Annotated in this window: 208 protein-coding genes, 2 tRNA genes, 1 rRNA gene, 1 other RNA gene, 6 pseudogenes and 1 riboswitch; of the genes and pseudogenes, 168 read left to right on the forward strand and 50 right to left on the reverse strand. The window is 40.9% G+C overall.

What is annotated here, in order from left to right:
- The first annotated feature begins 141 nt into the window (after positions 1–141).
- The 14 genes from rrf (at position 142) to ACWPUA_RS04065 (ending at position 9,186) form a co-directional block, all read left to right on the forward strand.
- Positions 142–257: ribosomal RNA gene (gene rrf, locus ACWPUA_RS04000) — 5S ribosomal RNA — on the forward strand.
- Positions 258–262: 5 nt separating this feature from the next.
- A tRNA-Asn gene (locus tag ACWPUA_RS04005) sits at positions 263–336 on the forward strand.
- A 199-nt stretch (positions 337–535) separates the two neighbouring features.
- Entirely contained in the window at positions 536–769 is a 234-nt protein-coding gene (gene comW / locus ACWPUA_RS04010) for a sigma(X)-activator ComW (protein WP_025170381.1), read from the forward strand.
- A 244-nt stretch (positions 770–1,013) separates the two neighbouring features.
- A complete protein-coding gene (locus tag ACWPUA_RS04015; RefSeq protein ID WP_454379321.1) occupies positions 1,014–2,300 on the forward strand; it encodes an adenylosuccinate synthase in 1,287 nt (428 codons plus the stop codon).
- A 199-nt stretch (positions 2,301–2,499) separates the two neighbouring features.
- Positions 2,500–2,967: a tRNA adenosine(34) deaminase TadA gene (tadA, locus tag ACWPUA_RS04020; protein WP_454379323.1), complete on the forward strand. Its 468-nt coding sequence runs from the start codon at positions 2,500–2,502 to the stop codon at positions 2,965–2,967.
- Between the two features lie 32 nt (positions 2,968–2,999).
- An RNA gene (gene ffs, locus ACWPUA_RS04025) (signal recognition particle sRNA small type) lies at positions 3,000–3,098 on the forward strand.
- 53 nt (positions 3,099–3,151) lie between these two features.
- Positions 3,152–3,595: a dUTP diphosphatase gene (locus ACWPUA_RS04030; protein WP_000701988.1), complete on the forward strand. Its 444-nt coding sequence runs from the start codon at positions 3,152–3,154 to the stop codon at positions 3,593–3,595.
- On the forward strand, positions 3,546–4,112 hold the full coding sequence (locus tag ACWPUA_RS04035) for a histidine phosphatase family protein (RefSeq protein ID WP_033686024.1): 567 nt from the start codon (positions 3,546–3,548) through the stop codon (positions 4,110–4,112). The genes ACWPUA_RS04030 and ACWPUA_RS04035 overlap by 50 nt, the downstream gene beginning before the upstream one ends.
- Before the next feature lie 15 nt (positions 4,113–4,127).
- Positions 4,128–4,619 carry a hypothetical protein gene (locus tag ACWPUA_RS04040; RefSeq protein ID WP_006153147.1) on the forward strand — a complete coding sequence of 164 codons (492 nt, stop codon included), beginning with the start codon at positions 4,128–4,130 and terminating at the stop codon, positions 4,617–4,619.
- Between the two features lie 39 nt (positions 4,620–4,658).
- Entirely contained in the window at positions 4,659–6,023 is a 1,365-nt protein-coding gene (gene radA, locus ACWPUA_RS04045) for a DNA repair protein RadA (protein ID WP_080555149.1), read from the forward strand.
- Positions 6,024–6,094: 71 nt separating this feature from the next.
- The gene (locus ACWPUA_RS04050; protein WP_006155546.1) at positions 6,095–6,790 is read left to right on the forward strand and encodes a TIGR00266 family protein; all 696 of its coding nucleotides are present in this window, start codon (positions 6,095–6,097) and stop codon (positions 6,788–6,790) included.
- 162 nt (positions 6,791–6,952) lie between these two features.
- Positions 6,953–7,447, forward strand: a complete 495-nt coding sequence (locus tag ACWPUA_RS04055; RefSeq protein ID WP_004250355.1) for a beta-class carbonic anhydrase — start codon at positions 6,953–6,955, stop codon at positions 7,445–7,447.
- Positions 7,448–7,662: 215 nt separating this feature from the next.
- Positions 7,663–8,631: a ribose-phosphate diphosphokinase gene (locus ACWPUA_RS04060; RefSeq protein WP_006152847.1), complete on the forward strand. Its 969-nt coding sequence runs from the start codon at positions 7,663–7,665 to the stop codon at positions 8,629–8,631.
- 117 nt (positions 8,632–8,748) lie between these two features.
- The gene (locus tag ACWPUA_RS04065) at positions 8,749–9,186 is read left to right on the forward strand and encodes a CoA-binding protein (protein WP_454379328.1); all 438 of its coding nucleotides are present in this window, start codon (positions 8,749–8,751) and stop codon (positions 9,184–9,186) included.
- A 172-nt stretch (positions 9,187–9,358) separates the two neighbouring features.
- On the opposite strand, the gene ACWPUA_RS04070 is transcribed toward ACWPUA_RS04065, so the two are convergent.
- A complete protein-coding gene (locus tag ACWPUA_RS04070; protein WP_454379330.1) occupies positions 9,359–10,369 on the reverse strand; it encodes a YeiH family protein in 1,011 nt (336 codons plus the stop codon).
- Between the two features lie 154 nt (positions 10,370–10,523).
- On the opposite strand from ACWPUA_RS04070, the gene ACWPUA_RS04075 reads away from it, so the two are divergent.
- The 18 genes from ACWPUA_RS04075 (at position 10,524) to purB (ending at position 31,981) form a co-directional block, all read left to right on the forward strand.
- Positions 10,524–11,693 carry a pyridoxal phosphate-dependent aminotransferase gene (locus tag ACWPUA_RS04075; RefSeq protein ID WP_454379332.1) on the forward strand — a complete coding sequence of 390 codons (1,170 nt, stop codon included), beginning with the start codon at positions 10,524–10,526 and terminating at the stop codon, positions 11,691–11,693.
- Positions 11,690–12,460, forward strand: a complete 771-nt coding sequence (gene recO, locus ACWPUA_RS04080; protein WP_006150509.1) for a DNA repair protein RecO — start codon at positions 11,690–11,692, stop codon at positions 12,458–12,460. Before ACWPUA_RS04075 ends, recO begins: the two co-directional genes overlap by 4 nt.
- A complete protein-coding gene (gene plsX / locus ACWPUA_RS04085) occupies positions 12,457–13,449 on the forward strand; it encodes a phosphate acyltransferase PlsX (protein WP_454379334.1) in 993 nt (330 codons plus the stop codon). The genes recO and plsX overlap by 4 nt, the downstream gene beginning before the upstream one ends.
- Positions 13,450–13,459: 10 nt before the next feature.
- Entirely contained in the window at positions 13,460–13,696 is a 237-nt protein-coding gene (locus ACWPUA_RS04090) for an acyl carrier protein (RefSeq protein WP_036756571.1), read from the forward strand.
- Between the two features lie 212 nt (positions 13,697–13,908).
- Positions 13,909–16,062 carry a peptide cleavage/export ABC transporter ComA gene (gene comA / locus ACWPUA_RS04095; protein WP_454379337.1) on the forward strand — a complete coding sequence of 718 codons (2,154 nt, stop codon included), beginning with the start codon at positions 13,909–13,911 and terminating at the stop codon, positions 16,060–16,062.
- 12 nt (positions 16,063–16,074) lie between these two features.
- Complete coding sequence (locus ACWPUA_RS04100; protein WP_454379339.1) at positions 16,075–16,992, forward strand: HlyD family efflux transporter periplasmic adaptor subunit; 918 nt, start codon at positions 16,075–16,077, stop codon at positions 16,990–16,992.
- Positions 16,993–17,153: 161 nt separating this feature from the next.
- Complete coding sequence (purC, locus tag ACWPUA_RS04105; RefSeq protein ID WP_454379341.1) at positions 17,154–17,861, forward strand: phosphoribosylaminoimidazolesuccinocarboxamide synthase; 708 nt, start codon at positions 17,154–17,156, stop codon at positions 17,859–17,861.
- Between the two features lie 54 nt (positions 17,862–17,915).
- Positions 17,916–21,641 carry a phosphoribosylformylglycinamidine synthase gene (locus tag ACWPUA_RS04110; protein WP_454379343.1) on the forward strand — a complete coding sequence of 1,242 codons (3,726 nt, stop codon included), beginning with the start codon at positions 17,916–17,918 and terminating at the stop codon, positions 21,639–21,641.
- Positions 21,642–21,809: 168 nt separating this feature from the next.
- On the forward strand, positions 21,810–23,252 hold the full coding sequence (gene purF, locus ACWPUA_RS04115) for an amidophosphoribosyltransferase (RefSeq protein WP_004250374.1): 1,443 nt from the start codon (positions 21,810–21,812) through the stop codon (positions 23,250–23,252).
- A 40-nt stretch (positions 23,253–23,292) separates the two neighbouring features.
- The gene (gene purM / locus ACWPUA_RS04120) at positions 23,293–24,315 is read left to right on the forward strand and encodes a phosphoribosylformylglycinamidine cyclo-ligase (protein WP_454379345.1); all 1,023 of its coding nucleotides are present in this window, start codon (positions 23,293–23,295) and stop codon (positions 24,313–24,315) included.
- Positions 24,315–24,869 carry a phosphoribosylglycinamide formyltransferase gene (purN, locus tag ACWPUA_RS04125; RefSeq protein WP_368910631.1) on the forward strand — a complete coding sequence of 185 codons (555 nt, stop codon included), beginning with the start codon at positions 24,315–24,317 and terminating at the stop codon, positions 24,867–24,869. The genes purM and purN overlap by 1 nt, the downstream gene beginning before the upstream one ends.
- 73 nt (positions 24,870–24,942) lie before the next feature.
- Complete coding sequence (gene purH / locus ACWPUA_RS04130; RefSeq protein ID WP_368910632.1) at positions 24,943–26,490, forward strand: bifunctional phosphoribosylaminoimidazolecarboxamide formyltransferase/IMP cyclohydrolase; 1,548 nt, start codon at positions 24,943–24,945, stop codon at positions 26,488–26,490.
- A 121-nt stretch (positions 26,491–26,611) separates the two neighbouring features.
- Positions 26,612–27,874: a phosphoribosylamine--glycine ligase gene (gene purD, locus ACWPUA_RS04135; RefSeq protein ID WP_454379348.1), complete on the forward strand. Its 1,263-nt coding sequence runs from the start codon at positions 26,612–26,614 to the stop codon at positions 27,872–27,874.
- 185 nt (positions 27,875–28,059) lie between these two features.
- A complete protein-coding gene (gene purE, locus ACWPUA_RS04140) occupies positions 28,060–28,551 on the forward strand; it encodes a 5-(carboxyamino)imidazole ribonucleotide mutase (RefSeq protein ID WP_006152795.1) in 492 nt (163 codons plus the stop codon).
- Positions 28,538–29,617 carry a 5-(carboxyamino)imidazole ribonucleotide synthase gene (gene purK / locus ACWPUA_RS04145; protein ID WP_454379350.1) on the forward strand — a complete coding sequence of 360 codons (1,080 nt, stop codon included), beginning with the start codon at positions 28,538–28,540 and terminating at the stop codon, positions 29,615–29,617. Before purE ends, purK begins: the two co-directional genes overlap by 14 nt.
- 129 nt (positions 29,618–29,746) lie before the next feature.
- Positions 29,747–29,971, forward strand: a complete 225-nt coding sequence (locus tag ACWPUA_RS04150; RefSeq protein ID WP_020902266.1) for a hypothetical protein — start codon at positions 29,747–29,749, stop codon at positions 29,969–29,971.
- 13 nt (positions 29,972–29,984) lie between these two features.
- A complete protein-coding gene (locus tag ACWPUA_RS04155; RefSeq protein ID WP_020902267.1) occupies positions 29,985–30,680 on the forward strand; it encodes a hypothetical protein in 696 nt (231 codons plus the stop codon).
- Positions 30,681–30,682: 2 nt separating this feature from the next.
- Positions 30,683–31,981, forward strand: coding sequence for an adenylosuccinate lyase (purB, locus tag ACWPUA_RS04160; protein WP_454379353.1), 1,299 nt, complete (start codon positions 30,683–30,685; stop codon positions 31,979–31,981).
- A gap of 45 nt (positions 31,982–32,026) precedes the next feature.
- On the opposite strand, the gene ACWPUA_RS04165 is transcribed toward purB, so the two are convergent.
- On the reverse strand, positions 32,027–36,178 hold the full coding sequence (locus ACWPUA_RS04165; protein WP_454379355.1) for a family 20 glycosylhydrolase: 4,152 nt from the start codon (positions 36,176–36,178) through the stop codon (positions 32,027–32,029).
- A gap of 270 nt (positions 36,179–36,448) precedes the next feature.
- Positions 36,449–37,165: a GntR family transcriptional regulator gene (locus tag ACWPUA_RS04170; RefSeq protein ID WP_006153065.1), complete on the reverse strand. Its 717-nt coding sequence runs from the start codon at positions 37,163–37,165 to the stop codon at positions 36,449–36,451.
- A 322-nt stretch (positions 37,166–37,487) separates the two neighbouring features.
- Between ACWPUA_RS04170 and ACWPUA_RS04175 the strand changes: the two genes are divergently transcribed.
- From ACWPUA_RS04175 to ACWPUA_RS04205, 7 genes are all read left to right on the forward strand, one after another.
- A complete protein-coding gene (locus ACWPUA_RS04175) occupies positions 37,488–39,275 on the forward strand; it encodes a glycoside hydrolase family 35 protein (RefSeq protein ID WP_454379357.1) in 1,788 nt (595 codons plus the stop codon).
- Positions 39,272–39,748, forward strand: coding sequence for a PTS sugar transporter subunit IIB (locus ACWPUA_RS04180; protein WP_006152970.1), 477 nt, complete (start codon positions 39,272–39,274; stop codon positions 39,746–39,748). The genes ACWPUA_RS04175 and ACWPUA_RS04180 overlap by 4 nt, the downstream gene beginning before the upstream one ends.
- Positions 39,749–39,774: 26 nt before the next feature.
- Entirely contained in the window at positions 39,775–40,680 is a 906-nt protein-coding gene (locus ACWPUA_RS04185) for a PTS mannose/fructose/sorbose/N-acetylgalactosamine transporter subunit IIC (RefSeq protein ID WP_036755372.1), read from the forward strand.
- Positions 40,667–41,488 (forward strand): PTS system mannose/fructose/sorbose family transporter subunit IID, encoded by an 822-nt coding sequence (locus tag ACWPUA_RS04190; protein ID WP_006152801.1) that lies wholly within the window; start codon positions 40,667–40,669, stop codon positions 41,486–41,488. Before ACWPUA_RS04185 ends, ACWPUA_RS04190 begins: the two co-directional genes overlap by 14 nt.
- Positions 41,489–41,491: 3 nt before the next feature.
- Positions 41,492–41,896, forward strand: coding sequence for a PTS sugar transporter subunit IIA (locus ACWPUA_RS04195; RefSeq protein WP_000167445.1), 405 nt, complete (start codon positions 41,492–41,494; stop codon positions 41,894–41,896).
- A 266-nt stretch (positions 41,897–42,162) separates the two neighbouring features.
- Positions 42,163–43,326 (forward strand): SIS domain-containing protein, encoded by a 1,164-nt coding sequence (locus ACWPUA_RS04200; RefSeq protein WP_454379361.1) that lies wholly within the window; start codon positions 42,163–42,165, stop codon positions 43,324–43,326.
- A 13-nt stretch (positions 43,327–43,339) separates the two neighbouring features.
- The gene (locus ACWPUA_RS04205; RefSeq protein ID WP_454379363.1) at positions 43,340–44,377 is read left to right on the forward strand and encodes an aldose epimerase family protein; all 1,038 of its coding nucleotides are present in this window, start codon (positions 43,340–43,342) and stop codon (positions 44,375–44,377) included.
- A gap of 41 nt (positions 44,378–44,418) precedes the next feature.
- Here the strand turns inward: ACWPUA_RS04205 and rnjA are convergent, their stop codons facing one another.
- Positions 44,419–46,098 (reverse strand): ribonuclease J1, encoded by a 1,680-nt coding sequence (gene rnjA / locus ACWPUA_RS04210; RefSeq protein ID WP_254724644.1) that lies wholly within the window; start codon positions 46,096–46,098, stop codon positions 44,419–44,421.
- A 1-nt stretch (position 46,099) separates the two neighbouring features.
- Positions 46,100–46,333 carry a DNA-dependent RNA polymerase subunit epsilon gene (locus ACWPUA_RS04215; protein WP_006149161.1) on the reverse strand — a complete coding sequence of 78 codons (234 nt, stop codon included), beginning with the start codon at positions 46,331–46,333 and terminating at the stop codon, positions 46,100–46,102.
- 272 nt (positions 46,334–46,605) lie between these two features.
- Here ACWPUA_RS04215 and ACWPUA_RS04220 point away from each other — a divergent pair, with 272 nt between their 5' ends.
- From ACWPUA_RS04220 to ACWPUA_RS04280, 13 genes are all read left to right on the forward strand, one after another.
- Positions 46,606–46,812 carry a hypothetical protein gene (locus tag ACWPUA_RS04220; protein WP_314944393.1) on the forward strand — a complete coding sequence of 69 codons (207 nt, stop codon included), beginning with the start codon at positions 46,606–46,608 and terminating at the stop codon, positions 46,810–46,812.
- A gap of 110 nt (positions 46,813–46,922) precedes the next feature.
- Positions 46,923–47,606 carry a tRNA (adenosine(37)-N6)-threonylcarbamoyltransferase complex dimerization subunit type 1 TsaB gene (gene tsaB, locus ACWPUA_RS04225; RefSeq protein ID WP_454379367.1) on the forward strand — a complete coding sequence of 228 codons (684 nt, stop codon included), beginning with the start codon at positions 46,923–46,925 and terminating at the stop codon, positions 47,604–47,606.
- Positions 47,603–48,040, forward strand: a complete 438-nt coding sequence (rimI, locus tag ACWPUA_RS04230; RefSeq protein WP_454379369.1) for a ribosomal protein S18-alanine N-acetyltransferase — start codon at positions 47,603–47,605, stop codon at positions 48,038–48,040. Before tsaB ends, rimI begins: the two co-directional genes overlap by 4 nt.
- Positions 48,030–49,040, forward strand: coding sequence for a tRNA (adenosine(37)-N6)-threonylcarbamoyltransferase complex transferase subunit TsaD (gene tsaD / locus ACWPUA_RS04235; protein ID WP_454379371.1), 1,011 nt, complete (start codon positions 48,030–48,032; stop codon positions 49,038–49,040). The genes rimI and tsaD overlap by 11 nt, the downstream gene beginning before the upstream one ends.
- 66 nt (positions 49,041–49,106) lie before the next feature.
- Positions 49,107–49,715 carry a hypothetical protein gene (locus ACWPUA_RS04240; protein ID WP_454379373.1) on the forward strand — a complete coding sequence of 203 codons (609 nt, stop codon included), beginning with the start codon at positions 49,107–49,109 and terminating at the stop codon, positions 49,713–49,715.
- Between the two features lie 80 nt (positions 49,716–49,795).
- The gene (locus ACWPUA_RS04245) at positions 49,796–50,491 is read left to right on the forward strand and encodes an AzlC family ABC transporter permease (protein WP_454379375.1); all 696 of its coding nucleotides are present in this window, start codon (positions 49,796–49,798) and stop codon (positions 50,489–50,491) included.
- Complete coding sequence (locus ACWPUA_RS04250) at positions 50,481–50,804, forward strand: AzlD domain-containing protein (protein ID WP_454379377.1); 324 nt, start codon at positions 50,481–50,483, stop codon at positions 50,802–50,804. The genes ACWPUA_RS04245 and ACWPUA_RS04250 overlap by 11 nt, the downstream gene beginning before the upstream one ends.
- Before the next feature lie 102 nt (positions 50,805–50,906).
- Positions 50,907–51,749, forward strand: a complete 843-nt coding sequence (locus ACWPUA_RS04255) for an amino acid ABC transporter substrate-binding protein (protein ID WP_454379379.1) — start codon at positions 50,907–50,909, stop codon at positions 51,747–51,749.
- Between the two features lie 139 nt (positions 51,750–51,888).
- Complete coding sequence (locus tag ACWPUA_RS04260; protein WP_454379381.1) at positions 51,889–54,231, forward strand: hypothetical protein; 2,343 nt, start codon at positions 51,889–51,891, stop codon at positions 54,229–54,231.
- Between the two features lie 185 nt (positions 54,232–54,416).
- The gene (locus ACWPUA_RS04265; protein ID WP_036755327.1) at positions 54,417–55,271 is read left to right on the forward strand and encodes a MetQ/NlpA family ABC transporter substrate-binding protein; all 855 of its coding nucleotides are present in this window, start codon (positions 54,417–54,419) and stop codon (positions 55,269–55,271) included.
- A gap of 120 nt (positions 55,272–55,391) precedes the next feature.
- Complete coding sequence (locus ACWPUA_RS04270) at positions 55,392–56,765, forward strand: M20 family metallopeptidase (protein WP_036755324.1); 1,374 nt, start codon at positions 55,392–55,394, stop codon at positions 56,763–56,765.
- On the forward strand, positions 56,758–57,819 hold the full coding sequence (locus ACWPUA_RS04275; RefSeq protein ID WP_036755321.1) for a methionine ABC transporter ATP-binding protein: 1,062 nt from the start codon (positions 56,758–56,760) through the stop codon (positions 57,817–57,819). Before ACWPUA_RS04270 ends, ACWPUA_RS04275 begins: the two co-directional genes overlap by 8 nt.
- A gap of 1 nt (position 57,820) precedes the next feature.
- Positions 57,821–58,513, forward strand: coding sequence for a methionine ABC transporter permease (locus tag ACWPUA_RS04280; protein WP_036755318.1), 693 nt, complete (start codon positions 57,821–57,823; stop codon positions 58,511–58,513).
- A gap of 22 nt (positions 58,514–58,535) precedes the next feature.
- Here ACWPUA_RS04280 and ACWPUA_RS04285 read toward each other — a convergent pair whose 3' ends face one another.
- Positions 58,536–59,108, reverse strand: coding sequence for an MptD family putative ECF transporter S component (locus ACWPUA_RS04285; protein ID WP_036755315.1), 573 nt, complete (start codon positions 59,106–59,108; stop codon positions 58,536–58,538).
- A 196-nt stretch (positions 59,109–59,304) separates the two neighbouring features.
- On the opposite strand from ACWPUA_RS04285, the gene hisS reads away from it, so the two are divergent.
- The 13 genes from hisS to ACWPUA_RS04350 all read left to right on the forward strand — a co-directional run bounded on the left by hisS (position 59,305) and on the right by ACWPUA_RS04350 (position 73,961).
- Positions 59,305–60,585: a histidine--tRNA ligase gene (hisS, locus tag ACWPUA_RS04290; protein ID WP_036755312.1), complete on the forward strand. Its 1,281-nt coding sequence runs from the start codon at positions 59,305–59,307 to the stop codon at positions 60,583–60,585.
- A 201-nt stretch (positions 60,586–60,786) separates the two neighbouring features.
- Positions 60,787–62,274: an Ig-like domain-containing protein gene (locus ACWPUA_RS04295; RefSeq protein WP_454379385.1), complete on the forward strand. Its 1,488-nt coding sequence runs from the start codon at positions 60,787–60,789 to the stop codon at positions 62,272–62,274.
- A gap of 272 nt (positions 62,275–62,546) precedes the next feature.
- Complete coding sequence (locus ACWPUA_RS04300; protein WP_414271923.1) at positions 62,547–64,604, forward strand: Ig-like domain-containing protein; 2,058 nt, start codon at positions 62,547–62,549, stop codon at positions 64,602–64,604.
- Between the two features lie 75 nt (positions 64,605–64,679).
- A complete protein-coding gene (pgfS, locus tag ACWPUA_RS04305) occupies positions 64,680–65,639 on the forward strand; it encodes a glycosyltransferase PgfS (RefSeq protein WP_006153165.1) in 960 nt (319 codons plus the stop codon).
- Positions 65,640–65,661: 22 nt separating this feature from the next.
- A complete protein-coding gene (pgfM1, locus tag ACWPUA_RS04310; RefSeq protein ID WP_454379388.1) occupies positions 65,662–68,625 on the forward strand; it encodes a glycosyltransferase PgfM1 in 2,964 nt (987 codons plus the stop codon).
- A 161-nt stretch (positions 68,626–68,786) separates the two neighbouring features.
- A complete protein-coding gene (locus tag ACWPUA_RS04315; RefSeq protein WP_000916944.1) occupies positions 68,787–68,990 on the forward strand; it encodes a helix-turn-helix transcriptional regulator in 204 nt (67 codons plus the stop codon).
- Positions 68,990–69,193, forward strand: coding sequence for a hypothetical protein (locus ACWPUA_RS04320; protein WP_024054457.1), 204 nt, complete (start codon positions 68,990–68,992; stop codon positions 69,191–69,193). Before ACWPUA_RS04315 ends, ACWPUA_RS04320 begins: the two co-directional genes overlap by 1 nt.
- Positions 69,190–69,540 (forward strand): PspC domain-containing protein, encoded by a 351-nt coding sequence (locus tag ACWPUA_RS04325; RefSeq protein ID WP_024054458.1) that lies wholly within the window; start codon positions 69,190–69,192, stop codon positions 69,538–69,540. Before ACWPUA_RS04320 ends, ACWPUA_RS04325 begins: the two co-directional genes overlap by 4 nt.
- A gap of 14 nt (positions 69,541–69,554) precedes the next feature.
- Complete coding sequence (locus tag ACWPUA_RS04330; protein WP_454379391.1) at positions 69,555–70,256, forward strand: DUF3169 family protein; 702 nt, start codon at positions 69,555–69,557, stop codon at positions 70,254–70,256.
- Positions 70,257–70,265: 9 nt separating this feature from the next.
- Complete coding sequence (locus ACWPUA_RS04335; RefSeq protein WP_320693690.1) at positions 70,266–70,907, forward strand: CPBP family intramembrane glutamic endopeptidase; 642 nt, start codon at positions 70,266–70,268, stop codon at positions 70,905–70,907.
- An 18-nt stretch (positions 70,908–70,925) separates the two neighbouring features.
- Positions 70,926–71,141 carry a hypothetical protein gene (locus tag ACWPUA_RS04340; protein WP_004250454.1) on the forward strand — a complete coding sequence of 72 codons (216 nt, stop codon included), beginning with the start codon at positions 70,926–70,928 and terminating at the stop codon, positions 71,139–71,141.
- 137 nt (positions 71,142–71,278) lie between these two features.
- Positions 71,279–73,042, forward strand: a complete 1,764-nt coding sequence (gene aspS / locus ACWPUA_RS04345) for an aspartate--tRNA ligase (RefSeq protein ID WP_004250455.1) — start codon at positions 71,279–71,281, stop codon at positions 73,040–73,042.
- Positions 73,020–73,961, forward strand: coding sequence for a YitT family protein (locus ACWPUA_RS04350; protein ID WP_454379394.1), 942 nt, complete (start codon positions 73,020–73,022; stop codon positions 73,959–73,961). The genes aspS and ACWPUA_RS04350 overlap by 23 nt, the downstream gene beginning before the upstream one ends.
- 53 nt (positions 73,962–74,014) lie before the next feature.
- On the opposite strand, the gene ACWPUA_RS04355 is transcribed toward ACWPUA_RS04350, so the two are convergent.
- The 5 genes from ACWPUA_RS04355 to ACWPUA_RS04375 all read right to left on the reverse strand — a co-directional run bounded on the left by ACWPUA_RS04355 (position 74,015) and on the right by ACWPUA_RS04375 (position 79,542).
- Positions 74,015–75,001, reverse strand: a complete 987-nt coding sequence (locus ACWPUA_RS04355; RefSeq protein ID WP_454379396.1) for a LacI family DNA-binding transcriptional regulator — start codon at positions 74,999–75,001, stop codon at positions 74,015–74,017.
- Positions 75,002–75,010: 9 nt separating this feature from the next.
- Positions 75,011–75,811, reverse strand: a complete 801-nt coding sequence (locus ACWPUA_RS04360; protein WP_454379398.1) for a DUF1189 domain-containing protein — start codon at positions 75,809–75,811, stop codon at positions 75,011–75,013.
- Between the two features lie 205 nt (positions 75,812–76,016).
- Positions 76,017–76,859 (reverse strand): sugar ABC transporter permease, encoded by an 843-nt coding sequence (locus ACWPUA_RS04365; protein WP_004250462.1) that lies wholly within the window; start codon positions 76,857–76,859, stop codon positions 76,017–76,019.
- Between the two features lies 1 nt (position 76,860).
- The gene (locus ACWPUA_RS04370; RefSeq protein WP_454379400.1) at positions 76,861–78,150 is read right to left on the reverse strand and encodes an ABC transporter permease subunit; all 1,290 of its coding nucleotides are present in this window, start codon (positions 78,148–78,150) and stop codon (positions 76,861–76,863) included.
- Between the two features lie 123 nt (positions 78,151–78,273).
- Complete coding sequence (locus tag ACWPUA_RS04375; protein WP_454379402.1) at positions 78,274–79,542, reverse strand: extracellular solute-binding protein; 1,269 nt, start codon at positions 79,540–79,542, stop codon at positions 78,274–78,276.
- A 417-nt stretch (positions 79,543–79,959) separates the two neighbouring features.
- Between ACWPUA_RS04375 and malQ the strand changes: the two genes are divergently transcribed.
- The 3 genes from malQ (at position 79,960) to ACWPUA_RS04390 (ending at position 84,243) form a co-directional block, all read left to right on the forward strand.
- A complete protein-coding gene (gene malQ, locus ACWPUA_RS04380; protein WP_454379404.1) occupies positions 79,960–81,477 on the forward strand; it encodes a 4-alpha-glucanotransferase in 1,518 nt (505 codons plus the stop codon).
- Positions 81,478–81,500: 23 nt separating this feature from the next.
- Complete coding sequence (gene glgP, locus ACWPUA_RS04385) at positions 81,501–83,759, forward strand: glycogen/starch/alpha-glucan family phosphorylase (RefSeq protein WP_454379406.1); 2,259 nt, start codon at positions 81,501–81,503, stop codon at positions 83,757–83,759.
- A 277-nt stretch (positions 83,760–84,036) separates the two neighbouring features.
- The gene (locus ACWPUA_RS04390; protein WP_414314634.1) at positions 84,037–84,243 is read left to right on the forward strand and encodes a hypothetical protein; all 207 of its coding nucleotides are present in this window, start codon (positions 84,037–84,039) and stop codon (positions 84,241–84,243) included.
- A 108-nt stretch (positions 84,244–84,351) separates the two neighbouring features.
- Here the strand turns inward: ACWPUA_RS04390 and ACWPUA_RS04395 are convergent, their stop codons facing one another.
- Positions 84,352–85,200, reverse strand: a complete 849-nt coding sequence (locus ACWPUA_RS04395; RefSeq protein WP_454379408.1) for a putative RNA methyltransferase — start codon at positions 85,198–85,200, stop codon at positions 84,352–84,354.
- Positions 85,201–85,351: 151 nt separating this feature from the next.
- Between ACWPUA_RS04395 and ACWPUA_RS04400 the strand changes: the two genes are divergently transcribed.
- Positions 85,352–85,630, forward strand: coding sequence for a DUF6110 family protein (locus tag ACWPUA_RS04400; protein WP_000910903.1), 279 nt, complete (start codon positions 85,352–85,354; stop codon positions 85,628–85,630).
- A gap of 1 nt (position 85,631) precedes the next feature.
- Positions 85,632–87,692 carry a heavy metal translocating P-type ATPase gene (locus ACWPUA_RS04405; RefSeq protein ID WP_454379410.1) on the forward strand — a complete coding sequence of 687 codons (2,061 nt, stop codon included), beginning with the start codon at positions 85,632–85,634 and terminating at the stop codon, positions 87,690–87,692.
- Between the two features lie 78 nt (positions 87,693–87,770).
- Here ACWPUA_RS04405 and tyrS read toward each other — a convergent pair whose 3' ends face one another.
- Entirely contained in the window at positions 87,771–89,027 is a 1,257-nt protein-coding gene (tyrS, locus tag ACWPUA_RS04410; RefSeq protein ID WP_036758166.1) for a tyrosine--tRNA ligase, read from the reverse strand.
- A 183-nt stretch (positions 89,028–89,210) separates the two neighbouring features.
- On the opposite strand from tyrS, the gene mutL reads away from it, so the two are divergent.
- From mutL to ACWPUA_RS04425, 3 genes are all read left to right on the forward strand, one after another.
- On the forward strand, positions 89,211–91,160 hold the full coding sequence (mutL, locus tag ACWPUA_RS04415; protein WP_454379412.1) for a DNA mismatch repair endonuclease MutL: 1,950 nt from the start codon (positions 89,211–89,213) through the stop codon (positions 91,158–91,160).
- A 119-nt stretch (positions 91,161–91,279) separates the two neighbouring features.
- Positions 91,280–91,873, forward strand: a complete 594-nt coding sequence (gene ruvA / locus ACWPUA_RS04420) for a Holliday junction branch migration protein RuvA (RefSeq protein ID WP_454379414.1) — start codon at positions 91,280–91,282, stop codon at positions 91,871–91,873.
- A 9-nt stretch (positions 91,874–91,882) separates the two neighbouring features.
- Positions 91,883–92,449, forward strand: coding sequence for a DNA-3-methyladenine glycosylase I (locus tag ACWPUA_RS04425; RefSeq protein WP_454379416.1), 567 nt, complete (start codon positions 91,883–91,885; stop codon positions 92,447–92,449).
- Between the two features lie 51 nt (positions 92,450–92,500).
- Here the strand turns inward: ACWPUA_RS04425 and ACWPUA_RS04430 are convergent, their stop codons facing one another.
- From ACWPUA_RS04430 to ACWPUA_RS04445, 4 genes are all read right to left on the reverse strand, one after another.
- A complete protein-coding gene (locus ACWPUA_RS04430) occupies positions 92,501–93,538 on the reverse strand; it encodes a S66 family peptidase (RefSeq protein ID WP_454379418.1) in 1,038 nt (345 codons plus the stop codon).
- 148 nt (positions 93,539–93,686) lie between these two features.
- On the reverse strand, positions 93,687–93,950 hold the full coding sequence (locus ACWPUA_RS04435; RefSeq protein WP_049496815.1) for a SemiSWEET family transporter: 264 nt from the start codon (positions 93,948–93,950) through the stop codon (positions 93,687–93,689).
- A gap of 202 nt (positions 93,951–94,152) precedes the next feature.
- Complete coding sequence (locus ACWPUA_RS04440; protein ID WP_303943381.1) at positions 94,153–94,827, reverse strand: DUF1129 domain-containing protein; 675 nt, start codon at positions 94,825–94,827, stop codon at positions 94,153–94,155.
- A gap of 12 nt (positions 94,828–94,839) precedes the next feature.
- Positions 94,840–95,784: a magnesium transporter CorA family protein gene (locus ACWPUA_RS04445; RefSeq protein WP_000815631.1), complete on the reverse strand. Its 945-nt coding sequence runs from the start codon at positions 95,782–95,784 to the stop codon at positions 94,840–94,842.
- A gap of 142 nt (positions 95,785–95,926) precedes the next feature.
- Here ACWPUA_RS04445 and uvrA point away from each other — a divergent pair, with 142 nt between their 5' ends.
- From uvrA to ACWPUA_RS04495, 10 genes are all read left to right on the forward strand, one after another.
- A complete protein-coding gene (gene uvrA / locus ACWPUA_RS04450; protein ID WP_454379566.1) occupies positions 95,927–98,758 on the forward strand; it encodes an excinuclease ABC subunit UvrA in 2,832 nt (943 codons plus the stop codon).
- Positions 98,751–99,812 carry a M24 family metallopeptidase gene (locus tag ACWPUA_RS04455; protein WP_454379422.1) on the forward strand — a complete coding sequence of 354 codons (1,062 nt, stop codon included), beginning with the start codon at positions 98,751–98,753 and terminating at the stop codon, positions 99,810–99,812. Before uvrA ends, ACWPUA_RS04455 begins: the two co-directional genes overlap by 8 nt.
- A gap of 52 nt (positions 99,813–99,864) precedes the next feature.
- A riboswitch (M-box (ykoK) riboswitch) is annotated at positions 99,865–100,018 on the forward strand.
- 298 nt (positions 100,019–100,316) lie between these two features.
- On the forward strand, positions 100,317–102,977 hold the full coding sequence (mgtA, locus tag ACWPUA_RS04460) for a magnesium-translocating P-type ATPase (RefSeq protein ID WP_454379424.1): 2,661 nt from the start codon (positions 100,317–100,319) through the stop codon (positions 102,975–102,977).
- A 135-nt stretch (positions 102,978–103,112) separates the two neighbouring features.
- The gene (gene spx, locus ACWPUA_RS04465; protein ID WP_000591164.1) at positions 103,113–103,511 is read left to right on the forward strand and encodes a transcriptional regulator Spx; all 399 of its coding nucleotides are present in this window, start codon (positions 103,113–103,115) and stop codon (positions 103,509–103,511) included.
- 60 nt (positions 103,512–103,571) lie between these two features.
- Positions 103,572–104,144 (forward strand): SP0191 family lipoprotein, encoded by a 573-nt coding sequence (locus ACWPUA_RS04470; protein ID WP_223334117.1) that lies wholly within the window; start codon positions 103,572–103,574, stop codon positions 104,142–104,144.
- A gap of 97 nt (positions 104,145–104,241) precedes the next feature.
- Positions 104,242–104,508: an IreB family regulatory phosphoprotein gene (locus ACWPUA_RS04475; protein WP_004250500.1), complete on the forward strand. Its 267-nt coding sequence runs from the start codon at positions 104,242–104,244 to the stop codon at positions 104,506–104,508.
- 3 nt (positions 104,509–104,511) lie between these two features.
- Entirely contained in the window at positions 104,512–104,931 is a 420-nt protein-coding gene (gene ruvX, locus ACWPUA_RS04480; RefSeq protein WP_414265535.1) for a Holliday junction resolvase RuvX, read from the forward strand.
- A gap of 15 nt (positions 104,932–104,946) precedes the next feature.
- A complete protein-coding gene (locus ACWPUA_RS04485) occupies positions 104,947–105,252 on the forward strand; it encodes a DUF1292 domain-containing protein (RefSeq protein ID WP_454379427.1) in 306 nt (101 codons plus the stop codon).
- A 409-nt stretch (positions 105,253–105,661) separates the two neighbouring features.
- Positions 105,662–106,912 (forward strand): bifunctional folylpolyglutamate synthase/dihydrofolate synthase, encoded by a 1,251-nt coding sequence (locus tag ACWPUA_RS04490; RefSeq protein ID WP_454379429.1) that lies wholly within the window; start codon positions 105,662–105,664, stop codon positions 106,910–106,912.
- Positions 106,913–106,998: 86 nt separating this feature from the next.
- Positions 106,999–107,424 carry an SP_0198 family lipoprotein gene (locus tag ACWPUA_RS04495; protein WP_454379431.1) on the forward strand — a complete coding sequence of 142 codons (426 nt, stop codon included), beginning with the start codon at positions 106,999–107,001 and terminating at the stop codon, positions 107,422–107,424.
- Positions 107,425–107,558: 134 nt separating this feature from the next.
- On the opposite strand, the gene ACWPUA_RS04500 is transcribed toward ACWPUA_RS04495, so the two are convergent.
- Positions 107,559–108,371 carry a Cof-type HAD-IIB family hydrolase gene (locus tag ACWPUA_RS04500; RefSeq protein WP_454379433.1) on the reverse strand — a complete coding sequence of 271 codons (813 nt, stop codon included), beginning with the start codon at positions 108,369–108,371 and terminating at the stop codon, positions 107,559–107,561.
- A 196-nt stretch (positions 108,372–108,567) separates the two neighbouring features.
- Here ACWPUA_RS04500 and ACWPUA_RS04505 point away from each other — a divergent pair, with 196 nt between their 5' ends.
- The 6 genes from ACWPUA_RS04505 to recA all read left to right on the forward strand — a co-directional run bounded on the left by ACWPUA_RS04505 (position 108,568) and on the right by recA (position 114,632).
- Positions 108,568–109,989, forward strand: a complete 1,422-nt coding sequence (locus tag ACWPUA_RS04505; RefSeq protein ID WP_036758137.1) for an NCS2 family permease — start codon at positions 108,568–108,570, stop codon at positions 109,987–109,989.
- Between the two features lie 89 nt (positions 109,990–110,078).
- Positions 110,079–110,522: a tRNA (adenosine(37)-N6)-threonylcarbamoyltransferase complex ATPase subunit type 1 TsaE gene (gene tsaE / locus ACWPUA_RS04510; RefSeq protein WP_247913155.1), complete on the forward strand. Its 444-nt coding sequence runs from the start codon at positions 110,079–110,081 to the stop codon at positions 110,520–110,522.
- On the forward strand, positions 110,512–111,033 hold the full coding sequence (locus tag ACWPUA_RS04515) for a GNAT family N-acetyltransferase (protein ID WP_074324467.1): 522 nt from the start codon (positions 110,512–110,514) through the stop codon (positions 111,031–111,033). Before tsaE ends, ACWPUA_RS04515 begins: the two co-directional genes overlap by 11 nt.
- Positions 111,034–111,037: 4 nt before the next feature.
- Positions 111,038–112,096, forward strand: coding sequence for a glycopolymer--peptidoglycan transferase LytR (gene lytR / locus ACWPUA_RS04520; protein ID WP_254724686.1), 1,059 nt, complete (start codon positions 111,038–111,040; stop codon positions 112,094–112,096).
- Between the two features lie 76 nt (positions 112,097–112,172).
- Entirely contained in the window at positions 112,173–113,429 is a 1,257-nt protein-coding gene (locus ACWPUA_RS04525) for a competence/damage-inducible protein A (RefSeq protein WP_454379437.1), read from the forward strand.
- Positions 113,430–113,483: 54 nt separating this feature from the next.
- Positions 113,484–114,632, forward strand: a complete 1,149-nt coding sequence (recA, locus tag ACWPUA_RS04530; protein ID WP_006149228.1) for a recombinase RecA — start codon at positions 113,484–113,486, stop codon at positions 114,630–114,632.
- A 44-nt stretch (positions 114,633–114,676) separates the two neighbouring features.
- On the opposite strand, the gene ACWPUA_RS04535 is transcribed toward recA, so the two are convergent.
- Positions 114,677–115,231: a GNAT family N-acetyltransferase gene (locus ACWPUA_RS04535; RefSeq protein ID WP_006149229.1), complete on the reverse strand. Its 555-nt coding sequence runs from the start codon at positions 115,229–115,231 to the stop codon at positions 114,677–114,679.
- Between the two features lie 108 nt (positions 115,232–115,339).
- Between ACWPUA_RS04535 and ACWPUA_RS04540 the strand changes: the two genes are divergently transcribed.
- A complete protein-coding gene (locus ACWPUA_RS04540) occupies positions 115,340–116,710 on the forward strand; it encodes an MATE family efflux transporter (RefSeq protein ID WP_454379440.1) in 1,371 nt (456 codons plus the stop codon).
- A gap of 97 nt (positions 116,711–116,807) precedes the next feature.
- Positions 116,808–117,524, forward strand: a complete 717-nt coding sequence (locus ACWPUA_RS04545) for a YebC/PmpR family DNA-binding transcriptional regulator (protein ID WP_004250532.1) — start codon at positions 116,808–116,810, stop codon at positions 117,522–117,524.
- 222 nt (positions 117,525–117,746) lie between these two features.
- Here ACWPUA_RS04545 and ACWPUA_RS04550 read toward each other — a convergent pair whose 3' ends face one another.
- On the reverse strand, positions 117,747–118,418 hold the full coding sequence (locus ACWPUA_RS04550) for a hypothetical protein (protein ID WP_454379442.1): 672 nt from the start codon (positions 118,416–118,418) through the stop codon (positions 117,747–117,749).
- A gap of 179 nt (positions 118,419–118,597) precedes the next feature.
- Between ACWPUA_RS04550 and ACWPUA_RS04555 the strand changes: the two are divergent.
- From ACWPUA_RS04555 to ACWPUA_RS04620, 14 genes and pseudogenes are all read left to right on the forward strand, one after another.
- A pseudogene (locus tag ACWPUA_RS04555) lies at positions 118,598–118,786 on the forward strand (ABC transporter ATP-binding protein); the annotation flags it as partial.
- Positions 118,779–118,928, forward strand: a pseudogene (locus ACWPUA_RS04560) (ABC transporter ATP-binding protein); the annotation flags it as partial. The pseudogenes ACWPUA_RS04555 and ACWPUA_RS04560, both read left to right, overlap by 8 nt.
- A 113-nt stretch (positions 118,929–119,041) precedes the next feature.
- Positions 119,042–119,545 carry a phosphatase PAP2 family protein gene (locus ACWPUA_RS04565; RefSeq protein WP_373075489.1) on the forward strand — a complete coding sequence of 168 codons (504 nt, stop codon included), beginning with the start codon at positions 119,042–119,044 and terminating at the stop codon, positions 119,543–119,545.
- Positions 119,546–119,663: 118 nt separating this feature from the next.
- Positions 119,664–120,110, forward strand: a complete 447-nt coding sequence (locus ACWPUA_RS04570; RefSeq protein WP_004250544.1) for a LytTR family DNA-binding domain-containing protein — start codon at positions 119,664–119,666, stop codon at positions 120,108–120,110.
- Positions 120,111–120,114: 4 nt separating this feature from the next.
- Positions 120,115–120,789, forward strand: a complete 675-nt coding sequence (locus ACWPUA_RS04575) for a LiaF transmembrane domain-containing protein (RefSeq protein WP_454379445.1) — start codon at positions 120,115–120,117, stop codon at positions 120,787–120,789.
- A 106-nt stretch (positions 120,790–120,895) separates the two neighbouring features.
- Positions 120,896–121,084, forward strand: coding sequence for a 50S ribosomal protein L28 (gene rpmB, locus ACWPUA_RS04580; protein ID WP_001140948.1), 189 nt, complete (start codon positions 120,896–120,898; stop codon positions 121,082–121,084).
- A 152-nt stretch (positions 121,085–121,236) separates the two neighbouring features.
- Positions 121,237–121,602 carry an Asp23/Gls24 family envelope stress response protein gene (locus tag ACWPUA_RS04585; protein ID WP_000216443.1) on the forward strand — a complete coding sequence of 122 codons (366 nt, stop codon included), beginning with the start codon at positions 121,237–121,239 and terminating at the stop codon, positions 121,600–121,602.
- 2 nt (positions 121,603–121,604) lie between these two features.
- The gene (locus tag ACWPUA_RS04590; protein WP_454379447.1) at positions 121,605–123,269 is read left to right on the forward strand and encodes a DAK2 domain-containing protein; all 1,665 of its coding nucleotides are present in this window, start codon (positions 121,605–121,607) and stop codon (positions 123,267–123,269) included.
- A gap of 141 nt (positions 123,270–123,410) precedes the next feature.
- Positions 123,411–123,602 (forward strand): hypothetical protein, encoded by a 192-nt coding sequence (locus tag ACWPUA_RS04595; RefSeq protein ID WP_454379449.1) that lies wholly within the window; start codon positions 123,411–123,413, stop codon positions 123,600–123,602.
- Entirely contained in the window at positions 123,599–123,793 is a 195-nt protein-coding gene (locus tag ACWPUA_RS04600) for a hypothetical protein (protein ID WP_125451549.1), read from the forward strand. The genes ACWPUA_RS04595 and ACWPUA_RS04600 overlap by 4 nt, the downstream gene beginning before the upstream one ends.
- Positions 123,780–124,664, forward strand: a complete 885-nt coding sequence (locus tag ACWPUA_RS04605) for an ABC transporter ATP-binding protein (RefSeq protein WP_454379452.1) — start codon at positions 123,780–123,782, stop codon at positions 124,662–124,664. The genes ACWPUA_RS04600 and ACWPUA_RS04605 overlap by 14 nt, the downstream gene beginning before the upstream one ends.
- Before the next feature lies 1 nt (position 124,665).
- The gene (locus ACWPUA_RS04610) at positions 124,666–125,403 is read left to right on the forward strand and encodes an ABC transporter permease (protein ID WP_454379454.1); all 738 of its coding nucleotides are present in this window, start codon (positions 124,666–124,668) and stop codon (positions 125,401–125,403) included.
- Entirely contained in the window at positions 125,403–126,500 is a 1,098-nt protein-coding gene (locus ACWPUA_RS04615) for a sensor histidine kinase (protein WP_454379456.1), read from the forward strand. Before ACWPUA_RS04610 ends, ACWPUA_RS04615 begins: the two co-directional genes overlap by 1 nt.
- The gene (locus tag ACWPUA_RS04620; RefSeq protein ID WP_006154868.1) at positions 126,501–127,100 is read left to right on the forward strand and encodes a response regulator transcription factor; all 600 of its coding nucleotides are present in this window, start codon (positions 126,501–126,503) and stop codon (positions 127,098–127,100) included.
- Between the two features lie 54 nt (positions 127,101–127,154).
- On the opposite strand, the gene ACWPUA_RS04625 is transcribed toward ACWPUA_RS04620, so the two are convergent.
- From ACWPUA_RS04625 to ACWPUA_RS04640, 4 genes are all read right to left on the reverse strand, one after another.
- Positions 127,155–129,806, reverse strand: coding sequence for a valine--tRNA ligase (locus tag ACWPUA_RS04625; RefSeq protein ID WP_454379459.1), 2,652 nt, complete (start codon positions 129,804–129,806; stop codon positions 127,155–127,157).
- Positions 129,807–129,835: 29 nt separating this feature from the next.
- A complete protein-coding gene (locus tag ACWPUA_RS04630) occupies positions 129,836–130,405 on the reverse strand; it encodes a GNAT family N-acetyltransferase (protein ID WP_454379461.1) in 570 nt (189 codons plus the stop codon).
- Positions 130,392–130,970, reverse strand: a complete 579-nt coding sequence (locus tag ACWPUA_RS04635; RefSeq protein WP_454379463.1) for a flavin reductase family protein — start codon at positions 130,968–130,970, stop codon at positions 130,392–130,394. Before ACWPUA_RS04635 ends, ACWPUA_RS04630 begins: the two co-directional genes overlap by 14 nt.
- A 370-nt stretch (positions 130,971–131,340) precedes the next feature.
- Positions 131,341–131,736, reverse strand: coding sequence for a helix-hairpin-helix domain-containing protein (locus ACWPUA_RS04640; RefSeq protein WP_424847829.1), 396 nt, complete (start codon positions 131,734–131,736; stop codon positions 131,341–131,343).
- A 213-nt stretch (positions 131,737–131,949) separates the two neighbouring features.
- On the opposite strand from ACWPUA_RS04640, the gene ACWPUA_RS04645 reads away from it, so the two are divergent.
- From ACWPUA_RS04645 to ACWPUA_RS04665, 5 genes are all read left to right on the forward strand, one after another.
- Entirely contained in the window at positions 131,950–132,702 is a 753-nt protein-coding gene (locus ACWPUA_RS04645) for an isoprenyl transferase (RefSeq protein ID WP_223334059.1), read from the forward strand.
- A gap of 8 nt (positions 132,703–132,710) precedes the next feature.
- Positions 132,711–133,514, forward strand: a complete 804-nt coding sequence (locus tag ACWPUA_RS04650) for a phosphatidate cytidylyltransferase (protein WP_454379466.1) — start codon at positions 132,711–132,713, stop codon at positions 133,512–133,514.
- 21 nt (positions 133,515–133,535) lie between these two features.
- Positions 133,536–134,792: an RIP metalloprotease RseP gene (gene rseP / locus ACWPUA_RS04655; RefSeq protein WP_454379468.1), complete on the forward strand. Its 1,257-nt coding sequence runs from the start codon at positions 133,536–133,538 to the stop codon at positions 134,790–134,792.
- Between the two features lie 16 nt (positions 134,793–134,808).
- Positions 134,809–136,662: a proline--tRNA ligase gene (locus ACWPUA_RS04660; protein ID WP_454379470.1), complete on the forward strand. Its 1,854-nt coding sequence runs from the start codon at positions 134,809–134,811 to the stop codon at positions 136,660–136,662.
- A gap of 108 nt (positions 136,663–136,770) precedes the next feature.
- Positions 136,771–138,150 (forward strand): glycoside hydrolase family 1 protein, encoded by a 1,380-nt coding sequence (locus ACWPUA_RS04665; protein WP_454379472.1) that lies wholly within the window; start codon positions 136,771–136,773, stop codon positions 138,148–138,150.
- A 77-nt stretch (positions 138,151–138,227) separates the two neighbouring features.
- On the opposite strand, the gene ACWPUA_RS04670 is transcribed toward ACWPUA_RS04665, so the two are convergent.
- The 8 genes from ACWPUA_RS04670 to ACWPUA_RS04705 form a co-directional block, all read right to left on the reverse strand.
- Positions 138,228–138,902 (reverse strand): rhomboid family intramembrane serine protease, encoded by a 675-nt coding sequence (locus tag ACWPUA_RS04670; protein ID WP_036758088.1) that lies wholly within the window; start codon positions 138,900–138,902, stop codon positions 138,228–138,230.
- Positions 138,886–139,425, reverse strand: coding sequence for a 5-formyltetrahydrofolate cyclo-ligase (locus ACWPUA_RS04675; RefSeq protein ID WP_454379474.1), 540 nt, complete (start codon positions 139,423–139,425; stop codon positions 138,886–138,888). The genes ACWPUA_RS04670 and ACWPUA_RS04675 overlap by 17 nt, the downstream gene beginning before the upstream one ends.
- 3 nt (positions 139,426–139,428) lie before the next feature.
- Entirely contained in the window at positions 139,429–140,559 is a 1,131-nt protein-coding gene (locus tag ACWPUA_RS04680) for an N-acetyldiaminopimelate deacetylase (protein ID WP_454379476.1), read from the reverse strand.
- 61 nt (positions 140,560–140,620) lie between these two features.
- Complete coding sequence (gene dapD / locus ACWPUA_RS04685) at positions 140,621–141,319, reverse strand: 2,3,4,5-tetrahydropyridine-2,6-dicarboxylate N-acetyltransferase (RefSeq protein WP_454379478.1); 699 nt, start codon at positions 141,317–141,319, stop codon at positions 140,621–140,623.
- Between the two features lie 63 nt (positions 141,320–141,382).
- Complete coding sequence (locus ACWPUA_RS04690) at positions 141,383–142,315, reverse strand: DMT family transporter (protein WP_454379480.1); 933 nt, start codon at positions 142,313–142,315, stop codon at positions 141,383–141,385.
- Between the two features lie 79 nt (positions 142,316–142,394).
- Positions 142,395–144,923 carry a penicillin-binding protein PBP1B gene (pbp1b, locus tag ACWPUA_RS04695; protein ID WP_454379482.1) on the reverse strand — a complete coding sequence of 843 codons (2,529 nt, stop codon included), beginning with the start codon at positions 144,921–144,923 and terminating at the stop codon, positions 142,395–142,397.
- A gap of 122 nt (positions 144,924–145,045) precedes the next feature.
- Positions 145,046–145,945: a UTP--glucose-1-phosphate uridylyltransferase GalU gene (gene galU / locus ACWPUA_RS04700; protein WP_454379484.1), complete on the reverse strand. Its 900-nt coding sequence runs from the start codon at positions 145,943–145,945 to the stop codon at positions 145,046–145,048.
- A gap of 21 nt (positions 145,946–145,966) precedes the next feature.
- Positions 145,967–146,983, reverse strand: a complete 1,017-nt coding sequence (locus tag ACWPUA_RS04705) for an NAD(P)H-dependent glycerol-3-phosphate dehydrogenase (protein ID WP_454379486.1) — start codon at positions 146,981–146,983, stop codon at positions 145,967–145,969.
- Between the two features lie 239 nt (positions 146,984–147,222).
- Between ACWPUA_RS04705 and leuS the strand changes: the two genes are divergently transcribed.
- The 9 genes and pseudogenes from leuS to pepC all read left to right on the forward strand — a co-directional run bounded on the left by leuS (position 147,223) and on the right by pepC (position 157,386).
- The gene (leuS, locus tag ACWPUA_RS04710; RefSeq protein ID WP_454379488.1) at positions 147,223–149,724 is read left to right on the forward strand and encodes a leucine--tRNA ligase; all 2,502 of its coding nucleotides are present in this window, start codon (positions 147,223–147,225) and stop codon (positions 149,722–149,724) included.
- 136 nt (positions 149,725–149,860) lie between these two features.
- Positions 149,861–150,284 (forward strand): annotated as a pseudogene (locus tag ACWPUA_RS04715) (GNAT family N-acetyltransferase).
- A 276-nt stretch (positions 150,285–150,560) separates the two neighbouring features.
- A complete protein-coding gene (locus tag ACWPUA_RS04720; RefSeq protein WP_454379490.1) occupies positions 150,561–151,424 on the forward strand; it encodes an ABC transporter ATP-binding protein in 864 nt (287 codons plus the stop codon).
- Positions 151,424–152,287, forward strand: a complete 864-nt coding sequence (locus ACWPUA_RS04725) for an ABC transporter permease (protein ID WP_454379492.1) — start codon at positions 151,424–151,426, stop codon at positions 152,285–152,287. The genes ACWPUA_RS04720 and ACWPUA_RS04725 overlap by 1 nt, the downstream gene beginning before the upstream one ends.
- A 161-nt stretch (positions 152,288–152,448) precedes the next feature.
- The gene (gene ruvB / locus ACWPUA_RS04730) at positions 152,449–153,447 is read left to right on the forward strand and encodes a Holliday junction branch migration DNA helicase RuvB (RefSeq protein ID WP_454379494.1); all 999 of its coding nucleotides are present in this window, start codon (positions 152,449–152,451) and stop codon (positions 153,445–153,447) included.
- Positions 153,428–154,000 (forward strand): nucleotidyltransferase family protein, encoded by a 573-nt coding sequence (locus ACWPUA_RS04735; protein WP_454379496.1) that lies wholly within the window; start codon positions 153,428–153,430, stop codon positions 153,998–154,000. The genes ruvB and ACWPUA_RS04735 overlap by 20 nt, the downstream gene beginning before the upstream one ends.
- A 954-nt stretch (positions 154,001–154,954) precedes the next feature.
- Positions 154,955–155,155: a hypothetical protein gene (locus ACWPUA_RS04740; RefSeq protein WP_254724727.1), complete on the forward strand. Its 201-nt coding sequence runs from the start codon at positions 154,955–154,957 to the stop codon at positions 155,153–155,155.
- Between the two features lie 66 nt (positions 155,156–155,221).
- Positions 155,222–155,944 (forward strand): pseudouridine synthase, encoded by a 723-nt coding sequence (locus ACWPUA_RS04745; protein ID WP_454379499.1) that lies wholly within the window; start codon positions 155,222–155,224, stop codon positions 155,942–155,944.
- A gap of 107 nt (positions 155,945–156,051) precedes the next feature.
- Positions 156,052–157,386, forward strand: a complete 1,335-nt coding sequence (pepC, locus tag ACWPUA_RS04750; RefSeq protein ID WP_223334026.1) for an aminopeptidase C — start codon at positions 156,052–156,054, stop codon at positions 157,384–157,386.
- Positions 157,387–157,602: 216 nt separating this feature from the next.
- On the opposite strand, the gene ACWPUA_RS04755 is transcribed toward pepC, so the two are convergent.
- The 3 genes from ACWPUA_RS04755 to ACWPUA_RS04765 are packed head-to-tail and all read right to left on the reverse strand — an operon-like array spanning position 157,603 to position 160,360.
- Positions 157,603–158,514 (reverse strand): PTS system mannose/fructose/sorbose family transporter subunit IID, encoded by a 912-nt coding sequence (locus ACWPUA_RS04755; protein WP_414286862.1) that lies wholly within the window; start codon positions 158,512–158,514, stop codon positions 157,603–157,605.
- 14 nt (positions 158,515–158,528) lie between these two features.
- Positions 158,529–159,341 (reverse strand): PTS mannose/fructose/sorbose transporter subunit IIC, encoded by an 813-nt coding sequence (locus ACWPUA_RS04760; protein ID WP_006151319.1) that lies wholly within the window; start codon positions 159,339–159,341, stop codon positions 158,529–158,531.
- Between the two features lie 29 nt (positions 159,342–159,370).
- Positions 159,371–160,360, reverse strand: a complete 990-nt coding sequence (locus ACWPUA_RS04765; RefSeq protein WP_036756858.1) for a PTS sugar transporter subunit IIB — start codon at positions 160,358–160,360, stop codon at positions 159,371–159,373.
- A 319-nt stretch (positions 160,361–160,679) separates the two neighbouring features.
- Between ACWPUA_RS04765 and ACWPUA_RS04770 the strand changes: the two genes are divergently transcribed.
- The 5 genes from ACWPUA_RS04770 (at position 160,680) to ACWPUA_RS04790 (ending at position 166,835) form a co-directional block, all read left to right on the forward strand.
- Positions 160,680–161,957: a gamma-glutamylcysteine synthetase gene (locus ACWPUA_RS04770; protein ID WP_454379502.1), complete on the forward strand. Its 1,278-nt coding sequence runs from the start codon at positions 160,680–160,682 to the stop codon at positions 161,955–161,957.
- A 74-nt stretch (positions 161,958–162,031) separates the two neighbouring features.
- Positions 162,032–163,516, forward strand: coding sequence for a threonine synthase (thrC, locus tag ACWPUA_RS04775; RefSeq protein ID WP_006152891.1), 1,485 nt, complete (start codon positions 162,032–162,034; stop codon positions 163,514–163,516).
- A gap of 60 nt (positions 163,517–163,576) precedes the next feature.
- Positions 163,577–164,857 (forward strand): MATE family efflux transporter, encoded by a 1,281-nt coding sequence (locus ACWPUA_RS04780; RefSeq protein ID WP_006152832.1) that lies wholly within the window; start codon positions 163,577–163,579, stop codon positions 164,855–164,857.
- A 3-nt stretch (positions 164,858–164,860) separates the two neighbouring features.
- A complete protein-coding gene (locus ACWPUA_RS04785) occupies positions 164,861–165,475 on the forward strand; it encodes an HAD family hydrolase (RefSeq protein WP_454379504.1) in 615 nt (204 codons plus the stop codon).
- 166 nt (positions 165,476–165,641) lie between these two features.
- Entirely contained in the window at positions 165,642–166,835 is a 1,194-nt protein-coding gene (locus ACWPUA_RS04790; protein ID WP_006152904.1) for a LysM peptidoglycan-binding domain-containing protein, read from the forward strand.
- A gap of 210 nt (positions 166,836–167,045) precedes the next feature.
- On the opposite strand, the gene ACWPUA_RS04795 is transcribed toward ACWPUA_RS04790, so the two are convergent.
- Complete coding sequence (locus ACWPUA_RS04795) at positions 167,046–167,903, reverse strand: DUF975 family protein (RefSeq protein ID WP_454379507.1); 858 nt, start codon at positions 167,901–167,903, stop codon at positions 167,046–167,048.
- 116 nt (positions 167,904–168,019) lie between these two features.
- Between ACWPUA_RS04795 and tgt the strand changes: the two genes are divergently transcribed.
- The 3 genes from tgt to ACWPUA_RS04810 all read left to right on the forward strand — a co-directional run bounded on the left by tgt (position 168,020) and on the right by ACWPUA_RS04810 (position 171,573).
- Positions 168,020–169,162 carry a tRNA guanosine(34) transglycosylase Tgt gene (gene tgt / locus ACWPUA_RS04800; protein ID WP_454379509.1) on the forward strand — a complete coding sequence of 381 codons (1,143 nt, stop codon included), beginning with the start codon at positions 168,020–168,022 and terminating at the stop codon, positions 169,160–169,162.
- 134 nt (positions 169,163–169,296) lie between these two features.
- Entirely contained in the window at positions 169,297–171,114 is a 1,818-nt protein-coding gene (locus ACWPUA_RS04805; protein WP_454379511.1) for an acyltransferase family protein, read from the forward strand.
- Between the two features lie 117 nt (positions 171,115–171,231).
- Positions 171,232–171,573, forward strand: a complete 342-nt coding sequence (locus ACWPUA_RS04810; protein WP_254724735.1) for a metal-sulfur cluster assembly factor — start codon at positions 171,232–171,234, stop codon at positions 171,571–171,573.
- Between the two features lie 56 nt (positions 171,574–171,629).
- Here the strand turns inward: ACWPUA_RS04810 and ilvD are convergent, their stop codons facing one another.
- Positions 171,630–173,333 carry a dihydroxy-acid dehydratase gene (gene ilvD / locus ACWPUA_RS04815; RefSeq protein ID WP_036756699.1) on the reverse strand — a complete coding sequence of 568 codons (1,704 nt, stop codon included), beginning with the start codon at positions 173,331–173,333 and terminating at the stop codon, positions 171,630–171,632.
- Between the two features lie 218 nt (positions 173,334–173,551).
- Here ilvD and rpmF point away from each other — a divergent pair, with 218 nt between their 5' ends.
- Both rpmF and rpmG read left to right on the forward strand, forming a co-directional pair.
- A complete protein-coding gene (gene rpmF / locus ACWPUA_RS04820; RefSeq protein WP_000290417.1) occupies positions 173,552–173,734 on the forward strand; it encodes a 50S ribosomal protein L32 in 183 nt (60 codons plus the stop codon).
- 15 nt (positions 173,735–173,749) lie between these two features.
- Complete coding sequence (gene rpmG / locus ACWPUA_RS04825; protein WP_001265622.1) at positions 173,750–173,899, forward strand: 50S ribosomal protein L33; 150 nt, start codon at positions 173,750–173,752, stop codon at positions 173,897–173,899.
- Between the two features lie 77 nt (positions 173,900–173,976).
- Here the strand turns inward: rpmG and ACWPUA_RS04830 are convergent.
- A pseudogene (locus tag ACWPUA_RS04830) lies at positions 173,977–174,150 on the reverse strand (FanG protein).
- A gap of 28 nt (positions 174,151–174,178) precedes the next feature.
- On the opposite strand from ACWPUA_RS04830, the gene ACWPUA_RS04835 reads away from it, so the two are divergent.
- From ACWPUA_RS04835 to ACWPUA_RS04895, 13 genes are all read left to right on the forward strand, one after another.
- Complete coding sequence (locus ACWPUA_RS04835; protein ID WP_006152989.1) at positions 174,179–174,793, forward strand: CadD family cadmium resistance transporter; 615 nt, start codon at positions 174,179–174,181, stop codon at positions 174,791–174,793.
- An 11-nt stretch (positions 174,794–174,804) separates the two neighbouring features.
- A complete protein-coding gene (gene cadX / locus ACWPUA_RS04840; RefSeq protein ID WP_414320570.1) occupies positions 174,805–175,143 on the forward strand; it encodes a Cd(II)/Zn(II)-sensing metalloregulatory transcriptional regulator CadX in 339 nt (112 codons plus the stop codon).
- A 417-nt stretch (positions 175,144–175,560) separates the two neighbouring features.
- Entirely contained in the window at positions 175,561–175,800 is a 240-nt protein-coding gene (locus ACWPUA_RS04845) for a GlsB/YeaQ/YmgE family stress response membrane protein (protein WP_006149342.1), read from the forward strand.
- Between the two features lie 85 nt (positions 175,801–175,885).
- Positions 175,886–176,449, forward strand: coding sequence for an alkaline shock response membrane anchor protein AmaP (gene amaP, locus ACWPUA_RS04850; protein WP_118138997.1), 564 nt, complete (start codon positions 175,886–175,888; stop codon positions 176,447–176,449).
- Between the two features lie 11 nt (positions 176,450–176,460).
- Positions 176,461–176,631: a DUF2273 domain-containing protein gene (locus tag ACWPUA_RS04855; RefSeq protein WP_004250679.1), complete on the forward strand. Its 171-nt coding sequence runs from the start codon at positions 176,461–176,463 to the stop codon at positions 176,629–176,631.
- Between the two features lie 11 nt (positions 176,632–176,642).
- Positions 176,643–177,272 carry an Asp23/Gls24 family envelope stress response protein gene (locus ACWPUA_RS04860; protein WP_414264317.1) on the forward strand — a complete coding sequence of 210 codons (630 nt, stop codon included), beginning with the start codon at positions 176,643–176,645 and terminating at the stop codon, positions 177,270–177,272.
- 36 nt (positions 177,273–177,308) lie between these two features.
- Positions 177,309–177,515, forward strand: coding sequence for a CsbD family protein (locus ACWPUA_RS04865; protein ID WP_006149345.1), 207 nt, complete (start codon positions 177,309–177,311; stop codon positions 177,513–177,515).
- Positions 177,516–178,048: 533 nt separating this feature from the next.
- Positions 178,049–178,681, forward strand: a complete 633-nt coding sequence (locus ACWPUA_RS04870) for a YesL family protein (protein ID WP_454379516.1) — start codon at positions 178,049–178,051, stop codon at positions 178,679–178,681.
- Positions 178,659–180,332: a sensor histidine kinase gene (locus ACWPUA_RS04875; RefSeq protein WP_454379568.1), complete on the forward strand. Its 1,674-nt coding sequence runs from the start codon at positions 178,659–178,661 to the stop codon at positions 180,330–180,332. The genes ACWPUA_RS04870 and ACWPUA_RS04875 overlap by 23 nt, the downstream gene beginning before the upstream one ends.
- A 2-nt stretch (positions 180,333–180,334) precedes the next feature.
- A complete protein-coding gene (locus tag ACWPUA_RS04880) occupies positions 180,335–181,621 on the forward strand; it encodes a response regulator transcription factor (protein WP_454379518.1) in 1,287 nt (428 codons plus the stop codon).
- A gap of 61 nt (positions 181,622–181,682) precedes the next feature.
- Positions 181,683–182,213, forward strand: a complete 531-nt coding sequence (locus tag ACWPUA_RS04885) for an ABC transporter permease (RefSeq protein WP_454379519.1) — start codon at positions 181,683–181,685, stop codon at positions 182,211–182,213.
- A gap of 75 nt (positions 182,214–182,288) precedes the next feature.
- Entirely contained in the window at positions 182,289–182,756 is a 468-nt protein-coding gene (nrdI, locus tag ACWPUA_RS04890; protein WP_454379521.1) for a class Ib ribonucleoside-diphosphate reductase assembly flavoprotein NrdI, read from the forward strand.
- Positions 182,757–182,789: 33 nt separating this feature from the next.
- Positions 182,790–183,035 (forward strand): hypothetical protein, encoded by a 246-nt coding sequence (locus ACWPUA_RS04895; protein WP_454379523.1) that lies wholly within the window; start codon positions 182,790–182,792, stop codon positions 183,033–183,035.
- Positions 183,036–183,069: 34 nt separating this feature from the next.
- Here ACWPUA_RS04895 and ACWPUA_RS04900 read toward each other — a convergent pair whose 3' ends face one another.
- Both ACWPUA_RS04900 and argS read right to left on the reverse strand, forming a co-directional pair.
- Positions 183,070–183,318 carry a MarR family transcriptional regulator gene (locus ACWPUA_RS04900; RefSeq protein ID WP_454379525.1) on the reverse strand — a complete coding sequence of 83 codons (249 nt, stop codon included), beginning with the start codon at positions 183,316–183,318 and terminating at the stop codon, positions 183,070–183,072.
- A 411-nt stretch (positions 183,319–183,729) separates the two neighbouring features.
- On the reverse strand, positions 183,730–185,421 hold the full coding sequence (gene argS, locus ACWPUA_RS04905; protein WP_454379527.1) for an arginine--tRNA ligase: 1,692 nt from the start codon (positions 185,419–185,421) through the stop codon (positions 183,730–183,732).
- Positions 185,422–185,574: 153 nt separating this feature from the next.
- Here argS and argR point away from each other — a divergent pair, with 153 nt between their 5' ends.
- Together argR and mutS are read left to right on the forward strand one after the other, a co-directional pair.
- Positions 185,575–186,021: an arginine repressor gene (gene argR / locus ACWPUA_RS04910; protein ID WP_004250715.1), complete on the forward strand. Its 447-nt coding sequence runs from the start codon at positions 185,575–185,577 to the stop codon at positions 186,019–186,021.
- A gap of 46 nt (positions 186,022–186,067) precedes the next feature.
- Complete coding sequence (mutS, locus tag ACWPUA_RS04915; protein WP_454379529.1) at positions 186,068–188,602, forward strand: DNA mismatch repair protein MutS; 2,535 nt, start codon at positions 186,068–186,070, stop codon at positions 188,600–188,602.
- A gap of 39 nt (positions 188,603–188,641) precedes the next feature.
- Here the strand turns inward: mutS and ACWPUA_RS04920 are convergent, their stop codons facing one another.
- Together ACWPUA_RS04920 and ACWPUA_RS04925 are read right to left on the reverse strand one after the other, a co-directional pair.
- Entirely contained in the window at positions 188,642–189,100 is a 459-nt protein-coding gene (locus tag ACWPUA_RS04920; RefSeq protein ID WP_254724854.1) for a DUF3021 domain-containing protein, read from the reverse strand.
- Positions 189,097–189,537, reverse strand: coding sequence for a LytTR family DNA-binding domain-containing protein (locus ACWPUA_RS04925; protein ID WP_254724853.1), 441 nt, complete (start codon positions 189,535–189,537; stop codon positions 189,097–189,099). Before ACWPUA_RS04925 ends, ACWPUA_RS04920 begins: the two co-directional genes overlap by 4 nt.
- A gap of 343 nt (positions 189,538–189,880) precedes the next feature.
- Here ACWPUA_RS04925 and rpsL point away from each other — a divergent pair, with 343 nt between their 5' ends.
- The 4 genes from rpsL to ACWPUA_RS04945 all read left to right on the forward strand — a co-directional run bounded on the left by rpsL (position 189,881) and on the right by ACWPUA_RS04945 (position 197,694).
- Positions 189,881–190,294, forward strand: a complete 414-nt coding sequence (gene rpsL / locus ACWPUA_RS04930) for a 30S ribosomal protein S12 (protein ID WP_001142332.1) — start codon at positions 189,881–189,883, stop codon at positions 190,292–190,294.
- 19 nt (positions 190,295–190,313) lie between these two features.
- The gene (gene rpsG, locus ACWPUA_RS04935) at positions 190,314–190,784 is read left to right on the forward strand and encodes a 30S ribosomal protein S7 (RefSeq protein WP_004250722.1); all 471 of its coding nucleotides are present in this window, start codon (positions 190,314–190,316) and stop codon (positions 190,782–190,784) included.
- Positions 190,785–191,104: 320 nt separating this feature from the next.
- Entirely contained in the window at positions 191,105–193,186 is a 2,082-nt protein-coding gene (fusA, locus tag ACWPUA_RS04940) for an elongation factor G (protein ID WP_049495285.1), read from the forward strand.
- 113 nt (positions 193,187–193,299) lie between these two features.
- A complete protein-coding gene (locus ACWPUA_RS04945; protein ID WP_454379542.1) occupies positions 193,300–197,694 on the forward strand; it encodes a PolC-type DNA polymerase III in 4,395 nt (1,464 codons plus the stop codon).
- A 113-nt stretch (positions 197,695–197,807) separates the two neighbouring features.
- Here the strand turns inward: ACWPUA_RS04945 and ACWPUA_RS04950 are convergent, their stop codons facing one another.
- The gene (locus tag ACWPUA_RS04950) at positions 197,808–199,598 is read right to left on the reverse strand and encodes an NACHT domain-containing protein (RefSeq protein WP_320693626.1); all 1,791 of its coding nucleotides are present in this window, start codon (positions 199,596–199,598) and stop codon (positions 197,808–197,810) included.
- Positions 199,599–199,851: 253 nt separating this feature from the next.
- On the opposite strand from ACWPUA_RS04950, the gene ACWPUA_RS04955 reads away from it, so the two are divergent.
- The 9 genes and pseudogenes from ACWPUA_RS04955 to ACWPUA_RS04995 all read left to right on the forward strand — a co-directional run bounded on the left by ACWPUA_RS04955 (position 199,852) and on the right by ACWPUA_RS04995 (position 206,846).
- On the forward strand, positions 199,852–201,093 hold the full coding sequence (locus tag ACWPUA_RS04955) for an aminopeptidase (RefSeq protein WP_454379544.1): 1,242 nt from the start codon (positions 199,852–199,854) through the stop codon (positions 201,091–201,093).
- Between the two features lie 9 nt (positions 201,094–201,102).
- Complete coding sequence (locus ACWPUA_RS04960; protein ID WP_006149365.1) at positions 201,103–201,333, forward strand: GlsB/YeaQ/YmgE family stress response membrane protein; 231 nt, start codon at positions 201,103–201,105, stop codon at positions 201,331–201,333.
- A 141-nt stretch (positions 201,334–201,474) separates the two neighbouring features.
- On the forward strand, positions 201,475–202,383 hold the full coding sequence (locus ACWPUA_RS04965) for a LysR family transcriptional regulator (RefSeq protein WP_178894542.1): 909 nt from the start codon (positions 201,475–201,477) through the stop codon (positions 202,381–202,383).
- Positions 202,384–202,420: 37 nt separating this feature from the next.
- A complete protein-coding gene (queA, locus tag ACWPUA_RS04970) occupies positions 202,421–203,449 on the forward strand; it encodes a tRNA preQ1(34) S-adenosylmethionine ribosyltransferase-isomerase QueA (protein ID WP_016466264.1) in 1,029 nt (342 codons plus the stop codon).
- Between the two features lie 186 nt (positions 203,450–203,635).
- Positions 203,636–204,199: an ABC transporter substrate-binding protein gene (locus tag ACWPUA_RS04975; RefSeq protein ID WP_454379547.1), complete on the forward strand. Its 564-nt coding sequence runs from the start codon at positions 203,636–203,638 to the stop codon at positions 204,197–204,199.
- Positions 204,200–204,267: 68 nt separating this feature from the next.
- Positions 204,268–204,462 carry a hypothetical protein gene (locus tag ACWPUA_RS04980; RefSeq protein ID WP_454379573.1) on the forward strand — a complete coding sequence of 65 codons (195 nt, stop codon included), beginning with the start codon at positions 204,268–204,270 and terminating at the stop codon, positions 204,460–204,462.
- A gap of 6 nt (positions 204,463–204,468) precedes the next feature.
- A complete protein-coding gene (locus ACWPUA_RS04985; protein WP_414287846.1) occupies positions 204,469–205,422 on the forward strand; it encodes a hypothetical protein in 954 nt (317 codons plus the stop codon).
- 57 nt (positions 205,423–205,479) lie between these two features.
- On the forward strand, positions 205,480–206,013 hold the full coding sequence (locus ACWPUA_RS04990) for a thiol-disulfide isomerase (RefSeq protein ID WP_373075327.1): 534 nt from the start codon (positions 205,480–205,482) through the stop codon (positions 206,011–206,013).
- Positions 206,014–206,177: 164 nt separating this feature from the next.
- Positions 206,178–206,846, forward strand: a pseudogene (locus ACWPUA_RS04995) (hypothetical protein).
- Positions 206,847–206,906: 60 nt separating this feature from the next.
- Here ACWPUA_RS04995 and ACWPUA_RS05000 read toward each other — a convergent pair.
- Positions 206,907–207,440 (reverse strand): hypothetical protein, encoded by a 534-nt coding sequence (locus ACWPUA_RS05000; RefSeq protein ID WP_074324530.1) that lies wholly within the window; start codon positions 207,438–207,440, stop codon positions 206,907–206,909.
- A gap of 300 nt (positions 207,441–207,740) precedes the next feature.
- On the opposite strand from ACWPUA_RS05000, the gene ACWPUA_RS05005 reads away from it, so the two are divergent.
- The 5 genes from ACWPUA_RS05005 (at position 207,741) to ACWPUA_RS05025 (ending at position 212,821) form a co-directional block, all read left to right on the forward strand.
- A complete protein-coding gene (locus ACWPUA_RS05005; RefSeq protein ID WP_223333901.1) occupies positions 207,741–208,346 on the forward strand; it encodes an immunity protein Imm33 domain-containing protein in 606 nt (201 codons plus the stop codon).
- Positions 208,347–208,457: 111 nt separating this feature from the next.
- Positions 208,458–208,997: a T6SS immunity protein Tdi1 domain-containing protein gene (locus ACWPUA_RS05010; protein ID WP_223333899.1), complete on the forward strand. Its 540-nt coding sequence runs from the start codon at positions 208,458–208,460 to the stop codon at positions 208,995–208,997.
- Positions 208,998–209,128: 131 nt separating this feature from the next.
- Positions 209,129–209,788, forward strand: a complete 660-nt coding sequence (locus ACWPUA_RS05015; RefSeq protein ID WP_454379551.1) for a hypothetical protein — start codon at positions 209,129–209,131, stop codon at positions 209,786–209,788.
- Positions 209,789–210,433: 645 nt separating this feature from the next.
- Positions 210,434–211,723, forward strand: coding sequence for a hypothetical protein (locus tag ACWPUA_RS05020; RefSeq protein ID WP_004250748.1), 1,290 nt, complete (start codon positions 210,434–210,436; stop codon positions 211,721–211,723).
- A gap of 9 nt (positions 211,724–211,732) precedes the next feature.
- Positions 211,733–212,821: an AI-2E family transporter gene (locus tag ACWPUA_RS05025; RefSeq protein WP_036758387.1), complete on the forward strand. Its 1,089-nt coding sequence runs from the start codon at positions 211,733–211,735 to the stop codon at positions 212,819–212,821.
- 662 nt (positions 212,822–213,483) lie between these two features.
- Here the strand turns inward: ACWPUA_RS05025 and ACWPUA_RS05030 are convergent.
- The gene (locus tag ACWPUA_RS05030) at positions 213,484–214,629 is read right to left on the reverse strand and encodes a low temperature requirement protein A (RefSeq protein WP_454379554.1); all 1,146 of its coding nucleotides are present in this window, start codon (positions 214,627–214,629) and stop codon (positions 213,484–213,486) included.
- A gap of 163 nt (positions 214,630–214,792) precedes the next feature.
- A complete protein-coding gene (locus ACWPUA_RS05035; protein ID WP_454379556.1) occupies positions 214,793–215,635 on the reverse strand; it encodes an aldo/keto reductase in 843 nt (280 codons plus the stop codon).
- Between the two features lie 102 nt (positions 215,636–215,737).
- Here ACWPUA_RS05035 and ACWPUA_RS05040 point away from each other — a divergent pair.
- Positions 215,738–216,079: pseudogene (locus ACWPUA_RS05040) on the forward strand (T6SS immunity protein Tdi1 domain-containing protein); the annotation flags it as partial.
- Between the two features lie 531 nt (positions 216,080–216,610).
- Here the strand turns inward: ACWPUA_RS05040 and ACWPUA_RS05045 are convergent.
- The 4 genes from ACWPUA_RS05045 to ACWPUA_RS05060 form a co-directional block, all read right to left on the reverse strand.
- Complete coding sequence (locus ACWPUA_RS05045) at positions 216,611–217,126, reverse strand: HdeD family acid-resistance protein (protein ID WP_006150850.1); 516 nt, start codon at positions 217,124–217,126, stop codon at positions 216,611–216,613.
- A 222-nt stretch (positions 217,127–217,348) separates the two neighbouring features.
- On the reverse strand, positions 217,349–217,762 hold the full coding sequence (locus ACWPUA_RS05050; protein WP_232672988.1) for a helix-turn-helix domain-containing protein: 414 nt from the start codon (positions 217,760–217,762) through the stop codon (positions 217,349–217,351).
- Positions 217,763–217,858: 96 nt separating this feature from the next.
- Positions 217,859–217,931: transfer RNA gene (locus tag ACWPUA_RS05055), tRNA-Lys, on the reverse strand.
- 262 nt (positions 217,932–218,193) lie between these two features.
- A complete protein-coding gene (locus ACWPUA_RS05060; protein WP_414265557.1) occupies positions 218,194–219,465 on the reverse strand; it encodes a replication-associated recombination protein A in 1,272 nt (423 codons plus the stop codon).
- Between the two features lie 115 nt (positions 219,466–219,580).
- Between ACWPUA_RS05060 and ACWPUA_RS05065 the strand changes: the two genes are divergently transcribed.
- The 5 genes from ACWPUA_RS05065 to ACWPUA_RS05085 all read left to right on the forward strand — a co-directional run.
- Positions 219,581–220,051 (forward strand): DUF3013 family protein, encoded by a 471-nt coding sequence (locus ACWPUA_RS05065; protein ID WP_281137494.1) that lies wholly within the window; start codon positions 219,581–219,583, stop codon positions 220,049–220,051.
- A 9-nt stretch (positions 220,052–220,060) separates the two neighbouring features.
- On the forward strand, positions 220,061–220,489 hold the full coding sequence (locus tag ACWPUA_RS05070) for an NUDIX hydrolase (RefSeq protein ID WP_454379559.1): 429 nt from the start codon (positions 220,061–220,063) through the stop codon (positions 220,487–220,489).
- 137 nt (positions 220,490–220,626) lie between these two features.
- A complete protein-coding gene (gene prmA / locus ACWPUA_RS05075; RefSeq protein WP_454379571.1) occupies positions 220,627–221,577 on the forward strand; it encodes a 50S ribosomal protein L11 methyltransferase in 951 nt (316 codons plus the stop codon).
- Position 221,578: 1 nt separating this feature from the next.
- Positions 221,579–222,325 (forward strand): 16S rRNA (uracil(1498)-N(3))-methyltransferase, encoded by a 747-nt coding sequence (locus ACWPUA_RS05080; RefSeq protein WP_454379561.1) that lies wholly within the window; start codon positions 221,579–221,581, stop codon positions 222,323–222,325.
- A gap of 130 nt (positions 222,326–222,455) precedes the next feature.
- Positions 222,456–224,875: DUF4011 domain-containing protein (locus ACWPUA_RS05085; protein ID WP_454379563.1), on the forward strand; the 2,420-nt coding region annotated here is incomplete at its 3' end.

Genomic DNA, 224,875 nt, shown 5'->3' on the forward strand with positions numbered 1-224,875 from the left:
TTAGAAGTGGAAGTGTGGCGACACATGTAGCGGACTAATACTAATAGCTCGAGGACTTATCCAAAGTAACTGAGAATACGAAAGCTTAAGGTTTTCTTGATATTTGATAGATATTCAATTTTGAGTAGGTATTACTCAGAGTTAAGTGACGATAGCCTAGGAGATACACCTGTACCCATGCCGAACACAGAAGTTAAGCCCTAGAACGCCGGAAGTAGTTGGGGGTTGCCCCCTGTGAGATATGGAAGTCGCTTAGCTTTTATCCGCCATAGCTCAGTTGGTAGTAGCGCATGACTGTTAATCATGATGTCGTAGGTTCGAGTCCTACTGGCGGAGTAGTTAAACGTTCTAAGGAACGTTTTTTTGTTTTCTTGGGTTTATTTTTCTGGATTTTTCAGAGCTTTTTTCCATCTATTTTTACTTCTTTTCTTTGTTTTAAGTTTGTTCAGCTTAAAATTTTTACTTTATAGAAATACTTATCTATTTATTTAGCCTTTCTGATAAACTTGTTTTATCAATAAGAAAGGTTTTTTATATGCTTCAAAAATATTATGATCGATCTTTGGTTTTTCTAAAGCAAATCGAAAATGAATATTCAATTTTATTTCAAAGTACTGATGAATGGGAATTACTTCATCTTAAATTTTTACTTTATTATTTAATTCGTTTTAAGATTAAGAATGAGAAGGATTTTCTTCTCTATCATTTTAGGGCTGCTTATCGTATCTATCTTAATCATTTACTTGGACAAACATTTAATTATTGTTAGTAGATACAGTTATTTTCATTTATTACGAACAATATTAAGTAATTTATAAAGAATTATTTAGATTATGCTAATTTTTTGTATTTTTTTAAATCAAAAGTAAAAGAATTCCCTAATCTTTTCTAGTGTTAATTCTTGATAAAATAGGCTTTTTTTCTTATAATAAATTGTAAGATATTATTGTGGGTGAGAGTCCCACCATGTATATGAGAAAGGACGAGCCTTTTGGCTCAGACGAAATTTTATTATGACTTCAGTTGTTGTTGTAGGTACCCAATGGGGTGATGAAGGTAAAGGGAAAATTACAGATTTCCTTTCAGCTAATGCGGAAGTGATTGCTCGTTACCAAGGCGGAGATAATGCAGGTCACACAATTGTTATTGATGGAAAGAAATTTAAATTGCACTTGATTCCTTCAGGTATTTTCTTCCCAGAAAAAATCTCTGTAATTGGTAATGGGATGGTTGTCAACCCTAAATCTCTTGTAAAAGAATTGTCTTATTTGCATGAAGAAGGTGTTACAACAGATAATCTTAGAATTTCTGATCGTGCGCATGTTATTTTGCCTTATCACATTGAGTTAGACCGTCTTCAAGAAGAAGCTAAGGGTGATAACAAGATTGGGACGACAATTAAAGGAATTGGTCCAGCCTATATGGACAAGGCAGCTCGTGTTGGAATTCGTATTGCGGATCTTTTGGATAAAGAAATCTTCCGTGAACGTTTAGAACGTAATCTTGCTGAGAAAAATCGTCAATTTGTAAAATTGTATGATAGTGAACCTATTTCAATTGATGATATTTTTGAAGAATACTATGAGTATGGCCAACAAATCAAGCAATATGTGACTGATACTTCTGTCATCTTGAACGACGCGCTTGATAATGGTAAACGGGTTCTCTTTGAGGGGGCACAAGGTGTTATGTTGGATATTGACCAAGGTACTTATCCATTTGTTACTTCATCAAACCCAGTGGCTGGTGGTGTGACAATTGGTTCTGGAGTAGGTCCAAGCAAGATTGACAAAGTTGTCGGTGTATGTAAGGCTTATACAAGTCGCGTTGGTGATGGTCCTTTCCCAACTGAGCTATTTGATGAAGTTGGTGATCGTATTCGTGAAGTGGGGCATGAGTATGGGACAACTACTGGGCGTCCTCGTCGTGTGGGTTGGTTCGACTCAGTTGTTATGCGTCATAGCCGTCGTGTTTCTGGTATCACAAATCTCTCTTTGAACTCTATTGATGTTTTGAGTGGCTTGGATACAGTAAAAATCTGTGTGGCTTATGATCTTGATGGTCAACGTATTGATTACTACCCAGCTAGTCTCGAACAATTGAAACGTTGTAAACCAATCTACGAAGAATTGCCTGGTTGGTCTGAAGATATCACTGGAGTACGTAATTTGGAAGACCTTCCTGAAAATGCACGCAACTATGTTCGCCGTGTTAGCGAATTGGTGGGTGTTCGTATTTCAACATTCTCAGTAGGTCCTGGTCGTGAACAGACAAATATTTTAGAAAGTATTTGGTCATAGGAGATTTTTTAAGATTTGTTTAAGACAGGTCGGATATACTATAGACAGTTACAAGAAGACCTCCTAACTTGTTGTAACAAATTTCCTAAACTTTTCTTTTTCATAATAATCTCCCTATAAAGTCACCGCATTCGGTGGCTTTTTTTGTGTTGAGAAACATGGTATAATGATAGAATTGATAGCTAGGAAGAGAGAAGAGATGAGTTACACGCTTGAAGAAAAAGAAGCTTTTATGAGAGAGGCCTTAAAAGAGGCAGAGATTGCTTTAGAGCATGATGAAATCCCGATTGGTTGTGTAATTGTCAAGGACGGAAAAGTCATTGGGAGAGGACACAATGCGCGAGAGGAGTTGCAACGGGCAGTCATGCATGCGGAAATTATGGCCATAGAGAATGCTAATTTGAGCGAAGAGAGTTGGCGTTTGCTCGATTGCACGCTTTTTGTGACCATTGAGCCTTGTGTTATGTGTAGTGGGGCAATTGGTCTCGCACGGATTCCAAACGTAGTCTACGGGGCTAAAAACCAGAAATTTGGCGCTGCTGGGAGCTTGTACGATATTTTAACAGATGAGAGGCTCAATCACCGTGTGGACGTTGAAACAGGTGTTTTAGAGAATGAGTGCGCAGAGATTATGCAAGACTTTTTCCGAAATCGACGTAAAAAATAATTTCTCTTTAAAAATAAAGGGGAATGTGGTATAATAACTAGTGGAGCAACAGTTCTGCGTGAAGCGGGTCAGGGGAGGAATCCAGCAGCCCTAAGCGAGTGTGAATTGTGTGCTCTTTTTTCGTGCTTTTTTCGAATAAATAAGATAAAATAGCCTAGAATAAAAGATTAAAAAGAGGAATAATATGAAAATTCGTGGTTTTGAATTAGTTTCTAGTTTTACAGATGAAAATCTGTTGCCTAAACGTGAGACAGCGCATGCAGCTGGCTACGACTTAAAGGTTGCGGTGCGTACGGTTATCGCTCCAGGAGAGATTGTTCTCGTCCCAACGGGTGTTAAGGCTTATATGCAGCCGACTGAAGTGCTCTATCTTTATGACCGTTCATCAAATCCTCGTAAAAAAGGTTTGGTCTTGATTAACTCTGTGGGTGTCATTGACGGAGACTATTATGGCAATCCAGGTAATGAGGGACATATCTTTGCACAGATGAAGAATATTACAGACCAAGAGGTTGTTCTTGAAGTTGGGGAACGTGTGGTTCAGGCTGTCTTTGCACCATTTTTAATCGCAGATGGAGATGAGGCAGACGGAGTTCGTACTGGTGGGTTTGGATCAACTGGGCACTAAGATGAAGATTATCTTTGTACGTCATGGAGAGCCAGATTATCGTGTGTTAGAGGAGCGTTCCTATACTGGATTCGGGATGGATTTGGCGCCCTTATCTGAGAAGGGATGGCAGCAAGCTCAGGAACTGAGCAAAAATTCTTTGCTACACTCAGCTGATCTACTAGTTTCTTCTGCAGTCACAAGAGCTTTAGAAACTGCTAGCTATGTGGCTTGTGCTACTGGACTTCCTTTGAGAGTGGAGCCATTATTGCATGAATGGCAAGTCTATGAAAGTGGCGTAGAGAATTTTGAAAAAGCTCGCACTCTGTTTCTAGAAAATAATGGATCCTTACCTCCTAATAGTCCCTTTCAATATGAGACAGCTGAGGAAATGAGATCTCGGTTTCTAAAATCTATGCGCAAGTATCGAGACTATCAGACAGTCGTTGTTGTCACTCATCGAATGCTCATGCGCCAATTTGTACCAGACGAGAAGATTGATTTTTGCCAAGTGATTGAATGTGAGATAGAGATATAGAAAGAAGCACAATGAATGAGCTATAAGGATTTTCAAGCTTTTACTGCCGAGAATTGTCTAGGGTATAAGAAGATTTATGAGATCAGTATTGGAGGATTTCTTTACCTAGCATTTCTCCCTGATGCCTATCATAAAATTCTTTGCATTTCTTCAGACTACATGTCAATCATTGACAGTGAAAATGGGCAAGTAACTCCGATAGACGGGGATTACGATGAGGTAGAGTTAGTAGCCATGTGTGAGGGATATGATTCACCTATCCCTATCTCTGGTCAATACGGTGGAAATCTCCCTCTGGATAATGGCAAAGACATCAGAGTGACAATGGATAAAGACCAATCTGAAGAGTATCCCATTTTAACTATTTATTGGGGGAAAGATGAGGAAGCTAAAAGTCAAATTTATAAAGGTTATTTACCCTATATTTTTGGATTCAGTCCTGATGGTCGGTATTATGTCCATGCGGATGATGGTGGCCTTACTGTTCTGAAACAAGATAGTTGCTGACGTGAAAAGAATAAGAGATTTTATAATGAGAGGATTAGAATTATAGCTAAGAAAAAAGCGACATTTGTGTGTCAAAATTGTGAATATAATTCACCAAAGTATTTAGGACGCTGTCCAAACTGTGGAGCTTGGTCTTCTTTTGTTGAGGAGGTTGAGGTTGCAGAGGTTAAGAATGCGCGTGTGTCCTTGACGGGTGAGAAAACTAAGCCCATGAAACTGGCTGAAGTAACATCTATTAATGTCAATCGAACCAAGACAGAGATGGAGGAGTTCAATCGTGTGCTTGGAGGCGGAGTGGTACCAGGAAGTCTTGTCCTTATCGGTGGGGATCCAGGGATTGGGAAATCAACCCTTCTCTTACAAGTATCAACCCAGCTGTCTCAAGTAGGAACAGTCCTCTATGTCAGTGGTGAGGAGTCTGCACAGCAGATTAAACTCCGTGCAGAGCGCTTGGGGGATATTGATAGCGAGTTTTATCTCTATGCTGAGACCAATATGCAGAGCGTGAGAGCTGAGGTAGAGAGAATCCAGCCTGATTTTCTCATCATCGACTCTATACAGACCATTATGTCTCCTGAGATTTCTGGAGTGCAAGGATCGGTTTCTCAAGTACGCGAGGTGACAGCTGAACTCATGCAGCTGGCCAAGACCAATAACATCGCCATCTTTATCGTCGGCCATGTGACCAAGGAAGGAACCTTGGCGGGACCTCGAATGTTGGAACATATGGTGGATACGGTGCTTTACTTTGAAGGGGAACGCCACCATACCTTCCGTATCTTGAGAGCAGTCAAAAATCGTTTTGGATCGACCAACGAGATTGGAATCTTTGAGATGCAATCAGGTGGTTTGGTTGAAGTCCTGAATCCTAGTGAAGTGTTTCTGGAAGAACGCTTGGATGGAGCGACTGGTTCGTCCATCGTTGTGACAATGGAAGGAACACGTCCAATTCTTGCGGAAGTGCAGGCCTTGGTGACGCCGACCATGTTTGGAAATGCTAAGCGTACGACGACAGGGCTTGATTTCAATCGTGCTAGCTTAATTATGGCTGTCTTGGAAAAACGGGCTGGTCTCTTGCTTCAAAATCAGGATGCCTATCTCAAATCAGCTGGGGGTGTCAAATTAGATGAGCCTGCTATTGACCTGGCTGTTGCAGTTGCTATTGCTTCTAGCTATAAGGACAAGCCAACCAATCCCCAGGAATGTTTTGTAGGAGAGTTGGGCTTGACGGGAGAGATTCGGCGCGTAAATCGTATCGAACAACGGATCAATGAAGCTGCTAAGCTTGGATTTACAAAAATCTATGTACCAAAAAACTCCCTAACAGGTATAAAGCCACCTAAGGAAATTCAGGTGATTGGGGTGACGACTATTCAGGAAGTCTTGAAAAAAGTATTCTCCTAATCGTTTTACTCAGGTTTAGATTACTAATTATTTTATTGCAAACATTTATTAAAAGTAAGGAGGAATTTCTGATGAAATTTTCTATGGATAGTCACATGCAGTTTCCTTTGGTAGAGTTGTCGCTCAATCAGGGAGAAACGGTCTTTATTCAGCGCGGTAGCATGGTCTACCATACACCTAATGTAAGTCTCAATACCCAGCTCAATGCAAGCGGTTCTGGTTTGGGACGTTTTGTCAAAGCTGTAGGGCGTTCAATGGTTTCTGGTGAAAGCACATTTATCACTCAAGCTGTTGCAGAGTCTGACAACGGCAACCTTGCTTTAGCACCAGATACTCCTGGTCAAGTGATTGCTCTTGAGCTAGGCGAAAACCAGTACCGATTGAATGATGGGGCCTTTTTAGCTCTTGATGGTACAGCTTTCTATACAATGGAGCGCCAGTCTATTGGGAAAGCTCTGTTCGGAGGGCAAGGCGGTCTCTTTGTGATGACAACCCAAGGTCAGGGAACTCTTTTGGCCAATGCTTTTGGATCTATTAAGAAAATTGAGCTACAAAACCAAGAAATAACGATTGACAATGCCCATGTGGTGGCTTGGAGTCAATCTCTGGACTATGATATCCACTTAGAAAATGGCTTCTGGCAGTCTATCGGTACAGGCGAAGGAGTGGTGAATACCTTCCGAGGTACCGGCGAGGTCTATGTACAGAGTCTCAATCTTCAGAGCTTTGCAGGCTCTCTTAACAAGTATATCCAAAAAGGCTCATAATATTAAAAAAACTAGGACAGAAACCCAAGCTAGTTGCTGGATGTCTCTGTCCCAGTTTTTTTATATGAAAGTTGACAGCTGACAAGACAAAGAAAAGATGGTAAGATAGGAGATAAATAATTTGGTGTTCAAATTATCTGGCAGACTAGAAAGTGAGTTGTCATGTCCTATTTTGAAAATTTTTTAAAAGCCAATCAAGCTTATGTAGAACTACATGGAGATTTGCATTTATCCATTAAACCCAAGACCAAGGTTGCAATCGTAACTTGTATGGATTCGCGTCTACACGTTGCGCCAGCTCTGGGGTTAGCTCTGGGAGATGCCCATATTTTACGGAATGCGGGTGGTCGAGTGACTGAGGATATGATTCGTTCACTTGTAATTTCCCAACAACAAATGGGGACAAGAGAAATTGTGGTTCTTCATCATACAGACTGCGGGGCTCAAACCTTCAATAACGAGGATTTTCAAGAGCACCTAAAATGTGAATTGGGAGTTGATGTATCTGGACAGGACTTTTTACCGTTTCAAGACATCGATGAGAGTGTTCGAGAGGATATGAAATTGCTGCGAGAATGCCCCTTAATTCCAGATGATGTTATTATTTCAGGAGCTGTTTACGATGTGGATACAGGTAGTATGAGGGAGATATACTAACTTTCTAATTAAAAGCTTCTGGAGTAGCATGAAGTAGGATGAGAAGGTTGACAAGTTTTACCTTTGATATCACTAATATAAGATAGTATAAGATAAGAGTATAAAAGTCTACTCTTGTCTTATTTTTTATTGAAAAATCGAGAAAAAAGCGCTACAATGGTAGATGGAAAAATGTTGTGAAAAACACAAGTGATACATAAATACCGGAGGAAAACATGTCTTTTTCTGATTTAAAGCTGTTTGCCCTTTCTTCAAATAGAGAATTGGCAGAGCGTGTGGCGCAAGAGATTGGGATAGAGTTGGGAAAATCGACTGTTCGTCAATTTTCAGACGGAGAAATTCAAGTTAATATCGAAGAATCTATCCGTGGAAAACACGTCTTTATTCTACAATCAACTAGCTCACCAGTAAATGATAATCTACTTGAGATTTTGATCATGGTAGACGCTTTGAAGCGTGCCAGTGCAGAATCTGTCAACGTTGTTATGCCTTATTATGGTTATGCACGTCAGGATAGAAAAGCTAGAGCGCGTGAGCCAATCACTTCAAAACTCGTTGCAAATATGCTTGAAGTAGCTGGAGTTGATCGTTTGTTGACGATTGATTTGCACGCTGCACAGATTCAAGGGTTCTTTGATATTCCGGTGGATCACTTGATGGGTGCTCCATTGATTGCGGATTACTTTGAGCGTCGTGGCATGGTTGGTTCCGACTTTGTCGTTGTCAGCCCGGACCACGGTGGGGTGACTCGTGCTCGTAAATTAGCAGAATTTTTGAAAACTCCAATTGCCATTATCGACAAGCGTCGTAGTGTAGACAAGATGAATACTAGTGAAGTTATGAATATCATTGGTAAGGTAGAAGGTAAGACTTGTATCTTGATTGATGATATGATTGATACAGCTGGAACTATTTGTCATGCGGCTGATGCTCTAGCAGAAGCAGGAGCTGTTGAAGTTTACGCAAGTTGTACGCACCCAGTTCTTTCTGGTCCAGCTATGGAGAACATCCAAAAATCAGCTATTAAAAAATTGGTTGTTTTGGACACTATCTATCTTCCAGAAGAACGTTTGATTGATAAGATTGAACAAATCTCTATTGCCCATCTTTTAGGCGATGCTATTGTACGTATCCATGAAAAACGTCCTCTTTCTCCATTATTTAGTATCGAGAAAAAAATCTAAACTTTCACTTGAATAAACGAATTTCCTAGCAGACTTTTCTCTTGCTAGGAAATTTTTTGTAGCCAACAACTGCAAGCCTTTTCAAAATGTGCTATACTGATGAAAAGGAGGGTTTCTATGACTCAAGAATTTATCAATCCAAGTGATGGTGTGGTCCGTCAGTATCTAGCAACCAGTAAAACTCTAGCTGTAGTAGGCTTATCCGATCGTGAGGAAACAACTAGCAATCGAGTGACTAAAGAAATGCAGGCTCGTGGCTATAAAATCATTCCAGTTAACCCTAAAGCTGCAGGTGGCGAGATTTTGGGAGAAAAGGCTTATGCTAGTCTAGCTGAAATTCCTTTCCCTGTAGATATCGTTAATGTCTATCGTCGCAGTGAATTTTTACCTGATGTAGCACGAGACTTTCTCAAGGCGGATGCCAAGATTTTCTGGGCACAACTAGGACTTGAAAGTTTGGGAGCAGAAGAAATCTTGCGTGCTGGGGGATGCGATGACATCGTGATGAACCGTTGTATTAAGAGAGAACATACACGCTTAATTCTTGAACAATAAAAAGGTAGCTTGCGGGCTACCTTTTGTGTTATACTCAATGAAAATCAGAGAGCAAACTAGCCGCAGGTTGCTCAAAACACTGTTTTGAGGTTGCAGATAGAACTGACGAAGTCAGTAACCATACCTACGGCAAGACGACGTTGACGTGGTTTGAAGAGATTTTCGAAGAGTATTAGAAAATACCGATGAGTGTTTGCATGCCAAGACTAGTCAGGATGATAGCAATCCAGCAAAGGGCTCCAAGAAGAATGGATTTTCCACTGGATTTGATCATAGCAATGAGGTTGGTTTTGAGACCAATAGCACTCATAGCCATGATGATGAGGAATTTGGAGAGTTGTTTGAGAGGTGAAAAGAAGCTATTGCTGACACCGAAAGATGTGAGAAGAGTAGTTAGCAGAGAAGCTAGGATAAAGTAAAGGATGAAAACGGGGAAGATTTTTTTAAGCTTCACTCCTTGGTTGTTGCCTTGTTGACGGCTTTGCCAATAGGAGAGGAAGAGAGTAATAGGGATAATAGCCAGGGTGCGTGTCAGTTTGACAATAGTGGCAGACTCAAGAGTGTTTGTATTGTATAGACTATCCCAGGCACTAGCAGTAGCTGTCACAGAGGACGTATCGTTGACCGCAGTACCCGCAAAGAGAGCAAAACCTTCGTTGGAAAGATGGAGCCAAGAACCTAGAGTCGGAAAGATAAGAGCTGCCAAGACATTGAAGAAAAAGATAACAGAAATGGCTTGGGCCACTTCTTTTTCCTTGGCGTGAATAACAGGAGCAGTCGCTGCAATGGCAGAACCGCCACAGATAGAAGATCCAACTCCAATCAAGGTAGCTAGCTTTGTATCTAGGTCAAAAAAGCGCTGGAAGAGATAGGCAACAATCAAGGCGATAGAAATGGTCGAAAGGATAACAGGGAGGGAAGATTTTCCAACTGCGAAAACTTGTGAGATATTGAGTCCAAACCCCAGCAAGATAACAGCATATTGAAGCAGTTTTTTGGAGCTATAAGTCAAGCCGGCTTCCAGTTGTGTATAGGAAGTGATAAAAGGATGGAGAATCATTCCGATAAAAATGGCGAAAACAGGTGCTCCCACAACAGGCAGAAAGCCTCCTAAAACCCAAGAGATGATTGAGATGATCAGACAGGCTAACAGTCCTGCCCAATTTTTTGATAGAAATGACATAAAAACCTCCGAAAATAAGCACTTCTTATTATAATCTTGTCTGTCAGAAAAGTAAAATAGAAAGTAGGAATAAGGTTGTAAATAAATGGAATTTTGCGGTCAGAGAGCTTTTGTAGTATAATAGATATATGTTCTTTGACCAAGGAGGATATATATGGACTTAACCAAACGCTTTAATAAACAATTAGATAAGATACAAGTTTCCTTGATTCGTCAATTTGACCAGGCTATTTCAGAGATTCCTGGTGTCCTGCGATTGACCTTGGGAGAACCAGATTTTACAACGCCAGATCATGTCAAGGAAGCTGCAAAGCGAGCCATTGATCAAGACCAATCCTACTATACAGGGATGAGTGGTTTGTTGACATTGCGTCAGGCGGCGAGTGATTTTGTAAAAGAGAAATATCAGCTAGACTACAATCCAGAGAATGAAATCTTGGTCACAATTGGTGCGACAGAGGCTCTATCAGCTACTCTGACAGCTATTTTGGAGGAAGGAGACAAGGTTCTCTTGCCAGCTCCTGCCTATCCTGGCTATGAGCCAATAGTTAATCTAGTTGGTGCAGAGATTGTAGAGATTGATACGACTGATAATGGTTTTGTCTTAACTCCTGAAATGCTAGAGAAGGCAATTTTGGAGCAGGGGGACAAGCTCAAGGCAGTTATTCTCAACTATCCAGCCAACCCTACAGGAATTACTTATAGTCGCGAGCAATTAGAAGCCTTGGCAGCTGTTTTACGTAAGTATGAGATTTTCGTAGTCTGTGATGAAGTCTACTCAGAATTGACCTATACAGGTGAAAATCATGTATCTTTGGGAACTATGTTGAGAGATCAGGCAATTATCATTAACGGTCTTTCTAAATCCCATGCCATGACAGGTTGGCGTTTAGGTTTTATCTTTGCACCAGCAAACTTCACAGCTCAACTCATCAAGAGTCATCAGTATTTGGTAACTGCTGCAAACACCATGGCGCAACATGCTGCAGTAGAAGCCTTAACAGCTGGTAAGAACGATGCAGAACCCATGAAGAAGGAATATATCCAGCGTCGGGACTACATTATCGACAAGATGACTGACCTTGGTTTTGAGATTATCAAACCAGATGGGGCTTTTTATATCTTTGCTAAGATTCCTGCAGGCTATAATCAAGATTCCTTTGCTTTTCTGAAGGATTTTGCCCAGAAGAAGGCTGTTGCTTTTATCCCTGGTGCTGCCTTTGGACAGTATGGAGAAGGCTATGTTCGCCTATCTTATGCAGCTAGCATAGGAACCATTAGAGAAGCTATGAAACGACTTGAGGAGTACATGAGAGAAGCATGATTCAATCGATTACGAGTCAGGGTTTAGTACTTTACAATCGAAATTTTCGAGAGGATGATAAGCTTGTTAAAATCTTTACAGAACAGGCAGGGAAGCGCATGTTTTTTGTCAAACACGCCGGCCAATCCAAACTAGCTCCTGTCATTCAACCTTTAGTCTTAGCCCATTTTCTCCTAAAAGTTAATGACGATGGACTTAGTTATATAGAAGATTATCATGAGGTGAAGACTTTTCCGAAAATCAATAGTGACCTCTTTGTTATGGCTTATGCGACTTACGTTGCAGCCTTGGCAGATGCGAGTTTGCAGGATAACCAAGAAGATGCTCCCTTATTTGCTTTTTTGCAAAAGACTTTAGAGCTGATGGAAGAGGGTCTGGATTATCAAGTTTTGACCAATATTTTTGAAATTCAAATATTGACACGTTTTGGAATCAGTCTCAACTTTAATGAGTGTACCTTTTGTCATCGTGTGGGGCAAGCCTTTGACTTCTCCTTCAAATACGGGGGTTGTCTTTGTCCCGATCATTACCATGAAGATGAGAAACGATGTCATTTAAATCCCAATATTCCTTATCTGCTCAATCAATTTCAAGCCATTGATTTTGAGACCTTGGAGACTATCTCACTTAAGGCCGAAATCAAGCAGGACTTGCGCAAGTTTATGGACCAAATCTACGAGGAATATGTCGGCATTCATCTGAAATCAAAGAAATTTATTGATTCCCTAGCCGACTGGGGACAACTACTGAAAGAGGAAGACAAATGAAAAAAATCGCAGTTGATGCAATGGGTGGCGATTTCGCACCACAAGCTATTGTAGAGGGAGTTAATCAAGCCCTTGCTGACTTTTCAGATATTGAAGTCCAACTTTATGGAGATGAAAGTAAAATCAAGCAATATCTAACAGCTACAGAGCGCGTCAGCATTATCCATACAGATGAAAAAATAAATTCTGATGATGAGCCTACAAAAGCTATCCGTAAGAAGAAAAATGCCAGCATGGTATTGGCAGCTAAGGCTGTCAAAGATGGAGAGGCAGATGCAGTTCTTTCTGCAGGAAATACAGGTGCCTTGTTGGCAGCGGGATTTTTCATCGTTGGTCGTATCAAAAATATCGATCGACCTGGACTGATGTCAACCTTGCCAACTATTGATGGAAAAGGTTTTGACATGCTTGACCTTGGTGCCAATGCAGAAAATACCGCCCATCACCTGCATCAATACGCTATCCTAGGTTCCTTCTATGCTAGAAATGTTCGTGGTATTGAAAAACCTCGTGTAGGTTTGCTTAATAACGGGACAGAGAGCAGCAAGGGAGATCCACTCCGCAAGGAAGCCTATGACCTATTAGTGGCTGACGAGAGTTTGAATTTCGTCGGGAACGTGGAAGCACGTGATTTGATGGATGGTGTTGCTGATGTAGTCGTAACAGATGGTTTCACGGGAAACGCTGTGCTCAAAGCTATTGAAGGGACTGCTATGGGTATCATGGGCTTGCTCAAAAATGCTATTGTAGGTGGTGGTCTTAGAGCCAAGCTAGGGGCTTTCCTTCTTAAGGATAGCCTCAGAGGTTTGAAAAAACAGCTCAACTATTCAGATGTTGGAGGCGCGGTTCTGTTTGGTGTTAAGGCACCAGTAGTTAAGACTCATGGCTCAAGTGATGCCAAGGCTGTCTATAGCACAATACGCCAGATTCGTATCATGCTTGAGACAGATGTAGTTGCTCAAACTGCGCGTGAATTTTCAGAGGAATAAGGAGAACAATATGACAGAACAACAAATTTTTGACCGTATCGTAACCATCATTCAAGAGCGTCAAGGAGAAGACTTTGTCGTAACCGAAAACTTGAGCTTAAAGGATGATTTGGATGCTGATTCAGTAGATTTGATGGAATTTGTCCTAACCGTTGAGGATGAATTTGGAATCGAAATCGGTGATGAAGAAATTGACAACCTCCAAAGTGTCGCAGACGTATTAGCAATCATCAAAAATAGAATATAAGAAAAAGCAACATGCTGATCATGTTGCTTTTTTGATTGTGTGGAATATTTATTTTAACGGATTTGTCAATCCATATGTTTGCTTAAACTTTTAAAAGTGCTATTTGGGTGTAGATTTTGTTTTTTTAGAAAGAGTTATCTATTTCTTACTTTGTTTGGCTAAAATAATCTTATAGAACTTTTAATTAGATTGTTAAGAAAAAGGATAAGAATATGAAATTTAGGAAAAAACACTACCGCTCACAGATGGATCAGAAGGACTGCGGAGTGGCTTCGTTGGCCATGGTGTTTGGCTATTTTGGAAGCTATTATTCATTAGCGCGTCTTCGTGAATTAGCCAAAACGACTATAAATGGGACGACAGCTTTGGGTCTGGTGAAGGCTGCGGAAACATTAGGTTTTGAGCCACAGGCTATTCAAGCAGACATGACTTTATTTGATTCTCCAAATTTAATCTTTCCTTTTGTGGTTCACGTGCTTAAGGACAAAGAATTATTTCATTATTACGTAGTGACAGGAAAGGATAAGCAGAATATCCATATAGCTGATCCAGATCCAGAGGTTAGACTGACCAAACTATCGCGTGAAAGATTTGAAGAAGAATGGACAGGAACAACTATTTTTGTGGCTCCTTCCCCAAATTATCAGCCACATAAGGACAAGAATCAGGGTCTGACTTCTTTTCTGCCTATTTTGATAAATCAGAAAGGTTTGATCATCAATATCATTTTAGCGACAGTTCTAGTAACCTTGATTAATATCGTTGGTTCATACTATCTACAATCTATTATTGATACCTATGTACCAAATCAGACATCTTCGACCCTAAGTGTTATTTCTATATGTCTTGTTATCGTGTATGCCCTTCAGCAGATTTTGTCTTTTGCTCAAGATTACCTATTAATTGTCCTTGGGCAACGTCTATCGATTGATGTTATTTTATCTTATATCAAACATGTTTTTCATCTACCTGTGTCCTTTTTTGCGACTCGTCGGACGGGGGAAATCGTGTCACGATTTACAGATGCTAATAGTATCATAGATGCCTTGGCTTCAACCACTATTTCAATTTTTTTGGATATATCTATGATGTTGATGATTTCTATAATTTTGTTTTTGCAAAATAGTAATCTCTTTTTCATAAGCTTATTAGGCCTCCCCATTTATGCTCTAATTATTATTGCTTTTATGAAACCTTTTGAAAAGATGAACCGGGATACTATGGAAGCAAATGCAACCTTATCATCTTCCGTTATAGAGGATATTAATGGAATTGAAACGATTAAATCCCTGGTTAGCGAAAAAACACGCTACCAAAAGATTGATAGGGAATTTGTGGACTATCTGAAAAGATCCTTTACTTATAGTAGAGCAGAAAGTCAGCAAAAAGCTCTTAAAAAACTTGCTCAACTTTTTCTAAATGTCTGTATTTTATGGATGGGGGCCAATCTTGTTATGGATGGGAAAATGAGCTTAGGACAGTTAATTACCTATAATACGCTTCTTTATTATTTCACCAATCCTTTAGAAAACATTATCAACCTTCAGAGTAAGCTCCAAACAGCTCAAGTTGCGAATAGTCGTCTCAACGAGGTGTATCGGGTCAAATCCGAGTTCGAAGAACAGAAAATGGTAGAGGATTTGAGTATGGTTCAAGGAGATATGACTTTTAAGGGAATTCACTACAAGTATGATTATGGTCAAGATATCTTATCAGATATCAATTTGACAATCAAACAGGGCTCTAAAATAGCTCTTGTAGGGATTTCAGGATCAGGGAAGTCGACCCTAGCTAAGATGATGGTTAATTTTTACAACCCAAATCAGGGAGAAATCAGACTGGGGGATATGAATTTAAATCAGATTGATAAAAAGTCTCTGCGCCAACATATCAACTATTTACCTCAGCAACCTTATGTATTTAATGGAACAATTTTAGAAAATCTTCTCCTTGGAGCCAAGGAGGGTACGACTCGGGAGGATATACTACGTGCAGTTGAGCTAGCAGAAATTCGTGAAGATATTGAGCGTATGCCCTTGAACTACCAGACAGAATTGACTTCTGATGGGACAGGAATTTCTGGTGGTCAACGCCAGAGGATTGCTTTGGCGCGCGCTCTTTTGACAGATGCCTCTATATTGATTTTGGATGAGGCGACGAGCAGTTTAGATATCTTAACAGAGAAACGGATAGTAGACAATCTCATGAATCTAGATAAGACCTTGATTTTCATCGCTCACCGTTTGACTATTGCTGAACGGGTGGAGAAGGTTATCGTTTTGGATAGGGGTAAGATTGTAGAGGAGGGGAATCATGCTGACTTGCTTGCTCGAAATAGTTTTTATACTCATTTAGTTAACTGTTAGAAAGGAGAAATAATGCACCTTGATTTTTTAGAAAGTGCGGAATTTTATAATCGACGTTATCATAATTTTTCCAGTCGAGTGATTTTTCCCATGTCACTTCTGGTAGTGTTTACGTTTGGATTTGCAATGTTTGCAGAAAAGGAAATTAGTTTATCTTCGAAAGCTACAGTTGAACCTAGTCGTATCATTGCTAATATCCAGTCAACTAGTAATAGGCGGATGGTAGTTAATTATCTGGAAGAGAACAAACAAGTGCAACGAGGAGATTTACTTATTCAGTATCAGGAGGTTGGAGATGTGATTCAGTATGAAGCCGATGTTAATCAGTTGGAGAGTTTTAGACATCACCAAAGTAAAACAAGTAACCTTAAGAACAGTACTACACGGCCAAATATAGGTCTCTTTTCTCAGAATTCTTCGACTGTACAAGAGCAGATAACTGTAGAGCAAGATGATTTAGAAAGAGAAATAGGCAAAAAAAATCAAACTAGCTTACTTGAAAAAGGAACAATAAGAGCCCAGGAAGACGGAGTTCTTTATCTCAATCCTGAAAGGAATCAATCTGCAGTCGTCACAGAAGGAACATTACTGGCTAAATTATATCCACTATTAGATAGAGAAGGGAAAACAAAATTGACGGCCTATCTTAGTTCAAAAGATATTGTGGGAATCAAGATTGGAGATTCTGTACGCTTTACCACGACTAATGGCGCTAATGGTCAAGTGAGGCTTGTTTCTACTATCACTAGTATTGATACAATTGCAACGAGAACTGACCAAGGAAATTTCTTTAAAATAGAAGCGGAAACAAAAATAACTCAAGAACAAGCTGAAAAGCTTAGGTATGGTTTAGAAGGCCACTTACAAATAATCATAGGCAAGAAAAGTTATTTACGCTATTATTTGGATGATTTTTTGAATTGGGAATAATAATCACCTTTTCTTAAATAATATTTAAAAACTGTAATCCTAAAACGATTTACAGTTTTTATAAAACTCAGATGGGAATGCGTTTACGTTCGTAAAACATTTGATTTATACTTGTTTTTGTGTTAGAATGAGGCGAAGTAATACGAAAGGCGAATAATACAATGTCCAGTAAACTTATTTATACGGGAAAAGCTAAAGATATCTATACTACTGAAGACGAACATGTGATTAAGTCGGTCTACAAGGACCAGGCCACTATGCTGAATGGAGCTCGCAAAGAGACCATAGAGGGGAAAGGTGTGCTGAATAATCAGATTTCGTCTCTTATTTTCGAAAAATTGAATGCGGCTGGTGTGGCGACACACTTTATTGAACGTATTTCTGACACAGAACAACTCAATAAGAAGGTGACCATCATTCCTTTGGAGGTTGTTCTTCGTAACGTGACTGCAGGTTCTTTCTCAAAACGTTTTGGTGTTGAAGAAGGTTTGGACTTAGAAACTCCAATCGTTGAATTTTACTACAAGAACGATGATTTGGATGATCCATTCATCAATGATGAGCATGTGAAGTTCTTGGATATTGCCAATGATGAGCAAATTGCTTATATCAAGGAAGAAACGCGTCGCATCAATGGATTGCTGAAAGATTGGTTTGAGCAAATTGGTCTTCGTTTGATTGACTTTAAATTGGAATTCGGTTTTGATAAGGATGGCAAGATCATCTTGGCAGATGAATTCTCACCAGACAACTGTCGCCTTTGGGATGCTGAAGGGCACCACATGGATAAGGATGTTTTCCGTAGAGATTTGGGCAGTCTAACGGATGTATATAAGGTTGTGCTGGAGAAGTTGCAGGGCTTGAAGTAAAGTTTTACTTGGTCGTCGCTACAATTTTTAAGTAGAAATAATAAAGGAAATAAAATGGATAAACGTATTTTCGTTGAGAAAAAAGCTGATTTTCGTGTCAAATCTGACTCTTTAGTAAAAGAATTACAGCATAATCTTCAGTTGAAAACCTTGAATGATCTTCGTATCGTTCAGGTTTACGATGTTTTTGGTTTGGCAGAGGACTTGTTTGCGCGTGCGGAAAAACATATTTTTTCTGAGCAAGTGACCGATACTGTTTTGGATGAAGCTGAGGTTAAGGCTGATCTTGAGAAGGTTGCTTTCTTTGCTATCGAAAGTTTGCCTGGTCAATTTGACCAACGTGCGGCATCTTCACAGGAAGCTTTGCTTTTGCTTGGTAGTTCAAATGATGTAACGGTGAACACAGCGCAATTGTACTTGGTTAACAAAGATATTGATGCGAATGAGTTGGAAGCGGTCAAAAACTACCTCTTGAACCCAGTGGATTCTCGTTTCAAAGACATCACTGTTGGCATTGCTAAACAGGATTTCTCTGAGTCTGACAAGACCATTCCAAGCTTGGATTTCTTTGAAAGCTATACGGCAGAAGATTTTGCACAGTATAAGGCAGAGCAAGGATTGGCCATGGAAGTGGATGACCTTCTCTTCATTCAAGATTACTTCAAGTCTATTGGACGTGTGCCAACTGAGACGGAGCTTAAGGTCTTGGATACTTACTGGTCTGACCACTGTCGTCACACAACTTTCGAGACTGAGTTGAAAAATATCGACTTCTCAGCTTCTAAATTTGAAAAACAATTGCAAGCGACTTATGACAAGTATATTGCCATGCGTGATGAGTTGGGACGTACAGAAAAACCTCAAACCTTGATGGATATGGCGACTATTTTTGGTCGTTATGAGCGTGCCAATGGCCGTTTGGATGACATGGAAGTATCTGATGAAATCAATGCCTGCTCTGTTGAAATTGAAGTGGATGTCAATGGTGTGAAAGAGCCATGGCTTCTCATGTTTAAGAACGAAACTCACAACCACCCAACGGAAATCGAACCATTTGGTGGAGCGGCTACTTGTATCGGTGGTGCCATTCGTGACCCATTGTCAGGGCGTTCCTACGTTTACCAAGCCATGCGTATTTCAGGTGCTGGCGATATTACAGCTCCAATTTCAGAAACTCGCGCTGGGAAATTGCCACAACAAGTGATTTCTAAAACAGCAGCTCACGGTTATTCTTCATACGGTAACCAAATTGGTCTTGCCACAACTTATGTTCGTGAATACTTCCACCCAGGTTTCGTTGCTAAGCGTATGGAGCTAGGTGCGGTTGTCGGTGCGGCTCCTAAGGAAAATGTTGTCCGTGAAAAACCTGAAGCTGGTGATGTGATTATCTTGCTCGGTGGTAAGACTGGACGTGACGGTGTCGGTGGTGCGACAGGTTCTTCTAAAGTTCAAACGGTTGAATCTGTTGAAACAGCTGGTGCTGAAGTTCAAAAAGGGAATGCCATCGAAGAACGTAAGATTCAACGTCTTTTCCGTAATGGGGAAGTGACCCGTTTGATCAAGAAATCAAATGACTTTGGTGCTGGTGGTGTCTGCGTGGCTATCGGTGAATTGGCAGATGGTCTTGAAATTGATCTAGACAAAGTGCCATTGAAATACCAAGGTTTGAACGGTACAGAAATTGCCATTTCTGAGTCTCAAGAACGGATGGCTGTGGTGGTTCGTCCAGAAGATGTAGACGCCTTCGTTGCAGCATGTAACAAAGAAAATATTGATGCTGTGGTTGTTGCGACAGTGACTGAAAAACCAAATCTAGTCATGCACTGGAATGGTGAAACCATCGTTGATTTGGAACGTCGTTTCCTTGATACAAACGGTGTACGTGTGGTTGTAGATGCTAAGGTGGTTGACAAGGATGTCAAGCTTCCAGAAGAACGTCAAACATCTGCTGAAACCCTTGAAGCGGATACTCTTGAGGTCTTGGCTGACTTGAACCATGCCAGTCAAAAAGGGTTACAAACCATCTTTGATAGCTCAGTTGGTCGTTCAACAGTCAATCACCCACTTGGTGGTCGCTACCAAATCACACCAACGGAAGCTTCTGTACAGAAATTACCAGTCCAACATGGCGTGACAACCACCGCTTCTGTTATGGCGCAAGGATTCAACCCTTATGTAGCAGAATGGTCTCCATATCATGGTGCTGCCTATGCGGTCATCGAAGCAACCGCTCGTTTGGTTGCTGCTGGTGCAAACTGGTCTAAGGCTCGTTTCTCTTATCAAGAATACTTCGAGCGGATGGATAAACAAGCAGAGCGTTTTGGTCAACCAGTAGCAGCTCTTCTTGGATCCATTGAAGCTCAGATTCAACTTGGTTTGCCATCTATCGGTGGGAAAGACTCTATGTCTGGTACCTTTGAAGAATTGACAGTACCACCAACCTTGGTTGCTTTTGGGGTGACAACTACAGATAGCCGTAAGGTCCTTTCTCCAGAATTTAAAGCTACTGGTGAAAATATCTATTACATCCCAGGTCAAGCTTTGGCACAAGAAATTGACTTTGATCTTATCAAGTCTAACTTTGCTCAATTTGAAGCCATCCAAGCAACTCACAAAGTCACATCTGCATCCGCTGTCAAATACGGTGGTGTCCTTGAAGCTCTTGCCCTTGCAACCTTTGGGAACCATATTGGTGCAAACGTCGAATTAGCTGACCTTGACACTAGCTTGACAGCCCAATTGGGTGGATTCATCTTCACATCGCCTGAAGAAATTGCAGGTGTTGCCAAGATTGGACAAACAGCAGATGACTTTACACTTACTGTCAATGGTGTAACGCTTGATGGACACGAACTTGACAGTGCCTTCCAAGGTAAATTGGAAGAGGTTTACCCAACGGAATTTGCACAAGCAACTGAGCTGGAAGAAGTACCTGCTGTGGCATCAGATGCTGTCATCAAAGCTAAAGAAACAGTTGAGGCACCAGTGGTTTACATCCCAGTATTCCCAGGTACTAACTCGGAATATGACTCCGCTAAGGCCTTTGAAAAAGAAGGTGCAAAAGTCAACTTGGTACCATTTGTCACACTGAATGAAGAAGCTATTGTCAAGTCTGTTGACACCATGGTTGACAACATTGAAAAAGCGAATATTATCTTCTTTGCAGGTGGCTTCTCAGCAGCAGATGAACCAGATGGATCCGCTAAATTTATCGTGAACATCTTGCTTAACGAAAAAGTGCGTGCAGCCATTGATCACTTCATCGAACGTGGTGGTTTGATCATCGGTATCTGTAATGGGTTCCAGGCCCTCGTCAAATCAGGCCTTCTTCCATATGGTAACTTTGAAGATGCGAGCAGCACGAGTCCAACCCTCTTCTACAATGATGCCAACCAACACGTGGCTAAGATGGTTGAAACACGGATTGCCAACACGAACTCACCATGGCTTGCAGGCGTGAAAGTTGGTGACATCCATGCCATCCCAGTATCACACGGTGAAGGGAAGTTTGTCGTGACAGCTGAAGAATTTGCAGAGCTTCGTGACAATGGTCAAATCTTTACCCAATATGTTGACTTCGAAGGTAAACCAAGCATGGATTCTAAATACAATCCTAACGGATCTGTTAATGCTATTGAAGGTATCACAAGTAAGAACGGTCAAATCATTGGGAAGATGGGTCACTCAGAACGTTTCGAAGACGGTCTATTCCAAAATATTCCAGGGAATAAAGACCAATATCTCTTTGCATCAGCGGTTAAATACTTTACTGGAAAATAGGCTTTGCAGATTTTCTAATAGAGAACCATCAGTAAATGTAAAATCAAGTAGATCTAACTTACGACAATTGCAAATGATTTATTGTTGCGAGTGAAACGAGCTTCTGCCGTATCATTCCGCTCTAGTATCGTTAAGAAATGATACACAAATAAAAATTAGGTATAAAAAATGACATACGAAGTAAAATCTCTTAATGAAGAATGTGGTGTTTTTGGTATCTGGGGTCACCCAGACGCTGCCAAATTGACCTATTTTGGACTCCATAGTCTTCAGCACCGTGGTCAGGAGGGTGCAGGAATCCTCTCCAATGACCAAGGGAAATTGAAGCGTCATCGTGATATGGGGCTTTTATCAGAAGTCTTCAAAAATCCTGCGAATTTGGATAAATTGACAGGAACTGGAGCTATTGGACACGTGCGTTATGCGACTGCGGGAGAAGCTTCTGTAGACAATATCCAACCTTTCCTTTTCCGCTTTCATGATATGCAGTTTGGTTTGGCTCATAATGGGAATCTGACCAATGCAGAATCGCTCAAGCAAGAATTGGAACAAAGAGGAGCGATTTTCAGCTCAACCTCTGACTCTGAAATCTTGGCTCACCTTATTCGTCGTAGCCACAATCCAAACCTGATGGGTAAAATCAAGGAAGCGCTCAGTCTTGTCAAAGGTGGTTTTGCTTATCTCTTGATGTTTGAAGATAAGTTAATTGCAGCGCTTGACCCAAATGGCTTCCGTCCTCTGTCAATCGGGAAAATGGCTAATGGAGCAGTAGTGGTTTCATCTGAAACCTGTGCCTTTGAAGTAATTGGTGCTGAGTGGATTCGCGACGTAAAACCAGGCGAAATTGTCATTATTGATGACAATGGCATCCAGTATGACAGCTATACAAACGATACTCAGTTGGCTATCTGTTCCATGGAGTATATCTACTTCGCACGTCCTGACTCCAATATCCACGGAGTCAATGTCCATACGGCTCGTAAGAGAATGGGAGCTCAACTGGCACGTGAGTTCAAGTATGAAGCTGATATCGTAGTCGGGGTGCCAAACTCCTCTCTTAGCGCAGCTATGGGATTTGCGGAAGAATCAGGTCTGCCAAATGAAATGGGGCTCATCAAGAACCAATATACGCAACGGACCTTTATCCAGCCGACTCAAGAATTGCGTGAGCAAGGGGTTCGTATGAAACTGTCTGCCGTTTCTGGTGTGGTTAAAGGAAAACGTGTGGTCATGATTGATGATTCCATTGTACGAGGCACGACATCTCGTCGTATTGTCCAACTTTTGAAAGAAGCGGGGGCATCAGAAGTACACGTTGCCATCGGGAGTCCTGCTCTTGCCTATCCATGTTTTTACGGGATTGATATCCAGACACGTCAGGAGCTGATTGCGGCTAATCATACGGTCGAAGAGACTCGCCAAATCATTGGTGCGGATAGCCTGACCTATCTTTCGATTGATGGCTTGATTGATTCTATCGGCATCGAAACAGATGCGCCGAACGGTGGTCTTTGTGTCGCTTACTTTGATGGTGACTACCCAACGCCTCTCTACGACTATGAAGAAGACTATCGTAGAAGTTTGGATGACAAGATCAGTTTTTACAAATAGACGGCTAAAGACCCTCGATTAAAGAAAAGGAATGAATAAAATGACAAATAAGAATGCATACGCTCAATCGGGTGTGGATGTTGAAGCGGGTTATGAAGTTGTTGAACGGATCAAAAAACACGTGGCACGTACAGAGCGTGCGGGTGTTATGGGATCTCTTGGTGGTTTCGGAGGTATGTTTGACCTTTCAAAAACAGGTGTCAAAGAGCCCGTTTTGATTTCAGGAACTGACGGTGTTGGAACCAAGCTCATGCTTGCTATCAAGTACGACAAACACGATACTATCGGACAAGACTGTGTGGCTATGTGTGTCAACGATATCATCGCTGCAGGTGCAGAGCCCCTTTACTTCCTAGACTATGTGGCGACTGGGAAAAATGAACCAGCTAAGCTAGAACAAGTGGTTGCTGGTGTGGCTGAAGGTTGTGTACAAGCAGGTGCGGCCCTCATCGGTGGGGAAACTGCTGAAATGCCTGGTATGTATGGCGAAGACGACTATGACTTGGCAGGTTTTGCGGTCGGTGTGGCTGAAAAATCTCAAATCATCGACGGTTCAAAAGTGGCTGAAGGTGATGTGCTTCTTGGACTTGCCTCAAGCGGAATCCACTCAAATGGTTACTCGCTCGTCCGTCGTGTCTTTGCTGACTACACAGGTGAAGAAGTCCTCCCAGAATTGGAAGGCAAAAAACTTAAGGACGTTCTTCTTGAGCCAACTCGCATCTACGTCAAAGCGGCTTTGCCACTCATCAAAGAAGAATTGGTGAATGGAATTGCCCACATCACAGGTGGTGGTTTCATCGAAAATGTGCCACGTATGTTCTCAGATGATTTGGCTGCTGAAATTGACGAAAGTAAAGTACCAGTCCTTCCAATTTTCAAAGCCCTTGAAAAATATGGCCAAATCAAACACGAAGAAATGTTTGAAATCTTCAACATGGGTATTGGTCTCATGCTTGCAGTAAAACCAGAAAATGTGGAACGTGTCAAAGAACTTCTCGACGAACCTGTTTATGAAATCGGTCGGATTGTCAAGAAGACAGATGCAAGTGTGGTGATTAAATAATGGCTAAAAAGATTGCTGTTTTTGCTTCTGGGAATGGTTCAAACTTTCAGGTCATTGCGGAACAATTTCCAGTAGAATTTGTCTTTTCAGATCACCGGGATGCCTACGTTTTAGAACGTGCCGAAAATCTTGGAGTTTTATCCTATGCCTTCGAACTCAAGGAGTTTGAGAGCAAGGCAGACTACGAAGGAGCTATTGTCGAGCTCTTGGATGAGCACGAGATTGACCTAGTCTGTTTGGCGGGTTATATGAAAATCGTCGGTCCAACTTTACTAGCAGCTTATGAAGGCCGTATCATCAATATTCACCCGGCTTACCTGCCAGAATTTCCAGGTGCTCATGGCATTGAGGATGCTTGGAATGCAGGCGTTGACCAGTCTGGTGTGACCATTCACTGGGTGGACTCTGGTGTGGATACCGGTAAGGTAATTAAACAAGTCCGTGTGCCACGCCTTGAAGGGGATACCCTTGATACTTTCGAAACTCGCATCCACGAAACAGAGTACAAGCTCTATCCAGAAGTCTTGGATAGTTTGGGGGCTGCACGAAAATAAGAAAGCCCACGAGCTGAAAAAAATTTTCTACTGTAGCAAAGAAAGAACTTTTTTAAAAAGGAAAAGAAAGAACATGACAAAACGAGCACTTATTTCAGTCTCAGATAAAGCGGGCATTGTTGAATTTGCCCAAGAACTTAAAAAACTTGGTTGGGATATCATCTCAACAGGTGGTACCAAAGTTGCCCTTGATAATGCCGGTGTTGATACCATTGCTATCGATGATGTGACTGGTTTCCCGGAAATGATGGACGGTCGTGTCAAGACCCTCCACCCCAATATCCATGGCGGTCTCCTCGCTCGTCGCGACCTGGATAGTCACTTAGAAGCAGCCAAGGATAACAAAATCGAATTGATTGACCTTGTTGTGGTCAATCTTTACCCATTCAAGGAAACCATTCTTAAACCAGACGTGACTTATGCGGATGCCGTTGAAAACATCGATATCGGTGGTCCATCAATGCTTCGTTCAGCAGCGAAGAACCACGCTAGCGTAACAGTTGTTGTAGACCCTGCTGACTATGCTGTTGTGCTTGACGAATTGGCAGCGAAAGGCGAAACCACTTACGAAACTCGTCAACGTTTGGCAGCTAAGGTTTTCCGTCACACAGCAGCTTACGATGCTTTGATTGCAGAATACTTCACAGCTCAAGTGGGTGAAGCAAAACCTGAAAAACTCACTTTGACCTATGACCTCAAGCAACCAATGCGTTACGGTGAAAACCCTCAACAAGACGCAGACTTCTACCAAAAAGCCTTGCCAACGGATTACTCCATTGCTTCAGCTAAACAACTCAACGGTAAGGAATTGTCCTTCAACAATATCCGTGACGCTGATGCAGCGATCCGTATCATTCGCGATTTCAAAGATCGTCCAACCGTTGTTGCTTTGAAACACATGAACCCGTGCGGTATCGGTCAAGCTGATGACATCGAAACAGCTTGGGATTACGCTTATGAGTCTGACCCAGTATCGATTTTCGGTGGAATCGTTGTTCTTAACCGCGAGGTAGATGCTGCGACAGCTGAGAAGATGCACGGTGTTTTCCTTGAAATCATCATCGCACCAAGCTATACGGATGAAGCACTAGCTATTTTGACCAACAAAAAGAAAAATTTGCGCATTCTTGCCTTGCCATTTGACGCACAAGATGCTAGTGAAGTGGAAGCAGAATACACAGGTGTTGTCGGTGGACTCCTCATTCAAAACCAAGACGTGATCAAAGAAAGCCCAGCTGACTGGCAAGTGGTAACCAAACGCCAACCAACTGAGACAGAAGCGACTGCCCTTGAGTTTGCTTGGAAAGCTATCAAGTATGTCAAATCAAACGGAATCATCGTGACTAATGACCACATGACATTGGGTGTCGGTCCTGGTCAAACCAACCGTGTGGCTTCAGTCCGTATCGCCATTGATCAAGCTAAAGATCACCTTGACGGTGCTGTCCTTGCTTCGGATGCCTTCTTCCCATTTGCGGATAACGTGGAAGAAATCGCTAAAGCAGGTATCAAGGCCATCATCCAGCCAGGGGGCTCTGTCCGTGACCAAGAGTCAATCGAAGCGGCTGATAAATACGGCTTGACTATGGTCTTCACAGGCGTGAGACATTTTAGACATTAAGAAAATAAAAGGGAAGAAAACAGTTTCTTTCCTTTTTTTGCTTTAAAAGCGAAACGAAACAAGATTAAAACGAACGTTTATGGTATAATATTAGTAAATAATTCGCAAAAGAGGTTGAAAGATGAAGCTGTTAGTTGTCGGCTCGGGTGGTCGTGAACATGCCATTGCTAAGAAGTTGCTTGAGTCAAAAGACGTTGAAAAAGTCTTTGTAGCTCCTGGAAATGACGGGATGACTCTGGATGGTCTGGAGTTGGTAAATGTCTCTATTTCCGAACATTCTAAATTGATTGAGTTTGCAAAAGCCAACGATATTGCTTGGTCCTTCATTGGTCCAGATGACGCTCTTGCTGCTGGAATCGTGGATGATTTCAATGCAGCTGGTCTCAAAGCCTTTGGTCCGACAAGATTGGCAGCGGAGTTGGAGTGGTCCAAGGATTTTGCTAAGGAAATCATGGTCAAATATGACGTTCCAACAGCAGCCTATGGCACATTTTCTGACTTTGAGGAAGCCAAGGCTTATATCGAAGAAAAAGGCGCTCCAATCGTCGTCAAGGCAGACGGTTTGGCCCTTGGGAAAGGTGTCGTCGTTGCTGAGACAGTCGAGCAAGCAGTAGAAGCAGCTCACGAGATGCTTTTGGACAATAAATTCGGTGACTCAGGTGCACGTGTGGTCATCGAGGAATTCCTTGACGGGGAAGAGTTCTCTCTCTTTGCCTTTGTCAATGGTGACAAGTTCTACATCATGCCAACGGCTCAGGACCACAAACGTGCCTATGATGGAGACAAGGGCCCTAACACGGGCGGTATGGGGGCCTATGCGCCAGTTCCACACTTGCCACAGAGTGTAGTTGATACAGCGGTTGACACCATTGTCAAGCCAGTCCTCGAAGGCATGATTAAAGAAGGGCGCCCTTATCTTGGTGTCCTTTACGCGGGGCTTATCTTGACAGCTGATGGACCCAAAGTCATCGAGTTCAACGCTCGTTTTGGAGATCCTGAAACGCAAATCATCTTGCCTCGTTTGACATCTGACTTTGCACAAAATATTACGGATATCCTCGATGGCAAAGAGCCAGTCATCACTTGGATGGACAAGGGTGTCACTCTGGGTGTGGTTGTCGCATCAAAGGGCTACCCATTAGACTATGAAAAAGGTGTCAAGTTACCAGCAAAGACAGATGGTGACATCATCACTTATTATGCAGGCGCGAAATTCGCTGAAAATGGGAAAGACCTTCTTTCAAACGGCGGACGTGTCTACATGCTCGTCACCACAGCAGACACCGTCAAAGACGGCCAAAACATTATCTACAACCAACTTAACAAACAAAACACAGAAGGCCTCTTTTACCGAACAGATATCGGAAGCAAGGCGATTCGATAAAGATATAAGAAAAAGCGACGAAGTCGCCAAGTACGATAATGGTCGCCGTGGTGAAAGGGCCAGAGCAGGATCTGTTCTGGTCGGGGAAACTTTGAGACCTTAGGCTCAAAGTTTAGGAATGAAACCGAAGGTTTGCTTCCGTCCCCACCACCTAAGACCATTATCAAAAAAGAAAAGGGAAAATTATGACTAAACCAATTATTTCCATCATCATGGGCTCCAAATCCGACTGGGCAACCATGCAAAAAACCGCAGAAGTCCTAGACCGCTTCGGTGTAGTCTACGAAAAGAAAGTTGTCTCTGCCCACCGCACACCTGACCTCATGTTCAAACATGCCGAGGAAGCACGGAGTCGCGGTATCAAGGTCATTATTGCAGGTGCGGGTGGCGCTGCTCACTTGCCAGGTATGGTAGCTGCCAAAACAACCCTTCCTGTCATTGGTGTACCCGTCAAATCTCGTGCCCTTAGTGGCGTGGATTCACTCTATTCAATCGTTCAAATGCCAGGTGGTGTGCCAGTCGCAACTATGGCTATAGGTGAAGCAGGGGCGACAAATGCGGCTCTATTTGCCCTCCGTCTCCTATCAGTAGAGGATCAGGCTATCGCGACAGCTTTGGCAGATTTTGCAGAAGAACAAGGAAAAATCGCAGAGGAGTCTACAAATGAGCTCATCTAAAACAATCGGAATTATCGGTGGCGGTCAGCTTGGTCAGATGATGGCCATTTCTGCTATCTACATGGGGCACAAGGTTATCGCGCTGGACCCAGCAGCGGATTGCCCAGCTTCCCGTGTGGCGGAAATCATTGTGGCGCCTTATAACGATGTGGATGCCCTTCGTCAGCTGGCAGAGCGTTGCGATGTTCTCACCTATGAGTTTGAAAATGTAGACGCTGATGGTTTGGATGCTGTTATCAAGGATGGGCAACTCCCTCAAGGAACCGATCTACTTCGCATTTCACAAAACCGCATTTTTGAAAAAGACTTTTTGTCAAACAAGGCACAAGTCACTGTGGCACCTTACAAGGTTGTGACCTCAAGCCAAGATTTGGCAAATATGGACCTATCGAAAAACTATGTCCTCAAGACTGCGACTGGTGGCTACGATGGCCATGGACAAAAGGTCATTCGCTCAGCAGAAGATTTGGCAGAAGCCTATGAACTAGCAGACTCAGCAGACTGTGTCTTGGAAGAATTTGTCAATTTTGACCTTGAAATTTCTGTTATTGTGTCAGGAAATGGCAAGGACGTGACGGTTTTTCCAGTTCAGGAAAATATTCACCGCAACAACATCCTGTCTAAGACCATCGTGCCAGCTCGCATTTCAGAAAGTCTAGCAGACAAAGCCAAAGCTATGGCAGTGCGAATCGCAGAACAGCTCAACCTATCTGGAACTCTTTGTGTGGAAATGTTTGCGACAGCTGATGATATCGTGGTCAATGAGATTGCCCCCCGCCCCCACAACTCTGGACACTATTCTATTGAAGCCTGTGACTTCTCCCAGTTTGATACCCATATTTTAGGTGTTTTGGGAGCACCGTTGCCAGCTATCAAACTACATGCTCCAGCTGTTATGCTTAATGTCCTCGGTCAACACGTCGAGGCTGCTGAAAAATATGTCACAGAAAATCCAAGCGCCCACCTCCACATGTATGGTAAAATAGAAGCGAAGCACAACCGAAAGATGGGACATGTGACTTTGTTTAGTGATGAACCGGATAAGGTTGAGGAGTTTGGGGAGTAAGACAGGACCCCAGTTATAAGGTCCGTTGTCTTACCCCTGCAAAGTTGACTAGGCTTGTCGCAGACGAAACATCGGCAAGAGGAGTCAGTCAACTACTGCTGGAAAGGGATTGATTTTTAGGAGTTGCCTATGATTAAAATCATTGTTCATGCCTATGTCCAAGCTGACAAAGAAAAAGCCGTCGTTGAAGTCGTATTTGCGTCAGCAGACGAGCAAGCTGTTTATGATAAATTGGCTGAATTGACAAAACAGTTTCCGAATGACTATCTTGCCATCTATGATTTACCACAAGATACGGACTTGAACCAGTTGGCACATTATCCCTCTGTGGCGATTGGGAAAGAGGATTTTTAGGAGGAAAATTAAAATGGCGACATTATTAACTGCTGTCGGTAATACAATTTGGGACTTCCAAATAAAAGATTTTATAACAATTGGAATTTCAGCACTTGCATTATTATTTTCTGGGATTAGTCTAGCAGTAAGTTTTCTATCATTTAGAAGAAATAGTACAAAATTGAAAGTAACGCAATTAATTTTTAGACCTACCCCTCTTTCAGAGGGTGCATTGCCTAATAAACTTTATTTGGATCGTGAGCAAGATCAAAGCCTATGGTCTCAAATACCTATGGTTTACCTATTAGTATATCTAAAAATCGATAATCTGAGTTATACCCCGATTTCATTAAACAGAGTTATTATTAATGGAAACTTTGTAGTTACTATGGCAAATAGATTTAAGTTTAGAGAGAGCGGTTTAAGTTTAGCTCATTTTGCTTCTGAGGATAGTCATTTACAAGATCTTCAGCGTTTTGGGACCGCAATCCCCATGTCGGTAACAGGATTGAAGAAAGATGACTACAATTTTATTACTATTGGAGATAGAATTGAAGCAAAATCAACACTTGAGGGAGTATTGATAGTCCAAGGAAGTATTGATTTATATAATGCTATTAATGATGGAAACAATCAATTAGAAATTTGTACCCCAGATAAAAACTTTAAAGTTGATGTAGAAATTGCCAAAACAAAGATTTACAATTTTGATGAAGGAGAAAAATAAACATGATCAACCGTTACTCTCGCCCTGAGATGGCGAACATTTGGAGTGAAGAAAATAAATACCGTGCTTGGCTTGAGGTGGAAATCTTGGCTGACGAGGCATGGGCTGAGTTGGGTGAAATCCCTAAGGAAGATGTGGCTTTGATTCGCGAGAAGGCGGACTTTGACATCGACCGTATTTTAGAGATTGAGCAGGAGACTCGCCACGATGTGGTGGCTTTCACGCGTGCGGTTTCTGAGACTCTTGGTGAAGAGCGCAAGTGGGTCCACTATGGCTTGACTTCTACCGACGTGGTGGATACTGCCTATGGTTACCTCTACAAGCAGGCCAACGACATCATCCGTCGTGACCTTGAAAACTTCACCAACATTATAGCTGACAAGGCTAAGGAGCACAAGTTCACCATCATGATGGGTCGTACCCACGGGGTGCACGCTGAGCCTACAACTTTTGGTCTTAAATTGGCAACTTGGTACAGCGAAATGAAACGTAATATTGAGCGTTTCGAACATGCGGCTGCTGGCGTGGAAGCTGGTAAGATTTCTGGCGCAGTTGGTAACTTTGCCAACATCCCACCATTCGTTGAAAAATACGTCTGCGACAAGCTTGGTATCCGTGCTCAAGAAATCTCTACACAGGTGCTTCCTCGTGACCTTCACGCTGAGTACTTTGCGGTTCTTGCTAGTATCGCAACTTCCATCGAGCGTATGGCGACTGAAATCCGTGGTCTTCAAAAATCAGAACAACGTGAAGTGGAAGAGTTCTTTGCCAAAGGTCAAAAGGGTTCATCTGCCATGCCTCACAAACGTAATCCTATCGGTTCTGAAAACATGACAGGTCTTGCGCGTGTTATCCGTGGTCATATGGTGACAGCCTATGAGAACGTCGCTCTTTGGCACGAACGTGATATTTCTCACTCATCAGCTGAGCGTATCATCACACCAGATACGACTATTTTGATTGACTACATGCTTAACCGTTTCGGAAACATCGTCAAGAACCTGACGGTCTTCCCAGAAAACATGATCCGTAACATGAACTCTACGTTTGGTCTTATCTTCAGTCAACGTGCGATGCTGACCTTGATTGAAAAAGGTATGACGCGTGAGCAAGCTTACGACCTTGTTCAACCTAAGACAGCCTACTCTTGGGATAACCAAGTTGACTTCAAACCACTTTTGGAAGCAGACCCAGAAGTAACATCACGTTTGACTCAAGAAGAAATCGACGAAATCTTCAACCCAACTTACTACACCAAACGAGTGGATGAAATCTTCGAACGTATTGGTTTGGGTGACTAATCATAAAACAAAAAAGCGAGATTGTATCTCGCTTTTTATTTATGCTTAATCTTTTTTCTTGCTAAGTCCATAAGCTGTGAGTGCAGCCATGAGACCTGTAGCAATCAACCATTCTGAACCTTGGCTTCCTGTCTCAGGAAGTTTATTTTCTTTTGCCACAGGAGTTGGGGCTTGAGGAAGAGCTTTGTTTTCCTCGGCAGGAACAGTTGCTGGAGCTGGTTTACTTGGAATTTCTAATTTAGGTTTTTCTTCTGCAACAGGAGCCGGTATATTTGGAATCTCTAGTGCTGGTTTTTCTTCCGCAACAGGAGCTAGACCTTTTTCATCTCCCACATGTGTTACAGGAGTACCAATTTCGATGATTTGAGTAACTGGTTCTTGAGCGACAACACTAGTAACCAATGTTTTCACTTCGCTTCCGTCAGCAGCAGTAGACACAGAATAGAAATGACTACGACGTCCCTTAACACCTTCAGTTACGACACGAGTTTCTCCCTTAGGTAATGCATCCGTTTCACGAGTGATAGTTGTAAACGGAATTTCTTCGTCCTCGATGACAACACGTGGTTTGGCATCTGCAACAGGAGCAACTCCTTCTTCATCTCCCACATGCGTTACAGGAGTCCCAACTTCGATGATTTGAGTAACTGGTTCTTGAGCGACAACACTAGTGACCAATGTTTTCACTTCGCTTCCGTCAGCAGCAGTAGACACAGAATAGAAATGACTACGACGTCCCTTAACACCTTCAGTTACGACACGAGTTTCTCCCTTAGGCAATGCATCAGTTTCACGAGTGATAGTTGTAAACGGAATTTCTTCGTCCTCGATCACAACACGTGGTTTGGCATCCGCAACAGGAGCAACTCCTTCTTCGTCGCCGACATGAGTGACAGGAGCTCCAACTTCAACAACTTGGTTGACAGCTTCTTTTGTGACTTTTTCTTCAAGAACTGTTTCAGTTTCCTTACCGTTTTCAGTAGTAACTGAGATATAGATTGTACGTTCACCTTTTGCACCTTCAGTGACAACTTTTTCTTGTCCTGCTGGAAGGTTAGGATTTTCCTTCTTGACAGTCTCAAATGCGATTTCTTCCGTTCTTGTGATAAGCTCTGGTCGGTTTTCAACGTTGGCAGCAACTTCATTTTCATCAAGACTTCCTGAGTGAGTTGCAGCTGGTTTGAGACCAAGTCTTGCTGCCTTAAGGTTAGCTACAAGTGTATTCAACTCAGCTTGTTTATTTCGGTTGAGATTGTAGTTTAGTGCTTCTTTAGCAGCCTTGAGAGCATCGAGACTTTCTGTGCTATATCCTTCTAAGTTTTCAGGGATTTGAGCAAGTTCCTCGCGAAGAGCCTTGTAGTCAGCACGGAAGTAGTCTTTGTTGTGATCTGCAAATGCAGTCATGAGCTCAAAGATTTCTTCTTCTTTGTACTCAGCGCTTGGTCTATCTGCCCAGATAGCTACCATACTACCAACAGTAGGTAGATCAACCTCAGGATATTTAGTTGAAGCTAGCTGGTTGAATGGAGTTTTTTCAGTGTTTTCGATAGCTTTCTTGAGGAAACCACCACCATCTTCAGGTTTTTGACCGAGGATATAGTACCAGTCTCCGTTAGTGTTAAGGAACTTATAGCCCTTGCTTGCTAGATATTGAGGAGATGCAAGGTTATAGCCCCACCAACCTTTAGACCAGTAAGAGATGAGAACATCTTTATCAAACTCAACATCGTCCTTATCTTCATAGTAGAAACCATCGTTAAAGGCCATTGGTTGCAGACCTTTTTCTTTAGCCATGGCAGCTAGACCATTAGCATAATCTGCAAACTTACCATAGAGTCCATACCACTTGAGGTAGTACCAACCTTGAGCGTTAGTAGCGTCGTTGGCATACTCATCTGTACCATAGTTAAAGATCTTAGTCTTGCCTGCAAAGAAGTCCATGTATTTGCCGATAAGGGCTTTTGTAAAGTTCATTGCTTCTTCGTTTTCAAGGTCCATGGTTGTTTTTGAAACCTTGTCAAAGTTAGCTTGAGGGTTTGCAATGCCCAATTTTTCCATAGCGACAAGCATAGCATCCATGTGGCCTGGACTGTTGATAGCAGGGATAATTCCAATGCCTCTATCCTTAGCATATTGGATAAGCTCAGTGATTTCAGCCTGGTTCAAAGTTGTTCCGTTTGGATCGTCGTAGTAAGACTTTGTTCCTTCAATGATGGCATTTTTTACATCGTCACTTGCATAGGTCTTGCCGTTTGCGGTGATTGTCATGTCATCCAAGAGGAAGCGAAGTCCATCATTTCCAAGGAGGAGATGAAGGTCAGAGTAACCAAGTTCGCTGGCTTTATCTACGATACGTTTGAGTTGGTCTAGAGTGAAGTATTTACGTCCAGCATCGATTGAGATAACCTTGTTTTTGGCAAGTTTTTCAACTTCACGTTTGGCATCTTCTTCTTTTTGAGCTTCTGGTGTGAAGGTTAAGTTGCTAACGGCTTCTTGGAGTTTTGCAATTGCTTGGTCAATGCTATCTTGTTCAGCGCGACTAAGGTTGCTATCAAGAGAGCGAATGGCTTTTTCAGCTTCTTTAACGGCAGCAATACTTTCTGCAGTATAGCGACTAAGGTCAGTTGGCACTTCTTTAAGAGCTTGTTCAGCAGACTCGTAGTCAGCGGCGAAATATTCAGCATTTGAGTTTGCGAATTGACGCATGAGTTTGAAGAGGCGAGATGGAGAGTAGCGGGCAGATGGAGTATCAGCCCAAGCAGCTACCATACCACCGATGATAGGAATATCAGCTCCTTCAGTTTTTGGAACTGAAGTAATCGGTGTGCTCTTAATACCGTTCAAACCTTGGTCTAGGTTATACCAACCCTGTCCATCAGCATTACGGCCGAGAACGTAGTACCAAGCATCGTTAGTATTGAGGATTTCGTGCCCTTTTTCAGATAGAAGTTTAGATGAGGCAACATCATAACCGCCCCAACCACCAGTCCACATAGACACGATGATGTCTTTGTCAAAGGTACCAAAAGTAGTATCACTATTATAGTAGATACCGTCGTTGAAGGCCATTGGTTTCAGACCGTGAGATTTGACAATACGAGCTAGGTCATTAGCATAGGCGATGAATTTATCATAACCCTTGTCTGGGAAACCATCTTCTGGATACCATTTATAGGCTTGAAGTACACTCCATCCTTTGGCATTAGTAGCATCGTTAGCATACTCATCTAAACCGATGTTAAAGATTTCAGACTTGCCAGCAAAGTAAGCAGCGTATTTATCAATCAAGGCTTTTGTAAAGGCAACAGCCTTTTCGTTGTCAAGGTCAACTGTACGTTCTGATTCTTTACCAAAGTAGTTGAAGTTAGGTTTTTCAATGCCAAGTTCTTTCATGGCGTTAAGGATAGCATCCATATGACCTGGGCTATTGACTGTTGGGATAAGTCCAATTCCTTTATTCTTAGCATAACCAATCAAGTCAGTCATTTCACTTTCAGTTAGATGATTACCGTTTGGATCATTGTAGTAGGCATTGGTTCCATTTTCAACAGCACGTTTGACATCATCGCTTGCGTAAGTTTTGTCACCTACAGTTAGAGACATATCATCAAGCATGAAGCGCAAGCCATCATTTCCGACTAAAAGGTGAAGATCAGTATAGCCATAGTGTTTGGCTTTGTCGATGATTTCTTTCAGTTGGTCTGGAGAGAAGTATTTACGTCCAGCATCGATAGAAACAATTTTCTTTTTAGCCAGTTTTTCATTCACTTGAGCTGCTCGTTCTGTAGCGACTGCGGGTGCTTCGATCTTAGCAACTTCTTTGTTTTCTTCTTTTTCTTTTTCAGATTCTGTCTTCTTAGCTTCTTCAGTAATTTCTGCCTTAGCTGGAGTTTCTTCTGCTGTGACTGGTTCTGCTACGGCAGGTGCAGGAGTAACTTCAACTTTTGGAGCTTCAGTAGTTGTTACTGGAGTAGCTGGAGTAGCATTTTCTGTTGAAGGAGCAGTCTCGAGTTTTTCTTCACTCGTCGGTGGAGTGACTTCTCCAGTGGTTTGGACAGCAGGCTGATTTTCTGTTGGAGCAGGTACGACTCCGTCAGCAGCAACGGCCTGCGCCTGAAAGGCAAATCCGATCAATACAGAAGCTGCTCCGATTGCATATTTACGAATAGAGAAGCGCTGTTTATTTTCTGGTTTCATTAAAAAACCTCCCCTTTTATGTTTTTGATAGCGTTTTCACATACTAACTCTATTGTATGTTCTAACTAAAATAAAGTCAAGTTTTTGAGGAAATTACTATAAAAAATAGAATAATTTATAAATTAAGATGTATTTTTCTAATTTTGACTATTTTTTAGTAAAAAGGTTACTAATTATAGAATTGCTTGAAATGCTATTTCCAGGGAAGGGAGCTGATGCTATAATGGGTATATAAAAACCCTGAGACAGTTGCCTCAGGATTTTTATAAATTAGTGACCACGGTCACAAGAAATGAATTTAATTTTGTAGAAATCAGAACGTTTATAAGTTTCGATGTATTCCAAAACTTGACCAGTTGCTTCAAGCTGAGTTGTCTTAGTTTGGAAAACAGTTGGGAATTTAGTGTCGATTCCTAAAATAGAAGCGGCATGTTTTGGAGTCGGAAATACAATTTCGTTAATTTCTTCAAAATGCTCGTCATTCATGTGAATGTGGTAGTCCAATTTGAAACGAGTATAGATAGAACTATAGTATTCAAGATTTGGATAGTTGGCATTGATGTATTGTTCAGGAATGTATGAATTGTGATAGATATAGGTAACACCATTTGTTTCACGAACACGTTCAATCTTATAATAGAATTGATCGCCGCGTAGGCCAAGTTTTTCTAAATATTTAAGATCGTTCCCACGTTCGATAGAAAGAACAGTTACTTTATCATCTTTGGTTTCGAAGATTTCCACATCAGAAAATTCAACGAGTTTGTGTTTACGTGCACGAGCTACGAAAGTTCCCTTCCCTTGTTGGCGGACAATATATCCATCTTTGGCAAGGTCGTTCAAGGCACGAACTACTGTGATTGAACTAACATCATACATGGAAATCAATTCTGCTTCAGTGTAGAACTTATCTCCACTAGCGAATTGACCAGAAATGATCTTATTTTTCAATTCATCTTTAATGTATTGATACTTTGGAATTGCCATATTTTCACCTCGTTTTTTCCTTCTCCACTTATCATTTTAACATAAAATAGAAAAAAATAGTAGAAAAGCATAGAAAAAAATTAAAATATCAGAATAAGAATTTAGAATAGATATAAATAATTCGTGTTTTCATCCTTAATTTCCTTAATTTTTCAGAATGTTGATTTTATAGGATTTGAGAAGAGTTTTAGAAAAGATTCAGTAAAAAAATAGAAAAATTTTAAAGAAAATTTCAAAAAGTATTGACATTAATCCCCGATTAGTTTATAGTTGATATAACAATACATGAAAGCGCAAACTTTTCGCTTTTAGGGGAGGAAGAATGGCAAGATTTGAAATTAAAGATGATTTCTATCTGGATGAGAAACCATTCAAGATTTTGTCTGGCGCCATTCACTATTTTAGAGTTCCTGCGGAAGATTGGCATCATTCATTGTATAACCTCAAGGCACTAGGTTTCAATACGGTTGAGACTTATGTTGCTTGGAACATGCATGAACCTGCTGAAGGTAACTTTAACTTTGAAGGCAATCTTGATTTAGAGAGATTTCTTCAAACTGCACAAGATTTGGGCTTATATGCAATTGTACGTCCTTCTCCATTTATCTGTGCAGAATGGGAATTCGGTGGTTTACCAGCATGGCTCTTGACCAAGGATATGAGAATACGGTCATCTGACCCAGCTTTCATTGACATGGTTGGTCGCTACTATGATCAGTTGCTTCCACGTCTAGTTCCGAGATTATTGGAAAACGGTGGGAACATTCTCATGATGCAAGTCGAAAATGAGTACGGATCCTATGGCGAGGACAAGACCTACTTGAGGGAAATTCGACGTTTGATGGAAGAACGAGCAGTTACTTGTCCGCTTTTCACATCAGATGGACCATGGAGAGCAACTCTTAAGGCTGGAACCTTAATTGAGGATGATCTCTTTGTGACAGGGAACTTTGGTTCCAAGGCTGCTTACAATTTCTCACAGATGCAAGAATTCTTTGATGAGCACGGCAAGAAATGGCCACTCATGTGTATGGAATTCTGGGATGGCTGGTTCAATCGATGGAAAGAACCAATCATCAAGCGTGAACCTGAGGAATTAGCAGAAGCTGTCCACGAGGTTTTAGAGCAAGGCTCTATTAACCTTTACATGTTCCACGGTGGAACTAACTTTGGTTTTATGAATGGTTGTTCAGCTCGAGGAACCATTGATTTACCACAAGTAACATCTTATGATTATGACGCTCTTCTTGATGAAGCTGGAAATCCAACTGCTAAATATTTCGCAGTGAAAGAAATGATGGCGACTTACTATCCTGAGTATCCGCAATCTGAACCGCTTTACAAAGAGAGTATGGAAGTAGAAAACATTCCACTGGTCGAGAAAGTTTCCTTGTTTGAAACCTTGGATAGCCTGACAAGTCCTATCGAAAGTCTCTATCCTAAGAAAATGGAAGAGCTAGGACAAGGTTACGGCTACCTACTCTATCGTACGGAAGCAAGTTGGGATGCAGATGAAGAACGCATTCGAATTATTGACGGACGTGATAGAGCTCAACTCTTTATCGATGGCAAACGAGTGGCAACACAGTACCAAACAGAAATCGGTGAAGATATCTTTTATCAAGGCAAAAAGAAAGCGCTCTCTAGATTTGACATCCTTATTGAAAATATGGGGCGTGTCAACTATGGACACAAATTCTTAGCAGATACACAGCGAAAAGGAATTCGCACAGGTGTTTGTAAAGATTTGCATTTCTTGCTCAACTGGAAGCAATATCCACTTCCTCTTGATAACCCAGAGAATATTGATTTCTCTAAGGGATGGACAGAAGGGCAACCTGCCTTTTACGCTTATGACTTTGAAGTTGAGGCGCCAAAGGATACCTACATAGACTTATCTGAGTTTGGTAAAGGGATTGCTTATATCAACGGACATCATCTAGGTCGTTTCTGGAATGTCGGTCCAACCTTATCTCTTTATATTCCACATAGCTATCTCAAAGAAGGTGCCAACCGCATCATTATCTTTGAAACAGAAGGGGAGTATAAGGAACACATACATTTAACTTGTAAACCTACACTAAAACTTATAAAGGGGGAAAACTTATGACAATTGTAGGATGCCGTATCGATGGGCGCTTAATTCACGGACAAGTAGCAAACCTTTGGTCTGCTAAACTTAATGTTTCACGTATCATGGTCGTTGACAATGATGTTGTGAACAACGACGTTGAAAAAAGCGGCTTGAAACTCGCAACACCACCAGGTGTAAAACTTAGTATTTTGCCAGTTGATAAAGCAGCAGCGAATATCCTTGCTGGTAAATACGATAGCCAACGTCTTTTGATTGTAGCACGCAAACCTGACCGTTTCCTCGGTTTGGTAGAAGCAGGTGTGCCACTTGAAACTGTCAATGTCGGCAACATGTCTCAAACACCAGAAACACGTGCGATCACACGTTCTATCAACGTTGTAGATAAAGACGTGGAAGACTTCCGTAAATTAGCGGAAAAAGGTGTTAAACTTACTGCTCAAATGGTTCCAAATGATCCAGTTTCAGACTTTTTGAGCTTATTAAAATAGGAAAAAATTTTTAGGAGGTCATTGTTATGATACAATGGTGGCAAATTTTACTTCTCACTTTGTACTCAGCTTATCAAATCTGTGATGAGTTGACGATCGTTTCTTCTGCAGGTTCCCCTGTATTCGCTGGTTTCATTACTGGTTTAGTCATGGGAGATTTGACTACTGGTTTGTTTATCGGTGGTAGCTTGCAGTTGTTTGTCCTTGGGGTAGGTACCTTCGGTGGTGCTTCTCGTATCGACGCAACTTCTGGTGCGGTTCTTGCGACAGCTTTCTCAGTTTCACAAGGTATCGAAACAGATCTTGCGATCACAACAATCGCTGTACCAGTAGCAGCACTTTTGACATACTTCGACGTACTTGGTCGTATGACTACTACATTCTTCGCACACCGTATTGATGCTGCGATCGAACGCTTTGACTATAAAGGAATCGAACGTAACTATCTTCTTGGTGCGCTTCCTTGGGCTCTATCTCGTGCCCTTCCAGTATTCTTCGCCCTTGCTTTCGGTGGAGAATTCGTACAAGGTGTTGTAAACCTTGTTAAAGAATACCAATGGGTTGCAGACGGTTTGACTCTTGCAGGTCGTATGCTTCCAGGTCTTGGATTCGCTATCTTGCTTCGTTACCTTCCAGTTAAACGTAACCTTCACTACCTTGCTATGGGATTCGGTTTGACAGCTATGTTGACTGTACTTTACTCAAACGTAACAAGTCTTGGTGGAGCAGTTGCTGGAATCATTGGCACTCTTCCTGCTGAAGTTGCTGAAAAAATTGGCTTTGTTAACAACTTCAAAGGATTGTCTATGATCGGTATCTCTATCGTGGGTATCTTCCTTGCAGTTGTTCACTTCAAGAACAGCCAAAAAGTTGCTGTAGCAGCACCTTCTACACCATCAGAAAGTGGGGAAATTGAAGATGACGAATTCTAATTACAAATTAACAAAAGAAGATTTTAATCAAATTAACAAACGTAGCTTGTTCACTTTCCAATTGGGATGGAACTACGAACGTATGCAAGCATCAGGTTACCTATACATGATCTTGCCACAATTGCGTAAAATGTATGGAGATGGAACTCCTGAGTTGAAAGAAATGATGAAAGTTCATACTCAATTCTTCAACACTTCACCATTCTTCCACACAATCATCGTTGGTTTTGACCTTGCCATGGAAGAAAAAGATGGCGTTGTCTCTAAAGATGCGGTTAACGGTATCAAGACAGGTTTGATGGGACCATTCGCTCCTCTTGGAGATACTATCTTTGGTTCACTTGTACCTGCTATCATGGGATCTATCGCTGCAACAATGGCTATCGCTGGTCAACCTTGGGGTATCTTCCTTTGGATTGCAGTTGCAGTAGCGTATGACATCTTCCGTTGGAAACAGTTGGAATTTGCCTACAAAGAAGGGGTTAACCTTATCAACAACATGCAAAGTACTTTGACAGCTTTGATTGAAGCTGCATCTGTACTTGGTGTGTTCATGATGGGTGCTCTTGTAGCAACAATGATCAACTTTGAAATTTCATACAAATTGCCAATCGGTGAAAAGATGATTGACTTCCAAGATATCTTGAACTCAATCTTCCCACGTTTGCTTCCAGCAATCTTCACTGCCTTCATCTTCTGGTTGCTTGGTAAGAAGGGTATGAACTCTACAAAAGCTATCGGTATCATTATCGTGCTTGCCTTGGCTCTTTCTGCCTTTGGTAAATTTGCACTTGGAATGGGCGCATAATTTATGACGAAATCATTAATTTTAGTGAGCCACGGTCGTTTCTGTGAAGAACTTAAAGGTAGCACAGAGATGATTATGGGACCACAAGATAACATTCATGCGGTCGCTCTTCTTCCAGAAGATGGACCAGAAGAATTTACTGCTAAGTTTGAAGCTGCTGTTGAAGGATTGGATGATTTCCTAGTCTTTGCGGATCTTCTTGGCGGAACTCCATGTAACGTGGTGAGCCGTTTGATTATGGAAGGTCGTGATATTGAACTTTATGCAGGAATGAACCTTCCAATGGTCATTGAGTTTATCAATGCAAGCCTAACTGGAATGGATGCGGACTATAAGAGTCGTGCTTCAGAAAGCATTGTGAAAGTTAATGATTTATTGGCAAGCTTCGACGACGATGAAGATGAATAATACTCTTCAAAAATCAAATTCAAACCACGTCAGCTTCGCCTTGCCGTATATATGTTACTGACTTCGTCAGTCTTATCCGGCAACCTCAAAGCAGTGCTTTGAGCAACCTTCGGCTAGCTTCCTAGTTTGCTCTTTGATTTTCATTGAGTATAAGATGTGATTGCGTTAAAACGTTAAATCATCTTATAGAAAATATACATGGGAATGGGAGCGACTCCCATTCCCATGTTTTCAATCATGAAACAATATTAGATTAGAGGTTTTCAATGCTAGATTATACAAAAGAAGATTTGCTTGAGTTGGGAGCAGAGATCACCACACGCGAAATTTACCAACAACCAGATGTTTGGAAGGAAGCTTTTGAATCTTACCAAGCACGCCGTGATGAAATTGCAGCCTTTTTGCAAGGAATTGCAGATAAACATGACTACATCAAGGTTATCCTGACTGGTGCTGGGACTTCAGCTTATGTAGGCGACACCTTAGTTCCATACTTCAAGGAAGTCTATGACGAACGTAAATGGAATTTCAATGCTATTGCTACAACAGATATCGTTGCAAACCCACAAACCTATTTGAAAAAAGACGTGGTAACTGTTTTGGTATCATTTGCACGTAGTGGAAACTCACCTGAGAGTGTAGCAACCGTTGACTTGGCTAAGGCTTTAGTTGACGAGCTTTATCAAGTGACAATCACTTGTGCGGCTGAAGGGAAATTAGCACTTCAAGCTCACGGTGATGATCGCAACCTCTTACTTTTGCAGCCGGCAGCTTCTAATGATGCTGGATTTGCTATGACATCAAGCTATACTTCAATGATGTTGACAGCCCTTTTGGTCTTTGATCCAACTGAATTTGCTGTTAAAGCTGAACGTTTTGAAGTGCTTTCTAGTCTTGCTCGCAAAGTCCTTGACAATGTGGCAGATGTGAAAGAGTTGGTTGACCTAGACTTTAACCGAGTGATTTACTTAGGTGCAGGTCCATTCTTCGGACTTGCTCATGAAGCACAACTGAAAATTTTGGAATTGACTGCTGGTCAGGTTGCGACAATGTATGAAAGTCCAGTCGGCTTCCGTCACGGTCCAAAATCTCTTATCAATGAAGATACTGTAGTTTTAGTCTTTGGTACTACAACAGACTATACTCGTAAGTATGACTTAGACTTGGTTCGTGAAGTTGCAGGGGACCGAATCGCTCGTCGCGTTGTTCTCTTGAGTGATCAAGCCTTTGGTCTTGAAAACGTTAAGGAAGTAGTACTTGGCTGTGGCGGTGTCTTGAATGACGTTTACCGTGTATTCCCTTATATTGTTTATGGTCAACTATTTGCTCTCTTGACTTCGCTTAAGGTTGGAAACAGACCTGATACACCATCACCTACAGGTACAGTAAACCGCGTCGTTCAAGGTGTTATTATCCACGAATTCAAATAATAAGGAGAAAAGGATGAAAACATACACAGAACGTGTATTTGGGAAAGTTGATGGCAAGGATGTTGTCGCTTATCGCTTTGAAACGGAAGCAGGCTACCAACTAGAAATCATGACCTATGGTGCAACGATTCTACGCTATGTAACTCCTGATAAGGCTGGTAATTTTGCCAATGTTATCCTAGGCTTTGATGATTTTGATAGCTATGTAGGTAACAGTCCTAAACATGGAGCGAGTGTAGGTCCAGTTGCAGGTCGTATCGCAGGTGCGACATTCGAATTGAATGGGAAAACCTATGAACTCGAAGTCAATAACGCAAGCAACTGTAACCACAGTGGTTCAACAGGTTGGGATTCTAGTTTGTTTGAGCTAGTCGAGGTGAGCGACCATGGTTTGACTCTTTACACAGAAAGAACAGACGGTACAGGAGGTTTCCCTGGGAACCTTAAAATTTGGATTAGCTACCACTTGGAAGAAACTGGTGCTTACGAAGTTAGCTACAAGGTGACGACAGACAAAGATACTTTGGTCAATCCGACCAACCATAGCTACTTTAACTTATCAGGTGATTTCACTCAGACTGTTGACCGCCATGTATTCCAACTGAATACAGAAGGTATTTATCCAATCGCTCCTGACGGTGTCCCAGCTAAAGCTCCAGATGCTGATCGTGATGTGGTCAAACATATCTACAATGGCGCCTTGTTGAAGGATATCTTTGCAGAAGAAGATGAGCAAATCCAACTCGTATCTGGTTTGGACCACCCATTTGCTCTGCCTGCAGGACATGACAATGCTGGTTTCCTCTATGACCAAGGTTCAGGTCGCTTCCTTCTCTTCAAGACAGAAGCTCCTTGCTTTGTAGTTTACACCGCAAACTTTGTGGATGAGAGTGTCATTATCGCTGGTCAGCCGATGATTCAGCACAATGGAATTGCTCTTGAAGCGCAGGCTTTACCAGATGCTATTCACAGTGACCTGAAAGATCAAGTCATTCTAAAAGCAGGAGAGACTTTCACTAGCAAAACTCGTTACGAAATTGTCGTTAAATAATAAAAATTCTCTGAAGTCATAGGATTTCAGAGAATTTTTTATTATTCTTCATCTGGTGTGAGAATCATCGGAATGATGATTGGTTCACGTTCAGTGTTTTCGTAAAGGAATGGTCGAATGGCGTTTACGATAGCACCATTGACAGACTGGACGCTGGCATCCTTGTTTTTCAAAGCGATACGAATAGCATTGAAAAGGATGCGCTGACTTTGACGGATCAAGTCGCCAGATTCGCGCATGTAGACGAAACCACGACTAAGGATATCTGGTCCAGAAATAATCATCTGAGACTCAAAGTCTACCGTTGCGACAGCAAGTACGACACCGTCTTCGGATAGGTCTCGGCGGTCTTTTAGGACTGCCGCACCGATTTCGCCGATCCGATTTCCATCGACGTAGATATCTTGAGCATTGAAATGACCAGCGATACGAGCAGAGTTTGCAGTAAGGGCAAGGACATCACCATTGCTCATGATAAAGATATTGTCCTTCTCAACTCCAGTATCTACGGCAAGTCCAGCGTGGACTTTTTGCATGCGATATTCACCGTGAACAGGCATGAAGTATTTTGGTTTGATGAGGCGGAGCATGAGTTTCTGTTCTTGCTGACCACCATGTCCAGATGTATGGATGTTGTTAATCTTACCATGGATGACTTCAACACCAGCTTCAGAAATGATGTTAATCAGCTTGTTAACGCTAGTGGTGTTTCCAGGGATTGGACTAGATGAGAAGATAACCGTATCGCCAGGTTGGAGTTGCACTTGACGGTGGGTTCCGTTAGCGATACGAGAGAGAGCCGCCATAGGTTCACCCTGGCTACCTGTACAGAGGATAAGAATTTCACCTGCAGGGTAATCTTTGATTTCATTTGCTTCGATGAAGGTTCCTTTTGGCGCTTTGATGTAGCCAAGTTCGATTCCGTTGACAATGGCCTTTTCCATAGAGCGTCCAAAGACAGCAATCTTACGCCCTGTTTTGACAGCGGCATCAGTTGCTTGTTGGAGACGGAAGATATTTGAGGCAAAGGATGCAAAGATGATGCGCCCCTCGATACCTTGGATAATCTTCATAATAGACTGACCAACGACCTTTTCAGAGTTTGTAAAGGTTGGTACTTCAGCATTTGTCGAGTCTGAGAGTAAGCAAAGCACTCCGTCTTCACCTAGGGCTGCCATACGGTGCAAGTCTGCAGGTTCACCAACTGGTGTAAAGTCAAACTTGAAGTCACCGGTACAGACGATTTTTCCTTGAGGTGTGTGGATAACAATTCCCAAAGGTTCTGGGATCGAGTGAGTTGTTCTAAAGAAAGTTGCTTTAAGATTTTTAAAGGTCAACTCAGTGTTGTGGTTGATTTCGTGAAGTGTAGCATTGCGCAAAAGGCCATGCTCTTCGAGTTTTCCACGGATCAAAGCGAGGGCTAGTGGACCTGCATAGATAGGGATATTTGCTTGCTTGAGCAAGAAAGGAATCCCACCAATATGGTCCTCGTGTCCGTGGGTAATCAAGAGAGCCTTGACGCGGTCGATATTTTCGACAATGTAAGAGTAATCAGGGATAACGTAGTCGATACCAAGCAAGTCATCCTCGGGGAATTTAATCCCTGCATCAACAATGATGATTTCGTCTTGGTATTCGATTCCGTATGTATTTTTACCGATTTCTCCTAGACCACCAATGGCAAAAACGCCCACTTCTTCTGGTTTAAGAGTATAGGCCATATTAGAACTCCGTAATTTCGAATGCGCCAGTTTCTTTTTCGTAGTCTAGCAATTTGTCTGATAAGAGCTCGATATACTCAACGTTGAATTCTGGACGGTTTTTTTCAACAAGTTCACGGGCAATGATACGTCCCTCAAGTTCTGAGCTGGCATCAATGTCTAAGTAAAGTGAGCGTGTTGTTTCACGACGTGGGCTACGGTCTTTTGTTTCTTGATAAAAAACTTTGTAAATCATGTGTTTCCTTTCTGTTTTCAGGTCAGCTGTATTCAAAAAATTACCAGCTTGAAGCTGTTTGTTTCTATTTCATTTTCTGCCTGTATTGACCTTGATTCGTTACAATTATCTCAATTATAACATAAAAAGGGGAATTAGTAAAAGCAGGAAACATGAAAGTAAGGAGCCTGAAATGTGTTTCATTTTGCCTGATACAAGTATTTGAAGACTTTGGAATCAAGTGCTATAATAAAGTTAGAAAAGAGGTTTTTCCTTATGAAGGAGGGCAGGACATGTTTCAACTAGCTATTATCATTCGTCTTCTGGCCTTTGCGGGATTTGTTGCCTGTGTTTACGGAGGAAATGTTTTGTATACTCGGCTAGAGTATCGGAAAGCCAAGCTCATTTGGAAGATTAGCTTCGTGACTCTGTATTCGTTTTTCCTTCTCCTAGTGACCTATGTGGTCTGGTTCGTATTTTACTTTGGTTTGAATTCTTGAGTGCTTGTCCTGTCTATTTGGCAGGGCATTCTTGTTTGGAAACAAAGAAAATTCCCATGTGTCAGCTTTTGTAGTATAATAGTAAACAGACAAAAAGATAGGAATGTGTTATGAAAGTATTAGCTTTTGATACGTCCAGCAAGGCTCTTTCTCTAGCTATTTTAGAGGACAAGCAGCTTCTTGCTGAGACCACGATTAATATCAAGAAAAATCACAGTATTAGCCTCATGCCTGCTATTGATTTTTTGATGGCGAGTTTGGATTTGACGCCAAAGGATTTGGATCGAATCGTCGTAGCAGAGGGGCCGGGTAGCTATACAGGTTTGCGAATCGCAGTAGCAACTGCCAAGACCTTGGCTCATACCTTAAACATTGAGTTGGTAGGTATGTCGAGCCTTTTAGCTCTGCTACCGAATCAAGAGGAAGGTCTGGTTGTTCCTTTGATGGATGCACGCCGTAACAATGTATACGCAGGATTTTATGAACATGCTCAACCTGTCTTTCCCGAAGCTCACCTGTCTTTCGAGGAAGTCCTTGAGCAAGTCAAGGATGCTGAACAGGTGACCTTTGTTGGAGAAGTGGGTCCCTTTGTGGAGCAGATCCAAGAACAATTACCACAGGCCAACTATCAAGAAACCTTACCAAACGCAGCGAATCTTGCTCTTTGGGCATGGGACAAGGAAGCAGACTCCTTGCACGATTTTGTGCCGAATTACCTCAAACGTGTCGAAGCTGAGGAAAATTGGCTCAAGAACCACGCCGAGTCTGGCGAGTCCTACATTAAACGCCTATGATAGAGATTAAACGAATCCAACAGCAGCCTGACTTGGCTCAAGCTATCTATACAGTCATGACAGATGTTTATCCAGTTAGTCCTTGGACGTTGGAACAAATCCAAGCAGACCAGTCTCAAGACCAGACTTGGTATGCTCTGGCTTATGATGGGGAAGAAGTGATAGGTTTTCTAGCAATTCAGGAGAATCTTTTTGAAGCAGAAGTCCTGCAAATTGCTGTCAAAAAAGCCTATCAAGGTCAGGGGATAGCCTCAGCCTTGTTTGCAACATTGCCGATAGACAAGGAGATTTTCCTCGAAGTCAGAAAGTCAAATCAAAGAGCGCAAGCATTTTACAAGAAAGAAAAAATGGCTGTCATCGCTGAGAGAAAGGCCTATTACCATGATCCAGTCGAGGACGCTATTATCATGAAGAGAGAAATAGATGAAGGATAGATATATTTTAGCATTTGAGACATCCTGTGATGAGACCAGTGTCGCCGTCCTGAAAAACAACGACGAGCTCTTGTCCAATGTCATTGCTAGTCAAATTGAGAGTCATAAACGTTTTGGTGGCGTAGTGCCAGAAGTGGCTAGCCGCCACCATGTTGAAGTCATTACAGCCTGTATCGAGGAGGCGCTATCAGAAGCAGGAATTACTGAAAACGATGTGACAGCTGTGGCGGTTACCTACGGACCAGGCTTGGTAGGAGCCTTGCTTGTTGGTTTGTCAGCAGCCAAGGCCTTTGCTTGGGCACATGGCCTTCCCCTGATTCCTGTGAATCATATGGCTGGTCATCTCATGGCGGCTCAAAGTGTGGAGCCTTTGGAATTCCCCTTGTTAGCCCTTTTAGTCAGTGGTGGACACACAGAGTTGGTCTATGTGTCTGAGGCTGGTGATTACAAGATTGTTGGCGAAACACGAGATGATGCAGTTGGTGAGGCCTATGATAAGGTCGGTCGTGTCATGGGCTTGACCTATCCAGCAGGTCGTGAGATTGATGAGTTAGCTCATAAAGGTCAGGATGTGTATGATTTCCCTCGTGCCATGATCAAGGAAGACAATCTGGAGTTTTCATTCTCAGGTTTGAAGTCTGCCTTTATCAATCTCCACCACAATGCCGAGCAAAAGGGAGAAAGCTTGTCCAAGGAAGACCTATCTGCATCCTTCCAAGCAGCAGTTATGGATATTCTCATGGCAAAAACCAAGAAGGCCTTGGAGAAATACCCTGTTAAAACCCTAGTTGTGGCAGGTGGCGTGGCTGCCAATAAAGGTCTCAGAGAACGATTGGCAGACGAAATCACTGATGTCAAGGTTATCATTCCACCTCTACGTCTTTGCGGAGACAATGCAGGAATGATTGCCTATGCTAGCGTCAGCGAGTGGAACAAAGAGAACTTTGCAGGCTTGGAGCTAAATGCCAAACCCAGCCTCGCTTTTGATACTATGGAATAAAGAGTTAGCTCAGCGTTAACTCTTTTATCTTGGACAAATGCGCGAGTTTTTTAGTATAGTAGACATATGAGATTTAAAAAAATAATTAGTGTAGCACTTGCCCTAGTGGTATTGTTGCTGTCTCTGCTGGTTTTTCAGCTGTTTCAAAAGACGCAATTGGTCATGTTTGAATCTATTTCATTTAACATGCCCCTCGAATCCTTTGAAAAAGTGTTTGGAAAACCTAATGAAATAGTAGAAGAAACAGAAACTGGTTATCATGATACTTGGCATGCAAAAGATCCCTATCTCTATAAAACTGGGCGCCTTTTCTACGACTATGAAAATTTTAAATGGAAAGGTTATAGTGGTCGTGTGACTTTTACTTTTTCAGAATCGCATCGTTTACAAGGGGCGTCGGTTTATTTCCCTGTGGCTTCCAAAGCTCAACAGAAAGAAATCTTTTATCAAATGACCAAAGATATGAAAGCAGAAATCGAAGCTCTACCCAATTTTCAGTCTTTGAAAGTTGATGCCTTGACAGGGGATGATATTGTTGGTTATCGCTTTAAGGTCAAACTGAAAGGGCAAAAGAGAGAGCTCTGGATTGATGTCTATCCTACAGAATATGAGGATGATGACAATCCTGAGATTAACCAATATAATATTCGAATTGATCAATCTCGACTCGATTAGCTCTAGCGATTGATTGCCTGCAATCTTGTTTGCCAGCTTGGTGGCAGTAGAATGATATATCTGTAATAATGAGGAAGTTTATGAAAGAAAAAGGATTTTTGGAAGGAGTCCAGGCAGCAGTACCAACGGCTTTAGGCTATGTCAGTATCGGCCTTGCTTGTGGGATTATCGGTGCGCCCTACGTAACACCTGTGGAAATGGGCTTGATGAGTCTCTTTGTTTATGCGGGCAGTGCTCAGTTTGCCATGATAGCTTTGATTGCAGTTCAAGCTCCTGTGGCAGCCATTGCCATGACAGTTTTTTTGATCAATCTGCGTCTCTTTTTGTTGAGTTTACATGCGTCGACCTACTTTCGTCACACCAGTCTTTGGCACAATATCGGCATGTCCAGTCTTTTGACCGATGAGACCTACGGGGTTTTGATGGGCGAGCTGGTTCATAGGGACAAGGTTAATCCTATGTGGATGCATGGAAACAATCTCAACAGCTATCTATCTTGGTTTGTCGGGACTGTTGTTGGGACTGCTCTAGGTGGACTTTTGCCAAATCCGGAAGTTATTGGTCTAGATTTTGCCCTAGTGGGGATGTTTATCGGGATTTTTACTTCCCAGTTTCAAATTATGCAAAAACGGATTCCCTTGCACAACCTCTTCATCATTTTAGGAGTTGTTGCCCTTTCCTTCTTTATACTCTTGACAGTGGTGTCCCAGTCACTAGCTGTACTGTTTGCGACCTTGCTAGGTTGTACTATGGGGGTGATTTTGGATGGTAAGTAAGTATATTTTAATGGCAATTATCTTATCTGGCTTGGTGACCTGGATTCCGAGAATGATTCCTTTCATCCTTGCTAAGTACAAAGGATTACCAGTAATCGTAGAGCGTTTTTTGAAATTTTTACCTGTATCTATTATCTTCGCCTTGATTCTTTCAAGTGTAGTGACAGGAAAAGTTGGAAGTTTCCCACAGATAAAGTGGTTAGACTTTCTAGCAGTCTTTCCGACAGCCTTTGTCGCCTTTCGTTACCGCAATCTGGTGGGGACGGTTCTCTTTGGAGTGGTCTTGATAGCAGTCCTACGCTTGGTTTTTTAATCAGCCATAAAGAAAACCTATGGCAAATATAGAAATCATATAATGGCGCAATTGCTTTTTTTCTGTTAAGATAAGACTGTATCTTATTTTGGAGGAAATATCATGAAAAAAATCGTCAAATATTCATCTCTTGCTGCCCTAGGGCTTGTAGCCGCAGGTGTATTGGTAGCTTGCTCAGGCGGTGAGAAGAAAGATGCGGCATCAGGTGATGCAACAACTGCTAAGAAAGAAATCGTTGTAGCAACTAATGGATCACCAAAACCATTTATCTATGAAGAAAATGGTGAATTGACAGGTTACGAGATTGAGCTTGTTCGTGCTATCTTTAAAGACTCAGACAAGTATACTGTCAAGTTTGAAAAGACAGAGTGGTCAGGGATTTTCCCAGGACTTGATAGCGATCGTTACCAAATGGCCGTTAACAACCTCAGTTATACCAAAGAACGTGCAGAGAAATACCTCTACGCAGCGCCAACTGCTAAAAATCCTAACGTTCTTGTTGTGAAGAAGGACGACACTAGCATCAAGTCTCTTGACGATATCGGTGGAAAATCTACTGAAGTCGTTCAAGGAACAACCTCAGCTAAACAATTGGAAGCATACAACACAGAACATGCGGACAATCCAACTATCCTTAATTATACTAAGGCAGATTTCCAACAAATCATGTCTCGTTTGAGCGATGGACAATTTGACTATAAGATTTTTGACAAGATCGGTGTAGAGACAGTTATCAAAAACCAAGGTTTGGATAATTTGAAAGTCATCGAACTCCCAAGTGACCAACAACCTTATGTTTATCCACTTCTTGCCAAAGGTCAAGATGAGTTGAAGGCTTTTGTGGACAAACGCATCCAAGAACTTTATAAAGATGGAACGCTTGAAAAACTATCTCAACAGTTCTTTGGTGGTTCTTACCTCCCAGCAGAAGCTGACATTAAATAGTTAAAAATTACCTCTGTTAGTGACAGGGGTATTTTTTATGTAAGCACATTCAAAAAAACGACTGGATTGCCTCATATTCTTTGACAGAGGCCCTTTAAATAGATTATAATAGTATATAATACCTTTAAAGGAGATTGTCATGAAATACAAAAAATTTCTATCCTCATTTACATTAGCGACTGCTTTGTTAGCAGCAAGTGCGATAAATCAGGAAGTTCAAGCTAATGAAAAGCCTGTAGATGCTAAGGAAAAAGCTGTTACACCATCATCATCTGAAAAACAGATTACAGATGCGCAAAAGGAAGTTAAGAAAGCTCAAGCGTCTGTAGATGAAAAAGCTTCAAAAGAAGCGGAGGCAAAAAAGGACTTAGCCAAGGCTGATAAAAAGGTTGCTGAGACAAAAGAAGCTATCAATATCGCTAAAAATGCTGATGCTATCATCGAAGAAGAATCAAAAGTAGCATCTGAGAAGAGCGCTGAAAAAACAGAAGCTGACAAAGCTTTGGCAAACGCAGAATCTACAGCAACTGCAGCTAAATCTGCAGAAACTGCAGCTAAAGAAGCTAGCCAATCTGCCAATGAAAAGCGTGATGCTAAAGCAGCAGAGGTAAAGGCGAAACAAGCTGAACTCGATGGCATGACTGATGAAAGTCTTAAAAATCAAATCTCTAATACAGAAAACGATATTAAAAAGGCAGATCAGTCTATTCAAGAACAAACTAAAGCAGCAAGTGAAGTAGCGAATAAGATAGCAGATAAACAAAAGGAACTTGACAATTACAAACCAACAGTTTTGAAAAAAGTCTTGAATCCAGAAGAACAAGGTCATAAAGCTCCAGCATCTGAGGATGGTTATGACTATAACAAGCAACATCGCCCTAAAGACGCCTCAGGTAATCCTTTGATGGAGAATGTTGACTTCCAAGGTGTTCGTGAAGTTGAAGTGGAAGCGACTGAAGAAATGAAACGCTTCACTAAGGCTATGGCTGATTACAATGCAAATCCATCCAAATATAAAACAAGACCAGTCTTTAAGTTTGTTGTGGATAATCGCAAATTGACAGAAGCTTTCATTGAGGTAGCAAATGAACTCCGTCGCGCTAATGGTGTTACACAAGATTTAGCTCTAGACGAAGCCTACATCAAACATGCAGAAGAACGTTCAAATGAAATGGCTACTACTGGTATCCTAAGCCATGATACCAAGTTATCACACCCAGATGGAGAAGATGTTCGTGTAGAAAATATCGGAATGGATTATGCAATTCCTGGAACAGATGGTGGACCAAACTTTGTGGAAGTTAAAAATGGTCAAACGATTTATAATTACGATAAGATTATGAGTTATAAACAGTATGCTTATAAAATCCTTTTAGCTTGGTATGCAGACTTTAATAATATAAAAGGAATCGACTACGGACACCGCAGAGCCCTTCTTACACCGGTTGGAGGGAAAGTAGGAGTTGCCCAAGGAACGATTGAAGGAAAAAATCCTAATAACATTTATTATACATATACAAGTAATGCCTATTCACCTGAAACAGTGAAGGAATACACGTCTAATTTCTATGCCTTTAAGGACGATGATAAATTGCATCCGACTTTCTATGGTAAACGCATGAAGTTCTTGCCTGAGCATCACTTTGTATACGTTGAAAAAACAGTTATTGACAAATCTGCTGACCTTAAGGCTGAACTTGCATCATTGAAAGCAGAAAAAGCTGACAAAGATGCGAAAAAAGTAGCTGCTGAAACTAAAAAAGCTGACTTGTTAGTAGCTTTGGATAAATTAAATAAACAAGCCAATAATTTATCAAGTTCACGTGAACAAGTTAAAAAAGACTTGGAACAAGCGAAATCTGATTTGGCAACCTTGACTGCAGATGCGAAAGCAAAAGCTGACTTAGTTGCTACGAAATCACAAGAAGCAACTAAAGCAAGTCAAAATCTAAAAGCCTTGCAAGCCAAGGTAGCAGAATTGGCTACAGCTATTAAAAATGCAGAAGAAAAACGCGATAAAGCAATGACCTTGAAAGGTCAAGCATCAGCCTTGGAAACAACTTTGAAGCAAGCAGAAACTGATAAAGCAAATGCACAGAAAGTTAGTGATCAAGCAGAAGCTGAGTTGAAATTGGCTCAAACAGCCTTGGCAGAAGCTAAAGCGAAGCTACAAGCTTTATTAGATGTACTTGAAGCAGAGAATATGCTGAAAGTGGCAGAAAAAGACGGAATGATTATTGGGCTACCAAAAAATGCACCAATTCAAGACCCACTTCCAGAATTTGATCTTCGTAAACTTGCTGATAAACCTCAAGGTGCAGAAGCTAATAAACCTGGAGAAAAAGCTTCTACTAAAGTATTACCAAATACAGGAACAAACTCAGGTGTAGATGAACAAACGACTCTGTTTGGAGTTTACGGTTTACTTGCGAGTCTCGGCTTAGCAGGCATCGTAACACGACGCAGAAGACAAGGTGAATAAATCTTAAAAGCTATCTAGCAATCAGCTAGATGGCTTTTTTGTAGAATGATAGATGTGAGGATAGGTCAAATGGTAGCTTAATAGGTATAGTTTCAAACTATATGTCTGCCTATCTAATAACAATTTGCGAAATCAAATAAAGTATGAGATACTATTACGGTATTATTTTTAAAGGAGAAAGAATCATGAAAATCAAAAAATGGTTAAGCGTAGCAGCGATCGCTACAGTAGCAGGCCTTGCACTTGCAGCTTGCGGAAATTCAGACAAGAAAGCGGACAATACAACTACAGTTAAAATTGCGACTGTTAACCGTAGCGGTTCAGAAGAAGCACGCTGGGACAAAGTTCAAGAATTAGTTGAAAAAGACGGAATTAAATTGGAATTCACAGAGTTTACAGACTACTCACAACCAAATAAAGCAACTGCTGATGGTGAAGTAGACTTGAACGCTTTCCAACACTACAACTTCTTGAACAACTGGAACAAAGAAAACGGTAAAGATCTTGTAGCGATTGCGGATACTTACATCTCACCAATCCGTCTTTACTCAGGTTTAAACGGAAGTGAAAACAAGTACACTAAAGTGGAAGAAATCCCAGATAACGGTGAAATCGCAGTACCTAACGATGCTACAAACGAAAGCCGTGCCCTTTACCTTCTTCAATCAGCTGGTTTGATTAAATTGGATGTTTCAGGAACTGCACTTGCGACAATCGCAAACATCACAGAAAATCCAAAGAACTTGAAAATCACTGAATTGGACGCTAGCCAAACAGCTCGTTCATTGTCATCAGTTGATGCAGCTGTTGTAAACAACACTTTTGTTACAGAAGCAAAATTGGACTACAAGAAAGCACTCTTTAAAGAGCAAGCTGACGAAAACTCAAAACAATGGTATAACATCATCGTTGCGAAAAAAGATTGGGAATCATCACCTAAAGCTGATGCAATCAAGAAAATTATCGCAGCTTACCACACTGACGAAGTGAAAAAAGTCATCGAAGAAACTTCAGACGGCTTGGATCAACCAGTTTGGTAATAAACACAGGGAGGTGGGAGAGATTTTTCCACCTCTTGCTTTTATATAGAGCCTAAAACAAATGAAATCCACTTGTATTGATTCTAAAGGTACAAGTCCTAGTAGAAAGGTAGAGAGAAAATGGTTTTCCCTAGCCAAGAAGAACAAATTGAAAAGTTTGAAAAGGATCATGTAGCGCAACATTATTTTGAAGTTTTGCGTACTTTGATTTCTAAAAAATCAGTCTTTGCCCAACAAGTCGGCCTGAAAGAGGTAGCTCGTTATCTAGGTGAGATTTTTAAACGTGTTGGTGCAGAAGTTGAGATTGACGAGAGCTATACAGCGCCTTTTGTCATGGCACATTTCAAAAGTTCACGACCAAATGCCAAGACTATCATTTTCTACAACCACTATGACACAGTGCCAGCAGATGGTGATCAAGTTTGGACCGAGGATCCCTTTACACTCTCTGTGCGTGATGGCATTATGTATGGACGCGGGGTTGACGATGACAAGGGGCATATCACTGCTCGCTTGAGCGCTCTGAGAAAATACATGCAACATCATGATGATCTCCCAGTCAATATCAGCTTCATCATGGAAGGGGCAGAGGAATCGGCCTCTATGGATTTGGATAAATATTTAGAAAAACATGCGGACAAACTCCGAGGCGCAGATTTATTAGTCTGGGAACAAGGAACAAAGAATGCTTTAGAACAGTTAGAAATCTCTGGTGGAAACAAGGGGATTGTGACCTTTGATGCCAAGTTCAAAAGTGCAGACGTCGATATCCATTCTAGCTATGGTGGAGTCATCGAATCAGCTCCATGGTATCTCATTCAAGCTTTGACAAGTCTTCGCGCTACCGACGGCCGTATCTTGGTAGAAGGTTTGTACGATGATGTGCAGGAACCAAACGAACGTGAGTTAGCCTTGGTTGAAACCTATGCCCAACGCAATCCAGAGGAAATCAGTCAGATTTATGGCTTGGAATTGCCACTTTTACAAGAGGAACGTACCGCCTTTCTAAAACGTTTTTTCTTTGAACCAGCGCTCAATATCGAAGGAATTCAGTCTGGTTATCAAGGTCAAGGAGTTAAAACGATTTTGCCAGCAGAGGCTAGTGCCAAGCTAGAAGTCCGTTTGGTTCCAGGGCTTGAACCCCATGATGTTTTGGAGAAAATCCGAAAACAACTAGACAAAAATGGCTTTGATAAGGTAGAATTGTACTATACTTTGGGTGAGATGAGTTATCGAAGCGATATGAGTGCACCATCCATTCTCAATGTCATTGAGCTGGCCAAGAAATTCTATCCACAGGGTGTATCTGTCTTGCCAACAACAGCTGGTACAGGTCCAATGCATACGGTATTTGATGCCTTAGAAGTACCTATGGTTGCCTTTGGTCTAGGGAATGCCAATAGCCGAGACCACGGTGGAGATGAAAATGTGCGAATCGCAGATTATTACACCCATATTGAATTAGTAGAGGAGCTAATTAGAAGTTATGAGTAGAGACATTATCAAATTAGACCAGATTGATGTGACTTTTCATCAAAAGAAAAGAACCATCACAGCGGTCAAGGATGTGACCATTCACATTCAAGAAGGGGATATCTACGGGATTGTAGGATATTCTGGAGCAGGGAAATCAACCCTGGTTCGTGTTATTAATCTTTTACAAAAACCATCTGCAGGTCGAATTACTATAGATGATGATGTGATTTTCGATGGGAAAGAAACCTTAACTGCCGGGCAATTACGTCGCAAACGTCAGGATATTGGGATGATTTTCCAACACTTTAACCTTATGAGTCAGAAGACAGCAGAGGAAAATGTAGCCTTTGCCCTCAAACATTCTGGACTCAGTGAGAAAGATAAGAAGGCTAAAGTGGCTGAATTATTAGACTTGGTCGGATTGGCTGACCGTGCTGAAAACTATCCTTCACAACTTTCTGGTGGACAAAAACAACGTGTGGCTATTGCGCGTGCTTTGGCTAATGATCCAAAAATCTTGATTTCTGACGAGTCAACTTCAGCTCTTGATCCAAAGACGACAAAACAAATCTTGTCTCTTTTACAAGATTTGAATCGTAAACTAGGTTTGACCATTGTCTTGATTACGCATGAGATGCAGATTGTCAAAGACATTGCTAATCGTGTGGCAGTCATGCAGGATGGCCGCTTGATTGAAGAAGGTAGCGTTCTTGAAATCTTCTCAGATCCTAAGCAACCATTGACCCAGGACTTTATCTCAACGGCTACTGGTATCGATGAAGCTATGGTCAAGATTGAAAAGCAAGAAATCGTGGAGCACTTATCTGAAAACAGCATTTTGGTACAACTCAAGTATGCAGGTGCTTCTACAGATGAGCCACTTTTAAATGAGTTGTACAAACACTACCAAGTAACAGCCAATATTCTCTATGGGAATATCGAAATTTTGGATGGCACTCCTGTTGGTGAGCTTGTAGTTGTCTTGTCAGGAGAAAAAGAAGCCTTGGCAAGCGCTCAAGATGCTATTCGTCAGGCTGGTGTGCAACTAAAAGTATTGAAGGGAGGACAGTAAGATGGCAGACTTGATCCAAACATATTTACCAAACGTTTACAAGATGGGTTGGTTAGGCCAAGCGGGCTGGGGGACAGCTATTTACTTAACGCTTTATATGACGGTTCTTTCCTTTATCATTGGAGGATTCCTAGGACTAGTTGCAGGACTTTTCCTCGTCTTAACTGGACCGGGTGGCGTCTTAGAAGATAAAGTTGTTTTTTGGGTTTTGGATAAGATTACCTCAATCTTTCGTGCGGTTCCCTTTATCATTCTCTTAGCAGTCTTGTCACCCTTCTCTCATATGATCGTAGGGACAAGTATCGGGCCAAATGCGGCTATCGTACCGCTTTCTTTTGCAGTTTTTGCCTTCTTTGCTCGTCAGGTTCAAGTAGTTTTATCAGAACTTGATGGTGGTGTCATTGAGGCTGCTCAAGCAAGTGGAGCTACATTCTGGGACATTGTAGGAGTTTACCTATCAGAAGGTCTGCCAGACTTGATTCGTGTGACGACTGTAACCTTGATTTCCCTTGTCGGTGAAACAGCTATGGCGGGAGCAGTTGGGGCTGGAGGTATCGGTAACGTAGCTATCGCTTATGGTTTTAACCGTTATAATCACGATGTGACTATTCTTGCGACCCTCATCATTATCTTGATTATCTTTTCTATCCAGTTTTTGGGAGATTTCTTGACCAAGAAATTAAGTCATAAATAAAAAAGAGCCATCTGGCTCTTTTTTATGATATTTTATGTGCTAATTTCTTACTAAGCGCTTGTCCAATAAGGGCACCAAGTAAAGCTCCGATGAGAACACTTGTGATAAAGAGGAGGATATTAGCAGGATTCGGTGCAACCATAATGCGATCGATATATTCCTGAGATTTTCCACGAGCGACTAGAGTTGCGATATAGGCTTGAGGGGTCAACCACATGAGTAGGATGGGACCAGTAGTACCAAAGGCAAAAACTAGGAAGGAAAGAAGGTTTTTCACCTTATCCTTGTAATGTCCTAGGTGAGCGATGCCATCTGCTGCAAGACCGCAGATAATACCTGGCAGAAAGGCTCCAGCACCATGCTTACTCCCGAGGAAAAAGAGAGCAATCACAAGCCCTATCGAAGTAATCGCTCCGAAACGAGGAACCTTTGCTAAAAGAATCATATAGACGCTACCACCTACAAGAGCAGAAAAGGCAGGGGCGTAAAACATATTTCCAGTGTGGTCGACAAGGTTCCCTAGTAGAACCCCCACTCCGATACAGAGAAAGTAGACAAGGGCAGCAACAAGGGTTGTCAAGATATTCTTTTTCATAAGTTCTCCTTCGTATATCTGATGCTATTCATTGTATCATGCATGGCTCAGATTGTAAATGCTGGCCGACATTTGCTATTTGTCCAGAGACTAGATGAAAGAGGAATAGACTAAAGATATTTCTTTACTTCTCCGACTGTCCCAATCCCTTTATTTATGGTAAAATAGGACTATTAAGTTAGAAAGAGGATTCTCTATGAAATTACAAAAACCAAAAGGAACGCAGGATATTTTACCTGCTGACTCTGCCAAATGGCAGTACGTTGAAGGATTTGCGCGTGAAATCTTCAAACGCTACAACTACGCAGAAGTACGTACCCCAATTTTTGAGCACTACGAAGTCATCAGTCGTTCTGTTGGAGACACAACCGATATCGTAACCAAGGAAATGTATGATTTCTATGACAAGGGTGACCGCCATATTACCCTCCGTCCAGAAGGAACTGCTCCAGTCGTTCGTTCTTATGTGGAAAACAAACTCTTCGCACCAGAAGTGCAAAAGCCAAGCAAGTTCTACTACATGGGCCCAATGTTCCGCTATGAGCGCCCACAAGCAGGGCGTTTGCGCCAATTCCACCAGATTGGTGTGGAGTGCTTTGGCTCTAGCAATCCAGCTACCGATGTAGAAACGATCGCTATGGCAGCCCACTTCTTGAAAGCAATCGGCATTCAAGGCGTCAAACTACACCTCAACACTCTTGGAAATCCTGAGAGTCGTGCGGCCTATCGTCAAGCCTTGATTGAATACTTAACACCGCTCAAAGATAGCTTATCTAAAGATAGCCAACGTCGTTTGGAGGAAAACCCTCTCCGTGTCTTGGACTCGAAGGAAAAAGAAGACAAGGTGGCAGTGGAGAATGCACCATCTATCTTGGATTACCTGGATGAAGAAAGCCAAGCCCACTTTGATACTGTTCGTCAGATGTTGGAGAATCTAGGAGTAGACTTTATCATCGATACCAATATGGTGCGTGGTCTGGACTACTACAACCACACCATCTTTGAGTTTATCACAGAGATTGATGGCAATGACTTGACAGTTTGTGCAGGTGGTCGCTACGATGGCTTGGTTGCTTACTTCGGGGGTCCTGAGACTGCTGGCTTTGGCTTTGGACTTGGTGTAGAGCGTCTTCTTCTAGTCCTTGAAAAACAAGGCGTGGCCCTACCTATCGAAAACGCCCTAGATGTTTATATTGCTGTTCTTGGTGAAGGAGCTAACCTGAAAGCCTTGGAGTTAGTACAAGCATTGCGCCAACAAGGCTTCAAAGCAGAGCGTGATTACCTCAATCGTAAACTTAAAGCTCAGTTCAAATCAGCCGATGTTTTTGGAGCTAAGACCCTCATCACCCTAGGAGAGAGCGAAGTCGAAAGTGGACAAGTCAAGGTTAAGAACAACCAAACGCGAGAAGAAGTTCAAGTTTCCCTTGATGTTATCAGTCAAAATTTCTCAGAAGTTTTTGAACAATTAGGATTCTAATAGAAAAGTAATGAACCAGGGATTTATTCCTGGTCTTTTTACTTAGTAATAAAAAAGACGACCGTTGAAATCAAATTTTACAAAAAATGGCTCAGAAAAACTGAACGTTTAATAGAATAAAATGCTAAAAAATAAGAAAAACTCTTGTAAACGTATTCAAAAAATGCTATGATATATCTGATTAATAAATAGGAGTCAATCATGAATCATTTTAAAAAGAACGCGATGCGGATGTTTGCATTTTTAGGTATAATCGTGTTATCTTTGACAGTACTGACAACAGTATTTGCGGCTGATGTTACAGACTATACCAATAAAACAACAATCACTGTTGATGGTCAACCATTGACATCAGAAACTCAAATCAGCACAGGTAAAGTGTTGGAAGCAACCAATACCATTTCTTTCCCTGATACTCAACAAATTAAGGAAGGCGATGTACTGGTACTTGATCTTCCTAAAGAATTGGGCTTGATTACTAAACTAGAATTTCCAATTACCCATAGCAGTGGTGAAGTAATTGGGAATGCAGTAACAGACCCAAGTACTCAAAAAGTAACGATTACCTTTACCGATTATTTCTCTAAGAATTACAAAGATAAGGTAATGACTTTGAAATATTCAGTGCGTCCAAATGTAACCAACTTACCAGAATCGGGTAAATATACTTTCCAATTCGGGACAGAAAATTATACCCTTAATTATGATAAAACAGACGGTGAAGCTGGTGACTATGAAATGAAATATGGTTACCAAGATTCAGAAAATCCTAAACGCATCAAGTGGCGTGTTGTTTTGAACGCAGTTCAAGATAAATTAAACAACATGGTTATCAAGGATGACTTTAGTGATAGTGGACAAGTCTTGGTAGAAAGCTCTTTCCGTGCCGTTCGTTATGCGACTCAACCAGAAAAAATTCCAAATGAAGCAGCTCTTCTTAAATTGGAACCAATCGATAACTTTAGCAAAAAAGCTGAATTCACTCGAAATGCGGATGGTAAAATCACAGGGTTCACCATTAACTTTGGTGACAACTGGAACTGGGCAATGTACATTGAGTACACAACAGAATTAACTTCAGAACTTCCAAAAGGTACTAAAGTTGCCAATGTTTTGGAATGGTCAGCAAGTAACTTCCAAAAATCTCGTTCAGTCAGTGCATTGACTCGTTTAGAAACAGGTTCAGGTGAGGGTAGTGGAGATAAGACTACTACAACTACGACCACAACAACCACGACTACAACTACAACAACCACAACGACAGAAGAACCAACGACCACTTCTACAACTACAACGACAGAAGGTCCAGCGACCACTTCAACAACCACAACGACAGAAGAACCAGCGACCACTTCTACAACTACAACGACAGAAGGTCCAGCGTCAACTTCAACAACTACAACAACAGAAGAACCAGCGACCACTTCTACAACTACAACGACAGAAGGTCCAGCGTCAACTTCAACAACCACAACAACAGAAGAACCAACGACAACTTCTACAACAACAGAAGAATCAACAACAACGACTACGACAACCTCAAAACCAGACGTTCCTGGGACAACTACTACGGAGGAGAAACCAAAACTTCCTCAAACTGGCGAATCAGTAGGAACTGGTTTGGTGTTTGCGGGAATCGTCATCTTATCAAGTACAGTTGTATTGAAACGTAAATATTCTAACAAGTAATAGTTTCGTTTCTTAAAAAAGGAGAGAACAAGATTCTCTCCTTTTAATATTATAAGAATTCATGTATAAAAAACCGAACTTTATTAGTCTGTTTTTGACTAAAATAATAATTTTTTTGTACTTTAGAGTTACAAAAAAGCTAAATGTATCTAAATAAGGATGAAAAAATACTTTAATACTTTCAATCACTTGCAATAATAAATAAATATGATATAATCAATTTTAAAATTGATAATTTTATATTGTCATTTTAAAAAGAAAAGGGAGCCATAATGAAAAAGTTTGTAAAAACTAGTTTTGTGCTGTCATTATTTATCTCTATATTGGCAGTATTTTTTGTTGTGTCATCTGGAAAGGTGCACGCTGATACATCTAAAAAAGTGGATGTTATCACAGAAGTAAAAATTCAAAATGACAAAGGTGAGGCTTTGACAGGACCGGTTGGTCGATTTGACAGTTTCCGTCTGAATGCAAAATTTGCTTTAGAGGGGAAAAATGTTAAAGCTGGAGATACAACAGAAGTTAGCATAGCTTCTCCGATTGATATTAAGTCTCAGGATTTTGAAATTAATGACTCAATTACTGGTAAATTGATCGCTAATGCAAAGGTTGATGCCGCTGCTGGTAAAATTATCTTGACCTTTACAAAATTTGTGGAAGAAAAAAATGACGTTTCAGGTTCATTTTTCTTCTATGCTCAAGTTAATAAAGTGAAATCTCCAAACGATGGAGAAGTTCCGGTTAAAGTTTCTGTAAATGATAAAGAGAAATTCACTGGTAAAGTTACAAGTGGGACGATTGGTGGAGGCTACCGCTACTCTATCATTAAATCAGGTTGGAGCGAAGTAGGAAACAAAGAGCTTGGTTTCCGAATTTCTGTAAATAGAACCAATGAAGTAATTAACGACGCTGTTATTACTGATACCTTGAAATCAAAAGGTATCACATACAAGCCAGGAAGTTTCAAGATTAAAAAAGGAACTTGGGAATATACCAATGGTAAATGGGTACTCAAGAACGCAAAAGATGTTACAGCTGACTATAAAGTGATTATTAATGGAGATTCATTTTCTATTAACCTAGGTAACATTGCTGCAGACGACCAATTTGCCATTGAATATTGGGCAGATGTGAACTATGATGTTGTTGATGGTGAAAGAATTCTTAACCAAGCTACTATCAAGGGAAGTAATAAGGATGAATACGCATCAAACAGTACAGTGAAAATCCAAATTGCCGGTGGTGAAGGGATTGGTTACGAATTTAGTATCAAAGTTACTAAGGTAGACGACCAAAACGGCCCTCTTAAGGGTGCGAAATTCCAAGTTGTTCGTCAAGCAACTGGTCAAGTTATTGGTGAATTTGAGTCAGATGCGAATGGTGAATTTACTGTTCAAAATATCTTGCGTGACAAATACATCATTAAAGAAATTAAAGCGCCAGAAGGTTATGAGTTGGCGGCAGATACTGTTGTGGAAGCTGGTGAATTTAAAACACCCAAAGCTCCAGTAGAGAAGACGATTGTAGACCAAAAAACGACAACTACAACTACAACAACTACGACCACAACGACAACAACAACTGAAGAGCCGACGACAACTTCAACGACTACAACGACAGAAGAGCCGACGACAACAACTACAACTACCACAACCGAAGAGCCAACTACAACAACTACAACTACCACAACCGAAGAGCCAACTACAACAACTACAACTACCACAACTGAAGAGCCAACTACAACAACTACAACTACCACAACCGAAGAACCGACGACAACTACGACTACCACAACCGAAGCGCCGACGACAACTACGACAACCACAACGACAGAAGCGCCGATGACAACTACAACAACTACAACGACAGAAGCGCCGACGACAACTACGACAACCACAACGACAGAAGAGCCGACGACTACTTCAACAACCACAACGACCGCAGAGCCGACGACCACTTCAACAACCACAACAACCGAAGAGTCAACGACAACTTCTACTACAGAAGCAACAACTGAGTCGACTACAGGTTCAACTTCAGAAACAACAGAAGCGACTACTGAGGAAACTACAGTTTCGACAGAAGAGCCAACGACAGTTTCGACAACAACAGAAGAACCAACAACCACTTCAACAACTACAACGACAGAAGAATCAACGACAACTACAACGACTACGACAACCTCAAAACCAGACGTTCCTGGAACAACTACGGAGGAGAAACCAAAACTTCCTCAAACTGGTGAATCAGTAGAAACTGGATTGGTATTTGCGGGAATCGTCATCTTATCAAGTACAGTTGTATTGAAACGTAGATATTCTAACAAGTAATAGTTTAGTTTCTTTAAAGAGGAGAGAGCAAGGTTCTCTCCTTTTTTAAAAGTGAATAGTATATGGAGCATTTAGATGAAACTATCAATTCTTATCACTCTTTTAAATGAAGAATTAGTTCTAGCTCAAACGCATAAAGCCATCTCTGAGAAGTTAGAGAGTATGATTTTATCGGAAGAACTATCTGACTACGAAATTCTCTATGTGGATGACGGCAGTAGCGATAGCACACTAAAACTAATCGATGCTATTGCGGATGAAAACCCACGGGTCAAGTATATCAGCTTTAGTAGAAACTTTGGTCGCGAGAGTGGAATTCTTGCTGGTTTTAAGTATGCAACTGGCGATGCGGTTATGGTGATGGATGGAGACTTGCAACATCCGCCTTATCTGATTCCTCTCTTTGTAGAAGCTTATAAAGAAGGATACGATATTGTCAGTGGTCAGAGAAGTCGAGAAGGGGAGTCATTTGTAGGGAGCTTCTTTGCTCGTAGTTTCTATAAATTCTCGAACCATTCCATGGATGTCAAGTTAACAGACGGGAAATCTGAATTACGACTCCTCAGCAAGAGAGCTGTGGATGTGTTTGTTTCGCTGCCTGAGTACAATCGATTTAACAAAGGGCTCTATGAGTGGATTGGTTTTAAAGAGAAGGTTATCCCTTATAAAAATGAAGTTCGTAAAGCAGGAAAAAGCAAATTTGGCTTTAAGAAGTCTATGAACTATGCTTTCCAGGGGATTATCTCATTTAATGATCGTCCTCTTAGAATTTGTATCCAATTTGGATTTGTCAGCATGGCTCTGTCTCTTCTCTACATTGTTTATGAGTTTTGTAAATTTATCTTTTCTTCCGACTATACGAGTGGCTATTTCACTACAATAGCAGCCATCATCTTGTTTAGCAGTGTGCAGCTGATCTTCATCGGTGTACTTGGAGAGTATATCGGAAAGATTTATTACGAGGTGAAGCAACGTCCTCACTTTATCGTCGCGAAAAGTAATATTGACCAAGCTGAAAAAGATAAGATTGGTTAAGAAGACATAGGAGAAAACAAACATGGATAAGTGGTTAACGCGTTGGCAAGAGTTAAAAGGGAAACACCCTAAAGCCTTGCTTTATACGATAAGTACCTTACTACCGATGACCATCATGCTGGTTGTTTGGTTCTTCATGGGTAGCTATCCCTTCGGGAATAAAAGTCTGATGGCAGTTGACTTTGGTCAGCAGTATATCAGCTTTTTTGGCTTGCTTAAGAATGCGGTGCTTTCTGGTGATTTGAGTAGCCTGACTTACTCTTTTACTAAATCTCTCGGTGGAGACATGATAGGGGTTTTGGGCTATTACTTGATGAGTCCCTTTAATATTTTTTATATTCTTATTCCCTTCAAACACTATGGTCTAGCAGTTTTCCTGACTATTTGGCTTAGATATGGAGCAATCGGATTTTCTTTCTCTCATTTCCTGATTAAGCGCTATAAGGGAGCAGAATCTCGTGTGTGGTTGGTGCCCTTGTTTGCAACAGCCTATGCTCTTTCAGGGATGCTCGTTTCCTATCAGATGAACGTCATTTTCTATGATGCCATGATTATGCTGCCGCTCGTTATCGTTTATCTGGAAGAACTCTTGGATGGAGGGAGACCCTATCGTTATGCCTTTATTCTAGGGTTAACAGTCTTTCTGCAGTTCTATATGGGCTATATGATTTCGATTTTTATCGTCCTATACTCTTGCTATTATGTTTCACCACGCCTCTCTATTCAGGGATCTCTGAAACAGAAGCTGAAACACTTCTTGAGTCCTTTGGTAAAAGCATTTGCCTTCTCTGTCATTGGGGTTGCTACGGCATCGGTGTTGATTGTGCCAGTTTTCTATAATCTCCTTGAGAGTAAGGGGCAGGTTGGAGATGCCATGAAGTTCTCCTTCGCCTTTCAGATCAACCCCGTGGATATCCTGTCGAAGTTAGCTATCGGTGGTTTTGATACTGCCTCAGGCTGGTCGGCCGGACCTAACCTTCCAAATATCTACATTGGTGCTTTAGGATTTCTAGGTTTTATCCTCTACTTTACATCGAAGCAGGTAGCCAAGGAAAAACGTTGGGCTGCAGGTGCGGTCACCCTTGTCTTCTTGATTTCCTTTGTCAATGAATTTGTAAGTAAAATCTGGCATATGGGACAAAATCCAGCTGGATTCTTCTTCCGTTTCTCATGGTTATTCTCGTTCTTTATGCTCGTTTTAGCCTATCAAGTAGTTAAGGGACAAGTAGAAATTTCTCGCAGAGGGAAGTTACTTTCAGTGGTGTTGCTCGTTTTATCAGCAACTTATCTCTATACAAAGAAATTCACCTACCTTCCAAAAACCCAGCCAGAAGCTTTGACTCAATTCCTATCAAAGAATCTTCTTGTGTTTTGGGTATTACTAATAGCTATCACTGCAGCCTGCTCTTATCTCTATTGGAGTCGTTCTCGTAAAGCTCCTCAAGTGAAAAAAATGGTGCTATTGATAGCTGGTGCTGTCTTCCTTCTTTTAGGAATTCTTCTCCAAACAGGATATTTCTTATCTCAGGTTGTATTAACCTTGTTGGTCTATTTGGCAGTTATCTTCTTATTGCGAACAAGAATGACCAGACTAGCCATTCTTGCCGTGTCTGCCCTAACAATCTTTGAGTTAGGCTATAATGCCTATCTATCTCAAGTGACCTTTGGGTATGCAGATGTAGACAAGTTTGTGGATGCGACGGTATCTGTAAAACAAGTGACAGATGATGTTCAAAAACAGGCAGATCAACCATTCTATCGAATTGCAACAACCTTTGCCTATTCAAAAACAGTGCCATCGCTTGTTTCCTACCCAGGTTTAAGTACCTTCAGTTCAAGCTTAGAGCGTACGACCATGGATCAATTTGCCTTTATGGGTGACCAAGGGATTAATGCAGCGACAGAGTATGAAAATGGGACTCCTCTGACAGATGCCTTATACGGTGTTCGCTACTATATGGATGTCAAAGACCTGGATCCTACTGAGAAAGAAGCTCATCCTGAGAGAATGTATTTCACACGTTTTGCAAGTCGTTTTGATATGCAGCGTTATTTCACGCAGAAGGTCTACGAAGATGAACGTTATATCGTGTACGAAAATCCAAATTCTTTCCCATTAGCCTATGGAACAAATGATTTAGTAAGAAACATCAACTTTGGTAGAAACAACGCTATCCAAAATCAAAATATCATCCTTAACTCTATGGAAGGCGTGAAAAAAGGCGAAGAGAATTATCTCGACTACTTCAAACCCCTAGCCTACGGAGATGTTGAAACAGAAAATCTTACTGAGGAAAATGTCGACAAAGAAAAAGGAACGGCTGTCTACAAGCGGGTGGACTCTTCTAAGGATGCAGTCGTTCGCTACCGAATTACTCCTCGAACAAACTTGACCTATTACTTCTTCGTACCAGCAAGTCTAAATTCAGAGAAAGATTACTCTGTCCTTCTGAACGGCAAGTGGTTCACTCATTCTAAGAGAAATACGCAACGTCAACTATGGCAAATCGCTGACAATGCAGAGAATCAAGAGTCTGTACTGGAGTTTCGCTTTAAAACAGATAAGGTTGACCTTTCAAATGCAGGAGTTTACCGCGCAGAAATCAGTCAAATTCAAAGTGCTTTAGAAAAGCGGAAGGAACAAGGTCTACAAGTTGAGAAATTCTCGAATACTCATATCGTCGGTTCAGTGAATATTACTGACGACAGTAAATATATGATGACCTCTATCCCTTATAGTGAGGGTTGGAAGGTGAAAGTAGATGGCAAGGATGTCCCTGTGACAAAAGCATGGAACAGCTTTATTTCATTCCCGATTACTTCCGGACAACACAAAGTAGAATTTGTCTTCTCTCAAAAAGGAAGGGTTACAGGTGCTGTATTGACTCTCATCAGTCTAACAACGCTTTATATCGTCAGAAGAGATTACAAGAAGGATGATAAAAAGCAGCTGAAAGAAAGTCAAGACACTCCATCAGCTGAGTAAGCAATCTTTTATTAACTAAAAAAAATACGGTCAGGATACCATTCCTGACCTTTTTATTTTACAAAATGACAAAAATCTTAAACTTTTTGACAAATATGCTTGTCAAAAATAAAAAGATGTGTTACAATGAAATCAAGATAAGAACAAAGGAGAAAAAAGACATGCTAAAAAATCGTCTAAAAGAGCTTCGGGCTCGTGATGGCCTGAATCAAACAGAGCTGGCCAAACTAGCTGGCGTGTCCAGGCAAACCATCAGCTTGCTTGAGCGGGATGAGTACACGCCATCCATCGTCATTGCCCTGAAGATTGCTCAGATATTCCATGAGCCAGTCGAGTCAGTCTTCCGCTTAGAGGAGGATGAGTGATGAACAAGTATAAAGTGATTTATTATCTATCTATAGTCGTGTTTATCGTAAATCTTATGGCTATGATTGGAAGCCTATTTGGTTGGTTTACAATTGTTGAAAGTAAATACCTCTTCTGGATTAACATAGTGCTACTATTAGTCTTTAGATGGGTAGAGAGAAAGATTAAGTTTAAAGAGATCCTAAAAGGAGAAAAGTTATGAAAGAGTTTTTAGCAGGTTTTCAAGTCGATACAGAGAACAAAGCACTTGCCGGTGTTTGTGCAGGTTTAGGAAATTATTTTAACATTCAAGCCAATATCGTTCGTTTGGTGACAGTCTTTTTGTTTCTCTCTTCTACAGAGATTGGTATTTTAACAGTTACAGCCTATGCTTATCTAGCAGGTTGGCTTGGCAATGAACCCTTGGGAGATGGAGCAAAAAAAGCTAGAAACCAAGCTATTCTCTTACTTGCTGTTTGTTTGCTTTTGGTAACGCTTGGAGCAGATGGCCTGACAGCTATTTTTGAATCAGGAAAAGCTTTTGGTCAATGGTTGTCTGGCTTGTTTTAGAAAGAGGTTGAAAGATGGAAAAGAAACAAATCATTTTTGCACTGAAGATTTTTATTGCAGGAGTTTTATTAGGAATATTTGCTGGATTCCTTGGTGTTAATCCTTTAGGTATCAGTCAAGAGCAAGTAGTCGTTGCCTTGTACTCAATCTTTCTTGGTCTAGGGCTGATTACGGTAATTCTAACCTTTTATTTCATTAGAAAAAGCCATCAGGCTTATCAGAGTTATCAAAGAGAAGAAGAAGACGAAGAAAACGAACAAGACTACCTTGCTATGTATCGTTTCTTAGATTATGGTACAGTAGCTTGGAATGTTTGCCAAATTAGTATGCTATCCTGCTTACTTATAGATTTGGGAGCTTTAGGCCCATCAGCAGCGTCCTTGCTTTTGATAGTTTTAGGTATCTGGGCAGGTGCTTACTGTCTAAAAATCACCAGCAAGATTCGTAACTACAAACTTTCTATTATGGCGACGCCTAAGGAAGTTTTGGACTACCTTGATACTTATGATGAGGGAGAAAAACAGGCTGAAATGGAAGAAGCTTACTTGATCTTGTTCAAGGTCAATCAGCTCCTCATTCCTGGTATCTACGTTGTCTTAGTAGTTCTATCTGTAGTATTAGGACAAGTACAGTTGGTTGCTCTACTTGTGGCAGTTGTCATCCATTTGTATACCAATGTTGCACAATTGCGCAAAACAAAACGTTATTTTAAATAGGAGAATCTTATGAAAACACTTAAAAATATCGGCTGGTATAGCCTTGCCTTCTTATCATTTCTTATGGTTTATAGTTTTATTCAGGGCGTAGGTTTAGCTGCCTTGATATTGGGAGCACCTAGCTACGTTGCTGTCCCTGTTTATGTCTTATTAGCAGGAATCTTCACCTTCGTTACCTACAAGTGGTATAAGACAGGAACTGTTACGATTGAAAAAACGGCCCTTAACAAATACATTTGGCTACCTGCCTTGGTATGGATCCTTGTCATTGTTGCAGAAAACTTTTTACCACATGATCCATCAGTCAATCAAAAGATGGTAGAAGAATTGACTCATAATCAACCTCTTTTCTCTTTCTTTATGGTGGTTGTCTTTGCACCTCTGACAGAAGAGTTAACATTTAGAGGTATGTTAGCTCGCTTTGTCTTCCCTCAGCAAGATAACATCAAGCAAACAGCTATCTTTCTTCTTGTAAGTAGTCTCATTTTTGCTCTTGTTCATTTTCCTGGAACTCCACTACAGTTCCTAGTTTATGCTTCACTTGGATTTAGCATGGGCTTGGCTTATATCAGTAAAGGTGGTTTGGCTTATAGTATAGCCCTACATGCTTTGAATAATTTAATCGCATTTTTAATGATAGTCATGCTATAATAGACTCAGGAGGAAATCATGAAACGAGTACTATTATTAGCAGTTATTCAGGCTGTATTTCTCTTCTTTGTCATCGGCCTACTTGTCTATTTCATTAAGGGGGATTTCTTTTATAACAATCTAGCGATTATCTTTGCTCCTATCGCAGGAGTGATACGATTTGCGACAGCTTATGTGACAGAAATTGTCCTTCCTAAGAAAACAGAAGGGATTGCTGAAAAGCGTAAAAAATAAAGAAAACCTAAATCCAGCGAATGACTTTGCTGGATTTTTTCATTTATAAGAGGATTCTCTCAACTTTTCTGCTGATTTTCATGAAGAGCCTGCGCTTTTATGGTAAAATAGTAACAGAATACAAGAGGAGAGAAAACATGAAACGTAGTATGTATGCTGGTCGTGTTCGTGAGGAGCACATCGGACAAGAAATTACCTTGAAAGGATGGGTTGCCCGTCGTCGTGACTTGGGTGGATTGATCTTTATCGACCTTCGTGACCGTGAAGGGATCATGCAGTTAGTTATCAACCCTGAAAAAGTTTCTGCAGATGTGATGGCAACAGCTGAAAGCCTTCGTAGTGAATTTGTCATCGAGGTTACTGGTCAGGTTGCAGCACGTGAGCAGGCAAATGATAAACTGGCGACTGGAGCGGTTGAACTGAATGTAACGGCTCTTACTGTGCTTAATACAGCCAAAACAACACCATTTGAAATCAAGGATGGCATTGAGGCAAACGACGATACACGCCTACGTTACCGTTACCTTGACCTTCGTCGTCCAGAGATGTTGGAGAACCTTAAGCTTCGTGCCAAGGTGACACATTCGATCCGCAACTACTTGGACGAGTTGGAATTTATCGATGTGGAAACGCCATTCCTTTCTAAGTCAACACCAGAAGGGGCGCGTGACTACTTGGTGCCATCTCGTGTCAATAAAGGGCATTTTTACGCACTTCCTCAAAGTCCGCAGATTACAAAACAGTTGTTGATGAATGCTGGATTTGACCGTTACTACCAAATCGTCAAATGTTTTCGTGACGAAGACTTGCGCGGTGACCGCCAGCCTGAATTTACTCAGGTTGACTTGGAAACTTCATTCCTTACTGAGCAAGAAATCCAAGATATCACAGAAGGCTTGATTGCGCGCGTGATGAAGGAAACAAAAGGGATTGAAGTAACGCTGCCATTCCCTCGTATGAAGTATGATGATGCCATGGCTCTTTATGGTTCTGACAAGCCTGATACTCGTTTTGAGATGTTGCTTCAGGACTTGACAGATCTTGTCAAGGGTGTCGATTTCAAAGTCTTCTCAGAAGCACCTGCTGTTAAAGCCATTGTGGTCAAAGGTGCAGCAGACAACTACTCACGTAAAGACATCGACAAAATGACAGAAGTAGCCAAACAGTATGGTGCTAAAGGTCTTGCTTGGGTTAAGGTTGTTGATGGAGAATTGAACGGACCTGTTGCTAAATTCTTGACTAGCATTCAAGGCGATTTAATAAGTGCGCTTGGTCTTGGAGATAAAGACTTGGTTCTCTTTGTGGCTGACACGCTTGAAGTAGCCAATGCAACACTTGGGGCACTTCGTGGACGTATTGCCAAAGAGCTTGGCTTGATTGATAACGACAAATTTAACTTCCTCTGGGTAGTTGACTGGCCAATGTTTGAATGGTCTGAAGAAGAAGGTCGTTATATGAGCGCCCACCATCCATTTACGCTTCCTCAAGCAGAAACTGCTCATGAGCTTGAAGGTGATTTGGCCAATGTCCGTGCCATTGCCTACGATATCGTCTTGAACGGTTATGAGCTTGGCGGTGGTAGCCTTCGTATCAACCAAAAAGAACTCCAAGAACGCATGTTCAAGGCCCTAGGATTCTCAGTTGAAGAAGCTAATGACCAGTTTGGATTCCTTTTGGAAGCCATGGACTATGGATTCCCACCACACGGTGGCTTGGCTATCGGACTTGATCGCTTTGTAATGCTCTTAGCAGGCGAAGAAAATATCCGTGAAGTGATTGCCTTTCCTAAGAACAACAAAGCAACTGACCCAATGACCCAAGCGCCATCAACAGTAGCTCTTAAACAATTAGAAGAACTCAATCTACAAGTAGAACAAGATGAAACAAACGAAACTAACTAAAAAGTGGCACTATTATTTGCGCCGCTTTGCTCACCGAGTGAAGATTTTTCGTGTTTTGCAAAGTATCTCCCGAGAAAAATACGATGAAAAAATTTCAGCTTCTCTAGTATATGGTTTTCTATCAGCAGTAGCTGTCAATTTTTTCTTCCAACCAGGACATGTTTATTCAAGTGGAGCAACAGGTTTGGCTCAGATTATTTCTGCGCTTAGTAATCACTTGTTTGGCTTTTATTTCCCAATTTCAGTAGCATTTTACGCTATCAATATCCCGCTGATGATTTTAGCCTGGTACCAAATTGGACATAAGTTCACGATTTTCACCTTTATCACGGTATCCATGAGCTCGCTCTTTATCCAGTTTGTGCCAGTGGTGGTACTGACAGAGGACCCAATCATCAATGCCCTTTTTGGGGGTGTCGTTATGGGATTGGGAATCGGTTTTGCTTTACGCCATAACATTTCCAGTGGTGGAACAGATATTGTCAGTCTTACCATTCGTAAGAAGACAGGTCGTAACGTTGGAAGTATCTCCTTCCTAGTGAACGGGACAATCATGCTGATTGCTGGTTTGACCTTTGGTTGGCAATATGCCCTCTATTCTATGATTACCATCTTTGTCTCAAGCCGTGTGACAGATGCAGTTTTCACCAAACAAAAACGCATGCAGGCTATGATTGTTACTAGTAATCCAGATGCTGTGATTGAGAAAATTCACAATAAATTGCACCGTGGAGCGACCATGATTCACGATGCTGAAGGGACTTATAACCACGAACGTAAGGCAGTTTTGATTACGGTTATCACTCGTGCAGAGTTTAATGATTTTAAACTAATCATGAAACAAGTTGATCCAACAGCCTTTGTATCGGTCTCAGAGAATGTTCATATTCTTGGACGATTTGTCGAAGTTGAAAACTAGTTGTTCAGGTAAATAGAATACAAAAAAACCAACTCAAAATAGAGAGTTGGTTTTTATTTTTCAACGATTTTGTGGGCAATCAACTGGCGGTAACAAATTTGTTTGTTGTTTTTAGCATCATCGATGATCTGGAGAATAGTTTCAAAGGAAACACGACCAAGCTCCAAACTATTGATATCGACATAGGCCGCCAAGTTGAGCTTGGGATTGACTGAGTCGAAGCTGAGGACAGGGACATCCAGTTGGTGTTTTGCGATGTAATCACAGACCCCTGCAGCAAGGAGACTATCAATGGTAATAATAGCGTCAATATTTGGATTGTGTTTGAAGAGAAGTCTACTAAAGCGATAACCATTATCTTCAAGAAATTCAGTAGCAAAGTAAGTCAGATTAGTATCAAGAGGCAGATTGTGTTCTTGAAGAGCTTGCTCGTAACCTGTCAGACGGTCCTGGGTAACGAAGAGTTTCTTGGTACCACCAATGAAAGCAATGCGACTACAACCTTTTTTGATGAAATATTCGGTCGCATCAAATCCGGCTTGGATGTTATCATTATCAACAAGCGGTATGAAGGGGGAAAGTGATTTTCCAAGAATGAGGAAGGGGAATTGCTCCTCGACAACCAGTTGTACCAAGGGATCATTTTCTTGAGCATACAAGAAGATAAGCCCATCCACACGTTTTCCGTAGACCATTTGTGAAATGGCGTTTAAACGCTCTTTTTCATCTTTACCAGTCGCAATCTGAATGGCATAGTGATTTTCCGAGGCAACCTGTGCAATCCCTCTAAGAACAGAAGGGAAGAAAGGGTTTTGGTAGAAAACATCTGAATCATCTGGAAGGACTAAGCCGATAACTTGCGTATAACTGCTAACAAGACTTCGAGCATTAAGATTAGGGTGATAATTGAGTTCTTTCATTGCTTTTCGAACTCGTTTTTTTGTTTCGTCACTAATCGTTGATTTGTTTTGAATAACACGGGTTACGGTTGAAGGAGAAACTCCTGCAGCTTTGGCCACGTCTTTTATCGTAACAGGCATAATAATCTCCTACTTTTTGTAGTCTGGATCACGATAATGAGTCTTATAAAAGATAGTGACCAGATATAGAACAAATAAAATGTTTTGAACAGTAATCAAAGTTGCCATATTCTGCCCCAAAAGACCTAGAATCATGGTCAGTAAAGTTGGTAATCCTAAACAGTTCAAAATAAAATGATAGCACTCTTTATAGGTTTTAAATGAGAAGAGACGAGATTTTTTCGTGAAGTAGAGCAAAAGGCTAGCACCTAAAGCTACAATGAAAAAATTAAGTCCAAAGAGGAAACTAGCACCTAAGACCAGAAAGAGGCTGATATAGACGCGGTTCTGTTGATACCAGTCTTTAGAAATAGCCTGAGTCAAGCTTTCCTTGCTTTGGAAACTATCAGTTGTAATAGCGTGATAGCGAATGCTGGTTAGTTCTTTTCCTTGCTTACTGATGACGAGTTGCTCAGGTTCAAAGTTAAGAAGTAATTCTTCAGGGAAACTTGAACTAGCAGTAGCCCCGATTTGTACAGAATCTTGATGAGGAGTCGAACCAGTATAGCTTAGTTTTCCATCTACAATCTGAGCATTGGTGGCTAGATCCTGAACGACTTCGTCCGTCAATGGAGCATAGACATCATCGATGAACGTCTCTAAAGGATAGGTTTCCTGAGAACTGTTCTGGATAGCAATAGGCACCATGGATAAGCTAATCAAGAAAATACTGGTAAAAATCAGTTGAAACCAGTTTAGACCAAAACGTTGAGAGAGGGGCTTACGAAATCCCCAAATACTATTAAAATAAGAAAATGGATATGGTAACATAAATCTCTTTCTATAGGCATTTTTCTATACGAGTATTATATAGAGAAATGTTTTTTATTTCAAGCGGGGATAGTAGAATCCTTGGTAAAAGTGAATGTTTGTTATGATTCGTCCACTAACTAACAAGGTAATCTCAGCAAGCTCTTGTTTCTCACCAGACAATCGATGTACAAGGTCAAAAATGAAAAAGGGTGGCGGGGGTATATTACCCCTTGTCGCCACCGCTTGTAAGTCCTGAAACGAAGTTCTTTTGCAAGAAGAAGAAAAGTGTACAGATTGGAAGAGCGATGAGGATAGCACCTGCTGAGAAGTAGGCAATCTTCAAGTTCTTCGCATTGCTGACGAAGGTTTGTAGACCAACGGCAACTGTATAGTATTCTTTTTCACGAAGCAAGAAACTAGAGAGGATATAGTCTCCGAAAGGTCCCATGAAGGCCCAGAGTGCTTGTACAGCAACCATTGGGCGAACAAGAGGGAGAACGATTTGCCAGAAGCGGCGGAAATGTCCTGCACCATCCAGTTTTGCAGACTCATCAAGAGACATTGGCACGGTGTCAAAGTAACCTTTCATCAACCAAGCATTCATCGGGATACCTCCACCAACGTAGAGGAAGATGAGGAACCAGCTTTGGTTAAGGGCGTTCAACATGAGGGCCATAACGAAGAAGGCAGTCAAAGCGGCCATTGTTGGCACCATTTGGATAATCAAGAAGAAGACCAAACTTTGTTTACGAGCCAAGAAGTTGTAACGGCTATAGGCATAACCAGCAAGTACGATAATACTTGTCTGAACAACCATAGTGATCAAAGCGATAATCAAAGTGTTGAGGTACCATGTGCCATACAAGGTTTCTGTAAAGAGCCCTTTGAAGTTATCAAGACTGAAATTGACATTGCTGTCGAGCTTGAAGGCCACAACGTTACCGGCCTTAAAGGCTGACATAATCGTGATTAAAAGAGGATAGATAATAACGATTGAAAGTCCAATTAAGTAAAGATAAGTAAGGGTTTGAGACAGTCTACGTTTGATTTTGACTGAGTTATTCATCTTAGACGTCCTCCATATCAAATGCGTGTAGTTTCTTGAATGCAATCATAGAAATAGAGATGACAATGATTGAAATAATCAAGGTAACTGCAGCTGCCATAGAGTATTGAGGAGCTGTACCAGTTGTCAAACGGTAGATCCATGAGATCAAGATATCGGTTGAACCAGCTCCACCACCGACACTACCAGGACCACCACCATTGAAGAGGTAAATAATAGAGAAGTTGTTGAAGTTGAAGGTGTATTGGCTGATCAAAGTAGGTGCCGCAACAGCCAAAATCATTGGGAAAGTGATGTTGCGGAATTTTTGCCAAGCGTTTGCACCGTCGATATAAGCTGCTTCATACAAGTCATTTGGAATAGACTGTAGGATACCGAGAGTCAAGACGTAGATATAAGGGAAACCAAGCCATCCTTGCATCATAATCAAGGCAATTTTAGTCCAAGTTGGATTTGTCTTCCAAGGGATAAGAACGCCATCTAAGAAAGGAAGAACCTTAGCAAAAAGTGGCAAAACTTGAGTATTGATAGCACCAACACTATCGTTGAACATGTTTGAGAATGTCAAGATAGTGATAAAGGCTGGAACCGCCCAAGGTAGAAGGAAGATAACACCAAAGATACGTTTACCCTTGATGAATGGTTGGTTAGCGATAATAGCTGTAAAGATCCCGAGTACGATTTGCAAAGTAGATGCAGATAAAGCCCAGATAATAGTCCAAGAAAGGACAGAACCGAAGGCTGAACGGAAGGTACTCAAGCTCCAGATATTTGTAAAGTTAGTCAATCCAACCCAATCCAATAATTTATTTGGTGGTAAGTGTTGGAAATCGTAGTTAGTAAAGGCAATCATCAAGGTTACAATAACCGGGAAGATGATGGCAAATGTCATGGCAACGTAAGATGGAATGATAAGCAAGTAAGGGAATCCATTTTCATAGATACCTTTAATCATATCCTTAAGTGTCGATGGGACAGGGATGCCATTATTGATACGTTTTGCAATAGTGTGAGCGTCTTTAATATTGAGAATATAAAAGGCTAGATAAACAATTACAAAAATAGAGTGGAATGCACCACGAATCAACATGAAGAGAGAGTTGTCACGGCCAGGTTTTTCACCAAGCGTGATTAAGTTGCTCAATTCAGGTGCTGCAAGTACTATAAAATAGAGGACAAAAGCCACTGTTACAGCAAGGAAGATAAAACCTTTAGCTTTTTGTTTGTTGTAGATTTGTCCCAACCCAGGAATCAATGAAAGCAAGGCTGCTTTTTTTGGTTGTTGTTCCATGAGTGCTCCTTTCATAAGATACGAGCATTGAGCTCGATGCTAATCAGTAATACTACTGAAAACATTGTCAATATATCTAAAAATCAAGGGAGATGTTTAAATTATCTCCCTTGAATCAATCAATTAGTTACCAAATTTTTGTTGGATTGTTTCTTTGATCAATGTAACAGCATCGTTAGCAGCTGTCTTAGCATCTTTCTTACCACTTACAGCGTCAAAGAGCATGTTCGCAGCTGGTTCCCAAACAGCTGACATTTGTGAGATGTTTGGCATTGGTTGAGCGTTCTTGAACTGTTTGATAACAGCTGTTGTCAACTCATCATTTTTACCTTCAGCGTATGCACGTGCTTCAGTGTTAGCTGGGATTTCGTTAGTTGCTTCGTAGAATGCTTTTTGTTGTTCAGTTGAAACAAGGAAGTCTACAAATTTTTGTGCGCCTTCAAGGTTCTTAGTGCTTGATGGGATGATCCAAGCTTTACCACCACCGAATGCTGAGTATTCTTTTCCGTTTGGAAGAGTTGGGATAGTAGCAACACCGTAGTTTACTTTAGCATCTTTGAATGCTTGAGCTTTCCAAGGACCATCGATGATAGCAGCTGTTTTACCTTCTTGGAATGAAGTTTGAATCAAGTTTCCAGCAGCTGTTCCATCTTGCATACCTTTAGGCCATTTTTCGTACCATGACTTAGCGTAGTTGATACCTGCGATAGCACCGTCATTTGCAAGACCGATATCTTTAGGATCTTTACCGTTGTCACCGAATACGTAAGCTCCGTTACCAGCAAGAAGTCCGTATGCGTAGTAGAAGTTAGTCCAGTCAGCTAGGAAAGCAGTAGTTTTACCTTCTTCACCAGCGAAAGCGTATTTGCTATCTTTAGCAAGGTTTTCTAAGTCAGCAAATGTTTTTGGAGCTTCTTTGATCAAGTCTTTGTTGTAGTACAGAACAAGTGACTCGATAACAGCTGGAGCACCGTAAACTTTACCACCAACAGTTACAAGAGATTTAGTAGTGTCATCAGTTTTAGCACCGTCGCTCAAAGTTACTTCTGAAAGTTGTCCGTCAGTACCAAGGCTACCTACACGGTCGTATGGAGCCATCATAACGTCAGCGGCTTGACCTGATTGGTTGTCAAGTGAAAGTTTGTCAAGTCCACCAAGTTGGTCACCAGATTTGATGTTAACTTTTGTTCCTGATTCTTTTTCATAAGCAGCAGCAACTTTCTCAGCGTAAGCTTTATATTGGTCTTCAACGTAGAAAGTAATTTCTTTGCTTCCTGATGCAGATGAATCAGCTGCTTTATCAGCGGTTTTGCTTCCGCAAGCTACCAAAAGCAAGCTAGCAAGAGTAGCAGTACCAAGTACAGCAGCGCTCTTCATGAATTTAGTTGACATAGTGTATTCCTCCTAAAGAATAACAAATTTTAATTTCGAGGAAACGCAAACGTTTTCCCTTATGACCTTAGTATAGCACAAACAGAAAACGGTTGCAAGCATTTTTTTGAAAAAATTTTAAAAAGCTTGTGACTGGCTAATTCCTAAAATTGTTTGTATAATAGAAGAGAAATAGGAAATCGTGTAAATTTCAATTCAAAAATAATTGAAGGGAAACGATTGCATAAATAGAAGACGAAACAAAGGGAGGGGGAAATTTAAAATATAGGGAATTTCCGATTTCGGAAATAAAAAGTAGGGAAAAAGTTTTTTTTTACAAACGCTTGCATTTATTTTAGAAATGGGGTATACTTGACTTAGCGCAAACGTTTGCGCAAAATTGAAATAATTAACAATATAAACACTTGAGGTGCTAATATGAAAAAACGTCAAAGCGGTGTGTTGATGCACATCTCATCACTTCCAGGAGCATACGGAATCGGATCATTTGGTCAAAGCGCCTATGATTTCGTTGACTTCTTGGTTCGTACGAAGCAACGCTACTGGCAAATCCTTCCTTTAGGAACAACCAGCTATGGAGATTCTCCATACCAATCATTCTCAGCCTTTGCTGGAAACACTCATTTTATCGACCTTGATATTTTGGTGGAGCAAGGTTTGTTGGAAGCAAGTGATCTTGAAGGTGTGGACTTTGGTAGCAACCCAACTGAAGTTGACTACGCTAAAATCTACTATGCACGTCGTCCGCTTCTAGAGAAAGCTGTCAAACGTTTCCTTGAAGCTGGAGATGTCAAAGACTTCGAAAAATTTGCTCAAGAAAATCAATCATGGCTTGAACTATTTGCAGAGTACATGGCTATCAAGGAGCATTTTGATAATCTTGCTTGGACAGAATGGCCAGATGCAGATGCTCGTGCTCGTAAAGCTTCAACTCTTGAAAGCTACCGTGAGAAATTAGCTGACAAGCTTGTTTACCACCGCGTAACTCAATATCTCTTCTTCCAACAATGGTTGAAATTGAAAGCATATGCTAATGACAACCACATCGAAATCGTAGGGGACATGCCAATTTACGTGGCAGAAGACTCAAGCGATATGTGGGCTAATCCGCATCTCTTTAAAACAGATGAAAACGGAAAAGCAACACACATTGCAGGATGCCCACCAGATGAGTTCTCTGCAGACGGTCAACTTTGGGGTAACCCAATCTATGACTGGGAAGCTATGGACAAAGATGGTTACAAATGGTGGATTGAACGCTTGCGTGAAAGCTTCAAAATCTACGATATTGTTCGTATCGACCACTTCCGTGGATTTGAGTCTTACTGGGAAATTCCTGCTGGTTCTGAAACAGCAGCACCTGGTAAATGGGTGAAAGGTCCTGACTACAAACTCTTTGCAGCGGTTAAAGAGGAACTTGGTGACTTGAACATCATCGCAGAAGACCTTGGATTCATGACTGACGAAGTTATTGAACTACGTGAACGCACTGGCTTCCCAGGAATGAAGATTCTTCAATTTGCCTTCAACCCAGAAGACGAAAGTATCGATAGCCCACACTTGGCACCAGCCAACTCAGTTATGTACACAGGAACACACGATAACAATACAGTTCTTGGTTGGTACCGTAATGAGATTGACGATCCAACTCGTGAATACATGGCTCGTTACACGAACCGTAAAGAGTATGAAACAGTGCCACACGCAATGCTTCGCACAGTATTTTCATCAGTTAGCTTCATGGCTATTGCAACCATGCAAGACTTGCTAGAACTAGATGAGTCAGCTCGTATGAACTTCCCATCTACTCTTGGTGGAAACTGGTCATGGCGTATGACAGAGGATCAATTGACTCCTGCTGTCGAAGAAACTTTGCTTGACTTGACTACAATTTATCGCCGAATCAATGAAAATTTGGTAGAATTAAAGAAATAAGACATTATCAGGAGACACAAAAAATGTTACCATTAAAAGAATTTGTACAAAATCGTTACAATAAATCTATCGCAGAATGTAGCAACGAAGAGCTTTACCTTGCTCTTCTTAACTACAGCAAACTAGCAAGCAGCCAAAAACCAGTCAACACTGGTAAGAAAAAAGTTTACTATATCTCAGCTGAGTTCTTGATTGGTAAACTCTTGTCAAACAACTTGATTAACCTTGGTCTTTATGACGAAGTTAAAAAAGAACTTGCTGATGCAGGTAAAGAGTTGATCGAAATCGAAGAAGTAGAATTGGAACCATCACTTGGTAATGGTGGTTTGGGACGTTTGGCAGCCTGCTTTATCGACTCAATCGCTACACTTGGATTGAACGGTGACGGTGTTGGTTTGAACTACCACTTTGGTCTTTTCCAACAAGTTCTTAAAAACAACCAACAAGAAACAATTCCTAACGCTTGGTTGACTGACCAAAACTGGTTGGTTCGCTCAAGCCGTAGCTACCAAGTACCATTTGCGCACTTCACATTGACATCTACTCTTTACGATATCGATGTACCTGGTTACAAAACAGCTACTAAAAACCGTTTGCGTTTGTTTGACTTGGATTCAGTTGATTCATCTATCATTGAAGATGGCATTAACTTTGATAAGACAGACATCGCTCGCAACTTGACTCTTTTCCTTTACCCAGACGATAGCGACAAACAAGGTGAATTACTCCGTATCTTCCAACAATACTTCATGGTTTCAAACGGTGCTCAATTGATCATCGATGAAGCAATCGAAAAAGGAAGCAACTTGCATGACCTTGCTGACTACGCAGTTGTACAAATCAACGATACTCATCCATCAATGGTGATTCCTGAATTAATCCGTCTTTTGACTGAACGTGGTATCGAACTTGATGAAGCAATCTCTATCGTTCGTAGCATGACTGCCTACACAAACCACACAATCCTTGCTGAAGCCCTTGAAAAATGGCCTCTTGAATTCTTGGAAGAAGTGGTTCCTCACTTGGTACCAATCATCAAAGAATTGGACCGTCGTGTTCGTGCTGAATACAAAGATCCAGCTGTTCAAATCATTGATGAAAACGATCGTGTACACATGGCTCACATGGATATCCACTATGGATACAGCGTAAACGGGGTTGCCGCTCTTCACACAGAAATTTTGAAGAACTCTGAGTTGAAAGCTTTCTACGATCTTTACCCAGAAAAATTCAACAACAAAACAAACGGTATCACCTTCCGTCGTTGGCTCATGCATGCTAACCCAAGCTTGTCTCACTACTTGGATGAGATCCTTGGCCGCGAATGGCACCATGAAGCTTCTAAATTGGAAGACCTTCTTTCATACGAAGACAAGGCTGCTGTCAAAGAAAAATTGGAAAGCATCAAAGCTCACAACAAACGTAAGTTGGCTCGTCACTTGAAAGAACACCAAGGTGTGGAAATCAATACTAACTCTATCTTTGATATCCAAATCAAACGTCTTCACGAGTACAAACGTCAACAAATGAATGCTTTGTATGTGATTCACAAATACTTGGACATCAAGGCTGGTAATATCCCTGCTCGTCCAATCACAGTATTCTTTGGTGGTAAAGCAGCTCCTGCCTACACAATCGCTCAAGACATCATCCACTTGATCCTTTGCTTGTCAGAAGTGATTGCAAACGACCCAGCAGTAGCTCCACACTTGCAAGTCGTAATGGTTGAAAACTACAACGTTACTGCAGCAAGCTTCCTCATCCCAGCATGTGATATCTCAGAACAAATCTCACTTGCATCTAAAGAAGCTTCAGGTACTGGTAACATGAAATTCATGTTGAACGGAGCTTTGACTCTTGGTACTATGGACGGTGCTAACGTGGAAATCGCTGAGTTGGTTGGAGACGAAAACATCTACATCTTTGGTGAAGATTCAGAAACTGTTATCGATCTTTACGCAAAATCAGCTTACATATCAAGCGAATTCTACGCCCGTAAAGCGATCAAACCACTGGTTGACTTTATCGTGAGCGACGCTGTTCTTGCAGTTGGTAAGAAAGAACGCTTGGAACGTCTTTACAATGAATTGATTAACAAAGACTGGTTCATGACTCTTCTTGACTTGGAAGACTACATCAAAGTCAAAGAGCAAATGCTTGCTGATTACGAAAACCGTGATGCATGGTTGGATAAAGTGATCGTCAACATTGCTAAAGCAGGATTCTTCTCATCTGACCGTACAATCGCTCAGTACAACGAAGATATCTGGCACTTGAACTAAGATATACAATTTAATAGTTATTACACTATCTAGCAAAAAAAGCGAGTTTCAATTGAAATTCGCTTTTTTTTGAATGTTATAGATTTGAGGTTGACTGGTCTCAAAAAAAAAAATAATTTGTCAATAATTTCTAGACTTAAAAATCAGACCTAGAGAACACTAAGAAGGCTGGTTTTACTATCTTTAAGCCTCAGGTTCTTCTTAGCTATTACCTCAAATTTCTTGTATTCGTTTATACAAAGTATTATAATATAATTATAGGAAAGAAGGTGTTTATATGTGGAAAAAATATTTTTCAAAATATAAATGGACTGATTTATTTTGGATTATTTTTGTAATTTGGTCATGCCTTTATATGGGTAATAGTTCTTCGTTTCCGCTTACTCATCAAGAAATCTCTTTTCATGGCTGTTGTTATGGGGCAGCACTTGCCTTATATCACTTGCTATTTATTGATAAATTTGTCATTTCAAATCGAAAATAAATGGAGAGGTCAAAATTTTTTATACTTTTCGGAAAGACAGTTAAAAATCGTGTTTTAAACCCGCATCTCAAGAAGAGGTGCGGGTTTTGTCTTATCTAAAAAATTTATTTACAGTGCTTTTCCGACCAGAATCTCTGCTTCGATGGTAATCTCTGTCAGTTGGCTCCAATCAATCTTGCTTTGGTCAACGTGAAAGAGGAGGGGTGTCATGCTGAGTAAAGCTTGTCTTTGCCCTGCTGTAATGGATTTGGTCAGGGAAGCAGTCTGGATAGATTGGATGCTGAAATGTTCCTGGAAATGTTCCTTGGTGTCTTGGTTGGAATAGTCCTTCTTTGTCAACTGGTTCTGTACCATTTGACGGATTTCCTTGAGATGATTTTCAGTCGGTATGGCCTTGATTAAAATGCCATCCTTTGATAAGACGCGGCGAAATTCACCGTAGTTGGCAGGCGAAAAGATATCAAGCAGGAGATCCATGCTAGCGTCTTTTATAGGAAGGCGAGCCAGGTCGCCAACGAACCAGTTGACCGCCCAGTTGGTTTCACTTTTAGCAGCGATTTGGACTGAGTCTTTCGAAATGTCAAAGGCGTAGAAGGTCTTGTCAGGATGGGCTTCTTGGAGCTTGCGAGAGTAGAAGCCTTCGCCACAACCGATGTCCAAGACAGTTTTTGCAGATGATTTAGTCGCTAGTATGTCTGAGATGCCTTCTAAGATAGCCTGATAAAAGCCAGCTTCTAGGATTTGCTGGCGATTCTGAAAGTTTTCCTTGTCGTAGTTGGCAGATTGCTTGATTTGTGGAGCTAGATTGACATAGCCGAATTTTGCTAGGTCAAAAGAATGGCGATGATCACACTTGAGACTAGACTCTACCAAGGTCAGATTTTCTTGGCAGATAGGGCAGGCAAAGGCAGTCGCAGAAGCAAAACGCTGGAGTTTGGGTTTGAGGTTTGTATTCATAGTTTAAGTGTATCAAAAGAGGCAAATGAAAGCAACTTTAGGAATAAGTAGATGGGAGATTCAGTAGAAATAAAACTAATTCTCCAATTTATAGAATGAAATTGCTTTTATATCTAAATTGCTATATAATAATGATAAGGAGGAAATAAGTATGTTAAAAGAAGTATTAAGCGTCGCAAAAGTTGCGAAAAAATCATCACTCTTTTTGGGTGGTGTCGCATTTGGTACCCTTGGTTTGAAAATCTTGGCAAGTAAGGAAGCTAAAAAAGGTTATTCTAAAGCTTTGGCTAAGGCTTACAAGTTGAAAGACGAGCTAGATGCATCTGTTTCTGTTGTGAAGCAACATGGAGACGATGTCTTGCAAGATGCCAAATATTTGTACGAGCAAGAGAAAAAAGAAGAGCAATTAGATAGCCTTATAGGTGAATAATATGTCTTTTAAAGTGCTACATAGAGGATACCAACATATCCGACTATCATCTTCTTTTTCACTCACCTTGGATATTCAAGACTATCTTCGTTCCTTGGCGAGAGATGAAAAGGGGATTGAGTCTATCCAGTTTTACATGGATCAACAGCACTTTACTCTACGTATAAAAGAAGGCTTTTCTGTATTAGATAATGCAGAAGCCTTTTTAAAAAGAATTGATAAAGGGAAAGTTTCTGAGTTGATGACTCTTCCCATTCGTAGAGAAGAGAGTGCTTATTCTATTGTTTCAGGTGCAGCGATTAAGCGTATACTTTTTCGTAGTTTTGTGCCGTATCCTATTCGCTATATATGGACTGGTTATCAGGCTTTTGGCTATATTAGAGAAGCTTATCAAACACTAGCGCGTAAGGAACTAACGATGGAGGTCTTGGACTGTTCGGCGATTTTATTGTCCTTGTTTATGAATCAATCCAAGACAGCTAGCAATATCATGTTTATGCTTGATTTGGGGAATCATTTAGATCAGTGGTCCTTGAAAAAAACGGCAACAGATTTAGAACAAAGTCTTCTTGCAAAAGAGAGCGATGTATTCTTGGTACAGGGCGATACGGTCGTTAGTATCAAGAGTTCCGATGTTCAAATAGGAGATGTCTTGATCTTATCTCAAGGAAATGAAATTCTGTTTGATGGACAAGTAGTTTCAGGTTTAGGTATGGTCAACGAAAGTTCCTTGACGGGAGAGAGTTTTCCAGTTGAAAAAAGAGAGTCTGATTTGGTTTGTGCAAATACAGTATTAGAAACTGGAGAGTTGCGCATTCGTGTAACCGATAATCAGATGAACAGCCGTATTTTACAGCTGATTGAGTTGATGAAGAAATCTGAAGAAAACAAGAAAACGAAACAACGCTATTTCATCAAGATGGCGGATAAGGTCGTCAAATATAATTTCTTGGGGGCTGGGCTGACTTACCTATTGACAGGTTCTTTTTCTAAGGCAATTTCTTTCCTATTGGTCGATTTCTCCTGCGCTTTGAAAATCTCTACTCCTGTAGCTTATTTGACAGCTATCAAGGAGGGGTTGAACCGTGAAATGGTGATTAAGGATGGAGATGTTCTGGAGAAATATCTGGAAGTTGATACTTTCTTGTTTGATAAGACGGGAACGATCACAACTAGCTATCCGATAGTTGAAAAGGTGTTACCTTTTGGAGACAATAGTGAGGAAGATATTCTCAGAATCAGTGCCTGTCTTGAGGAACACATTTATCATCCTATTGCTAATGCTATCGTCAAGCAAGCCGAGATAGAGGGAATTGAACATGAGGAAATGCATGGGAAACTCCAATATATCGCAAGTAAGGGGATCAAATCTCATATAGATGGCCAACCAGTTCTTATTGGGAATTATGTCTTGATGCAGGATGAGCAGATTTATATCAGTTCAGAACAAAATGCTTTAATTGAAGAGTACAAGAGTCACTACAATCTCTTATTCTTAGCCTACCAGAATGAATTGATTGGAATGTTCTGCATTCATACTCCTTTGAGAAAAGAAGCAAAAGCAGCCTTGGAGAAACTTAAGGCACAAGGGAAAAAATTGATTCTGGCAACAGGGGACACCTTGGTTAGAACAGAGGAATTAGTCAAAGATTTGCCCTTTGATCAGGTCTATACAGACTTGAAACCTGATGGGAAATTTGAGTTAGTAGAGGAACTGCAGAAAGCAGGTCACACTATTTTGATGGTTGGAGATGGATTGAATGACTCAGCGGCTCTAACCCTATCAGATATCGGTGTGGTGATGAATGAGAGTGCAGATATTTCTAAGCAGATGAGTGATATCTTATTGTTAGATAATCGTTTGGATTTCTTCCAAGAGTTGGATTCGCTATCATCATCTTTGCAAACACTCATCAAGAAGAATATTCAAGATACCGTTGTCGTAAATAGTAGTTTGATTGGCTTTGGCTTGTTTAATTGGCTCAGTCCTTCAAATCTCTCTATCTTACATAATCTAACAACCTTACGCATTGTACTGCGTAGCCTGTCTATTAAGGGATAGGTGGGGGACTATTCACAGCAAAAAGGAGTTACCTTTCTCGAGGGTAACTCCTTTGTTTATAGGTAAATGTTGAACAATTTAGTAAGTCAATACAAAGTATTTCTTCTTCCCACGGCGGATAACAGTGAGTTCGTTCTCTAACTTATCTGCATCACTTAAGACATAGTCAAGGTCTTGGATACGGTCACCGTTGACATAGATGGCTCCATTTTGAACATCTTCACGGGCTTGGCGTTTTGAGTTAACCACGCCAGAAGATACGAGAAGTTCAACGATATTGTGGTTTTCGTCTGCTTGTACTTGGTAGTTTGGCACGCCACGAAGTCCTTGTTTGAGTTCTTTGACAGAAAGGTTTTTGATATTTCCTGCAAAGAGTTGTTCAGTGATGTTAAGGGCTTCTTTGTAAGCTTCTTCTCCATGAACAAGTGTGACAACTTCACGAGCGAGGACTTTTTGAGCCAAGCGTTCGTGTGGTGCTGCTTCGAATTGTTTACGGATGTCTTCAATCTCGTCTAATGACAAGAAAGTAAAAATCTTCAAGAAGCGAACAGCGTCAGCGTCCATGACGTTCATCCAGAATTGGTACATTTCGTATGGAGAAGTCTTTTCAGGATTGAGCCAAACTGCGTTTCCTTCTGATTTACCAAATTTCTTACCAGTTGCGTCTGTAATCAGTGGAACAGTAATTACGTGACCAGTCTTGTCAGCCTTACGACGAAGCAACTCGGTACCAGCGGTCATGTTTCCCCACTGGTCAGAACCACCGATTTGAAGAGTAACATTGTGCTCTTGGTTAAGAACGAAGAAGTCATACCCTTGCATGATTTGGTAGGCAAACTCAGTGTAAGAAATCCCTGTTTCGATCCGTTTCTTCACAGACTCCTTGCTCATCATGTAGTTGACAGTGAAGTATTTTCCGATATCACGGAGGAAGTCAATGAAGCTGATACTGCCAAACCAGTCGTAGTTATTGACCATGACAGCTTTATTTTCACCATTTTCAAAATCAAGAAAGCGAGAAAGTTGTCCTTGGATAGACTTGACCCAGCCATCTACTGTGTCTTTTGTTTGGAGACTACGCTCAGCATCTTTGAAGGACGGATCTCCGATGAGACCTGTAGCACCGCCAACGAGAGCATATGGTTTGTGACCCGCTAACTGCAAACGACGACTTGTCAAGATTGCGACAAGGTGACCTAGGTGAAGGCTGTCAGCAGTTGGATCGTAGCCAGTATAATAAGAAACTTGACCTTCTTCTAGGGCTTTACGCAAAGCTTCTTCATCAGTCGTTTGAAAAATCAAACCACGCTCTTTTAGCTCATCAAAAATGTGCATGTGTCTTTTCTCCTTTTTAAAATATTGTTTCTACCTATTTTACCACAAACTTGGCAAATAACCTAGTAAAATCGGGAAGAAAGTTGCTACTCGGACTTTTTTAGAAACGAGTGAAATATGGTATAATAGCACTAGCTTATTTTCAGAGAAATAGATAAAAACAGTTGAGAAAGGGGCTGAAAGATGTCTCATATTATTGAATTGCCAGAAGTCTTGGCCAACCAGATTGCAGCAGGAGAAGTTATCGAACGCCCTGCTAGTGTAGTTAAGGAACTAGTTGAAAACGCCATTGATGCTGGCTCTAGCCAGATAATTGTAGAGGTTGAAGAAGCTGGTCTTAAGAAAATCCAAATCACCGATAATGGACACGGGATTGCCCACGATGAAGTCGAGTTGGCTCTCCGCCGTCATGCAACCAGTAAGATTAAAAATCAAGCGGATCTCTTTCGGATTCGGACCCTCGGCTTTCGTGGTGAAGCTCTGCCTTCTATCGCTTCTGTCAGTGTTTTGACTTTGTTGACAGCGGTGGATGGTGGCAGTCACGGGACCAAGCTAGTAGCTCGTGGGGGAGAAGTTGAGGAAATCATTCCAGCGACCAGTCCTGTAGGGACTAAGGTTTGTGTGGAAGACCTCTTTTTCAATACACCGGCTCGTCTCAAGTATATGAAGAGCCAGCAGGCAGAGTTGTCTCATATCATTGATATTGTCAACCGTCTGGGGCTAGCCCATCCTGAGATTTCCTTTAGTTTGATTAGTGATGGCAAGGAAATGACACGAACAGCTGGTACGGGTCAACTGCGTCAAGCCATTGCTGGGATTTATGGTTTAGCCAGTGCTAAAAAAATGGTTGAAATTGAGAATGCTGACCTAGATTTTGAAATTTCTGGTTTTGTCTCATTGCCTGAATTGACACGGGCTAATCGTAACTATATCAGCCTTTTTATCAATGGCCGTTATATCAAAAACTTCCTGCTCAATCGTGCCATTTTAGATGGATACGGTAGCAAGCTTATGGTGGGGCGTTTTCCGCTGGCTGTTATTCACATCCAGATTGATCCATATCTGGCAGACGTAAATGTGCATCCAACCAAGCAAGAGGTGCGAATTTCCAAGGAAAGAGAACTGATGGCGCTGGTTTCAGAAGCTATCGCAAAGAGTCTCAAGGAACAGACCTTGATTCCAGATGCCTTGGAAAATCTGGCCAAATCTGCGGTTCGCAATCGTGAAAAGGTGGAGCAAACGACTTTGCCACTGAGAGAAAATACGCTCTATTATGAAAAAAATGAACCGACCAGACCGACACAAGCTGAGGTGGCAGACCATCAGGTGAACCTGACTGAAGAGAAACAGGATTTGAATCTGTTTGCCAAGGAAACCTTGGACCAGATGACCAAGCCAGCTAAACTGCATTTTGCAGAGAGAAAGCCTGCTAGCTATGACCAACTGGACCATCCAGAGTTAGATCTAGCTAGTTTGGATAAGGCTTATGACAAGTTGGAGCGGGAAGAATCTTCAAGCTTTCCAGAGTTGGAATTTTTCGGTCAGATGCATGGAACCTATCTCTTTGCCCAAGGTCGAGATGGGCTCTACATCATAGATCAGCACGCGGCTCAGGAACGGGTTAAGTATGAGGAGTATCGTGAGAGCATTGGCAATGTTGACCAGAGCCAGCAGCAACTCCTAGTGCCCTATATCTTTGAATTTCCTGCGGATGATGCCCTTCGTCTCAAGGAAAGAATGTCACTTTTAGAGGAAGTTGGTGTCTTTCTAGCAGAGTATGGAGAAAATCAATTCATCCTTCGAGAACATCCTATTTGGATGGCAGAGGAGGAAATCGAGTCAGGTATCTATGAGATGTGCGACATGCTCCTCTTGACCAAGGAAGTTTCAATCAAGAAATACAGAGCAGAGTTGGCCATTATGATGTCTTGCAAGCGGTCCATCAAGGCTAACCACCGTATCGATGACCACTCGGCTAGACAACTTCTATACCAACTCTCTCAATGTGACAACCCCTATAACTGTCCACACGGACGTCCTGTTTTGGTTCACTTTACCAAGTCGGACATGGAAAAGATGTTCCGTCGCATTCAGGAAAATCATACTAGCCTCCGAGAGCTAGGAAAATACTAATACTCTTCGGAAATCTCTCTAAACTGCGTCAGCCTTACCTTGCCTAACTCAAGTTATGCCTACGGTTAGCTTCCTAGTTTAGATTTGATTTTCATTGAGTATAAATTGAAGGGAAAATTATGTACGAATATCTAAAGGGTATCATTACCAAAATTACTGCTAAATACATCGTTCTAGAAGCTAACGGTATCGGCTACATCCTACACGTAGCTAACCCCTATACCTACTCAGGGCAAGTCAATCAAGAAGCGCAAATCTATGTGCATCAAGTTGTTCGTGAAGATGCTCATCTACTTTACGGTTTCCGTTCAGAAGACGAGAAGAAACTCTTTCTCAGCTTGATTTCTGTATCAGGCATTGGCCCTGTTTCTGCTCTTGCCATCATCGCAGCGGATGACAATGCTGGCTTGGTTCAAGCCATCGAGACTAAGAACATCACCTACTTGACCAAGTTCCCTAAAATCGGGAAGAAAACAGCCCAACAGATGGTATTGGATCTAGAAGGGAAAGTTGTTGTGGCAGGAGACGATCTCCCTGCTAAGGCTGCAGTTCCATCTAGCAGTGACAACCAAGAACTGGAGGAAGCTATGGAAGCCATGTTGGCACTGGGCTACAAGGCTACTGAGCTTAAGAAAATCAAGAAATTCTTTGAAGGAACTTCAGATACTGCTGAAAACTACATCAAATCTGCCCTTAAGATGTTGGTGAAATAGGAGATGTCTATGCCAAAACGCTGTGGTTGGGTTAAAATGAACAACCCGCTATATGTAGCCTACCATGATGAGGAATGGGGTCAACCCCTACATGACGACCGAGCGCTTTTTGAGCTGCTCTGTATGGAAACTTATCAGGCTGGTCTGTCTTGGGAAACGGTGCTTAATAAACGGCAGGCTTTCCGAGAGTCTTTTCATGGCTATCACCTTCAAAGTGTCGCGGAGATGACGGATGAGGAACTGGAGGCTTTGATGGACAATCCAGCTATCATCCGCAATCGTGCTAAGAGTTTTGCCACCCGAGCAAACGCCCAGGCCTTTTTACAAGTTCAGAAAGAGTATGGCTCTTTTGATGCTTATCTCTGGTCTTTTGTAGAGGGGAAAACCATCGTTAACGATATCCCGGACTACAGTCAAGCACCAGCCAAAACGCCTTTGTCTGAAAAAATATCCAAGGATCTCAAAAAACGTGGTTTTAAGTTCACTGGACCAGTCGCTGTCTTGTCCTATCTGCAGGCTGCAGGGCTAGTTGATGACCACGAGAATGATTGTGAATGGAAAAGTGGAAATAAGTGATGTTAGATGACTGGAACATCAGAGAATATAGAAAAAGCTGAGAGTCTTATCTCAGCTTTCTTTGTTATAATCAAAGTGGATGACTTGCTCCGTTGCATCTACATGGGCGTGGACTCCGAAGGGGACAATTGCTCTTGGAGTTGCGTGTCCGACATTCAGATTATAGACAATTGGGATATTGCTATCAATGATATCCAATAGTGCCTCTTTATAGTCGTCATAGAAAGTATCATCCATAGGTTTCCCGACCAAGAGTCCTCTGATGACCTCGAATATACCAGTTTCCTTTAAAGTCCGCAACATCTTTTTGAAGTCTTCTGGCTCAGGCTTTTCTTCGCTTGTTTCTAGCAAGAGGATCTTTCCTTCCCAGTCTGACAAGTCAGGGAAAAGTTTGTATTCTTGGCAGAGCTCCGTGCTGTCTGCGTATCGAGAGTTGTCAAAGATATCGTAGAGAGATTCGAGGCAACCACCGAGGATTTCTCCCTCGAACTGGGCATTTCCTTGTAACAAGTCAAAACCAGTATTTGTATGATTGATACGAGGTGTTCCTAGAGCTTTGGGACTGAAGTCAGTTCGTTCCTCATACCAAACGTCACTAGGGCGGATTTCTGAGATTTTTCCCGTCTCAATCAATTCTTTAAAGTAGTGAAGGCTATAGGCTAACATTTCTTTGTCTAATTCACAAATGTCTGCTAAAAAGGATTGACCATAAAAAGTTTTAACACCTAGTTTATGCAACATGAGATGGTTCATGGTCGTATCCGAGAAGCCAAGAAAAATCTTTTGTTTGATAACTTTTTCTAGTTGGTCATTTTCAAAAAGATAGGGTAATAAACGATAGGTATCGTCTCCACCGATGGCGCATAGGATCATGTCGATGCTATCATCAGAAAAGGCCTGAATTAAATCCTCTGCACGTGCTTCAGGATGGTTCTTGATAAAGTCTAAGCCTTTTAGTGAATGAGGTAAAAAGATAGGATTGAGTCCGAGGTCTTTGAGACGTTGGACTCCCAAGTCCACTTCGTGTTTGACAAAGTCTTCTCCGATAATGCCACTAGACAAACTAACAATACCAATAGTAGAAACCATATCTCATCCTCCTAGAAATAAATTGATGCTATTGTATCACAAAAGATGAGGGAAAACAACAAGAATTAGAGTCAGAAGAAGACTTTTAGATCAAGAAAGTAGTAAAAAAGCAACCAATCGTGTGGTTGCTTTTATAGTAGTTAATTTCTTATAGAGCAGTAAGGAAGGTCAGTCCGCCAAGGACAACCCCGGCTGAGTTTGGAATGATTAGAATCCAATCTTTCTTAGGCTCTTTTGTCCATCCATAAATGACCCAGATTAAGCAAGAGACTGCTGCTGATAAAGGTTGGAATGGTTGAGCTTTGTTCCCTTGTAAATTGGCAAAAATTTGAGGGATGTAGGCTATAAATACAATAATTCCGATAAAGGCACCAATTGAACCAACAATTTGATTAATTCTCTGTTTAGTCATATATATTTCTCCTTATTACTTTATTAGCTTAACAGAAAAACAACTTGGATTCAAGAATAAAACCTCGGGATTCTAAGGGAAGACTTTACATTAAAACAAATTTAGACAAACTGTCTATTTATGAGCTTGACAAATCAAAAAATGATTTGGAACTACAAAAAAAGTAGTCTGTCTACAAAACACACTACTTTTTTTGTTTATTTTAATATCTAGCAGGTCCTGCACTTGCGCTCTTGATGTTGAAACGTTTTTTGAGGTAGAAACGTAGGGCAAGAAGTGCTCCTCCGATCACCAACAAAACAAGTGGAGGGAGACTGATGTTGATAGCTTGCGGAATGAAGTTGCTCAAGAAGAGAATGAGAACCCAAGCAAACATGGTTGCTAGCATAACCAAAAGTGATTTCCAGAATGGAGGGCGTTGGCTACGATCAGTATCTGGTCCGTAGTAGCGGTAGATGAAGTGATAGAGAAGGTAGAAGGCAACTCCACCGAAGGCTCCTACACTGATAAGTGTTACCAATCCGTAAGCCACTGGTTGGTTTGAGAAGAAGCTCATCAAGGCACTAACTACTGCAAACAGTCCTGTAATGAAAAGGGCTGAATCCAACATCATCAATTTTGGATCGTCATTTTCCTTTGGATGTTCTTTTTCGTATTGTTCTTTTTCGCTAAAGCTGTGAGCCCAGTGAGTTGGTGCTCCGTAGATAGAGCGAGCGGTCACACCTTTTGGTTGTTCTTCTAGGATATGAGGAATGACTTCTTCAAGGATAGCCTTGATTTCAGCGTCAGTTTTTCCATCTTTTAGAAATTGTTGGGTTGCAATGTGGATAAATTCTTGGTTTTTCTTGGTTAATTCTTTTAAATCAATCTGTGACATAATAACTCCTGTTTAGAACCATTTTTTATGGATGAGGTAAAGAGTGAGAGAAACACTCATAGCAAAGGCGATAAAGACGATGAGCCAGAAAGCATGCGGTTCTCCGTTTAAAGGAATTTCATTATCCTTAAAGTTCATTCCGTAGGCTGAGAAAATCATGGTTGGGATGGACATAACGATAGTCACAAGTGCCAAGGTTTTCATGATATTGTTCTGGTTGTTTGAAATGATAGAAGCAAAGGTCTCTGTCATAGAGTGAAGGACGTTTCCATAGATGTCCGCCATCTCGATGGCCTGTTGAGTTTCAATCAAGGTATCTTCCAGTAAGTCTTCGTCTTCGAGATATTTCTTGATGTTACTGGTTGCGCTGGTCAATTTTTTAATCACGCGCTCATTTGTCTTAAGTGAAGCTTTGAAGTAGACGATGGTCTTTTCCAACTCCATGAGTTCAATCAATTCTTCGTTTCGAGTAGACTTGTGAAGTTGACTCTCAATCTGCTCACTCTTACGTTCAATCGAACGGAGGGCAGTTAGGTAAATCTCCGCATTGCGGTAGAGGATTTGGAAGATGAAGCGCGACCGCATGAAGGTATAGAAATTCCGAAGTCTACGATTGATAAAGACATCAAGAAGTGGTAGAGGCTCCAAGCAGGTAGTGATGATAGCCTCTTCTGTGATGATAATCCCCAAGGGAATAGTCACGTAGTAGGTCTGGTTATTTCTTTCCTCTGTGATTGGGACGTCTACGATGATCAAAGTGTACTCATCTTCGATGGTGATACGAGACATTTCTTCCGCATCGAGCGGTGCACGGAGGTCAGCAATATCAATATCAAAGGCCGAGGCGATTTCCATCGATTCGCTTTGAGTAGGATTGACGAGATTGATCCAAGTGCCCGGCTGGAGCGTATCAATCTCTTTAAATTCAGTTGTAGTTGAGAGAAAGACTTGCTTCATATCTCCTATCCTTTCCTAATCTAATCCGTGTTACAGTGATTTTTGACACCGTACTATTATACTACAAAATCGGCTTTTTTGGTAATAGAATTTCACTTTTTTTGGTATAATGGAAAGCAACAATGGACTAGAAAGAAGTAACATGCAAGATAAGATTGTCATCCATGGGGCACGCGCCCATAATTTAAAAAATATAGATGTGGAAATTCCACGTGATAAGCTAGTTGTGGTGACGGGGCTGTCGGGTTCGGGCAAGTCGAGTCTTGCCTTTGATACCCTGTATGCAGAAGGGCAACGTCGCTACGTTGAAAGTCTGTCAGCCTATGCTCGTCAGTTTTTGGGCAATATGGAAAAACCAGACGTGGACTCTATCGATGGTCTCAGCCCTGCCATTTCTATTGACCAGAAAACGACTAGTAAAAACCCTCGCTCAACGGTTGGGACTACGACGGAAATCAACGATTATCTACGTCTCCTCTATGCTCGTGTAGGAACACCCTACTGTATCAATGGACATGGCGCTATCAAGGCTTCGTCTGTAGAGCAGATTGTCGACAAGGTTTTGGAATTGCCAGAACGCCAACGCTTGCAGATCTTAGCACCTGTTATCCGTAAGAAAAAGGGGCAGCATAAGACTCTGATTGAAAAAATTCAAAAGGATGGCTATGTTCGTGTCCGTGTTGATGGGGTTGTCTATGATGTGACCGAAGTTCCTGAACTTGAAAAGAATAAACAACACAACATCGATGTGGTGGTAGACCGTATTATCATCAAAGAAGGTATCCGTAGTCGTCTCTTTGATTCGATTGAAGCAGCCCTTCGTATCGCTGAAGGGTATGTCATTATTGATACCATGGATGATTCCGAGCTCCTCTTTTCAGAACATTATGCCTGCCCAGTCTGTGGTTTTACAGTTCCAGAACTAGAACCTCGTCTCTTCTCCTTCAATGCTCCGTTTGGTTCTTGTAGCGAGTGTGATGGTTTGGGGATCAAGCTAGAGGTTGATACGGACTTAGTCGTACCAGATGCTAGTAAAACCCTTCGTGAGGGAGCATTAGCACCTTGGAACCCTATCTCTTCTAACTATTATCCAAATATGCTAGAACAAGCCATGACAGCCTTTGGAGTGGATATGGATACTCCTTTTGAGGCCTTGTCAGAGGAGGATAAGAATCTCATTTTCTATGGTTCAGATGGTAAGGAATTCCATTTCCATTATGAGAATGAATTCGGTGGAGTTCGTGATATCGATATTCCATTTGAAGGTGTTATAGGGAATATTAAGCGACGTTACCATGAAACCAATAGTGACTACACCCGTACACAAATGCGTCTTTATATGAATGAGCTAACTTGTGGTACCTGTCACGGTTATCGCCTCAATGACCAGGCTTTATCTGTTCGTGTAGGAGGAGAGGAAGGTCTTCATATCGGAGAAATTTCTGACCTCTCCATCACAGACCATTTGGAAGCTATTGATCAGTTGACCCTATCAAAAAACGAAGCCATCATTGCTCGTCCGATTCTTAAAGAAATCAAAGACCGCTTGACCTTCCTCAATAATGTCGGTCTCAACTATCTGACCCTTTCTCGTTCTGCAGGAACACTATCAGGTGGAGAAAGCCAACGTATTCGCTTGGCAACCCAGATTGGTTCTAATCTCTCAGGAGTCCTCTATATCTTAGATGAGCCGTCTATCGGTCTTCACCAGAGGGACAATGACCGCCTGATTGCCAGTCTGAAAAAGATGCGTGATTTGGGGAACACCTTGATCGTAGTAGAACATGATGAAGATACCATGCGTGAGGCGGATTATTTGATTGATGTTGGCCCTGGTGCAGGGGTCTTTGGTGGAGAGATTGTAGCAGCAGGAACGCCTAAGCAGGTAGCTCGCAACAGCAAATCCATTACAGGGCAATATCTGTCAGGGAAACGTGCGATTCCAGTGCCGTCAAAGCGTCGCGTTGGGAACGGTCGCTTTATTGAGGTGACTGGGGCGCGTGAGAACAACCTACAAAATATCACCGCTCGCTTCCCACTCGGGAAATTCATTGCGGTGACAGGGGTCTCTGGCTCAGGGAAGTCGACACTTATTAACAGCATCCTCAAAAAAGCCATTGCTCAAAAACTCAATCGAAATTCAGACAAGCCTGGAAAGTTTAAGACTATCTCAGGGATTGAGCATATCGATCGTCTGATTGATATTGACCAGAGTCCTATTGGAAGAACACCAAGGTCCAATCCCGCAACCTATACAGGTGTCTTTGATGACATTCGAGACCTCTTTGCTCAGACAAATGAGGCCAAGATTCGAGGTTACAAGAAGGGTCGCTTCAGTTTCAATGTCAAGGGTGGTCGCTGTGAGGCCTGCTCAGGTGACGGGATTATCAAGATTGAGATGCACTTCTTGCCAGACGTATACGTAGCTTGTGAAGTCTGCCATGGAACCCGTTATAACAGTGAAACCCTAGAAGTTCATTATAAGGAAAAGAATATCTCGCAAGTCTTGGATATGACCGTCAACGATGCAGTAGAATTTTTCAAACACATTCCAAAAATTCAACGAAAACTCCAGACCATCAAGGATGTAGGTCTAGGTTATGTAACCTTGGGACAACCAGCCACGACACTTTCTGGTGGAGAAGCTCAACGTATGAAGCTGGCTAGCGAGCTCCATAAACGTTCGACCGGTAAATCCTTCTACATTCTAGATGAACCGACAACTGGTCTTCATACCGAGGATATCGCGCGTCTACTAAAGGTCTTGTCTCGCTTTGTCGATGATGGCAATACAGTTCTCGTGATTGAGCACAATCTAGATGTCATCAAAACAGCAGACCATATCATCGATTTAGGTCCAGAAGGTGGTGTTGGTGGTGGTACCATCATTGCAACAGGAACTCCAGAAGAAGTAGCTGCTAATGAAGCAAGCTATACAGGACAGTATTTGAAAGGAAAGTTACATCATGAATAAACGTGTGCAAGCATTTCTCGATAAAATGCAAGAAAAAGAACTAGATGGAATCATTATCAATAACCTTAAAAATGTCTACTATTTGACAGGATTTTGGGGTTCAAATGGAACAGTCTTTATCAGTCGTGACCGTCAAATTTTGGTGACGGATGCCCGCTATATCATCGCTGCTAAGCAGGAAGTTACTGGTTTTGAGATTTTTGCAGAACGTGACGAGTTGGCTACTATCGCAAAAATTGCTAAAGACATGGGTCTTTCTCGTATCGGGTTTGAAGATGAAATCTCGGTTTCTTATTACCACCGCATGCAAGCCGCTTTTGAAGGTTTGGAACTAGTTCCACAAACACAGTTTGTTGAAGCGCTTCGTATGATTAAGGATGAGACAGAGATCGCGACTATTCGCAAGGCTTGTTCAATATCAGACCAAGCTTTCCACGACGCCCTTGAATTTATCAAGCCAGGGAAGACTGAAATTGAAATTGCCAACTTCCTTGATTTCCGTATGCGTGAGTTGGGAGCGGCAGGTTTGTCTTTTGACACAATCTTAGCGAGCGGTATCAACTCTTCTAAACCCCATGCTCACCCAATGCACAAGCCAGTAGAACTAGGCGAAGCTATCACTATGGACTTTGGGTGCCTTTACGAGCATTATGTGAGTGATATGACTCGGACCATCTACCTAGGCCATGTCAGCGACGAACAAGCAGAAATCTACAACACTGTTTTAAAGGCTAACCAAGCATTGATTGACCAAGCTAAGGCTGGCTTAGGTTTCCGTGACTTTGATAAAATCCCTCGTGATATCATTGTGGAAGCAGGCTATGGGCAATACTTTACACACGGTATCGGACACGGTATCGGACTTGATATCCACGAAGAACCATACTTTAGCCAAACTTCTACAGAAGTTATTAAATCGGGTATGGTCTTGACTGATGAACCCGGTATTTATATCGAAGGTAAATATGGAGTTCGTATCGAAGATGACATCCTGATCACAGATACAGGTTGCGAGTTATTAACCCTAGCTCCAAAAGAATTGATTGTAATCTAAAAAAATGAGATAAATCGTTGACTTTTATTAGTTAAAGGTTTATACTGAAAGGCGAAAACGGTAGGTGAGGCTACCATAGGGATACGGATGACTACCGCAAAGCAGTGGAGACACTACTCGTTGGTCAACAGTCCTGGTCGCGAAGGTCAAGACTAAGCTCATTACATCGCCCTATGGAGTTAAAGCTTGAACGAAAACAGATCATAAGTTTTTTAGTCCTGCCATTTTATGGCAGGATTTTCTGCTGTTTTAAAACAAAGAAAGGAGACAAACGATGCAAATTGACGATCATCCAGAACCGCACATACACAGCCAATCGCTGATTTGTGTCGTTCTGTCCCTATAAAGTGATTGGTCTCTGTGTATGATACTCTTCGAAAATCAAATTCAAACCACGTCAACGTCGCCTTGCCGTACTCAAGTACAGCCTGTGGCTAGTTTCCTAGTTTGCTCTTTGATTTTCATTGAGTATGAAATCACCATTCATACAGATAGGAGAAACCAATGAAAACTACAAAAGAAAGACTAGCAGCAGCTATTCAAACTCCATTTAAAGATAGTCTAGTTTTTTACCATACAAGTCTAAAAGGCTTAGACCAAGAACAAGTCGAAGAAAACCGTGACCTATATGGTGAAAACACCATCACAAAAGGTCAAGAGGATTCCATCTTTAAAAAGATTTATGAGTCTATTATCAATCCTTTCACAATCATTTTGCTTGTGATTGCCTTTATTTCTCTCGTTACAAACGTTTGGCTTGCCAAACCTGGCCAAGAGGACCCTACGACCTCTATTATTATCGTTGTCTTGGTTTTGATTTCAGGAGGCATCCGTTTTGTCCAAGAGTTGCGGAGCGACAAGGCGACAACCAATCTTTCAAAAATGATTGTCAACACTGCAACTGTTATTCGCGATGGTCTTGAACAAGAGTTGCCAATCGATGAGTTGGTTGTGGGAGACCTCGTGAAATTGAGCGCTGGAGATATGATTCCAGCAGATGTCATCTTATTTGAATCACGCGACTTTTTCGTTCAACAGTCAGGTTTGACTGGAGAAAGTGATGCAGTTGAAAAGCTAGCTTTAAATAAAGCCACTGGTCAAAATGTAGATAGCCTCTTAGAAGCAGAATCTTTGGCCTTTATGGGGACAAACGTTATCTCAGGAAGTGCTACAGCTATGGTCCTAGCGGTTGGTGATGACACCATGATGGGAGCCATCGAGCAAACTCTCAACACCTATGATGAGCCAACTTCTTTTGAACGTGAAATGAACAGCATTTCTTGGCTCTTGATCCGTTTGATGCTTGTCATGGTTCCAATCGTGTTTTTCGCAAATGGATTGACCGACGGAGACTGGTTAGAGGCTGGAGTATTTGCCTTGAGCGTGGGTGTCGGACTGACACCAGAAATGCTTCCGATGATTATTACAGCCAGCTTAGCCAAAGGTTCCATTATCATGGCCAAGGAAAAGGTAGTCATCAAAAAACTCAATGCTATCCAGGACTTAGGAGCAATCGATATCCTATGTACGGATAAAACTGGAACTCTTACGCAAGATGAGATTGTCTTAGAATACCCATTGGATATCCATGGCGATTTGGATATGGCAGTCTTAAGAAGAGCTTATCTAAATTCACATTTTCAAACAGGTTTGAAAAACTTGATGGACCGTGCCATCATCAGTAGAACTGAAAAAGAAGCCAAGGAACACACTATCCTACAAAATCTCGATACCAGTTTCCAAAAAATCGACGAGCTTCCATTTGACTTTGAGCGCAGACGCATGAGTGTTATCGTCAAAGATGATAGCAATGTTGTTAGTATGGTAACCAAAGGCGCCTTGGAAGAAATGTTGACCATTTCGACACATGTGGAATATCGTGGAGAAGTCATCCCTCTTACTGAAGACATTCGCCAAGAAGTACTGGCGGAAGTTGGTCAATTAAACCGTCAAGGTTTACGTGTATTAGGTGTTGGTTACAAGTCAGGTCTACGTGAAGATTATGCCTATGCTGTGACTGATGAAAGTGACATGATCCTTACGGGTTATCTTGCCTTCTTGGATCCACCAAAACCATCTGCAGCACCCGCTATCCAAGCTTTGCTTGAGCATGGTGTCAGAACAAAGATTTTAACTGGGGATAATGAAAAAGTAACCCAAGCCATCTGTGAAAAGGTTGGTTTGGATGTTGAGCGGATGCTTTTGGGAGCTGATATCGACCAAATGACAGACCAAGAATTGGAAGAAGCGGTTGAAAGTGTAACAGTCTTTGCCAAATTGTCTCCTGACCAAAAAGCTCGAATTATTCTACAATTGAAGAAAAATGGTCATGTCGTTGGTTATATGGGAGATGGGATTAACGACGCTCCATCCATGAAGGTGGCTGATGTTGGAATTTCTGTAGATACAGCAGTTGATATCGCCAAGGAAACTGCGGATGTTATTTTGCTAGACAAGGATCTCATGGTCCTTGAAACTGGTATCGTTGAGGGCCGCAAGGTCTACGCCAACATGACCAAGTACATCAATATGACCGTTAGTTCAAACTTTGGGAATATCTTCTCACTCCTTGTTGCGAGTATCTTCTTACCATTTTTACCAATGGCTCCTGTTCATCTTATTGTCCTAAACCTTGTCTATGATTTGTCTTGTGTGGCATTGCCATTTGATAATGTGGATCAAGACTTCCTTAAACAACCCCATACATGGGAAGCAAAATCTATTACTAGATTTATGGTTTGGATGGGCCCAATCTCATCTGTCTTTGATATTTTGACCTTTATTTTCCTCTACTTTATTATTGTTCCTTTGGTGACAGGCCACCATTATGTTCATGGGTCAGAATCTGCCCTTCAGTTTATTATCTTATTCCAAACAGGATGGTTCATTGAATCTATGTGGTCTCAAACCATGGTTATCCATATGCTTCGTACGGCAAAAGTTCCTTTTGTACAAAGCAGACCAGCTTGGCTTGTAATCTTGACAACCTTGGTTGCCGCAATTTTCGTAACTAGTCTGCCTTATGGACCGCTAGTAAATATTCTTCGTTTAGCTCCATTAGGACTTCCTTATTTCTTGTTCCTAACCTGTATTATTTTCTTGTACATGTTTAGCGTCACAGTTATTAAGAAATTTTACATTAGGAAGTACAAAGAATGGTTATAGTTCGGTTTTTGTCAAGAAAAAAGATAGAAAACTGGAGAAAAAGTTAAATTTTTTTAAAAATAGGTCGCAAGTCGGATGTTTTTTATGGTATAATAGAATAAACTGATAGTAACATGTAGCGAAAGGGGTAGGTACATGATCAAAATTTATACAGTCTCAAGTTGTACTAGCTGTAAAAAAGCTAAGACCTGGCTCAATGCCCACCAGTTAAGTTATAAAGAACAAAACCTCGGTAAAGAGGGGATTTCTAGAGAAGAATTATTAGATATTCTAACAAAAACAGACAATGGAATTGCGAGCATTGTATCATCAAAGAATCGCTACGCTAAAGCTCTCGGAGTTGATATCGAAGATTTGAGTGTCAATGAAGTGCTTAATTTAATCATGGAAACACCACGCATCCTAAAAAGTCCAATTCTTGTTGACGAGAAACGTTTACAAGTTGGCTATAAAGAAGATGACATTCGTGCCTTCTTGCCACGCTCTGTCCGCAATGTAGAAAATGCAGAAGCACGTTTACGTGCAGCACTATAAAACATAAAGGCTGGGAGTGACTCCTAGCCTTATTTGATAGATAAATAAGGAAAAATAAATATGAAGAAGATAGTTATCGGTACAGTTGCGCTCCTATTTTTACTAGCTGGCTGTGGACAGAAAAAAGAGTCTGCGGAACCTTCTAAAGATACAACGACAGAAGCTCTTCAATCAACGTTGCCTGTTCTAGAAAATGCCAATAACAATACAGTTGTAACAAAGACGCTTGTTCTACCTGCTGACGAAAATGGGGTTCAACAAACCCAGACCATTACCTATAAGGGCAAACAGTTCTTGACCTTAACGATTCAGCAAAAACGACAAGTTTCAGAAGACCTCAAGAACTTTATTGCAGAGCATGGATTAGAGGAAGCAAAAAAGGCCTTGAAAGAAGGAGAAGACAAGGATGAATCGGTCCAAGAAGCACGTAAAATTCCTGGATTTAACCTTGAAACCAATCTTTTAAGTGAAACCGAGATTGAAACAAAAACAAGTTATGATTTTCAAGTTCTAGACGTTAAAAAGGCAAGCGAAAGCGAATATTTAAAAAATGTGGGATTGGAAAATCTACTAAAAAACGAACCAGAAGAATATATTGAAAATCGAGTTGCAAGTGGCGCGACTGTCCAGTAAGGAAGTCACAGAAAATCAGCAAAATCAGGCTGTGTCATTTGTAGAATGGCTGTGAATGTGCTATAATAGTACTATTCTAAGGAAAGAGGGTGTTAGAATGGGATTTACTGAAGAAACCGTACGTTTTAAATTGGATGATTCCAATAAAAAAGAAATTAGTGAAACATTGACAGAAGTCTATGCTTCATTGAATGAGAAGGGGTATAACCCTATTAATCAGATTGTGGGCTATGTTCTCAGTGGAGACCCAGCTTACGTTCCTCGTTACAATAACGCAAGAAATCAAATCCGTAAATACGAACGCGATGAGATTGTTGAAGAATTGGTCCGCTACTACCTTAAGGGACAAGGAGTCGATCTATAACCAATGAGAATTATGGGGTTGGACGTTGGTTCCAAAACAGTAGGAGTAGCGATTAGCGATCCGTTAGGGTTTACAGCACAAGGGCTTGAAATCATCCAAATCAATGAAGATCAAGGAGAGTTCGGCTTTGAACGACTCAAGGAATTGGTTGACACCTATAAGGTGGAGCGCTTTGTTGTTGGTTTACCTAAAAATATGAACAATACCAGTGGACCTCGGGTGGAAGCGAGTCAAGCCTATGGAGCAAAACTGGAAGAACTCTTTAGTTTGCCAGTGGAGTACCAGGATGAGCGCCTAACCACGGTTGCTGCTGAGCGCATGTTGATTGAGCAAGCAGACATTAGTCGCAATAAGCGTAAAAAAGTTATTGATAAATTGGCAGCTCAGTTGATTTTGCAAAATTATTTAGATAGAAAATTTTAAGACAGAGGAGAAACTATGTCACACGATCACAACCACGATCACGAAGAACGTGAACTTATTACACTTGTAGATGAGCAAGGAAACGAAACTTTATTTGAAATCCTTTTGACTATCGACGGAAAAGAAGAATTTGGTAAAAACTATGTTCTTCTTGTACCAGTTAATGCAGAAGAAGATGAAAACGGTGAAGTTGAAATCCAAGCATACTCATTCATCGAAAATGAAGATGGAACTGAAGGTGAATTGCAACCAATCCCTGAAGATTCAGAAGATGAATGGAACATGATTGAAGAAGTCTTCAACAGTTTTATTGAGGAGTAAAAACATCCGGGGGATGTTTTTAGCCCAGTTCCTTGAAATAAGAAAGAACTGGTAAGTCCGGGGAACGTTTTTAGCCCTGCGCTAGAAAATAGAAACGCAGGTAGTCTGGTAGACTGTATCAGCCCAGTTCCTCGAAATAAGAGAGAACTGGTAAGTTCGGGGAACGTTTTTAGCCCTGCGCCAGAAATTAGAAACGCAGGAACGTCCGGGGGATGTTTTTAGCCCTGCGCTAGAAAATAGAAACGCAGGTAGTCTGGGGGACTGTATCAGCCCAACTCCCAGAAACTGGAGAGAGTTGGAACGTCCAGTGGACGTTTTTAGCCTGACGCTAAAAATAAAATTTAGCTAGTATCTAGCAAAATGAGTAAAAAGCGAAGAGAATCTTCGCTTTTTTGTTAAGGAGATAAGCATGATTGAAGTAGAAAAATGGCTTAATAGTCGGATTGGCTTGAATTTTAGATCAGGATTGGGACGGATGCAAAGGGCGGTAGATTTGCTGGGGAATCCTGAGCAAACCTATCCAATTATCCATGTGACAGGGACAAATGGCAAGGGTTCAACGATTGCCTTTATGAGGGAACTTTTTATTTCCCATGGCAAGAAGGTTGGAACCTTTACTTCGCCCCACATTGTCAGCATCCATGATCGTATCTGTATTAATGGTGAGCCTATATCGGACACAGATTTTATTCGTTTAGCAGATCAAATCAAAGTAATGGAGCAAAGACTTTTAGAAACCCACGATCAGCTATCTTTTTTTGAGTTGCTGACCTTGATTGCTTTGCTTTATTTTAAAGAGCAAAAAGTAGATTTGGTCCTACTGGAAGTTGGGATAGGTGGACTTCTTGATACCACTAATGTGGTGACAGGAGAAATTGCAATCATCACATCAATCGGCCTCGATCACCAGGAGACCTTGGGCGATAGTTTAACAGCAATTGCAGAGCAGAAAGCAGGAATTTTTAAGCCTGGGAAATCAGCTGTGATTGCAAATTTAGCACCGGAAGCCCAACTCGTTTGTCAAAGGACAGCCACTGATTTGGGTGTAAGTCTCTACCAAGCTAATAAAGATTTTTCTTTCCGAGATGGGAACTTTTCTTCTTCTCTAGCTGACTTTAACCACCTAATATTGGGACTGGAGGGAGTATATCAGGAGGAAAATGCAGCTCTTGCCTTGCAGGCTTTTCTACTATTTATGGTACAAAGAAACGAGAAAGTAGATCAAGAAGCAGTACGTGCTGCCTTGCAAGCTACTAAATGGGCTGGAAGGCTAGAAGCTGTCACTGAGCACATCTATCTAGATGGGGCTCACAATTTACCGGCTCTAGAGCGTTTAGTTGAGTTTATCCAAGAAAAGATCCAGCAAGGGTATCAGCCTCAAATTCTTTTTGGTGCCTTGAAGCGGAAAGATTATAGTGGGATGCTTGCTTATTTAACAGAGCATTTACCTGACGCGGATCTCTATGTTACGAGTTTTGACTATCAGGGCTCCTTAGGCGAGCAAGACTTGAGTGGTTATAGAATAGTTAGTTCCTATCAAGAATTTATAGATAATTTTGAAGCTTCTGCACAAGAGAAAGACTTGCTATTTGTGACAGGCTCTCTCTACTTTATATCTGAGGTTCGCGCTTGTCTTATGAAACAAAAGTCATTTGATTGACCCTCCTATCTTCATTTGTTATAGTAAAGGTGTGGTGGCTCGGCAGGGTTATTCTGATTTTAAGCCACTAAAAGAAAGGAGACATTATGTCACTAAAAAAATTCACACTTTCTCTTGCTTCTTTGGCAAGTCTTAGTCTCTTAGTTGCATGTTCGCCAAAAGAGCAGGCAGCTCCTTCAACTCAAGCAAGTACTAGTCCGGAAGTAACGACTGCTCAGTCAGCAGAAACGACCGTTTCTAGTTCAACTGCTAGCTCAGTAACCAACATTGATGGGACCTATAAAGGGCAAGATGAGGGAGATAGCATTACTCTCGTAGTTACTGGTAATACTGGAACATGGACAGAAGTCGAAGCTGATGGTGATCAGGAAATTAAAAAGGTCACTTTTGAACCAGAAAATCAGAGAGTCTTTATTGGAGATGATATCAAGGTTTATGTAGCTGATGGCAATCAAATGATCATTGATGATATGGGTCGCGAAATTTCTGATCGTATCGTTCTAAAAAAATAGACATCTTTTGTAAGGATTTGAATCTCGTTAACACGGATTCGGGTCCTTTTTTCTTTAATCGATTTTTGGCATAAAAAAACCATACGATTAAGGTAGCTATTTTCTACCAAAAAAGTATGGAGGGATAGGTTTTATTAAAGGAACTGCTCTTGTAAAAAGTGAGCGACTCCGTCTTCTTCGTTGGTTAGTGGTAATTGCTCGTCTGCGAAAGAAAGTAGAGCGGGATTAGCATTTTTCATGGCATATCCTCTACCTGCAAAGGAGAGCATTTCTTGGTCATTGTGTTCGTCACCAAAGGCAATCAGGTTCTGTCTGTCTATATTCATGACATTGAGGAGGTATTCAAGGGCAAAGGCCTTGTGAACACCTTTTGGAGTACATTCAAGAATGTTCAAGGGACCGCCCCAAGTATTGATATTAAGCTGATGCTTGTAAAAGCTAGTCATCTCTTCTGCTAGTGCATATTTATCGTCTGCCCTAGTTTGTAATAAAATACAGTTAGGCCCCTTAGTCACTAAGTCAGGCTTGAATTGATTTTCAGGGCGAAAGTTTTCAACACCAAACAATTTAGGATCTGCAATTTCCTTGTCTGGGGATGTAATGTAAAACTTTTTACGGTATTCACCTGCGATAAAGTCTGCCTCGATATCCTCTTTTCGTTTTACGATATCCAAGAGATATTTTTTGTCCACAGTAAGGCATTTTTCATGTTTCCAAGCCCTACCAGGTAGGTGAGTGAGCGAACCGTTGAAGTTAATCATAGGAGTCTCAAGTTCAAGTTGGTCATAAAAATCTTTGGCCATACGATATGGGCGACCAGTTGCGATAACCACATGGTAGCCTTTCTTAGAAATTTTTTTAATGGTTTCTTTTGTAAAGTCAGAGAGTTTGCTTTCTCCATTAAGTAAGGTACCGTCTAAGTCCACGGCAATCATTTTTTTAGTCATAAAATCCTCCCGAATTTAGTTTCAGATAAGATGTTTCCTATTATATCAAAAAGCTGAAAGAAAAGCTGACTATAAGCAAAAATAAGAAGAATCATATCCTTTAAGAATTTTTAAAAATAAGAAAAATAGCTTGAAAATGTGAATGATTAATGATATAATAGACATATTGTTCGTAAAATGACAAAGGAGATTAAAAATGGACAAATTATTTAAACTAAAAGAGCACGGGACAGATGTTCGTACAGAGGTGCTTGCTGGTTTAACAACTTTCTTTGCAATGAGTTATATTCTCTTTGTAAACCCTCAAATGCTTTCGCAAACAGGAATGCCTGTTCAGGGTGTATTCTTGGCAACAATCATCGGTTCTGTAGTAGGAACTTTGATGATGGCTTTCTATGCTAACTTGCCATACGCACAAGCTCCAGGTATGGGACTTAATGCTTTCTTTACATTTACGGTTGTATTCGGAATGGGCTATACTTGGAAAGAAGCTCTTGGTATGGTCTTCATCTGTGGGATTATTTCACTGATTATCACATTAACCAATGTTCGTAAAATGATCATTGAGTCTATTCCTGCAACTCTTCGTTCAGCAATTTCAGCTGGTATTGGTGTTTTCCTTGCCTATGTTGGTATTAAGAATGCTGGTCTCTTGAAATTCTCAATTGACCCAGGGACTTATACTGTAGCAGGTGAAGGAGCAGATAAGGCTCAAGCAGCGATTACTGCAAATGCAGCAGCTGTTCCAGGATTGGTAGATTTCAATACTCCAGCAGTATTGGTAGCTATTGCAGGTCTTGCCATTACAATCTTCTTTGTTGTCAAAGGTATTAAAGGTGGGATCATTCTTTCTATTTTGACTACTACAGTTCTTGCGATTGCGGTTGGTCTTGTTAATTTGTCAGGAATCGATTTTGCTAGCAACAATCTTTCAGCAGCAGTTAATGACCTAGGAACTTTATTTGGTGCAGCCCTTGGTTCAGAAGGTTTGGGTTCTCTGATTTCAAATACTTCACGTTTACCTGAAACCTTGATGGCCATTCTTGCCTTCTCATTGACTGATATTTTTGATACAATTGGTACTCTTATCGGTACAGGTGAAAAAGTTGGGATCATCGCATCAAGTGGTGAGAACAATGAATCAGCTAAATTGGATAAGGCTCTATATTCTGACTTGGTGGCGACATCAGTTGGTGCCATTGCAGGTACTTCAAACGTTACAACTTATATTGAGTCAGCAGCAGGGATCGGTGCTGGTGGACGTACTGGATTGACAGCCTTAGTTGTTGCTATCTGTTTTGCTCTATCAAGCTTCTTTAGCCCACTTCTTGCCATTGTGCCTTCAGCTGCGACAGCACCAATTTTGATTATCGTCGGAATTATGATGCTCTCTAACTTGAAAAACATTCCTTGGGATGATATGTCAGAAGCTATTCCAGCCTTCTTCACATCTATCTTTATGGGATTCAGTTACTCCATTACACAAGGGATTGCTGTTGGTTTCCTAACTTACACTTTAGCGAAGATTGTTAAAGGTCAAGTTAAGGAAGTGCATGTCATGATTTGGATTTTAGACGCTCTGTTCATCTTGAACTACATTAGCATGGCTCTAAACTAAAGATAAAAACTTTAAAAAAGAAGGAGGAAACTCCTCTTTTTTTATTACTAGAAATGTCGCAAAAGAAAACTTTTTGGTATAATAATAACATGCACATAAAAAATGAAGATGAACTAATCGCTCTTGGACAAGAGTTGGGTAGTCTACTTGAAAAAAATGATGTATTGATTTTAACTGGTGAATTAGGTGCTGGAAAAACCACATTAACAAAAGGTCTAGCTAAAGGACTAGGGATTCATCAAATGATCAAAAGTCCTACTTATACCATTGTTCGAGAATATGAAGGACGCCTACCCTTATATCACTTGGATGTTTACCGCATCGAAGGAGATGCAGATTCAATCGACCTTGATGAATTTCTTTTTGGTTCTGGTGTGACGGTTATTGAGTGGGGACACCTATTAGGCGAGGCTCTCCCATCAGACTATCTGGAATTAGAAATTCTTAAAGACGGTGAGGGGCGCGAGATTGTCTTTCATGCCCACGGTCAACGAGCAGCAGAACTCTTGCAGAGGTTGACAGATGGAGTATGATTTATTAATTCGTGAAGCAGAAGTTGAGGATGCTACAGAACTTATTGCACTTTTGGATCAGATTGGTCATGAATCTAGTTTTACCAGTCTGGATGAAAATGGAATTGCAATGAGTGAATCAGAGATGCAACGTTTTATTAACAAGCAGGCCCAGTCGGATAATCAGATTACTTTACTAGCTTATTTAAATGAAGAATTGGCAGGAGTGATCAATATAACGGCTGATCAACGTCCGCGAGTTCGGCATATTGGGGATATCTTTTTGGGTATCAAAAAAGCCTATTGGGGAAATGGTCTTGGTAGTATCTTGATGGAAGAAGCTATTGAGTGGGCCCAGTCGAGCGGAAGTATTCGACGTTTACAATTGACAGTTCAAAAACGAAATCTGGCAGCTGTTCATCTATATAAAAAGCTGGGCTTCATCATTGAAGGCCAGCAGGAACGCGGCGCTTGTATAGAAGGAGGAGAGTTTCTTGATGTTTACCTGATGGGTCGACTGATAGACGAATAAATATATGGCAAAAAAAATAATCGGAATGTTTTTAGGCTTTGTTCTTGTGACGGTGCTTGGTGTGGGAGCTTATGCCTATACTATCTACCAACAAAGTACACAGACTTTAGCCAAAACTTATAAACAAATCGGAGAAGAAACCAAGGTTATCGAGGCAACTGAACCATTGACAATCCTATTGATGGGGGTTGATACGGGGAATGTTGAACGTACAGATCCATGGGCAGGAAATAGTGATTCAATGATTTTGGTAACAGTGAATCCTAAAACCAAGAAAGTCGTTATGATGAGTTTGGAACGTGATATTCTGACACAAATCCAACAACCAGATGGTAGTGTTAGAGAAGCTAAACTCAACGCTGCCTATGCTGATGGTGGGGCAGAGCTTGCCATTTCGACCATTCAAAAAATGATGAATATCCATATTGACCGCTATGTGATGGTCAATATGCACGGTCTTCAAAGAATGGTTGACGCTGTCGGAGGTATCACAGTAAACAACACTCTAGGTTTCCCAATCTCTATCCAAGACCAGGAACCATTTAACACGATTTCTATCGGTGTTGGGGAACAAACCCTAAATGGTGACGAGGCGCTAGTATATTCACGCATGCGCTATCAGGATCCAGAGGGAGACTACGGTCGTCAGAAACGTCAGCGCGAAGTCATCCAAAAGATTGTTGAAAAAATTCTTAGTTTGAACAGTGTCAGCCACTATCAAGAAATTTTGAAGGCTCTTAGCGATAACATGCAGACAAATATCGAGATTACGACAACAACGATTCCTCAGTTGATGGGCTACCAAGATTCCTTTAAGAATATTGAGTCTCAGCAATTACGTGGAGAGGATGCAATGATTGACGGAATATCTTACCAAATCGTGACATCTGAGCATATGTTAGAGATGCAAAATCTTTTACGTCGTTCATTGGATAAGCCAGAAGTGACCGAATTGGAGACAAATGTAGTCTTATATGAAAATATTTATGGGCGTTTACCACAAACAACTGGTTCTGTTGCAGATCAAGAACAACAAGGCCAACAAGTACAACAAGAACAATAAGAAATGAATACTAAAATCGTAGGAATTTTCCTGCGATTTTTTCAAAGGAATCCGAATAGATAGGTAGGAGGAAAAAATGAAAGCGGAAATCATAGCTGTTGGAACAGAGATTCTAACAGGTCAAATTGTCAATACCAATGCTCAGTTTTTATCTGAAAAGTTGGCTGAAATCGGTGTTGATGTCTACTTCCAAACGGCTGTAGGAGATAATGAGTCTCGTCTCTTATCCTTGTTGGAGATTGCTAAGAATCGTAGCAATCTGGTTATCCTAACAGGAGGACTGGGACCGACAGAGGATGACTTGACCAAACAAACCTTGGCCCATTTTCTAGGGCGTGATTTAACTTTTGATGCTCAAGCGCAGGCTAAACTAGATGACTTTTTTGCTCATCGACCGGACTATGCCCGAACTCCAAATAATGAACGCCAAGCTCAAATCGTTGAGGGTTCAATCCCGCTACCTAATGAAACAGGATTAGCAGTCGGAGGCATGATTGAGGTGGCTGGCGTGACCTATGTCGTCCTACCAGGGCCACCAAGCGAACTAAAACCCATGGTTTTGAATGAATTGCTTCCGATATTGACAACTGGAGCTAAGTTGTACTCACGTGTGCTACGTTTCTTTGGCATTGGCGAGAGTCAGTTAGTAACGATTCTGTCGGATTTGATTGAAGAGCAGACAGATCCAACCTTGGCACCCTATGCAAAAACGGGAGAAGTGACTCTGCGCTTGTCTACAAAGGCTCGCAGTGAGGGCGAGGCTAGAAAATCTTTGGATCGTCTTGAGGTTCAAATTCTTGCCCGCCAGACTTTTGAAGGTGTTGCTTTAAAGGATATTTGCTATGGTTATGGTGAGGAAGCGAGTCTAGCTAGTGTAGTTGTTGAGGAGTTGAAAAAGCAGCATAAAACCATAACGGCTGCGGAAAGTTTGACAGCAGGGCTTTTTCAAGCAACTTTGGCAGACTTTTCGGGAGTGTCAGCTATCTTTAAAGGTGGTTTTGTCACTTATAGTCTGGAAGAAAAGGCTAAGATGTTAGATATTCCACAAGTAGAGTTGGAAAAACATGGAGTTGTTTCAGCCTTTACGGCGGAAAAAATGGCAGATCAGGCACGGTTTAAAACTCAATCAGACATTGGGGTTAGCTTGACAGGAGTGGCTGGTCCGGATAGTCTAGAAGGCCATCCTGCTGGTACAGTTTTTATCGGTTTGTCTCAAGCATCAGGCACAGAAGTTGTTCAGGTCAATATAGCTGGAAGAAGCCGAGCAGACGTTCGTAAAATTGCAGTCATGCATGCTTTTAACTTAGTTCGCAAAGCTTTATTAAGTGACTGACTTTTGATATAATAGAAGAAGGTTCTTAGAATCATTAAAATATAGGAGAACAAAATGGCGAAAAAACCAACAAAAAAATTAGATGAAATTGGGAAAAAATTTGGAGCTGATCGTGAAAAAGCTTTGAATGATGCCCTTAAATTGATTGAAAAAGACTTCGGTAAGGGTTCAATCATGCGCTTGGGTGAGCGAGCAGAACAAAAAGTGCAAGTGATGAGTTCAGGCTCTTTGGCACTTGATATTGCACTCGGTTCAGGTGGTTATCCAAAGGGGCGTATCATCGAAATCTACGGTCCAGAGTCATCAGGTAAGACAACAGTTGCCCTTCACGCTGTAGCGCAAGCACAAAAAGAAGGTGGAATTGCAGCCTTTATCGATGCGGAACACGCTCTTGACCCAGCCTATGCAGCAGCTCTTGGGGTTAACATTGACGAATTGCTCTTGTCACAACCAGACTCAGGTGAGCAAGGTCTTGAAATTGCAGGGAAATTGATCGACTCAGGTGCGGTTGACCTTGTGGTTATTGACTCAGTTGCAGCTCTTGTACCTCGTGCGGAAATCGATGGAGATATCGGAGATAGCCACGTTGGTCTTCAAGCTCGTATGATGAGTCAAGCTATGCGTAAACTCGGTGCTTCTATCAACAAGACAAAGACAATTGCTATCTTTATCAACCAGTTGCGTGAAAAAGTAGGGGTTATGTTTGGAAATCCAGAAACAACTCCTGGTGGACGCGCCCTTAAATTCTATGCTTCAGTCCGTTTGGATGTGCGTGGAAGTACACAAATCAAGGGAACTGGTGATCAAAAAGATACTAACGTCGGTAAAGAAACTAAGATTAAAGTTGTGAAAAACAAGGTGGCTCCACCGTTCAAAGAAGCTCTTGTTGAAATCATGTATGGTGAAGGGATTTCTAGAACTGGTGAACTCTTGAAGATTGCTAGTGATTTGGATATTATCCAAAAAGCAGGTGCTTGGTACTCATACAAGGGTGAAAAAATCGGACAAGGTTCTGAGAATGCTAAGAAATACTTGGCAGATCACCCAGAAATCTTTGATGAAATCGACCACCAAGTTCGTGTTCAATATGGTTTAATTGAAGAGGAAGAAGGTTCTAAAGCAAGTGCAGCAGCTGATGCAGATTCTAACCAAGAAGTAACACTTGATTTGGGCGACGCTCTTGAAATCGAAATTGAAGAATAAAAAGAAAAGTAGCAGTAAAACTGCTACTTTTTGTTTCATGATAACTAGTGGTCACTAAAGCGTCGGTATTCGATACGAAAGTCGAAGTAGTTCTCTTCTTGCAATTTTTGAAATATGTTCCGATAGGCCTCTTCATCAAAGTGGTCGCCACGATAGAGAATTTCGAAACTCATTCCCTCGTATTCCAAGAAGGCGTTGGCAGTTTTAAAGCCATTTTGTAAGTAAAAGTCCATGCGGGATTTTCTTTGTTCGAGATTGTCACAGTCTTCGTCTAATCGCTCCACTTCAAGAATCATCGTACGCTGGTAAAAATCAATGAGTTTTTCAATGATTTCTCTCCCGTACCCATGACTGCGGAGATGGGGCATAATGGCAAAGAAGCTGATGTAGAAAGCTTTTTGATTAGAAATGGCAAAAGCGAAGCCGACAAATTCTTCTTCGTTATAAAAGGCGAAAAAGTGGGCGTCATCTCTATCCTGGTAACTTAAAAATTCCTCCAAAGAGACGCGTTCTTCTTCAGGGAAGGCCTCCTTGTTTAATTGTTCCACTTTCTCAAGGTCTGGGAATACATCTGTAATTAACTGACTTGTTAAGCTCATACATACCCTCCTTTTCTGTCACGATTATACCAGATTGTTTACATATAGGCAACGCTTTCTTAAGGAAACTTCCTTGTTCCTCAACTTGAAAGCTGATATAATAGCCTTATGAATAAAAAATCAACGGTGGACCTAATTCATGGTCCCATCCTTCCTTCACTGATTAGTTTTGCATTACCGATTTTACTGTCCAACGTCTTTCAGCAACTATACAATACAGCTGATATTTTGATTGTTGGGCGTTTTTTGGGACAAAATTCCTTGGCGGCAGTCGGAGCTACGACAGCTATTTTTGATTTGATTATTGGCTTTGCTCTCGGAGTCGGAAATGGGATGGGAGTTGTTATTGCTCGGCTTTATGGCGCTCGCAATTTTACAAAGATTAAAGAGGCTGTCGCAGCGACTTGGATTTTAGGTGCTATCCTGAGTGGTCTTGTGATGCTGATGGGATTCTTCGGTCTTTATTCGCTCTTACAATATCTCGAAACACCTGCAGAAATCCTCCCCCAATCTTATGAATACATATCAATGATTGTTAGCTGCGTGGGAGTTAGCTTTGCCTATAATCTCTTTGCAGGATTACTACGCTCGATTGGAGATAGCCTTGCGGCGCTTGCCTTTCTTATCTTTTCAGCCATTGTTAACGTCATTTTAGATTTGTATTTTATTACACAACTGCAATTGGGGGTTCAGTCTGCAGGTCTTGCAACTATCATCTCGCAAGGTTTGTCCGCTATTCTCTGTTATTTCTATATCCGAAAGAGTGTTCCAGAGCTTCTTCCAGAACTTAAACATTTCAGATGGAATAAGGATCTCTATGTCGATCTCTTGGAGCAGGGGCTAGCCATGGGGCTGATGGGATCAATCGTCTCTGTCGGAAGTGTCATTTTACAATCCTCTGTTAATGGCTTTGGAGCGGTCATTATCAGCGCCCAAACGGCAGCACGTAGAATTATGGCCTTTGCCCTATTGCCAATGACGGCAATTTCGGCTTCTATGACGACTTTTATCTCTCAAAACTTTGGGGCAAAACGTCCAGATCGTATCGTCCAAGGTCTTCGTTTAGGGAGCTATTTGAGTATGGCTTGGGCTACCTTTGCTTGTGTGTTCCTATTTTTTGCAAGTCCTAGCCTAGTTTCTTTCTTAGCGAGCTCAACAGATGGTTACTTGATTGAAAATGGGACCTTGTACCTACGTATTAGTTCTGTTTTCTATCCGTTTTTGAGTCTTTTATTGATTTATAGAAATAGTTTGCAGGGACTCGGTCAAAAACTCTTACCCCTCATCTCTAGTTTTATCGAGTTTATCGGGAAAATTGTTTTCGTCGCTTGGATTATTCCATGGGCAGGTTATATAGGTGTGATTCTATGTGAACCTCTACTTTGGCTTGTTATGACTGCACAGCTTTATATCTCACTCTCTCAGCACCCTTGGATAAAAGAAGGCAAGAAAATCTTGGCTGTCGGCGGACGATCCTAGCTTCATTTATAAAAGAAAAATCCATTTCCTCTAGTGAAAATCGACTAGACTTGTGTTATAATAAGAAAGATTAAAATGTGAAAAAAGGAGATTCCTAATGGGACGTAAATGGGCCAATATCGTAGCCAAGAAAACGGCTAAAGATGGAGCTAACTCTAAAGTATATGCAAAATTTGGCGTAGAAATCTATGTAGCAGCTAAAAAAGGTGATCCAGATCCAGAATCAAACTCAGCTTTGAAATTCGTTATCGACCGTGCTAAACAAGCGCAAGTGCCAAAACACGTTATTGATAAGGCTTTGGATAAGGCTAAAGGAAATACAGACGAAACCTTTACAGAAGGACGTTACGAAGGATTTGGGCCAAATGGTTCAATGTTGATCGTTGATACCTTGACTTCAAACGTTAACCGTACAGCTGCCAATGTCCGTGCTGCTTTTGGTAAAAACGGTGGAAACATGGGAGCTTCAGGTTCAGTATCTTACCTCTTTGACAACAAGGGTGTCATCGTATTTGCTGGTGACGACGCTGATGCTATCTTTGAACTCTTGCTTGAAGCAGATGTCGATGTAGACGATGTAGAAGCAGAAGAAGGAACAATCACTGTTTACACAGCTCCAACTGACCTTCACAAAGCTATTGTGGCTTTGCGTGAATCTGGTATCGAAGAATTCCAAGTGACTGAACTTGAGATGATTCCTCAGTCAGAAGTTGAGTTGTCAGGTGAAGATTTAGAAACATTCGAAAAACTATACAGCGTACTTGAAGACGACGAAGACGTACAAAAAATCTATACAAACGTAGATGGATTCTAAGAATAAAAATAACCCCTTTGAAAATTCAATATTTTCAAGGGGTTTGTTTATCTTGTGATGACAAAAGGGGCAAGAAAGAGACAAAAATCTCTTTTGCCCAAAACGTTATTAGTTATCTATAATCGTCCATAATCCAATGGATTGTGGAAAAATCGTGGTGTTGGGATTTAGAAATCGAGACTTGGTCTACCGATTGCTATTCCCAGCACCTTTTTTGTTATGTTAAACTTTCACTCCATCATCAGTTTGCTCTTTTCTATCTAAGCCTAGGGCAAATTTACGGATGAGAAGAAACTGGCCGTTTTCCTGCTTTGCGAAAGTGAGTACGACTGTCTTGGTGTTTGAACCGAGGGATAGATAGGTGATTCTCTTGATGTCGTAGCCACCTGAGGTTGACTCAATTTCAGAATCTGGTAGTCCATGCTTGCTGATGATATCTTTGTAGTTGGAGCCGCCTTTTCCTCTGTTTGCAGTGTCTCCCTCTATCAAAGCATCGAACTGCTCCTGGGTCCAAGAGAAGGTATCGGTATCTTCGATATCCTCTTCATCATGTCTATAATCTGGTAAGTTTCCAAATTCCTCATCCTTTGTTAAAGAGGTCAGACTTCTGTATGGGTGTCGAAAGTTTTTAGACAAGTCAGTAAAGACACCAGAAGGTAATACTTGCGTCATTAAGACAAGGAAAATAGATAGAATACCTAGGCTCGTTCCGATGATAGCCAATATTTTACGATTTTTGAGATTAAGGCCGATACCAAAAACTCCTAGAGCTATAGCGATAATGGCAAAGAAAAATGCTAGTATGCTAATGATTGGTAACCAGGAACCAAGAAGGGCCAGGGTTCCAAAGATGATGGCAAAGATTCCTAAAATTTTCTCTTCTTTATGTTTCATTTGTGAGTTTCTCATTTCTAATCAGGGTGTATTCTTATAGGTGTGAGATAGTGTTTATTATAGATAAAATAAGAGCTGATGTCAATTTCTGCTTAGATAGTTCTCATTGAAACTTAAATGTTCTTATGAGAACTATTTTTTATTTAGAAGGAGATAGCATGGATAAACCGATGTTGGTCTTTAAACGTTTTTCAATCCCCAGTCTATTGACTCGGACGACTAATGATATCACGCAGATTCAGATGCTCTTTACCATGGGACTCCAAGTGGTCACTCGTGGTCCTATCATGGCTATTTGGGCCATTGGGAAAATCCTTGGCAAGTTAGAATACTGGATTTGGGCAGTAGTGGTGGCAGTCATTGTCAACGATCCGCAATGCTGATTTGATTCTGGTCATGAAAGAAGGAAACATCATTGAGCAAGGCAATCATGAAGAGCTTATGGCTCAGGGTGGTTTCTATGCAGACCTCTACAATAGTCAATTTACAGAAGACCAAGCAGAAGAATAAATCAAAAGAAGGCTTGACGGCCTTCTTTTTCTGCACTATACTAGAGTAGGAGACGCTAGCAGACTCGTTCTGTCAGGCTTCTTGTGTAAAATCTAGAAACAACGAGAAAACAGATGAAAAACTATCAAGAGTGGTACGAGAAGAGGAAATCAAGTCTTCTTCGACATCCACAACTATTGCAATTGATGCGAGTCTTTAATCGCATGATGACAGTTCTGATGCCCTTGGCTTACTTGACCTTGTTGGGAACAAACTTTGTAAGTAACGGGGTTGGGAAAGAACTTTCTGCTTATATTTTAGTTCCAGCTTTGGGCTTTGTCCTATTGACGCTAGTTCGTAAGTGGATCAATCAACCGCGTCCTTATGAGACTTGGGAAATTATTCCGCTACTAGATAAGGACAGTTCTGGTAATTCAATGCCCAGTCGCCATGTCTTTTCAGCAACCATCATTTCCATGGCTTGCATGCATGCAAATCTTCCTGTGGGGTTGGTTTTGTTGGTCTTATCAGCTCTTTTAGGTCTTGTACGGGTCTTGGGTGGAGTACATTATCCCAAGGATGTTTTAGTTGGCTACGTCTGTGGTCTCCTCTTGGGAATTCTTTTCTTTATTGTGTAAGAAGCAAAGCAAGTGGGCTTTGGCTCGTAACCACTTACGGGTCAAAAGTGACCACTTGCTTTTTTGCCCTTGTAAAGTCTTTTAGGCTTTGGTATAGTAGATGCAGAAAGGAGATAGGATGAAGTTACGAATCGAGATTGATAGTGAATTAACTGAGACAGAGATTGTCATCAAGGCTGCAGCCCTGACAGATGAGATAGCTGACTTGCAACGACTTTTGCAAGAAACCAAGGCTCCTAGGTTGATCTTTTATAAGGGGACGGGTGAGTACTACTTAGACTTGGCAGAAATCCTCTTTTTTGAAACAGAAGGTAGCAAGATTTACGCCCACACCCAGAAAGAGGCCTACGAGGTTCGGCTCAAGCTCTATGAACTAGAGTCCATCCTGCCCCGCTATTTCAGTCGGGTATCCAAGTCGACCATAGCCAATATCCGTCAGGTCTACTCGGTGGATAAGTCCTTCTCAGGGACAGGCACTATTTCCTTTTATCAAACCCACAAGGAGGTTCACGTGTCACGACACTATCAATCCCTCCTAAAAGAAAATCTAAGAAACATGAGGTAAGAACATGAAAAAGAAAGCATTTGGTATTGTGTTGCTAGTATTGGCAGCTTTAGTATTGTTACAGGGGAATTTTGGAATCCCTTCACTTGAAGGGGAAATTTGGCCCTTGATTGGTATTGGATTTTTTGCTTATCAGTCAGTTGAGGCAATCCTTCGTCGTCATTTTACTTCAGCATCTTTTACGGCTCTAGTAGCTTTATTGATAGCTAATCACTTTTATGACATTTTACCGCTTCCCAATCAATCATTGTTCTGGGCGGGAGTGCTAATCGTGCTTGGAGTAAGTATGCTGACTCATACTAACAGAACTTGGAATGGGAAAAAATGGTGGCATGATGGTGAAAAGACCATTCTGACAGACAAGGAAGTCGCTTTTGGAGCAGGTACATTTTACAAGCAAGACCAAGAATTAGTAGAAGACCAGTTTGAAGTCGGATTTGGGAATGCCAAAATCTATTATGATAATGCGGAGATGTTAGGAGATAGCGCAACCTTGAAGATAGAAGTCGGATTTGGGAATGCAGTTATCTATGTGCCCCAACACTGGAGAGTGGACCTAAAGGTGGAAACTTTTTGTGGTGCGGCCAAGGCAGATGCTCCTGTAGCCCCAACCAGCAAAACCTTGATTATCCGTGGAGACGTAGCTTTCGGGAAACTCGGTGTCGTCTACGTCAAATAAAAAAAGTCTTCCAATTCCCTTGCCAAAAATAAGAAAGTGTGATAACATAGTACGGTATGTGGTGCTAGCACATCCGCTATATTAGATCTAATAGGAGGAAAACACAATGGCTAAAGTATGTTACTTTACAGGTCGTAAGACTGTATCAGGAAACAACCGTTCACACGCGATGAACCAAACTAAACGTGCCGTAAAACCAAACCTTCAAAAAGTTACTGTTCTTATCGATGGTAAACCTAAAAAAGTTTGGGCTTCAGCTCGTGCTTTGAAATCAGGAAAAGTAGAACGCGTTTAATAAACATGAAAAGACCTACAGGGTCTTTTTCTTTTGCTCGAAAGCTGAAATCATTTGAAAAATCAAGCAAATATCCGATGATACATCATTCTGCTTTTACAGTTGGGCTGAAATATGATAAAATAGAGTATCAACTATTTGAGGTAAAAAAAATGACTGTAAAAATTAATACAAAAGATGGTCAAGTCGAACTGACAGATGATGTAATCGCTACTGTCGTAGGTGGTGCAGCAACTGAAATTTTTGGTGTAGTCGGTATGGCTAGTAAAAATGCCCTCAAAGATAATTTCCAAGCCCTTCTTGGTAAGGAAAATTATTCAAAAGGTGTAGTCGTTAAAGCAGCTGAAGACGGTAGTATTGCAGTTGATGTATATACTGTATTGAGCTACGGTACAAAAATCAGTGAAGTTTCAAAAAACATCCAAGAACGTGTTCGCTTTAGCCTAGAGAACCAACTTGGAATCACTGCTCAAACTGTGAATGTCTACATTCAAAATATCAAAGTTGTAGGAGAATAATCGTGTCAAATATTACTACAAGCTTATTTCAAGAAATGGTACAGGCTGCTTCAACTCGTTTGAACAAGCAAGCCGAATATGTCAATTCATTGAACGTCTTCCCAGTTCCAGACGGAGATACAGGAACAAACATGGGAATGACGATCGAAAATGGTGCTAAAGAAGTAGCAGACAAACCAGCTTCAACTGTTGGTGAGGCTGCAAGTATCTTGGCTAAAGGTCTTTTGATGGGTGCGCGTGGAAACTCAGGAGTTATCACTTCTCAGCTTTTCCGCGGATTTTCACAAGCCATCAAGACAAAAGAAGAGTTAACAGGAAAAGACCTAGCTCTTGCTTTCCAATCAGGTGTTGAGGTTGCCTACAAGGCTGTTATGAAGCCTGTTGAAGGAACAATCTTGACTGTATCACGTGGAGCTGCTATCGGTGCTAAGAAAAAAGCAGAACAGACAGATGACGCAGTTGAAGTTATGCGTGCAGCCTTGGAAGGAGCTAAAGCAGCCCTTGCTAAAACTCCAGAAATGCTTCCAGTATTGAAGGAAGTTGGAGTTGTGGACTCAGGTGGTCAAGGTTTGGTCTTCATCTATGAAGGATTCCTTTCAGCTCTTACTGGTGAATACAGTGCGTCTGAAGACTTTGTAGCGACTCCAGCCAATATGGGTGAGATGATCAATGCAGAACACCACAAATCTGTAGCCGGACATGTAGCAACTGAAGACATTACCTTTGGTTACTGTACTGAAATCATGGTTGCCCTCAAACAAGGTCCAACTTATGCTAAAGAGTTTGACTACGAAGAATTCCGTAACTACTTGAACGACCTTGGGGATTCTCTACTTGTTGTCAATGACGACGAAATCGTTAAAGTTCACGTCCATACAGAAGATCCAGGACTTGTTATGCAAGAAGGTCTCAAATATGGTAGCTTGGTCAAGGTTAAAGTCGATAACATGCGTAACCAACACGAAGCGCAAGTAGAAAAAGAAGCGCAAGTCAGCAAGCCAGCTGAAGAAAAAGAATATGCTCTTATCGCAGTAGTAGCTGGACAAGGATTGGCAGACATCTTCCGTGCTCAAGGTGTGGACTATGTCATCGAAGGTGGCCAAACCATGAACCCTTCGACAGAAGACTTTATCAAGGCTGTTGAGAAAGTCAATGCTCGCAACATCATCTTCTTGCCAAACAACAAAAATATCTTTATGGCAGCTCAATCTGCCGCAGAGGTATTGGAACAACCAGCAGTGGTGGTAGAAGCTCGTACCCTTCCTCAAGGATTGACTAGCCTTCTTGCTTTTGATCCAAGCAAGACTATCGAAGAGAATAAAGAACGCATGACTGCAGCTCTTGGCGATGTTGTCAGCGGTAGTGTAACAACAGCCGTTCGTGACACGACTATCGATGGTTTGGAAATCCATGAAAATGACAATCTTGGTATGGTTGATGGTAAGATCCTCGTATCAAACCCTGATATGCACCAAACCTTGACTGAAACTTTGAAACACATGTTGGACGAAGACAGTGAAATCGTAACCTTCTATGTCGGAGAAGACGGAAGTGAAGAATTGGCAAATGAAATTGCTCAAGAAATCGCAGAAGAATTCGAAGATGTCGAAGTAGAAATTCACCAAGGTCAACAACCGGTTTATCCATATCTTTTCAGTGTGGAATAAAGATTAAATAATAGAAAAAAGAAAGTTGAGAAATCAACTTTCTTTTTTTGTGACATTTGTCATATTTCCTCATGACAGAAGCTTCTAGTGATTCTACCTTCAAAGAATTATACTAGATGTATCAAATGGAGGAAGAAAAAAATGAAACATAAAGTAATTGTCGTAATGAGCTTAGTAGCAGCAGGAGTCATGACTTATCTCATGTTTTCTGGATTAGATGAAGGCTTCTATCATTTCCCTTGGGAGATATTTGCAAGTTTTGGAATTATGTCTTGGTTGATCCGAGAAGGTTTGAAATTGGTCTCAGATGTGAAAAAGGAGTTTGAAAAATGAAAAAAGCGATTCTCTATCTTTTTATTGGACTGTCACTAGTGGTATGGTTGGTAGAAATGTTTACAGGTTGGTTTGATCAAGCCATCCTTCACCAATTCATCCGTGGTGCCTGGGGATTAGGATTTATGATTTTTATCGCCTTTCCGATGGGTAAGGAGTGGTTGAAAGGAGAATATCATGAACATGATTAAGGTAGAAAGCCTAAATAAAAACATCAAGGGCAAGGCTATTTTGACGGATATTTCCTTTGAGGTAGCTGAAGGCGAATGCATTGCCTTGATTGGTCCAAATGGTGCTGGGAAGACCACGCTACTGGACTGTTTATTGGGAGATAAACTGGTCACAAGCGGTCAAGTATCCATCCAAGGCTTGCCAGTGACGAGCTCTAAGTTAGACTACACAAGATCCTACCTCCCTCAAGAAAATGTAATTGTTCAGAAATTAAAGGTTAAAGAGTTGATTGCTTTCTTTCAAAGCATTTACCCAAATCCCTTGAGCAACCAGGAAATCGATCAACTATTGCAGTTTGACAAGCAACAAAAAGAACAATTCGCAGAAAAATTGTCAGGTGGGCAAAAGCGTCTCTTCTCTTTTGTCTTGACCTTGATTGGGCGACCAAAGCTAGTCTTTTTAGATGAGCCGACTTCGGCCATGGATACTTCAACCCGTCAACGCTTTTGGGAAATTGTTCAGGACCTAAAAGCTCAGGGAGTTACCATCCTCTATTCGTCCCATTATATCGAAGAGGTAGAGCATACAGCGGACCGAATCTTGGTCTTGAATAAGGGAGAGTTGATTCGTGATACAACACCTCTAGCCATGCGCAGTGAGGAGATTGAAAAGCACTTTATCCTTCCTCTAGCATACAAGGAAGTCATTGAGCAGTCTAACTTGGTTGAAAACTGGTCACAAAAACAAGATGCTCTACAAGTAGTTACACGTGAAGCGGATGCTTTTTGGCAACTGTTAGTGCAAGCAGGATGTAGGATTCAAGAAATTGAAGTCAATAATCGTAGCTTGTTGGATACAATCTTTGAAGAAACACAAAAGGGAGATGACTAAGATGAAACGATGGATCGCACTAAACAAGATAGAATTTCTATTGACCAAACGACAATTAGTCTATTATCTGTTATCCGTAGGGATGCCGACAGCCTTCTATTTATTCTTTTCAGGTATGTACCAGGACACACCAGGTGGACCGGCTAATTTTATGCGCGACTACCTGATCTCCATGACGGCCTTTTCCATGATGTCGACAGCTATCTTTTCATTCCCAGTTGTTTTACATACCGACAAGATCAACAACTGGCAGAAAATATTACGTCATAGCCCTGTAAATATGGTAGAATATTATCTATCAAAGATAACAAGTATGATGGTTGATTATTTGGTCTCAATTCTGGTTGTTTTCTCAGTTGGGCATTTTGTAAGAGGTGTGGATATGTCTCTTGGAAACTGGATTGGAGCTGCGTTCTTGCTGATAGTAGGAAGTGTTGCCTTTGTAGCACTTGGCTTGACCTTGACACTCTTGCCTTCTAGTCAGTTGATGTCTGTCGTGGGCAATCTTCTTTACTTTGGCTTAGCTGTTTTAGGCGGACTCTGGATGCCTGTCTCTTTATTTCCAGACTGGATGCAAGCAATCGGGAAGCGCCTACCAACTTATCAGTTGATGGAGTTGCTCAAGACCTTCTTAAACGAGGGTGGCATCAATCTATCAGCCACAGTTTATCTACTTGTTTTTTCAGCAGTTTTGTTTGGTTTGACCATTTACCTTCAAGGTCATAAGGAGAATGCTTAATGCTTGAAAGACTAAAAAGCATACATTATATGTTTTGGGTCAGTTTAATTTTTATGATTTTCCCAATCCTCTCTGCAGTGATTGGGGAGATTCCTAGCTGGCATTTACTAGTTGATATTCTATTTGTGGTGGCTTATTTAGGCGTTTTAACCACCAAGAGTCAGCGCTTATCCTGGCTCTTTTGGATTATCATGCTAGCTTATGTGGCTGGAAATACCGTCTTCATTTATGGCAACTATGTCTGGTTCTTCTTTTTCCTTGCCAATCTCTTGATTTATCATTTTAGAGTGCGTAGCTTACGTTCACTTCATGTCTGGACTTTTCTTCTTGCTCAAGTTCTTGTTGTTGGACAACTCATGATGTTTCAGTCAGTCGAGACTGAGCTCGTAGCCTTTGAGCTTGGAATTCTTACTTTTGTCGATTTGATGACATTGGGCTTGGTTCGGATTCGCATTGTCGAGGATTTGAAAGAAGCTCAGGCTAAGCAAAATGCCCAGATAAATCTATTGCTAGCTGAAAATGAACGCAGTCGTATCGGTCAAGATTTGCATGATAGTCTGGGACATACCTTTGCTATGCTGAGTGTTAAAACTGATCTAGCCCTGCAGTTATTTCAGATGCAGGCTTATCCACAGGTGGAGAAGGAATTAAAAGAAATTCACCAGATCAGCAAAGATTCCATGAATGAAGTGCGAACTATTGTGGAAAATCTGAAATCACGGACTTTAGCATCAGAGCTTGAGACTGTTAAGAAGATGCTAGAAATTGCTGGGATTGAGGTTGAGGTTGACAATCAATTGGACAAGGCTAGCCTGACCCAAGATGTGGAGTCGACGGCTGCTATGATTTTGTTAGAACTGGCGACCAATATCATCAAACATGCCAGCGCTAATAAAGCCTATCTAAAACTGGAACGTACAGATCAGGAATTGCTATTGACAGTCAGAGATGATGGGAAAGGTTTTGCAACTGTAAAAGGAAATGAACTTCATACAGTCCGTGACCGTGCAGTAGCCTTCTCAGGTCAAGTAGGGCTGAGAAGTGTGAAAGATCCCACAGAGGTGCGCGTGCATCTGCCTTATAAGGAGAGAAAGTAGATGAAAGTATTAGTCGCAGAAGATCAAAGTATGCTGAGAGATGCCATGTGCCAGCTCTTAAGCTTTCAACCAGATGTGGAGACTGTCTTGCAGGCGAAAAATGGAGCCGAGGCTATTGAGGTTTTGGGGAAAGAAGCAGTAGATATTGCCATCCTTGACGTCGAAATGCCAGTAAAGACGGGACTAGAAGCTCTCGAGTGGATCAAACAAGAAGTGCCTGAAACTAAGGTGGTTATCGTTACGACCTTTAAACGTCCAGGCTATTTTGAACGAGCCGTCAAAGCAGGAGTCGATGCCTATGTCTTGAAAGAGCGAAGCATCGCCGAACTCATGCAAACCCTGCATACGGTGTTAGAGGGACGCAAGGAATATTCTCCAGAGCTGATGGAAGTCATGATGACCCATCCCAATCCCTTGACCGAGCAAGAAGTCGCTGTTCTACATGGAGTAGCCCAAGGCCTGTCCAACCAAGAAATTGCGGATAAACTCTACCTCTCAAACGGCACTGTCCGTAATTACATGACCAATATCCTCTCCAAACTAGGCGCCAGCAACCGAACCGAAGCAGCCAAAACTGCCGAAGAAGAAGGCTGGTTGTGAGGGGAGGTAAGTAAGTAAAAATCTCTTAGAAATGAATCTAAGAGATTTTTTTGTTTATTTCACCAACTTCTTCATCTCATCAATACGTGCGACGGTCGCATCGTATTTGGCTTGGTAGTCGGCTTGTTTGTCGCGTTCTTTTTGGACGACTTCTGGTTTGGCATTGGCTACGAAGCGTTCGTTAGAGAGCTTCTTACCGACCATATCCAGTTCTTTTTGCCATTTAGCCAGTTCCTTGTCGAGACGAGCGAGTTCTTCTTCGACATTAAGGAGGTCAGCGAGTGGCAAGTAGATTTCTGCTCCTGTGATGACGCTTGACATAGCAAGTTCAGGTGCAGGGATGGTTGATGCGATTTCCAAGTGTTCTGGATTTGTGAAGCGTTTGATGTAGTTGACATTGCTGTTAAAGAAGGCTTCCAAGTCGCTATCGCTAGTCTTAACAAGGATGGTGATAGGCTTGCTTGGTGCTACGTTTACTTCTGCACGCGCATTACGAACAGCACGGATCAAGTCTTTGAGACTTTCCACGCCAGTGTGAGCTGCAAGGTCTTCAAAGGCTGGGTTAACAGTTGGGTATTCTGCTGTGACGATAGAACCTTCTGAGATTTGTCCAAAGATTTCCTCTGTCACGAATGGCATGATTGGGTGAAGAAGACGAAGGATCTTGTCCAAAGTGTAAAGGAGAACAGAACGTGTAATGACTTTCTCTTCTTCGTTGTCACTATAAAGGACTTCCTTGGTCAACTCAACGTACCAGTCCGCAAACTCATCCCAGATGAAGTTGTAGAGGATATGACCTGCAACACCAAACTCAAACTTGTCAAAGTTGGCAGTTACCTTGCCAATGGTTTCATTGAGGTTGTGGAGAATCCAGCGGTCAGTAACGTTTCCAGCTTCCTTGTTAACAACTTTTTCGACATTGGCAGTTGCTTGTTCAAGGGTCAATCCTTCATTGTTCATGAGGATGTAGCGAGAGATGTTCCAGATCTTGTTAATAAAGTTCCATGAAGCATCCATTTTCTCGTAAGAGAAGCGCACGTCTTGGCCTGGTGCAGAACCGTTTGAAAGGAACCAACGAAGGGCATCGGCACCGTATTTCTCGATGACATCCATAGGGTCAATTCCGTTTCCGAGAGATTTAGACATTTTACGTCCTTGCTCGTCACGGATAAGACCGTGGATAAGCACGTTTTGGAATGGCTGACGACCAGTGAATTCCAAGGATTGGAAGATCATACGAGACACCCAGAAGAAGATGATGTCGTAACCTGTTACCAAGGTTGAAGTTGGGAAGTAACGTTTGAAGTCTTCTGAATCGACATCAGGCCAGCCCATAGTTGAGAATGGCCAAAGGGCAGAACTGAACCAAGTGTCCAAGACGTCTTCGTCCTGAGTCCATCCATCACCTTCAGGAGCTTCTTCACCGACGTACATTTCACCCTTATCATTGTACCAAGCAGGGATTTGGTGACCCCACCAGAGCTGACGAGAGATGACCCAGTCGTGGACATTTTCCATCCATTGGAGGAAGGTATCGTTGAAACGAGGTGGGTAGAATTCTACCTTATCATCTGTGTCTTGGTTGGCAATGGCATTCTTAGCCAATTGGTCCATCTTGACGAACCACTGCGTAGACAAGCGTGGTTCAACCACAACACCTGTACGTTCTGAGTGACCAACACTGTGGACACGCTTTTCGATTTTGACAAGAGCACCGATTTCTTCCAACTTAGCAACGACTGCCTTACGAGCTTCAAAACGGTCCATGCCTGCAAATTCGAAGGCAAGCTCATTCATGGTTCCGTCGTCGTTCATCACGTTGACTTGTGGCAAGTTGTGACGTTGACCAACCAAGAAGTCGTTTGGATCGTGGGCAGGTGTGATTTTCACGACACCAGTACCAAACTCAGGATCTGCGTGTTCGTCCCCAACGATTGGGATGAGTTTATTAGCGATTGGAAGGATGACGTTTTTACCAATCAAGTCCTTGTAGCGTGGGTCTTCTGGATTGACCGCAACGGCAACGTCCCCAAACATAGTCTCAGGACGAGTTGTCGCCACTTCAAGGGCGCGTGAGCCATCTTCTAGCATGTAGTTCATGTGGTAGAAGGCACCTTCGACATCCTTGTGGATAACCTCGATATCAGAAAGAGCTGTGCGAGCTGCTGGGTCCCAGTTGATGATAAACTCACCACGGTAGATCCAACCTTTCTTGTATAGGTCCACAAAGACTTTACGAACGGCTTTTGACAAACCTTCGTCAAGCGTGAACCGCTCGCGAGAGTAGTCTACAGAGAGCCCCATCTTGCCCCATTGTTCCTTGATGGTAGTGGCATATTCGTCTTTCCATTCCCAGACTTTGTCGAGGAATTTCTCACGACCCAGGTCATAACGCGTAATGCCCTCACCACGCAAGCGCTCCTCAACCTTAGCTTGAGTCGCGATCCCAGCGTGGTCCATCCCTGGAAGCCAAAGGGTATCAAAACCTTGCATGCGTTTTTGACGGATGATAATATCCTGCAAAGTCGTATCCCAAGCGTGACCAAGGTGAAGTTTACCAGTTACGTTTGGTGGTGGAATTACGATGGAATAAGGCTTAGCCTTTTGATCGCCTGAAGGCTTGAAAACATCAGCGTCAAGCCATTTTTGGTAACGACCAGCCTCAACCTCGGCTGGATTGTATTTAGGTGAAAGTTCTTTAGACATGTGTGTGTCCTTTCTAGTTATTTCTATTTTTAATGTTGACCTTGAGTTTCCCACTCACTCTTCAGCAAGCCATATATGAGACTGTCACAGCGGTTGCTCTGAGCATCTTTGCGGTCTCGGATGCGAGCTTCGAGGGTGAAGCCAAGTTTCTCAGCGACTCGTTGACTTTGGAAATTGTAGCTAAAACAAGTCAGCTCAATCTTGTGTAGGTTCAATTCTTTAAAAGATAAATCAATCAAGGTACGCGCTGCTTCTGGTACATAACCTTGGCCCCAATAGTCTGGGTGCAAGGTATAGCCAATCTCCAGCACATCGTCTTCGTGGCGGTGATTGAAGTCAACAGAACCGATAACCCTATCAGTCCCTTTGACCACAATGCCATAGCCTGCTGGGAGATTGTCCTTTTGATTGCGCTCGGGAAGGATATGATTTAGGTAATAAATCTCGTCTTCCAAGGTCTTGACGGGTGGAAAGCCAGCTGGATAAGAAACTTCTGGCAGACTAGCGTAGGCATGGATATCCTCGGCATCCGCCACTGTACGGACTCGTAAGACAAGTCGCTCAGTCTCTATTCGTTCTGGCAGTTCAGCTCTTGTCATCCTTCTTCCTCGCTTTCTTGATAAAGCTTCCCATGGGATCGACTCGGTCATCTAGATAACGATAAACGCGCTGGTGACCGTCCCCCATAAAGTAAGTTGGGGCAAAGCAGTCATTTTTAAAATGCTCTTTATCGTCCAAGAGCTCTGGATCAGCCAGTCGCTCGAGAATCTTGGCAAAGATATGGCAGATGCCATCTTCCTGGATAATCCGATCTACCTGACAGTCCAATACGACTGGACATGCCTCTAAAATCGGGGCCTGAGTCCGTTCAGAAATCTCATAGTCAAGCCCTAGGTGTTTTAACTTTTCCCGATGGCTGATAAAGCCAGCCTGCTCCATCTCAAGCATGAGGTTTTCATCAGGGATGTTTACGGTAAACTGTTGATAATGCTTAATCTGGTCGGCTGCATTTTCCTCAGCGCCAACACCGATGACCAGCCAATTTCCCAGGCTATAAGAGGAACTGCAGGTCGTGATATTGTACCCAAAGTTCTGGTCCTGATACCCTAAGATGAAGATAGGAAAACCATAGTAGAGTTTACTTGTTTTGAAAGATTGTTTCATGACAACCTCCTTTGGCTAAGGGTGTAAAAGAAAAATCGCCCCTGTCATCAATTTGACAGGGACGAATGTGTTTATCCGCGGTACCACCCAATTTCGGGCAGAGCCCGCAACTTTAATCTTCTTGTTTCGCTTTTATGACGTCGTTAGCTCGTCTTGGCGTACTTGAGTACAGCCTGCAACTCGCTGCCTAGTCCTAAAAGGAAACAAAAAGATTTATATTTCAATTTTTAATTTCAACTCACTAGCAACCAGTTTTGACACATTTGTGGACTTCTCAGCTCCGCCACTTTCTGTAAAATGTGGAATTCAAAACACCTCTAATGGCTTTATTTTAACAAGTTTTTCACGGAAATGCAAGGAACAAGAAAGATTACTTGAACTTGATGCCGTTTTCTTTTAATTTCTTGATAGTAGCTGGACCGATTCCTTTCAAGGCAAGGAGTTCTTTTTCTGTCCAGTTTTTGAAGTCAGCAGCAGACTTGATCCCTTCATCGTAGAAAGTTTTAGCACGGTCAAGTGGAAGTCCGCCTAGGTCAGCTGCGAAATCTTCAACAGAAGTTGTAAGCTTGTGGGCTTGCTCTTTAGTTGCTTCTACAGCTTTTTCTACTTGCTTAGAGACAGCTTTTCCTGCCTCACTTGCTGCTTTTTCAGCATGCTTCACAACTTTTTTTGTTTCTTCGACAACCTTGTTTACAGCATTTGAAAGTGCACCTGAGCGACGAAGGTTGTTTCTTAATTGTTTTTTACGTTGTAGTTTTTTTGACATGATAAGATCCTTTCAATAAAAAACCCCTGTGACTGAACAAGGATAAATCTTTATGTTTTATTGTATCAACTTTCTTTGGGAAATGCAAGGCTTGTTAGTTTAGAAAGATAGGAGTTCTATAGGGAATTCCGCCTTAGAATAAGAGAATATGATAGAAGAAAAGCGAAAAATATGGTATAATGAAACGATAGATTTTTGAATAGGAATACAATCATGTTTGGATTTTTAAAAAAAGATAAAGTAACAGAAACACCAGCAGTGGTGCCAGCACATATCGGAGTTATCATGGATGGCAATGGTCGCTGGGCTAAAAAACGGATGCAACCGCGTGTCTTTGGTCATAAGGCTGGGATGGATGCTTTGAGAACGGTAGCCATTGCTGCTAGTGATATGGGTGTCAAGGCTATGACTGTCTATGCCTTCTCGACTGAAAATTGGACACGTCCAGACCAGGAAGTCAAGTTTATCATGAACTTGCCTGTTGAATTTTATGATAAGTATGTCCCCGAATTGCACCAAAAGAACATGAAGATCCAAATGATTGGGGAAACCGATCGCTTGCCAAAACAAACTTTTGAAGCTTTGAAAAAGGCGGAAGAGTTGACCAAGTTAAACACAGGTTTGATTCTTAACTTTGCCCTTAATTACGGTGGACGAGCTGAGATTACACAAGCGGTCAAGTTGATTGCACAGGATGTTTTGGATGCCAAGGTGAATCCAGGCGATATTACAGAAGAGTTGATTGGGGAATACCTCTTTACAGGGCATTTGCCTAAGGTCTTGCGTGATCCGGACTTAATCATTCGAACGAGTGGGGAGCTTCGCTTGAGCAATTTCTTGCCTTGGCAAGCAGCTTATAGTGAACTTTATTTCACAGATGTTTTGTGGCCTGACTTTGATGAGGAAGCTTTGAAAGAAGCTATTGCAGAGTATAATCGCCGCAATCGTCGATTTGGAGGAGTTTAGGAAAAGTTATGAAAAAGGATTTATTAAAGAGAACTATATTTGCCGCTCTGGCCTTAGCAATCTTTATCCCGCTCTTGGTGATTGGTGGGCTTTGGTTACAGATTGCTATGGGACTTCTAGCCATGCTAGGGGTTCATGAGTTGCTTCAGATGAAAGGGTTAAATACCATGACCCCTGAGGGGCTGCTGACCTTGTTAGCGACTTTTGCACTGACAATCCCCCTAGAAAACTACTTGACATTTTTACCTGTAGATGGGAATGTTGTCGCATATGGTGTTGTGATTTTTATCATGTTAGGTTGCACTGTTTTTAGCAAGAATTACACCATTGAAGATGCTGTATACCCGATTGCCATGAGTTTCTATGTTGGTTTTGGATTCAACGCTTTAGTCGATGCTCGAATCGCAGGTTTGGATAAAGCCCTTTTGGCCCTCTGTATCGTATGGGCAACAGATAGTGGTGCTTATCTCATAGGAATGAATTTCGGTAAGAGAAGATTGGCTCCGAGAGTCTCTCCGAACAAATCAATCGAGGGAGCCTTTGGTGGAATTTTAGCTGCCATGCTTGTCACTCTTATCTTTATGTTAGTGGATAGTACGGTTGCCCTTCCTTACGGCATTTACAAAATGACACTCTTTGCCATTTTCTTTAGTATTGCAGGGCAATTGGGTGACTTGATTGAGAGTGCCATGAAACGCCATTTTGGAGTCAAGGATTCAGGCTTCTTTATCCCAGGCCATGGTGGAGTACTGGATCGCTTTGACTCTATGTTGGCTGTTTTCCCTATTATGCACCTCTTCGGCTTATTTTAAGGAAAGGTGAACAGATATTAAATGTTAGGATTATTAACCTTTATCCTTGTTTTTGGAATTATCGTGGTGGTTCACGAGTTCGGCCATTTCTACTTTGCTAAGAAGTCTGGAATTCTGGTTCGTGAATTTGCCATTGGTATGGGTCCAAAGATTTTTGCCCATATCGGGAAAGACGGGACTGCTTACACGATTCGTCTCCTACCGCTTGGTGGTTATGTCCGCATGGCAGGTTGGGGTGAGGATACCACAGAGATTAAGACAGGAACTCCTGTTAGTTTGACTTTGGCCGAAGATGGTAAGGTGAAGCGCATCAATCTTTCTGGTAAGAAGGTCGACCAAACGGCTCTTCCTATGCAGGTCACTCAGTTTGACTTTGAGGATAAACTCTTTATTACAGGTCTGGTTTTGGAAGAGGAAAAAACTTTCTCTGTAGACCATGATGCAACGATTGTAGAAGCTGATGGGACGGAAGTTCGTATCGCTCCGCTAGATGTTCAATATCAGAATGCGACTGTCTGGGGCAAGTTGATGACCAACTTTGCAGGTCCTATGAATAACTTTATTCTAGGAGTTATCGTCTTTTGGATTTTGATTTTCATGCAGGGTGGCGTTCGAGATACGCAAAGCAATAACTTTAGTATCATCCCTGATAGCGCGATTGCTAAGGCCGGTGTTGACAATACGGCCCAAATCACTAAAGTCGGTTCACACGAAATTAGTAACTGGCAAGATTTGATTCAGGCAGTTGAGACAGAGACCAAGGACAAAACAGCACCTGTATTGGATGTGACAGTCTCTGAAAATGGGACTGAGAAGCAAGTCAGTGTGACCCCTGAGGAAAACCAAGGTCGCTATATTCTAGGTGTTCAACCGAGACTCAAATCAGATATCTGGTCTATGTTTGTAGGTGGATTTACTAGTGCGGCTGATTCAGCCTTGCGCATTCTCAATGCCTTGAAGAGCTTGATTTTCCAGCCTGACTTGAATAAATTGGGTGGACCTGTTGCTATCTTTAAGGCAAGTAGTGATGCTGCTAAAAATGGTCTTGAAAATGTTTTGTTCTTCTTGGCTATGATTTCCATCAATATCGGGATTTTCAACTTGATTCCTATCCCGGCACTAGACGGTGGAAAAATCGTGCTCAACATCATCGAAGCTATTCGCCGTAAACCACTGAAACAAGAAATTGAAACCTACGTTACTCTAGTTGGAGTTGTGATTATGGTTGTCTTGATGATCGCCGTGACTTGGAACGACATCATGCGTACCTTCTTTTAAGAATTAGAGGAAAAATATGAAACAAAGTAAAATGCTAATCCCAACGCTTCGCGAAATGCCAAGCGATGCTCAAGTTATCAGCCACGCCCTTATGTTGCGTGCTGGTTATGTTCGTCAAGTATCTGCAGGTGTTTATTCTTACCTACCACTTGCTAACCGTGTTATTGAAAAAGCTAAGAATATCATGCGCCAGGAATTTGACAAGATTGGTGCAGTTGAGATGTTGGCTCCAGCCCTTCTCAGTGCGGACCTTTGGCGTGAATCTGGCCGTTATGATACTTACGGTGAAGACTTGTACAAATTGAAAAACCGTGAAGGATCTGACTTTATCCTAGGTCCCACTCACGAAGAAACCTTCACAGCGATTGTCCGTGATTCTGTCAAGTCATACAAGCAATTGCCTTTGAACTTGTACCAAATCCAGCCTAAGTACCGTGACGAAAAACGTCCGCGTAATGGACTTCTTCGTACCCGTGAATTCATCATGAAAGACGGTTATAGCTTCCACGCTAACTACGATAGCTTGGATGTAACCTATGATGAGTACAAAGCGGCTTACGAGCGTATCTTTACTCGTAGCGGCTTGGACTTCAAAGCCATCATCGGTGACGGTGGAGCCATGGGTGGTAAGGATAGCCAAGAGTTTATGGCCATTACACCTGCTCGTACAGACCTTGACCGCTGGGTCGTTTTGGATAAGTCTGTTGCATCATTTGACGAGATTCCTGTAGATGTACAGAAAGAAATCAAGGCAGAATTGCTCAAATGGATGGTTTCTGGTGAAGATACCATTGCTTACTCAAGTGAGTCAAGCTATGCAGCTAACTTGGAAATGGCAACTAACGCCTACAAACCAAGCAACCGTGTTGTGACTGAAGATCAAGTAGCTCGCGTGGAAACACCAGGTGTCAAATCGATTGATGAAGTCGCAGCCTTCTTGAATGTCTCTGAAGAGCAAACAATCAAGACCTTGGTTTATATCGCAGACGAGGAGCCAGTTGTTGCCCTACTCGTTGGCAATGACCAACTTAATGAAGTCAAATTGAAAAACTACCTTGGTGCAGACTTCTTAGAACCTGCAACCGAAGCGGAAGTGAAAGAATTATTGGGAGCGGACTTTGGTTCACTTGGCCCAGTCAATCTTCCAGAAAATGTCAAGATTATCGCAGACCGCAAGGTGCAAGATAGTCGCAATGCTGTTGTAGGTGCTAACGAAGATGGTTACCACTTGACTGGTGTCAACCCAGGTCGTGATTTCACTGCCGAGTATGTCGATATCCGTGAAGTTCGTGAGGGTGAAATCTCTCCTGACGGACAAGGTGTTCTCAACTTTGCGCGTGGTATCGAAATTGGTCACATCTTTAAACTCGGAACTCGCTACTCAGCAAGTATGGGAGCAGATGTCTTGGACGAAAACGGTCGTGCAGTTCCAATTATCATGGGATGCTATGGTATCGGTGTCAGCCGTCTCCTTTCAGCAGTCATGGAACAACACGCTCGCCTCTTTGTGAACAAGACTCCAAAAGGTGAATACCGTTATGCTTGGGGAATCAACTTCCCTAAAGAATTGGCGCCATTTGATGTGCACTTGATTCCAGTTAACGTCAAGGATGAAGCAAGTCTTGCATTGACAGATCGTATCGAAGAAGCTTTGGTAAATAAAGGCTACGAAGTCTTGACGGATGACCGTAACGAACGTGTCGGTGTTAAATTTAGCGATAGCGACTTGATTGGTCTTCCAATCCGTATCACTGTTGGTAAGAAAGCAGCTGACGGGATTGTAGAAGTGAAGATCAAGGCGACAGGAGATACAATCGAAGTTCACGCAGATAACTTGCTTGAAACTCTTGAAATCCTAACAAACAAATAAAATCTATAATCAGAAGAAAAACAAGACAAAAATGTAACTAGTTTTTGCCTTGTTTTTTCTTTATAATGAGAGAAAGTAAACATTAAAATCGTAAAAAGAGGTAGTGCTATGCTAAAATTTCCAAAGGATTTTGTCTGGGGTTCCTCAACTTCTGGGCCACAGACAGAAGGGCGAGTGCCTGGTGACGGCAAGGGAGATAATCTTTGGGATTATTGGTACCAAGAAGAGCCAAATCGCTTCTATAATGGGATTGGACCAGACAAAACATCGACTTTTTATGAAAATTGGGAAAAAGATATCGAACTATTATTAGAAACAGGTCATACAGCCTTTCGGACCTCTATCCAGTGGTCTCGTATTTTCCCACAAGGCCGTGGGGAAGTCAATCCTCAAGGTGTGGCGTTCTACCGTCAGGTCTTTGAAGCTATTAAGGCCAAGGGAATCCTTCTCTTAGTCAATCTTTATCACTTTGATCTGCCTTTTGCCCTTCAAGAAGATGGCGATGGTTGGGAAAATAAGGCAACCATCAAGGCTTATGAAGACTATGCGCGTTTCTGTTTTGAAACTTACGGAGACTTGGTTGACCAGTGGATTACCTTCAATGAGCCTATCGTTCCTGTTGAGTTTGGCTATTTCTATGATGCCCACTATCCTCATAAGGTAGATGCCAAAGCTGCGGTTCAGGTAGCATATAACACTCAACTGGCCAGCACTCTTGCGGTGAAGGCCTGCCATGAGGTTTTACCTGATTCTAAGATCGGGATTGTTCTCAACTTGACACCAGCCTATCCACGTAGTCAGCATCCTGCGGATGTCAAAGCTGCACGCATTGCTGATCTATTCCAAGCTCAATCTTTCCTAGATCCATCTGTCTTGGGAACTTATCCAGAAGAATTAGTGGCAATTTTAGCTGAGCATGATTTACTGCCAGATTCTACAGCAGAAGAATTGGAACTCATTCGCCAACATACAGTAGACTTTCTTGGAGTCAACTACTACCAACCCTTGCGTGTCATGGCGCCCCGTTTTGCTAAGCACCCGGATAGTCCGCTCTTGCCAGAGCATTTCTATGAACCTTATGTCATGCCTGGTCGTAAGATTAATCCCCACCGCGGTTGGGAAATCTATGAGCAAGGGATTTACCATATCGCTCAAAATATCAAGGAAAACTATGGCAATATCGAGTGGATGTTGACAGAGAATGGGATGGGCGTTGAAGGTGAAGATAAATTCCGCGAAAATGGAATGATTCAGGATGATTATCGTATTGACTTTGTCAAAGGTCATCTGGCTGAACTTCATCGCGCCATTGAAGACGGTGCTAACTGTAAAGGCTACTTGATCTGGACCTTTATCGACTGCTGGTCATGGCTTAACAGCTATAAAAATCGTTATGGTTTGGTCGAGCTTGACCTTGAAACGCAAGAACGCCGCTTGAAAAAATCAGGCCACTGGTTCAAAGAACTCAGTGACAATAATGGATTTTAGGCTACTTTTCAAATAGATTCAAAAAAACCATTGGAAATAAAGCTCTCTGAGAGAGTTTCCAATGGTTTTTCTTGTTCTTATAATAGTCCGATAAAAAGTAGTAGAGCTGATAAAGCAATAAAGGCTAGGGTTGCTAGACCACGTTGGCCTGGGCTATAAATCTTTCGTTCTCCTCGAACTGGGAAGACGATAGCCAGTAATGCACCCCCGACAGCACCCCCAACATGCCCAGCAAGGCTGATACCAGGCATTAAAATACTACCCACTAGGTTGATGACCAAGAGGGAGAGATAGGATTGACCAAGCTGTTGGAGATAGGGATTGCGTGAAGCATATCGGAGAACAACAATTGAGGCAAACATACCGTAGAGGGCAGTTGAAGCACCTGCAGTAATAGCATTGGGACTAAAAACTAGGACAAAGAGATTTCCCATCATACCTGATAAGAGGTAGATAAAGAAAAACTGCTTGGAACCAAAGATTTGCTCCATCTGACGTCCCAAAAAGTAGAGGGATAGCATATTGACTAAAAAGTGCTGCAAGCCAATGTGGACAAAGGTTGCGGAGAATAAGCGCCAGATTTGTTCAGGCATGGCCTTGATAGCAGGGGGATACACAGCTCCGAATTTATACAAGGTGGCTGCGCTGGTATAGTTGAAACCACTGGTTAGAAACATGAGTACAAAAACCAGGGTTGTCACGAGTAGAAAGAAGCTCGTGACAGGATACCGACGATCAAAAATTTCTTTCATAGATGAGTACCTCCTCAACAGGAATATCGTAGTGCTCAGGTTGAAAATTCTGAATCTGACATGGATAAATCGTACTAATAGTATGGCCTGGGAAATGCTCTAAGTAGCGGTCGTAATAGCCACCTCCATAGCCAACCCGATAGCCAGAAGTGTTGAAAGCCAAACCAGGAACATGAATCAGGTCAATCTGAGAGGGTTCAAGGATTGTGAAGTCTCCTTGAGGTTCAAGAAGTCCAAAAGAATTTCTTTCGAGTTTCTCTGGTTCATATAGAACAAAGTCCATTTTTCCATGTGGATAGGTTTTGGGAATGAGGAGTGTCTTCCCATCTTTTTGAGCTTGTTCAATGAGTCTAGCTGTCTGGAATTCATGAGGAAAAGACAGGTAAGTGGCGATGGCTTTTGCTTCCTTGTAGAAGGGATGTAGAAGTAGTTGCTCAGTCAACCAAGCGTCCATGACTTCCTTTTCTTCGGCTGATAGAGATTTGAGTTCTTGCAAGACCTGCTTGCGTAGGTTTTTTTTCATTGTTTACTCCGCAGCTTTCTTTGCTAAAAAGCTTGATACAGCCTCGACTCCAATTGTCAGAGCTTCTTCATTAGGACTCATCTTTGGATGATGAAGGGCATAGGGACTATCAATTCCAAGCCAGAACATAACTCCAGGAACCTTTGAGAGAAGATAACCAAAGTCCTCTCCTGTCATGGCAGGCTCGATATCTATGAGTTCAATCTCCTCTTTTTCATCAAAGAAGGTCATCAACTCCCGGGCTAATTCAGGGTTGTTTTCGACTGGCAAATAACCTCCCTGCTTGAGTTCGATCTCTACATCCATATCAAAGGCAGCTGCCACACCTTCAGCGATAGCTTTGACACGTTTTTGAACTAAGAGGCTCATGTTGTGTGTAAGAGCTCGAATGGTTCCATGTAAGAAGGATGTATCAGCGATGACATTATTGGTTGTCCCAGCTTGAAAAACACCGAAAGTAACGACAGCTCCCTCGATAGGATCGACATTACGACTGACAACCGACTGAACTTGAGTGACAAAATAGCTAGCTGCAACCAGAGCGTCGTTTGCTTGATGTGGAAAGGCAGCGTGACCACCTTTACCCTTGAAACGAATCTTGACTTCGCAAGTTCCTGCAAAGAGTGTATGGGTATTGGTCGCAATTTGTCCAACTTTTAAGTCGGGGCGAACATGAAGTCCATAGAATTGGTCAGGCAACCAGTCGCCAAAGGCCCCATCTTTGTACATGAGCATGCCACCTGCTTCGTTTTCCTCGGCAGGTTGGAAGAGAAAGAGGAGATTGTTTTTGGGTTGGTTTTCTAGAGCACATTCGAGACTTCCAAGGGCAATGGTCATGTGAAAATCGTGTCCACAAGCATGCATGCGGTCTGGGTGTTGAGAGGCAAAAGAAAGGCCTGTTTGTTCAACGATTGGGAGTCCGTCGATATCTGTCCGCCAACCAATGGTACGTTCTGGCTGGCTTCCCTGTAAATACACTAAAATACCTGTTTGCCAAGTACGAATCTGAACAAAATCCTTACCAGCTGTTAATTTCTCAATGACATTTAGTAAATAAGCTTGAGTCTTGACTTCTTCTAAACCGATCTCAGGAATTTGGTGAAGATCGCGTCGAGTTTGGATCAAATCTAACATATTTAATTTCCTTCTACTGATACGATAAAGAGGCTGGAAATATTTCCGCCTCTGTTACTAATTACAAGGTGCGAAGCGCATCTTCAAGCGCTGTTTTTTGTTGAGTTTGACTATCAATTTTCTTAATAATACGAGCCGGAACACCTGCCACCACAACATTTTCTGGAACATCTTGAGTGACGATGGCACCTGCTGCAACAACAGATCCGCTACCGATTTGAACACCTTCGATAACCACAGCGTTAGCACCGATGAGGACATTGTCACCCACACGGACAGGCTCAGCACTGGCTGGTTCGATTACACCTGCAAGAACAGCACCGGCACCTACGTGACTATTTTTACCGACAATAGCACGTCCACCTAGAATAGCACCCATGTCAATCATAGTGCCAGCACCGATTTCAGCACCGATATTGATAACAGCTCCCATCATGATAACAGCATTGTCACCAATCTCAACCTGGTCACGGATGATGGCACCTGGTTCGATACGAGCATTGATATTGCGCTTATCAAGGAGAGGAACAGCAGAGTTACGGGCATCTTGCTCAACAACATAATCCTTGTTTTCAGTCAGTCCTTCGAGAAGGGGAGCAATATCTTTCCAATCTCCGAAGAGAACATTTCCAAGTTTAACAACTGAAGCAGGGATGGATCCGGCGAGTTCCCCCTCAAAAGTCACTTTGACACTTGTCTTTTTTTCAGCATTAGCGATAAATTGGATAATTTCTTGTGCATTCATTTTTGTAGCAGTCATAGGTGTCTCCTCACTCTTTGTAATGCTTACTATTCTACCAAAAAAGGCTTCAATTTTGAAGCCTTAAGTGTTAAAAGAGGATTCTTTCAATTTATCTTTTGATTCTTCAATGGATAAGAAGATCATGGGAATAATAATCAAGATCATAGCCAGAAGCAGATACCCATCTAGGACCAGACCTAGAAATAGAACACTTAGAATAGCTGATGACAAAGGTTCGCTTGCACTGACGACTGACACCACCAAAGGAGAAACGAGCGAGACAGCTTTCATGGATAGGAAGAAAGCAAAGGCTGTTCCTAAAAAGGCAATGGTCAAACAAATCAAGATACTCACCCAATCAAGCTGAAAACTAATTCTATAAACAGGATAGAGAAAATTACTAAAGAGTCCAGCCAGCAACATTCCCCAACCAACAGTTGGCACAAAACCGTATTTTTTAGCAAATGGCTGGGGCAAGATAACATTAAACATAACTCCCAGAGCACTGAGAAGCCCTGTCAGCAATGCGAGGGGAGTGATGGATAGTTTAGACAGATCGCCTTTAGTAGCCATCAAAAAGACCCCAAGCATAGCAGTTAAAACATAGAAGATTGCTTTTTTAGAAGCCTTTTTCTTGTAGATGATACGGTTGTAGATCAGAATGAAAACAGGACTGATAAATTGTAGGATGGTTGCCGTTGTCGCATTAGAGTATTCTACACAGAGATAAAAGAAATACTGAACGGAGAAGATTCCTAAGATAGCATATGCCAGAAAAGGCAGGTAGTTGTTACGATTTCTCCAAAGATCGAATAACTGTGAGCGGAACTTAAAGCTAGAAAGGATAAGTACGAAACCACCTGCAATAGTTAATCGCATGGAAGTAATCCAACCAGAGGAGACTTGATAATGGGTAAAGAAGAATTCTCCTAAAATACCACAAATACCCCATATTAATCCAGATAGGAGGGAGTAGATGGTCCCCTTAAAAATATTCTTTTGATAGTGATTCATGAAACTATTGTACCATGAATGAGAAAAAGAAAAAAGAGAGCGAGAATCATCATTTCTCGCTCTCCTATCGGTAAGAAACTTATCGTTGTTGGTTAGTGCTATTATTATTACCGTTATTGTTGTTATTATTGTTGTTGTTACTATTACCGTTATTATTGTTGTTGCTATTATTTCGATTGTTGTTTCGATTATTATTTGAGTTATTATTGTTGGAGTTAGATGATTTTGGTAAGCTTCCCAAAATAGTATTCCAAGCATTTTGGTAGTCAGCATCGCTTCCACCAATAGCAAATCTGTAGGTAGTAGTCGGAGCACCAGTTTGGTTTGCCCAGTAGCTGGTTACCATTTCTCCAGTTACTTCAATTTCTCTACCGTTAATAGTAACCTTACCTGGTTTCTGACCAGTCGACTTAAGGACTTGAGAAGAAGTGACGCTTGAGTCCAGGCTAAATCGTTCAGAACCCCAAGCAGAAGGAGAAGCTTGCTGGATAGCATTTACCAGATAGGCCATATATTTAGCATTGCGGTAGTGACCAGCTCCCTTACCAAGAGGTCGGTTGTCATCGTGACCAAGCCAACCCCCAAGTGTCAATCTTGGAGTTGAAAGCATCAGCCACATATCGCCATCATCATTGGTTGTACCAGTTTTACCAATCCAGTCGGCACCTGCTAAACTTGGATTGATAGCAGCAAGGTCGCTCTGGAAGCTTGAAGTGATTCGTGACGAAATAACATCTCTCAATAAGCTCTGCATAATGGTTGCGGTCGCTTTAGAGTATACCTGAACAGGTTCGTCTTTATGCTCATAGATAACCTCACCATTCGTTTTTTCGATTTTCGAAATCATGAATTTCTTATGATAAACACCGTTGTTGGCTAAGGTTTGGTATCCGTTTGTATGCTGAGCTACAGTAACCTCGATTCCTCCACCCATAGGCAAACTTTCAATGTCGTATTCTGGGATTTCATAGCCCATTTTTTCCATGTAAGAGCGAACATCGACTCCTTTTTCACGGAGGGTACGATAAGTCCAGTAGGCTGGGATATTCCATGAATAATTGAGAGCTTCTTTAAGACTCATCATGGCAGTACCAGAGCTATTGACATACATGATTGGGTTTCCGTTTGAGAAGTTAGTTGGATAGTTAGATAGGACACTGGCACTTCCCATCAAACCTTGGTCAATGGCAATACTGTAGGCTAGGATTGGTTTAGTAGTTGAAGCAGGAGAACGTTTGGTATTAAAAGCGTGGTTGTTTTGGTTACTTTGGTAATCGCGGCCACCAACAAAACCTAAGATAGCTCCCGTTTGATTATCCATCAAAACATTTCCGACTTCAGGTTGACCGGTATTATCGTCGACAAGATAGCCATAGTTGGCTACTGCATCTTGCATGGCAGTATGGATAGCTTTGTCGATTGTAGTTGTGATACGGTAACCACCATTTTGAATCTCTTTTTCAGCTAATTCACGATAGGATTTTTGGATAGATTCGTTCTTGAGTTCTTGGGCAGAGACGTTGTCTTTTTGTACCAAGTAATCATACATGAGATTAGTTGCTTCATCAAGTGCAGTAAAGTAGAGATAGCCCCTAGAAGCTACGTTTACACTTTCTGCTGGCAAGAAATCTTGTTTGATGTCGTATGCTTTATAGGTTTCGTAGTCTTCCTGACTGAGGACTCCTGTTCTGTACATATTGTAAAGAACATCTTGAGAGCGTTTGATACCAAGTGCCATATCCTCTTCGCTCTTCATTTCTCCCGTAGATTCATAAGGTGAGTAAGAGATAGGACTTTGTGGCAAGCCTGCTATGAAGGCTGCTTGAGGTATCGTTAGCTGATAGGCATCAACACCGAAAATACCCTTGGCTGCTTGTTGAGCTCCTGCGATATTTTGCCCTTTATTGTTACGACCAAATGGAGCGACATTGAGATAAGTTGTCAAGATTTCGTCCTTGCTCATTGCTCTCTCTAAGGCCAAGGCATCCACGATTTCAGTAGCTTTACGGGTTAGTGTAGGAGCATCACCAACCACTTGTTGCTTGATGAGCTGCTGTGTTAGTGTAGAACCTCCACTAGAAGAACCAAGTCCGATAAAGTTTCCTAGACTGGCACGAATAACCGCTTTAGGAACGACTCCATTGTGTTCTGCGAAATGTTCATCCTCAGTCGCAACGATAGCTTGTTTGAGATTGTCTGAGATAGCATCTGATGCGACAGAAGTCCGAAGGAGGTCACTTTCGATAGCGCCAATCATGGAACCGTCAGCATAGCGAATTTCAGAGATGGATGAAATATCGTTCACTTGTTTGACTAAATCTTCTGTTTGAGGGACGGTCACTTTGTCAAACAGAGATACAGCATAACCGAAAACAACCCCAGTACCTAAAAGTCCACCAAGAAAGGCGATGATGAATAGGGTATTAAAGGTTGCCTTGATTCCCAGTAAGATATTGGCAAAGATAGTCCAAATATTCGTTTTGGTTTGCTTTTTCTTTTTAGAATTTTTAGGACCTTTTTTTCCTAGATGTATATTTTTTAGTTTTGTTTTAAGGGACTGAAGGAAAGCCAGTCCTTTTTCTTTCATAGATAATAATTTATTCTTCATTTCTTTCCTCACTCCTTATTATTATACCATAAAAGCAATGATTGCAAGAAATTAGGCTTGGACTAGCTTTGGAGGTGTTTAGGCAACAAAAAAACCAGGTATTTTCAACCTGGTTTAAGGGCTTATTTTTCTCCTGAGAGTTCTTTCCCGAGGTTAATCAAATAAGTTTTCAAGTCATCTTTGACTTGAGGATGTCTAAGTGCGTAGTCGATTGAAGTTTTCATAAAGCCAAACTTGTCTCCAACATCATAACGAGCCCCCTTGAATTCACGAGCAAATACACGTTGAGTTTTGTTGAGGGTATCGATAGCGTCTGTTAGCTGGATTTCATTTCCGGCACCAGGTTTTTGATTTTCAAGAATAGCAAAAATCTCTGGTGTGAGAAGATAGCGACCAATGATGGCTAAATCACTAGGTGCGTCTTCAGGTGCTGGTTTTTCAACGAAGGTTTCAACGCTATAAAGTCCATCTTTGCCTTCTCCTTGAGGAGCGACGACACCATAAGCAGAGACTTCTTCGTGTGGTACAGGCATTACAGCGATAGTAGAAGCGTGAGTTTCTTCGTAATCATTCATGAGTTGCTTGGTCAATGGGACAGCATTGTCATCAGTGATATCCATGAGGTCATCTCCCAGCATGACCACAAAAGGTTCATTCCCAACGAATGCTTTGGCTTGTAAAACGGCATCTCCGAGTCCACGTGGGTGTGTTTGACGGATGAAGTGAAGGCGCATGCCAGTCGTTTCATCAACTAATTTTAAGAGATCTGTTTTTCCTTTTTCCTTAAGGTTATATTCTAGTTCAAAGTTTGAGTCAAAGTGGTCTTCGATAGAACGTTTTGACTTCCCTGTTACAACAAGAATGTCCTCAATTCCAGACTTGAGAGCTTCTTCTACGATGAATTGAATAGTTGGTTTATCTACGATTGGCAACATTTCTTTTGCCAAGGCTTTGGTTGCAGGTAGGAAACGAGTTCCAAGTCCCGCAGCAGGGATAACAGCTTTTCTAACTTTTTGCTTCATGAGCTTCCTTTCTAACGGGGATTATGACCACTCGTTTTCTGCCTTGAACTCGTTACTCATGAGTTCAGAAACAGCATCCTTAATATTAACATTTTCATAAATAACTTGGTAAATAGCCTGGGTAATAGGCATATAGACTCCAAGCTCTTGCGCCAATTCGTAAGCAGCTTTGGTTGTTGAAATTCCTTCGATGACCATTCCCATATTTGCTTCGATATCTGCCAAGGCTTCACCACGCCCAAGAGCATCACCTGCTCGCCAGTTACGTGAGTGGATAGAAGTTCCGGTAACGATTAAATCCCCAACTCCAGAAAGACCACTGTAAGTTAATGGATTTGCTCCAAGCTTGACTCCTAGACGAGTGATTTCCGCAAGCCCGCGCGTGATAATCGCCGCCTTAGCATTATCACCAAAGCCAAGTCCATGAAGGGCCCCTGCACCAACAGCAATGATATTTTTAAGAGCACCAGCTGTTTCCACTCCAATCACATCTGTATTGGTATAAAGACGGAAGTAGTGGTTACTAAAGAGTGTCTGAACATACTGAGCTGTTTGTAAATCTTTAGAAGCAGCAGTAATCAAGGTGATGTCGCGGACGATTGTTTCTTCTGCGTGACTAGGACCAGATACAACCACAATTTCACTGCGGAACTCTTCAGGGATTTCTTCTTCAAGAATGGTTGAAAGACGTTTGTGACTATTTGGCTCGAGACCTTTTGAAGCATGCATAATCACTACTTTATGGTCCAAAACAGCAGCTACCTGTTGAGCTACCAATCTTGTCACCCTAGTTGGGACTACGAACAAGACAGCGTCAACGCCCTTCAAGACTTCTGCCAAATCATGGTAGGCAACGATCTTTTCGTCTAATACAGTATCCTTAAAATAGCGTTTGTTGGTATGTTGTGTATTGATTTCGTCAATTTGGTCAGGAATATTTCCCCAGATACGTACTTCATGTCCATTGTCATTTAAAACTTGTGACAGAGCAGTACCCCAAGAACCAGGCCCTAAAACAGCGATGGTTTGTTTGTTCATTTTCCCCTCCTTCTGAGAAAGCACTTTCCTATATTTTACCATAAAAAGCACTAACTTGCATTAATATTATTTATTAAGAATTATTTGAATAGGAAATTATATAAATTGGAGAAATTTGAGAAACTATCAGTATAAATGTCTAGTATTTAAAGGTCAAAACGATAAAAATGACGAAAAGAGAAACAATATTTTCCTTAAAAATGGTATAATAGGAGCATCACGAAAATTGGAGAGACAGCATGAGTTTTTACAATCATAAAGAAATCGAGCCTAAGTGGCAGAAACACTGGGCTGAAAATCACACCTTTAAGACAGGAACAGATGCATCAAAACCTAAGTTTTATGCATTGGACATGTTCCCTTATCCATCTGGAGCAGGTCTGCACGTAGGACACCCAGAAGGCTATACAGCGACAGATATTCTCAGTCGTTTCAAACGTGCCCAAGGCTACAACGTCCTTCACCCAATGGGCTGGGATGCTTTTGGTTTGCCTGCGGAGCAATATGCTATGGATACAGGGAATGACCCAGCGGAATTCACCGCTGAAAACATTGCCAACTTCAAACGCCAAATCAATGCGCTTGGATTTTCATACGACTGGGACCGTGAAGTCAATACTACAGATCCAAACTACTACAAGTGGACGCAATGGATTTTCACTAAGCTTTACGAAAAAGGCTTGGCTTATGAAGCTGAAGTGCCAGTAAACTGGGTTGAAGAATTGGGAACAGCTATCGCCAACGAAGAAGTTCTTCCAGATGGAACATCTGAGCGTGGAGGCTATCCAGTTGTCCGCAAACCAATGCGCCAATGGATGCTCAAAATCACTGCCTATGCAGAGCGCTTGCTCAATGACTTGGATGATCTTGACTGGCCAGAGTCTATCAAGGATATGCAACGCAACTGGATTGGTAAATCAACTGGTGCCAATGTCACTTTCAAAGTGAAAGGAACAGACAAGGAATTCACCGTCTTTACGACACGTCCGGATACTCTTTTCGGGGCAACCTTCACTGTTTTGGCGCCTGAGCATGACTTGGTAGATGCTATCACAACACCTGAACAAGCTGAGGCTGTAGCTGATTACAAACACCAAGCCAGCTTGAAATCAGACTTGGCTCGTACAGACCTTGCCAAGGAAAAAACAGGGGTTTGGACTGGTGCTTATGCCATCAACCCTGTAAATGGCAAAGAAATTCCAATCTGGATTGCCGACTATGTTCTTTCTAGTTACGGAACAGGTGCTGTTATGGCTGTACCTGCCCATGACCAACGTGACTGGGAATTTGCCAAACAGTTTGGTCTTCCAATCGTAGAAGTGTTGGAAGGTGGAAATGTAGCAGAAGCTGCTTATACTGAAGATGGCCTTCACGTTAATTCAGAATTCCTAGATGGGCTCAACAAAGAAGATGCGATTGCCAAGATTGTCGCTTGGTTGGAAGAAGCAGGCTGTGGCCAAGAGAAGGTGACTTACCGCCTCCGCGACTGGCTCTTTAGCCGTCAACGTTACTGGGGTGAACCAATCCCAATCATTCATTGGGAAGATGGGACTTCGACAGCCGTTCCAGAAAGCGACCTCCCACTTGTCTTGCCGGTAACCAAGGACATCCGCCCTTCAGGTACTGGGGAAAGCCCACTAGCTAACTTAACAGACTGGCTAGAAGTGACTCGTGAAGATGGGATCAAAGGTCGTCGTGAAACCAACACTATGCCACAATGGGCTGGTTCAAGCTGGTACTACCTCCGTTATATCGATCCACATAACACTGAGAAATTGGCCGATGAGGACCTCCTCAAACAATGGTTGCCAGTCGATATCTACGTGGGTGGTGCAGAACACGCTGTTCTTCACTTGCTTTACGCTCGCTTTTGGCACAAATTCCTTTATGATATCGATGTTGTTCCAACTAAAGAACCATTCCAAAAACTCTTTAACCAAGGAATGATCTTAGGAACAAGCTACCGTGACCACCGTGGTGCTCTTGTAGCGACTGACAAGGTTGAAAAACGTGACGGTTCCTTCTTCCATGTGGAAACAGGAGAAGAATTGGAGCAAGCACCAGCCAAGATGTCTAAATCCCTCAAGAACGTGGTCAACCCAGACGATGTGGTGGAACAATATGGTGCTGATACCCTTCGTGTCTATGAAATGTTTATGGGACCACTCGATGCTTCAATCGCTTGGTCAGAAGAAGGTCTGGAAGGAAGTCGTAAGTTCCTCGACCGTGTTTACCGTTTGATCACAAGTAAGGAAATCGTTGCGGAAAACAATGGTGCCCTTGACAAGGTTTATAACGAAACCGTTAAAGCTGTCACTGAGCAAATCGAGTCCATGAAATTCAACACAGCCATTGCCCAACTCATGGTCTTTGTTAATGCGGCCAACAAGGAAGACAAACTCTATGTGGACTACGCCAAAGGCTTTATCCAATTGATAGCCCCATTTGCCCCTCACTTGGCAGAAGAACTCTGGCAAACAGTCGCAGCAACAGGTGAGTCTATCTCTTACGTAGCTTGGCCAACATGGGACGAAAGCAAATTGGTTGAAGACGAAATCGAAATCGTCGTCCAAATCAAAGGTAAAGTCCGTGCCAAACTCATGGTTGCGAAAGACCTTTCACGTGAAGAATTGCAAGAAGTGGCTCTGGCTGACGAAAAAGTCAAAACAGAGATTGATGGCAAGGAAATCGTGAAAGTAATTGCGGTACCGAACAAACTCGTTAATATTGTTGTTAAATAACGAGTTTATTAGCACTATTTGCCACCTTCAATAGTCCACTGGACTATTGAAGCCAACTAAATTGGTTAACATTGTTGTGAAATAAAGAAGAAGGACATCAGTTAAAATCTCTTAGAAAATGGTAGGGAGGTTTGCTATGATTAACATTACAAAAGAAATATCTGTTTCAATTGATGACGTTTTGCATCTCTATCAGGCAGTTAGCTGGACAAACTATACCAATCAACCACAGATGTTGGAGCAGGCCTTGTCTCACTCACTGGCCATTTATCTAGCGCATGATGGTGAGGAAATCGTTGGTTTAGTGCGTCTGGTTGGAGACGGTTTTTCATCCGTTTTTGTCCAGGATTTGATTGTTTTGCCTAGCTATCAGCGCCAAGGAATTGGTAGTAACTTGATGAAAGAAGCCTTGGCTGACTATAAGGATGCCTACCAAATACAACTTGCGACTGAACAGACAGAAAAAACCTTGGTTTTTTTACCGTTCTCTGGGGTTTGAAACCTTATCTACTTATGATTGTACAGGAATGATTTGGGTGGATCGAAAAAAATTAAAATAATTCTTTTATCTTAAGTTAACTTTAAGTTTACTCATGTATCATGTAATCATTAAGTAAAGACCTCCTAACTTTATTTAATAGAAATCCTAAACTTTTCTTTTTCATAATAATCTCCCTAAAGGAGCCACCCAATCAGGTGGCTTTTTTTATGTTCAAATGCAGAAGTTTTAAGGTAGAATTGACCACATAATCATCCATTTCGACCACATAGCACCAAACTATATTTTTTCTTTTTTCTTTTTGTTAAACTGAAGGTGTAAAAAGGAGGAAGGAAATATGATTTTACAAGCAAAAGGCCTCACTAAGAACTATGGAGACCATACAGCAGTAAGAGATATAAATTTAGAGTTTAAAAAAGGAAGTTTTAACGCAATCTTAGGACCTAATGGGGCTGGAAAATCGACCACGATTTCAATGTTAATCGGACTTAAACGAGCAACTAATGGTCAAATCATCTATGCGCCCAATACTAGGATTGGAGTTGTTTTTCAAGCAAGTGTATTGGATGAAAAGTTGACGGTCAAAGAAAACCTAGCCATTCGAGCCAAACAATATAAGGGAATTACCTATAATCGTGTCGATGAGTTGATCCATCAACTGGGTTTGACAGCTTTTCAAAAACAACTTTATGGAACTTTATCCGGAGGACAGAAACGTCGAGTTGACATTGCTCGTGCTCTCCTTTCAAAACCGGATATTCTCTTTTTAGATGAACCGACGACAGGACTAGACATTCAGACTCGTAAATCCATTTGGGACTTATTGTACCGTCTACAAAGGGATGAAGAGATGACTATTATCTTAACGACTCATTATCTGGATGAAGCAGATGAGGCAGATCAACTTTATATTATAGATCATGGAAAGGTTATTGCCCAAGGTTCTGCTGCTGAAATTAAAAGTGAGTACGCTTCTAATCTTTTAAAAATTTGTTTTAAGGATAAGCAGGTGGAGAAATTCTTACCTAAAAATATGCCTGTGGAAAAGGAAAATGAGTTTGAGTATAGTCTTTATCCCGAGACCCAATTGGAAGCTATAGATTATTTGACCCAAGTTCGTGAGAAGATAGCTGGCTTTGAATTTCGTCCAGGAACTATGGACGATGCCTTCATTGCTCTTACAGGAAGAGAGGTACGCTAATGTTAGCCTTATTAAAACGTGATTTTTTGTTGTATGTTCGTAATCGTTCAGGAGTTTTCTTCTCATTACTAGGAGCTTTGATTTCCTTTCTACTTTATATCATCTTTTTGCAGAAGAATTTGACAGATGCTTGGTCCCAACTTCCCAATAGTACGAGTCTTTTAAACGGTTGGTTGATGGGAGGAACATTAGCAGTTACAGGAATTACGACCAGTTTTGCTGCTCTGACCCAGATGGTACAAGACCGTGAAAATCAAGTGGATCAGGATCTTTTTTTGACAGACCTAGGAAGATGGGGTTTGGATCTGTCTTATCTTATCAGTAGCTTTGTCATTTCCTTTGTCATGCAGGTCTTTATGTTTATAATTATGAGCCTTTATTTCCAAGAAATCCCGATCATGAGTCATCTACTCGAAATCAGTTTGATCATGTTGCTAAGTAGCCTTCTTTCAACATTGGTAAATGCACTCCTGATTTATCATTTCCAGTCAGTAGATAGTCTGGGTAAATTGGCTACAATTGTAGGTACAGCTTCAGGATTTTTAGTGGGTACTTATGTTCCGATGGGAATTCTTCCTAACTTCGCTCAAGTTCTCATGAAGTGCACGCCAGCTACCTATATTGCTTCGCTCTATAGACAGGTCTTAATGAGGGAGCAATTAGATAGTACATTTATGGGGAATAATAGCTTGTTAGAAGAGTTTCAAGAAAAATTGGGGGTCCAGATTCATTGGCAGGAGCTATTAACAAAGGAAGAAACATACTTAATAGTGGTGAGTATCTGCCTCCTAACTTTTCTGCTTTGGTTGGTGTTGGTTAAGATTTCTAGCAAGAAAAAATATAATCATTTTATCTTAAGTTAACTTTAAGTTTACTCATGTATCCTATAATCATTAAATAAAGACCTCCTAACTTTATTTAATAGAAATCCTAAACTTTTCTTTTTCATAATAATCTCCCTAAAGAAGCCACCAAATCAGGTGGCTTTTTTGTTTGTAGGCTGGATTTTTGCTATAATAGGAACATGAGTAGAATTTTAGATAATGAAATCATGGGTGATGAGGAGTTGGTAGAGCGTACCCTCCGTCCCCAATATTTACGTGAATATATCGGTCAGGACAAGGTAAAGGATCAGCTTCAAATCTTTATCGAGGCAGCAAAAATGCGTGATGAAGCGCTGGATCATGTTCTTTTGTTTGGCCCTCCAGGTCTTGGGAAGACAACCATGGCCTTTGTCATTGCCAATGAATTGGGAGTTAATCTCAAACAGACGTCTGGTCCCGTTATCGAAAAAGCGGGTGATCTGGTAGCGATTTTGAATGACTTGGAGCCAGGAGATGTTCTTTTTATTGACGAGATTCATCGCTTACCCATGTCGGTAGAAGAGGTACTTTACAGTGCCATGGAAGACTTCTACATTGACATTATGATTGGTGCTGGTGAAACCAGTCGCAGCGTTCATCTGGAATTGCCACCTTTTACCTTGATTGGGGCGACAACTCGAGCCGGGATGCTTTCAAATCCTCTTCGTGCCCGTTTTGGGATTACAGGTCACATGGAATATTACGAACATGCCGACTTGACAGAGATTGTCGAGCGGACGGCAGATATTTTTGAGATGGAAATCACTCATGAGGCAGCTTCCGAGTTAGCCTTGCGCAGTCGTGGGACTCCTCGTATCGCCAATCGTCTCCTCAAGCGCGTGCGTGACTTTGCGCAGATTATGGGCGATGGCTTGATTGATGATGTGATTACGGATAAGGCCTTGACTATGCTGGATGTAGACCATGAAGGTTTGGACTATGTAGACCAGAAAATCCTTCGCACCATGATTGAGATGTATGGCGGTGGTCCTGTCGGTCTAGGAACTCTTTCTGTGAATATCGCTGAAGAACGTGAGACGGTAGAGGATATGTATGAACCTTACCTGATTCAGAAAGGATTTATCATGCGAACTCGTTCAGGACGAGTTGCGACAGCCAAGGCTTATGAGCATTTGGGGTATGAATATATTGAAAAATGAGACTGAAATCTTAGACTCTTTCAGAGAAAATCCTGACATGATGGCTATTCTGACCATCATCCGTGACTTGGAGTTAAAAGATTCCTGGTTGGCGGCTGGTTCAGTTCGAAATTTTATTTGGAATCTCTTGTCAGATAAACCAGCCTTTGACCGTGAAACGGATGTGGATGTCATTTTCTTTGACCCAGAGGTGAGTTATGAAGAAACGCTGGCAATAGAAAACAAGTTGAGAGAGGATTTTCCTCAGTATCAATGGGAGCTGAAGAATCAAGCCTATATGCATCAGCATAGTCCCCATACGGAACCGTATGTGAATTCCTGTGACGCTATGAGTAAATATCCCGAACGTTGTACAGCGATAGGACTTCGCTTGCATGCTGATGCAACTTTAGAGCTCTTTGCTCCTTATGGTTTAGAGGATATTTTGAACTTTCAGGTTTCTCCAACTCCCCATTTTTTAGAAAATGACGACCGGATGAAGCTTTATCAACAGCGTTTATCTAAGAAAAACTGGCAAGTAAAATGGAAAAATCTCACATTTAAAAATACTTAAGGAAACTTTAAGATAGGAGCTGTATACTTATCTCATAAGTTAAGAAGACCTTAACTTATACTCCTAAAACTTTTTCATAATAATCTCCCTATAAAAAAATTAAGTCGCCCAATCAGGCGGCTTTTTTTTGTTGCGAACTCGAAGTGAGAATGGTTTCTAATAAAGGGCAAACACCGGCGAAATGTTGACAAAGGGGAAAGATTTCTCTAGTATAAGAAGTGAGCTAGAGATTTTCTGAGATTAGAGTAAATTGAAGTCCAGTGGTTTGAGAAAGAGATGTTGAACAATGACTAAAAGAATGAAAAACAATAGGAAACTAGTTAATCTAGGATTGTATAAAAACAAAATAGTCTATTATGACTTAAAAGAAAAGAAACTTTACTTTTCAATTCTCGAAAGAACATCTAAGAATTACCATTACTATACTCTTGGACTCACTTTGCTATCTCTCCCCATTATTAGATTGCTGAATGGTTTAACCATTTTTGATATACCTACTATCAAATATTCTAGTTTCATTCTATGTTCCTGTCTTTCCTTGCTCATAGGGAAATTTGTAGTTGACTATTATGACAAAGACTTGGACTTATATCCTGCATTGTTTACGGACATTGAGTACTCAGAGTTTTTAGAAATAGCAAAGAAAAATGGAACTCTTGCTTTCGTATTTATTTGTATTAGTAGTATCAGTTTGATAGGTTGCTTGATAGTTTACCTAGTCTATGCAAAGTTTTTAGGATTGCTGATTTATTCTGTTCTCTTGTTCATTCTCTACATCTGTGTAGTCAATAATGTACATAGAAGGAATAAAGTGATTAAAAAACTAATTTGGTTAACGATTAACGAATAAAGACCTTCCGTATTTTCCATATGATTTGGTTGCGGAAGGTGAGAAGGAATAATAAGTCTCGTGGAGTACTATGAATAAAATTTTTAAAAAAGATTGGAGTAAATATGAGTAACAAAGTATCAATTATGCAAGAAATGTTTAAAAAAGAAGGTTCAGATGAACTCGTTCCTGCAGTAACCATTATCTTGGATGGGCAAATTAGAAATATCATTGATGCCCTAACAGAACAGAATGGCTATGAAGGCTATCCAGAGGCTATTTCAGATATTCTTTTCAAAGGGATAGAAGGTATGATTAAAAAATAAATTGGAGAAAGATAATCCGAGAAAAAGAGAGCGAAAACCGCTCTCTTTTTATGATATAATAGCCCTATGAGATTAGATAAATTTTTAGTTGCCTGTGCAGTAGGAAGCCGGACGGGAGTCAAAAACTTTCTAAAGGCTGGGCGCGTGACGGTCAATGGCAAGAAAGAAAAATCTGCAAAGCTACAAATTGATGAAGAGACAGACGAGATCTGTTTTGACGGTAAAAAATTAGACTACGAGGAGTTTGTTTACTATATGATGAACAAGCCCCAGGGTGTTATTTCAGCAACTGAAGATCCTAAACACAAGACAGTCTTGGATTTGTTGGATGACTATGCACGTGCCAAGGAAGTTTTCCCTGTAGGACGTTTGGATATCGATACGCATGGACTCTTGCTCTTGACCAATGATGGCAAGCTGGCTCATGCTCTTCTTTCACCAAAACGCCATGTGGATAAGACCTATCTGGCGCAGGTCAAGGGAATGATGACAGATGCAGATGTTGAGACATTTGCGCAAGGGATTCCACTTAAAGACTTTACCTGTCAGCCTGCCAAACTGGAGCTTTTGTCTATTGATAGGGAAAAGGCTGAAAGTCTGGTTCGAGTGACTATTGCAGAAGGGAAATTCCACCAGGTCAAACGGATGGTGGCCTACTGTGGTAAGGAAGTTGTGGACTTGCAACGTTTAACCATGGGAACTTTGACCTTGGATGAGGATTTGAAACGTGGAGAATGGCGTCGTTTAACCAAGGAAGAACTAGAAGGGTTGCTTGAGAGTGTTCAATAAACTGGATAATCGGAAAAGGTAGGGGAAATATCCCTACCTTTTTCAGTTTTTGGTTGCTTCCTTTGTGAAAAGCGTTATAATAGACAGTAAGAAAAAAGGAGGATTTTATGAACGCGATTCAAGAATCATTTACAGATAAATTATTTGCCAACTATGAAGCAAATGTAAAATACCAAGCTATCGAAAATGCTGCCAGTCACAATGGAATTTTTGCAGCCCTAGAGCGTCGCCAAAGCCATGTAGACAACACACCTGTTTTCTCACTTGACTTGACTAAGGACAAGGTCACTAACCAGAAAGCATCTGGTCGTTGCTGGATGTTTGCGGCACTTAATACTTTCCGCCACAAACTCATCTCTCAATACAAACTAGAAAACTTTGAATTGTCACAAGCCCACACCTTCTTCTGGGACAAGTATGAAAAATCTAACTGGTTCTTGGAGCAAGTCATTGCGACTGCTGACCAAGAATTGACAAGCCGCAAGGTTAGCTTCCTACTCCAAACCCCACAACAAGATGGTGGTCAGTGGGATATGGTAGTTTCTCTCTTTGAGAAATACGGTGTCGTTCCTAAGTCTGTTTATCCAGAGTCTGTTTCATCTAGCAGTAGCCGTGAGCTCAATGCAATCCTTAACAAATTGCTTCGTCAAGATGCTCAAATCTTGCGTGACCTCTTGGCTTCTGGCGCTGACCAAGCGACTGTTCAAGCTAAGAAAGAAGACCTCTTACAAGAAATCTTTAATTTCCTTGCCATGTCACTAGGTCTCCCACCACGTCAATTTGACTTTGCTTATCGCGATAAGGATAACAACTACCAAAGTGAAAAAGGCATCACGCCACAAGAATTTTACAAGAAATATGTTGACCTTCCACTAGAAGACTATGTTTCTGTGATCAATGCTCCAACTGCTGATAAACCTTACGGTAGATCTTACACAGTTGAGATGTTGGGAAATGTTGTTGGTAGCCGTGCAGTTCGCTACATCAACGTACCGATGGAACGCTTGAAAGAATTGGCCATTGCCCAAATGCAAACAGGAGAAACTGTCTGGTTTGGTTCAGATGTCGGCCAGCTCAGCAACCGTAAAGCAGGAATCCTTGCGACAGATGTTTATGACTTTGAATCAAGTATGGACATTCAACTCACTCAAGACAAGGCAGGACGTTTGGACTACAGCGAAAGCTTGATGACCCACGCTATGGTCTTGACAGGTGTTGATTTGGATGAAAATGGTAAATCAACTAAGTGGAAAGTTGAAAACTCATGGGGAGACAAGGTCGGTACAGATGGTTACTTTGTTGCCTCAGATGCTTGGATGGACGAATACACTTACCAAATCGTTGTACGTAAAGAATTGCTGACAGCAGAAGAACAAGCTGCCTATGAAGCAGAACCAATCGTGCTTGCACCATGGGATCCAATGGGTGCCTTGGCAGAATAATTGAAAATAAAAAAGAGGCTGGGACAAAAGTCCTAGCCTCTCAATTGTCTTTGGATTGTCGAGCAAGACGCAGTGGTTGAGTGGGCTCTACTACGCTGATTTCATCAGCTTTTACAGCCCTACTCAACTGTGCGGAGGTGGGACGACGAAATCGAATTCTAACGAATTACCGATTTCTGTCCCACTCTCTTTTTTGTTTATACATTCTCACCGAGATTACATGATACCGAAGAAACGAGCTGCGATACCAACTGCAAAGAGGGCAAGGATGATTGTGATTGGAGATACTTTTTTCTTAAGCAACCACATGCAAAGGAAAGTAAGGAGAAGTCCCATCAATCCTGGAATCAATGAGTCCAACTGACCTTGAAGTGTTTGTGGTTGAACGCTATCCAAACTCAAACCGCTAAGTGCTTGGCCGAGGATTCCCTTCAATTCTCCACCTGTAACAGGACCTTCTGGGAAGACGATGTAAGCACCTTCTGACAATTGTTTACCTGGAAGGTTGATAGTGAAGTTGATTGATACCCAACGTTGTACAAGAACGGCAAGGATGAACATACCAAGGATAGAAGCTCCTTTAGTGATGTCTTTCAAGATACCACCTGACATGTCTTTGGTGATTTCAGATCCAGCCTTGTAACCAAACTCTTGTGTATACCAAAGGAAAGACATACGGATTGCATTCCATCCAAAGAAGAAGAGAAGTGGTCCAACGATATTACCAGTTGCTGCAAGTGATGCACCAAGGGCACCAAGGATAGGACGTACTGTAAACCAGAAGACTGGGTCACCGATACCAGCAAGAGGTCCCATCATACCAATCTTAACACCTTGGATAGCAGCATCATCGATGTCAGTACCGTTTGCGCGTTCTTCTTCAAGTGCAAGAGTAACCCCCATGATTGGAGCAGCTACGTATGGGTGAGTGTTGAAGAACTCAAGGTGGCGCTCAAGAGCAGCGGCTTGGTCTTCTTTTTTAGTGTAAAGTTTCTTGATAGCTGGGATCAAAGAGTAAGCCCAACCCAAGTTTTGCATACGTTCGTAGTTCCATGAACCTTGAAGGAATTGTGAACGCCACCAAACTTTTTGGCGATCTGATTTTGATAATTGAATTTTTTCAGCCATGATTGTTCCCCTTTCTAGTAGTCTTCTAGGATATCACCGATTGGATCGTTAGAAGTTGCAGCTCCTCCGCCACCGTTTCCACCTTGTTTAGAAAGGTTGAGGTAGATGAAGGCAAGGGCAACACCGATGACACCAAGGGCAATCAAAGTCAATTGAGAGATTGCTGCAAGAGCAAAACCGATAGCGAAGAATGGCCATACTTCACGAGTAGCCATCATGTTGATAACCAAAGCGTAACCAACGGCAACGACCATGGCACCACCGACAGCCATACCACCTTTAAGCCATTCTGGCATAAGTTCCAATACTCCTTGAACTGCTTCAGTTGGCATTGCAAGCAAGAGTGCAGCTGGGATAGCAATACGTAGACCTTGAAGAGCAAGAGCAAAGTAGTGAGCGCGTTCAACAGCTGCAATGTTTCCTTCTTTAGCAGCAGCATCTGCAGTGTGAACCAAACCAACTGAGATTGTACGAACGATCATAGTCAAGAAAAGTCCAGCTACGGCAAGAGGGATTGCAGTTGCAGTTGCGACTGCGATACCTTCAGTAGTAAAGTTACCACCTTTGATCATGATAATTGCAGCAGCAACAGAAGCAAGAGCCGCGTCAGGAGCTACGGCAGCTCCGATGTTAGCCCAACCAAGGGCGATCATTTGAAGTGATCCACCAAGCATAACCCCTGCTTCGAGGTTACCAGTTACAAGACCGATAAGGGTACATGCTACGATTGGTTGATGGAATTGGAATTGGTCGAGGATACCTTCAAGACCTGCGAAGAAGGCAACAACTACAACCAAGATAGCAGAAATGATTGAAATATCTGACATGGTTTTATTCCTTTTCTATTTAATGTTAATTATTGAACGTTAGCTTTGCTAATCAAGTCAAACAAATCTTTTTTCGTGTCGTTTGGTACTTTACGTACGTCAAATTCAACACCAAGGTCACGCATTTTTTCAAATGTAGCAACGTCGTCTTTGTCCATTGACAATACGTTGTTGATCATTGTTTTACCAGTTGAGTGAGCCATTGATCCAACGTTAAGAGTCTTGATTGGTACACCGCCTTCGATAGCACGAAGGGCATCTTGAGGTGTTTCAAACAAGATAAGGGCGTGTGTGTTACCAAAACGAGGGTCTTTTGCAACCTCAATCAATTTTTTGATTGGCACAACGTTAGCTTTTACTCCGTTAGGAGCTGCTTGTTTGATCAACTCTTTACGCAATTCGTCGTTTGCAACGTTATCTGAAGCAACGATAATACGGTCTGCTTTTGAATCTGGTGTCCAAGCAGTTGCGACTTGCCCGTGAAGGAGACGTGTGTCAAGACGTGCAAGGTTGATTTTCAATTTTCCGTCTCCGATAACAGTTCCTTCTGGAATAGCAGCTTGGGCTACTGGAGCAGCTGCAGCAGTTGCAATTTCCTCAGCTGGGTTTAGCTCTTCTGGAAGAGCCTTGATGCCATCCTTAGCTTCTTTAATGATGTTCGCAGCAACTTTAGCCACTCCGGCATTAGCGTCCATCAGGCGTTCGGTGTAGGCTTGGATTAACATCGGCAAGTTAAGTCCTGTGATGATGGCAAATTTACGCTCAGGATTTTCTCCCATTACGCGGCTAGCTTGGTTAAATGGAGAACCACTCCAAAGGTCAGCCAAGACTAGAACCTCATCTTCTGCGTCAAATGCAGCCACAGCATTGTTGAATTTTGCGTATAAATCATCTGGACCTTCGTTTGGCATAAAGGTTACAACTTGAACCTTTTCTTGTTCACCAAAGATCATAGATCCTGACTGATGAATACCCGCGGCAAATTCACCGTGACTCGCAATAATGATTCCGATACTCATTATTGTCATTCCTCCTTATAAAATGTTTGACTTGTAGTTTAAGAAAACTTTAAGACTAACTAAGTATAAACCGTTTTCATAAAAAAATCAACAAATTAAATTAAATTATACAAAAATTATAGGAGTAATGATTTTTAAAGATATTAATATATCAACATTTTTAGAATAGGTTTTAAAAGCAAACATGTAAAATTTAATATAAATTCCAAATCTGTCCTTATTTTGTAAAAAGTTTGTTTTCGACAAGATTATCTCTGATTTTTGGTATAATAGAGAGTAATTTATTTTCTAGTATGAGAAGTTAGAGTGAGAGGTATGTATGTCCCCTTCAATTCAGTTATTAAAAGACCGCTATTTAAAAAATATCAAAGAAAATCCAGATCTCTACATCGGTATTGAGTTGGAGTTTCCTATCGTTCATACGAAAGGCCAACCTACAGATATTGAAGTCAGCAAGGATTTGTTGCGCTTTTTGGTGAATGCTCTCAGTCTGAAAGTTGAAAAAGAGGACCAGGATGGCAATCCAATTCAGCTTGTAGAACCAAAGAGTCAGGACCGGATTCTGTTTGAGGTTTCCTACACGACCTTGGAGTTTGCCTTTGGTAGAGCTCAGGATATCCAAGAGGTTCAAGGACGCTTTGATGCCTATATGAAGGTCATTCAGGAAAAGCTAGGAGAAAAGGATCATGCTATCCAGGGTTGGGGGATTCACCCAAACTGGAATCAAAATGACAATCGACCTGTGGCTTATCCACGCTATCAGATGCTGATGGATTATCTGAGTATGGGGAGTCACCAAGAAAGTGCGCATTTACATGACTTTCCGCAATACGGAGCCTTCATCTGCGGGAGTCAAGTCCAGTTGGATGTTTCGACCGATAACTACCTACGTGTCATCAATGCTTTCACACAGATAGAGGCAGCCAAAGCTTACCTGTTTGCCAATTCTGAGTTTTCTGGAGCGGACTGGGACACCCAGATTTCACGAGATATTTTTTGGGAAGACTCCATGCATGGGATTTATCCAGAGAATGTTGGTGTCAATACCAGACTCTTTAAAGATGAGGATGATTTCTTTGATTATTTAGACCATTCTGCGATTTTTACAGCAGAACGAGATGGAGAAACCTACTATTTTTCTCCGATTCGAGCTAGAGATTACCTAGCTACTGACGAGATTCCTGCCTATACTCTAAATGGGAAAGAAACACTTCTTGTCCCTCAAGAGAAGGATTTCCAAACGCACCGTAGCTACCAATTCCAAGATTTAACAACTCGAGGAACGGTCGAATTTCGGAGTGTTTGTACCCAGCCACTAGACCGCACTTTTGCTTCAGCAGCCTTTCATCTAGGTTTGTTGGTGAATCTTGACAAGCTTGAAGCTTACCTAGAAACAGCTCCTTTCTTTGAAAGTTTTGGTCGTGACTACAAGTCTTTGAGAAGACAATTTTCTAAGAAACACCTCACAGATGAAGAAACAGCTGGGATTGTCCAGTTCTCCAAAGACTTGCTAGCGATAGCAGAGAAAGGACTTGAGATGAGAGGGCAGAGTGAAACGACTTATTTAGAACCTTTGAAAGAAGAAATGGACGTATAAATTTCTTATAACGGAAGAATTTTCTGAAAAATCATGTTATAATGAATGAGACTATAGATAAAGGATAGAGATTTATGACATTAGTTTATCAATCAACGCGTGATGCGAACAATACAGTAACAGCCAGCCAAGCGATTTTGCAAGGCTTGGCAACAGATGGAGGCTTATTTACTCCAGTTAGTTATCCAAAGGTGGACTTGGATTTTGACACATTGAAAGACGCTTCTTACCAAGAAGTAGCTAAGCTTGTCTTGTCAGCCTTTTTGGATGACTTTACAGCAGAAGAGTTGGACTACTGTATCACCAACGCCTATGACAGCAAGTTTGATACACCAGCAATTGCCCCTCTTGTAAAACTTGATGGCCAATACAACTTGGAACTTTTCCACGGTTCAACCATTGCCTTCAAGGATATGGCCTTGTCTATCTTGCCTTACTTTATGACAACGGCAGCTAAGAAACACGGCTTGGAAAACAAGATTGTCATCTTGACAGCAACATCTGGAGATACTGGGAAAGCTGCTATGGCAGGATTCGCGGATGTCCCAGGTACTGAAATTATCGTTTTTTATCCAAAAGACGGTGTCAGCAAGGTACAAGAGTTGCAAATGACCACTCAAACGGGCGAAAATACCCATGTTATCGCTATTGATGGAAACTTTGACGATGCTCAGACTAATGTGAAACATATGTTCAATGATGTGGCTCTTCGTGAAAAATTAGCAGCCAACAAGCTCCAGTTCTCATCAGCTAACTCTATGAATATCGGTCGTTTGGTACCACAGATTGTCTACTATGTGTATGCCTACGCTCAGCTTGTTAAAACTGGTGAGATTAAGGCTGGTGACAAGGTTAACTTCACCGTACCGACAGGAAACTTTGGGAATATCTTGGCTGCCTTTTATGCGAAGCAAATTGGCCTACCAGTCGGCAAGTTAATTTGTGCTTCAAATGACAACAATGTCTTGACAGATTTCTTTAAAACTCGTGTTTATGACAAGAAGCGTGAGTTTAAGGTAACCACTAGCCCATCTATGGATATCTTAGTGTCTTCAAACTTGGAGCGCTTGATTTTCCATCTTTTGGGAAATGATGCGGTTAAGACAGCTGAACTTATGAATGCTTTGAATAACCAAGGTCAGTATGAATTGACAGATTTTGATGCAGAGATTCTTGACCTTTTTGCAGCAGAGTATGCGACTGAAGCAGAAACAGCAGCAGAAATCAAGCGTGTTTATGAGGCAGATGCTTATATTGAGGACCCTCATACAGCAGTTGCTTCGGCCGTATATAAAAAATACCAAGCGGCGACAGATGATGTGACTAAGACCGTGATTGCTTCAACAGCTAGTCCTTATAAATTCCCAGTAGTTGCAGTAGAAGCTGTAACAGGGAAATCAGGTTTGAGCGACTTTGAGGCCTTGGCTCAGTTGCACGAAATTTCAGGAGTGGCAGTGCCACCAGCAGTTGATGGCCTTGAAACAGCTCCAGTTCGTCACAAGACAACTGTTGCAGCGGCAGATATGCAGGTGGCAGTAGAATCTTATCTAGGACTTTAAGACAGAGGAAGTAAACTCGGTTGGGAAACTAACTGAGTTTCTTTTCATCAGGAGGAAGGATTGTTTAAGAAAAATAAGGATATTCTCAACATAGCTTTACCTGCCATGGGTGAAAATTTCTTGCAGATGCTCATGGGGATGGTAGATAGCTACTTGGTAGCTAATCTGGGGTTGATCGCCATTTCGGGTGTGTCTGTAGCTGGAAATATTATCACCATTTATCAGGCTATTTTTATTGCCTTGGGAGCAGCAATTTCTAGTGTTATATCAAAAAGTTTGGGACAGAAAGATCAGTCTAGACTAGCCTACCATGTGACAGAAGCACTTAAGATTACTCTGCTACTGAGTTTGGTTTTAGGTGTCTTATCCATCTTTGCAGGTCAAGAGATGATTGGTCTTTTAGGTACTGAACAGGCTGTGGCTGAAAGTGGTGGCTTATACCTATCTTTAGTTGGTGGGACAATCGTTCTCCTGGGCTTGATGACTAGTCTAGGAGCCTTGATTCGCGCTACCCACAATCCTCGACTGCCGCTTTATGTTAGTTTTTTATCCAATGCTTTAAATATTGTTTTTTCAAGTGTCGCCATTTTTATCCTTGATATGGGGATAGCTGGTGTAGCTTGGGGAACTATTTTGTCACGTTTGATCGGGGTTGTAATTTTGTGGTCACAATTAAAACTTCCATATATGAGACCGACGTTTGGACTGGATAAAGACCTTCTGACCTTGGCTTTACCTGCAGCGGGAGAACGTCTCATGATGAGGGCTGGTGATGTAGTCATAATTGCCTTGGTTGTTTCCTTTGGGACGGAGGCAGTCGCGGGAAATGCTATCGGTGAAGTTTTGACTCAGTTTAACTACATGCCCGCTTTTGGTGTTGCTACGGCTACAGTCATGCAGGTAGCTCGAGCAGTAGGGGAGAATGATTGGGCAAGGGTGGACAGACTAAGTAAGCAAACTTTTTGGCTGTCTTTCTTTCTCATGTTGCCTTTAACACTTAGTATCTATGCTCTCGGGACACCACTAAGCTATCTCTACACCAGCGATCCTGTGGCTATCAAAGCCAGTGTTTTAGTGACTCTTTTTTCACTTTTAGGGACTCCTATGACAACGGGGACGGTTATTTATACAGCTGTCTGGCAAGGTTTGGGAAATGCCCGACTTCCCTTTTATGCGACAAGTATTGGAATGTGGTGCATCCGTATTGGAACTGGTTACCTGATGGGAATTGTTCTTGGATGGGGTTTGCCTGGTATCTGGGCAGGAACGCTTTTGGATAATGGTTTCCGTTGGATTTTCCTACGCTATCGTTACAAATCTTATATGACATTGAAAGGATAAGAAATGCAAGAAACGGCTTTTATTTGGGATTTAGACGGGACCTTATTGGACTCCTATGAAGCTATTTTGTCAGGGATTGAGGAAACCTATGCACTGTTTTCCATTCCTTTTGACAAGGAAAAAGTTCGAGCTTTTATCTTGAAATACTCTGTCCAGGATTTACTAGTGCAAGTGGCAGAAGAAAGAGGCTTGGATGTTGATAGGCTCAATCAAGTCCGTGCTCAGAGCTTGGCTGAAAAGAATGCCCAGGTCATCTTGATGCCGGGGGCGCGCGAGGTTTTAGCCTGGGCAAATCAGCAAGGAATTCAGCAATTTGTCTACACCCACAAAGGCGATAATGCCTTGACTATTTTACGAGATTTGGGATTGGATGTTTATTTCACAGAAATTTTGACAAGCCAGAGCGGTTTTGCTCGTAAACCAAGTCCAGAAGCAGCGACCTACCTTATCAGCAAATACCATTTAAAACCAGACCGCACCTTTTATATAGGGGATCGTACTTTGGATATCGAGTTTGCTCAGAGTAGTAGCATTCAGAGTATCAATTTCCTTGGAACTCCGGTGGATTGCAATCATCAGATTTCTTGTTTAGCGGATATTCCTTCTCTCTCTTTATGAAAGAGAATATGTCAGCTTTGTGACAAAAATCATACAAACTATTTCAATTAATGTAGTTTGTTACAGAGCTTAGACAGTTTTATTAAATAGCCCCCAAAGGGCTTTTTTTCTTTTTTCTTTATGTTATGATAGAAAGGTACTACATTTGAAAAGGAGTTTGAATAGTATGAAGAAACGAATTATTTTAGCATCAACAGTAGCTCTATCACTTGCCCCTACCTTGGCGACTCAAGCAGAAGAAATTGTATGGTCACCACGTTCAGTTGAGCAAATTCAAAACGATGTTGCTAAAAGCGAAAATAAAACAAGTTACACAATTAAGTACGGAGATACCCTAAGCACGATTGCAGAGGCTTTGGGAGTAGACTTAAATGTCCTTGCAAACTTGAACAAAATCACAAATATTGACTTGATTTTTCCAGAAACTGTACTGACTACAACTGTGAACGACAATGAGGAAGTAACAGAGGTTGAGATTTATACACCTCAAGAAGTTGGTTCTGATGTAGCAAGTGCAACAGCAGATTTAACAACGAATCAAGTAACAGTAGATGAACAAACTGTTCAAGTCGAAGATTTGACACAACCAGTTGAAGAAACAACGACTACTGTTGAGGAGACAACTACAACAGAAGCAACAACTGGAGTTGTAGCAGAAACTACAGTATCGTCAGAAGCAACAACTGAAGCTGCGGCACCTGTCGTTGAAGAAACAACTACGGTCGCTGAACCAACAACTACAGTTGAGGAAACAACTACGGTCGCTGAACCAACAACTACAGTTGAGGAAACAACTACGGCTGCTGAACCAACTACAACAGTTGAGGAAACAACTACGGCCGCTGAAACAACTACAACAGTTGAAGAAACAACGACTACAGAAGCAACAACTGAGGCTGTAACAGAAGCTCAATCGGCTCCAGCAACTTACCAAGCTGAACCAAGTCAAGGTGCATCAGCAACTTATACAGCACCAGCGGCTCCTGATTATGCAACTATTGCAGCAACAAAATCTGAAAATGCAGGTCTTCAACCACAAACAGCTGCATTTAAAGAAGAAGTAGCTAACTTGTTTGGTATCACATCATTTAGTGGTTACCGTCCAGGAGATCCAGGTGACCACGGAAAAGGTCTAGCGATTGACTTCATGGTCCCAGTTAGCTCAGCTCTCGGTGACCAAATTGCAGATTATGCTATCCAAAATATGGCTAGCCGTGGAATCAACTACATCATCTGGAAACAACGTTTCTACGCACCATACGATAGCAAATACGGACCAGCCTACACTTGGAATCCAATGCCAGATCGTGGTAGCGTAACAGAAAACCACTATGACCACGTTCACGTATCAATGAACTAATAATGAATGAGAAGTTGGGAACTGATTCAGTTTCCACTTCTTTTTTCTATTTCGATTGCTTAGGTAGTGAAAAAATCCAGGCATAAATATAGATGAAAAGCCTTATAGAAACATGACGAGGAAACTGTTTTATATTTTTGGAGAGTAGTTCTGGTTAAAATAAAAACAACCAGCACTTTCTATGAAGGTGCTGGTTTTTAATAACTGCTGTTAAACTTTTCTCCGCTTGATTTCAAGCAGTCTTTGATAGAAGAAGATTTGGCTACTATAGATATAAGGGAAGATAGAGATGCTTGCGATTCCAAAGCTAATCCAGATAAGGAGATACCAAGGAAGTAGCTGTAAATCAAGGACAAAGCGTTGGAACTTATAGCCTTTCATGAGAAAGCGGCTGGTATGCAGCACGCGGCTAGGTTTGGCAATTCCGATTGCAAGGCTGTCACATAAAAGTAGTTCAACTTGGGAATAGGCATAATATTGTGGCAGATAGATAATGGTTCCCAAAATCATTACTAGGACGCTACCAAAGAAATAGAGAGCGAAAGTCAGTAGGAAGTGTTCGATATCTGGATTTGTCACGTCGACAGATGGAAATTCGGGATGAAGTTCCACAAATTTACGAGCCATGGCACTGCTATAAAAGAGCAAGTAGACTCCGAAAAGATTAGGGATGCTCCATAAAAAGAGATAGAAACGCTTGAGTAAGAGCGTTAGAAATGTCTGGGTAAAGAAGCGGTTGTCAAGCAAGGACAGACTATCTTTAAAGGAAAGCTCTATCTCAGAAATTCTGTAAAGATTAATCGTGGTAAAGAGAGCACCAGCTAGGATGATGGAACTTGTAAATCCAACGGCTATCGGAAAGAGAGCAGACTGGATTGTGATCCCTAGAAAACTCAAGAAGGACTGTTCAAGAATGCCTTCATCAAGTAAGGATAAAGGTCTGATAAAGCTCGATAGAATCAAGAGAATACTTGGTAATAAAAAGACAAGCAGCAAGCGAGGGTGCTCGGCTTGAAATTGTCTAGCCTGTTCGCGAACTTCTTTTAAATTAATTTTTGGGTACTTCATTCTTTCATTATACCATAGTTCGTGACAGTTCCTGTTTTTTTTGATAGAATCATACAGTATGCCCTTGGGCGCAAAGTAAGAACTGGGACTGTCTTTCCCAGCTTCGGAGGTAAAAAATGTCAGATTCGCCAATCAAATATCGATTGATTAAAAAAGAAAAACACACAGGAGCTCGTTTGGGTGAGATTATCACACCCCATGGAACCTTCCCGACACCTATGTTTATGCCAGTAGGGACTCAGGCAACGGTCAAGACTCAGTCGCCAGAAGAATTGAAAGAGATGGGTTCAGGGATTATCCTATCCAACACCTATCACTTGTGGCTTCGCCCTGGGGATGAACTCATTGCCCGTGCTGGAGGTCTTCACAAGTTCATGAATTGGGACCAACCAATCTTAACGGATAGCGGTGGTTTTCAAGTGTATTCTCTAGCAGACAGCCGTAATATTACAGAAGAAGGGGTAACCTTCAAGAATCACCTCAACGGTTCTAAGATGTTCCTTTCACCTGAAAAGGCCATTTCTATTCAAAACAATCTGGGCTCAGACATCATGATGTCCTTTGACGAATGTCCTCAATTTTATCAACCTTATGATTATGTAAAAAAATCGATTGAACGTACTAGCCGTTGGGCAGAGCGTGGTTTAAAGGCTCATCGTCGTCCGCATGATCAAGGTCTATTTGGGATTGTACAGGGGGCAGGATTTGAAGATCTGCGTCGTCAATCAGCTCAAGACCTTGTAAGTATGGACTTCCCAGGCTACTCTATCGGTGGACTAGCAGTTGGAGAAACCCACGAAGAGATGAATGCAGTTTTGGACTTTACGACCCAACTGCTTCCTGAGAACAAACCTCGTTACTTGATGGGAGTAGGAGCGCCAGATAGCTTGATTGATGGTGTTATCCGTGGTGTCGATATGTTTGACTGTGTCTTGCCGACTCGTATCGCTCGTAACGGGACTTGTATGACCAGTCAAGGTCGCTTGGTAGTCAAGAATGCTCAGTTTGCGGAGGACTTTACACCACTTGATCCAGAGTGTGATTGCTATACATGTAAGAATTATACCCGTGCTTATCTACGCCATTTGCTTAAGGCAGATGAAACCTTTGGTATCCGCTTGACAAGTTACCATAATCTGTATTTCTTGATCAATCTGATGAAGCAGGTTCGCCAAGCTATCATGGATGATAATCTCCTGGAATTTCGTGAACATTTTGTTGAAAAATATGGTTATAACAAGTCAGGGCGAAATTTCTAAATTTAGTTTGAGATCCACTAAAAATCCTAAGTTTTCTCTTAGGATTTTTCTGTTTTTTTTGATAAAATAAAGGTACTATGAATGAAAGTTAGATGGCTTTTTTTGCCAATCTAATGAATGGAGAATAGACTCGTATGCGTATTAAATGGTTTTCCTTGATTAGGATTACAGGTTTGCTTTTGGTACTCTTGTATCATTTCTTTCAAACGACTTTCCCAGGAGGTTTCTTTGGGGTTGACGTCTTCTTTACCTTCTCAGGTTTTCTGATCACATCGCTTTTATTAGAAGAATTTGGACAAAAAGGGAAGATTGATATCTTAGGATTTTTTAGAAGACGTTTCTATCGAATTTTTCCACCGGTCGTTTTAATGATTCTTGTCATCATGCCATTCACCTTCTTGGTTCGCCAAGATTATGTGGCAGGAATTGGTGGGCAGATTGCCGGTGTTCTAGGATTTATGACTAACTTCTATGAAATGCTGACAGGAGGAAGTTATGAATCTCAGTTTATCCCTCACCTCTTTGTTCACAACTGGAGCTTAGCTGTTGAAGTTCATTATTATATCTTGTGGGGGTTGGCAGTCTGGTTCCTATCTAAGCGAGCGAAATCAAGCGGACAACTACGAGGAACAATCTTTCTACTTTCATCAGCTGCCTTTATCGTCAGTTTCCTTTCGATGTTTATCGGTAGTTTTATTGTAAGTTCTTACTCAACAGTATACTTTTCAAGTTTGACTCATGTTTATCCATTCTTCTTAGGTAGTGTGCTTGCTACCGTAATAGGGGTTCGTCATGCAACGCCACTTTTTAAACGTTTGAATAGAAGCTTGGATTTGAAGCAGACTTTGCTAGTCTTTGGAGCTGGGCTCGGAGTCTTGCTATTACTGACCTTCTTTGTGAAATTTACATATCTCTTTGCTTATTTACTCGGCTTCTTGTTTGCAAGTTTAGCAGCGCTTCTGATGATTGTTGCGGCACGCATTTTACATGAGAAAACACTGGCTATCAAAGAGCCAAAGATTATCAGCTTTTTAGCGGATACCAGCTATGCTGTCTATCTTTTCCACTGGCCGTTTTATATTATTTTCTCACAGTTAATGGGAAATATTCCGGCAGTGATTTTAACCACCATCTTCTCTTATATCTTCGCAACCCTTTCTTTCTATGTTATCGAACCTTTAGTAGCAGGAAAATCTACTGATCTCTTGCAAAAGGCAAAAGAAATTCCGCACATTAAACCGGTCTTTGCTGGTAGTGCTGGAGTACTCGGTCTGATTACCGTTGTCGTGATATTGATAGCTCCTCAAGTAGGTGCATTTGAAACGGATTTGATGGTTAATGGTCTCAATCAGGCGCAAACCAATATGAACCGAACAAAAACCATGGCAGATCAAGCAGAAGCCAGTCGCTATAATATAGCTGAGGGTGTATCCATCATTGGAGATTCGGTCACCTTGCGTGCTTCAGAGGGACTAAAAGAAGTCTTGCCAGACGCACAGATTGATGGTCAGGTCAGTCGAAATACCAAACAGGCAAATGCATTGATGCTGAATTACAGTCAGAATAAAGCCTTGCCTAAAATTGTAGTCATTGCGACTGGCGTTAATAATCCTGAAAATTATAAAGCCGATTTGGATTTGCTGATAACAAATCTTCCAAAAGGACATCAACTTGTTTTAGTTACTCCATACGAGGGGGACACAACGCAGGAAACACAACCTTATGTTGAGCAGTATGCAAGCTATGCGCGTGAACTGGCACAAAAATATCCATATATAGCACTAGCAGATTGGAACCAAGTCGCCAAAGATCATCCAGATATTTGGAAGGGAACAGACCAGGTTCACTTCGGTAGTGATACGACCAAGCAGGATGAAGGAGCAAAACTTTACGCAGAAACCATTAATGCTGCCGTTAAAGCTCTCGCAGACAAACCTGTCAAATCAAAATAATCACTAAAAAGTAGAGATTGTATCTCTACTTTTTTGCTTTAACGAGAATTGGGAAAAACTTGCCAAATTGTCAGAATTATGAGAAAATAGGAACAATCAAAAAATGGAGGGAATGCAATGAGAGAAGACATCAAGATTAATGACCGTGCTCTAGCATTGGAAGATCAAATCATTGAAGTACTCGAAAAAGTTTATGATACAGATGTAGAGTTAGATGTATACAATCTCGGATTGATTTATGAGATTCATTTAGATGAGGCTGGCCTTTGTACAGTTGTTATGACCTTCACTGATACTGCCTGTGACTGTGCAGAAAGTCTGCCAATCGAGATTGTGGCAGGTTTAAAACAAATTGATGGGATTGAGGATGTCAAGGTTAAGGTTACCTGGTCTCCAGCATGGAAGATTACACGCATTAGTCGTTATGGGCGTATAGCTCTAGGGCTACCTCCTCGATAATGATTTATTTTGAAAATACAAAAAAGCAAGCCAGTTGAGGCTTGCTTTTGATTTGCTTATTTTTTACCAGATTGTTCCATATTCCAGAAATCTGTAACGGCACCACGTGATGCAGAAGATACGGTATGGGCATATTTACCGAGGACACCACGGCTATATAGTGGTGGCAAGGTTGTTTCTGCCTTACGTTTTTCAAGTTCTTCATCGGAAACGTCCATGGAAATTTCTTTTGTATCTTGGTCGACCGTAACGATATCTCCTGTACGGAGGTAGGCAATTGGTCCACCATCCTGAGCTTCAGGAGCGATATGTCCAACAACCAATCCATAAGTACCACCAGAGAAGCGTCCGTCTGTCAAGAGGGCAACCTTGTCTCCTTGGCCTTTACCAACGATCATGGATGAAAGTGATAGCATCTCAGGCATACCAGGACCACCCTTAGGTCCAACGAAACGAACAACGACAACATCGCCATCAACTATTTCATCTGTCAGAACAGCCTGGATAGCATCTTCTTCTGAGTCAAAGACCTTAGCTGGACCAACGTGACGACGAACCTTAACACCTGACACCTTGGCAACTGCACCGTCAGGAGCAAGATTACCGTTCAAGATGATAAGCGGACCGTCCGCACGTTTAGGATTTTCAAGTGGCATGATGACTTTTTGACCTGGAGTAAGATCTGCAAAGTCAGCTAAGTTTTCAGCGACAGTCTTACCAGTACATGTGATGCGGTCTCCGTGAAGGAATCCATTTGCCAACAAGTACTTCATAACCGCAGGCACACCACCAACTTCGTAGAGGTCTTGGAAGACATATTGACCAGAAGGTTTCAAATCAGCCAAGTGAGGCACACGTTCTTGGATGGTATTAAAGTCTTCAAGTGACAAGTCAACATTAGCTGCGTGGGCAATAGCAAGCAAGTGAAGAGTGGCGTTAGTAGAACCACCGAGAGCCATGGTCACTGTAATGGCATCTTCAAAGGCTTCACGAGTCAAGATATCTGAAGGTTTGATTCCAAGTTCAAGCATTTTGACAACTGCACGACCGGCTGCTTCGATGTCTTCTTTCTTATCAGCAGATTCAGCTGGGTGAGAAGAAGAACCTGGCAAACTCAACCCCAAAACTTCGATAGCAGTAGCCATAGTATTGGCAGTATACATACCACCACAACCACCAGGGCCAGGGCAGGCATTACATTCCAGACGTTTCACGTCCTCCGCTGTCATATCGCCGTGATTCCACTTACCGATTCCTTCAAATACAGAAACCAAGTCGATGTCTTTGCCATCCAGTTTTCCAGGGGCGATAGTACCACCGTAAGCGAAAATAGCTGGAATATCCATATTGGCAATGGCAATCATGGAACCAGGCATGTTTTTGTCACAACCACCGATAGCTACAAATGCATCGACGTTATGACCACCCATAGCAGCCTCGATTGAGTCCGCGATGATATCACGAGACGTTAGGGAGAAGCGCATACCCGGTGTTCCCATGGCAATACCGTCGGCTACAGTAATGGTTCCAAACTGCACAGGCCAAGCACCAGCAGATTTAACACCTTCTTTAGCTAATTTCCCAAAGTCATGCAAGTGAATATTACACGGTGTGTTTTCAGCCCAAGTCGAAATGACCCCAACAATCGGTGTTTCAAAGTCCTTATCTGTCATACCAGTCGCACGAAGCATGGCACGGTTAGGTGATTTTACCATGCTGTCATAGATACTACTGCGGTGACGTTTATCTAATTCTGTCATTAAAGTCCCTCCCATTTCAGTTTGTTCCATTATAGCACAATTTTCACATGAATAACAGAAGAAAATTTTTAAATTTTCAGACAATTCAGTAGTGTACGATTAAAAAATACAACTTTTTTTGTCAAGTAACTTTACTTTACAAAAAAGTTTTGATATACTATTAAAGTTGATGAAAATCAAACCTAATTGAATTTATATCTTAAAAGGAGAAAAACGAAATGGCAGTACCTGCACGTCGCACATCAAAAGCGAAGAAAAATAAACGTCGTACACACTACAAAGTAACAGCTCCATCTGTAAACTTTGACGAAACTACTGGAGATTACTCACGTTCTCACCGTGTATCACTTAAAGGATACTACAAAGGACGTAAGATCGCTAAAGCTGCATCAGCTGAATAATAGAAGGGAGATACCATGCGCGTAAATATTACACTTGAACACAAAGAATCTGGTGAACGCTTGTACCTTACTTCTAAAAACAAACGTAACACTCCAGACCGTCTTCAATTGAAGAAATACTCACCAAAACTTCGCAAACACGTTGTGTTTACAGAGGTGAAGTAAGCATTCTATACGAATCAATACATAAGAAAAACGCTGATTTCAAGCGTTTTTTCTTTTTTCAATTTCAATACATTTAACTATATTTCAGTCCAAACTCTACCTTTTTTAGATAAATATATCATCTGGATATTGAAGTTAAGCCCTGCTATCATTTCGATGGCAGGGCTTTTTAATGTTTAGTACACTACCTTCTTATCTATATTTTGATGGAGCTGAAGTTGACATCTACAAAGTTTAATGTTAAAATAAATTCAAAAATATATTTGAATGAAGTGTTTTATGGTTCAAAATGTTGTTACTTCAATAATCCTGTATTCTGGGACAGCCGTAGACTTACTTATTATCCTAATGTTATTTTTTGCCAAAAGAAAAAGCAGAAAAGACATCATTAACATCTATTTAGGACAATTTCTAGGCTCTGTTAGTCTAATATTGCTAAGTTTACTTTTTGCATTTGTCTTAAATTATATTCCTAGTAAAGAGATTTTAGGTTTGCTCGGTTTGATTCCAATTTTCCTAGGACTCAAAGTTTTGCTTTTAGGAGATTCTGATGGAGAAGCTATTGCAAAAGATGGTTTGCGCAAAGATGATAAAAACCTGATTTTTCTAGTCGCTATGATTACTTTTGCAAGTTGTGGTGCTGACAATATTGGTGTTTTTGTCCCATATTTTATTACCTTAAATTTAGCGAATTTGATAGTGGCTTTACTTACTTTTCTAGTCATGATTTATCTCTTGGTTTTTTCTGCCCAAAAATTGGCACAAGTCCCTTCTGTTGGAGAAACTTTGGAGAAATATAGCAGATGGTTTATTGCCGTTGTCTATTTAGGATTGGGGATGTATATCCTGATTGAAAACAACAGCTTTGACATGCTAAGAACTGTGTTCGGCTAGGAGAAAAAATTATGAAAAAAGATAGTATCTGCCAAGTGGATGTTATTAATCAACAAAATGTTACAACCGCAACGAACTACTTTGAAAAGGAAAAAGTCCAAAAATCACTTCGTATTTTATCAAAGTTTACCGATAATAAACAGATAAATATCATCTTTTATCTCCTTGCTGTTGAAGAACTCTGTGTCTGTGATATAGCCTGTTTACTAAATCTCAGTATGGCATCTGCCTCCCACCATCTTCGTAAACTAGCCAATCAAAACATCTTGGATACTAGAAGAGAGGGGAAAATTATATATTATTTTATAAAAGATGAGGAAATCAGAGATTTTTTTAATCAACTAGGATAACAACTATTTTTACTACTCTACCATCCACTCTACCTTTTATTATGTAGCATTCTAAAAACATTGATGTACCAACGTTTCTAACAGCTAAAATAGAAATTATTTAATCTTTTTATAGAAGTAAAGTAAGCATTCAATACGAATCAATACATAAGAAAAACGCTTGTTTTAAGCGTTTTTTATTTTTTTCAATTTCAATGTATTGCAATAAAAATCAACCGAATGACTACATTTTTTGTGAAATAAATTAGATGTTCGGATATAGGGAAAACGCTCTAGTCACAATGACTAGAGCGTTTTTGTATTGTTTTAAAATTTATTAAAGCACATATTCGTGAGCATATAATTTGAGTACGCTCTCATATTTTGATATACTATATTTAACCCAGATATATTGGGCTATGAAAGGAGGCGCATATTATGTTGTGGTCCATTATTGTAGGTGGCTTTATCGGCCTTGCAGCAGGAGCAATCACTAAAAAGGGTGGCTCAATGGGAGTAATTGCTAATATTTTTGCCGGTTTAATCGGTTCATCAGTAGGTCAATCACTCCTTGGCACTTGGGGACCTTCACTAGCTGGTATGGCTATCATCCCATCTATTGTTGGTGCAGTGATTGTAGTTTCTGTGGTATCATTCTTTTTGGGTAAAAAAGGTTAATGTTTTACTCGAAAGCAGTCTATAGCTTTTAATTTATAATGACGGGTAAAGCTATGGTTTGTTGCACTAATTGAAAGGATTTTATATGTCAAAATCAAAGAAAATATTATTGTTTATTTTCTGTATTTTAATCTTGACAATTTTCCTTCCTATTTTGATAGATTACCACCAGGTTAGTGATTTAGGAATTCAATTGACTAGCTGGCGACAGACATCATTTGAATATTATCTCGCTAGATATGTATTTTGGGGGCTTCTAGGCCTGTCTATCTTAGTTTTATTATGGATGTTAGTAATCCTGTTTTATCCTAAACAATATCTGGAAATAAAACTTGGAACTAAAGATGATAATTTAAAACTAAAGAATTCAGCTATTGAAGGGTTTGTTCGATGTTTATTGGATGAACACAAGATGGTCAAAAATCCCAAAATTCAGGTACATACTCGGAAAAAGAAATGTTTCGTTTATGTAGAAGGTACAGCTGTTCTTTCAGATAACATTGCTAACAAATTTGAAGTAGTTCAAAACGAAATCACTCAAGGATTGAAAGAATTCTTTGGTATTGATCGAGAGGTTAAACTGGAAGTTTCAGTGAAAGAATATGACCCTCAAAAAGCAGCTAAGAAAATTGTTAGTCGTGTAAAGTAAGGAAGTAAAAAATGGAATGGTTTAAAAAATATCAATACCCAATTCTATGTGGTGTAGTAGGTATTATTCTAGCCTGCTTCATCCTATCCTTCGGTTTCTTTAAAACATTATTCGTTTTAATCTGTGGAGCCCTAGGAATTTGGTTGGGATACTATGTACAGAAGAATTATTTAAATAAATAAAGGAGTTTCATATGTCAAACGTAGAAAAAAATGTAAATGTAAATAATGAAAAAAAAGATGTTGTTGTTTCTAAAGATGTTCGCGGAGAATTAACTTACGAAGATAAAGTTATTCAAAAAATCATCGGTCTTTCACTAGATAGAGTCCCAGGACTATTACATGTTGACGGTGGATTCTTCTCAAATCTTACAGAAAAACTTGTTAACACTAACGATGTAACACACGGTGTTAACGTTGAAGTTGGTAAAGAACAAGTAGCAGTTGACTTGAACGTTATCGTAGAGTACAGAAAAAACGTTCCAACTCTATACAAGGAAATCAAAGACGTTATCGTATCAGAAGTTGCGAAAATGACTGATCTAGAAGTAGTTGAAGTTAACGTTAATGTTGTTGATATCAAAACTAAAGAACAACATGAAGCAGACTCAGTTAGCCTTCAAGATCGTGTAACTGACGTAGCAGAATCAACAGGCGAATTCGCGTCAGAACAATTGTCTAGAGTGAAATCTGGTATCGGTTCAGGTGTCGCAGCAGCACAAGAAAAACTTGGCGAAGGCGCTGAATTCGTTCAAGAAAAAGTTGGCCAAGGCGTTGACAATGTTAAAGACGCTGCAGCCAAAGCAGAACCACGTGTTCACTAATTACTAATTTAGAAAAAATAAAAGGAGGACATACTTATGTCTACAGAAGAAAAATTCAACCAAGCAGCAGGATCTGTTAAAGAAGGCGTTGGCAAATTGATCGGCGACAAAGAACTTGAAAGCGAAGGAGCTGCTGAAAAAGTTGCTTCTAAAGTGAAAGAAGTCGCTGAAGATGCAAAAGACGCTATTGAAGGCGCTGTTGAAGGTGTTAAAAACATCTTTAAAAAAGACGACGCTAAATAATGAAATTTAGGTAATCTTGCTATTTTCCTTGAAAACACTCCCTAACCGGGGGTGTTTTTGTTATTCGTTTTTATCAATGCACGTTTTATAGAGTTTTATAGAGAAAAAAGAATACAGGACAAACAAATTCCTGTATTCTTAAAATGACTTAGAACAGATATGTTAATAAGTAGGCGACTACTAAGATTGTACCACAAATCATTCTCCCTCTTTTTTCATGTTGTTTGAACAATTTACCAGAGAAAAAATTTATTCCAAGCGAAATAAACATCAATATAGTTCTTAAAGTATAAACAGTCATGGTCCATACTCCTTTCGTTATTTGGTAATCCAATAAATAAGTTGAATAGTAATTATCTAATTTTCAAATATATCCATCTGCCCTGGAAAAGCCTCTGTTCTTTGATTATTAATCGGTATCTCTATCTATCTTTATTATAGTACAAAGATCCTTATTAAACCAATAAATGTATTTATTTTTAGTGCTCCTATTTCTGAGAGCGCTTGAAATATGTTATAATGAAACTAGATTAATGTATAGGAGGCAAACCGTGGGAAATTTCATTGAGCTAGTCTTTCATCGTTTCTTTTTGGGGATGATTGCGACGGCTTATTTTTGGTTATTGACACTAGCAGGAGGAGTGGTTTTTGGTATAGCACCCGCTAGTGCAACTCTCATGAGTTTATTTGCTGAAAACGGCTATTCTTACCGTGCTTATCGTTTCAAGGAAGCATGGGCTTTATTTAAGAGCAATTTTGTCAAAAGTAATCTCAGTTTCTACACCTTTATAGGGATTGACTTCATCTTGATTTATGGCTTGTATCTGATGATTCAGTTGCCAAACCAGACCATTATCCACTTGGCAGCAACATTTCTAAATATCTTTTTAGTAGCCTTGGTATTTTTGGCCTATACGGTATCTTTAAAGTTACAGGTTTACTTTGAATTGTCCTATAAAAACACCTTAAAGCTTGCCTTTATTGGAATTTTTATGAATTTATCAGCAGTGGCCAAAGTTCTATTTGGTAGCGTCTTGTTAGCCATTATTGGCTTCTATATGCCAGCCCTCATTGCTTTTGTAGGCATTGGAATGTGGCACTTCTTTATTAGTGATTTATTGGAGCCTGTTTATGAAAGTATTCATGAAAAATTGGCAACCAAATAAGACCAAACAATTCCGCCTCCACTCACTCTTAAGAATCTATAGTCTGGTGATGATTATCATCATTTCCTGCTTTGCTCTCTTGATTTCTTATGCAGACTGGGATATGCGTGAAAGGGAAGCCAATCGTGTCGGTCAGCGTGTTCTCGCTCGAACAGTCGATGAAGTTGAATACTACTATCGAGAGTCTACCCGTCTAGCCCAGAGTTTAGTGGATAATCAAGCTCGGATTGAAGGGATTTACAAATATTTTAGCCTTAGTACGCCGGATTATTTTTACTGGCAGTTAGAACGCAAGGCGTCACCCTATATTTCCGTTTCCATTTATGAAAATATCGATGATATTTACGTGCGAAACGATTTTGTAACAGGTATTTCGATTGTTCTACAGGATTCAACAGATGTATTTGTTTCCAAAAGAGGAAACAGGGGTGGACAGAAAATTCCAGCTGAGAACTTCAAGCCAGATGCTAATAGTTTCGCTGTTCCAGTATCTGATCCCATCTCGGACCAAGCTCTAGGGGTCATTTATATTTCCGTAGAACCAGAAGTTCTCTATAAAGCGATTGACAATACTAGGGGAACAATTCCTGTAGCAGTAACAGTCATTGCACCATATGAAACAGATATGTTCTATATTGGAGCGAAGGGAACGAATGAGTCTTGGTTGGTAGGAACAACTGCCCATGGTTATCAAGTTCGAGTAGCTGTACCAAAGGATTATGTTTGGAGTGGGACTTTAGCGAGTTCGGCACTTATTTTAGGTTTGAGCGCCCTCTTTATCATCATTTTATATATGACCTTAAGAAGGACTTTTTCTGACTATCAAAGTCAGGTTGTGGACTTGGTGGACTCTATCCAAGCCATTACTAAGGGAGAGCAGACCAAGAGAATCGACACAGATAAAAAGGACCAGGAACTGCTACTAATTGCTGAGTCGACAAATGATATGTTGGATCGACTAGAAAGTAATATTCACGATATTTATCAACTGGAACTCAATCAAAAAGATGCCAACATGCGAGCCTTACAAGCTCAAATTAATCCGCATTTCATGTACAATACTCTGGAATTTTTGCGGATGTACGCGGTGATGGAAAATCAAAATGAACTAGCAGATATCATCTATGAGTTCAGTAGTCTCCTGCGCAATAATATCTCTGACGAGCGAGAAACGACCCTCAAACAAGAAGTGGAGTTTTGTCGGAAGTACAGTTATCTCTGTATGGTTCGCTATCCAAAATCCATTGCCTATGGATTTAAGATTGACCCTGAATTGGAAGAAATGCGTATTCCAAAGTTCACCCTCCAACCGTTAGTGGAAAATTATTTTGCCCATGGAGTTGATCACAGAAGAACAGATAATGTTATCAGTATCAAGGCTTTGAAAAAAGATGGCTATGTCGAAATCTTAGTAACCGATAATGGTCGTGGGATGTCTGCTGAAAAACTAGCAGAAATTCAAGCTAAACTGGCTCAAAGAACCTTTGAACACACAGCAGATTATAAGGGGCAACGACAGTCTATTGGGATTGTTAATATCCACGAACGCTTTGTGCTCTACTTTGGAGACCGCTATAACATCAGTGTAGAATCAGCTGAACAAAAAGGTGTTCAATATAGAATCACCATTCAGGATGAAGAGAAAGGATAAACATGTATAAAGTACTATTAGTTGACGATGAGTACATGATTACAGAAGGACTTAAGCGTTTGATCCCTTTTGAAAAATGGGATATGGAAGTCGTTGCAACAGCCAATCATGCTGACGACGCTTTGGACTATGTTCGAGAACATCCCGTAGATATCGTCATTTCTGATGTCAACATGCCTGGCAAGACAGGACTTGAAATGATTGGGGAAATGAAGGAACTCTTGCCAGAGGCTTACTATATCCTTCTTTCCGGCTATCAAGAATTTGACTATGTCAAGAAAGCCATGAACCTCAATGTTGTAGATTATCTTGTCAAACCAGTTGATAAGGTTGAACTGGAGCATTTACTTGAGAAAATCCTTGGTCAGCTTCGTGAGAAAGTGCATGAACCAGAAATGTTGAGCCAAAAGATAGACGACGAAGCATTTAAAGCACACCTGTCTCAAAAAGAAAACTGGTGGATTGGCCTTTCCCAAGAGAAACAAGGGGATTTTGTCATTCCTTACTATGTTTTAGGTCAGGACTGGCAGATTGTGATTGCAGCTCAGAAATTCGATGGTTTACTCGTCATGCCTTTTGAGTTGCCTTATCAGGCCAACTTTGAAAAATGGAAATTTGACGTTGAAAAAGCACTCTTCTATGGAACTGTAAACCTCGATCAGTCTGAAAGTCTCTTCTCTTATTATGAACCCATCTATCGGGTGATTATCCAAGGAAATCTTCAGCAGATTATCGAAGAGTTGAATTTGCTTGAGAAGATTGTGTTAGAAAATACACCGAGGGTGTCCATTACCAAGCAACTCTTTACTCAGTTTGTGATGGATGTCTTCCATCTCTTTGAGCATTTGAAAGCAGATGATATGACAGATATTGTCAAAAGAATTCATGCCATTACAAACTTTGAAGATTTAGTGGCTTATACCAAGGAAACCTTGACGTCCTTCTTTGGTCAATACCGTATGAATGAAAATGTCGTCAGTGTACTCGAAGTCATTGGTAGAGACTATAAAAAAGAACTTTCTCTCAAGGATATCAGCAAGGATCTCTTTATCAATCCTGTGTACTTAGGTCAGTTAATCAAGAAGGAAACCAATTCAACCTTTGCTGAGCTTCTCAATAAGCAACGGATTAAGGCGGCCCAGCAACTTTTACTATCAACCAATGATAGTATTGAGGATATTTGCTATACGGTTGGTTATAGTAATGTAGGGTATTTCTACAAGGTCTTTCGAAAACTATGTGGAAAGTCTCCGAAGGCCTACCGCAAGCAGATTGAAGTCACCCTCTAACTTTTGTTATCCATCTTAAAATATGCTATAATAAATTCAAAATTATGAGGAGGTTGCTTTTATGAAAAATAAACCAATCTATCTATGGGTTTTATTAGTCTTATCAGCGATTAATTCAGCCTTGGCAGTAGTTGGAATATTCACTCCAGTACCTAGTAAGGACGCCCTTCGTGCTAGCCAAGAAAATGTTGGGACACTTAGTGCTCAACAAATAGAAGATGCTGTCAACTATGCCCACCAAGTGTCAGAGTCATCTCACTCTATTTTTAACACGATACTCATTATTCTATCTGCTATCCTAGTTGTAGTAGCCTTTGTTTTCTTAATTCGTAAGAACTTGCAGTTGGCAAACTACACTTATGTTGGATATGCCTTGCTAGCTATTGTTGGACTAGTCCATGACAATATGAATTTACAAGATGCTATGCAATTGATTAAAGATGACACCCTACGTTTAGGAATGGAAGTCATGTCAAAAGTAACCACTATCATATTCATCGTCATCAATGTTATCTTTTTGGGAATCGTCTTCTATAAAATATGGCGTCAGCAAAAAGAATTAACAGAATCTCAAGAGGAAGAACTCGCCTAAGAGTTGACAAAGGATAACTATCAAGATACAATCTTGGTAGTTATTTTTTTGGATTCGAGAAAGAGGGAGGAAAAGATGAAAAAAATTTCCTTAGTTTATATCAGTCTAAGCGGCAACACGGAGAGTTTTGTAACACGTTTGAAAGCTTATTTGTTGGAGCGGTATGCGAATATTGATGTTGAAAAGATTGACATCAAAGAGCTGGTCAAGGAAGAACGTGGATTCTATGAAATGTCAAATCCTTTTGTCACTTTTTTGCCGACCTACTTAGAAGGTGGGAATGGTGTTGATAACGGAGATGTGGAAATCTTAACGACACCTGTAGGTGACTTTATTGCGTATGGTGATAATGCCAGTAAATGTTTTGGAGTCGTAGGATCGGGTAACCGCAATTTTAACAACCAATACTGTTTGACCGCCAAGCAATACAGCCAGCGCTTTGGTTTCCCTGTTCTAGCTGACTTTGAGATGCGTGGAATGCTGGGAGATATTAAAAGGGTTGCAGGGATTATTGCGGACTTGTATGAATTAGAAGCTTTATAAGAGGCTAGATTTTCTGAGGAAGAGTTTTATTCTATGGATAAAGGATTTACTTCAAAGGGGACAATCGAAATGAGTAAACTACAGAAATCATTTTTAAAGTATATAAAACGCAAACCAAGCTTCAAGGATATTATGCTATGCAGTGCTTTGCTACTATTAGCGCTTGCTCTGCTACTGTTCTCTGAGAAAATTTTTGATGAAGATGCAGCACCATTTGGAACCATGGTATCCTTAGGGATTGTTATCCTGGTAGAAATCTTAGCTGTCAGAAAAAAATAAAAAGACTCGAGAAATGTCATCTCGAGTCTTTTTGTTAGTTGCGAATTTCGTCAACAATTTCTTTTGAAATGGGAATCCCTAAACGGTAGCCTTTATTCACGTAATCAATGACATCATTGATATTTTCTATCGTTTGGATTTTCTCTTTGACAGTTGCACGAAAATCTTGATCTTTCAATAGTTGGTCCTGAAGCAGTCTTTGAAGTTTCTCTTTTTCATATTTGTTGACAAGAAAGAGAAAAAGAAGACTGATAACAACTAGAATATAAGCATACTGGCTCATAAAAATTCTCCCTAGGTGATAAAGAAGTAAGTGGTTAGAGAAAAACGAATATCCTTCGCCTTTCGAGTGATAGTATTGTAAGCGCCTAGCCAAAGTCCGAATAGGATTTGACGTTAGTTACTGAGCTTGCTTAGTAATAAATTAATTTAATTTAATAGATCACGACATGCATCCAAATAAGTCGATATTATTTATTTGGATGCATTAGTAAGGCGTTTAGGCAAATCGCCCAGTAGCGATTGCCGTCAAGAGACTAGGAACTTTAGTTCCAGTAATTTGAAGATTACGACGTTCTATAACATAAATCGATGTTATTTATGTTATAGAACTAGTGAGGCAGTTAGCTAGTCCGCATAAAAGCGGCTAGCGTCCAACAATTAGGAACCTTTAGTTCCAATTGTTGGTACTGAATCACATCTTCTCTGGCGCCTCTACACCCAACAGACGAAGGGCTTCTTTGAGGACGACTGCTGTTGCATAGCTAAAGGCTAGACGACTGTCACGTTCTGGACTTTCATCCAAGATACGAGTGTGGGCATAGTATTTGTTAAAGGCTTGCGCTAAGCTGATTGCAAATTTAGCGATGATAGAAGGTTCGTAATTATCAGCTGCACGTTTAATAATACGTGGGAAGTCTTGGATTAGCTTGATGATTTCCCAGCTTTCAGCATCGTTCAAGCTATAGTTGGCACCTGCTTCAGGTTTGAAATCAGCTTTACGCAAGATTGATTGGATACGAGCGTAGGCGTATTGAACATAAGGGCCAGTCTCCCCTTCGAAGGATACCATAGCTTCAAGGTCGAAGTCATATCCATTTGTACGGTCAGTTTTAAGGTCATAGAATTTAATGGCCCCAACTCCAACAGCATGAGCGACCTGGTCTTTGTTTTCAAGTTCTGGATTTTTGGCTTCAATCTGCGCTTTAGCACGGCTGATGGCTTCTGCAACAGTTGGTTCTAGCAAGATAACATTCCCTTTACGAGTAGAAAGTTTTTTCCCTTCTTTTGTTACCAACCCAAACGGAACATGGACAATATCTTGGCTCCAATCGTACCCCATCTCTTGTAAGACAGCCTTGAGTTGCTTAAAGTGAGCTGATTGCTCTTGACCAACGACATAGATAGATTTTGCAAATTGGTATTCGTTTTTACGGTAGAGGGCCGCAGCCAAGTCACGTGTGATGTAGAGAGTTGCACCGTCAGATTTCTTGATAAGAGCTGGGTGTTCAATTCCATATTTTTCAAGATTAACAACTTTAGCACCTTCTGATTCGACTAATAATCCTTTTTCAGAAAGGATGTCTACAACAGCATCCATTTTATCATTGTAGAAGGCTTCTCCGTTGTAGCTGTCGAATTCAACTTGTAGCTCATTGTAGAGACGGTTAAATTCTACCAAGCTTTCATCGCGGAACCATTGCCAAAGAGCGAGAGCTTCCTCATCGCCGTTTTCAAGTTTGCGGAACCATTCGCGTGCTTCTTCATCCAAACTTGGATCGTTCTCAGCTTCAGCATTGATGCGGACATAGAGCTTGAGGAGTTCGTCAATTGGATGAGCTTTGACAGCTTCTTCGTTACCCCATTTCTTGTAGGCAACAATCAACATCCCGAACTGTTTACCCCAGTCTCCCAAATGGTTGACCTTGACAGTTTTATAGCCGATTTTTTGGAAGATATGTGACAAGCTGTCTCCGATAACTGTTGAACGAAGGTGACCTATTGAAAATGGTTTAGCGATATTAGGGCTAGACATGTCAATGACAACATTATCTTGATTGCCAATCTCTTGGTCAGCGTAGTGCTCTTTTTCAGTGATAACGTTTTGCAGTACTTGACCAGAAATGGCACCCTTATCAAGGAAGAAGTTTACGTAAGGACCTGTTGCTACAACCTTTTCAAAAGCTTGGCTATTGATCTTTTCAGCGATGTCAGCAGCAATCATTTGAGGAGCTTTACGTTCAATCTTTGCCAATGAGAAGGCAGGGAAGGCGATATCTCCCATATCTGAGTTTTTAGGTGTTTCTAGTAAATGTAAAATAGCCTCTTGGTCCAGGCTATTAATGACACTAGCCAACTCGCTAGCAATCAATTCTTTTGTATTCATTTAAGGCTCCTTTAGGGCTTTTCTACTATTTTATCACAATTTACTACATTTTTTTTGAAAGAAGAGATATTTTTTGAAATATCCAGTTTTTTTGATATAATATTCTTACTAAAAAAATGTAAAATGTAATAAATATGCAATCGAAAGGATCTTATGAGAAAAAGAGAACGTCATCAGCTCATCAAGCGAATGATTACAGAAGAAAAATTAGGAACTCAAAAGGAAATTCAAGATCGATTGGAAGCCTGTGATGTCTTTGTGACACAAACAACCTTATCTCGTGATTTGCGAGAGCTTGGCTTAACCAAAGTTAAGAAAAACGATGTTGTTTACTATGTGTTAGCAAATGAGACAGAGAAGATTGATCTGGTCGAATTCCTTTCACATCACTTAGAGGGTGTTGCAAGAGCCGAATTCACCTTGGTTCTCCACACTAAACTTGGAGAAGCATCCGTTTTAGCCAATGTAGTAGATTCAAATAAAGATGGGTGGATCTTAGGTACTGTTGCCGGAGCGAATACCTTGTTGGTTATCTGTAAAGATCAACATGCAGCTAAAGTCATGGAAGAACGCTTGCTAGAGTTAATGGAAGATAGATAAGGTCTTGAGAGCTTCTCTCAGGACTGTTTTTACAAGGAGAGAGTAAATGACTACTGAAAAATTATCACCTGGGATGCAACAGTATGTGGATATCAAAAAACAATATCCAGATGCTTTTTTGCTTTTTCGTATGGGTGATTTTTATGAGTTGTTTTATGAAGACGCAGTCAATGCTGCACAGATACTAGAAATCTCACTAACCAGTCGCAATAAAAATGCTGAAAATCCTATTCCTATGGCTGGTGTTCCTTATCACTCTGCCCAACAGTATATAGATGTCCTCGTTGAGCGTGGCTACAAGGTTGCCATCGCTGAACAGATGGAAGACCCTAAGCAAGCTGTTGGTGTCGTTAAGCGCGAGGTTGTTCAGGTCATTACACCAGGGACAGTGGTTGATAGTAGTAAGCCAGATAGTCACAATAACTTTTTAGTGGCTATTGATCGTGAAGGTTCCCAGTATGGACTAGCCTATATGGACCTAGTGACAGGTGATTTCTATGTAACGGGATTATCCGATTTCTCCCTAGTCTGTGGTGAAATCCGTAACCTAAAGGCCAGAGAAGTGGTGATTGGTTACGACTTGTCTGAAGCGGAAGAGCAGATTCTCAGTCGTCAAATGAATCTAGTGCTTTCCTATGAACAAGAAATATATGAAGACGTTCATCTATTGGATTCAAGATTGGCAACTGTTGAAGGAGCAGCTAGTGGAAAACTTCTCCAGTATGTTCATCGGACGCAGATGAGAGAGTTGAATCACTTAAAACCTGTTATTCGTTATGAAATCAAAGATTTCTTGCAGATGGATTTTGCGACCAAGGCTAGTCTTGATTTGGTTGAAAATGCTCGCTCAGGTAAGAAACAAGGGAGTCTGTTCTGGTTGCTAGATGAGACTAAAACTGCAATGGGGATGCGTCTTCTACGTTCTTGGATTCAACGTCCTTTGATTGATAAGGACCGCATCCTTGAACGACAGGAGGTTGTGCAAGTCTTTCTGGATTATTTCTTTGAGCGCAGTGATTTAACAGAAAGCCTCAAGGGAGTCTACGATATCGAACGTCTGGCTAGCCGAGTATCTTTTGGAAAAAGCAATCCTAAAGATCTTTTGCAATTAGCGACTACCTTAGCTAGTGTTCCACGAATACGCGCAATATTGGAGGGAATGGAGCAACCAGCTCTAGCTTATCTAATTGAACAACTGGATGCTATCCCAGAGTTGGAGAATCTCATTAGTGCAGCCATTGCCCCTGAGGCACCTCACGTGATTACCGAAGGTGGTATTATCCGAACGGGCTTTGATGAGACCTTGGACAAATACCGTCGTGTGCTGAGAGAAGGGACCAGCTGGATTGCTGAGATTGAGGCCAAGGAAAGAGAAAACTCTGGCATCAATACTCTCAAGATTGACTACAATAAAAAAGACGGCTACTATTTCCATGTAACCAACTCGCAGCTAGGTAACGTACCAGCTCACTTTTTCCGCAAGGCTACGCTGAAAAACTCTGAGCGATTTGGGACAGAGGAATTGGCGCGTATCGAGGGAGAAATGTTAGAGGCGCGTGAGAAATCAGCAAATCTAGAATACGAAATCTTTATGCGTATTCGTGAGGAGGTTGGCAAGTATATCCAACGTCTACAGGCTCTGGCTCAAGGAATCGCTACTATCGATGTCTTGCAAGGCTTGGCAGTAGTTGCAGAAAAACAGCACCTGATTCGACCAGAGTTTGGGCAAGAGTCGCGGATTGCTATCCAGAATGGTCGTCACGCAGTTGTTGAAAAGGTCATGGGAGCTCAGACCTATATTCCCAATAGTATCCAGATGGATGAAGATACTAGCATTCAACTAATTACAGGTCCGAACATGAGCGGGAAGTCAACCTACATGCGTCAACTAGCCATTACAGCGGTTATGGCTCAGATGGGTTCCTATGTCCCTGCAGAAAGTGCTCGTTTGCCAATTTTTGATGCGATTTTTACACGTATCGGTGCGGCAGATGACTTGGTTTCAGGTCAATCTACCTTTATGGTAGAGATGATGGAAGCTAATAATGCCATTAGTCATGCGACAAAGGATTCATTGATTCTTTTTGATGAGCTTGGTCGAGGAACCGCAACTTATGATGGTATGGCTCTAGCCCAGTCTATTATCGAGTATATCCATGAGCATATTGGTGCCAAGACTCTCTTTGCCACGCACTACCATGAATTAACCAGTCTGGAAGCTAGTCTTGAACATCTAGTAAATGTACACGTGGCTACGCTTGAGCAAAATGGCCAGGTTACTTTCCTTCATAAGATTGAACCAGGTCCAGCTGATAAATCATACGGTATTCACGTTGCTAAGATTGCAGGATTGCCAGCAGACTTGCTAAAAAGAGCGGATGCGATTCTAACTCAACTAGAGAGCCAAGGCCAGGAAAATCCAATTTCTATCAATCAAAGGAATGTTGTCAATGAGCAAATGTCTCTCTTTGATGAAAAAGAAGAAAATCCTATCCTAGCAGAGTTGGCCCAAGTAGATGTGTACAATATGACACCGATGCAAGCCATGAATCTCTTATTAGAGCTAAAACAAAAATTATAAGCAAAAACCCACTCCGTTTTGTGAGTGGGTTTTTAGGTCTTATTTTTTCTGAGCTAATAGTTGGTTGATGTGGGCAACCTTCTTTGATTCTCTCTTATAGAGAACAACCCAGATGATGAGGTAGACGATTGCAAACTCTGGGATGAGTTGAAGGATGAAAGTCCAGTGAAGAGGGAACCAGCCTGCTAGGATTGCTAGAGGTACAAAACCTAGCAACATAAGGAAGAAGTGAGTGACAGTCGCACGAAGAAGGCTCCAATCTTGAGCGAATAGACGGCTACCAAAACTAAAGAGGACTCCAATAGCTGACCAGATAAGCAGACAGTAAAGTAAGACGAGTGATCCATGCACCTGATGTTGGGTCATGAATTGCCCAATTAAAGAGTTGGGGCTGAGAGGTGCGTAGTTACTTGGTGAGTGGATAAAAGAAAAGATAATAGATAGGATGAGGCCGATGAGGATACCAGTTGTGGCATCGTGAAATACTTGTTTTTTCATAGTTCTAATTTCTCCTTAATAGTTTTGAGGTAACGGCGAGATGAGTAGGTGAAACTTTCGTTTTTAAGATAAATTTCAATCAAGCCGTTAGAGGTTAGTTTTAGATGACTAATTGCATCAATGTTGACAATTTCCGATTGGGAAATTTGGATAAAGGAAGCAGGTAGAATTTCACTTGCTTGGTAGAGACGAATGTCAAGTGCATAGGTTTGGCTATCCGTCTCGGCCAGAACCTTACGATTTTCAATGTATACACGCTGAATCTTGCTAATCTGAATCAAGTAGACCTGGTCTTGGAATTTTCCTTTGATGGTTTCTTTTTGATCCAGGGATTGTACAAAGTCCTGAACCTTTTGAACTCTAGGGGACAAGGTCGGTGCCTCTATGATGATTTGCTCTTCGGTGTATTGCTGATCAATATCAAGTCTGAGTTTCATAATTTCTCCTTTATAAAGTTGTAATAGAGATCTCTTACTTACAAATCTATTAAACACCATTTTGTCGACAAATACAAGAAGCTCTGTCTATGTGGTCGGTTGAAGAGTCTATCTGGTAGGTGACCGTTTTCAAAGAGATTTTAGAGCAAATAAGTCAAAAAATAAGAAGAAATATATTGACAAAAATAGAAAAAACGTGGTACAATGTTAGACGGTACTTTTTACTTTTGGTCTCTCAAGAGTGTACAGGGACGTGCTGACAAATGTTGCAAAAGTACACACAGATGATAGCTGTCACCAAGTGTATCATCACCAAAAATAAAAAAAACACAGGAGAATGTAGATGCCTACAATTAACCAATTGGTTCGCAAACCGCGTAAATCAAAAGTAGAAAAATCTAAATCACCAGCTTTGAACGTTGGTTACAACAGTCATAAAAAAGTTCAAACAAACGTTTCTTCACCACAAAAACGTGGTGTAGCAACTCGTGTTGGAACTATGACACCTAAAAAACCTAACTCTGCCCTTCGTAAATTTGCTCGTGTACGTTTGAGCAACCTTATCGAAGTTACTGCTTACATCCCAGGTATCGGACACAACTTGCAAGAGCACAGCGTGGTGCTTCTTCGTGGTGGACGTGTAAAAGACCTTCCAGGGGTACGTTACCATATCGTCCGTGGTGCACTTGATACTGCAGGTGTTAACGATCGTAAACAAGGCCGTTCTAAATACGGTACTAAACGTCCAAAAGCATAAGGAAAGGGGATAAAGAGAAATGAGTCGTAAAAATAGAGCTCCAAAACGTGAAGTATTGCCAGATCCGCTTTACAATTCACAATTAGTTACTCGTCTTATCAACCGCGTTATGCTTGACGGTAAACGTGGTACAGCTGCTTCAATCGTTTACGGTGCTTTTGAGCAAATCAAAGAAGCTACTGGTAACGATGCACTTGAAGTATTTGAAACAGCTATGGAAAACATCATGCCTGTACTTGAAGTACGTGCACGTCGTGTTGGTGGATCAAACTACCAAGTCCCAGTTGAAGTTCGTCCAGAACGTCGTACAACACTTGGACTTCGTTGGTTGGTAACAATTGCTCGCCTTCGTGGTGAACACACAATGCAAGACCGTCTTGCAAAAGAAATCTTGGATGCTGCTAACAACACTGGTGCAGCAGTTAAGAAACGTGAAGACACTCACCGTATGGCTGAAGCTAACCGTGCCTTCGCACACTTCCGTTGGTAAGAAAATGATACCAAGAGCGGCAAAGGCCCAAGGCAAAAATAGGAAACTGATGCAGTGTTCCGTGAACACAAAGCAGTTTATCTTTTTTGCACCGGGCCTCGCTCGGGTTCAAATCAGTTAACTTGAGCTTTTAGCCCGGGTTCAATTGAGCTAATATCGGCTAACTAACTATAGCCCGAGTACAATTCAACTTCCCATCTCACGAGTTGAAACCAACTAAACAAGATAAACATTGAGAACGGGTGGGTCCTGCCTATCCGTTTTTATTGAAATCGTGTTATAATAGAATAGAAATAAAAAATATAGGAGAAACAAACCTCATGGCACGCGAATTTTCACTTGAAAAAACTCGTAATATCGGTATCATGGCCCACGTCGATGCTGGTAAAACAACTACAACTGAGCGTATTCTTTACTACACTGGTAAAATCCACAAAATCGGTGAAACTCACGAAGGTGCGTCTCAAATGGACTGGATGGAGCAAGAGCAAGAACGTGGTATCACTATCACATCTGCTGCGACAACAGCTCAATGGAACAACCACCGCGTAAACATCATCGACACACCAGGACACGTGGACTTCACAATCGAAGTACAACGTTCTCTTCGTGTATTGGACGGTGCGGTTACAGTTCTTGACTCACAATCAGGTGTTGAGCCTCAAACTGAAACAGTTTGGCGTCAAGCAACTGAGTACGGAGTTCCACGTATCGTATTTGCCAACAAAATGGACAAAATCGGTGCTGACTTCCTTTACTCAGTAAGCACACTTCACGATCGTCTTCAAGCAAATGCACACCCAATTCAATTGCCAATCGGTGCTGAAGATGACTTCCGTGGAATCATCGACTTAATCAAGATGAAAGCTGAAATCTATACTAACGACCTTGGTACAGATATCCTTGAAGAAGATATTCCAGCTGAATACCTTGAACAAGCTCAAGAATACCGTGAAAAATTGGTTGAAGCAGTTGCTGAAACTGACGAAGAATTGATGATGAAATACCTCGAAGGTGAAGAAATCACTAACGAGGAATTGAAAGCTGGTATCCGTAAAGCGACTATCAACGTTGAATTCTACCCAGTACTTTGTGGTTCTGCCTTCAAGAACAAGGGTGTTCAATTGATGCTTGATGCGGTTATCGACTACCTTCCAAGCCCACTTGATATCCCTGCGATCAAAGGTATCAACCCAGATACAGATGAAGAAGAAACTCGTCCAGCATCTGATGAAGAGCCATTTGCAGCTCTTGCCTTCAAGATCATGACTGACCCATTCGTAGGTCGTTTGACATTCTTCCGTGTTTACTCAGGTGTTCTTCAATCAGGTTCTTACGTATTGAATACTTCTAAAGGTAAACGTGAACGTATCGGACGTATCCTTCAAATGCACGCTAACAGCCGTCAAGAAATCGACACTGTTTACTCAGGTGATATCGCTGCTGCCGTTGGTTTGAAAGACACTACAACTGGTGACTCATTGACAGATGAAAAAGCTAAAATCATCCTTGAGTCAATCAACGTTCCAGAACCAGTTATCCAATTGATGGTTGAGCCTAAATCCAAAGCAGACCAAGACAAGATGGGTATCGCCCTTCAAAAATTGGCTGAAGAAGATCCAACATTCCGCGTTGAAACAAACGTTGAAACTGGTGAAACAGTTATCTCTGGTATGGGTGAGCTTCACCTTGACGTCCTTGTTGACCGTATGCGTCGTGAGTTCAAAGTTGAAGCGAACGTAGGTGCTCCTCAAGTATCTTACCGTGAAACATTCCGCGCTTCTACTCAAGCACGTGGATTCTTCAAACGTCAGTCTGGTGGTAAAGGTCAATTCGGTGATGTATGGATTGAATTTACTCCAAACGAAGAAGGAAAAGGATTCGAATTCGAAAACGCAATCGTCGGTGGTGTGGTTCCTCGTGAATTTATCCCAGCGGTTGAAAAAGGTTTGGTAGAATCTATGGCTAACGGTGTTCTTGCTGGTTACCCAATGGTTGACGTTAAAGCTAAGCTTTACGATGGTTCATACCACGATGTCGACTCATCTGAAACTGCCTTCAAGATTGCTGCATCTCTTGCACTTAAAGAAGCTGCTAAGACTGCACAACCAGCTATCCTTGAGCCAATGATGCTTGTAACAATCACTGTTCCAGAAGAAAACCTTGGTGATGTTATGGGTCACGTAACTGCTCGTCGCGGACGTGTAGATGGTATGGAAGCACACGGTAACAGCCAAATCGTTCGTGCTTACGTTCCACTTGCTGAAATGTTCGGTTATGCAACAGTTCTTCGTTCTGCATCACAAGGACGTGGTACATTCATGATGGTATTCGACCACTACGAAGATGTACCTAAGTCAGTACAAGAAGAAATCATTAAGAAAAACAAAGGTGAAGAATAATTCACCGTCACTTTAAAAGAAGTCACTTTGTGGCTTCTTTTTCTGTTTGGTAGAAATAGCTAAAATTGCTTCAAATATGGTAAAATAGAAGGAGTATATTGTGAGGAAAATGGATGTCAACCACTTTTGAAATTTTAATGAATCAGTTGGGTATCCCCGCTGAGATAAGAAATCATGAGGCCTTCTCCCAGGCTGAAATTGAACAAGTTATTGTACACAAGCAAAGTAACATTTGGGAGTTTCGTTTTGTCTTTGAGAATATTCTGCCCTTTGAACTCTTTTTAGCATTGAAGAAGGGATTGAAAGAAGAATTTTCAAAAACAGGAAATCAAGCGACTTTCGAGATTAAAACGAAAGATCAAGATTTTTCAAGAGAGCTTTTACAGGCATACTATCGGGAGGCTTTTTCAGCTGGCCCTTGTTCTAGTCAAGGCTTTCGAACCATGTATCAGGATTTTCAGGTTCGATTTGAAGATGATCAATTGATTATTGAGGCTTCTGAAGCAGCAGATACAGAGCATTTCAGGAAAAATCACCTGCCTAATCTTGTCAAACAGTTGGAAGAATTTGGTTTTCCTAAACTAACCTTCCGATTGGAAAAAAATGAGGACCTGACCAAGGAAGAACAAGAAATCTTCCATACAGAGAATCAAATGATTGTTCAGGCTGCCAATGATGAGACCCTTCGAGCTATGGAACAGTTAGAACAGATGGCACCGCCTCCTCCAGTTGAGGATAAACCTGTCTTTGATTTCCAAGCCAAGAAGGCAGCTGCTAAGCCTAAACTCGACAAGGCAGAGGTAACTCCAATGATTGAGGTCAATACCGAAGAAAATCGACTGGTTTTTGAAGGGGTTGTCTTTGATGTGGAGCATAAAGTGACTAGAACGGGTCGTGTCTTGATTAATTTTAAGATGACGGACTATACGTCTAGTTTCTCCATGCAAAAATGGGTCCGAAACGAAGAAGAAGCTCAGAAGTTTGACATCATTAAGAAAAATTCATGGCTCCGTGTTCGTGGAAATGTCGAGGTCAATAATTTCACACGAGATTTGACCATGAATGTGCAAGATGTGCAGGAAGTTGTTCACTATGAGCGTAAGGACTTGATGCCAGAAGGCGAGCGTCGTGTTGAGTTTCATGCCCATACCAATATGTCGACTATGGATGCTCTTCCTGAGGTCGAAGAAATCGTTGGAACAGCAGCCAAATGGGGTCATAAAGCAGTAGCAATCACAGACCACGGCAATGTTCAGTCTTTCCCTCACGGTTATAAGGCAGCCAAGAAAGCTGGTATTCAGCTCATTTATGGAATGGAAGCCAATATCGTAGAAGACCGTGTTCCTATCGTCTACAACGAAGTGGAGATGGATCTTTCTGAAGCGACCTATGTAGTCTTTGACGTGGAAACGACTGGTCTATCAGCTATCTATAATGATTTGATTCAGGTGGCGGCTTCCAAGATGTATAAGGGCAATATCATTGCTGAGTTTGATGAATTTATCAATCCTGGGCACCCCTTATCAGCCTTTACAACCGAATTGACAGGGATTACCGATGACCATGTGAAAAATGCTAAACCCTTGGTTCAAGTTTTAAAAGAGTTTCAGGAATTTTGTAAGGATACCGTTCTTGTAGCCCATAATGCAAGCTTTGACGTTGGTTTTATGAATGCCAACTATGAGCGTCATGGTCTTCCAAAAATTACTCAACCTGTCATCGATACGCTAGAGTTCGCTAGAAATCTCTATCCAGAGTACAAGCGACATGGTTTGGGAGCCTTGACCAAACGTTTTGGTGTAGCTCTAGAACACCACCATATGGCCAACTATGATGCGGAAGCAACTGGCCGTCTGCTCTTTATCTTTATCAAAGAAGTAGCAGAAAAACACGGTGTTACTAACTTGGCACGATTAAATCTTGATTTAATCAGTCCAGATTCTTATAAGAAAGCTCGTGTCAAGCATGCGACCATCTATGTGAAAAATCAAGTAGGCTTGAAAAATATCTTTAAGCTGGTTTCCCTCTCTAATACCCAGTATTTTGAAGGAGTTCCACGGATTCCACGTACGGTACTAGATGCCCATCGAGAAGGTTTGATCTTAGGTTCAGCCTGTACGGAAGGGGAAGTCTTTGATGCAGTCGTATCACAAGGTGTAGATGCGGCAGTCGAAGTAGCTAAATACTATGATTTTATCGAGGTCATGCCACCAGCTATCTATGCACCTCTGATTGCCAAAGAGCAAGTTAAGGACATGGAGGAGCTTCAGACCATTATCAAGAGCTTGATAGAGGTCGGAGACCGTCTCGGTAAGCCAGTTCTTGCGACAGGAAATGTCCACTATATCGAACCTGAAGATGAAATTTATCGAGAAATCATCGTCCGTAGTCTAGGTCAGGGAGCCATGATTAACCGAACGATCGGTCATGGAGAAGCTGCCCAACCAGCTCCGCTACCAAAGGCACATTTTAGAACGACCAATGAAATGTTGGATGAATTTGCCTTTCTAGGGGAAGACTTGGCTCGTAAGATTGTCATTGAAAATACCAATGCCTTGGCAGAAATCTTTGAGCCTGTTGAGGTCGTTAAAGGCGACTTGTATACACCTTTCATTGACCAAGCCGAGGAAACGGTCGCCGAGTTGACCTATAAAAAAGCTTTTGAAATCTATGGCAATCCACTCCCAGATATCGTTGATTTACGAATTGAAAAGGAACTTACCTCTATCTTGGGGAATGGATTTGCCGTGATTTATCTGGCTTCACAGATGCTAGTGCATCGTTCTAATGAACGAGGCTACTTGGTTGGTTCCCGTGGGTCTGTTGGCTCTAGTTTCGTTGCGACCATGATTGGGATCACCGAGGTCAATCCTCTCTCTCCTCACTATGTCTGTGGGCAGTGTAAATACAGTGAGTTTATCACAGATGGTTCTTACGGTTCAGGTTTTGATATGCCAAATAAGGACTGTCCAAATTGCGGTCACAAGCTCAGCAAAAATGGCCAGGATATTCCTTTCGAGACCTTCCTTGGTTTTGATGGAGATAAGGTACCCGATATCGATTTGAACTTCTCAGGTGAGGACCAGCCAAGCGCCCACTTGGATGTCCGTGATATCTTTGGTGAGGAATATGCCTTCCGTGCAGGAACGGTTGGTACGGTGGCTGCCAAAACAGCCTATGGATTTGTCAAGGGTTACGAGCGTGACTATGGCAAATTCTACCGAGAAGCTGAAGTAGAGCGCCTAGCCCAAGGAGCTGCTGGTGTTAAACGGACGACCGGTCAGCACCCAGGAGGAATCGTTGTTATCCCTAACTATATGGATGTCTATGACTTTACTCCAGTACAGTATCCTGCAGATGATGTCACTGCTGAATGGCAGACCACTCACTTTAACTTCCACGATATCGATGAGAACGTCCTTAAGCTCGATGTCCTTGGTCATGATGATCCGACCATGATTCGCAAGCTCCAGGACTTGTCAGGCATTGATCCAAATGATATTCCTATGGATGATCCTGGTGTCATGGACCTTTTCTCAGGTACAGATATCCTTGGAGTGACACCTGAACAAATCGGGACTTCAACTGGTATGCTTGGAATTCCAGAGTTTGGAACTAACTTTGTTCGAGGCATGGTGGATGAAACCCATCCGACGACCTTTGCAGAGTTGCTTCAGCTTTCTGGTTTGTCTCACGGGACAGACGTATGGTTGGGAAATGCCCAGGATTTAATTAAGACTGGAATTGCAGACCTATCAACCGTTATCGGATGTCGGGATGACATCATGGTTTACCTCATGCACGCAGGTCTAGATCCAAAGATGGCCTTTACCATCATGGAGCGAGTGCGTAAGGGATTGTGGCTTAAAATCTCAGAAGAAGAGCGCAATGGTTATATCGAAGCCATGAAGGCTAATAATGTGCCTGAGTGGTATATCGAATCTTGTGGAAAAATCAAGTACATGTTCCCTAAAGCCCATGCGGCAGCCTACGTTATGATGGCCCTTCGCGTGGCCTACTTCAAGGTTCACCATCCGATTTATTATTATTGTGCTTACTTCTCCATCCGTGCCAAGGCCTTTGATATCAAAACTATGGGGGCAGGCTTGGATGCTATTAAACGCAAGATGCAAGAAATTGCTGAAAAACGCAAGAACAATGAAGCTTCTAATGTAGAAATTGACCTTTACACAACACTTGAAATCGTCAATGAGATGTGGGAACGTGGCTTTAAGTTCGGCAAATTGGACCTCTATCGCAGTGATGCGACCGAATTTATCATTGATGGAGACACCCTCATCCCACCATTTGTTGCTATGGATGGACTGGGAGAGAACGTTGCCAAGCAACTGGTTCGTGCCCGTCAAGAGGGAGAATTTCTCTCTAAAACTGAACTCCGCAAGCGTGGAGGACTTTCCTCAACCTTGGTTGAAAAAATGGATGAAATGGGAATTCTCGGCAATATGCCAGAGGATAACCAGTTGAGCTTGTTTGATGATTTGTTTTAATAGGGCAGATTATCCCCAATCTTACAGAGATGTTTGATAATTAAAAAAATAACAGGACATTAGACAATCCTGTTATTTTTTATTGTGAACATAAATATATAACGGCTATATTACTAATCCTCTAAGACTATATCCTCTTTTTTTAGGTCTTCTATCAGTTTCTGCTTGTAATGAGTGAGAGAAAGTATTTTTTGGCCTACCCAAGATTTTTTAAATAAGTCAAATAATTCTTCATTTTCAATGATATCTTCTGGTCCGATAGGTTGTTCAATTAAATGGTTATCTTTGCAAAATGATATTAGGGGATTATTATCTATTGTACGGTAGGATGTATAATTAATAGTATTGTCAAAAAAATAATAAATAAAACTCTGAAAGTTATCTTGGGTGTGTATGAATCCTAATCCAAGAGATGAGTCGCTAGGACTAGGAGAAATTTCAATTTTTACGGGAAAATTGAGAATGTAATATTCAAATAAGTCTTCTTCATCAGATTTAGATTCTTCAAATTTATCTAATAATGGAATCAATATGTTGCTATTGAAGCGTAGGGTATTCATATCCTCTAACATAAAAAATACAGAATCTGCACTGGCCCTAAATTTTCCTGATTCTATTAAACGAAAACTATAGTCACGCATCTTACTATCCGTTTGTATATTTAGAAAGTAAGCAACAAAATATTCTTGGAAAGAACGATGGGAGAACTTGTATCTGTTTCCTTCTTTGTATAGTACACACAGACAGTTTTCTAAATCGTGGATAAAACTGCCTATATTGAGTACGTTTTTAATTCGAGGAGGAAATTTTTTAAAAATTTCTTCAATCTCTGGGAAGGTAAACTCTGTTTTTGCTTTTTGGTATGTCAGAAGACAGAAGATTGCAAAACACTCTTTAAAAGTATCTGAACTTAAATCTGATAACATTTTTCGTCGATAACTTTTCGTAGCATCGTGCTTTGATAACATGGTATCAAAGGCTTGATAGTAGAATAGGTGTAATTTTTGCGGAATTTCTGCATAGTCATTGTAAGTGGAGAGCATAATATTTAGTAACAGAGGATTTGAAGCAAAGGATTCATGTCTATCATATAAACCACTCTCTAGATCACGAATAAATTTATTTTTGAGTTCTTCATCGGGATATTCAATTTTAGTAATAAGACTAATGGCTTGTTCTTTATTAAAAGGAACAGCTTTTAAAACTGTGAAACGTTGAAATTCAATGAATTCGGATTCGCTATAAGGTCTGGACGAAAGGATATAATGGTTTTCAGGATATTTGTCACAAAAATCATTTAACTTCTTGAAAAATTCTTTTTGGTTTTCGCTATACAATTCATCATAGCCATCCAATAGGAATAAAAAGCATCCAGATTGAAGTGCATAATCTAAATATTCTTCTTGAAATTTATTGTGAAATTGATTTAGTTTTTTTAACAGTAATTTTTCAAGATCTAAATGCTCCTCTTCGTTGAAATCTTTTAATTCAATAAAAATAGGAATATAGTCTTTTAATTCTAATTCACTTAGAAAAAGGTGTTTCATGAGAGTGGATTTACCAATTCCACCAGAACCTTCAATGATTAAAAATTTTGAGATATCAGTTAGTACTCTTGTTTTTGTGGGCTTGATGAGTTCGGAACCTTTTTCTAAAAAAGGAACTTCAAAAAAATCATACAGTCTTTTGGGCTCAATTCCGTAGATAATCGTTTTAATTCTACTGTATTTATCATAAGATTTTGTCAAATAAGCTTGGAATGGAATTTCTAGATCAATTTTTACCTCATTATAGGTAATTTTTAGTTTATTAGCTATTTTTGAAATTAGAGGTGAGAGATACTCATCAAAAATGGCATTCATAAATTTACTTGCTAAGTCATTGTTAAAGTTTTCGTCCATCATTTTTTGCTCCTATGTATTTTTTAGTGTATATCTATAGAATATCACCCCATCTTTCTTATGTCAATATAATTATAAGAAGAACGTCAATATAGTTGTATATTGCATTTTCAATTCTTGAATATGTAATTAAAAATGAGCTTTACCAAGCTTGTTTTTAAATTTACATCATATGTGATATACTAGTAAGGGAAGAATTTTGAGTAAGACAAATATGCTCAAAGATTTGAAATAAAAATAGAAAAGAGAAAACAAAATGGTTTTACCAAATTTTAAAGAAAATCTAGAAAAATATGCTAAGCTCTTGGTTGCAAACGGAGTGAACGTGCAACCTGGTCATACTTTGGCTCTCTCTATCGATGTGGAGCAACGTGAGTTAGCTCACTTAATCGTCAAAGAAGCCTATGCACTTGGAGCCCACGAAGTTATCGTTCAATGGGCTGACGACTTTGTAAACCGTGAGAAATTCCTTCACGCGCCGATGGAGCGTTTGGGCAATGTGCCTGAATACAAGATTGCTGAGATGAACTACCTCCTTGAAAACAAAGCAAGTCGTCTCGGTGTCCGTTCTTCTGACCCAGGTGCCTTGAACGGAGTGGACGCTGAAAAACTTTCTGCTTCTGCAAAAGCGATGGGAATCGCCATGAAGCCGATGCGTATCGCAACTCAATCTAACAAGGTTAGCTGGACAGTTGCTGCTGCAGCTGGACTCGAGTGGGCTAAGAAGGTCTTTCCAAATGCGGCGAGCGATGAAGAAGCAGTGGACCTCCTTTGGGACCAAATCTTCAAGACTTGCCGTATCTATGAAGAAGATCCAGTTAAGGCTTGGGAAGAACATGCAGCTATCTTGAAGAGCAAGGCGGAAATGCTCAACAAAGAGCAATTCTCAGCTCTTCACTACACTGCTCCTGGAACAGACTTGACACTTGGCTTGCCTAAGAACCATGTGTGGGAATCTGCCGGAGCTATCAATGCTCAAGGCGAAGGTTTCTTGCCAAATATGCCAACAGAAGAAGTCTTTACAGCCCCTGATTTCCGTCGCGCAGATGGTTATGTAACGTCTACAAAACCTCTTAGCTACAATGGAAATATTATCGAAGGCATCAAGGTGACCTTTGAAAATGGTCAAATCGTTGATATCACAGCTGAAAAGGGTGACCAGGTTATGAAGGACCTCGTCTTTAAGAATGCTGGTGCGCGTGCCTTGGGTGAATGTGCCTTGGTACCAGATCCAAGCCCAATTTCACAGTCAGGTATTACCTTCTTTAACACCCTTTTCGATGAAAATGCTTCTAACCACTTGGCTATTGGTGCAACCTATGCAACGAGCGTTGTTGGTGGAGCAGAGATGAGCGAAGAAGAACTGGAAGCTGCAGGACTTAATCGTTCAGATGTTCACGTTGACTTTATGATTGGTTCCAACCAAATGGATATCGATGGTATCCGTGAGGATGGAACACGCGTACCACTCTTCCGCAATGGAGATTGGGCAATTTAAGGAGAAACTATGATTGGAAGTATGTTTGTCGGTCTTTTGATCGGACTATTAGCAGGAGCTATCACCAATCGTGGAGAACGGATGGGATGCTTCGGAAAAATGTTCTTGGGTTGGATTGGTGCTTTCCTGGGTCAAATGCTTTTTGGAACTTGGGGTCCTATCTTAGCTGATACGGCTATTATCCCATCAGTTTTAGGCGCCATGATTTTATTAGCCATCTTTTGGAGAAAAGACAGCTAGTTTTAACTTGCTAGAACAGAAAAAGAGGTTGGAAATCTTCCAACCTCTTTTTTATGAGCTGCAATAAGACTGATATGCGGCTAACTTGGCTTTCAGTGACTGTTCCTTTTTATATTGCCTCAAGTATGGTACAATAAAAACATGAGAATTCAACAATTACACTATATTATTAAAATCGTAGAGACTGGTTCGATGAATGAGGCTGCCAAGCAACTTTTCATTACACAACCGAGTCTATCAAATGCCGTTCGTGATCTAGAAAATGAGATGGGAATTGAGATTTTTATCCGAAATCCTAAGGGAATTACCCTCACACGTGATGGGATGGAGTTTCTATCCTATGCCCGTCAGGTTGTTGAGCAAACGCAACTCCTAGAAGAACGTTATAAGAACCCAATCGCTCATCGCGAGCTTTTTAGTGTGTCTTCGCAGCACTATGCCTTTGTAGTTAATGCCTTTGTTTCCTTGCTCAAGAAAAGCGATATGGAAAAGTACGAGCTTTTTTTGCGTGAAACCAGAACCTGGGAAATCATTGACGACGTCAAGAACTTCCGCAGTGAAGTCGGAGTCCTCTTTTTAAATAGCTATAACCGGGACGTACTTTCGAAGATGTTGGATGACAACCATCTCGTTGCCCACCATCTCTTTACAGCCCAACCCCATATCTTTGTCAGCAAGTCCAACCCTCTTGCTAAAAGAGATAAGGTGCAGTTATCCGACCTGGAAGACTTCCCATACTTGAGCTATGACCAAGGAACCCATAATTCCTTCTACTTCTCAGAAGAGATTTTGTCACAGGAACACCACAAGAAATCCATCGTGGTTAGTGACCGTGCGACCTTGTTCAATCTCTTGATTGGTTTGGACGGCTATACCATCGCGACTGGTATCCTTAATAGTAATCTTAATGGAGACAATATTGTCTCGATTCCACTTGATATTGATGATCCCATTGAGCTGGTTTATATCCAGCATGAAAAGACAAGCTTGTCTAAGATGGGTGAACGTTTCATCGAGTACCTACTTGAAGAAGTTCGCTTTGACAGCTAATGAATTCTATTAGAAAAGAAAAGGAAAAATGACACCAATGAATACCAATGATTTTGATTTTCACTTGCCAGAGGAGCTAATTGCTCAAACTCCTTTGGAAAAGCGCGATGCCTCTAAACTCTTGATGGTCAATCGCAAAACAGGTGAATTTCAAGACCGCCACTTTCACTCTATTATCGAGATGCTAGAGCCAGGTGATGCCCTAGTTATGAATGACACCCGCGTCTTGCCAGCACGACTTCATGGTCAAAAGGAAGAAACAGGTGGACATGTTGAACTCTTGCTTTTGAAAAATACAGCTGGAGACGAATGGGAAGTACTGGCTAAACCAGCTAAACGTCTCAAGGTCGGCACCCGTGTTATCTTTGGTGATGGTCGACTTAGCGCAGTCGTGACTGAGGAATTAACCCATGGCGGTCGTATTGTCCGTTTTGAGTATGAAGGAATTTTCTTAGAAGTACTTGAAAGTCTTGGAGAAATGCCTTTACCTCCTTATATTCACGAAAAATTGGATGACCGTGAACGTTACCAGACAGTCTATGCCAAGGAGAGTGGATCAGCCGCTGCCCCAACTGCAGGTTTGCATTTTACCAAAGAATTACTAGAAGAAATCCAGCAAAAAGGCGTTCATCTAGTCTACCTGACCTTGCACGTTGGACTTGGGACCTTTAGACCTGTTTCAGTAGATAATTTGGATGAGCATGAGATGCACTCAGAGTTTTATCAATTGTCTGAGGAAGCAGCAGCGACCTTGCGTCGGGTCAAAGAAAATGGTGGCCGTGTCATTGCTGTGGGGACTACCTCTATCCGTACGTTAGAAACCATCGGAAGCAAGTTTGATGGGCAAATCCAGGCTGACTCTGGCTGGACTAATATCTTTATCAAGCCAGGCTATGACTGGAAGGTGGTGGATGCTTTTTCTACTAATTTCCATTTGCCGAAGTCTACCTTGGTCATGCTTGTCTCAGCTTTTGCAGGCCGTGAATTGGTCCTCAAAGCCTACCAACATGCTATCGATGAAAAATACCGTTTCTTTAGCTTTGGCGATGCCATGTTTATCTACTAAAAAACGAGCAAATCAAAACTAGAAATAAAAAGGCTAATTCCTACTTGGATTAGCCTTTTTTCGATATATGATAGCTATTGAATTAAAAGCAAATAAATGATACACTGAAGACTACGATACAGCCGTCAAATATATGCAAAATCTGACGAGCTACTTTTATCTGTGTCTATTTCAAAGGAGATTTTTATGAAAAACAAAACATTGCGCTATACGAGCCTATCAGTCCTGACCTTGTTGGCTGCCTTGACCTTGGTTGCCTGTGGTGGAAAGACTGACAAGAACACGTCATCTTCAAACCAAAAGGAGACAACAAGCAAGGTGACTACAGAGTCCGCAAGTAAAACTGAAGCAGGCCAAAAAGAGGAGCAGAAGTCAGAAACAAATAGTGCGGCAGAAGCTACAACCACTCAAGCAGAACAAAAGGAAGATAAGCAAAAATCACAAGAGGCTTACGCTAAGTTTGTAGGGACTTGGGAAAACTACGCGGGAACCACTGCAACAGTCACAGCAGATGGAATTGTAACAATCCAAAGTGCAAATGGAACCTTTAAATACGAGATGGGGCAAGTAGAGGAAAAAGATGGCTACTACTCAACAGGTATTCATCTTGTCGGTGGTGGGCAAGGGGCACGACTGATCTTTACCCCAGCTGGAGTCCAAAACGAAGTGACAGGTACAGACGGTAGCCAAGATGTCTTGTCTATCGGTCAATCTGTAAGTGACAAAGATAACCAATTTTACCGTAACTAAGAAGATCAATCAGAAGTAAGGGTGGTGAAATGTCCTTGCGTTCTAACCAATTTTAAAAGGAGTATAAAATGAGTACGGCTTTTGTTATTTTCTTTATCATCTTTATGTTTCTAATCTTTGTTTTTGTAGCAGGGATTGTTTATTGGGCTATTAGCCACGCCAATAAAAACAACAAAGAATACCTAGAAATTAGTGACCGTGAATGGTACAGCAAACGCTATTACAAAAAGTTGGTCAAAAGCGGTCAGCTAGAAGAGGAGTAGTGGGATATGAACCGTCAGTCAGAAGAATTAAATAAGGAATATTTTCAAGCGCTGGGTTCCACGAGAGCTTCTGTTAGAATGTTGAGTTTGGCCTGGGCTGGTTTGTTTGTATTGAGTATCGACCTGACTCATGTATACTTTTTTATCAAGGAGCAGTTCACAGTAGATCCCTTTTCGAATGTCCCTTTTCTTTTTCTATGTCTCCTTCTATTGCTCATGCTGGGCTGTCAGATTATGTCATTCAGCAAGACATTCATCTATAAACATCAACTCTTTAGTACTGCGATGCTCTTTGTACTAATCAATGGGATTCATCTTTCATTGGTTTTAATGGATTATATCCTCACTATTTTAACGAATGAGGTTCTAAAAAATTCGCTGATCTACTCGCTGATTTATTGGTTAAGTTCCATTGGTTTATTCATGGGGTTAATTGTTTATAATGCCAGTTGGTTAAAAAAGCAACTAAGAAAAGGATTTTCAGATAAACGAACAACTGCTAACTATATAGCCTTTTCAAGTGTTTACAGTAAACCATCCCTTTGGATTATTCTAGGAGTTACTTTGTTAAGCGGAGGATTGGCTAGTTTATCCGGTTATTATTTGCAAACATTTGGGATTGTGAGCAATATAGTGTTTATTTCAGCTTTTTCAAGATTAATCGTCGAAGTTGGTTATCTACTTTATCTAAGAAGTAAGGATAAGACCTATTGGGAAGAAGTACCTAAGGAAACCAAGAGTCAGTCCTTTTTGAAAACCATAGACCTTAAAAAGGCAAAGCACCGCTTGACTACAGAAGTTGTCTTATTTTTGACTCTAGCAGTGTCTTTAAAACTATTGAATATAGATGCTGAAAATAGCCCGATTTGGCTTATATGGACAATAAGAACTTTTGGTTATTCAATTCTTTTGGATACCACTATTAGTTTTATTTATTATCAGATTAAAAAGAAGAGATAGAGAGAAAGAAAAAGCAGAAAGCCTTCTTTGACTATTTAGAAAGAGGTGGTAAGAGTAATGTTAGATAAAATGAAACAGTTTAAGTGGTTGATAATAGTATCTTTTATCTTATTAGTTATTCCTTTGTATCTCGCTTATAAGAATTCTCAAGAATCCAGTACTCTAAAAACAGCTTTTGAAAAACAGGATAGAATCGCAGTTCTTCATTATTTAATGACGTCGGAAAAGTACGCATCTCAAATACGTAAAGCGGGATACATCATTCCATCTGATGGTGCCATTCGTCTAGACGGAGTCATTTATCCACTTGAAATAGAAGGAGAAGTACATTTGAAAATCAGCCCTCCTCAGAAAGATACAAAAGATTTTCAGTTATTTTTCATTACACAAGTTAATGAAAAACAAACATATGTAGCTTTCGTGTTAGATAAAGACCTTAATTTAATTTATTCTAACTATTCTCAGGATAACGACAGTGGAAAAAGAGAAGGAGTCTCTATCTCGCAATCCGAAGAAGATCGTTTGTTGAAAATTGTTCGAGGAGAGATTGATGGCTTCATGGAAAATATGTATCGGATCTTATATGCCTAAGTATAGATATAGGTACTGCTAAAAGTAAGCTCTTAAATACAGATGTTGCGCGTGGAAATCGAAAACACATTGTCTGGTTGATCCGATGGCTGAAGGCAGTTGAACGGTACAGAAATAGTCGAGTTAAGAAGTAAATATAACAAAGGAAATAGAAAGAGGTCAAGATGTTTTTTCTTAGACGCCGTCGTGTATTTATCGGCGAATGTGATGGTCAAGCGGTCTATTATGACCAAAAGACGAGAGAGGCTTTAGCTGCTCCCAAGAGTGTCCTACTCAATACTGAAGGGGCTCGGAAGACCAACGCTTATATTCCTGAATTGGTGATTTTCTTCATGGCCGGTGGAACGGGTGGCTTTGGCTTCCTTGCAGCTATGAGTATCGGGGTCTATAACTGGACCAGTTTGAACTTCATCCTATTATTTTGGTTGGCTGAGTTTTTGTTTATGGTTGCTTTACTCGAATGAGCTCTCTATAAAAATGTACGCAAGGCCCAGCCGACGACAGAAAAGGTTTTTTACTATGCGGCTTCTCATAACCTGATGGTGGGGGAAGAAAACTTTGAACCGGCTAAGCTGTCGACTAAAATCTTCCGAATTGTTCGTTTTCTAATAGTTGCCACTAATATCTATTTGCTATATATTTTTTATAATTACACTCAAAAGTTTGGTCAGGAGATTGAACTAGGTTATGAATTTTGGGTAGCTGGATTAGTAATCTTTGCGCTCGTGTTAGTGTACAACCAAAACAATCCAGTTCGCTTTGTGAAAATTATGAAACTATACAGCCAAGGAAAAGTGCGATTTAAGAAAGAACAGGATGAAAGCGGAACGTAGCATATGCTAAATCGCTAACAACACAAAAAGCCCTACAACAGGGCTTTTTTTTATTGCTTTCTAATATAAGAAATCAATTCCGTAGTTTTCTTTTAGATAGGTCGCCAACTCGGCTTTTTCTTCCTCTCTAAATCGACAGAGGCTAAGGGCGAGACGCAATATCAGAACACTTGTATCGATGATGACGTTTGACTTAGAAATATCTTCTAGCTGGGTCACCTCTCTCAGGTCAAAATCTAAATAGCAAGCCTTGCTGTTGACATGGTCGGGGTCACTGACATCCACTTCAACATACGATGCTCGCAACAATTCTTCTTTTGGGATGAAAATTTCTTTTGAGAAGAATAACCCAGGATAGACATAAATACCTTCAAAGGTGAATTCAAAGGAGAGCCTACGACTAGAAAGTCTTTTGATGCCTGCAATCGTTGAATAGATAGCAGCGAAAAAGAGGATGGTTGGAACCACAGTAAGAAGACTAAGCTGGGAAAAGTCGATCAATCCATGCGCGAGGAAAAAGAAAAATTGAAAGAATACACCCGCCGCAAAGACTAGATAGCCGACACCGACAAATTTTGAATAATAGATTTTCATAAAACCTCCAAATATAGAATTGAACTCACCAACGCTCAGTAGAAGGCGTATAGGTCGTGCAGAGATAAAATTCTAGGTATTCCCATCATATCCTATGGAGCGAAGTTCTGTCAACCTTTTAGCAATCTTCCAACCTTAGTTATCCTATGAACTAGCATATGGAATGTGGTATACTAGGATTATAATGAAAACAAGGATACAAGTAAATCGGAGGATAAAATGGAAAAGCAAATTAATGATAGCTTTGGAGCGTGAAGCTAGAACGAAGCTACAAAATGAAATTTTAAGGAGGTTGAAAAAATGACTGAAGTGCTTGATATAAAAGTAGAGAAGAATGGTTTACTCTTTTACGGGACATTCTCAGAAGGTTTCTTTGAGGAATGGCTTAAAATTGTAAATGTCCTGCCTTCAAAGGAAAGAATACGAGATGGTCTGCTATTACAAATTGGTTTTAGTATATATAAACTTGTTCAATTAAATATGGACCAATTTAGGATAATGTCAGTCAACTATGAGACAAATCCTTTTAAAGAGTTTACTGATGATTTAACCTTGGCTCTTTGGATTCAGGCTGAACAAAGTAGACTGGTTAAAGAGTTCGATTTTGAAGTTTCTGATATTAGATTTGATGAGAAAATAGTGTTAGCCAAAGATGTCTTTGAGAGTCAACATTATTATTTGCAGAGACAAGACACTGATCGAAAAGGTGATTCGGGCTGGTTTATTGGCTATCAAAATCAAGATACAGATGATTTTGTTGCTATGTATGCTTTTGAAATATTGAAAAAGAATCCAAAACTAATAAAATCTTTGATTCTACCAGTGGACTATTTAGTAGTGGTTAATGGTGGAGAAGTTCAAGCGATTCTGAATGAACAAGATGAGGAAATTTTTTCCGCTTCGTAAAGATAGTCACTTTATTTGGTACAGAAAAGCAACCTATTTTATATTTTCTAGCTAGTGAATGACGAATGACATCTAATAGTCTTGTCTATGAACTCAAAAAAGGAGGATAAAATGATAGAAAACTTTGTAAAAGTGGCAGATATGCCCCAAGAAGTGATTGAAAAATACAAGGATCAAGTACCAGCTGAGTTAGTTCAAATTTGGCAGGAAGATGGTTTAGGAACCTTCTTAGATGGTTATCTAAAAGTCATCAATCCAGATGACTATCTTGAACTTCTCCGAGATAGCTATTTCAGAGGAGATATCGCTTTTCCTATGTTCGTAACAGCATTTGGAGATATTGTAACTTGGGAAAAGAATGCCTTTGTGGGAATTGTTCAATACAATATTCAAGATTTGGATATTATTTGTAAGGGAATGGATTTATTCGTTCAATATTTAGATAACGAATATATTACAAAAAAATTTGAACTTGATTTATATAGACAAGCTGTGTCAAACCATGGTACTCTGTCTTATGACCAATGTTTCGGTTTTGTTCCACTCCTGGCATTAGGAGGGTTTAAAGATGTGGAACACATGGATAAAGTCAAAGTTCTGGAGCACATTTACCTCATGTACCAACTCACAGGCGGAGTGTTTGACGATTGATAAAGAAAGAACCACCCTCGCGGTGGTTTTTTTGTGGATTGACCAGAGCTGATACATATGGTTTGTGGTATACTAGGATAAAGGTAATCCAAACTTTGACAACATATTTTCATAGATAGAAAGAGGTATGTATGTTTTTTCTCGGACGCCGTCGTGTCTTTATCGGCGAATGCAATGGTCAGGCGGTCTATTATGACCAAAAGACAGGAGAGGCTCTAGCTGCTCCAAAGAGTAGGTTGCTCAATACTGAAAAAGCTGGTGACACGAATTCCTTTATTCCTCAATTGGTAATTCTCTTACTAGCAGGTGGGCCTGCAATTTCGGGCTTCTTTTCCCTCAAGTTTATTGGTGTCTATAACTGGTTCAGTCTAGCCTGTATTCTTCTATTTTGGTTGATGCAGTTTTTCTTGTTGGTTGCTATACTTGAACGAGCACTTTATAAAAATGTTCGAAAGGCCCAGCCAACGACAGAGAAAGTCTTTTTCTTTGCAGCATCTCATAATTTGTTTGTAAAAAACCAGTTTGATCCTAGACAACTGTCTGCTTTACCTTATCGATTTGCCCGCTTTGTAGTAAATATAGTGTCTATCTATTACTTTTTGTATTTCTTGATTCTTCCTCTAAAATTTGGCCAACCGATTGGTGATGAAGGCTATGGTTTGTGGTTTGCTGGCTTGTTATTCTTTTCAGTATTTCTTTTGTATAACCAAAACAATCCAGTTCGCTTTGTGAAGATTATGAGATTATACAGCCAAGGAAAAGTACGATTTAAGGAAGAAGTGGAACATTGAGAAACTATCTTGGGATTCTGCTAAATATCTAGAGAAAATCTTTTAGAAAAACAAAAAAGCCTTGTAAATCAAGGCTTTTTCCTGTTGTTTAGATGCCCCCTGCAGGCTCTTTGAAAGAAACTTAGAAAAATCTAAAATGAAATTATTTCAAAATGGGGTAAAAGCAAAATTTCCCTCCCTACTTTCTCAATTATTCCTAATTTTAGTTCCAAAAAGCTTCAATTTATAATCTAATTATAATATGGGTAATGGGTACTATCTTATTACATTCAGATTTTTGTTCTCTTCAAAGAGTTATGTAGGCTTTATGGTTTTAAATAGGTAAAAAGTTGAATTATAGTGAGTTTTGTGTCACAATAGATAGTATATAAATCATTAATAGAATAGAAATAATATTTTCTTACCTTTACAAGTAGTATTGGTTAGACATTTTTTCGTCTCAATTGTACTTATCTCTCAAGTTTAGCTAGTTTTTATAAGCTCTGTTTTCGAATCAATAAAACAAATTTCAGAAGTGCAAAAGACAAGATGGTGACATTGCTACAGTCAGTCGCCATGTCTTGCTGGCACAGGCTGTTTGTGCCGTCAGCTATTTACCAGTCAATTTGATCAAAGGGCTTAATTATTATTTTTGAAAGGTCTTTTATGGAAAAAATTCTTTCTTTAGGTCTGACAGGTAAGAAATTACTTGTTCAGGGTTTCTTGTTTGTTCTGCTAGGTCTTATCTTGATGGTCACGGGAACTTGGTTGCCAGTGACGGTTATTCGACTGGTTCTGTTTTTAGCTTGGATAGCAACGGTCTTAGATTTAGTATTACGTATTTTCAAAAAAAGTCAGTCAACGGACACCTTGGGAGTTGCACTGGTTAAATTGTTAGTGATGGGATATTTGCTAGGCTCGAATCTTGCTACTGATGTGCCAATTTATATTTTGGCTCTTGTGATTGGAATTTCTCAGATTTTTCATGCTAGTATCAACCTTGTCACCTATGTTCTCTACCGCAAAAACAAAATTCGACCTCGTTTTCGTTTCTTACTAGATGGTCTCGTACTAGTTTTTCTTGGTGGGACTAGTCTTTTGTCCTCTACAGGAAATTCTGTCTTTCAACTCTTTGTATTAGGGGCTTATTTTTTCCTTTATGGTGTGTCCAATATCCGTGATGGTTTCTTGTTTGAGGAGGAAATTGGGAAAAACCATCTCAAACGTCGTGTCAGAATGAGCTTACCTATTGCCCTAGCCGCTCTCATCCCTGCAAGTACTTTAGCAAAAATCAATAAATTCATGCAGGAAAATGCTGATGAGGAAGAGGAAATCTATCTTGGAATGGTGAAGTTTGGTAAGACAGCAGATCTTGAAATTTTCGTTCATACAGCGGAGACTTCTCTATTTTCAGCTATTGGTCATGTGGACCTTTGTTATCAAGGACGTGTGATTTCTTATGGAAACTATGATCCGTCATCTGAGACCTTATTTGGTATGGTTGGAGATGGTGTTTTATATTTTTGCGACCGTGATAAGTACATTGACTTATGTAAACGGGAGAGTCAAAAAACGCTATTTGGTTACGGAATAGATTTGACACCGGAAATGGAAGAAGCGGTTCAGGAAAAATTAGCTGAATTAAAACAACTAACGATTCCTTGGGAGCCAAGCGCAGATAAAATTAAAACGGAAGATGGTAAGGAAGACTACACCTACGCTTATAAAATCAGACATGAGACGGATGGGGAACTTTATAAATTTATCAAATCTAAGTTTAAATCCTACTTTGTCTTATCTACAAACTGTGTGCTCTTGGCTGATACCATAGTCGGTCAGGCTGGCACCGATATCCTCTCACCCAAAGGATTTATCGCTCCAGGAACTTACCAAGCCTACCTTAATCGAGAGTTTGAAAAACCAAATAGTATAGTCGTATCTAAACATGTTTATTAAGGAGAATTTATGAACTTAGTAAAAAAATACACCCCGTTAATACTTTTTATAGGGCTGGTTGCTCTTGTAATTCTGAATGCATCGAGCTTTATATCAGGAGCAATCTCTCTCTTTGATGTAATATCAACCTTGATTTATGGTGCTGTTATTGCTTTTGTGCTCAATGTTCCCATGAAAAAAATTGAACAGTACTTAGTTAAATTGAAGGTAAAGGCAGAGTTGCGTCGTCCGATTGCCATGGTACTTGTTTTCCTAGCTCTTATCTTAATCGTGATTGCTCTTTTGGTTTTGGTGCTGCCAACCCTAGCCCAGACTATTAGTCAGCTGGGAACAGTCCTTTCAACAGTCCTTACTCAACTTGGGAAATTGCTAGGCAGCTCGGAATTTGTAACCAAAGACATGTTGTCAACTATCGTATCAGGAATTCAGGGACAGTCTAGCTCTATTAGCCAAGCTTTGATAGGTTTTTTATCAGGTCTGACTAGTAATATCGGCAATATTTTTTCAAGTTTGATGAATGCCTTTTTGATTATAGTCTTCACCTTTTTATTTTTATCCAGTAAGGAACATTTGGCAGCGATGACGAGTCGACTTCTAAAAGTTTTTCTTCCAGAGAAGGTGGTGATAAAGTTGACTTACATTGGACAAGTAGCACTAGAGACTTATGACCAATTTTTGATGAGTCAGCTGATTGAAGCAGTTATCATAGGAGTTATGATAGCGGTTGGTTACAGCGTGTTTGGGATACCCTATGGAGTAATGACAGGTATCTTTGCAGGAGTGCTATCGTTCATTCCTTATGTAGGGCCTATGATTGCTTGTGTTGTGGGAGCGATTTTTATCTTCACAGTCAGTCCTACTCAAGCCTTACTTTCTCTTCTTCTATATCAAGTTATACAGCTGATTGAAGGAAACCTTATTTATCCTAGAGTTGTAGGTCAGTCTATTGGTTTACCAGCTATTTTCACGCTTGCGGCTGCTAGTATTGGAGGCAATCTCTTTGGCTTACTTGGGATGATATTCTTTACACCGATATCTGCTGTTATCTATCGATTGGTTAAAGAATTTGTCGTTGCAAAGGAAAATCAGGTAGATTGAGAAAGACTGAATTTAATAAGATATACTAAGAAGAGAGTGAAAGATTCTCTTCTCTTTTATTTCTAAATGACTTGCTCTTGTTCTGTTGCGAAAATTTATGAATTCATAATAGCCCATTTTAATCTCTATGCGGATTGGCCATGTAATATGGGCACAAATTAGTATAGTTTAGTTAATTATAGACTAGCTCTGTACTGTAAAAAACAGTTGGTCTTATCAAATATTGCTAGCAATTGATTGAGAATAAATGATAAGTTTGATAAGGTTGGAAAACCTTTATAATGATTTGCTACAAAAAGTTATTTGACATCAAAAAAGCCTTGAAATCAAGGCTTTTTCCTGTTGTTTAGATGCCCCCTGCATGAATTTGTAAGAACTTTTCATATTGAAAATAAACAAAAGTGTTGAAATATAGCTGATTTTAGGGAAATACTTTTAGGTGTTTTCAATGTCAGGATTTAAAAATGGGGCAAAAGTGGGGCAAAAACGAATGACTCACATTTGGTTTGAAAACCTATAATACCTAATGATTATGCCATACTAGATATATAGTGTTGTTATAAATAAATGTCAGTGCGAGTTCAAATCGGAGGATAAAATGGAAAAACAAATTAATGAAAAAAAAGCCTTGGTTCCCAAAGCTTTTTAATGTTATAAACTCATTAAAATATCCCCCAGTTAGATTTGGAATATTTTTTATTCTGTGTCATATAAAAATAAATAAAATGAATGGTTATAGCTAGAGCTAAAATGGTTGTTATACTCACTACTATTATAGGATTAGAAGCAAAGATTAAAGAGAGAATCAAGGCAGCCAGATAGAGTGTCGCTTGGACACAGTAGTAACTTTTCGAATAGCGAAGATAGTGTTTGTTATGGGGCCCATTTACTAGGACAGCAGCTTGAAAGAGGCCAAATCCGATATAAGAGAAGCTGGTTGCAAAGAGACGATTAGCTTCAGGATTCAGAAGAAAACTCATCGATACAGTCATCATCATAAGCCCAATGAAAATAGGATAGTGACTGTAAATTAGAAATAGCCCCTTTTGATTAGATTTTTCATCAATAGCATGGTCGAATTGACCAAAATAAAACAAGAACAGAGAAATCATAATAATGAAATAAAGAACCGAATAAATCGAGAAATTCTCGATTGTAAAGAAGTTAGCTAGCTCCGTAATCATCTCTCCAAACATAATAATGACAAGAAGGGAGATGCGCTCGATTAAATGGGGGAGATTTACCTGGTAATGCTTATCTTTATTAAGCAAGATACTTGGCATAATAAATGTTAGCAGAATACTAGCAAATAAGACAGAGACTCCAACGTAAATAGGAAGAAGAGCTGCTAAATAGACTCCTAAACTTCCTAGACCTGTTATCCATAGAAAACCTTTGATACTTTCCCGATGAACATCATCGGTTGATTTTCTAAAAAATTCAACCAAATATTGAAAAAATAAGGTAAGGGTTAATGTACCAATAGCCCAACAGAGATAATGAAAATATTGTTGCCAATCAGGTCCAATCATATTGGCTATAAAGAGTAAAATTCCCATTTTGATAAACATGATTACTATGTTAAATAAAGAGTTCTTTCCATAGCGATTGGTATAATCGGTTTGAATCATCCAGGAATCGATGAGAAGCAAAGAAGCAATGAAAAAATCAAGGAAAGAATTCCAAGTCAAAATACCGTTATGAAGATGGTCAATTAAAGTAGTTACTTTTGAAATTGCAAAAACAAAAACTAAGTCATAAAAAAGTTCTGAAAATTCTACACGTTTATGTTTAATAAGAGTTGCCATCTTAAGACCTTTCTATTTTAGAAGTACAATTTATTATAACAGAAAATGGTAATGAGAGAAAAGGATATGCTTAAATAATTTCATGTGGCGCGAATTGTCAAAATCTTGACTTCTTTTGTCATTTACTTGAAAAAGCAACCCTGACGAGTTGATTAAAATCCTATTAAAAATTAACTTTGTCAGGATCATCCTGAGTTTTGATGCCTTGAATCTTATCCAAGACTGCCATATCTTCCTCTGATAAGTCGAAGCCGAAGATATCCAAGTTAGCTTTTATATTTTTAGGTGTCACAGACTTAGGTAGTGGCAAGAAACCTTTTTGAAGGCTCCAACGCAGAGCAACTTGTGCCACAGATTTACCGTTACGTTCAGCCACTGCTTCAACATCTTCATTTCCAAAAATGCTACCTGTACCTAGTGGACTATAGGCTTCAAGAAGGATATCGCGCTCTTGGCAATAGGCAACTAAGTCTTCTTGGTCACAACCTGGAGCCAAGAGGATTTGATTGACATGTGGAACAATTTCAGCTGTTTCAATAAGAGCTTCTAGGTGATGTTGCATAAAGTTAGACACACCGATAGCGCGCACCTTACCTTCTTTGTAAGCTTCTTCCATAGCCTTCCATGCACCCGCATTGCCAGCCTTCCAAGCATCATTCTCACGAAGCGCCTTTGGATTAGGCCAATGGATAAGCAAAAGATCCAAATAATCCACACCAAGTCTTTCGAGAGACTCATCGATAGAAGTCTTAGCCAACTCGTAATCGTGCTTATCATTCCAAAGTTTGGTAGTTAGGAAAATATCCTCACGTGCCAAATCACTATCAGCAATCGCCTTACCTACAGAAACCTCGTTACCGTAAATTTGTGCGGTATCAATATGTGTGTAACCCGCCTTAAGTGCGAAGCTAACGCTGTTATAGGCTTCTTCGCCTTCAGCAATTTGCCAAGTTCCAAAACCAATTTTAGGAATAGCAACCCCATTTGCAAGTGTATATGTTTCCATGATTTTCACCTTTTCTTTTTTTAATAGTACTATCTTAAATAAGATAAGGCAAAAATGCAAAGATTTGCTACGGCTATTATTATGAATAGTTCCTTACTTCTTTTTCCGATGTTCGTAACAGCCTTTGGAGATATTATTACTTGGGAAGAGAATGAATTTGTTGGTATTGTAAAATACAATCTTCAAAACTGCGACATTATTACCAAGAGCTTGAAATATTTTCTTCAGTATTTAGATAACTCATATGTGACTGATAACTTTGAACTGGATTTATATAGACAGGCTGTGTTAAAAGATGGTCCCTTGTCTTATAACCAATGTTTCGGTTTTGTTCCTTTACTAGCATTAGGTGCCTTTAAAGATGTGGAACATATGGATAAGCTAAAAACCTTGGAGCACATTTATCTCATGTACCAACTTACAGGCGGAGTAATGGACGATTGATAATAAGTAATCACCGTGAGGTGTTTTTTTCTATTAAATCGAGGTGTTAGATAAATAGCGAGTCTTTGATGAGAGTCGCTTATTTTGTGAATATAAACTTTTTGGTACAAAAAACAAAATGACAAGCAAAAAAGCCTTATAAATCAAGGCTTTTTCCTGTTGTTTAGATGCCCCCTACATGGATTTGTAAGAACTTTTCATATTGAAAATAAACAAAAATGTTGAAATATAGCTGATTTTAGGGAAATACTTTTAGGTATTTTCAATGTCAGGATTTAAAAATGGGGCAAAAGTGGGGCAAAAACGAATGACTCGTATTTTGTTTGAAAACCTATAATACCTAATGATTATGCTATACTAGATATATAGTGTTGTTATAAATAAATGTCGGCGTGAGATCAAATTGGAGAATAAAATGGAAAAACAAATTTCTACGCAGAATGGAATGCGAAAAAGTGATAATTAAAGAGACAAAAAAGCTGAGAATATGATTTCCCAGCTTTTTTGAATGCGATAGAAATAGCAACTAGACTATTTACGAAAGGCCTCAATAATGTAGGTGAAGCCAGTAACTAAAACTGAAAAGGCAATGACATAAACGACAAAGACACCTGTAGCCACTGGATTGAACAGAATCACTAGACCTAGTAAAAATTCAAGCAAGGCTACCCACGTGATATTGCTACCAATAATAGGGAAAATCAATCTTAGACGATTGCCTTTAAAGAAAGCAATAATGGCTTCTACAATTAACCAAATTCCTACAATGGTCGGAATGACGACCGGCAGGGTCACAAAGCCATAAGCAACGAGGTAAAGAGCTAAGAGAAGACTAACAAATCCTTGGAAAAGATAAACAGGTGAGCGAAGCTCTTTTGGTGCAGAGAAATAGCCTAAAATAGCTGCTATAGAAGAAACCAGTAAACCAAATGAAATCCACCAGCTGTAAGCAACAAGATTAGCTACTGGGTTTGTAAATAGGAAAAGTCCTAAAAGGACAAAAACAACTCCTGCAAGGAATAGCAGTAAACGATTAGAAAATTTCATTTCAATACCCCCTATATAGTATAGTTTTCTAATAAAACTATTATACTTATTTTTATAGAAAATGTCAATAAAATAAATAAACAATTTGGAAGTTTCAGTCTGACTTACAAAAAGAAAAGGAGTTTTCACTCCTTTTCACAGATTTAAGACAAAGTCCTTATAAAAGTGTCTTCTAAAGATTTTAACTTCAATCTGAAGCGAGGATATCCTCGCTTTTTTTATTTAATCTAATAGCTCCTTATTTTCAATTAAGAGCTCTAGTGGAGATTTATCCCTTGCTTCAATAAAACCAGGTTCATATTGGTTATGAAGTGTTCTTTTCTGAGAAGTTGGATCAATATACAACTCATCTCCATCTTCTGTGTATAGTTGGTTGCCTCTTGTTAAGTAAAGTAAATCCTCTAAGTACTGTCCATCAGTTTCTAGAAAATCTTCGATATATTTGACAGCTTTTAAAATCTCACTTACTTTATCAGAGTATTCATTAGATTCAAGAACACTCTTTTCTAACTCAATCTCTTTACTCGTTCCAAAGAGTTGGGTTGGAGTTGCATTAAAATATTCCGCTATCTTATCCAAATTTGCAAAGGTAGGATAGCTTTTTTGTTTTTCATAATCAGAGATGTCTGGAAAGATTGCTCATAAAAAAAATGTGGGGCAAATGATGGGGCAAATCAGTTATAGACAAGCAAAAAAGCCTTATAAATAAAGGCTTTTTCCTGTTGATTTAGATGCCCCCTACAGGGCTCGAACCTGTGACCCATAGATTAAGAGTCTACTGCTCTACCAACTGAGCTAAGGAGGCAAATAAAAAGCTGTATTGGTGCCGAAACTTCACGGTTTGTATTGAACCCGCGCAATTAAGCAGGTGGGCAACTCGCTCTAACTGAAGCTGTTTCCGTGTGAGACGGCCTACATGCTGTTAGAAGACTTTTGTTTCCCTAATAATACAAAAAATAGTCGGTCAACACTTAAATGTGAAGTCGTACACCACAGCGTTTCTATGATTATATGATACCACTTTTTCAAAAAAAATCAAGGGAAAATTTAAATTTTTGAAAAGGATTTCACAAATTTCGTAATTTATCAATGGTTTCCTTGCGTTGAGCCAGGGCCCGTTCGTATTTTCCACTATCTTCTGGAGAAAAGTAGTGATGGTCACGGATTTTTTCTGGTAGGTATTCTTGCTTGACCCAGTGACCAGGATAATTATGTGGATAGAGATAATTTTGGGCGTTACCCAGTTCCTTGCTACCGCTATAATGTCCATCTCGCAAGTGACGTGGAATCGGCAGATGCCCCGATGTTTTAAGGTCAGCCAAGGCCTTATCTATAGCCACGTAGGCTGAGTTAGACTTAGGTGAAAGTGCCAGATCAATGACGACATTGGCAATGAGAATACGAGCCTCTGGGAAACCGATTCTTTGCGCAGCATCCAAAGCAGTTACGGTATGAATCTGAGCTTCTGGATTAGCTAAGCCAATATCTTCATAGGCAATCACAGTCAAACGACGAGCTAGGCTAGGAAGATCACCAGCTTCTATCAAGCGAGCAGCATAGTGGAGACTAGCATCGACATCGGATCCACGGATGGATTTTTGCAGGGCAGATAGAACATCATAGTGTCCGTCTCCATCCTTGTCCATAGTGATGTAGCTTCTCTGAAGACTATTTTCCATGATATCGAGCGTGATGTGGCGGACACCGTCATCATTTTCTGGGGTGGAGAGAACTGCCAAATCAAGCGAATTGAAGGCAGAACGGAGATCTCCATTGGTAGATGTTGCGATAAAATCAAGGGCATCATCATCTAACTCAACAGGGAAATCAAAACCTCGTTCAGGGTCAGTTATGGCTATTTGAATGGCTTCTTTGACATCTTGGTTAGACAAGGGTTCCAACTCAAAAATCTGAACACGGCTACGAATGGCTGGCGTGACAGAAAAGAAAGGATTTTCAGTCGTCGCTCCAATCATAATGACCAGTCCACTTTCCAAGAGAGGCAAGAGGAAGTCTTGTTTAGTCTTGTCAAGACGGTGGATCTCGTCTAGTAGCAGTACAAGGCCACCTGAGAATTTAGCTTCTTCAGCAATTTCTTGCAGGCGTTTTTTACTATCAACAGTGGCATTGAAGGTTCGAAAGGCATATTTGGTCGTTCCAGCGATGGCTGAAGCGATACTGGTTTTTCCGATACCCGGAGGTCCATAGAGAATCATGGAGGACAAGCGGTTAGCCTCCACCATACGGCGGATGATTTTTCCTGGGCCTACCAGATGTTCTTGACCGATAACTTGGTCGATGGTTTTGGGGCGCATACGAAGCGCGAGATTGTCTGGCATAGCAGTCCTTTCTAACATGGATTTTCTGATACGAATGTGGTAATATGGTAGTATCTATTTTAGCATATTTCCGAGTATTCGGGGCGATTGAAGAGTCGTATAGAAAGAGGACAAAATGGCAACATATGGATTTTTAGATGTTTTACAAGAAGAGTTGGACAAGAACTTTCCTTTTGATTATGAGATTAGCTGGGACAAGCGTAATCATGCGGTTGAAGTGAGTTTTCTATTAGAGGCACAAAATGCTGCAAGGGTGGAGATGTTAGATGAAGACGGAGAGGTTTCGTCAGATGATATCCTTTTTGAAGAAGCGGTACTTTTTTATAACCCTGCCAAGTCAACAGTTAATGCAGAAGAGTATCTCACAGTCATCCCTTATCTGCCGAAGAAAGGTTTTTCTCGTGAATTTTTAGCTTATTTTGCACTATTCCTCAAAGATACTGCAGAGGTTGGGCTAGATGCCCTCATGGACTTTTTGGAAGACCCAGAAGCAGAAGAATTCGTCATGGAATGGAACCAAGAAGTCTTTGAAGAAGGGAAAGTTGGCTTGGAAGAAGGAGAATTTTATCCTTATCCGAGATATTAGGAGTCTAGCATGGAGCTAGAGATTTCTGATTTCACAGGCTGCAAGATTGCCTTACTTTGTGGAGATAGTGTCCTAACTATTCTGCGTGATGACAAGTCCAGCATTCCTTGGCCCAATATGTGGGAGTTGCCAGGTGGAGGTCGTGAAGGGGACGAAACTCCTTTTGAGTGCGTAGCGCGTGAAGTTTTTGAAGAGTTAGGGATTCATCTAACTGAAGATAACCTGCTTGGGAGTAAGGTCTACCCAAGTATGCTTTTTGAGAGGAAGCAGTCGGTCTTTATGGTTAGTCAGTTAAGTCAAGAACAATTTGACAGTATCGTCTTTGGAGATGAAGGCCAGGGCTATAAATTGATGAGCATTGATGAATTTCTTGGCTCAGATAAGGTTGTACCTCAGTTGCAAGAGAGATTAAAAGATTATTTAAAAGTAAGTGATTAGAAAGGACGGTTCGGTTAAATTTCTAAACTGAACCCGCCCTAAACACTGTGCCAAAAGGATAAACTTCTCTTAGATACAAGTGTCTTCAGAGAAGTTCCTATTTTGGCTTTGTGTTTTACGGGCTTGGTATCTTAATGATGGAAACATGGCAAGAGCTAAAAGTTACAGTTAAGCGTGAGGGGGAGGAGCTGGTCTCTAATCTCCTGATTGAGTTAGGTGCCCAAGGGGTAGCAATTGAAGATAGCATGGACTATGTTGGAAATGTGGACCGTTTCGGTGAAATTTTCCCTGAGGTCGAGCAACAGGAAGAAATCGTGGTGACAGCCTACTATCCTGAAACGGTTGATGTGGCAGTGGTTGAAGCGGACTTGCAGGCTCGCTTAGCAGAATTGACGGACTTTATGGACTTAGGAGAAGTCAAGATTGGTACGACTGCCTTGGCTGAGGAAGACTGGGCAGACAACTGGAAGAAATACTACGAACCAGCTCGCATTACCCATGACCTGACCATCGTGCCGTCATGGACAGACTATGAGGCGACTGCTGGGGAAAAGATTATTAAGCTAGATCCTGGTATGGCCTTCGGGACTGGAACACACCCGACGACTAAGATGAGTCTTTTTGCCTTGGAGCAGGTCCTTCGTGGTGGCGAAACAGTGCTAGATGTAGGGACTGGTTCAGGGGTTCTTTCTATTGCTAGCTCTCTCCTAGGTGCTAAGGAAATTTTTGCCTATGATCTGGATGATGTAGCGGTTCGAGTCGCTCAGGAAAATATTGAGCTCAATCCTGGTATGGAAAATATCCATGTAGCCCCAGGTGATTTACTTAAGGGTGTTGAAATTGAGGCAGATGTCATCGTGGCCAACATCTTGGCGGATATCCTCATTCATCTGACGGATGATGCTTATCGCTTGGTCAAAGATGAAGGCTACCTGATCATGAGTGGCATTATCAAGGACAAGTGGGACATGGTCCGTGAGTCAGCAGAAGCAGCTGGATTTTTCCTTGAAACTCATATGATTCAAGGGGAATGGAATGCCTGTGTCTTCAAGAAGACCAAGGATATTTCTGGTGTGATTGGAGGCTAGCATGCAGCAGTATTTTGTCAAGGGGAGTGCAATCTCACCTGTCACCATTGAGGACAAGGAAACAAGCAAGCACATGTTTCAGGTTATGCGTTTGAAAGAAGGGGACCAGGTGACTCTAGTCTTTGAGGATAGCATCAAGCGCTTGGCGCGCGTGGTAAATGTGGAAGCACGTCAGTTTGAGTTGGTTGAAGAATTAGCTGACAATGTAGAACTGCCAGTCCAAGTAACCATCGCATCAGGCTTCCCTAAGGGAGACAAGCTCGAATTTATCACCCAGAAAGTAACTGAACTTGGTGCTAGTCAAATCTGGGCCTTCCCGGCTGACTGGTCAGTCGCCAAATGGGACGGTAAGAAATTGGGTAAAAAGGTCGAGAAACTAGAAAAAATCGCCCTTGGAGCAGCAGAACAAAGCAAGCGGAATCATGTCCCTAGCATTACCCTTTTTGAAAAAAAGGCAGACTTTTTAGCTCAGTTCGACCAGTTTGATCGTATCGTGGTAGCTTACGAAGAGTCAGCTAAAGAAGGAGAATCAGCTGCGCTTATCCAAGCTGTTGCTGGGTTAGAAAAGGGAGCTAAACTGCTCTTTATCTTTGGTCCAGAAGGTGGTTTATCCCCTGCAGAAATTGAAAGTTTTGAAGCCAAAGGAGCAGTCCTAGCAGGACTTGGGCCTCGCATCCTACGAGCAGAAACAGCGCCACTTTACGCTTTGGGAGCAGTTAGTGTTATTCTAGAGTTAGTTAGAAAATGAATACTTGATAATTTTTCTATATTTCATTTCTATTTTTTAAAAAATTTATTAATAAAAATTTGGAAATATCTATAGGTAATTATGTTTAAATAACATTACTAATTAAATTTATAATTGGAGCTTAGGAATTATGGAAGAAGTAAAAACTACAGGAATTTTTGAACAGAAATTTGACCTATGGAATAAAAAATTATTAGATTTATCAAGAAGAAATAGACTATTAAATTATAAAGTTCGTAAAGCGGGAACATATAAACCAGACGGTGATATAGAAGAGTTATTTGATAAATTGGTAAATGGGAATGGTTTTGTTTTTAAAGATAGTAGTAATTCTCAAGAAGATGAATTTATCAGAAGTCGAAATAGGAAACTTGAATATATACGAAAACAAATTAAAGAAGCAGAAGACGAGCTTGGGTTTAATATAGGTTATGCAGCTTTCGGTATGCTAGAGTGGGGAGAGTCAAATTATTTTGATAAAAAATTAGAATCTCCTCTTGTTTTAGTTCCTATAAAGATTGTACGTGAAAACTTGTCCTCTCCTATAGAGATTACTATTAAAAATGATGAAGATATTGTTGTTAATCCAGTAATAAGCAAAAAGCTTTTTGATGATTTTGGTGTAATTATTGATAGTTATTATGATTTTTCTCAAATAAAAGATGTTTTAGACTATTTTAAACGACAAATTTCAGATTTCGATTGGACTATACATGAAACTATTGTCATTGATACTTTCAATTTTCAGAATTTAGTTATTCAAAAAGATTTAGAAAGAAATAAAGATAATCTTCGTAATAATCCTTTTATAAAAGCAATATTAGGAGAACAAACTGATGAAATTGATCAACTCTTTGAAGGTTATAATAAAGAAATTAATCTAAGAAAAGAACCTTCCATTAGTAGGTTGCAAATACTGGATGCAGATTCAAGTCAACAAGAAGCAATTAGTAGGGCGAGGAGAGGAGACAGTTTTGTTCTTCAAGGACCTCCAGGAACAGGGAAATCTCAAACAATAACCAATATTATTGCTGAACAACTAGGAATGGGAAGAAAGGTTCTATTTGTTTCAGAAAAACAGGCGGCTTTAGATGTTGTATATAAAAAATTACAGCATCAAGGTCTATCAGATTTTGTACTTACTCTGCATAATACAAAACAAAAGAAGGGTGAAATAAGAAATCAGTTACAGAGTGCGTTATTACTTTCTGAAAAATCCTATAAATTTAAAGATGAAAATTCATACTTGTATTCAATGCTTGATGAAGAAGTGAGAGATTTAGACGATTACGTCGATATTTTACATAATGCTAATAATAAAACTCAATCAATTTATTATTTACAAGGCAAGCTATCATCAGTAATAACAGCAGATGATTTACTGTTTGAAGTAGATGAATCGATTCTGGATCTTAGTCATAATGAGATGGATCAGCTTTTTCAAATGATTTCTAAATTTGCTAAGTTATATATAACGGATTCCACAAGACATAATAATAATCCATGGAAGAATTATGAAGGGGAGCTCTCGTTCACAAAAATTACAGAACTGTCTACGTTATGTAAGGATATAATTGAATTAAGAAATCTTAGTTTAAATCTGAATCAGAGAATTTCTTGTATACTTTCTAACACATTTAATCCAGCAGAAATGAGAGCGGGTTTTCATCTGTTGCAAAAATTAATGGTCGAAAAGAATGGAAGTTATTCATCAAGGTGGATTACATTAAATATAGAAGATATAAGATTAGATATTCTAGAATTAAAAAAGTTATTAAATCAACAACAGAATTTGATAATATCTAAAAATGATAACGAAAATGAAATTCGAGAAATTTTTGATGAAGAATTTTTAAGAACAGAAAATATAGAACAACTTATAAAGGTGCTTAAGTATGAGTATAATATGCCCTTCAAGAGATTATTTTCAAAAACTTACAAAGAAATTTTCAGAAAAAATAAATTATTAACTAAAGAATTAAAGTTAGATTATGAACAATTAATTTATAACTTCGAAAAACTTTCAAAAATTAAATCAGGTGATATTGAATTAGATAATTTGAATATCAAAATTAATGAAATTAAAAAAAGAATTAATGAAAAATTAGGTGAATCATATAATTATACAGATGAGATGATTAATGATATCTTAAACGGAGTTTCATGGTTACTTGAAATTAAACAGGCTTTTTATAAAGATGCTAAATGGACCATATCCGTTGAAGAACTACAGGAATTAATTGCTGGAGAAAAAGATGTTAATTGGTTAGAACTGGAAGAATTAGTTAATTCAATTCTAGATAATGAGCATAGATTGGATGTTTTATTGCAGGAGTTTTATAAATTGTTTCCTTCAATTGACAGAGATATTGATGATATCATTTATTTTATACAAGAATTAGATTTTTCTAAACGAGATGAATTTTTTGCTTATAAAAAAATTAAAAACGAACTTTTGGATACATATAAATTATCAGATTTTATTTCAAAACTTGAAAGACAACCAATTCTATCACAGAGGATTTATCCAATATTTTTAAAAAGATACTT

It is taken from the genome of Streptococcus sp. Marseille-Q6504, from assembly GCF_965111625.1.

What these genes read in the sequence shown, in the direction of transcription:
- ACWPUA_RS05065 (WP_281137494.1), top strand. Translation starts at nt 219,581, where the DNA reads ATGGCAACATATGGATTTTTAGATGTTTTACAAGAAGAGTTGGACAAG.
- pgfS (WP_006153165.1), top strand. Translation starts at nt 64,680, where the DNA reads ATGAAACTATCAATTCTTATCACTCTTTTAAATGAAGAATTAGTTCTA.
- purN (WP_368910631.1), top strand. Translation starts at nt 24,315, where the DNA reads ATGGCTAAAAAGATTGCTGTTTTTGCTTCTGGGAATGGTTCAAACTTT.
- ACWPUA_RS04965 (WP_178894542.1), top strand. Translation starts at nt 201,475, where the DNA reads ATGAGAATTCAACAATTACACTATATTATTAAAATCGTAGAGACTGGT.
- ACWPUA_RS04610 (WP_454379454.1), top strand. Translation starts at nt 124,666, where the DNA reads ATGAAACGATGGATCGCACTAAACAAGATAGAATTTCTATTGACCAAA.
- ACWPUA_RS04325 (WP_024054458.1), top strand. Translation starts at nt 69,190, where the DNA reads ATGAAAGAGTTTTTAGCAGGTTTTCAAGTCGATACAGAGAACAAAGCA.
- ACWPUA_RS04350 (WP_454379394.1), top strand. Translation starts at nt 73,020, where the DNA reads ATGAAACAAACGAAACTAACTAAAAAGTGGCACTATTATTTGCGCCGC.
- ACWPUA_RS04205 (WP_454379363.1), top strand. Translation starts at nt 43,340, where the DNA reads ATGAAAACATACACAGAACGTGTATTTGGGAAAGTTGATGGCAAGGAT.
- ACWPUA_RS05030 (WP_454379554.1), bottom strand. Translation starts at nt 214,629, where the DNA reads ATGGCAACTCTTATTAAACATAAACGTGTAGAATTTTCAGAACTTTTT.
- ACWPUA_RS04805 (WP_454379511.1), top strand. Translation starts at nt 169,297, where the DNA reads ATGCGTATTAAATGGTTTTCCTTGATTAGGATTACAGGTTTGCTTTTG.
- malQ (WP_454379404.1), top strand. Translation starts at nt 79,960, where the DNA reads ATGAAAAAACGTCAAAGCGGTGTGTTGATGCACATCTCATCACTTCCA.
- ACWPUA_RS04075 (WP_454379332.1), top strand. Translation starts at nt 10,524, where the DNA reads ATGGACTTAACCAAACGCTTTAATAAACAATTAGATAAGATACAAGTT.
- ACWPUA_RS04900 (WP_454379525.1), bottom strand. Translation starts at nt 183,318, where the DNA reads ATGAGCCAGTATGCTTATATTCTAGTTGTTATCAGTCTTCTTTTTCTC.
- ACWPUA_RS04275 (WP_036755321.1), top strand. Translation starts at nt 56,758, where the DNA reads ATGAGTAGAGACATTATCAAATTAGACCAGATTGATGTGACTTTTCAT.
- ACWPUA_RS04640 (WP_424847829.1), bottom strand. Translation starts at nt 131,736, where the DNA reads ATGTCAAAAAAACTACAACGTAAAAAACAATTAAGAAACAACCTTCGT.
- argR (WP_004250715.1), top strand. Translation starts at nt 185,575, where the DNA reads ATGAGAAAAAGAGAACGTCATCAGCTCATCAAGCGAATGATTACAGAA.
- ACWPUA_RS04280 (WP_036755318.1), top strand. Translation starts at nt 57,821, where the DNA reads ATGGCAGACTTGATCCAAACATATTTACCAAACGTTTACAAGATGGGT.
- ACWPUA_RS04355 (WP_454379396.1), bottom strand. Translation starts at nt 75,001, where the DNA reads ATGCCTGTTACGATAAAAGACGTGGCCAAAGCTGCAGGAGTTTCTCCT.
- ACWPUA_RS04795 (WP_454379507.1), bottom strand. Translation starts at nt 167,903, where the DNA reads ATGAAGTACCCAAAAATTAATTTAAAAGAAGTTCGCGAACAGGCTAGA.
- fusA (WP_049495285.1), top strand. Translation starts at nt 191,105, where the DNA reads ATGGCACGCGAATTTTCACTTGAAAAAACTCGTAATATCGGTATCATG.
- ACWPUA_RS04535 (WP_006149229.1), bottom strand. Translation starts at nt 115,231, where the DNA reads ATGAGCTTAACAAGTCAGTTAATTACAGATGTATTCCCAGACCTTGAG.
- ACWPUA_RS04155 (WP_020902267.1), top strand. Translation starts at nt 29,985, where the DNA reads ATGGCGACATTATTAACTGCTGTCGGTAATACAATTTGGGACTTCCAA.
- ACWPUA_RS04245 (WP_454379375.1), top strand. Translation starts at nt 49,796, where the DNA reads ATGAAAGAAAAAGGATTTTTGGAAGGAGTCCAGGCAGCAGTACCAACG.
- ACWPUA_RS04065 (WP_454379328.1), top strand. Translation starts at nt 8,749, where the DNA reads ATGACTCAAGAATTTATCAATCCAAGTGATGGTGTGGTCCGTCAGTAT.
- ACWPUA_RS04585 (WP_000216443.1), top strand. Translation starts at nt 121,237, where the DNA reads ATGACTGTAAAAATTAATACAAAAGATGGTCAAGTCGAACTGACAGAT.
- ACWPUA_RS04285 (WP_036755315.1), bottom strand. Translation starts at nt 59,108, where the DNA reads ATGAAAAAGAATATCTTGACAACCCTTGTTGCTGCCCTTGTCTACTTT.
- ACWPUA_RS04375 (WP_454379402.1), bottom strand. Translation starts at nt 79,542, where the DNA reads ATGTCAACTAAATTCATGAAGAGCGCTGCTGTACTTGGTACTGCTACT.
- ACWPUA_RS04845 (WP_006149342.1), top strand. Translation starts at nt 175,561, where the DNA reads ATGTTGTGGTCCATTATTGTAGGTGGCTTTATCGGCCTTGCAGCAGGA.
- ACWPUA_RS04050 (WP_006155546.1), top strand. Translation starts at nt 6,095, where the DNA reads ATGAAATTTTCTATGGATAGTCACATGCAGTTTCCTTTGGTAGAGTTG.
- ACWPUA_RS04570 (WP_004250544.1), top strand. Translation starts at nt 119,664, where the DNA reads ATGAAGTTACGAATCGAGATTGATAGTGAATTAACTGAGACAGAGATT.
- ACWPUA_RS04705 (WP_454379486.1), bottom strand. Translation starts at nt 146,983, where the DNA reads ATGAACAAACAAACCATCGCTGTTTTAGGGCCTGGTTCTTGGGGTACT.
- queA (WP_016466264.1), top strand. Translation starts at nt 202,421, where the DNA reads ATGAATACCAATGATTTTGATTTTCACTTGCCAGAGGAGCTAATTGCT.
- ACWPUA_RS04470 (WP_223334117.1), top strand. Translation starts at nt 103,572, where the DNA reads ATGAAGAAGATAGTTATCGGTACAGTTGCGCTCCTATTTTTACTAGCT.
- plsX (WP_454379334.1), top strand. Translation starts at nt 12,457, where the DNA reads ATGAAAAAAATCGCAGTTGATGCAATGGGTGGCGATTTCGCACCACAA.
- tsaB (WP_454379367.1), top strand. Translation starts at nt 46,923, where the DNA reads ATGAAAGTATTAGCTTTTGATACGTCCAGCAAGGCTCTTTCTCTAGCT.
- ACWPUA_RS04925 (WP_254724853.1), bottom strand. Translation starts at nt 189,537, where the DNA reads ATGAAACTCAGACTTGATATTGATCAGCAATACACCGAAGAGCAAATC.
- ACWPUA_RS04335 (WP_320693690.1), top strand. Translation starts at nt 70,266, where the DNA reads ATGAAAACACTTAAAAATATCGGCTGGTATAGCCTTGCCTTCTTATCA.
- ACWPUA_RS04740 (WP_254724727.1), top strand. Translation starts at nt 154,955, where the DNA reads ATGAGTAACAAAGTATCAATTATGCAAGAAATGTTTAAAAAAGAAGGT.
- ACWPUA_RS04645 (WP_223334059.1), top strand. Translation starts at nt 131,950, where the DNA reads ATGTTTGGATTTTTAAAAAAAGATAAAGTAACAGAAACACCAGCAGTG.
- ACWPUA_RS04485 (WP_454379427.1), top strand. Translation starts at nt 104,947, where the DNA reads ATGTCACACGATCACAACCACGATCACGAAGAACGTGAACTTATTACA.
- ruvB (WP_454379494.1), top strand. Translation starts at nt 152,449, where the DNA reads ATGAGTAGAATTTTAGATAATGAAATCATGGGTGATGAGGAGTTGGTA.
- ACWPUA_RS04945 (WP_454379542.1), top strand. Translation starts at nt 193,300, where the DNA reads ATGTCAACCACTTTTGAAATTTTAATGAATCAGTTGGGTATCCCCGCT.
- ACWPUA_RS04615 (WP_454379456.1), top strand. Translation starts at nt 125,403, where the DNA reads ATGCTTGAAAGACTAAAAAGCATACATTATATGTTTTGGGTCAGTTTA.
- ACWPUA_RS04990 (WP_373075327.1), top strand. Translation starts at nt 205,480, where the DNA reads ATGTTAGATAAAATGAAACAGTTTAAGTGGTTGATAATAGTATCTTTT.
- ACWPUA_RS04985 (WP_414287846.1), top strand. Translation starts at nt 204,469, where the DNA reads ATGAACCGTCAGTCAGAAGAATTAAATAAGGAATATTTTCAAGCGCTG.
- ACWPUA_RS04365 (WP_004250462.1), bottom strand. Translation starts at nt 76,859, where the DNA reads ATGAATAACTCAGTCAAAATCAAACGTAGACTGTCTCAAACCCTTACT.
- ACWPUA_RS04635 (WP_454379463.1), bottom strand. Translation starts at nt 130,970, where the DNA reads ATGAAACAATCTTTCAAAACAAGTAAACTCTACTATGGTTTTCCTATC.
- ACWPUA_RS04860 (WP_414264317.1), top strand. Translation starts at nt 176,643, where the DNA reads ATGTCAAACGTAGAAAAAAATGTAAATGTAAATAATGAAAAAAAAGAT.
- ACWPUA_RS04395 (WP_454379408.1), bottom strand. Translation starts at nt 85,200, where the DNA reads ATGAATACAAACCTCAAACCCAAACTCCAGCGTTTTGCTTCTGCGACT.
- galU (WP_454379484.1), bottom strand. Translation starts at nt 145,945, where the DNA reads ATGAAGCAAAAAGTTAGAAAAGCTGTTATCCCTGCTGCGGGACTTGGA.
- ACWPUA_RS04875 (WP_454379568.1), top strand. Translation starts at nt 178,659, where the DNA reads ATGAAAAATTGGCAACCAAATAAGACCAAACAATTCCGCCTCCACTCA.
- ACWPUA_RS04195 (WP_000167445.1), top strand. Translation starts at nt 41,492, where the DNA reads ATGACGAAATCATTAATTTTAGTGAGCCACGGTCGTTTCTGTGAAGAA.
- nrdI (WP_454379521.1), top strand. Translation starts at nt 182,289, where the DNA reads ATGAAAAAAATTTCCTTAGTTTATATCAGTCTAAGCGGCAACACGGAG.
- ACWPUA_RS04810 (WP_254724735.1), top strand. Translation starts at nt 171,232, where the DNA reads ATGAGAGAAGACATCAAGATTAATGACCGTGCTCTAGCATTGGAAGAT.
- ACWPUA_RS04880 (WP_454379518.1), top strand. Translation starts at nt 180,335, where the DNA reads ATGTATAAAGTACTATTAGTTGACGATGAGTACATGATTACAGAAGGA.
- purH (WP_368910632.1), top strand. Translation starts at nt 24,943, where the DNA reads ATGACAAAACGAGCACTTATTTCAGTCTCAGATAAAGCGGGCATTGTT.
- ACWPUA_RS04525 (WP_454379437.1), top strand. Translation starts at nt 112,173, where the DNA reads ATGAAAGCGGAAATCATAGCTGTTGGAACAGAGATTCTAACAGGTCAA.
- ACWPUA_RS04330 (WP_454379391.1), top strand. Translation starts at nt 69,555, where the DNA reads ATGGAAAAGAAACAAATCATTTTTGCACTGAAGATTTTTATTGCAGGA.
- pgfM1 (WP_454379388.1), top strand. Translation starts at nt 65,662, where the DNA reads ATGGATAAGTGGTTAACGCGTTGGCAAGAGTTAAAAGGGAAACACCCT.
- ACWPUA_RS04360 (WP_454379398.1), bottom strand. Translation starts at nt 75,811, where the DNA reads ATGTTACCATATCCATTTTCTTATTTTAATAGTATTTGGGGATTTCGT.
- ACWPUA_RS04240 (WP_454379373.1), top strand. Translation starts at nt 49,107, where the DNA reads ATGAGATTTAAAAAAATAATTAGTGTAGCACTTGCCCTAGTGGTATTG.
- tsaE (WP_247913155.1), top strand. Translation starts at nt 110,079, where the DNA reads ATGCACATAAAAAATGAAGATGAACTAATCGCTCTTGGACAAGAGTTG.
- ACWPUA_RS04435 (WP_049496815.1), bottom strand. Translation starts at nt 93,950, where the DNA reads ATGACTAAACAGAGAATTAATCAAATTGTTGGTTCAATTGGTGCCTTT.
- prmA (WP_454379571.1), top strand. Translation starts at nt 220,627, where the DNA reads ATGGAAACATGGCAAGAGCTAAAAGTTACAGTTAAGCGTGAGGGGGAG.
- rpmG (WP_001265622.1), top strand. Translation starts at nt 173,750, where the DNA reads ATGCGCGTAAATATTACACTTGAACACAAAGAATCTGGTGAACGCTTG.
- ACWPUA_RS04755 (WP_414286862.1), bottom strand. Translation starts at nt 158,514, where the DNA reads ATGGCTGAAAAAATTCAATTATCAAAATCAGATCGCCAAAAAGTTTGG.
- ACWPUA_RS04220 (WP_314944393.1), top strand. Translation starts at nt 46,606, where the DNA reads ATGTTTCAACTAGCTATTATCATTCGTCTTCTGGCCTTTGCGGGATTT.
- ACWPUA_RS04920 (WP_254724854.1), bottom strand. Translation starts at nt 189,100, where the DNA reads ATGAAAAAACAAGTATTTCACGATGCCACAACTGGTATCCTCATCGGC.
- ACWPUA_RS04950 (WP_320693626.1), bottom strand. Translation starts at nt 199,598, where the DNA reads ATGATGGACGAAAACTTTAACAATGACTTAGCAAGTAAATTTATGAAT.
- ACWPUA_RS04770 (WP_454379502.1), top strand. Translation starts at nt 160,680, where the DNA reads ATGTCCCCTTCAATTCAGTTATTAAAAGACCGCTATTTAAAAAATATC.
- ACWPUA_RS04400 (WP_000910903.1), top strand. Translation starts at nt 85,352, where the DNA reads ATGTTAAAAGAAGTATTAAGCGTCGCAAAAGTTGCGAAAAAATCATCA.
- ACWPUA_RS04665 (WP_454379472.1), top strand. Translation starts at nt 136,771, where the DNA reads ATGCTAAAATTTCCAAAGGATTTTGTCTGGGGTTCCTCAACTTCTGGG.
- ruvA (WP_454379414.1), top strand. Translation starts at nt 91,280, where the DNA reads ATGTACGAATATCTAAAGGGTATCATTACCAAAATTACTGCTAAATAC.
- ACWPUA_RS04760 (WP_006151319.1), bottom strand. Translation starts at nt 159,341, where the DNA reads ATGTCAGATATTTCAATCATTTCTGCTATCTTGGTTGTAGTTGTTGCC.
- ACWPUA_RS04110 (WP_454379343.1), top strand. Translation starts at nt 17,916, where the DNA reads ATGGATAAACGTATTTTCGTTGAGAAAAAAGCTGATTTTCGTGTCAAA.
- rimI (WP_454379369.1), top strand. Translation starts at nt 47,603, where the DNA reads ATGATAGAGATTAAACGAATCCAACAGCAGCCTGACTTGGCTCAAGCT.
- ACWPUA_RS04660 (WP_454379470.1), top strand. Translation starts at nt 134,809, where the DNA reads ATGAAACAAAGTAAAATGCTAATCCCAACGCTTCGCGAAATGCCAAGC.
- ACWPUA_RS04165 (WP_454379355.1), bottom strand. Translation starts at nt 36,178, where the DNA reads ATGAAACCAGAAAATAAACAGCGCTTCTCTATTCGTAAATATGCAATC.
- ACWPUA_RS04785 (WP_454379504.1), top strand. Translation starts at nt 164,861, where the DNA reads ATGCAAGAAACGGCTTTTATTTGGGATTTAGACGGGACCTTATTGGAC.
- ACWPUA_RS04600 (WP_125451549.1), top strand. Translation starts at nt 123,599, where the DNA reads ATGAAAAAAGCGATTCTCTATCTTTTTATTGGACTGTCACTAGTGGTA.
- comW (WP_025170381.1), top strand. Translation starts at nt 536, where the DNA reads ATGCTTCAAAAATATTATGATCGATCTTTGGTTTTTCTAAAGCAAATC.
- ACWPUA_RS04500 (WP_454379433.1), bottom strand. Translation starts at nt 108,371, where the DNA reads ATGACTAAAAAAATGATTGCCGTGGACTTAGACGGTACCTTACTTAAT.
- ACWPUA_RS04180 (WP_006152970.1), top strand. Translation starts at nt 39,272, where the DNA reads ATGACAATTGTAGGATGCCGTATCGATGGGCGCTTAATTCACGGACAA.
- recO (WP_006150509.1), top strand. Translation starts at nt 11,690, where the DNA reads ATGATTCAATCGATTACGAGTCAGGGTTTAGTACTTTACAATCGAAAT.
- ACWPUA_RS04855 (WP_004250679.1), top strand. Translation starts at nt 176,461, where the DNA reads ATGGAATGGTTTAAAAAATATCAATACCCAATTCTATGTGGTGTAGTA.
- ACWPUA_RS04425 (WP_454379416.1), top strand. Translation starts at nt 91,883, where the DNA reads ATGCCAAAACGCTGTGGTTGGGTTAAAATGAACAACCCGCTATATGTA.
- ACWPUA_RS04315 (WP_000916944.1), top strand. Translation starts at nt 68,787, where the DNA reads ATGCTAAAAAATCGTCTAAAAGAGCTTCGGGCTCGTGATGGCCTGAAT.
- ACWPUA_RS04040 (WP_006153147.1), top strand. Translation starts at nt 4,128, where the DNA reads ATGAGCTATAAGGATTTTCAAGCTTTTACTGCCGAGAATTGTCTAGGG.
- ACWPUA_RS04650 (WP_454379466.1), top strand. Translation starts at nt 132,711, where the DNA reads ATGAAAAAGGATTTATTAAAGAGAACTATATTTGCCGCTCTGGCCTTA.
- argS (WP_454379527.1), bottom strand. Translation starts at nt 185,421, where the DNA reads ATGAATACAAAAGAATTGATTGCTAGCGAGTTGGCTAGTGTCATTAAT.
- ACWPUA_RS05025 (WP_036758387.1), top strand. Translation starts at nt 211,733, where the DNA reads ATGAACTTAGTAAAAAAATACACCCCGTTAATACTTTTTATAGGGCTG.
- tsaD (WP_454379371.1), top strand. Translation starts at nt 48,030, where the DNA reads ATGAAGGATAGATATATTTTAGCATTTGAGACATCCTGTGATGAGACC.
- purM (WP_454379345.1), top strand. Translation starts at nt 23,293, where the DNA reads ATGACAAATAAGAATGCATACGCTCAATCGGGTGTGGATGTTGAAGCG.
- hisS (WP_036755312.1), top strand. Translation starts at nt 59,305, where the DNA reads ATGAAATTACAAAAACCAAAAGGAACGCAGGATATTTTACCTGCTGAC.
- ACWPUA_RS04440 (WP_303943381.1), bottom strand. Translation starts at nt 94,827, where the DNA reads ATGTCACAGATTGATTTAAAAGAATTAACCAAGAAAAACCAAGAATTT.
- spx (WP_000591164.1), top strand. Translation starts at nt 103,113, where the DNA reads ATGATCAAAATTTATACAGTCTCAAGTTGTACTAGCTGTAAAAAAGCT.
- tgt (WP_454379509.1), top strand. Translation starts at nt 168,020, where the DNA reads ATGTCAGATTCGCCAATCAAATATCGATTGATTAAAAAAGAAAAACAC.
- ACWPUA_RS04370 (WP_454379400.1), bottom strand. Translation starts at nt 78,150, where the DNA reads ATGGAACAACAACCAAAAAAAGCAGCCTTGCTTTCATTGATTCCTGGG.
- ACWPUA_RS04745 (WP_454379499.1), top strand. Translation starts at nt 155,222, where the DNA reads ATGAGATTAGATAAATTTTTAGTTGCCTGTGCAGTAGGAAGCCGGACG.
- ACWPUA_RS04725 (WP_454379492.1), top strand. Translation starts at nt 151,424, where the DNA reads ATGTTAGCCTTATTAAAACGTGATTTTTTGTTGTATGTTCGTAATCGT.
- ACWPUA_RS05080 (WP_454379561.1), top strand. Translation starts at nt 221,579, where the DNA reads ATGCAGCAGTATTTTGTCAAGGGGAGTGCAATCTCACCTGTCACCATT.
- ACWPUA_RS04870 (WP_454379516.1), top strand. Translation starts at nt 178,049, where the DNA reads ATGTATAGGAGGCAAACCGTGGGAAATTTCATTGAGCTAGTCTTTCAT.
- ilvD (WP_036756699.1), bottom strand. Translation starts at nt 173,333, where the DNA reads ATGACAGAATTAGATAAACGTCACCGCAGTAGTATCTATGACAGCATG.
- ACWPUA_RS05020 (WP_004250748.1), top strand. Translation starts at nt 210,434, where the DNA reads ATGGAAAAAATTCTTTCTTTAGGTCTGACAGGTAAGAAATTACTTGTT.
- ACWPUA_RS05060 (WP_414265557.1), bottom strand. Translation starts at nt 219,465, where the DNA reads ATGCCAGACAATCTCGCGCTTCGTATGCGCCCCAAAACCATCGACCAA.
- uvrA (WP_454379566.1), top strand. Translation starts at nt 95,927, where the DNA reads ATGCAAGATAAGATTGTCATCCATGGGGCACGCGCCCATAATTTAAAA.
- ACWPUA_RS04170 (WP_006153065.1), bottom strand. Translation starts at nt 37,165, where the DNA reads ATGGCAATTCCAAAGTATCAATACATTAAAGATGAATTGAAAAATAAG.
- pbp1b (WP_454379482.1), bottom strand. Translation starts at nt 144,923, where the DNA reads ATGAAGAATAAATTATTATCTATGAAAGAAAAAGGACTGGCTTTCCTT.
- amaP (WP_118138997.1), top strand. Translation starts at nt 175,886, where the DNA reads ATGTCAAAATCAAAGAAAATATTATTGTTTATTTTCTGTATTTTAATC.
- ACWPUA_RS05045 (WP_006150850.1), bottom strand. Translation starts at nt 217,126, where the DNA reads ATGAAATTTTCTAATCGTTTACTGCTATTCCTTGCAGGAGTTGTTTTT.
- ACWPUA_RS04250 (WP_454379377.1), top strand. Translation starts at nt 50,481, where the DNA reads ATGGTAAGTAAGTATATTTTAATGGCAATTATCTTATCTGGCTTGGTG.
- ACWPUA_RS04790 (WP_006152904.1), top strand. Translation starts at nt 165,642, where the DNA reads ATGAAGAAACGAATTATTTTAGCATCAACAGTAGCTCTATCACTTGCC.
- lytR (WP_254724686.1), top strand. Translation starts at nt 111,038, where the DNA reads ATGGCAAAAAAAATAATCGGAATGTTTTTAGGCTTTGTTCTTGTGACG.
- ACWPUA_RS04035 (WP_033686024.1), top strand. Translation starts at nt 3,546, where the DNA reads ATGAGGCAGACGGAGTTCGTACTGGTGGGTTTGGATCAACTGGGCACT.
- ACWPUA_RS04895 (WP_454379523.1), top strand. Translation starts at nt 182,790, where the DNA reads ATGGATAAAGGATTTACTTCAAAGGGGACAATCGAAATGAGTAAACTA.
- rpmB (WP_001140948.1), top strand. Translation starts at nt 120,896, where the DNA reads ATGGCTAAAGTATGTTACTTTACAGGTCGTAAGACTGTATCAGGAAAC.
- ACWPUA_RS05010 (WP_223333899.1), top strand. Translation starts at nt 208,458, where the DNA reads ATGATAGAAAACTTTGTAAAAGTGGCAGATATGCCCCAAGAAGTGATT.
- ACWPUA_RS04090 (WP_036756571.1), top strand. Translation starts at nt 13,460, where the DNA reads ATGACAGAACAACAAATTTTTGACCGTATCGTAACCATCATTCAAGAG.
- purC (WP_454379341.1), top strand. Translation starts at nt 17,154, where the DNA reads ATGTCCAGTAAACTTATTTATACGGGAAAAGCTAAAGATATCTATACT.
- ACWPUA_RS04675 (WP_454379474.1), bottom strand. Translation starts at nt 139,425, where the DNA reads ATGAAAAAAAACCTACGCAAGCAGGTCTTGCAAGAACTCAAATCTCTA.
- ACWPUA_RS04680 (WP_454379476.1), bottom strand. Translation starts at nt 140,559, where the DNA reads ATGTTAGATTTGATCCAAACTCGACGCGATCTTCACCAAATTCCTGAG.
- ACWPUA_RS04060 (WP_006152847.1), top strand. Translation starts at nt 7,663, where the DNA reads ATGTCTTTTTCTGATTTAAAGCTGTTTGCCCTTTCTTCAAATAGAGAA.
- ACWPUA_RS04670 (WP_036758088.1), bottom strand. Translation starts at nt 138,902, where the DNA reads ATGAAAGAAATTTTTGATCGTCGGTATCCTGTCACGAGCTTCTTTCTA.
- comA (WP_454379337.1), top strand. Translation starts at nt 13,909, where the DNA reads ATGAAATTTAGGAAAAAACACTACCGCTCACAGATGGATCAGAAGGAC.
- rseP (WP_454379468.1), top strand. Translation starts at nt 133,536, where the DNA reads ATGTTAGGATTATTAACCTTTATCCTTGTTTTTGGAATTATCGTGGTG.
- ACWPUA_RS04100 (WP_454379339.1), top strand. Translation starts at nt 16,075, where the DNA reads ATGCACCTTGATTTTTTAGAAAGTGCGGAATTTTATAATCGACGTTAT.
- ACWPUA_RS04300 (WP_414271923.1), top strand. Translation starts at nt 62,547, where the DNA reads ATGAAAAAGTTTGTAAAAACTAGTTTTGTGCTGTCATTATTTATCTCT.
- ACWPUA_RS04295 (WP_454379385.1), top strand. Translation starts at nt 60,787, where the DNA reads ATGAATCATTTTAAAAAGAACGCGATGCGGATGTTTGCATTTTTAGGT.
- ACWPUA_RS04070 (WP_454379330.1), bottom strand. Translation starts at nt 10,369, where the DNA reads ATGTCATTTCTATCAAAAAATTGGGCAGGACTGTTAGCCTGTCTGATC.
- rpmF (WP_000290417.1), top strand. Translation starts at nt 173,552, where the DNA reads ATGGCAGTACCTGCACGTCGCACATCAAAAGCGAAGAAAAATAAACGT.
- ACWPUA_RS04545 (WP_004250532.1), top strand. Translation starts at nt 116,808, where the DNA reads ATGGGACGTAAATGGGCCAATATCGTAGCCAAGAAAACGGCTAAAGAT.
- dapD (WP_454379478.1), bottom strand. Translation starts at nt 141,319, where the DNA reads ATGACTGCTACAAAAATGAATGCACAAGAAATTATCCAATTTATCGCT.
- ACWPUA_RS04340 (WP_004250454.1), top strand. Translation starts at nt 70,926, where the DNA reads ATGAAACGAGTACTATTATTAGCAGTTATTCAGGCTGTATTTCTCTTC.
- ACWPUA_RS04720 (WP_454379490.1), top strand. Translation starts at nt 150,561, where the DNA reads ATGATTTTACAAGCAAAAGGCCTCACTAAGAACTATGGAGACCATACA.
- ACWPUA_RS04620 (WP_006154868.1), top strand. Translation starts at nt 126,501, where the DNA reads ATGAAAGTATTAGTCGCAGAAGATCAAAGTATGCTGAGAGATGCCATG.
- ACWPUA_RS04320 (WP_024054457.1), top strand. Translation starts at nt 68,990, where the DNA reads ATGAACAAGTATAAAGTGATTTATTATCTATCTATAGTCGTGTTTATC.
- rnjA (WP_254724644.1), bottom strand. Translation starts at nt 46,098, where the DNA reads ATGGCCTATACTCTTAAACCAGAAGAAGTGGGCGTTTTTGCCATTGGT.
- mutS (WP_454379529.1), top strand. Translation starts at nt 186,068, where the DNA reads ATGACTACTGAAAAATTATCACCTGGGATGCAACAGTATGTGGATATC.
- ACWPUA_RS04255 (WP_454379379.1), top strand. Translation starts at nt 50,907, where the DNA reads ATGAAAAAAATCGTCAAATATTCATCTCTTGCTGCCCTAGGGCTTGTA.
- ACWPUA_RS04445 (WP_000815631.1), bottom strand. Translation starts at nt 95,784, where the DNA reads ATGAAGCAAGTCTTTCTCTCAACTACAACTGAATTTAAAGAGATTGAT.
- purE (WP_006152795.1), top strand. Translation starts at nt 28,060, where the DNA reads ATGACTAAACCAATTATTTCCATCATCATGGGCTCCAAATCCGACTGG.
- cadX (WP_414320570.1), top strand. Translation starts at nt 174,805, where the DNA reads ATGAAAAAAGATAGTATCTGCCAAGTGGATGTTATTAATCAACAAAAT.
- ACWPUA_RS04550 (WP_454379442.1), bottom strand. Translation starts at nt 118,418, where the DNA reads ATGAAACATAAAGAAGAGAAAATTTTAGGAATCTTTGCCATCATCTTT.
- ACWPUA_RS04260 (WP_454379381.1), top strand. Translation starts at nt 51,889, where the DNA reads ATGAAATACAAAAAATTTCTATCCTCATTTACATTAGCGACTGCTTTG.
- aspS (WP_004250455.1), top strand. Translation starts at nt 71,279, where the DNA reads ATGAAACGTAGTATGTATGCTGGTCGTGTTCGTGAGGAGCACATCGGA.
- ACWPUA_RS04630 (WP_454379461.1), bottom strand. Translation starts at nt 130,405, where the DNA reads ATGACAAGAGCTGAACTGCCAGAACGAATAGAGACTGAGCGACTTGTC.
- rpsG (WP_004250722.1), top strand. Translation starts at nt 190,314, where the DNA reads ATGAGTCGTAAAAATAGAGCTCCAAAACGTGAAGTATTGCCAGATCCG.
- ACWPUA_RS04975 (WP_454379547.1), top strand. Translation starts at nt 203,636, where the DNA reads ATGAAAAACAAAACATTGCGCTATACGAGCCTATCAGTCCTGACCTTG.
- rpsL (WP_001142332.1), top strand. Translation starts at nt 189,881, where the DNA reads ATGCCTACAATTAACCAATTGGTTCGCAAACCGCGTAAATCAAAAGTA.
- ACWPUA_RS04515 (WP_074324467.1), top strand. Translation starts at nt 110,512, where the DNA reads ATGGAGTATGATTTATTAATTCGTGAAGCAGAAGTTGAGGATGCTACA.
- ACWPUA_RS04495 (WP_454379431.1), top strand. Translation starts at nt 106,999, where the DNA reads ATGTCACTAAAAAAATTCACACTTTCTCTTGCTTCTTTGGCAAGTCTT.
- mutL (WP_454379412.1), top strand. Translation starts at nt 89,211, where the DNA reads ATGTCTCATATTATTGAATTGCCAGAAGTCTTGGCCAACCAGATTGCA.
- tyrS (WP_036758166.1), bottom strand. Translation starts at nt 89,027, where the DNA reads ATGCACATTTTTGATGAGCTAAAAGAGCGTGGTTTGATTTTTCAAACG.
- ACWPUA_RS04955 (WP_454379544.1), top strand. Translation starts at nt 199,852, where the DNA reads ATGGTTTTACCAAATTTTAAAGAAAATCTAGAAAAATATGCTAAGCTC.
- ACWPUA_RS04835 (WP_006152989.1), top strand. Translation starts at nt 174,179, where the DNA reads ATGGTTCAAAATGTTGTTACTTCAATAATCCTGTATTCTGGGACAGCC.
- ACWPUA_RS04270 (WP_036755324.1), top strand. Translation starts at nt 55,392, where the DNA reads ATGGTTTTCCCTAGCCAAGAAGAACAAATTGAAAAGTTTGAAAAGGAT.
- ACWPUA_RS04540 (WP_454379440.1), top strand. Translation starts at nt 115,340, where the DNA reads ATGAATAAAAAATCAACGGTGGACCTAATTCATGGTCCCATCCTTCCT.
- ACWPUA_RS04735 (WP_454379496.1), top strand. Translation starts at nt 153,428, where the DNA reads ATGAATATATTGAAAAATGAGACTGAAATCTTAGACTCTTTCAGAGAA.
- ACWPUA_RS04390 (WP_414314634.1), top strand. Translation starts at nt 84,037, where the DNA reads ATGTGGAAAAAATATTTTTCAAAATATAAATGGACTGATTTATTTTGG.
- ACWPUA_RS04455 (WP_454379422.1), top strand. Translation starts at nt 98,751, where the DNA reads ATGAATAAACGTGTGCAAGCATTTCTCGATAAAATGCAAGAAAAAGAA.
- purK (WP_454379350.1), top strand. Translation starts at nt 28,538, where the DNA reads ATGAGCTCATCTAAAACAATCGGAATTATCGGTGGCGGTCAGCTTGGT.
- leuS (WP_454379488.1), top strand. Translation starts at nt 147,223, where the DNA reads ATGAGTTTTTACAATCATAAAGAAATCGAGCCTAAGTGGCAGAAACAC.
- ACWPUA_RS04980 (WP_454379573.1), top strand. Translation starts at nt 204,268, where the DNA reads ATGAGTACGGCTTTTGTTATTTTCTTTATCATCTTTATGTTTCTAATC.
- ACWPUA_RS04265 (WP_036755327.1), top strand. Translation starts at nt 54,417, where the DNA reads ATGAAAATCAAAAAATGGTTAAGCGTAGCAGCGATCGCTACAGTAGCA.
- ACWPUA_RS04865 (WP_006149345.1), top strand. Translation starts at nt 177,309, where the DNA reads ATGTCTACAGAAGAAAAATTCAACCAAGCAGCAGGATCTGTTAAAGAA.
- ACWPUA_RS04565 (WP_373075489.1), top strand. Translation starts at nt 119,042, where the DNA reads ATGAAAAACTATCAAGAGTGGTACGAGAAGAGGAAATCAAGTCTTCTT.
- ACWPUA_RS04490 (WP_454379429.1), top strand. Translation starts at nt 105,662, where the DNA reads ATGATTGAAGTAGAAAAATGGCTTAATAGTCGGATTGGCTTGAATTTT.
- ACWPUA_RS04595 (WP_454379449.1), top strand. Translation starts at nt 123,411, where the DNA reads ATGAAACATAAAGTAATTGTCGTAATGAGCTTAGTAGCAGCAGGAGTC.
- ACWPUA_RS04430 (WP_454379418.1), bottom strand. Translation starts at nt 93,538, where the DNA reads ATGGTTTCTACTATTGGTATTGTTAGTTTGTCTAGTGGCATTATCGGA.
- ruvX (WP_414265535.1), top strand. Translation starts at nt 104,512, where the DNA reads ATGAGAATTATGGGGTTGGACGTTGGTTCCAAAACAGTAGGAGTAGCG.
- ACWPUA_RS04690 (WP_454379480.1), bottom strand. Translation starts at nt 142,315, where the DNA reads ATGAATCACTATCAAAAGAATATTTTTAAGGGGACCATCTACTCCCTC.
- ACWPUA_RS05070 (WP_454379559.1), top strand. Translation starts at nt 220,061, where the DNA reads ATGGAGCTAGAGATTTCTGATTTCACAGGCTGCAAGATTGCCTTACTT.
- glgP (WP_454379406.1), top strand. Translation starts at nt 81,501, where the DNA reads ATGTTACCATTAAAAGAATTTGTACAAAATCGTTACAATAAATCTATC.
- ACWPUA_RS04190 (WP_006152801.1), top strand. Translation starts at nt 40,667, where the DNA reads ATGACGAATTCTAATTACAAATTAACAAAAGAAGATTTTAATCAAATT.
- ACWPUA_RS04405 (WP_454379410.1), top strand. Translation starts at nt 85,632, where the DNA reads ATGTCTTTTAAAGTGCTACATAGAGGATACCAACATATCCGACTATCA.
- ACWPUA_RS05035 (WP_454379556.1), bottom strand. Translation starts at nt 215,635, where the DNA reads ATGGAAACATATACACTTGCAAATGGGGTTGCTATTCCTAAAATTGGT.
- ACWPUA_RS05005 (WP_223333901.1), top strand. Translation starts at nt 207,741, where the DNA reads ATGACTGAAGTGCTTGATATAAAAGTAGAGAAGAATGGTTTACTCTTT.
- thrC (WP_006152891.1), top strand. Translation starts at nt 162,032, where the DNA reads ATGACATTAGTTTATCAATCAACGCGTGATGCGAACAATACAGTAACA.
- ACWPUA_RS04185 (WP_036755372.1), top strand. Translation starts at nt 39,775, where the DNA reads ATGATACAATGGTGGCAAATTTTACTTCTCACTTTGTACTCAGCTTAT.
- purD (WP_454379348.1), top strand. Translation starts at nt 26,612, where the DNA reads ATGAAGCTGTTAGTTGTCGGCTCGGGTGGTCGTGAACATGCCATTGCT.
- ACWPUA_RS04575 (WP_454379445.1), top strand. Translation starts at nt 120,115, where the DNA reads ATGAAAAAGAAAGCATTTGGTATTGTGTTGCTAGTATTGGCAGCTTTA.
- ACWPUA_RS04885 (WP_454379519.1), top strand. Translation starts at nt 181,683, where the DNA reads ATGAAAAATAAACCAATCTATCTATGGGTTTTATTAGTCTTATCAGCG.
- purF (WP_004250374.1), top strand. Translation starts at nt 21,810, where the DNA reads ATGACATACGAAGTAAAATCTCTTAATGAAGAATGTGGTGTTTTTGGT.
- ACWPUA_RS04475 (WP_004250500.1), top strand. Translation starts at nt 104,242, where the DNA reads ATGGGATTTACTGAAGAAACCGTACGTTTTAAATTGGATGATTCCAAT.
- pepC (WP_223334026.1), top strand. Translation starts at nt 156,052, where the DNA reads ATGAACGCGATTCAAGAATCATTTACAGATAAATTATTTGCCAACTAT.
- tadA (WP_454379323.1), top strand. Translation starts at nt 2,500, where the DNA reads ATGAGTTACACGCTTGAAGAAAAAGAAGCTTTTATGAGAGAGGCCTTA.
- ACWPUA_RS04175 (WP_454379357.1), top strand. Translation starts at nt 37,488, where the DNA reads ATGGCAAGATTTGAAATTAAAGATGATTTCTATCTGGATGAGAAACCA.
- ACWPUA_RS04030 (WP_000701988.1), top strand. Translation starts at nt 3,152, where the DNA reads ATGAAAATTCGTGGTTTTGAATTAGTTTCTAGTTTTACAGATGAAAAT.
- ACWPUA_RS04960 (WP_006149365.1), top strand. Translation starts at nt 201,103, where the DNA reads ATGATTGGAAGTATGTTTGTCGGTCTTTTGATCGGACTATTAGCAGGA.
- ACWPUA_RS04765 (WP_036756858.1), bottom strand. Translation starts at nt 160,360, where the DNA reads ATGAGTATCGGAATCATTATTGCGAGTCACGGTGAATTTGCCGCGGGT.
- mgtA (WP_454379424.1), top strand. Translation starts at nt 100,317, where the DNA reads ATGAAAACTACAAAAGAAAGACTAGCAGCAGCTATTCAAACTCCATTT.
- ACWPUA_RS04015 (WP_454379321.1), top strand. Translation starts at nt 1,014, where the DNA reads ATGACTTCAGTTGTTGTTGTAGGTACCCAATGGGGTGATGAAGGTAAA.
- ACWPUA_RS05015 (WP_454379551.1), top strand. Translation starts at nt 209,129, where the DNA reads ATGTTTTTTCTCGGACGCCGTCGTGTCTTTATCGGCGAATGCAATGGT.
- ACWPUA_RS04605 (WP_454379452.1), top strand. Translation starts at nt 123,780, where the DNA reads ATGAACATGATTAAGGTAGAAAGCCTAAATAAAAACATCAAGGGCAAG.
- ACWPUA_RS05000 (WP_074324530.1), bottom strand. Translation starts at nt 207,440, where the DNA reads ATGAAAATCTATTATTCAAAATTTGTCGGTGTCGGCTATCTAGTCTTT.
- ACWPUA_RS04625 (WP_454379459.1), bottom strand. Translation starts at nt 129,806, where the DNA reads ATGTCTAAAGAACTTTCACCTAAATACAATCCAGCCGAGGTTGAGGCT.
- ACWPUA_RS04200 (WP_454379361.1), top strand. Translation starts at nt 42,163, where the DNA reads ATGCTAGATTATACAAAAGAAGATTTGCTTGAGTTGGGAGCAGAGATC.
- ACWPUA_RS04215 (WP_006149161.1), bottom strand. Translation starts at nt 46,333, where the DNA reads ATGATTTACAAAGTTTTTTATCAAGAAACAAAAGACCGTAGCCCACGT.
- ACWPUA_RS04150 (WP_020902266.1), top strand. Translation starts at nt 29,747, where the DNA reads ATGATTAAAATCATTGTTCATGCCTATGTCCAAGCTGACAAAGAAAAA.
- ACWPUA_RS04055 (WP_004250355.1), top strand. Translation starts at nt 6,953, where the DNA reads ATGTCCTATTTTGAAAATTTTTTAAAAGCCAATCAAGCTTATGTAGAA.
- ACWPUA_RS04505 (WP_036758137.1), top strand. Translation starts at nt 108,568, where the DNA reads ATGGACAAATTATTTAAACTAAAAGAGCACGGGACAGATGTTCGTACA.
- recA (WP_006149228.1), top strand. Translation starts at nt 113,484, where the DNA reads ATGGCGAAAAAACCAACAAAAAAATTAGATGAAATTGGGAAAAAATTT.
- purB (WP_454379353.1), top strand. Translation starts at nt 30,683, where the DNA reads ATGATCAACCGTTACTCTCGCCCTGAGATGGCGAACATTTGGAGTGAA.